Consider the following 229355-nt stretch of genomic DNA (forward strand, 5'->3'; position numbering starts at 1 on the left):
TTAGGCTTTGTACGAAAACTGCTTACGCTCGCCCATACGGCGTTAAAAACCAGCTCAAAATACTCATTTACACATGTAAACTCCGTTTTTTTACTGATTTTTGCCTTGTCTGGCCTTCGCTCAGCGACTTTTCGTACAAACCCTGGCAGGGTAAATAGCGCTATCGGTAGCGATTCAAACATCTACCGATGATTTCTAATAGTTAGAAAGGTAGTTTGAAATCTTAATGATTGCTGCAAACAAGAGCAAGGGCTAGGCTCATCTCAACGACCACTAAAAGCCCAATGATAAAAAGGCACGCCATGACAACACCGCAGCGTTCTAAACGGGAACAGGCGATTCAGCTAGCGAGTGATGAGCTTTCAAACGGTAACTTTTATAAGGCGCTGGCAAGACGTATTGCCATGCGCACGGTCAGCCAGGACCCCGCCTGTGCCGATACACTCAACGCGTACCTTGAACAAGAAATTGGCCCGCTGCTTTCAAGGCTGGGCTTCACCTGCCAGATTATCGAGAACCCGAAACCCGGCTTTCCTCCTCTGCTGATTGGGGAGCGCATTGAAGACTCCGCCTACTCTACGCTGCTGCTTTATGGCCATGGTGACGTTACCGATGGCCAGGAAGAACAATGGGCGAACGGTATTGACCCGTGGGCGCTAACCTTTAAAGAAGGCCGTGTTTATGGCCGCGGCACCGCCGACAACAAGGGCCAGCACAGCGTCAATTTAACCGCGCTAGAAGCTGTGATTAACGCTCGTAAGGGCCGGTTAGGCTACAACGTTAAAATGCTGTTTGAAATGAGCGAGGAGATAGGCTCACCGGGATTGGAAGAGACCTGCACTGCCTATCAGCAAGCGCTTAAATCCGACCTTTTTCTAGCCTCTGATGGCCCCAGAATCCGCCACGACATGCCCACCCTTTTCCTGGGTTCCCGCGGCGTTGTTCAACTCAAGTTGTCGCTTAACACTGGCAACGGTGGCCGTCATTCCGGCAACTGGGGAGGTGTTATTACCAACCCGGCGGTGGTGCTGTGTAATGCGCTCGCCACGCTACTTTCCCCGAGCGGCAAAATTCTGGCCGACTTTCTCAAGGCACCGACGATGACAGAAGACGTCTCCCGGTTAGTGCGCGACTTGCCGGTAGGCGGCGGTGCCTCCGACCCCACGATTAACCCAGCGTGGGGCGAAGAAACCCTGGCGGATGGCGAGCGTTTATACGGGGCCAACACGTTTGAAATTCTTGGGTTGAGTGCGGGTAGAACCGACAAACCCGTAGGCGCGATTCCAGAGCACGCGGAAGCGGTATTACAGCTGCGTTTTGTAAAAGGCACCGACTGGCAAGCGGTGGAGAGTAACCTGCGCCAGCACCTGGACACCCACGGCTTTAACGATATCCAACTGACGTTTCTAGGCGGCTACGCGGCTACTCGGCTGGACCCCAATCACCCTTGGGTGAATTTTGTTGCTCAGTCGACCGAGAACAGCCTGGACGAAGCGACCTATATTTTACCCAACCTGGGCGGCACGATTCCCAATCACTGCTTTTCAGACGTGCTTAATCTACCCACCGTTTGGCTGCCCCACTCCTATCCATCATGCAATCAGCATGCCCCCGATGAGCACTTGCTGGAAACCATTGTCGAGCAAGGGCTAAAACTAGCCGCCGGGATCTTCTGGGATTTAGGCGAACCTCAAGCACAAGCGCTAACCACTCATGACGCGGCAGAGGCATATTAAGTGATGGAAACTCCAAAAAAGAACAGCGTTGATAACGAAGCCATCCACTGGGACCAGGATATCAGCTACGGCCAATACCTTGACCTTGAGCCCTTGCTGGCTTGCCAGAACCCGGCCTCTGACGAGCACGATGAACTACTCTTTATCATGATTCATCAGGTGTCGGAGCTATGGATCAAGCTCTGCTTGCACGAAGCCCACGCAGCGGCCAGGCATATTGCCGATGACAACCTGAGCCCTGCGTTCAAAATGCTCTCACGCGTCTCTCGCATCCAGGAACAGCTCATCAACGCCTGGGAAGTGCTGGTAACGATGACACCAGCCGATTACTTGAGCTTTCGTGACAGCCTTGGGCAAAGCTCGGGCTTTCAGTCCTATCAGTACCGGGAAATTGAGTTTTTGCTGGGTAACAAAAACGCCAAACTGATCGAAGCACACCGATCAAAGCCCAAGCATTACCAAAAACTCCAGCATGCGCTTAATTCGCCCAGCCTTTACGATGTCTCGCTGCAGCTACTGGCCCGCCGGGGTTTTGATATTCCAGAAAACATCACCCATCGTGACTGGAGCATTCCCTACACTGCGAGTAGCGACGTCGAAGCGGTGTGGATGGAGATCTATCGCAACAGTGAAAAGTACTGGGATCTATACGAACTGGCCGAAAAGCTGGTGGATGTCGAGTTCAACTTCCAGCGCTGGCGCTTTAACCACATGAAAACAGTGGAGCGCATTATTGGCTACCGACGTGGCACCGGTGGTTCATCGGGCGTGAGCTACCTGGTCAAGGCACTCGACCTGCAGTTCTTCCCGGAACTTTGGAGCGTAAGGACATCTATTTAACGGCAAGCGCCCAATAAGCCTTACCCCACTTTTCACCTGTGTGACGACATTTTTTGCTGGAGTACCGATATGCGCGTGAGCCTGGATACCGTTCGTGAACTGGACCGCCAAGACCCACTGGCAGATTTCAAACGCCACTTTTCCCTGCCAGAAGGTGTTCTCTACCTGGATGGCAACTCGCTTGGTGCGCAACCGGTCGCGGCCAAGCAAGCGGTTGATGACTCTATGGAGCAGTGGCGTACCCAGCTTATTAAAGGCTGGAACCAGGGCTGGTTTGATGCGCCCGAACGGCTGGGAAACCTGCTCGCCCCGGTGATTGGTGCTCAGCACGGTGAAGTGGTGGTCACGGACAACATCACGCTCAATATTTTCAAACTGTTGGGCTATATCCTCGACAAGCGCCAGGATGATTGCCGCACGGTATTAAGTGAAGGCGGCAACTTCCCCACTGACGGCTATATCGCCCAAGGCTACTGTCGGGTTAGCGGCTGTGAGCACCGCTTTATGCCCGAAGGTGACGACCTTGCCGCGCACCTGGAAGGCGTGGCCGTGGTGGTGCTTAGCCAGGTCAACTATCGCACGGGCAAACTGCGCGACATGGCGGCCACTACTCAACTGGTTCATGAACATGGTGCCGAGGTCATTTGGGATTTAGCCCACTCTGCTGGCGCGCTACCTGTTGACCTTAACGGTGTGGGCGCACGCTATGCAGTAGGTTGTACCTATAAATACCTGAACGGCGGCCCTGGTGCGCCCGCTTTTCTTTACGTGCACCGCGACCACCTGGACAGCACGTGGCAACCGCTCTCTGGCTGGCATGGCCATACCTCACCTTTCGCCTTTCAGGCCGACTACGCACCCGCCGATGACATCTCGCGTTTTCGTACCGGCACACACTCAGCGATTATTTACGCAGCCCTTGAAGCGTCTTTAGCCATCTGGGCTGAGGTCGATATGCAGGTCGTGCGCGATAAAAGCCTGGCCATGAGCAATCTGTTCCGCGAGTGCCTGGCAGATATTTTTGAGTCCCACGGCATCGAAGATATTACTCCGGCAGTCGACCAGCGTGGCAGCCAGGTATCGTTGATAGATGCCCAGAACGGCTATGCCATTGTGCAAGCGCTGATTGCGCGTGGTGTAATTGGTGATTATCGGGAGCCGGGCTTAATGCGCTTCGGCTTCACCCCACTCTATTTAAGCTACGAAGATGTGTGGCAGGCCGCGCAGCACTTCCGCGAGGTAATCGAAAGCGGCGAGTATCAAAATCCTGAATTTCACGTGCTTAGCGCCGTTACCTGATAGAGAGCACGCATGACAGAGCTAACGCCGGATCTGGCCTACTCACCGAGCCATTTTGCGTCAGAATTTGAATCCACTCTTACACGTCAGGCGGATGCCGGACGCACGCTAAGGGACCGCCACCCACCGATAACGGTCGCCTATGGCGACCACCCGGCGGCGTGCCTTAACCTGTTTATTCCGCAGGGAGAAGGCCCGTGGCCTTTGATGGTATTCATTCACGGTGGCTACTGGCAGGAGCTTGACCACACTGCCACGGATTTTCTGGCCGAGCGCTATCTGGCACGGGGAATGGCCTTCGCCTCAATTGGCTATGGCTTAGCCCCAACCCACACCATTGAAAACATGATGACTCAGTGCATTCAGGGGCTAGAAGCGGCCTACCACGCGCTGGCAGAAAGCGGAGGTGTGTGGTCCATCACCCTGGGAGGCCATAGCGCGGGCGCCCAACTGGCTTACTGGGTAGCCGTTAGCGGCCGGGTTCCTATTGATAAGCTGGTGCTGGTCAGCGGTGTTTATGACCTTACGCCGCTGGTAGAAACCTACGTTAACGCCCCCCTAAAACTGACCAAAGCACAGGCACGGGCACTTAGCCCTCAGTTTGGCGAGCTGACCGCACTGCCCGCCTGCCAGGTTGTGATTGCCGAAAACGACCCACCCGCGTTTCATCAGCAGGGACACAATTTTATAGCGCTGCTACGCGCAGCCAACGTTCAAGCAGAGCTAATTGAGCTGCCGGGGTGCGATCACTTTGATGTGCTGGAGTATTTGTAAGCGCTAGCCGAGCTCACATTAACCACGCCGTTACTTTCTAGCGACGGCATGGAATTTTAATACCACTGTCTCTCAAAAGCCTGTTTCACGTCCGCCCGGCTAGTTTTCAGATGACTTGTCATAGGTCACCTTGCATCGCCTAACTGGTTAAAATTAAACACGCTCTTCATCACGCAGCGTAAGCACCTCAACACCCTCGGCCGTCACTGCCACTGTATGCTCCCACTGCGCGGATAAGGACTTGTCGCTGGTCACGACGGTCCAGCCATCTTTTTTGATTTTTACCTTGGCTTTGCCTTGGTTAATCATGGGTTCGATGGTGAATACCATGCCCTCTTTCAATACCACGCCGTGCCCTGGCTTTCCGTAGTGCACGACTTCCGGCTCTTCATGCATTTCCTGGCCGATGCCGTGGCCGCAATATTCACGCACCACCGAGTAGCCGTTCTGTTCCGCATGCCGCTGGATCGCATGGCCTACATCACCCAGTGTTGCCCCCGGTTTAACCGCGTGGATGCCCTTCCACAGCGCCTCATAGGTTTTATCGACCAGGCGCTTGGCAATAGGCTTTACCTCACCCAACATGTACATCTTGCTTGAATCGGCAATATAGCCGTTCTTCTCAAGCGTGATATCAATGTTAACGATATCGCCTGATTTTAGCGCGAGTGTCTCGGAGGGAACGCCATGACACACCACCTGGTTCACAGACGCATTCAGCACATATTGATAATCGTATTGCCCTTTGCTGGCCGGGCGAGCTTTTAGCTCATCAACGATATAACGCTCGGCCCAGTCGTTGATCTGCATGGTGGTGACACCCGGCTCGATTAACGTATCAAGATAACCAAACACCTGCGCCAGCAAGCGCCCTGCTTCGCGCATCAGCGTCAACTCTTCTGCACTTTTCAGCGGTACGTTATCCACCGGTCACCTGCCTGACTTCAATGTCTGCCTGTTGCATCTGCTCGCGCATAATGTCGGTGAAGGTCATGCCTGGATTAGCCTCTGCCAGCATGCCCACCTTAATCCAATACTCCGCCTGTGCGTTGATCGAACGCACCATGACCGAGCTGGCTTTACGAATATCTTCGTGTAGCTGGTCGTTGATTTTTACGATACCCATGGAATGCCTTGATATATGAAACGCATATAAAGCATATATTAGAATGAGAATACGCAGCAAGCGACCTGGTTAAGCCGACGTTCTATGGGAGTGATTTTTTTCAACTGTAGGCACATTACTGGCGATGACGAGCAATCAGTGTCGCCAACGGTTGATAGCCTTCTTCAAGCGCAGGGCTCGATAGATTAGTGACGCCCAAGAGCAATCCTTTTCGCGCATTGGCTTGCGTGGCGTACCAAGGAGATAACGGCGCCGGGGCAAGGTTAAAGGCCGCCGCCGCTTCGGCAATGCCAACATCGTCGGTGTCATCAGACAAGGGGAGCAACAGCGACAAGCCCGCCATATGATTGACTGAAACCGTGCTGTCCATGAGTGCAAGCAGCGCATTCCGGCGCTGTATATACAAACGCTTCATACGCCGAATATGGCGCAAGTAATGCCCGTCGCGCAAAAACTCCGCAACGGCTAGCTGGCTAGGCAGTGCAGACGCGGGTGACAATGCAGCTGCCGTATCTCCCGCGCGCTCCGACAACCTCGCAGGCACCACCATGAAACCAAGCCGCAACCGTGGGCTGATGGTTTTACTGAAAGTACCCATGTGAATCACTCTTTCGTCATGGTCCAGCGAGGCCAGTGCGGGCGTTGCCTGGCCGCTTAACTGCAGCTCACTTAAATAATCATCTTCGATGATCCAGCTATCGTTTTCTTTAGCCCATGCTAATAACGCCTGGCGGCGAGCCAGCGACAACTGCATACCCAGCGGTGCTTGTTGGCTTGGCGTCACAATCGCCAACCGGGCCTCCGCCGCAAGCGCTATCCCTTGCTCCACACAAATCCCCTGGTCATCGACCGGAACAGGAACCGAGGTAAAGCCTGCCAAAGACAAAGCGTGCCTATTGAGTGGATAACAAGGGTCTTCAACCCACACCCGCTTTGAATCCGGGCGCAATAAGTGCAATGCCAAGCCCAGCGCCCCCGCATATCCATTGGTGATGATGATCTGGTCTGCAGAGCAAAGCAGCCCGCGAGCCACGGCCAGATAGGCAGCAATTTCCTTGCGTAGTGTCTGCTCTCCGCGTGGGTCAGGGTAACGCAGTGACTCGGCCACCGCCTGGCGTGAACCGCGCAGCATGATGCGCGACCACTGCTTAAAGGGAAAGCCATCTTGCGCAGGCACCCCCACTTGAAAAAGCCTGGGCGCGCTTTCCAGGTCCTGATAGAGATCAGGCAGTGGTAGTCGAGAGGCCTCAACCACCACTTTTGGTGCCGCGGGTAGCACGGTGCTAACGAACGTACCAGCGGCCCCTTTTGAGATGACTAACTGATCATCGCTCAGCCGATCATAAGCCGTTTTAATAGTGCCTCGTGAAACGCCCAGTTCCGTGGCAAGATCACGCCATGAAGGCAGCCGTGCGCCCTCATATAAATGCCCTTGTCGAATGGCATCAGCAATGCTCGAACGCACCTGCTCTGACAAAGACTGCTCGCCTTGGCGATTAAGTGAAAAACGAAGTTTACTCATCCCTCCATGGTACATAGAAACCCATCAGTCTTGGTGCTTTTTTTAGACCATGAAGCCTTTCACAATCACTATCTACTCTACACTTTTACCGTTCTAAATCTTTGTGCCAGTTCTCGAGCTAGTTCTTTATGCCGGTTCTTGAGTTAGCTCTTTACCTTAGCTCTTTACGTTAGCTCAGAACGATTTGCCAAAAGGATGAAATCAATGCGTATAGTAAACACGAAATGTTCAGCGGCGATACTGCTCGCCATGTTGGTCGGCTGCTTCGGTTCGGCACACGCCACCGAGACCACTGAGCAACCAGACGCCGATCAAGCCTATGATCAAGATGCCGACGGTGAACAGCGTGCCATAGCGGCTGGCGAGTCCTTAATTGGTCAGCCAGGCCCCGAGCTGAGCATTACCACGCTGGATGGTGAGACTATTGATCTAGGCGCGCTATATGGCGAAAAACCCGTGTATATAAAGTTCTGGGCAACCTGGTGCGTGCCCTGCCGCCAGCAGATGCCCGGGTTCCAGGCATTTCAAGAAGCGCATGGTGATGATATCCAAGTCATCGCCGTGAACACCGGCTACGCTGACACCGAAGAATCCGCACGTGTCTATCGCGAGGAAATGGGCCTGACCATGCCTATCACGGTAGATGACGGCACGCTAGCCGAAGCGCTGAATCTACGCGTTACCCCGCAGCACGTTCTGATTGATCGCAGTGGTCACATCACTCACATTGGTCATCGTGACGATCAAGCCCTGGAACAGGCGCTACAGGCAGTGCTTGAACCCGCTGATCCCAACTCAGCAGCGACCGAAGGAGCCGCCGTCAAGGATATCGACGCCAACGCTTTAACGGTGGGCGATGCGGTGACTCACCTTGATGTCACCACGCGTGACGGCACTACCATCGACCTGACTCGGGAGACGACAGACAAGCCACTGGGTGTGGTGTTTTTTGCCACCTGGTGTGAGCCTTATCTTGCCGAGAGCCAGCCAGAAACCTCCACCGCCTGCCGCCGCGTACGCGAAACCGTCAACCAGTTAAGCGAAGACCAAAGCGTACAGTGGGTAGGCATTATTTCTGGTCTTTGGACCCAAGAGTCCGATGTCGAAAGTTATCTTGATACCACCGAGACGGCGATACCGGTGTTGCTTGACGCCGAGGGCGATATACACCGTGCATTCGGCGTTCAGCAGATACCCACCGTTGTGTTAATTGATGCTGACGGCAAGATAACCGACAAGCTTGGACCACAAGACACCGCATTAGGCGAAGCTGTCGAGCGCCTCAGCCAATAAGCGTAAGCCACTCCGCGCAAGCCATAGCGCGGCCCCCCCTTTTTTTACTGGAGCAGCCCGCCTCACGCGGGCTGATAGCCAATGCCCACGTTCCTTTATCGCTATTTTGTCCTTTTCTGCCTGGTGTTAATGCTGACTCCCCAGATCGGCGCTGCACAGGAATTTCCCGGTATCTCGGGCGAAGTACTGATCAAGAGCACTCTGATAGCGGAAACAGATCAACCGGCACCTGGTTCCTCCAGCACGTTAGCCGTTTTCATGGAGCCGCAATCAGGTTGGCATGGGTATTGGAAACAGCCAGGTAGTATTGGTCTACCACCGCAGTTCAATTGGCAATTGCCGGAAGGTGTCAGCGTCGGCGATGCCGCTTACCCAGTACCGCAGACGCTAATGACTGGCGATCTGATGAATCATGTCTACGAGCACCCTTATGCACTATTGCTGCCCATTGAAATAGACGCCTCTGTGCCCGCCGGGACCTCTCTGCCTATTAGCGTTGATTTCAACTACTTGGCTTGCCGCGCTGATGCCTGCATTCCAGAGGAGGCATCGCTTGCCACTACGCTGGTCGCAGGCGATGGCCACATTACGCCTGAGCGCAAAACACGCTTCGATGAATGGCGGCGCGAGCTTCCCAGGCCTCTCGGTTCGCAAGCCAGCTTTGTGACGACCGATGATAACCAGCTGCGTTTAAGCATCCCCTTGCCCACCAGCGTGGAACTAAACGATCCACACTTGTTTGTTGCCACCGACAACGTGGCTGATCCCGCGTCTGAGCAGGTTTTTAGTCGTGAAGGCGACACATTGATTATTGAAACCCAGTTGGCAAAATACTGGCAAACAGACAATCCACCTGATGAGTTCGAAGCACTTCTGTCACTGGGCAATGGAACCGGCTTAGCATTAGTTAGCCGTAGTGATGGTGTGCCAACGCCAAACGCAAGCACAGCTGGCGTACAAAGTAGTTCTACATTACTACTGACCGCATTTCTCGGCGCCGTACTGGGCGGTGTTCTGCTCAATATCATGCCCTGCGTTTTCCCTATTCTCAGCCTTAAGGTTCTTAGCCTTGCACGCCTGTCCGGTGGTCAACGCGAAGTCCGGCGTGAGGCGCTAGCCTATACCGCCGGTGTGGTCCTCGTTTGCTTGATACTGGGCGCAACGATTATTGCTCTGCGCGCAGCCGGTACTCACGTTGGCTGGGCATTTCAGTTGCAAGACCCACGGGTCATTGTGGTGCTTACACTGCTGACTGCCGCTATTGGCTTTAACCTGGCAGGCCTTTTTGAACTAGGCTCCATCAATGCTGGCTCCAAACTAGCTAGCCAGGAGGGCATGGCCGGTGCTTTCTGGACAGGCGTACTTGCCGCTTTTGTCGCAACACCTTGCTCCGGCCCATTTATGGCCACAGCGCTTGGCGCCGCCCTGGTACTCCCTACGGTTGCCGCACTGACGGTTTTCGTGGGCTTGGGCTTGGGCATTGCCTTACCGTTCTTGCTGCTTGGTTTCATACCAATGCTTCGCCGTCGCCTTCCTCGGCCGGGCCCTTGGCTTGCCACCTTTCGGCATATCATGGCCATCCCAATGTTCCTAACCGCTCTAGCGTTAGCTTGGGTGCTTGGCCGCCAGCTCAGCAATAACGGCATGATTGCAAGCCTCGCTCTGATCTTACTACTGGCGATAGGACTTTGATTCACCGGCCTGCGCCAACGCAATGGCAAGCGCTCGGTCTGGGTACCGGCAACACTCGCGGCCGTACTCGCGCTGGCGGGAAGCATCCTCGTTCCCGGCTCCTTTGCGGGGCACGAGGCGCCCATTAATGCCGCCGCAAATTCCCCCGCCACACGCACACTCGACTTTGACGCGGACCGCCTGGCCGAACTTCGGCAACAGGAGAAAACCATCTTTGTCTACTTTTCCGCAGACTGGTGCGTCACTTGCCATATGAACGAACAGCGAGCCATTGATATAGCCAGCACGCAACAAGCATTTGAGCAGGCAGATGTGATCACAATGAAAGGCGACTGGACCAATGGTGACCCAGCCATCACCGCTTTTTTGGAGCAACACGGCCGCTCAGGGGTACCTCTCTACTTATGGTACACACCAGACCAAAACGAGCCTGAAGTCCTTTCACAGATTCTTGCGCCAAATGTTTTATCGACGTTAGCGGGCAAGTCTGGTTAACCCACACGGTTAATAGGTGCTGAACAGTTAGCAGGGGAACCGTGCGTAAGGCCGCCGTGGCGTCTTCCAAACCTTGTTGTAATGCCTTGGATACAAGAGGCTTCGAAGGCGGCGATGAGGCGGCCACGTAGAGCGATGGCGTTAGCCAATATACTGTTTTGTTGTAGTGACCGTGCCGTAAGCAAATGCCAAGGCTGCCATTATCGTTGCGTGAACCTGAGACGCTGGCACCGTCACGCCATCGAATTCAAGATCCAGCGTGGCACAGGCATCGTGGATAATCGTCGTCTTGTAACCCAAATCCGACGCTGCACGGCTGGTGGCATCAATACACATGTGGCTCATTGCGCCAATAATGACGACCTCCTCAATATTTTGCTGGTCCAACAGCTCTTGCAAACCGGTCTCACGAAACGAGTTAGGAAAATGCTTCACTAATACCGTTTCCTCGCCCAATGGCAAGACCATGGGGTGGATGGCTACCCCTTGCGTGCCGGGGGTGAAGAAAGGGATGTCTGGATCGGCAGATTCATGCTGAAAATAGACGACAAGATCGTTTTCCGACCGGGCATGTTCAATGACGTTAGCTGCATTCGTGGCAGCCTCTTCAATACCGTTCAGCAACAGCTTACCGCCGGGGAAATATTCATTCTGGATATCGACGACGATGATTGCGCGATTATTCATACTATCAATCCTTTTAGTAGCGTTTGCCAATAAGCTGGCAAGAAGAAGCAGGCCGCTATATAAAGAAGCGGCCCTTGGGATTAGAAGGAAATGACTTCGCCATCAGTGGGAATAAGTACGTGTTCCTGAATTCCCTCTTGCTGCACGTAATCGGCCAGTTCGTCACGGCTTAGCGTCATATGATTTACGGCATCCATATGCACCGCGATGATGGTGGCATTCGGGGCTTTCTGGTGGGTACGCAGCGTATCTTCCTTACCCATAATGATGGGATCACCTTCGAAACCGTCTACCTCGGCAGCACCGGTATTCAGCACGATCATCTCTGGGTTGTAGCGCTCCATTGCCTGCTCGACCTCATCGCGCCATACGCTATCGCCGACTAAATACGTCGTTTTCTGCCCCGGAGCTTCGAAGACGACACCCATGATGTCACCTAACGATTGCGCCAGTTCAGGCACAGCATAGAGAGCATCGGAGCCATGCTGGCCGCCCGTCTTGTGAAGCTGTACGCCGCCGAACTCGGTGCCGCTATCAAGGATGCGCACATCGCTGAATCCCTGAGAGCGAATCAGCTCGGCATCAGCGGTATTCTGAGCGAACAAGGGAATGTCCTTCGGCAATTGCGCTTGCGCGGCGGCATCCCAGTGGTCGAGGTGCGTGTGAGTGACGATGACAGCGTCTATATCGCCGATCACATCTTCCGCCGGCATTGGCAGCCCAACCAGCGGATTACGCAACTCGCTACGGTAGGTATCTTCAAATCCCGGATAGGCGCCCTGCTCGGCCAGCATAGGATCAATCAGGAAAGTGGTGTCCCCATAGGTGATTTTTACCGTCGCATTGCGGATCTGCTGCACCTGCTGCGTTGCCTCCTGAGAGAGCGAGTCCGCGGATGCGCTATGAGCGATAAGCACCGTGGCGATGGCAAGAGAACTAGCGAGGGTCTTGATGAGCATCTGTGTACTTCCTTAAATTCGTTACGGGTAATGGCAAGTAGTTTAGAGAGGCTCAATCAACAAAAGAATTGGCCTAAAAGACATTTATCGAAACTTTTGGGCCATGATGCTACTGTTTATAAAACGCATAGCAGGAGTCGCACTTTGTCTCTACCCAATGTCGGCCTAATCCTTCACCCACACTTCAGCCCCTTCCACTTCTCCGTGCCCTATATGGTGTTTGGTATAGCGTTGTCTGATCGCACGCTGTTCAATCTTTCCATTGTGGCGCCTGGGGGAAATTCCATCGAAGGCGAACGGTCGATGACAGTGAAGCCCGATGGTGGTTTAGAACTGTTGGATAAAATGGATATTGCGATAGTGCCTGGATGGCACGACCTGAATGAAGCACCGCCGCCAGAGTTGTCAGAGGCGCTCGTCCGCTGTCATGAGCGTGGCGCTCACGTCGTAGGCCTGTGTTACGGCACCTATGCACTGGCTTACGCCGGGCTGTTAGATGGCAGGCGGGCGTCGACCCACTGGATGGCCGAGCAGGATTTTAGTGGCCGCTTTCCCAACGTTAAGCTGGACACCAATGCGCTCTATGTGGAGGAAGACCGTCTAGTGACGTCGGCCGGTACCGCTGCTGGGCTGGATTGCTGCTTATTCCTGGTACGCGAATACTATGGCGCGCAGGTTGCCAACAAGGTGGCCCGTGCCATGATAGTTCCACCACATAAAGAAGGTGGGCAAGCGCAGTTCATAGAGCAGCCGGTTGCCGCCTCAACCCAAGATGCGCATATCAATCGCCTGCTCGACTACCTACGAGAAAACCTATCGGCATCGCACACGATTGACGAGCTTGCTGAGCGCACCGCCATGAGCCGCCGTACCTTTACGCGAAACTTCCAAAAAGCCACCGGCATGACCGTCGTGGCGTGGCTGGTGAGCGAACGGTTACGGCGTGGGCGTGAGCTTTTGGAAACCACCTCGTTGTCGGTAGAAGCGATTGCAGAAAAGGCGGGCTTTCACACGGCGACGTCTTTCCGCCAACATTTCCGGCAGCGCCATCAAGTTAGCCCACGCGATTGGCGCAAAACCTTTGGCGGCAACGCCTGACGATCAACGCTTACATCTAACATTCCAAGTAATGCACACAACATAATGTGATTGCTATTTCCTAATATGTCTACAATACTGGACATATGGAAATTAAAAACGTCACGGCCAGTTTTAGTGCCCTTTCTCAGGAAACGCGCCTTGAAGCCTTTCGGCTTTTGGTACGCCATGAGCCTGAAGGCCTTCCTGCAGGGGAAATTGCACGCCAGCTATCGGTGCCCCATAACACGATGTCGGCGCACCTTTCAGTGCTTTCACGGGCAGGATGGGTCAGCTCTCATCGGCAGAGCCGTTCCATTATCTATCGCGCTAATCTCGGCCATATGCAACAAATCCTGGGCTTTATGGTTCGCGATTGTTGTGCGGGACACCCAGAGATTTGCGAGCCGCTTCTGACGGCCTTTACTGACTATTCTCTCACTACCGAGAAGGAATAACTCTTTTGAAAACGACGATTTATCACAACCCCGCCTGCGGCACCTCGCGCAATACGTTAGCGATTATCGAAGCATCCGGTGAGACACCGCACGTCATCGAATATCTAAAAACACCACCCAGTCGCGAGCGGCTGGTCGAGCTGATCTCGATGATGGCGATTACCCCAAGAGAGCTACTGCGCCGCAAGGGCACGCCCTTTGAAGAGCTCAATCTCGATGATCCAGCATTAAGCGATGATCAACTGATAGACGCCATGATCGCACACCCCATCCTGATCAATCGCCCTATTGTGGTAACGGAAAAAGGCGCACGCCTGTGCCGCCCTTCAGAGCGTGTACTCGACTTATTGGCCAATCCAGTCACCACGTTTACCAAAGAAGATGGTGAGGTAGTGCACCTTAAGGATAGCCACCCGTGAGCGAACCTATCAGTTTCAATGACCTGCCCAACATTGATCTTCAAAAGCTCCAGCCGATAGATGTGGACGTATTGGCGGGCCCCGATGCGCCGCGTCATTCCCCCAGGATTCTGGTGCTTTACGGCTCTCTGCGCGAACGCTCTTTTTCACGCTTGGCGTCCGAAGAAGCGGCGAGGTTGCTGCGCTGGTACGGCTGTGAAGTACGTACCTTTAACCCATCAGGCTTACCGCTGCCAGATGACTCAGAGGCCGATCACCCGAAGGTAAAAGAGCTGCGCGACCTTGCTCAGTGGTCCGAAGGCATGCTGTGGGTCAGCCCCGAACGGCATGGTGCGATGACGGGGATTATGAAAACGCAAATCGACTGGATACCGCTATCGCTCGGCGGTGTTCGCCCTACTCAGGGTAAAACGCTGGCGGTGATGGAAGTGTCTGGCGGCAGCCAAAGCTTTAATGCCGTTAACCAGATGCGAATCCTCGGGCGTTGGATGCGCATGATCACCATCCCTAACCAATCCTCTGTACCTAAAGCGTTCACCGAATTTGACGATGCCGGACGCATGAAGCCCTCACCACTTTATATGCGTCTCGTCGATGTGTGTGAGGAACTGGTGAAATTCACCTGGTTGACGCGAGACAGGTCCGCCTATCTTACCGACCGCTATTCAGAGCGTGTCGAGAGTGCTGAAGAACTCTCTCGCCGCGTTAACCAAAACACTCACTGACGTAAGGTTCTTTCATGTTGGCACTGGCCATTTTTGTCGTCACCCTGGTGCTGGTGATCTGGCAGCCTAAAGGTTTGGGTATCGGGTGGAGCGCGCTGGGCGGCGCGTTAGTAGCACTGCTTATGGGCGTGGTGCATTTAGCGGATATCATTGTGGTGTGGGACATCGTCTGGGATGCCACCTTTACGTTCGTTGCCCTGATTATCATTTCCCTGATTTTAGACGAAGCGGGATTCTTCGCCTGGGCCGCGCTGCACGTGACGCGCTGGGGCAATGGGCGCGGGCATCTGCTTTTCCCGCTGGTCGTGTTACTCGGCGCGGTCATTGCCGCTTTCTTTGCTAACGATGGCGCCGCCCTACTGCTAACGCCCATTGTGATCGCTATTCTGCTGCGCCTAAAGTTTGAGCCGCCTGCGGCGCTGGCCTTTATCATCGCGACGGGCTTCATCGCCGATACCGCAAGCCTACCCCTGGTGATCTCTAACCTCGTTAATATCGTCAGTGCCAACTACTTTGATATTGGCTTTGACCGCTATGCGGCGGTTATGGTGCCGGTGAACCTGGTGTCAGTAGCGGCTACATTGGCCGTGCTCTGGATAGCCTTTGGCCGCCGTATTCCTAAACACTACGCCGTCGAAAACCTCGACCCACCGCGCTCAGCCATAAAGGACCCGCTGATATTTCGAGTGGCGTTTCCGCTGCTGGCAACGCTGCTGATCGCCTACTTCGTGACCGCCCCGCTAGGCATTCCCATCGCCTTTGTAACGGGAACAGCCGCCGTGCTGCTAATGGCAATTGCCGGGCGCTGGTGGCAAGCAGGCCGCGGTGCCATCGTCTCCGTATCAAGTGCGCTACGCGGCGCCCCCTGGCAGATAGTGCTGTTCTCAATCGGCATGTATCTCGTCGTTTACGGGCTGGGCAATGCAGGGCTGACGAATTATGGCGCGATGGCGCTAGAGTGGCTGGCACAACAGGGTAACTTTATCGCCACGCTGGGCACCGGTTTTCTTTCCGCCATCGTCGCCTCGGTCATGAACAATATGCCCTCGACACTGGTCGGCGCGCTGGCAATCGACCAAGCGAACGTGCCTGCCGTCACTCAGGAATTGATGGTCTACGCCAACGTGATTGGTAATGACCTGGGACCCAAGTTCACCCCGATTGGCAGCCTCGCCACCCTGCTCTGGCTACACGTGTTAGCGGGCAAGGGGTACAAAATTGGCTGGGGCCAGTATATGAAAATTGGGTTGCTGATAACGCCGCCGGTGCTATTGGCGACACTGGTTGCCTTGGCGCTTTGGTTGCCGGTGTTGTCTGCGGGGTGGTAATCCCCCCGAAAAATAATCGCGGTGATAAGTGGAATTTTGTACTCTGAACAGACAGGAGATTCCACATGCGAAAATCACGTTTTACCGACAGCCAGATCATGGCGATTCTGAAGCAAGCCGAATCTGGCGTGCCGGTTCCTGAACTTTGCCGCGAGCACGGTATGAGCAGTGCCACGTTTTATAAATGGCGTTCGAAGTATGGCGGTATGGACGCGTCCATGATGAAGCGCCTCAAGGACCTGGAAGACGAAAACCGTCGGCTCAAGAAGATGTACGCCGAAGAGCGCTTGAAATCCGAGCTTCGCCAGGAGGCCCTTGAGGGAAAGTGGTAAAGCCATCTCAACGCCGAGAGATGGCAAAAAATGCAGTTGATGCCGATCGCTGCAGTGTACGGCTGGCCTGTGTGGCCTTTGGTATCAGTGAGACCTGTTATCGCTACCGGGCAAAGCTGAGCCATGAGAACGCGGTGATTGCCGACTGGCTGGTGCGTTTAACCCATAACCAGCGTAACTGGGGGTTTGGGCTGTGTTACCTGTATCTGCGCAACGTGAAGGGCTTCGGCTGGAACCATAAGCGCATCTACCGGATTTACCGGGAGCTGGAGCTTAACCTGCGGATCAAGCCCAAGAAGCGACTGGTGCGGAAAAAGCCGGAACCCTTGTCGGTACCGCAGGTTCTGAACGGCTGTTGGTCTATGGACTTCATGCACGACCAGTTGGCAGACGGCCGAACGTATCGATTGTTCAACGTGCTCGATGACTACAACCGGGAAGGTCTGATCATCGATGCAGACTTCTCGCTGCCGGCAGAGCGCGTAATACGCTCTCTCACGCAGTTGATCGAATGGCGCGGCAAGCCAAAAGCCATTCGCTGTGACAACGGCCCGGAATACATCAGCGGTAAGCTCGTTACCTGGGCAAGGCAGGAAGGCATTGAACTTCGATATATCCAGCTGGGGAATCCGCAGCAGAATGCTTATGTTGAACGCTACAACCGAACAGTCCGTTATGATTGGTTGAGCCATTATCTTTTCGACTCGATCGCTGAAGTACAGGATTTTGCCACACGCTGGCTCTGGACGTACAACCACGAGCGACCGAACATGGCATTGGGTGGGATAACACCGAAACAGAAGGTGGCCATGGCGGCCTAACCAACTCTACTTATCGCTCCGGTTATAAATGGGGGGATTACCGGTGAGCTATATAGGGATTTAGGTTGGATGGAAGTTAGCCAGGGTTTCTGGCTAACTTCTGGTATCGGCCAAGTGTGGTCTTTTAGGTGTCACTGATATAGCGATCAAGCTCACCGACGTTTACAAAGCATCTTTCGCCAAGAGCTGCATGTTGAGTGAACTTGTTTTCAGGCCTGCTCTGTCGAACCGGTAGCGCATATAGGCAGAGATATCATCCTCGTGGGAGGAGACAATCAACTGGCAATGCTTGAGCTCGCAACGGAGTAGGTCGGTCAAGGAAGCAACGTTGATTTCATCCAGGGATTGCGACGGGTCATCAATCAGGATGAGAGGCGCCTTAGCATAGACCTTGTTGAGTGAGAGAAAGAAGGCAAGGCTGAGGGCGGACACCTGACCAGAACTCATGGACATAACTGCATCGTGCTCAGACTTCTCGGCAGTCAGGAACCTCAACTGCGTACCTTCGCGACTCTCGATGAACAGGCCCAGGCCACGCTGGTAATTTTGAATCAGCCGGCCACTGTAGATATGGAATATGAACTCAATAGCCGAAATTGTCTGGTCGGTATAACTTTTCTCTGTCTCCTTCAGTGTGTCACGAAGTTTTTTGACTTTATCTCCTGCTTTTTGGGCTGCCCGGGTTTCTTTTTCGATAAGCTCAAGTTCGGAAATACAGGTTTGTAGTCTGGTATTTTGAGCCTCGTTAGCTTTAATCGATATGTACTGCTCTTTACCCCTCAGATCTTCAGCCGTGATTATGTAGAAGTCCTGTAGGTTTTTAAAGGCGCTATTTGTTGTTTCTCGCCAGTCCTCTGGCAGCGCTAAAGCATCAGATTCAACCTGTTTTTTATTTCTGAGAATCTCCTTGAGCTTCCCAAGTCGCTCATCTACTACGTCATCTATTTCCGTAAACGAGTCAGTAAATTGAACGTTTTCTCTTTGCAGCTTCTCTTGTAGCTGGGTTATAGCCGGTAGCCGAAGCGTAATTTGGACAAGTGCCGAGTGAAGATTGGGTTCAAATGTAGGCTTGAGAAGGTTCAGGTTTTCTTGTATATGCGTGTTTATGAGCTTCAGCTCTGCGTCCATAGCAGCGATAAGGTTAACTAAATCTTTGCCGTCTTGGGATAACGAATTAGAGATTTGCTTAGTTCTTGCTTCAATGGCACCTACCATTGATTTGTGATCTTCCCAATCAGCACCACAGAGAGGGCACAACTGGTCGTCGGGATAGGGCTTATTATGTTCCTCAAGCAACTGCTTTTTCAGGTGTTCCAATTCGACTATGACGTTCCCATTGGTGTTGCTTTTTTCTCGTAGGCTGTTTCTGGATTCAATTTGTGACTCAAACCACTCAAGGCGCCCATCCGCCCAGTTTGGTAGTGATCGGGCTTCTTCGAGCTTGATCGCCGTGGCGCCGCGTCTAATGATGCTTGCTGAACGCTCTAGTTCATCAATCTCTTTCTTAATAGCTTCAAGTCCCTCAAGCCTGCCTAAGTCTTTACCAAACTGAGCCAGACTTCTCAGAGATTCCTCGTTACGATCAATGTCGGCATCGATGGTCTCGTTGTGAACTCTGGTTTTTATCGTGGCTTTGAGTGGCAGAACGGCGATAATCTTGCGAACGAATTCCTGGTAGGCAGCATGGTCTACCGCTGAATACGTTGAGAACAGGATCTCCTTGTCCCACCCTGGTTGGACATCGGTTGTCGAGAGCTTTTTGTATTCAACGACCCCAGCCTCTGCCTGCAATGTGCCTCTTAGGGTGGCTATCTCTTCAGTGAGTGATTCAACCTTTGCCTTACGCTGAGGATTGTTGATGTGCTTTGTGAGTTTACTGTATATGGTGTTGCAGCTTTCGATCTCGGCTTCGATATCGCTGATATTAAAGAGGTTTCCTAGTTTATCCTTGCGTTCATCTACCCGCGTGTGTAGCAGCCGGTTTTGTCCTTGCTCCAGATAGTTTAGGAAGGAGAAGTTTTCCCTAAAGTTTTTTCCGAAAACTTCGTCAAGAAAATTATTGTCACGCTGATTGATCTTCGTGTAGTCAGATGATTCGAATTCCGGTAGTTCGTAAAGCTTGAAGTTTTCGTACTTATCTGCACGATTGTTTGCTGGTTTTTTGAATATCGTAGCTGGGCAATGCCTGGCTAAAATAAGTTTTCGATCATCATTAATAAATTCAATTTTAATGCAGAGATCGTTCTCACCTGAGCGGTTATTCCAGAAGAGATTGTCCGCATAGTCCCTTTTGTTCTTGGTTAATAAAGTGAAAAACAGGTTTTGTATTCGATTGATCTGGCCGGTGAGCAGCAGTTCGATGGCGTCGAATATGCTTGTCTTGCCATAACCGTTAGGACCGTCCAGAGTTAGCAAGGACGACTCGCCGAGATCCAAGTAAATATGCTTGAATGCTTTGAAACTAGAGACTTCAATCTTGGATATTTGCCAGTTCATTGCGAATCATTTCCTTGATAAAATCGTCGGCGTTTTTGTCTGTGACTTGCTGGATAGTCGAATACATATCGTTCAGGCCAGCTTCTGCAACGGCCTCAGCTGCTTGCAATCTCAAGGACACGAGGTTTCCTTGATGGCTAGGTAGCTCTAAGAAAGGAAGCTTGATAAAGGTCTTCGCCGCGAAGCTGTATTGTGTGGCGACAAGAGGGTTTTCTTTGTAGTCAAGAAACTCCTTTTTGTCAGCAATCACAGACACCAGTTTTTCGTAGGTAAAATTAGTGAGAGCGCTTTCTTCCGCAATGCTGTAGTAGAGGACATATTTTTTATAAAAATGCGGATCTTCCTCGATAGCGAAAATTTCTTCTTCGTGATCCTTGAATTCGGCCAAAACGTCGAGGCGATGAATGCAAATCAAATCGCAATTCTTCTTGAAGCTTGGGTTTCTGATAAATTCCTCAGGAACCAGATGATTGATTCGGTTATTCAGCTCGGCTGGGGCAGGGAGGTCGTCAAGATTATGTACGACTGCGAATCTGATGGCAGACCCATGCTCGCGAACATAGAAGCTTGTTGTACCCAGTTCACGCTTAATCACAAAGCCATGTGCAACAAGTGCTTCATCAATGATTTGTTTTATCATTTAGTCGACCCTCCGCGTCATCTTTTGTCATTACGCTAATGCATAGCGATTTGGTGATGTTGCTTTCAAGCTTTTCGGTGGCCGGTTTGTTGTCGAAATCATCTGAGTTTGTAAATTTTGTATTAAAGGTAAATGAGGCTTCTGCTTTGCTGGCGATTAGATGGTTATACTCAAAAAGTAGCCTCAGCAGATCCCCGTTGTTTTTCATTTCACGGATCATGTCAAACTCACACTCTTCGCTTTCATCTACATCAAGAGCGGTAGGTACGTAGAATCGATTTTCGCTGTCGATGTAGTACGGCAGATAATTAAAGATGGGCTCCACCAAAATAGCTTGAATGAGCTTGGTGTATCTTCTGATGTCGTTCGTCTGAACCCTTTGAAAACGCTCAGAGGGTTTCATCATTTGGCATAGGGACTTCAATTCGTTGATATCGGTTTTTCGAATGTGCTCACACAGACGCCTGGCTCTCTCGTAAGTAGCATCACTCATTGTTGGAAGCGCATGATCCAACTTTTCTTCCAAGTGTGCTTGGAGTTCGGCCTTTAATTCAACAGCATAGTAGTCCCTATTCTGATAAGGATTTTCGTTCAGAAGGTCATCTAAAATACCATTGGCCTTGATGCGCCCCTCGTATGCAGCTTTATCTTCTGATAGCCCGCCAATTTGATTTAATTTATGGTTATGTATTGCCTTAGTGCTGATTTTTTCTGACAGTAAGCAATAGTTAAAGTTTATAAGATTATCACTGACTATTATGGACCGCTTCTCACATAATTTTTTTATAAGTTCTTTGGTCAGCCCTTCAATTTCATCCAATCCACAATGATAACTGTCTCCGTAGCGGTAGAATTTTACCGTTTCGCCGCTAACACCTTTATGACTCGCTGTATCTTTTAGCGGGACGGATACATGAAAGTAACGAGCCGTCCCCTTGATTTTGTCGTGTTCTATTAAAGTAGACTGTTCCAATGCCTTAGTGTAGCCACTCCGATATTTACTTATCTTAGCTTTAACTTGATGGGCGGTGTGTAGTTTTCCATTTTTATAAATAGCGAAGTCGTCGCTACTGTCTAGCTGGAGCTCGAAATCTAGGTCGCCATCGTAGATAAGCTTGAGGGAGTGATATAGTGCAATTTTCCCTTGATAAACGAACCCGCTCCACGAAGATATGGCACTGGCTGGGTATTTCTCATCATCTTCTTGACTCACATGAACTCCTTTCGCCGATATCGAGCTGCTGACCTGCCCCCTCTACGTGCTGTTGTAGCTAACAGTGTTAACCTAGAGTACACAGCGCCAAATTTTGCGTAGGTGAATTGCTCCTGCATGCCGACTCCTTATCTGCTGTCATCCTAAACACGCAGCATTAGCTGCAACATGACTAGCTAATACTGTTCTGCACCGTCATTTTCAACTGCCACTGATAGGCATTCCAATAACTAAATGTCCGCTCAGGGTCGAAAGCAGGCAGCCAGCAGCTATTCACTGCAGCATCAAAAAATCCACAATTCCCCACTCAACACGCTACAAAAACCAAATCCACTTAGCCCTAACGCTAGCAGATTGCACGCCCTCACGTCACTAGAAATTAGCCTTACATACCATCACTTTTACTCGCCTTCATTTCCTTACAACAAAAAGGGTAAGCTGAACAGCAACACCGCCCCTGAGTACGCACTTGATGACCTCACACTGGATTCTCGGCCCAGGCGCCATCGGTCGCCTATTAGCCCATTCGCTCTCTCCTCTTACTGACATCACCTTAGTCGGCCGCCGTGAACTGCCTACGCTGCAAACAATAACAACCCCCGAAGTCGATTCACGTAGCCAGCACTTAAACGTGATAACTACATCTCAGCTGTTGGCCAATGCGCCAGCGCCGCCCGCTTTTGTGCATATCGCCACCAAGGCGATGGCTGCTGAAGCGGCGTTGGAAAGCGTGGCGGGCGTTATTCCCGCAACTACCCCGCTGGTGTTGTGGCAGAACGGTTTTTTGGCTCAGCCGAAGCTGACTGAACGTTGGCGGGGGCCGGTGTTGTGTGCGACCACGACGGAAGGTGCTTATCTAACCGGTGATGATGGCGTGGTGCATGCGGGGCGTGGGCATACGTTTGTGGGGGATCTGGAGAATCGCCACGGTGCGTTGGCACAGCAGTTAGCGCATCAGCTAAGCCAAGCGGGGCTTGCGGCCACGGCGGTGGATGATATTCGCAGCCGCCTATGGCAAAAGCTGGCGGTAAATGCGGCGATTAATCCGTTGGTGGCGTTAAATGGGATTCGTAATGGCGAGTTGCGTGGCGCTGCTTACGCAGGCCGTGTAGAGGCGGTTGTTGAGGAAGTGGCGGCGATTATGTTGGCCGAGGGTATTCAAGCGCCCGATGGTGGTAGCGGTTTGGAGGCGTGGTTAGCGTTGGTGTGGAATGTTATTGAGAAAACGGCGAATAACAAGGCGTCGATGTTGCAGGATGTTGAGGCCAGGCGGCTTACCGAGCGTGGTGCTATTTTGGGGCCGTTGATTGAGAGTGGCGAACGGTATGGGGTGGGTTGTGAAGTGTTGCTCGGGCTGGATGGTGAATTGGCGGTGTTGGAGGCGGGGTTTTAGGCTTGCTCGGGCCTGGGGCGGCTGCGCCGCCCTTTCGCGCCGGGCCGCCGCTGCGGGTGCCGCGTTTCTCGCTGCGCGCGCTACACGTTTGAAATTTCACTTATTTCAGATTTTGTAGCGCGGTGTAAGCGTTAGCGCACCCGCGAGGAATGCGGCTATTCGTATGAGGCGATTTAGGTAACCGGGATCATTACCACATCGCGGAACACGGGGCGCTCGGTTAGCTGCTGATACCAGCGTTCCAAGTGGGGGCGCGGTTGCCAGGTGAGGCCGATGTTCCAAAGGTTATAAACGAAGGGCGCAACGGCAATGTCGCCCAGGCCAAACGCTTCGCCTGAGAACCACGCCTGGTTGGCGAGTGCGTTATCCAGCAGTTCAAACAGCTTTTCACAGGCTTGCATGCCTGCTTCAATGGCGGCGTTATCGCGCTGCGCTTCGGGCGTTCTCACATAGCCCATTAAAATTAGGGTATCCGGAATTTCTGGTTGATAAAATGCCAAAGATGTAAAGAAGAAAATCTTTCTCAGCGGATTATCTGATTGATCCTCTTCAGCCTACTCTACTGCCAATTTTCTGTTTCCACCTTCGCCTGAGTCTTCATAGCGATGCTGACTAGGGAGGACAGCGAGAGCTGGGCAAGCGTCAAAGCGGTTCTGGTTCATGCGCAATCCGGACACCTGCACAACATTCCTCTTGTAAGAAACCGATCAAATTCTCTAGGTGCCCATACTCGGGTATACAGACAATCGTGCGGCTATGTTTCTCCTGCCGGATCAGCCCTACCTTGGCCATGCGCGCAAGGTGATGTGATAGCGTCGAAGCAGGAATACCCAGCCCCTTCTGGATATCTCCGACCGAAGCCCCATCATGGCCAGCTTTGACCAGAAAGCGGAACACGGACAGTCGGTGACTATTCCCTAGCTCAGCTAAGCTGGCTGCAACCTTTTCGTGATCCATAGCACGCCCCAATAATTCGATGTTTCTAGAATTATAGTTGACAGGTCGGATAAACGCAAGTAGGCTGCGTACATCATTTCGATAAAACTAGAAATATAGGAGTAATATTGAATATCACCTCAACTCCAAGACGCTCTAGGCATGTTCGCCTTTCTCGCTATCGAGCTATCGGTTTTATTCATTGGCATTAGCTTGCTGGTCGGAGTTCTTCAACGTCACATCCCACCATCCAAGGTGGAAGCGTTACTGACTTCCAGTGGGAAGCGAGGCTATTTTCTTGCTGCTGGTTTAGGAGCTATAACGCCCTTCTGTAGTTGCTCGACTATCCCCATGTTGAAAGGGTTGATTCGGGCACGGGCCGGTTTTGGGCCGATGATGGTGTTTCTTTTCTCATCTCCGTTGCTGAATCCTATCGTCGTCGGCCTGCTGGTTGCCACGTTTGGATGGACACTTACTGCTATCTATGTGCTCGCCGCTTTGGTGGTCGCGGTAGGTGCCGGATGGCTGCTTCACACGCTTGGCTTCGAGCGTTATGTGCGCCGGACGGCGACACAAGAGAGCAGTGGATGTAGTTCATCAGCAAGCCCGTGCAGTGCTACATCGACCGCATCGAGTTGCGGCACCAACAGCTGCGACACCACTCCGAAGACGGCTTCTTGCGGGGCTGATAGGAAGACAACAGTCTCTACGTCTAGCGAATGCTGTGACAGTCAACCCACTGTCACGGTTAAGAAAGAAGGGAAGTACAGTGGTGTGTGGCGGGAAGCTTGGTCGGACTTTATCGATGTGTTGCCTTACCTGCTCATCGGTATTGCGATTGGCAGCGTGATCTATGGTTTCATGCCCACTGACTTATTGGAGCAGTATGCAGGCCCAGATAATCCCTTTGCCATTCCAGTTGCCGCTGTCATCGGCGTGCCGTTGTATATTCGCGCTGAAGCCGTCATACCTCTGGCAGCGGCTCTGATGGCCAAAGGCGTGGGTGCCGGGACGGTGCTAGCGTTGATCATCGGCAGTGCCGGAGCCAGCCTGACTGAGCTCATTCTGTTGCGCTCTTTGTTCACGCTGAAGCTTTTAGCGGCGTTTTTAGCAGTCATTTTTGCTATGGCGATGATTGCCGGTTACGCCACCTACCTGTTTTTCTGATCAAGGCGGGAGATGATTAATTCGTTAAGCCTTCCTGGGTACCAGTTGGTGGATTCTGATGAGCAGAATGAAGACATACATTTTCGGCTTGAAGCACCTACACCAGTAGCCTGCGAGGGGTGCGGCGTGCAGGGTGAGTTCGTGCGGTTCGGCAAGCGTGATGTTCCCTATCATGACCTGCCCATCCACGGCAAGCGGGTCACCCTCTGGGTAATTCGTCGCCGGTACACCTGCCGGGCCTGCAAGACCACCTTCAGGCCCCAGCTACCGGAGATGGTGGACGGCTTCCGCATGACGCTGCGGTTGCATGAGTACGTGGAGAAGGAAGCCTTCAATCACCCCTACGCCTACGTGGCTGATACCACGGGCCTGGACGAGAAGACGGTACGCGACATTTTCAACGCCCGCGCCGAATTCCTGGGGCGCTGGCACCGCTTCGAGACGCCCCGCATTCTCGGCATTGACGAGTTGTACCTGAACAAGCGCTACCGCTGCATCCTGACCAACATCGAGGAGAGGACCCTGCTCGACCTGCTGGCCACCCGCCGTCAGGACGTGGTGACCAACTACCTGATGAAGATGAAAGACCGGCAGAAGGTCAAGATCGTCAGCATGGACATGTGGAATCCCTACCGAGCAGCGGTCAAGGCGGTGCTGCCACAGGCCCGCATCGTGGTCGATAAGTTCCATGTGGTGCGCATGGCCAACGATGCCCTGGAGAAGGTGCGCAAGGGCCTCAGGAAGGAGCTGATGCCCTCCCAGAGCCGAACCCTCAAGGGTGACCGGAAAATCCTGCTGAAACGCGCTCACGAAGTCTCAAACCGGGAACGCCTCATCATGGAGACCTGGACCGGCGCATTCCCACAACTGCTGGCCGCCTACGAGCACAAGGAACGTTTCTACGGCATCTGGGACGCTACCACACGGCCCCAGGCAGAAGCCGCCCTGGACGAGTGGATAGCCACCATCCCGAAGGGCCAGAAGGAAGTCTGGAGCGATCTGGTCAGGGCTGTAGGCAACTGGCGCGAAGAGATCATGACCTACTTCGAGACGGACATGCCCGTCACCAACGCTTACACGGAGTCCATCAACCGACTGGCCAAGGACAAGAACCGTGAAGGACGTGGTTACTCCTTCGAGGTGATGCGGGCACGAATGCTCTACACCACGAAGCACAAGAAGAAGGCCCCGACCGCGAAGGTCTCTCCGTTCTACAAGAAAACCATCGGTTACGGACTGCCGGACTTCGCAGAGGAACCCAACTACGGGGTCGATCTATCAACCATCTGATAATGGTATCAGGTTGGTGGGGTAAAGGTGCCCCATCAACCATTAAATCCGTATACCCTAAAATTACTCGGTGCGCAGGGGAAAGCGTGCTGTTGGCCCAGTCCATCCATTTTTCTGCCTGGGCGCGCTTGGCAGGCTGCTCAACCCACAAGTTGCCTTGGCCATACTGCGCGGCCAGGTAGCGGATGATGGTGTTGGATTCCCACAACAGGCTGTCGGTGGCGTCGTCCTTGAGTAACGGCACCAACCCATTGGGGTTCATGGCCTGGTATTCGGGTGTGTTGTTGACCCCGAACTGGAGCCCCGCTTGAATTTGTTCAAACGGTACTTCCAGCTCGTTAAGCACCCAGCGCACTTTTTTAACATTGGTAGAGTTATCGCGGCCCCAAAGCGTAATCATAACGTTCCTTATTGGTTGGTTTTTTAAGAGTTTACCTGATCATGCCATGAGATAAAGGTAGCTTGGGTGTGGGGCGGCTTCACCCTTCACCCTCTTTATCCTGATAGAACTGTATCAGGCTTGAGAAGTCGAGCTGGCCGTTGCCGTTTGCCTTGTGCTGAGTAAACAGCGTGCGGGCGGCGGAACCCATGGGCACGGGGGAAGCGCTTTGCTGGCTGATATCCATGGCAAGGCCCAGGTCTTTCATCATCAGGTCCACCAGGAACCCGCCCTGATACGCGTTGGCAGCGGGCACATTCTCCATAACGCCTGGGTAGGGGTTGTAAACATTGAGCACCCAGTTGCCGCCGGAGCTTTTTCGCATAATGTCAGAAAGCACCGCAGGGTCGAGGCCATTTTTGACGCCCATGTTGATCGCTTCGCAGGTACCCGCCATCAACACCGAAAGCAGCATGTTGTTACACGCCTTGGCCACTTGCCCTGCCCCATGGTCGCCCGCGTGGAAAATGTTTCTGCCCATTACGCCTAGCACAGGCGTCACTTTTTCAAACTGGGCCTTTGACCCGCCGACAATAAACGTCAGCGTGCCCGCCAGCGCACCGCTCACCCCACCCGATACCGGAGCATCGACAAAGTCGATCCCCCGCTGTTCGCCAATGGCCGCAACGCTGCGCGCCGTGTCGGCATCAATGGTGGAGCAGTCAATCACCAAAGCGCCTGGTTTGATCACCTCGAACAACGCCTCATCGCCATCAACGTAAAGTGCCTTCACGTGCTTGCCTGCAGGCAACATGGAGATAACAAAGTCAGCCTCGGCGGCGGCTTCACGCGCCGAGCCTGCCACTTCACAGCCGTGATCTTTAGCGGCTTCAAGCGCTTGTTTAGAAAGGTCATACGCACGCACGGTATGCCCCTCTTTCGCCAGGTTAGCCGCCATCGGGCCGCCCATATTGCCTAAACCAATAAATGCCACAGTAGCCATAACGATTGTCCTTGTTGTTAATAACAAACGGTTAATAACAAACAGTTAATAAAAGCAGCTAATAACAAACGGCGAGTAACGAGCTACTGGTAATAACCGTTGATCATGAAATGTTGGCAGTGACCGTTTTAACACCCCGGCGGTACGGCTTATTTACTTCAGGTCCGCAAGCGGGCTATCGGGCCACGGTGATGCTAACAGCGCATCCATAAAGTGATCTTCCACTTCCCCTACCGCTGCATACGTCCAGCCTGGCAAGCCATCTTTATCCACCAGTAATGCGCGCACGCCTTCGGGAAACTCCCGGTGGCGACAGCACTGCACAGAAAGCGCCAGCTCTGCCTGGAACACCTCGGCAAGCGACATGTGCTTGGCACGCGTTAGCTGCTCATGGATAAGCCGAATGGAGACCGGACTACCATGCGCCAGCGTCTTTTGTGCTTTGCTAAACCATTTATCCTCACTTTCTACCGCCAGTACGGCGGCCACCCTTTGCTCGACGGTATCGTGGTCCATCAGCTCGCGAATTAATGGCGCGAAGTGTCGTATGGGTGTTTCCAGCGCGGTAAACTCTGCTTTAGAGGCTTGTTCAAGCTCGCGCAGCGCTTGATTGACCACGCCGTGGGCATCGGTCTTTTCACCGCTTCCCCAAGTGGCACTGGTTAGTTGCTGAAGCAATTCTTCCCGGCGATGGCTGGCAATGCCACGGTCGGCAAGGCCCAGGTAAAGGGCATCTGATGCATTGATCTGCGCACCGGTCATGGCCAGAAAACGCCCCATACCGTTCGGCAGGCGGTTTAAAAACCAGCTGGCACCCACATCCGGATAAAGGCCAATCGTCACTTCCGGCATGGCCAGCCGGGAGGTTTCAGTGACCACGCGATGGCTACTGGCGCTGAGCAGGCCCATACCGCCGCCCATTACAATGCCGCTGCCCCAGCAAATAATTGGTTTGCGATAAGTGTGTAGCCGGTAATCCAGGCGGTACTCTCTTTCAAAAAAGCGCTCGGGAAAGCTCTGGTCAGCTTCCCCGTTAATCGCTTTATACAGCGTGACCACATCACCACCGGCGCAAAAGGCTTTTTCACCAGCGCTATCCAGCAGGATGGCGACAACCCGCTCGTCCGCCTCCCAGGCATCCAGCTGCGGCAGAATGGCGTCGATCATGCCCAGCGTTAACGCGTTGAGCGAACGCTCAGCGTTAAGCTTGATTTCAACCACCGTGTGGCCATCCTGGGTGGCGTGTTCGGTAAACAGTACGCTACTCATTCAGCATCCTTACGTATCGGCTCGAATGGCGACCGCGATCATGTCGGCAACCCTGTTTTTTTACAGCTCAGCGGCACCTTCGGCGAGTACCCGGCGCGAAATGATCAGGCGCATGATTTCATTGGTGCCTTCCAGAATGCGGTGTACGCGGGTATCGCGCACATAGCGTTCCATGGGGTACTCCTTAATGTAGCCATTGCCGCCATAAAGCTGTAGCGCCTCATCACACACTTTAAAGCCTACATCGGTGGCAAAGCGCTTGGCCATGGCGCAGTAGGTGGTAGCGTCAGCATGACCGGCATCCAGTTTGGCAGCGGCCATTCTCACCAGTTGGCGGGCGGCTACCAGCTCGGTGACCATATCCGCCAGGCGAAATTGTAACGCTTGAAAATCCGCTAAACGCTTGCCGAACTGCTGGCGTTCCAGCAGATAGTCACGCGCTTTATTCAGCGCCTGCTGGGCGGTGCCAATAGAACAGGTGGCGATATTAATTCGCCCGCCGTCCAGCCCCTTCATGGCAATTTTAAAGCCGTCGCCTTCGTTACCCAGCAGATGATTCGCAGGCACGCGCACGTCTTCAAAGGTAATCATTCGGGTGGGCTGGCTGTTCCAACCCATCTTGTCTTCCTTGCGCCCATAGCTGATGCCTTCGGCCTTGGCATCTACTGCAAATGCCGAGACTCCACCTGCGCCTTCGCTACCGGTACGCGCCATCACCACCAGAAAATCAGTGCTGCCCGCGCCAGAAATAAATATTTTGCTGCCGTTGAGTACATACACATCGCCCTCACGCCTGGCCGAGGTTTTAAGCGAGGCCGCATTGGAGCCCGCATTGGGTTCTGTTAAACAGTACGAACCCAGAAGCTCACCAGTTGCAAGCTTTGCGCCCCACTGCTTAACCGCCTCTGGCTGGCCGAAGTCCGCGAGCATCCAGGTCACCATGTTATGGATGGTGAGATACGCCGTGGTGGAGGTACAGCCCATTGAAAGCTGCTCGAAGATAATGCTGGCATCCAGCCGTGAGAGACCAAGCCCGCCCACGCTTTCCGGCGCGTAAAGCGAGCAGAAGCCCAGCTCGCCAGCCTTACGAATAACGTCTACGGGAAAAATAGCTTCGGCGTCCCATTGTGCAGCATGGGGCTCAAGCTCATTTTGGGCGAAGGCTCGCGCCAACTCGGCAAAGGCTACTTGGTCTTCACTCAACTCAAAGTTCATGGCCAATCTCCGCTGAAAAGCCTTTGTCACCCCTCGCTGCCACGCATTACCCAATGGCGCCAGCATCGGCTGATCAAATTTATTTGTTAACGTGTACGTCAACTTATCGCCTAAATTATCGCTGTGCAACCACTCTGCTAGCGTTAACCCTACAATAGAGACTTTACGTTAACGTAAACTTGTTTTAGCCTCAGGGTAAGCGCTTCGTAAAAGCAAACCTTTAAAAAAAGAGAACGACGATGAGCAAAACCTACTCGATCAGCGACCTAGCCAACGAGTTTGATATCACCACGCGCAGCATTCGCTTTTATGAAGATCAGGAGCTGCTTTACCCAGCACGGCGGGGCCAAACGCGTATTTACAGCAGCCAGGACCGCGTACGGCTTAAATTGACCTTACGAGGTAAACGGTTAGGGCTTTCACTGGCGGAGATTCGTGAGCTGTTTGAGCTGTGGGATGAAACCCGCACAGGGAGTGAAAAGCAGCTTTTACTGATGCTGAACAAAATCAGCGAACGACGGGCCGCTCTTGAGCAACAAATGAAAGATATCGCCATGATGCAGCTGGAGCTTGAGAACGCCGAAATTCGCTGCCGCCAAGCGTTAGATGAGCTTCATGACAAAGAGGCGTTTGACGAAAAACACACCGAAGCGCCCTCGCCCACCTCCTGACGTTTCATAAACTCTGCCCCGTCGTACCAGACTGGCTCATCATACAAACGCTAGCGGCGCCTCATTACCTACTCAACAACTATTTTCAATAAACGATTTCTAATAAACGATCTCTAATAAACAGGTGATTGACCATGCATTCTCTCTACTCAGAACTGAATTTCGGTCTTGATGACGAAATGAACATGCTGCGCGAGCAGGTCAATGCCTTCGCCGCCAACGAAATTGCCCCGCGCGCTGCGGAAATCGACCGTAATAATGAATTCCCCAACGACTTATGGAAGAAGTTTGGCGACATGGGCCTTTTAGGCATCACTGTGTCTGAAGAGGATGGCGGCAGCGGCATGGGCTACCTTGCCCACTGTATCGCCATGGAAGAGATCTCCCGGGCGAGCGCCTCTGTCGCGCTGTCTTACGGCGCGCACTCTAACCTGTGTGTGAACCAGATCAAGCGCAACGCCTCCGCCGAACAGAAAGCCAAGTATCTGCCCAAATTGATCAGCGGCGAGCACGTTGGCGCGCTTGCCATGTCCGAACCCGGCGCTGGCTCCGATGTGGTTTCCATGCAGCTGCGGGCTAAAAAAGTCGGCGATAACTACATTTTAAACGGCAACAAAATGTGGATCACCAACGGCCCCGATGCCGATGTGCTGGTGGTCTACGCCAAGACGGATCCAGACGCTGGGTCCAAAGGCATTACCACTTTCCTGATCGAAAAAGGCATGCCGGGGTTCTCCACGGCGCAAAAGCTCGACAAGCTGGGCATGCGCGGCTCCAACACCTGCGAGTTGGTGTTTCAGGATTGCGAGGTCCCCGCTGAAAACGTGCTGGGTGAAGAAGGCAAAGGTGTGCGCGTACTGATGAGCGGGCTGGACTACGAGCGCACCGTGCTGGCTGCCGGGCCGGTCGGCATTATGCAGGCTGCCATGGATGTCGTAATGCCGTATATCCATGAGCGCAAACAGTTTAATCAGTCGATCGGTGAGTTCCAGCTGGTGCAGGGCAAAATCGCGGATATGTACACCACGCTGAACGCCTGCCGCGCCTACCTGTATGCCGTCGCGGCCGCGTGTGATCGCGACCAGACCTCGCGCAAGGATGCCGCTGGCGTCATTCTCTACTGTGCCGAGAAAGCCACTCAGGTAGCGCTGGATTCCATTCAGTTGTTGGGCGGTAACGGTTATATCAATGAATACCCCACCGGGCGCCTGCTGCGCGATGCGAAGCTGTATGAAATCGGCGCGGGCACCAGTGAAATTCGGCGGATGTTGATTGGCCGCGAACTCTTCACCGAAAGCCAGTAGAGGCGCGCCATGAGCATTCTCAGCACTCAAATTAATCCGCGTAGCGATCTCTTTCAGACCAATGAGCAGTCGATGCGCGGCGTGGTTACCCAGCTGCATGAACTCACCGCTGCCGTTGCCCAGGGTGGCGGCGTTAAATCTCGTGAGCGCCATGAGAGCCGTGGCAAACTGTTTGTGCGTGATCGCATCGATCACCTGATCGACGAAGGCTCGCCTTTCCTAGAATTTTCAGCGCTTGCCGCCCACAAGGTGTATGAAAGCGACGTACCAGCCGCCGGTGTGGTGACTGGCATTGGGCGCGTTTCGGGCGTTGAATGCGTGATTGTGGCCAACGATGCCACAGTAAAAGGCGGCACCTACTTTCCGCTGACGGTAAAAAAACATATTCGCGCTCAGGAAATCGCCCGCAAGCATCGCCTGCCGTGTCTTTATCTGGTCGATTCTGGCGGTGCCTTTCTACCCCGTCAGGATGAAGTCTTCCCTGACCGCGACCACTTCGGACGCATTTTTTACAACCAGGCCACCCTGTCGGCCGAAGGCATTCCGCAAATTGCCGTGGTGATGGGTTCCTGCACGGCAGGCGGCGCGTATGTGCCCGCCATGGCCGACGAATCGATCATCGTTAAAGAGCAAGGCACCATCTTTCTGGGCGGCCCGCCGCTGGTCAAAGCGGCCACCGGTGAAAGCATCAGCGCCGAGGCGTTGGGTGGTGCGGACGTGCATGCCAAAGTCAGTGGTGTGGCAGACCATTATGCCGAAAACGATATGCATGCCCTGCAGCTTGCCCGGGCCTGTGTTTCGCGCCTGAACTGGCAAAAGCGCGGCAAGCTTGCCATGCAGGCACCCGAGCCACCCAAGCTCGACCCGCTGGAGCTTTACGGCATTGTGGGCACCGACCTTAAAAAGCCCTTTGATGTTCGCGAAGTTATCGGGCGCATTGTCGACGGCTCTGATTTTGATGAGTTCAAACGCTACTACGGCGACACCTTAGTCACCGGGTTTGCGCATATTCATGGCCATCCGGTGGGTATTGTGGCCAATAACGGTGTGCTGTTTTCAGAGAGCGCCGTCAAAGGCGCCCACTTTATTGAGCTGTGCGCCCAGCGCAAGATTCCGCTGGTTTTCCTGCAGAACATCACCGGCTTTATGGTGGGTTCCAGGTACGAGCATGAAGGTATCGCCAAGCACGGCGCCAAGCTGGTCACCGCCGTGGCGTGCGCTAAGGTGCCCAAGTTCACCGTGCTGATTGGCGGAAGCTTCGGGGCGGGCAACTACGGTATGTGCGGCCGCGCTTATGACCCTAACCTGCTATTCATGTGGCCCAACGCGCGTATTTCCGTGATGGGTGGCGAGCAGGCCGCCGGTGTACTGGCCCAGGTTAAGCGCGAGCAGTATGAGCGCGAAGGCAGCGAATGGACTAAAGAGGCCGAAGAAGCGTTCAAGCAGCCCACCCGCGAACAGTATGAGCACCAGGGCCACCCTTACTACGCCAGTGCCCGGCTATGGGATGACGGCGTGATCGACCCGCTACAAACCCGCGATGTACTGGGTTTAGCGCTGGCCGCGGCCATGAATGCTGAGATTGAAGAGACACGCTTCGGCGTGTTCCGGATGTAAGGGGCTCTATCATGACGAATTCAACGTTAACTATTGATGCAAGCGTTGCCCGCTTAACCCTTAATCGCCCCGACGTTCATAACGCCTTTGATGACCAGCTGATTGCCGAGCTGAACGCACACCTTGACCAGCTTCAACCGCTGATTGAAAGCGGAGAGGTTCGCGTGGTGGTGCTGGGTTCTGAAGGCAACAGCTTCTCAGCGGGCGCGGATTTGAACTGGATGAAGTGCATGGTCGATTACGACTTTGAAGACAATCTGGCCGATTCGCGCAAACTCGCCGCCCTAATGCACAGCCTGGATACGCTGCCCTGCCCCACGCTGTGCCGGGTTCAGGGTGCAGCCTTTGGCGGCGCCGTAGGCTTGGCCGCCTGCTGCGATATCGTTATTGCCTCCGATAAAGCCAGGTTCTGCCTTTCAGAAGTCAAGATTGGCCTCTCGCCTGCGGTCATTAGCCCCTATGTACACCGCGCACTCGGCGCGCGTCAGATGCGCCGTTACGGGTTGAGCGCTGAAGTCATTGATGCGCCCACCGCACTCAGTCTGGGCCTGGCCCATCAGGTCGTTGAACACGGCGCACTGGATAGCGCGGTAGATGCCATGCTGGAAACCCTGCTCGCCGGTTCACCGCAGGCGCAGCAGGCTACCAAAGCGCTGCTACAAACGGTCAGCCAGTCGCCTGATTCTGACGCCACGCGCGAACAAACCTGCCAGGTGATTGCCAAGCTGCGGGTTAGCCAGGAAGGCCAGGAAGGTCTGGCTGGATTTTTTGAAAAGCGTCGCCCCGCCTGGGCCGAAACGCCTCTATCCGGCCATGCCAAGGAGCGCCGCTCATGAGCCACCTAACGTCGTCTGAACCTAACGTGCGTACCACGCCCTTTGACACGTTGCTGATCGCCAACCGGGGTGAAATTGCCTGCCGGGTAATGCGCACCGCACGCCGCATGGGGCTTAAAACCGTTGCCGTGTATTCTGATGCCGATGCCAACGCCCGCCATGTGCGTGAAGCCGATGAAGCCATTCGTATTGGCCCCGCCGCTGCGAGGGAAAGCTATTTAAATATCGAAGCGGTGATTGACGCCGCCAAGCGCACCGGCAGTGGCGCCATTCACCCTGGCTACGGCTTTCTTTCGGAAAACGGCGCCTTTGTAAAAGCGCTCGAAGAAGCGGGCATTACCTTTATCGGGCCACCCGCGTCAGCCATTGCCGCCATGGGGGATAAATCGGCCGCCAAAGCGCGCATGGCCAATGCCAATGTACCGCTGGTGCCGGGCTACCACGGCGATAATCAGGATGATAATTTACTCCGGGCCGAGGCTGATAACATCGGTTACCCGGTCATGCTCAAAGCCAGCGCCGGTGGTGGTGGCAAAGGTATGCGCGTGGTCGAAAACAGCGAGGCCTTCCAAGCGGCGCTGGAAGGCTGTCGCCGCGAGTCTAAAGCTGCCTTCGGCGATGATCGTATGCTGATAGAAAAATATCTGGTGCAGCCACGCCACGTGGAAGTACAGGTGTTTTGTGATCGCCAGGGCCACGGCGTGTACCTGTTCGAGCGCGACTGCAGCGTTCAACGCCGCCACCAAAAAGTCCTCGAAGAAGCCCCAGCCCCCGGCATGACGCCGGAACTACGCACAGCGATGGGTAATGCTGCTGTGCGTGCCGCTCAGGAAATTGGCTATGTGGGCGCAGGCACGGTTGAGTTTCTATTGGATGCTTCGCCAGGCCAAGGCGAGGCGTTCTACTTTATGGAGATGAACACTCGTCTGCAGGTCGAGCACCCGGTGACGGAAATGATCACCGGCCAGGATCTGGTCGAGTGGCAGCTGCGCGTGGCGATGGGTGAATCGCTGCCTAGCACACAGGAAGATTTAACGATCACCGGGCATAGCTTTGAAGCACGCCTTTATGCCGAAGATCCTGACCAGGGCTTTTTACCCGCCACGGGCCAGTTGACTCGCTTTGCGCTCGATTTAGCGGGCACCGACTTAAAGGCTGAGCAGGTGCGCCTGGATAGCGGTGTGGAAAGCGGTGATACGGTTTCCATGCACTACGACCCCATGCTTGCCAAGCTGATTGTGCATGGCAGTGACCGGGATGCCGCCCTGGCTACGCTTAACCGTGCGCTAGCGGCGCTTGATATACAGGGGGTGGTCACCAACCGGGCTTTTTTGCAGCGCCTAGCGACTCACCCCGCGTTTAAGAACGTAGAGCTGGATACGCGGTTTATCGAGCGCCACGAGGCTACCCTGTTTGCCGCGCACCACTACCAGCCTGAAGAGTATGCCAGCGCCGCGTTACTGGCGTTACACCAGCTGGCTCAGGAGTGCGAAAGCAACTCGCCCTGGGATCGTCATGATGGATTTCGGCTTAACGCGCCGCGCACGGTGCGTATTGCCTTGCATGATCCCAAGCACTCTCAAGCGCCCGAGGATGCAAGCCCCTTAGTGGTAGTAGAAGGCAAGCGACACCCGGGCGACTCAGAGTGGCACCTAACCATTAATGGCCACGCCGTTAATGGGCAAACCTTTAGCGCCAGCCTTCAACCGCTTACCGGCAATGCCGTGGCAATTACCCTTAACGGGCATCGCCGCCGCCTGCAGGCCCAGCGCGATGGCAATGTGTTAATCATGGTCGACCCGCAGGGCGAAACCCGCCTTTACTGGCAGCGCATCGATGCGATTGATCACGGCCAGCATGAAGTGCAGGCAAGCTTTACCGCCCCCATGCATGGCACGGTGGTAGCGCTATTGGTTGAAGCCGGGACGAGCGTTGAAAAAGGCATTCCCCTGATGGTTATGGAAGCCATGAAGATGGAACACACCATAACCGCGCCGACTAACGGCCGCGTGGAAGGCTTCCGCTTTCAGGCAGGCGATACCGTTAGCCAAGGCGATGTATTACTCGACTTCGCCCTTGGCGAATAAGGAGCTTTACCATGGCACTGCGCCCATCCAGCCTCCCCCAGCGCGTACGCCTGTTCGAAATGGCCCCCCGAGACGGCCTGCAAAACGAGCCGGGGGCCATGGTGCCTACCGCAACTAAAATCGAGCTGATTGAGCGGCTTGCCAATGCCGGTATCCACCATATTGAAGCGGCAAGCTTTGTATCGCCCAAATGGGTGCCGCAAATGGGCGATGCGGCCGACGTAATGCACGGCATTAAGCGCACTCCCGGCGTGGTTTACTCGGCCCTTACCCCTAACCTCAAGGGGCTTGAAAATGCGCTGGCTGCAGGTGTTGATGAAGTCGCGGTATTTGGCGCGGCCTCTGAGGCGTTTTCGCAGAAGAACATCAACTGCTCGATTGCTGAATCCCTTGAGCGCTTCGAGCCTGTGCTCAAGCGTGCCCAGGAAGCCAATGTGCGTGTGCGCGGCTACGTTTCCTGCGTGCTGGGCTGCCCTTATGAAGGCGATATTCCTGCTGAGAAAGTCGCTCAGGTGGCCAAGGCCCTTTATGACATGGGCTGCTATGAAATTTCCCTCGGCGACACCATCGGGGTGGGTACGCCGCTGGCGGCCAAACGAATGATTGAAGCCGTATCCGTGCAGGTGCCGATCGATCAACTGGCGGCACATTTTCACGACACCTACGGTATGGCTATTGCCAACCTTTACGCGGTGATGGAAGAAGGCATTAGCGTGATTGATGCCGCGACCGGCGGTTTGGGCGGATGCCCTTATGCCAAAGGTGCCTCCGGCAACGTCGCCACTGAAGACGTGCTCTACCTGTTGGAAGGTTTAGGCATTGAAACGGGGATTGATTTGCAGGCCGTGCTGGATACCGGCAACTGGATTACCCAGGCCCTGGGCCGCAAGCCGACCTCAAACGTTGCCCTGGCCAGAGGCGGACACTCAACCTAACGCCAATCAGCGCGGCCTGTTCGATCAGACAATAAAAAATACGGAGAGACATCATGGCGCTACATGACCCCAGCCTATCTACCCAAGCCCTGCCCAGCTATGCCAGCAGTACCGCTGACAAACCGCTGATTGGCATGACTATCGGCGATAAATTTGACCAAATCGCCGCGCAATATCCCGATAACGACGCTCTGATTGTGCTGCACCAGAACATTCATTGGCGATATCGCGAGCTTCACGAAGAGGTGAACCGCTGCGCCCGCGCGTTGCTTGCCATTGGCGTGAAGTGTGGTGATCGGGTCGGTATGTGGGCGCCTAACTGCAGCGAGTGGACATTAACCCAGTTCGCCACAGCCAAAATCGGCGCTATTTTAGTCAACATCAACCCGGCCTACCGCACTCATGAACTTGAGTACGCGCTTAACCAATCCGGCGCGCGTTTTTTGGTCAGCGCGGATAGCTTTAAAAACTCTAATTATCGCGACATGCTCTATGAACTGGCGCCGGAGCTTAAAACCAGTACGGAAGGCGCGCTTAAATCGCTAAAACTGCCCCAGCTTGAGTGCGTGATTAACTTAAGCGCCGACAAGCATCCCGGCACGTGGCGCTGGTCAGATTTGATGCTGGAGTCGGCCAAGGTTAGCCAAACCGACGTCAACGACCTGCAAAGCACGCTTCAGTTTGATGACCCGATCAATATTCAATACACCTCGGGCACCACTGGCTTTCCTAAAGGGGCCACGCTTTCCCACCACAATATTCTTAATAACGGCTTTTTTGTGGCCGAAAGCATGGGTTTTACCAGCGAAGATCGCTTGGTCATCCCGGTGCCGCTTTATCACTGCTTCGGCATGGTCATGGGCAACCTGGGCTGTATGACCCATGGCGCGGCGATGATTTACCCCGATGAAGGCTTTGACCCCGGTAAAGTACTCAAAGCCGTACACGAGCAAAAAGCCACTGCGCTTTATGGCGTGCCCACCATGTTTATCGCCGAGCTGGACCACCCCGAGTTTGCCAGCACCGACCTCTCCTCACTGCGTACCGGCATCATGGCAGGCTCGATTTGCCCGGCCGAAATCATGAAACAAGTCATCAACAAGATGAACATGAAGGGCGTACAGATCGCCTACGGAATGACTGAAACCAGCCCGGTCTCTACCCAAACGGGTGCCAATGACACTATTGAAAAGCGGGTTTCCACCGTGGGCCGTACCCAGCCGCACCTGGAAAGCAAAATCGTTGATCCCGGCAATGGTGCCATCTTACCTCGCGGTGAAATCGGCGAGCTGTGTACCCGGGGCTATAGCGTCATGCTTAAATACTGGAACAACGAGCAAGCTACGCGTGAGGCCATCGACGAATCCGGCTGGATGCATACCGGCGACCTGGCCACCATGGATGAAGAGGGTTATATCCAGATCGTAGGGCGCATTAAAGACATGGTGATTCGCGGGGGCGAAAACGTCTACCCCAAAGAAATCGAAGAGTTTCTGTATACCCACCCGGCGATTTCCGATGTGCAGGTCACCGGCGTACCCGACAAAAAGTATGGTGAGGAGTTGGTTGCCTGGGTAAAACCCAACGCCACGGCGGATGAGATTAGCGGTGAAGATCTGCGTGAGTTTTGTAAAGGCAAGATCACCCACTTCAAGATCCCCCGCTACTTTAAATTCGTCGATGAATTCCCCATGACCGTGACCGGCAAAATCCAGAAATTCAAGATGCGCGAAATCTCGATTCAGGAATTGGGGTTGGGCGACGAGTCATCATTGTGACAATGTCTTTAGCGGCGCATTATCAGCAAGGGCTACGCGATGCCGAGGTGCTAGCGCAGATTCAACACCATTACCCTGCGGGGCCTACTCTGCATCAGTTAGCACCGCTGGACCAACTTCATATAGGCGGCGTAACGGCCTCCGCCCGGCTGCTCGCCCTGCTGGACCCGGCCCTTCATCTACGGGTATTGGATATTGGCGCGGGGCTGGGAGGATTAATGCGCCAAGGGTCGGCGTTAGGTTTTCACATGACCGGCTTGGACATCACCCACCGTTTTAACGCACTTAATAAAACGCTTAGCACGCTGACATCTTCTCAGAGCGCCTCGCTAAATTGGGTAACCGGTGATGCTTGCGCCCTTCCCTTTGCCGATAACAGCTTTGATGCGCTTGTGTTTCAGCACAGCCTGCTGAACATGCCCAACGTTAACGAGGCACTTACCGAGAGCTACCGTGTACTGCGCCCCGGTGGGCAGTTGGTAATGCACGAAGTCGTTAGCGGCCAAAATGCAGAGGCCTTGCGCTACCCTGTTCCCTGGGCGGCAACGCCCGTTCACTCCTGCCTGCTTAGCCATGAAACGCTCATTGAGCAATTAAGCTGCTGTGGTTTTATTGTCGAGCATAACGTTGACTGGAGTGATAGAGCGCTTGAGTGGCGTGAACGCCAGAGAAGAAAGGAGCAAACGCCCCAGGCATCTGTCTTGTCCCCCCAATGGGTCTTTGGTGAGCGCTTTATGGAAATGGGCAAAAATCTGGTGTTTAACCTCCAAAACCGCGCAATTAATTTGGTAGAAGTTAAAGCCTCTTGCTATGCTGGTTAGGCTTTGTACGAAAACTGCTTGCGCTCGACCATACGGCGTTAAAAATCAGCTCGTGCGCGAGTCCGATCAAAATACTCATTTACTCATGTAAACTCCGTTTTTTCGCTGATTTTTGCCTTGTCTGGCCTTCGCTCAGCGACTTTTCGTACAAACCCCAAGATAACAATCAAGACCAAGGATGAGGAACATCAATGAAACGCTTGGCTGGGGTACTCCTGTACAGCGTTGTTGGTTCAACCCTACCTTTACTCACCGCTGCCGCCAATGACACGTTGCCGGTGATCGCGTATGCCTCACCCAACAGTGAACTCCTGCAACTGGACAATGGTGTGGTGCTGGAAGGCAGCGACTTAAGCAGCCTGGACACCTACACATCAGGCTTTCGAGTAACCGCTGGTTTTAGCCCTTGGCAACTCCCTCAATTGGACCTTGGCGCTGAAATCGCCTACCGCGAAAGCGAAGAAGTTCCGATTGCCTCCAGCATGTCACCAATGATTATGGATACGCTTAGTTTAGGCGGTGCCATTGTAGCGGGCGTACGTATGGGCGCTTTTAGCATGTACGCTAAATCTGGCCTGACCGAATGGCGCGGCGACACCCATGAGCTTCAGGGTGCAGACGAAGGCGGCACCGCCTGGCTTCAAGGCTTTGGTGCCACCATGACACTTAACCAGATGGTCACGCGCTTGGAATATGAGCGCGTAGATGCGCCGACGCTAAGCCATCTCAATCAACTCAGCGCCTCGCTGCATTTGCCGTTTTAGTCGTTACCTCTCAGCACGTTTGCGTTATTAACCTACCGCCGGTCTTCTACAGGTGCTGTCCAAATCGGCACATCCTCACGTTTGGGTTCCTGCCAGTCCTGCTGCATCGCGCTATTTAGTGACTCCTCCAGCTTCATAAATAGCTCACCGTAACGCGGGCTAAAGCTGATGCCGCCTTCGATCTCTTTCCAAGCCTCAAACAGTTCGTCTTCATGGGCTTCTTCATTTTGTACAAATGACCAGGTCATTTGCTTGGCCCGCATGGGATGTACGCCCATGGCCGATAGTGCATGGCCGCCAAGCTCCAGGGCAGAGTGATACGTTTCACTCACCACATCATCGGCCCCGGCTTCACGCAGTTGATAACCATGCCCACGGTCAAAAGCGCGCGCCAGCACCCACACGTTGGGATAGTAGTGTTTTACGTGTTGAGTCATCTGTACAGCACGCTCACGATCATCAATGGCGACCACCAAAAGGCGGGCGCTTTCAATCCCCGCCCTTTCCAACAGGTCAGAACGGCTGGCATCGCCGAAGTAGCTTTTAATATTGATTCGACGAGAGTTTTCGATCTGCTCCAGCTCAAGATCAAGCACTACCATCGGGATATTATTGGCCCGCAGCAGGCGGCAGATGATTTGCCCAAAGCGCCCTACTCCCGCAATGATAACGGGCGCCTGTTCCTCAATGGCATCGGCGTCTCGGCCCTCTTTGGCAACCAGATAGTGCGGCAGCACCAAGCGGTCATAAGCAATAAACAGGAGCGGCGTTAAAAACATTGAAAGGGCGACGACCAGCGAGAGCACTTGCGCGGTATCTGCTGGTATCACGCTGCTTTGTACGCTGTAGGTCAGCAGTACAAAGCCAAACTCGCCCGCTTGGGCCAGGCTCAGCGCAAAGAGCCAAAAGTTGCTTCCCTTGATCTTGAACAACCAGGCAAGCGCCAATAACACGACCGCTTTAACAATAATGACGGCAATACCCAACGACACGACGGTGGCCCACTCGGCCGCCAACACATCGAAATTAATGCCTGCACCAACAGTGATGAAAAATAGCCCCAGCAGTAAACCTTTAAAGGGCTCGATATTGGCTTCCAGCTCATGCTTAAACTCACTGTTGGCAAGCACTACACCGGCCAAGAATGCCCCCAGTGCTGGCGATAAATTCACCAGGCTCATAAGTGCTGCAATACCGATAACCACCATCAGTGCCGTGGCGGTAAATACTTCGCGAAGCCCTGCGCCCACCACATAACGAAAGAGCAACGGCCCCAGGTAATACCCACCAAGTATCACCGCAGCAATGGAGCCTACCACCACTAGCGCATGGGTCCAGCCAGTCAGGTGCGCGACCAAATTGAAACTACCATGGTCGGGCTCACCACCTGGTGCCTCCATTAATTCGGGCAGTGCTAAAAGCGGAATAAGCGCCAACATGGGAATAACCGCTATATCCTGAAAAAGCAAAACTGAGAACGCGCTACGCCCGCCCTCGGTTTTCGCCAGGCCTTTTTCATTGAGGGTTTGCAACACAATAGCGGTAGAAGAGATCGCAAAAATCAACCCGACGGTTAGCGCGGTTTGCCATACCAGGCCTAACCACCAGGCAATCAGCGTACCTGCCGCTGCGGTAATGATTACTTGCAAGCCACCAAGGCCGACCAGGCGAACCCGCATCGCCCAAAGGCTTTTGGGGTCAAGCTCCATACCGACCAGAAACAGCATCATGACTACACCAATCTCGGCAAAGTGCTGAATGGTGTTGGTTTCCTGCCCAACCAAGCCAAATACCGGGCCAATGGTAACCCCGGCGATAAGATAGCCCAACACTGACCCCAAACCCAGCCGCTTGGCCAGTGGCACCGCAATGACTGCCGCCAAAAGGTAGATAAATGCTTGAATAAAATAGGCCGTCATACCGCACTCCTTAAACAAGATATCGTTATATTAGACGATGAGCGCCCGTTAATGCTTCGCACTTGATATGCCAGTACCCTGCCCTTGCTGCACCAAATTACTCGTAGGGCTATTCCATCGAACGACTTGCTCTTTGAGTGACTTGCCCCTCGAACGACTTGACTTCTTCGCCAACCAATATATCGTACTAGTACGCTAGTACGGCATTCAACTATTGGTGCGCGCATGTCTATATCCCGTTCTACCGATGATGTTTACCAAACTGAATTGATTAATTTCCTTGTGGCCATTGATAGCTCTGAGGCCATGAATGAAGCACTTGAAAGCCTTCTGACGCCTGCAGAGTACCAGGAAATCAGCAAACGCCTGCAGATTTTTAATTTACTGCGTGATGGCGTACCACACCGCAAAATTGCTGAATTGCTGGGAGTCGGCATTGCGACGGTTTCTCGCGGCTCGCGCGCGCTAGGTACTTCTCACTCATTACTGGATCGCTGAATCATGACTATCCACGCTCAATCAGATGCTGGCCCGCGTCCGTTTACTCTGTCGCGTAAGCCCCACTACGTAACGCTTGCCGCAGACTGTGACTTTTTTGGCCTATTCAAAAAAATAGAGAAGCAGTTCAATACCTGTTACATGCTTGAATCGCTGGGTGAAGACAGCCACATCGCCCGTCATTCAATCATTGGATTTGATCCTGAATATACCATTTACGCGAATGGCCAAACGCTGACCATCGAGGATCGTGCCGGCAAGGCCGAGCACTACCCAAGCGATAATCCTTATGAATTACTGCGCAGCCTGATCCCGCAAAATATTATTTCGCGCAAGTATGCCGGCGGGCTAAGCGGCTATTTAGGCTACGATGCGATGCAGTATTTCGAGCCTACGCTTTCCTTAAAAGCCAATGATGACTTCGATACGTTTCGCTTTGGGCTTTATAAAGATGGGCTTATCCTCGATAAGATGACCGGCGAGGTAACCTACTTCTATTACGACCATAGCCGCTCTGATTTCCTGCAAACGCTTATCGACGCTGAGGATATCGAGAGCGACGACCTGAAAATTACCGCGCTTGGCGACACCATGAGCCAAGCAGAACACGCCGCAGCGGTCGCCAAGGTCAAGCAGGATATTATCGACGGCAAGGTGTTCCAGTGTGAAGTCGGGTTTAAAAAGCGCTTTCGTATCGAGGGCGATACGGTCGCTCTGTACGACCAGCTGCGCACGATTAACCCTTCTCCTCAGATGTACTACATGAAGTTTGGTGGTCAGAAGCTGATCGGTGCAAGTCCCGAGCTTCTCTTCCGCTTGCGCCAGGGTGAAATGGAAACTTTCCCGCTGGCAGGCACCACCACCCGAGGCCAAACGCCCCAGGAAGATACTCAGCTGGCCCGTACCCTGCTTAACGATCCTAAAGAGATTGCCGAGCACAATATGATCGTTGATCTACATCGCAATGATATTGGTCGGGTTGCCCAGTTTGGCACCGTAAAAGTGCGCAGCCTGATGGACATTAAGCGCTTTAGCCATGTTCAGCATATTTCCAGCGAAATCGTCGGCATTATTGCCGAGGGCGAAGACATGTTTAGCGCCTTGGCCAGCAACTTCCCTGCGGGCACGCTTACCGGTGCGCCCAAAATTGAAGCCATGAAAATTATCGATGACTTGGAAAACGATGGCCGAGGCCCTTACGGCGGCGCGGTTGGCCAGTTTTCGTTTAACGGTGACTGCACTTTTGCGATCCCGATTCGTACCGTGTTTGTCAACGGCGAGCGGGCCTATGTGCAGACCTGTGGTGGCAACGTGTTTGATAGTAACGCCGCCGATGAGTATGAAGAAATACGCCGTAAATTTGCCGGCACGCGTAAAGCCTTAGCCCCCTTTATGGATTCGGAGAGCCTGGCATGAAAGTGTTAATCATCGATAACTACGATTCGTTCACCTACAACCTGTACCAATTTATTGGCGAGATTCTCACCACAGAAAAAAACCGTGGCGCGGTCAATGATTTTGAGATTGTGGTAAAGCGCAACGACCAGATTCAATTTACCGATATTGTGGCGATGGCGCCGGACCGTATTATTATTTCGCCGGGGCCTGGCTCGCCAGACGACCCACGCTACTTCGGCGTCTGCGCAGAGGTCATCAAAGAGCTGGGGAAGACCACACCGCTGTTAGGTGTCTGCCTCGGGATGCAGGGGATTGTTCATGTGTTTGGCGGCCAAGTGGTGAAAGCACCGCTCCCCATGCACGGCAAGATCAGTCCCGTTACGCATACTCAGCAGTCGGTATTTAAAGGCGTGCCGGACCAGCTTGAGGTGATGCGCTACCACTCGCTAATTGCTGATGCAGGCTCGCTACCCGAGTGCCTGGAAGTGACCGCTGCGGTGGGTAGCCTGAAGGCGGCCCACTTTGAACAGCGAGAGCACTGGGAAGCCGCTGGGGAGTTCGAGCTGATGGGCGTCAAACACCGCGACTATCCGATCCACGGCATTCAGTTTCACCCCGAATCCTTTGCCACCGAAGGGGGTAAAGAGCTGATTGCCAACTTCTTGCTGGCATAATTCATCTTAAAATACGCCACAAAAAAAGCGGGAGGCCGTTTAATGACGTCTCCCGCTTTTTAATGTTGGCGAGTGGTTTAACGCCCCTTACCTTCATCGCCTAATGTAAATGAGGGCGGATCACTGGCTGGAAAGGTGTCATCAACCGTGTCGTCCACCCCTCCTTCCGTCCAGTCGCCATTGACGTTTTCAGCAGAGTAAACCGTGTAATTTTCAGCCAGTATCCATTGACCATCACACTCTTTCAGGTCATGCCGTTCGACCCAGATACGGCTTCCCCCTGCCTTGAGTATCTCAACTTTTGTTTCAGCACTATCATCTGAAACCGTGCCTAGCGCACTACCGTCCTGGGTATAAACGGTGGCATCTTGAAGATTATGCTCTGCCATCATAAGGTCCTCCAATGATATCCAAGTATCAATACCTTAGTTGGCACTTTCACGAAGGGACAAGGTGTTTTCAGCAACTTTACCTTATCGCAATTTTTTGATTCCCAAGTCTCCTTCGCTTATTTTGAATGTTTCCTGGCTAATCCATGCAAGCGCTTAAAAAGCCTAGCGTTTCGTTTTGGGGCGCGGCGCTTTTCCTCGCGCGGCTGGTTTACCTGCCCCGGGCTGTCCTTTACCGAAAGACTTACTACTACGCTTGCCTTGGGCTGCAGGTTTGCCCCCTGCTGCGGTTTTTGCGTTAGGGTGAGCTTTGGAAGTACCGGGCTTGCCCTTGGTGTTTGAGCGCGATTTACTGCCCGCCGCTTTGCCAGCGCTATCGGATTTTGCCCCCGTTCCCGGTTTTCCCTTACGTGGACGTTGCCCAGTAGGTGCCCGAGGCTTGGCTTTCGGCTTAGCCGGTTTAGGAGGCGCTGCACTACTGTCAGCGCTCTCCGTCAGGGCAATGATGGTCTCCACCTCTTTGGGCGTTAAATCACGCCAGTCACCCAGTGCCAACCCCTTCAAAGACACATTCATGATCCGCGTGCGTATTAATTGGGTAACGTCATAACCGAAGTATTCGCACATCCGGCGTATCTGACGATTTAACCCCTGTACTAGCGTGACAGTGAACACAAAAGTGGACACTTTCTTCACTTGGCACTTCTTGGTGACCTGGCCAAGAATCGGCACACCCTTTTGCATCCCCTCAACAAATTCCTCCGTAATCGGCTTGTTAACCGTTACCTGGTACTCTTTTTCGTGATTGTTGTTGGCACGGAGAATTTTATTAACCAGATCCCCATTATTGGTTAAAAAGATCAGCCCTTGAGAGTCTTTATCCAGCCGACCAATGGGGAAAATACGTGCCCCATGCTTTACAAACTCAACAATATTGTCTTTTTCACTCGATTCAGTCGTGCTCACAATACCGACAGGCTTATTGAGCGCAATCAGAATAAAGTCTTCTTCCTCCTGGGGCTCAATTTCCTGACCATTCACCTTTACACGATCACCAGCCATTACCTGGTCACCGGTTGTCGCACGACGGCCATTGATCCAGACATTGCCCTGCTCTACATAGCGGTCTGCCTCACGGCGCGAGCAAAGGCCGCTTTCACTAATATACTTATTGATTCGAGTCGATTTTCGTAATGACATAACACGCCGTAAGGCTAAAAGTGGATAAAAGCGCCGCTAGAAAGAGGAGCCAGGCTGTTCTAGAAAGGCGACTTCTTCATCGCTGGACGTTCTCCCCAATAGCATATTGCGATGAGGGTAACGACCAAAGCGGTCAATAATCGCCTTATGACGAACTTCAAAATCAAGATTGTTTTCAAGCCCAGGCTGGTCGAACAGCACCATTGCCTGGGCATGAATCGTTTTCGATTCACTATGCATATAGGGCATATATAAAAAGCTGCGCTCTTCAGGCGTTAACGCCATGTCGGCACCTGCTGCCACGGCTTCCTGGGCGAGAGCAAGCGCGAGCGCATCAAACGCAAACGCGCGGGCATTATCGCGGTACATATTGCGCGAAAACTGATCAAGCACAATAATTTCGGCCAGACGCCCCTGCGGTGTATCCCGCCATGTATAACATTCGCACTGGGCAACATGGCCGTGCAGCTCTCCAAAACGCGCCATGATAGCGGCGTCCATCTCGGCGTCTTTCTTAAACCACTGCGCCGGGGTTAGTTCATTAAACCAGAACTGCAACACCGCTTGAGCATCCAAATTCATTGCCGCCTCCTAAGAACATACATAAATGCCGCCAGCCGTACTGGCGGTATACGCACTTCTAATGTTGCCGCTAATTAACCCGTATTGCGCAGCCCCGCCGAGATACCTGCCATGGTCACCATTAGCGCCCGGGAAAGGTCGCCGCTGATCGCACCATCGGCGTCGCGGTTACGCTGTAAAAGCTCAGCCTGCAACCCGTGCAGCGGGTCAATGTAGGGGTTACGTACATCAATGGCCTGGCGGATCAGTGGCGTCTTCTCAAGCAACTCATCCTGCTCGAGTATTTCCAGCACCACGTTTTCCAACCGCTCAAAACGCTCGCGAAGCTTTTTGCCCAGGGCTTTTAAGGATGGCTCATCCACTAGCCGGTGCTCATAGTAAGCCGCAATGGCCACATCGGCTTTGGCCAGTAACATTTCCAACATATCCAGATAAGTGCCAAAAAATGGCCATTGATCGCGCATGTCCTGGAGCAGCTCGCGTCCGCCGGGCTCTTCCAGGCGCTGCAGGAACGCTTCGCCACTGCCTAGCCATGCGGGCAGCATTAGGCGAATTTGGGTCCAGGCGAAAATCCACGGAATCGCACGCAGCGTTTCAACGCCACCGTCCTGGCGCCGCTTGGTGGGGCGTGACCCCAGCGGCAACCTACCGAGCGCCCCCTCTGGCGTTACCGCACGGAAGTAAGGCACAAAGTCAGGGTCCTCGCGCACCACGCCCACGTAACCGACGTGCGCAATGTGGGCGAGCTTATCCATCTCTTCGCGCCAGCGGGGGTCAGGCGCCGGTGGCGGTAGCAAGGTAGCCTCAAGCACCGCGCAAGCGTAAATCTCCATTGACCGCAGCGCGATATCCGGCTGGCCAAACTTGAAGCGAATCATTTCTCCCTGCTCGGTCACCCGCAAACTGCCGTTTACCGAGCCCGGCGGCTGCGACAAGATCGCTGCGTGAGCGGGGCCGCCCCCACGACCGACGGTGCCGCCGCGGCCGTGGAACAGGGTCAGGTCAACACCGTGTTTTTCACACACATTCACCAGCGCTTCCTGAGCCCGATACTGCGCCCAGGCCGCCGCCAGTTGCCCGGCATCCTTGGCAGAGTCGGAGTAGCCGATCATGATTTCCTGGCGGTCATTAATCAGTGCTCGGTAACCAGGCAGCGACAGGAGCTGTTCGATAACCGCACCCGCGTGATCCAGGTCGTTGAGGGTTTCAAACAGGGGTGCAATGGGCAGCGTGACTTGGCCACCCACCTCTTTCATTAACAGCGCAACGGTCAACACATCTGACGGTTCGCCCGCCATGGAAATAATGTAGGTACCCAGTGCCTCTGAATGCTCCTGGGCGATGACCTTAAAGGTATCCAGCACTTCACGACACTCGGCAGAACACTCCCAACGGCGCGGGATCAGGGGTCGACTAGACGCCAGCTCTTCCAGTAGGAATGCCTGGCGCTGAGCTTCGTTCCACTCCTGGTAGTGCCCCAGGCCTAATGTGCTGGTGAGTTCTTCGATCACTTGGGCGTGGCGGCTGGCTTCTTGACGTAAATCCAGCTTGGTCAGCGTGACTCCAAACACGGCGACGCGGCGCAACGTATCGAGCAAGGCGCCATTGGCAATGGTGTCCAAACCCACATCGCATAAAGAGCGGTAGCAAGCCAGCAGCGGCGCATAAAGTTGGTCGCGGGTTTCAATAATCGGCCCGCCGTCGTAATTGCGGCCATCCAGCTTCGCCTTGGCCCAGTCCCGGGTTGCTTCCACCTTGGCTAAAAGGCGTTTAAGCAGTTCGCGGTACGGCTCGGCGACATCGCCCACTTCCGCTTTTAGTGCGCTATTGGCCTTCCACATGGAAAGCTCGGTTTTAAGCTGTTCCAGGTCGCGTAGGTAAAGGTCTGCGGCCATCCAGCGCCCCAGAAGTAGCACTTCCCGGGTGATCCGTGAAGTAACATTAGGGTTGCCGTCCCGGTCGCCTCCCATCCATGAAGCATAGCGAATGGGTGCGGCATCCAGCGGAAGGCGCTCACCGGCAGTATCCAGCAGTAAATTATCCAGATCACGATGGAAGTCAGGCACGGCTTGCCATAGCGAGTTCTCGATAACCGCAAACCCCCATTTGGCTTCATCAACCGGGGTTGGCCGCTCATGGCGAATTTCATCGGTATGCCATGCCTGGCTAATCAGTTCTTCTAACCGCCCGTGAGCGCGCTTACCGCGCTCAGGATAGTCGCCAGAACCTTCGATGGCGGTTAGGCACTCATCAATTGCGTCGTATTTTTGGATTAGCGTACGGCGAATAACTTCTGTCGGATGGGCAGTAAGCACCAGCTCCACCCGCATATTGGCGAGTGTTTCGACCAGCTTACGCGGTGAATTACCTGCCAGTTGGGCCCGCTCAAGCAGCCCGTTGAGAGTCGGCTGGGTGCCGGGTTTGTAGTCTTCTACACGGCGAAAACGTGCGCGATAGTGCTGCTCGGCAATATTGGCAAGATTCAAGAACTGGTTAAAAGCACGTGTAACGGGTAGCAGGTCACGCTCAGGTAACTGGCGTAAATACTCAATAAGTGCGCGCTGCTGGAGTGAGTCACCTTGACGACCTTGCTTGGCATGCGCTCGGATCGTCTCAATTTTATCTACAAATGCCTGTCCCAGGTCGTCCGCTATGGTGCGTCCCAGACTATCTCCTAAAATGCGTACGTTATCGCGCAGCGATTCGTGCAGGTCGTGACTCATTGGCAAGGCCTCCTAGCGGGGTCGCGTCATTATTAATGATCAATTTATGCTTTATTCTTGATGTTTAGCCGCCTGCCAGTGAGCTTCCATCTCGTCCAGCGAGGCTTCCGTTATCGGTCGATGGGCCGCGTTTAAGGCATGCTCAACATAGCGAAAACGGCGTTCAAATTTACGATTGGTACCGCGCAAGCACTGTTCAGGATCAGCACCTAGGCTGCGGGCTAAATTGGTTACCGCAAACAATAAATCACCGACTTCTTCCTGAGCATGGCGTGTATCTCCTGTCGCCAGTGCTTCTTCTACCTCATCCAGCTCTTCACGGATTTTATCCAGAACGCCCTGCGTATCAGGCCAATCAAAACCTGCCCGGGCCGCGCGCTTTGAAAGCTTGTTCGCACGGCTTAACGCGGGCAACGTACAAGGTACGTCATCAAGTACCGAAGGCGCCTCAATGACACGTTGGGCGCGCTCTTCCGCCTTAAGTGACTCCCAGCGCTGATTAATCTGTTGGGTCTGTAGCGCTTCAGCGCTAACACCTGGCGGCCTACGCGAGCCAAGCGTACCCTCCGGAAACACATGCGGGTGCCTGCGCAGCATTTTAGTCGTCAACGTATGTACGATATCGTGAAAATCAAAGCGCTGCTCTTCTGCACCAAACTGAGCGTAATAGATGACTTGGAAGAGTAAATCACCAAGCTCCCCCGGCAGCTCATCAAAGGCTCGCCGCTCAATGGCATCGGCAACCTCGTAGGCTTCTTCCAGCGTATGGGGAACGATGCTGTCCCAGCCTTGCTTAATATCCCACGGGCACCCTTGCTCGGGGTCGCGCAGTACCTGCATTAATGTCAGCAGGTCATCCAGATCATAGCGCATCAAGCCGCTCCATATTAGGCACCTTTTTCAGGGTCTGCGTTTCGCAGGCGGCGCACTTCGGTCACATTGGGCAGTTGCTGAATACGTGAGAAGAGCCGCCCCAAAGATTCAAGTCCATCCACTTCTAACGTAATCCTCAGGCGAGCGATGCCTTCGTTGGTATCCGTTAGCGTATTCACCGCCAGCACATTGACTTTCTCATTGCCTAGAAGGCCCGTCACATCGCGCAGTAGGCCCGAGCGGTCCCAGGCCTGGATTTCGATAGTGACCGGATAACGCGTATGGGCGCGCTCGCCCCACTCTACTTCGATGATACGTTGGGGCTCTTCCATACGCAGTTGGAGGATATTGTTGCAGTCCTGACGGTGTACGGTAACCCCTCGCCCTTGGGTGATAAACCCCACAATCGGCTCACCCGGAACGGGGCGGCAGCAGTTAGCCATGCTGGTTTTAAGATTGCCCACGCCAAGCACGGTAATGTCGCTTTTAGAGGGCTTGCTCAGCTGCTTGCGCGGTTTGGCAAGTAAACGTTCCAGCTGTTCCTGATCGTCAGTCTCGCCAAATAACTGCTGGGCCTGGTGTAGTACCTGCCCAATACGCAGGTCGCCTGCCCCGATAGCGGCATACATATCATCAGCGTTTTGATAATTAACCGCGTCGGCCAATTTGGGGAGATCCAACTGGTCGACATCAAGACGGCGCATTTCTCGCTCAAAAAGTACCCGGCCCTCTTCCAGGTTTTGGCCTCTGGCCTGATGCTTAAACCATGCCTGAATTTTGGCGCGCGCTCGTGACGTGCGCACATAGCCAAGATTAGGATTGAGCCAGTCGCGGCTTGGCCCGGCTTTGGTGGCGGTAAGAATTTCCACCTGCTGGCCCGTTTTAAGCTCATAGGTCAGCGGAACAATGCGCCCGTTAATTTTGGCGCCCCGGCAGCGGTGGCCAATTTCGGTATGAACCCGATACGCAAAATCAATCGGGGTGGCAATACGCGGCAAGTCGATCACATGACCGTCAGGCGTAAAGACATAGTTGCGGTCGGGGGCCACGTCACTTGAAAGCCCTTCGCGCAGATCACCAAAATCACCCACTTCGTCCTGCCACTCAAGCACTTGACGCAGCCAGGCAATTTTTTCTTCGTAGCTACGGCTTTTCGCGTTGGTATCGTGCCCTTTATAACGCCAGTGGGCACATACCCCGAGTTCTGCGTCGTCATGCATGGCGAACGTGCGGATTTGAATTTCGAGGACTTTATTCTCAGGCCCGACCACTGCGGTATGAAGCGATTGATAGCCGTTCTTTTTAGGGTTGGCGATATAGTCGTCAAATTCGTCTGGAACATGGTGCCAGCGCGAATGCACAATTCCTAATACGGTGTAGCAGTCGGTGACTTCTGGCACCAAAATGCGCACCGCACGAACGTCATGTACGTCAGAAAAATCGATCCCTTTGCGCTTCATTTTACGCCAGATCGAGTAAATATGTTTGGCTCGGCCACTCACGTCATGATGGGTAATATGCTGAGCTTCCATCAACGTTTTAATCGTTTCGACCACGTCGCGGATATAGTGCTCTCTATCCAGGCGCTTCTCAGCAAGCAACTTGGCGATCGCCTTGTACTCATCTTCGTGTAAATAGCGAAACGACAGGTCTTCAAGTTCCCACTTGATTTGCCCCACCCCTAAGCGGTGCGCGAGAGGCGCATAAATGTCGGCGACTTCGCGGGCTACCTGCAGACATTTTTCAAGCGGAGCATCCTTGACCTGACGTAGCGCACAGGTGCGCTCGGCGATTTTAATAAGCGCAACGCGAACATCGCTCACCATGTTGACCAGCATTTTACGCAGGTTTTCCTGCTGGTTATGCTGGGCCATACCGTGGTTGGGCGCGAGTGGATAGCTGATGGCGGCCATTTGCAGGACGCCATCAATTAACCTGGCAACTTCACTGCCAAACCGCTTGGAAACGGCCTCCAGACTCAACAGACCTTCGCGCACGGCGCGATAGAGCACTGCCGCTTCCAGGGTCGCCTGGTCAAGCGTTAGGTCTGCCAAAATGTCTGCCATTTCAAGCCCCATACGAAAGCTTGAACCAGGAGATAACCATTCACGATGAGTACGAGGCGCCTCACGTTCGAGTTGCTCTGCCAGTTCGCAGGCTTCAATAAGGCGCTCAGGATCACTTAGACGCACATCTTCTTGCAGGCGCGTTAACCATTGTTGTATGTCTACCCTGCCGCTATCCATTAGCGGCTGGTCTTCACGCACTTTCACCATGACTCTTACTCATCCCTTCAGGGTATTCATCTTGACGGCGAATACCGTGGCTTGATGCGATAGGCGGACTAGCCTTCGTACTCGAAAAGCATAAGCGATTCCATATGTGCAGTGTGCAGGAACATATCCGCCACTGCTACTTGCTTAATACGATAGCCTGCACGAACCAGATGCGCCGCATCACGGGCAAGCGTTGCCGGGTCACACGACACATACGCAAGCCTGGGCACGGGGTAACGGCCCAGTGCCTTGCACACTGTTTCTGCACCATTACGCGGTGGGTCCAGCACCAGTGCGTCCAAGTGCTGCTGAGTTTTCAACAAGGCTTCAACCGCTGCGCTATCGCTTAAATCAGCCTGTTGAGCACTTACCTCTAGCCGGTTACGTGCTGCATTGCTGCTGATGCGCGCCACCATTGAAGCGCTGCCTTCAACGGCATGTACCCTGGCACCGCTTGAGGCGATGGGCAGGCTAAAGTTGCCCATTCCGGCAAACAGGTCCATAACATGCTGGCCAGGCGCAGGAGCCAGCCATTTCACCACGTGCGCCACCATTTGTTGATTGACGTCAGCATTGACCTGTAAAAAATCACCGGGAGCAAAGGTGAGCGTGAGCGGTGGTTGGCCTTCTATCTGCAGGGTCTCTTCCAGCACCGGTTCAGCGCTGTACCAGTGTAGGCTGGCAGACTCGCGGCCCAGCCACGCGCCAAGCGCAACCCCTTGCTGCCTGGCAAATGACTGCCAGCGCTCGGCATCTAGCGCATGTGCTTTCAACTGGCGAACCAACAGCACGCATTCCGACGCAGTCGCCAAGAGTTCGATGTGGCCCACCAGACGCGGCGCCTCAAGCGTTGCTAACAAGGCCCTCAAGGGAGGCAAAAGCGCTTGCAAGGGCTCCACCAATACGTGGCACTGATGAATATCGACTAACCGATGACTATGGGCTGCGCGAAACCCCAGCAGCACGTTACCCTGCCCATCTATTTTTACGCCGAGTCGCGCTCGGCGGCGATAGTGCTCCGTACTGCCATGAAGCAGATGGGGAGTGCCAAGTTCAATACCCTGGCGAGCAAACAGCTCGCACAGTACGTCTTGTTTATGCGTGCGCTGCGCCTCAATCGCCATATGTTGCAATTGGCAACCACCGCACTGGCCAAAATAAACGCAGGGGGGCTCAACGCGCTGTTGCGAACGGTGCAGTAGCGCTTTTACATGCGCTTCATCAAAACGTTTGCGGTTGACATGCACGGCAGCGTCAACACGCTCGCCGGGAAGCGCCCGGTCAATAAACACGGTTTTACCTGTGGCGTCATGCGCAACTCCCCGGCCATCATGCGCCAATCGCTCAACCACCAGCGCATCACTCGTGTCAGAAGCGCTTGTTGACTTAGCAGCGGGCTTGCGTACCAGCCCTGATTTGCCTGATGCAGCGCGCGATGGGCGCCGCTTACCCAGCATGGCCATTTATAGCTCCGGGCCGAATAGGCCCATTGAGAGGTAACGATCCCCCCGATCACACACAACAAACACGATGACCGCGTTTTCGACCTGTTCCGCAATACGCAACGCACCCGCCAGGCTGCCGCCCGATGAAACACCCGCTAGAATACCCTCTTCACGGGCCAAACGGCGCATGTTGCTTTCAGCCTCTTGCTGGCTAATATCCAGCGTAATATCTACTCGCGGAGCTTCAAAAATCTCGGGCAGGTACGCCTGCGGCCAACGGCGAATACCGGGAATGCTGGCGCCATCGGAGGGCTGCAAGCCGACAATCTGAATAGCGTCGTTCTGCTCTTTAAGGTAGCGAGATACGCCCATGATAGTGCCGGTGGTGCCCATGGAGCTTACAAAATGGGTAACCTCCCCCTGGGTTTGCTGCCATATTTCAGGCCCCGTTGTACGGTAGTGCGCCAAGGGGTTGTCTGGATTGGAAAACTGGTTCAGCGGCTTGCCTTCGCCCCGTTCAATCATGGCATCGGCAATATCCCGGGCCTCCTCCATACCACCGGCCTTACTGGCAGAAATCAGCGTGGCGCCGTAAGCCACCATGGCCTGCTTACGCTCCTCGGAGGCATTTTCAGGCATCACCAGGACCATGGTGTAGCCTTTGATAGCCGCCGCCATGGCGAGCGCAATACCGGTATTTCCCGAGGTTGCCTCGATCAGGGTATCGCCTGGCTTTATTTCTCCACGCGCTTCCGCTTCATTCAACATCGAAAGCGCGGGACGATCCTTTACCGAACCAGCGGGATTGTTGCCTTCAAGCTTCGCCAACAGCGTATTGTTGCGCCCAGCAGTGATCCGCTTCAAACGCACCAAGGGAGTGTTGCCAACCACATCCTCTAGCATGGGATAATTCATCACACGTTCCTTATCATTACCGTTATGCTGCATTATATCGGTGCTGTCGTACGCTGGACAGGCAACCACATTGAATCAACGAGTTTCTTCCATGTCTTTAAACACGCGTTTGCTGTTCGCGCTACTTGGCTTTCCGCTTCTGGTGTACGCCATGATGGCTATTTTGCTCATGGTGCAAAGTGATACGGCTGAACGTGCGGCGCTTCACGAGCGACTTAAAGATGCCGGTGAGCTATTAACCCCCAGTTTCCAGCTTGCCATGGCAGACGCAGACTTTCAGCGTATGGAAAGGCTTTCTCGACGGCTGTTGGACCGCTATGGGCTTAGTTCTGTCAGCCTCTTCGATGAGCAAGGTAACCGTTTGTTCGTGTTAGGCCGCTCCACCCCGCCTCAGCTACGTTTAACAGCGCCCAGCGCTCCCCTGATAGAAGAAGAAGAGCATATTTGGCGACTTCTAGTCCCTCTTGATAGCGTGCTCCCCAACATAAACCCGACCGGGGTGGGCTGGCTTGAAGCCGAGGCAAACGCCCGCCCTTTGACGCTTGAACGCTACAAACTGTTGGCCAGTTTAAGCCTGGGCGGCATGCTATTAGGGCTACTGCTGTTTCTGGGTGCCTTTGCTGTCAGTCGGTATATTTCCCGGCCTATTGAGGAAGCTAACCAGGCCTTATATCGCTTATCTCGTGGCGACTATCGGCTGCAATTAACGCCTGCACGGCCAAGCGAACTTCGCCAACTAGCCGTTCATGTGAATAGCCTGGCTGAGCACTTTCAGCAGTCGCAGCGCGATATGCAGACCCAGATTGAGCAGGCGACCAGCGAATTGCAGGAATCAATGGAAACCATTGAAGAGCAAAATATCAAGCTCGACCTGGCCCACCGCAGCGCGCTCCGTGCGAATGCCGTTAAATCCGAATTTTTAGCCAATATGAGCCATGAGATACGCACGCCACTCAATGGCATTATCGGTTTTTGCCGGTTACTGAGCCGCTCCAGGTTGGATAACCGCCAACAGGGGTGGTTAGAGCACGTTCACCGTGCCTGCGACAACCTGCTAATGCTCGTCAATGACGTGCTCGATTTTTCCAAGCTTGAAGCAAATCGCCTCACACTTGAAGAAGTCGACATTGATATTGTATCGCTTTTGGATGAAGTAATTGGCCTGCATGCGCCTGAGGCGCAACGTAAACATCTGCACTTGGTGGCAATGATTTACGATGATGTGCCTACGCCGCTTAGCGGCGACCCGCTGCGTATTCATCAGGTGCTTAGTAACCTGATCGGCAATGCACTCAAGTTTACCCACGAAGGCGACGTTATTGTTCGTGTGATGCTCGACACCCAGGAAGGGCAGCACGTGGTACTGCGTATCAGTATTAGTGATAGCGGCATTGGTTTGAGTGAAGAGCATCAAAAACAGCTTTTTAGCGCCTTTTCCCAAGCAAAACCCAGCCATTCACGCCAATTTGGCGGTAGCGGGCTGGGCTTATCGATTTGCCGCCAGTTGATTGAGCGAATGGGCGGCACTATCAGCGTGGAAAGCGAGGTAGGCCACGGCTCAACGTTCTCATTTACCCTTCCACTATTGGCTAACCAAAGCGGCGAACGCCCCGCAGAGCTTACTCTGAAAAGCCCGGTCGTACGTCTTTATGAAACCCATACGCCTACTCGCAATACGCTTGAGTACTTGCTAGAGCGCTGGGGGGCTACCCCCGTCGCCTTTACCGCTAATGAACCCGAAGATCTGCTGATGTTATGCCTGGATCAAGATGAGTTCGAAATAGAGAAGAGAGACTACTGGCGAGATTTGATTGATCAAGCCGCCTGCCCCGTATTGATTCTGGCAAATACCACCAGCTATGACTTACCGCCTTGGGAGCTTCCTCATGGTGGGGAAATGCTCTGCAAACCTTTCACTCGAGCCCAGTTGGTCACGACATTGCGCCATTTGCTGCAGCCCGCAGATCAAGAGATAGCGTCCGCTCAATCAAAAGCGCCTCCGCCAACGGACGCTTCCGTCATTGATATTTTGATCGTTGATGACAATGCCTCCAACCGTGAGTTGCTTAAGGCGCTGCTTGAAACGGATCAACTGCGTATTACGCTTGCCGATAGCGGGCATGAAGCGCTTGCCTTGGCGGTTAATTACACGGCTGACATGGTGCTAATGGATATTCGTATGCCGGGCATGGACGGCGTTGAAACCAGTCAGGCGCTGCGCCGCATCAACAATCACTGGTCACGCTGCCCTATTATTGCGGTAACCGCTCATGCTTTAAGCAGTGAACGTCAGCAGTGGCTGGCGGCTGGGCTGGATGACGTACTGATAAAACCTGTTGATGAGGCGCAGCTACAACAGCTGTTGCTGCGTTTTTTGGCCGTACCCCCTTCTCTGCCTACCGTGACATCAACGGCAACCTTGCAACGAAAAGACACTACCGAATTTGCCAGTGAAGCACTCGCGGCCGTCGATTTAACCATGGGCACACAGCTTGCGGGCGGCAAAGAGAGCGTTGCCTATGCACAGCTTATACGCCTGATTGACAGCTTGGATGAAACAGAAACGCAAATGCGTGCCGCCTATGCCCAGAAAAACCTGGCGATGCTACTTGACTGGGTGCATGGGCTCAATGGAGCAAGCCGTTACTGCGGCGCACCTGAGCTAGCCCTATTGGTAGAAACCCTTGAGACGCGGTTACGCACCAGCGGGCTCAGTCATGTGGAGAGCCTCCTGGAAGCGTTGTACACCGCAATGGCACGCTTGCGTACTCATCGAAGCAGGCTGGCCGATGGGTCTAACGCTCCAGAATGACAAAGGCAACCGCGTACTCCGCTTCATCACTTAGCGTGATATGGCTGGTCGTCGCGCCGGATGCCTGCATTAGCCGCTTGGCCTCATGGCTCAACTGCAAAAAGGGCTTCCCCAAGGGGTCATTAACCACTTGGATGTCCCCCCACTGCATGCCGCCTCGCAGGCCAAGCCCTAGTGCTTTTACAAACGCTTCTTTAGCGGCAAATCTTTTCGCCAAGTAAGCCACCGGTTCGCCTTTTTGCTGCCATATCGCGTATTCGTCAGTTCCCAAAATACGCTGGGCAAAACGTGGCCCATGACGCTCAACTGCCCGGGTAAAACGCGCTACCCGGGCAATATCGGAACCAATCCCCACAATCATCTGTTAGTGACCACAGCAGTCATGATGACCATGCGTATGCTCATCTGCATGCTCATGGCTATGTTCATGATCGTGAGCATCTAAAGCCGCCATCAACCCCGCTTCCTGGCCTGCAATAATAAGCCGCTTCATTTCCTGAACAGCCTCTTTGAGGCCAACAAACAGCGCGCGAGCAATAATGGCGTGTCCGATATTCAGCTCATTCACCCCAGGCAGTGCGGCTATCGCTTCTGCATTATGGTAATGAAGCCCATGCCCAGCGTTAACCACCAGCCCCAAGGAAACGGCCTGAGTCGCTGCTGCGGTTAAGCGCTGATACTCAGCATTTGCGGCGTCACTCCCCAGCTTCTCTTCTGCATAAGCACCGGTGTGCAGTTCAATCGTTGGGGCACCAGCGCGATGAGCCGCATCAATTTGCGCTTCATCAGGATCAATAAACAGCGATACGTCACAGCCTGCGTTTTTCAGCCGCTCGCACGCTTTGGCAACCGCATCAAAACTACCGACCACATCCAGACCGCCCTCTGTGGTAAGTTCTTCGCGTTTTTCAGGTACCAGGCATACGTGTGCTGGGCGCACCTCTTCAGCCAACGCGAGCATCTCTTCGGTCACTGCCATCTCTAAATTCATACGGGTATTTAACACGTCCGCCAACAGCCTGACATCGCGAAGCTGTATATGGCGGCGGTCTTCGCGTAAATGCACCGTAATGCCATCTGCGCCCGCTTCTTCAGCCAACAAAGCAGCCTGTACCGGGTCCGGGTAGCGGGTACCACGTGCCTGACGCAGCGTGGCGATATGGTCGATATTAACGCCCAGTAGAATACGCGGAGGATGCATAACTATCTCCATTCCAAAAAAGTCATAAGCATGAACTATGGCTGACGCCGGCGGGCCAGTGCCATCATTAGCTCCCGAGAGCGCAGTGCAGCAGACCCCAAATGCGGTGCTAGTGCCGCCCGCATGACTGTCTTAAGAACGCTTGCTAGCCCCGCATGTTGCCAGTCACCCTGCTCAATATAACGCAATGCGCGCCCTTCAAGCCCCTGCTCTGCAGGAAGAAAAGCACGGCTTTGTGCATCAAACCGATAGCGGGCTTGCGGGTCCAGCACGTTATTATCTGGCGTACAAAAACGCGGGGTAGCTTCAAGCGCATCCAACAATGCCCACTCATACCGCCGCAAGGCAAGAGCGCGCCTGGAAGGCACTGGCAGCGCTTCAAGCAGCGCCGTATAGAAGGCAAAAACATCGGGCGCAGCGAGTTCCAGGGGCAGCAGCCGGGTGGCGATTTCATTCGCGTAAAGACCGCATAGGAGCCCCTCTCCTGCCAGTAATGCCGTTTGTCCACGCGACTCCATCAAGGTGAGGCGTTTCAAATCGCGTTCGCCGCGCCAGCTAACAAACAGCGGCGTAAACGGCTGTAGTCGTTGACGCGACTTGGACCCCGGCCGCTGCCCTCCGTGGGCAACGGCGCGGATACGGCCATTATTAAGCGTCAGTAAATCGACTAACGCGCTGGTTTCACGGTAGGGTTTACGATGCAGTAAAAAAGCGGGTTCCGCTGACATTGCGACACTCAATCGAGGTCGTAACCCAGGCTTTTCAGGGCACGCTCGTCATCGGACCAACCGCGCTTCACCTTGACCCACATATTAAGCATGACCTTGGTACCCAGCACGCGCTCCATATCCAGGCGCGCCTCGCGGCCGATGCTCTTGATCCGGTCACCGTTTTCGCCGATCAGGATGACTTTCTGCCCTTGGCGTTCCACCAGAATCAGCGCGCTGATATGCGTGACGCGCCCGGCTTCACGGAACTCTTCAATTTCAACGGTCATCTGGTAGGGCAACTCGTCACCCAACTGACGCATGACTTTTTCACGCACCAGCTCAGCGGCCATAAAGCGCAGGCTCTTGTCGGTAATCTGGTCTTCCGGAAAGAAGTGCACGCTTTCTGGCAGATGTTTAGCCACTTCCTCTTCCAGCGTTTCTACCTGGGTGCCGTGCTTGGCTGAAATAGGTACAACGGCTGCAAACTCACGCCGCGCGCCCACTTCAGCAAGCCAGGGTAGTAACTCGCCCTTATCCTGTAGACGATCCACCTTATTGACGGCCAGAATAACCGGTGCCTTAACATGCTCAAGACGCTTGAGCACGGCCTGGTCTTCGTCAGTCCAGCGGGTACGATCAATAATAAATACCACACAGTCAACATCACGAAGTGCTTGGGTAGCCGCCTGGTTCATAAAGCGGTTGATGGCTTTATTACGGTCTTTGGACATGATGTGCATGCCCGGTGTATCCACGTAAATAAACTGCGTATCTTCAACCGTTTTAATACCCATTACCTGATGGCGCGTGGTTTGCGGACGCCGCGAGGTAATCGAGATTTTTTGCCCCAGAATACGATTCATGAGGGTTGATTTGCCTACGTTAGGCCGTCCAACAATGGCCACAAAGCCGCAGGATTGGCTCATGATTTGTCTCCTGGTTTTTTCTCAAGGTACGAAAGCGCTTCTTCTGCCGCTTGCTGTTCAGCATGGCGGCGACTAGGGCCTTTACCGGTGGTATGCTTGCTTAGTAGCTCAATGTAGCACTCCACGGTAAAGGTCTGGGCATGCGCCTCGCCCTTTACAGAGACCACTTCATAGCGCGGCAGCGCTGACTGACGCGACTGCAAAAACTCTTGTAAGCGTGTTTTAGGGTCTTTCTGGGTATCTTGTAACGAGATATTCTCTAGACGCTCGGCGTACCAGGAAAGCACGCGTTCCCGGACAACATCCATGCCGGCGTCCAGGTAAATGGCACCAATTATCGCTTCAACCGCATCGGCGAGAATCGACTCACGGCGATGCCCTCCGCTTTTCATTTCCCCCGACCCCAAGCGCAAGCATTCTCCAAAGGTCATTTCACGGGCGAGCTCAGCAAGCGTTTGGCCTTTCACCAAACGCGCGCGAAGGCGCGATAACTGCCCTTCCCGCGCTTGAGGGAAACGTTGAAACAAGGCTTCTGCGATAACGAAATTAACAATTGAATCACCCAGAAATTCCAGGCGCTCATTGTTACGACCACCGTAGCTTCGGTGCGTCATGGCCAGTTCCAAGAGCGTCTCGTCGCCAAAGGTATGGCCGATTCGTCGGCAAAAAGCGTTTAAAGGATTACTCACAAGGCTCCTACGTCATTGACGTTAACTATTAGTGACATGACTAACCAGGGCTGACATAAACTTATTCATTCAATCCGTCGCACCGTATTAAAGCTGGGCAACCCGCCGTCCCAATGCATCCAAACAGCAAATGCACGACCCACAATATTCTCTTCCGGCACAAACCCCCAGTAACGGCTATCGTTGGAGTGATCGCGATTATCGCCCATCATGAAGTAGTGACCTTCAGGCACTTCAACTTCGCGCATTTGCGGCCCTGGGTCGCGGGGGTTGTTGTAGATAGTATGGCGCACGCTACCCAACTGCTCTTCTAATAATAGCTCTTGTGGCGAGGCATCGGGGCCTTCTTCCAATAACGTTTTAGTGACCAGTTCGCCGTTCACATAAAGCTGTTTATCTTCGTAGCGAATACGGTCGCCCGGAAGGCCTACCACCCGTTTGATAAAGTTGACCGATGGCTCATCCGGGAAGCGAAACACCATCACATCGCCACGCTCAGGCTCACCAACCTCCAAAATACGGTTGTGAACCACCGGCAAACGCAAGCCGTAGGCAAACTTGTTCACCAGGATAAAATCGCCTACTTCCAGCGTAGGCCGCATTGAACCCGAGGGAATTTGAAACGGTTCGACAATAAAACTGCGTACTACCAATACCACCAGAAGTACCGGGAAAAAAGAGCGCGCATAATCGACCGGCCAAGGCTCTTTTAAAAGTTTTTCCTGTGTTGGTGCGTCGATGTTCCCAGCAGCGGCTTCCTCTGCTTTCGCCAACCGCTCACGACGCTTAGGCCGCAGCCAAATCACATCGATAAAATAAACGACCCCTGAAATTACAACGGCCAGTACCAGCAGTAATGAAAAATCCATAAAGGAAACCTTCCCTAGTCGTTAACCTTGAGCACAGCGAGGAAGGCATCCTGGGGAATTTCAACGCGCCCCACCTGCTTCATCCGTTTTTTACCGGCTTTCTGTTTTTCCAGCAGTTTTTTCTTACGGCTTACATCACCGCCATAACATTTTGCCGTTACGTTTTTACGCAGGGCTTTTACGGTAGAGCGCGCCACTACCTGGCCACCGATAGCGGCCTGAATGGCCACGTCAAACATCTGGCGCGGAATCAGCTCTTTCATTTTTTCGACCAGCAGCCGGCCGCGACTATGGGCATGATCACGGTGAATAATCACCGCGAGGGCATCTACCTTTTCGCTATTGATCAGCACGTCCAGGCGCACCAGCTTGGCCGCTTCGAAACGCTCGAAATTGTACTCAAGCGACGCGTAACCGCGGGAGATGGATTTCAGACGGTCGAAGAAGTCCATGACCACTTCCGACATCGGCAACTCATAGGCTAACTGAATCTGGTTACCCAGGAACTGCATGTCTTTCTGGGTACCGCGGCGCTGCTCACACTCGGTAATGACGTTACCCACAAATTCCTGAGGCACCAGAATACTGGCTCTCACGATGGGTTCACGCATCTCATCCACGTCTGCCATATCCGGCAGCTTGGAGGGGTTGGAGATGTAAGTGACATCACCATTCTTCATCGCAAGCTCGTATACCACGGTCGGTGCCGTGGTAATCAGGTCAATATTGTATTCGCGCTCAAGCCGCTCCTGGATAATCTCCATGTGGAGCGTGCCCAGGAAACCGACGCGAAAACCAAAGCCCAGAGCATCCGAGTTTTCCGGTTCATACTCTAAAGAGGCATCGTTAAGCGCGAGCTTTTCAAGCGCATCCCGGAAGTCTTCGTAGTCATCAGCACTGACGGGGAACATCCCAGCATACACCTGAGGCTTCACCTTCTGAAAACCAGGCAGACGCGGCACGTCGGGCGTTTTGGTATGCGTGATAGTGTCACCCACTGGCGCACCGTGAATCTCTTTAATGCCTGCGACAACAAAGCCCACCTCACCCGCGCGCAGGATATTGGTCTCTTTGCGCAACGGAGTAAAAATGCCCACTTCAGTGGCGTTCCAGTCGCGGCCCGTTGACTTGATACGGATCTTGTCGCCCTTGCGCAGCGTGCCATCAAACAAGCGCACCAGCGAAACTACGCCCAGATAGTTATCAAACCAGGAGTCAATGATCAATGCTTGCAGGGGGGCATTCCGGTCACCTTTGGGCGGCGGAATATCACGCACCAAACGTTCAAGCAGTCCTTCAATGCCAATACCGCTTTTGGCGGACACCTGGCAAGCGTCTGTGGCGTCGAGACCAATGATTTCCTCAACCTCTTGCGCCACCTTGTCCGGGTCGGCTTGGGGTAAATCGATTTTATTGAGGACCGGCAATACTTCCAGGCCCTGCTCGATGGCGGTATAGCAGTTAGCCACCGACTGCGCCTCAACCCCTTGGCCCGCATCTACGACCAGCAGCGCCCCTTCGCAGGCGTACAGTGAGCGCGATACTTCGTAGGAGAAATCCACGTGGCCTGGCGTATCGATGAAATTAAGCTGATACACCTCGCCATCGGCCGCAGTGTAATCGAGCGTCACCGATTGCGCTTTAATGGTGATACCACGCTCGCGCTCAATGTCCATGGAGTCGAGCACTTGCTCTTTAAGCTCACGCTGGGTCAATCCACCGCAGGTTTGGATCAAGCGATCAGAGAGCGTTGATTTCCCGTGATCGATATGAGCGATAATTGAGAAGTTTCTTATGTTCTTTAAATTACTGCTAGAAACGTCGTGGGACATCGAGAGTGGTCTGCCTTAGTGGTACGTAAGCGGCTTTACTACCAGCCGCCTCGAGAGTTTAAAGCCCGAAAACAGCTGGCATGTTGGCCACTTTGCCTATTTCCGTTAAAAAGATAAGCGCTATTGTAGCGATATGTGGGGGATAGGAACAGCAGTCCGGCGAGAACCGCCGGACTGGGTAGGCAGAGAAGGTCTTATTCCAGACGTAAAGCTAAAAACAGTGAGCGACCCTCACGGTAAACACGTACTGGAATTGCCCGATCACTTGGTAGCTGTTCAACAATGTCTAACAACTCATCCGGAGAAGACACGCTGCGGTGATCAACACTTACCAGTACATCGCCAACGTGGAGGCCCGCTTGAGCGGCAACGCTACCCGGCTCAATCTGACGCACTGCAACGCCCCCCTCAATATTTAGGCGCTCACGCATCGCGTCATCCAACTCGGCAACCGAAATGCCCAAACGCACCTGATTGTTGCTTTCATCACCCTGTGTGGCTGCTTCGGAATCGGGCCAATGACCCAGCGCTACCGTCTCCGTTACCTCTTCGCCATCGCGCATTAAGGTAAGCTCCACATCACTTCCAGGCGTAACACGGCCAATTAAGCGCGGCAGCGTGCTTGAGCGATCAACCTCTTCGCCATTGACGCCAGTAATCACGTCGCCAGCACGCAAGCCGCCTTGCGCTGCAGGGCCTTCCGGGTCAAGGTCAGCAATGAGCGCCCCACTTGCGTTTTCCATACCAAAGGATTCGGCCAAATCCTGAGATACAGGTTGAATCATGACGCCTAGCCAACCGCGATCAACGCGTCCCTCTTCACGCAGTTGATCAGCAACGTCCATGGCGACATTAATGGGTATCGCAAATGAAAGCCCCATAAAGCCACCGCTACGGGTAAAGATTTGCGAGTTAATCCCGACGACTTCTCCGTCAAGGTTAAACAGCGGCCCACCGGAATTACCTGGGTTGATCGCCACATCCGTTTGAATAAAAGGAACGTAGGCATCACGCGGCAATGTGCGATTAATCGCGCTAATAATGCCTGCAGTGACGGAATGATCAAACCCGAACGGAGAGCCAATCGCGGCCACCCACTCACCCACTTTAAGATCGTCAGAATTGCCAAGATTCAAGACCGGTAATTCAGAGGCATCAATTTTTAAAAGTGCAACGTCGGTCTGAGCATCGCTGCCGACCAACTCAGCGGAAAGCTCTCGATGGTCATTCAAGCGCACCAATATCTCGTCAGCATCCTGGACAACGTGGGCGTTAGTCATGATATAGCCATCATCGCTAATCACGAACCCAGACCCCAGCGACTGACGCTCTTCACCACGCCCTTGTCCGCCGCTGCCTGGCGGGGTTGGAAAACTATCGCCAAAAAAATGCCGGAAAATCTCAGGTATCTCTTGCCCGCCGAACCCACCCACTGAAGGGCCACTACTGCGTTGCACGGTACGGCTGGTTGAAATATTGACAACGCCTGGCGCGGCCTCTTCAACCAACTCTGTGAAATCGGGTAAATTATAGGCATAGGCATTTTGGCCTATCATCAATAATGTGGCCATGCATAGCCATAATGCGGAAGGAAGAACCAAGCGCTTCATGTAAGAGCTCCTAATAAAGCAGACATCAAACGAAGGAAGTGCAACTCACCATGAGATGCAGGACGCCTAACTGACCAATTGAGGGCGAAAGCGTTCCGTTCGCCCGCTAAGCATTTTTTTTAAAGTCACACATCCAATGAACAACGTCATAAAAAAACTGGCGGGTGCCCACCACTCAGCCCCGCCTAACGCTGCAACCCCTCCTGATAACATTAGCGCAACCAATAACGGCAGCGCATAGACAAGCAAGGCTAACAGGGTAATATCGGAACGGCCAAGAGTAAGCGTTACGCTTGTGCCAAGCGGGTAGTGTTCGCAAAGTTGGGAGGCATAAGGGGTTTTGACTTCAATACGCTGGTGCTGCTGACGCGCCAACACGCCCATGCCACATCCACGGCCCTGGGCACACTGCTGACAACTCTCTTTAACCGACACATCGACTAACAGCCCACGCGGGGTGTAGCCAACAACGCGACCGGCACGCAGCAAGGCATCTCTTTCAGATTTCATCTACGCATTAATACCTTGGCTGGACTGATTGAGCTGGAGAACATGCGCACAATGTACATAAGAAAATTTAGTCAAACTCAACCGATTGAACAATACGCTGAAGCATTGAAGGGGGAACTTCACCAATACCGACGAGCTGCCAGTACTGCTCGCCTTCAGCATATTCGTCAACCGCTATCGACGAAACACCAATTTGGTGGACGCCGCGATTCAAATCTTGCGGCCCCGCTTGAGGCTCGGCAAAAATGCTAATGGTGGCCAAACCGTCGCTATACAAACGCTGATGCGCCTCGTCACCTTGGGAGAATGTCGGCTGAGCGACAAACCCTTCGGGCAGCCATGAAGGCTGCCAAGCGGGTTCTGTGCTGACGGGCAACGCATCAATGACAACCTGACCTGTATAGCGCTCGGGCTCATTTAATTGTGTTATTTGAAAGGTTTCTAAAATACGACCCGTTGAATCACTTAACACGTGTTTTAACAATAAGCCGGTTGCATTATCCAACCACCACTCATGGGTATAACGCTGCTGGTCATGCGGCTCAAATCGAAGCGTTGCCGCCTCGCGCCCAGCGACTCGGACGTCTTCATCCAGCGAAATATCGTAAAACTGAGAAGCGTGGTCAACCCACCCTTCCAGAGAAGGGAACGCGCCGTTTTCGCTTTTTTCTGACCAAGCCAGCTGTCCTACGCGGGAGCGACGCTCGACGCTTACAGAGGGGCCATCAAGCTGTTGAACAACTTGCTGGCGAACACCATCCTGAATGCGATGAGAAAGCGCTAGCGTGCGCACATCAATGGCATTAATCACCACGGCCCGCGCTTGAAACGTATAACAATGGCTCGCCTGTAAACTTCTTTCCAGCCACACCTGAACATTGCCAGATGCATTTTCAGAGGGCACATCCGCACACATGCCCCGTTCATCAGTTTGTGCATAGAGCTGTAAAGGCAACAGGCTAATGCTCAATAACGCAGCAGAAGCCATCCACCTGTTTCGCCAGGTCACCATCATGCGGGTTTATTCCCTTATCTCTCGGTAGCCACTCTTAGCCTGCTGTTACCTGCCATCTTTCAAATACCTATCTCGAAACCAAGGCATTTTCCCGAGTTATACCTTACGAATACGTGTTTAAAATTCGTATTCAGGTGCCTCACTCCGGAAACATTGTCATAACATGTTAGCGTTGGCCTAGTGGTTCAGTGACAGAAGAACGCATCAATGGCATCCAGCTTTCGCCATTGCCATAAGCGGCACCCTGAGAATGCTGCTCCAGATACGACTGCAGAAGCCTGATCTGATCAACATCAATAGTGGTACCTTGCTGTGCGGGAGCACTTTGAGCCACGGCGGCTGAAGCGAAACCCGTTTCGCTTACGTTCATTAGCCCGTTTTGCGCTTGACCATTAACCCGAAAAGGCGTTGGTTCAAACATCGGCATACTGGCAGAGGTCATTGACGCTGGCTGCGAGGCGGCAAGGTTGACAGGCTGAACCTGACCCGCTGCACCTCCGCCCGTCGAGGACGTTGCCGCAATAGTGTTGCCTGGCTCAATACTTTCACCGTCAGCACCAAAGAACTGAACACCAGTAATCACCATAAGTGATACCGCTGCTGCAACACCGGCGCCGCGGGCAAAAGAGATGTTACTTGACCGAGCAGGGATTGACGCTGGGGCGTCAGCCATCATCGGAGCAGGTTCATCCTGTAAACGCGCCATAATACCGGCGGAAAGGTCGGCGCTCACATCAACACTCCGCTCACGCTGCATCATGCTACGAGCCAAGTGATAACGTCGCCACGTATCTGCCGCATCAGTATCATTTGGCAGTGCCTTCAACACTCGGCGTAGTTCCAGCTCATCACTTTCGCTATCCATTAATGCTGAAAGCGATTCCCGTGTGTTTTGACTCATACTTCACACCCTCACACTGTGTTAAATGAAGCCTTACCGCAGCACGGCAAATAAGCAGCGACCGCTGTAACAACTCCACTGGCCAAGATCTGATAACAACTCGCTTAGTGCAACGCACCTCGCATGATGCTGCCTCATTCTTTGGTACATCAGCCGCTTGATGCGACATGGTAGCTCTAAAGCGTCACGGCTGCTTGTTCTCATCCGCTCAACGGAAGCAACTGATGAGTATGACGCTTTGCCTGCCAGACAGTTCACAAAAAAAGGAAAAACGTAATTTTCTGTGTCCTGACCGTTACCTGCAACTTCTACCTGCAACTTCCAGCAGCACTGTGATTATTCAGTTCTATCGACCACTATTCGTCGCGACTGTTCCGTGCAGTCGTCACTAACGGTCGAATGTGTTCATCCACCGCTTCACGCGCGCGAAAAATCCGCGAACGCACAGTCCCCACTGGGCACTGCATTACCTGAGCAATATCTTCGTAGGCAAGGCCATCCAGTTCGCGCAGCGTAATGGCCGTACGTAGATCGTCCGGTAGCTTTTCAATCGCCTCAAAAACGGCGGCTTCAAGTTGATCACGTGCAATAGCAGCTTCTGGCGACTCGGCATCTGCCAATCGGCCACTCTGGTCGACAAGCTCTGCATCCACAATATCCAGGTCGCTACCAGGTGGCCGTCGGCCCCGAGATACCAGATGGTTTTTAGCCGTATTGATAGCAATGCGATACATCCAGGTATAGAAAGCACTTTCAGCACGAAACTTACCGAGCGCTCGATAGGCTTTGATAAACGCTTCCTGGGCCACGTCCTGGACCTCAGAGTGATCGTGTACGTAGCGACCGATCAAACCAATAATTTTATGCTGGTATTTTTTTACCAGCAGATCAAACGCGCGCGTATCACCTTTTTGGGCACGTTCGACAAGCTGTTGATCCGTTTCCCGAGTGCCCATTCACACGCCCCTCCAGCTCGTACGACATGCGTCGAGCCCTATTTCTGTCACCCCTTTTGAGCGGGCCTTCACAGCAAGCAGCATAGCGTCCCTTGGGCATTAATTAATGACAATGATGACAGCGGCGACCAATTATGCCGCTGTGTTTATGATTCATAACGCTAAGTGTTACGCGTTCTGTACGAGGCATCAAGCGCTTACACACTACTTGCAAAATCTTGAAGCTGACACTGCTCAACGCTTTCAAGTTCCTCAAGAATTGATTTTTACCACCCTGACACGCCATAGTAGGCGTTATTTTTCGCTCACTGCGCACGCATAGGTAGCTAGATGTCAGAACAACAGGTCCATAACCTTAACGTCCTCGCCCAGGATGTCCTCACCACGCCCGACGCACTCAAGCGGGCGGTTCCTCTTACCGATACCGCTGAACGTACGGTCATTGAAGGGCGTCAAACGATTCAGAATATTCTGGATGGTAAAGATCCACGCCTGTTAGTTGTCGTCGGCCCCTGCTCTATCCACGATGTAGACGCAGCGCTGGATTACGCCCGCCGCTTGCGCAAACTGGCCGACCAGGTCAGCGATAGTCTTTATATCGTGATGCGCGTGTATTTTGAAAAGCCTCGCACAACGGTCGGCTGGAAAGGCCTTATCAACGACCCGCACCTCAACGACTCCTTTGAGATTGATGAAGGCCTGCATATTGCGCGCAAGCTGCTGGTCGACCTGGCGGACATTGGCTTGCCGCTGGCGACCGAAGCACTCGACCCCATTTCGCCTCAATATCTGCAAGACTGTATCAGTTGGTCAGCGATTGGTGCACGTACCACTGAGTCACAAACCCACCGCGAAATGGCCTCAGGCCTCTCCTCACCGGTCGGTTTTAAGAACGGAACCGATGGCAGCCTGGACGTCGCTATCAATGCGCTGCAGTCCGTGGCGAGCCCGCATAATTTCCTGGGCATTAACCCAGCCGGTCAAGTAGCCATTATTCGCACCCGGGGTAACGCATACGGCCACGTCGTTCTACGGGGCGGTAACGGCAAACCCAATTACGACAGTGTTAGCGTGACGCTGGCTGAAAAAGAGCTTAAAAAAGCCAATCTTTCTGCCAATATCATGATCGACTGTTCTCACGCCAACTCTAATAAAGACGCGGCTTTACAGCCATTGGTATTGGAGAACGTGACCAACCAAATCCTTGAAGGCAACACCTCTATCATCGGCCTGATGGTGGAATCCAATATCGGCTGGGGCAATCAAAAAGTCCCCGCGGACCTAAGCCAACTGCAGTACGGCGTCTCCATTACGGATGCCTGCATCGACTGGGATACGACGGTAGAAACGTTTACCCGCATGAACGATAAGCTGGCACCGGCACTTGCCAAGCGCATTGCGCAGTAACCTGACTGCATGCACATGCCCCGCTATGGCGTATGCCATAGCGGGGGGGGGGCAGATGATTACAGGTGGCTTATGGGTGAATCTCGCGCCTGAACGGTGGTAAAGCATCCAGTAGCGCCTGACCGTAGCGCCGGGTAATCACACGCTTGTCCAACAACGTAATGACCCCCTGGTCGCTCTCTTTACGAATCAGCCGCCCACAGGCCTGCACCAGTTTAATCGAGGCATCCGGCACGCTAATACGCATAAACGAGTTCCCGCCCTGGCTCTCGATCCACTCGGCAAGCGTCGCCCCTACCGGGTCATCCGGCACTGAAAACGGCAGCCGCGTGATCACCACGTGGGTCAAATAGTCACCAGGCAGATCAATCCCTTCAGCAAAACTGGCTAGCCCAAAAATAATACTGCCTTTGCCCTTGTCGACCGCCGCGCGGTGCCGCTCAATTAACTCTCGTTTGGGCAGCGCATCCTGGGCAAGCACCCGCTCTCTGATGGCCGCTGGCAGACTTTTCTCTACCGCGCGAAGCTGCGCACGAGAAGAAAACAGCACCAGGGCCGCCTCTTTATCGGTCAATTGCGTGACAAACTGAGCGATCGCATTTTCATGTGCATCGCGATCACCCGGGTCCGTCGCCTCCTTTGGCACACGCAGCACCGCATTGGCATAATCAAACGGGCTGGGCAACGCCTGGTAGCGGTACCGATTAGCCAACCCGGCGCGCTCCTGAATGCGTTCAAATCGACCCAGTGCAGTCAGCGTTGCCGAGGTGACCACTGCACCATGGCAGCGCCCCCACAAATGCTTGGCAAGCGTATGGGCCGCTGATACAGGGCTTGCAGAAAACTCAATCTCAGGCTCACCCGCCACCCGACTTAGCGTAAGCCACCGGGCACTTGGCGGCGCGTTAGGGGCATCCTGTTCACTAAACGCTTGCCATAAGGCGTGGGCCTCCAGGGCGCGGCCATGCAGCAGAGCGACCAGTGGCAACCAGCTTTCCGCTTGCTCGCGATCAAGCCCGGTCTGTTTATCAGGATCAAGGCTTTCACGCAGAATCTCGCTGATGCTTTCCAGACAGCGTGAGAGCGTGGCAAACATCACCAGCAGTTGCTGCGCCTGTTCACGCAGTGCATCAGGCACCTGGCCTTTTTCAAACCGCGATTGCAGTATATTTTCTTCATCGGACAGCCCATTGGGCCGCCCTGCCAGCTGGTGCCCTACGCTAAACACATCGCCTAGCACAGGTTCCAGGCCATGGATGGCCTCGGGCAGGCTTGCCAGTAAGCGCGCGATGGTGGGCTGCACCGCCAACGCCTGATTCAGGTCGGTCAAACTGCTTTTAAGCGTGTTTAACCAACGCACACAGCCGTGTACGGCAAACCGGTGGGCGAAATGCGAAAGCGCCTTATCAGGCAGGTGATGGCCTTCATCAAAGACAAAAATGCAGTCGGCAGGATCCGGTAAAATCGCCCCACCTCCCAGCGCCAAATCCGCCAGCACCAGGTCATGGTTGGCAACGATGACATCTGCATTTTCAAGATCACGACGCGAGCGAAAAAAGGCACAGGCGCCAAAGTGGCCACAGCGCCTACCGGTGCATTGGCGGTGGTCTACCGTTAGACGCCGCCAGTGGGCATCATCAATGGTGGTGGGCCAGTTATCGCGGTCGCCCTCCCACTTCCCCTGCCCATAGGCGTCCGTCATATCAGTGGCAAGCACGGTAAAGTCGCTACTTTCGGTTTGCAGCGACTGCTCGAATAGCGAAAGCGTCGGGTTAGGCTCAGCGCCTTCCATTACCTGGTCCAGCTTGGCCACACACACATATCGGCCGCGACCTTTCGCCAACGCGTAGCGAAAGGCAATGCCACTATGGCTGGCAAGCGCGGGCAAGTCTTGATTCAGCACTTGCTCTTGCAAGGCAACCGTAGCGGTCGAAATGACCAGCCGCTTACCACGCGCTTTCGCAATAGGTAATGCAGCGATCAGATACGCCAGCGTTTTGCCGGTACCGGTGCCTGCCTCCAGCACACAGACATGACTGTCGCTGGTGCGCTTGCCTTCGCTATCGCTTTCGATGTCCCCTAGCGTGCGGGCAATCTCAGCAATCATCAGGCGCTGCCCGTAGCGTGGCGTCAGCTCAAGCTTTTCCACCACGCGACGATAAGCGTCCTGAATATCGCTTTTTAGGGCATCATCAAGCATGTGCTTTACAGCATACCTTCCGGCGGATGTTCGCAGGGCAGTTTGCCGTTGATATAGCGTTCGATCTCAGGCAATGAGAAGGCATCTTCTTCGCCCACAAAGCTGATGGAAACGCCTTTGGCGCCTGCACGACCGGTACGACCAATACGGTGAACGTAGTCTTCCGGGTCTTCAGGCAGCGTGTAGTTGATGACGTGGCTTACGTCTTCAATGTGAATTCCGCGGCCTGCCACATCCGTAGCAACCAACACTTGAATATCACCTTCGCGGAAACGCTCAAGCGTAGTGATGCGCTGGTTTTGCGGTACGTCACCCGACAGCATGGCCGCACTGATACCGGCTTTTTTCAGCAGGTCATCCAGCTTACGAACCAAATCGCGGCGATTACCGAATACCATCACACGCTCAAAGCTCTCTTGCTCAAGCAGGTTTACCAGCAGGCGCTGCTTATCGTCGTCCGAGACGAGATAAACACGCTGGTCAATATCCGCTTGGTTTTCAACCGTGACTTCAATCTCAACGTGGGCTGGGTTAACCGTCCACTGATTGGCCAGATTGAGAATATCGTCGGTAAAGGTGGCAGAAAACAGGAACGTCTGGCGCTCTTCTGTCTTCGGCGTGTAGCGAATAATACGCTTCACGTCAGGAATAAAGCCCATCGACAGCATACGGTCGGCTTCATCCAATACCAGCACTTCCACTTCAGAAAGGTCGATATCACGCTTTTGATGGAAATCCAGCAAGCGGCCTGGCGTTGCGACCAGGATATCAATCTTTTTGCCCAAACTTTCGCGCTGCTTTTGATAGTCCATCCCACCAACAACGCTGGCCACGTTCAACTGCGTAAAGCGAGCAAGCGCCTTGGCGTCTTTTTCGATTTGCAGGGCCAACTCACGCGTAGGCGCAATAATCAGTGCTCGCGGCGCACCGGGCTTTTGACCATCAGGTGCAGGCTCTTCAAGGAAGTACGCCATTACCGAGATCAAAAATGCAGCCGTCTTGCCGGTACCGGTTTGCGCTTTACCCACTATATCGCCACCCAGCAGCGTTGCACGTAGCGCTTCAGCCTGGATCGGCGTGCAGTATTCAAACCCTTGGGCATGAATGGCGCGCATCAACGGTAGCGGCAGATCAAAGTCATGAAAGCGCCATTTGCCAGCCACGGCAGGCACCTGAAACTGACGAAGATCCCAGCTAGACTGGCGGCGACGCGGTTTCCGACGGCGACGTTTCGGCTTGCGGTTCTGGGCCGATGCTATGGTCTGTTCCGACTCGCTCATAGGCTATGTATCTGTCCATTACTGTGAATGTTAGGCATCACGAAGCGCGTATTGTATCAGGGGTTGGCGCTAAGAGCGCGTCCTGCTGTCGAAGGTAGGCCAGAGCCTGTTAGAATATGGCTTAATTCGACATAAGGAGCGCGACATGACGCGTAAGAAAAAAACACGTTCTTTGGCTGACAAGGTGACGATTCGCACCGGGCGCCGCAAAGACTATAAACAGTGGCGCCATGATAACCCCGACCAGGTGACCTCATCACGCCGTTTTGTCGCCAAAAAGCAGCAGCAGCGTAAACTTCAGGCAGAGCGCAAGCTGGCGCGCCAACAGGAGGGCCAAAGTATCGCCATCCATCCTGACAAAGAGGCGGATCATACGCCAGAGGATAAATCGTAATGCGATTGGTTTCTTTCAACATCAACGGCATCCGCGCTCGGCTTCATCAGTTGCAGGCCTTGATTGATACCCAGCAGCCTGACGTTATAGGCCTGCAGGAAACCAAAGTACAGGACAGCGAGTTCCCCCTGGCCGATGTAGAGGCTATGGGCTATCACGTCTATTACCATGGGCAAAAAGGCCACTATGGGGTGGCGTTAATGTGCCGCCAAAAGCCCCAGGACATCTTTTATGGCTTTCCCGATGATGGCGAAGAAGCGCAGCGGCGCATGATTGGCGTACGCTTGCTGGCTAACGACGGCGAATCAGTCACCGTTTGGAACGGCTACTTCCCACAGGGTGAAAACGTTAGCCATCCGACGAAATTTCCCCATAAAGCGCACTTTTACCGCCAACTCACAAGTCTGCTCAACAAACATTACCGTGCGGACGAGCGTCTAGCGATTATGGGTGATTTTAACATTTCACCTGAAGATCAGGATATCGGTATTGGCGAGGCAAGCCGCAAGCGCTGGCTGCGTGAAGGCAAAGCAAGTTTTCAGCCGATTGAGCGCGAATGGCTGGCGGGCATCAAAGCCTGGGGACTAACCGACAGCTATCGCCTTTGCTACCCAGAGAACAATGAGCGGTTCAGTTGGTTTGATTATCGTTCCAAAGGCTTTGACCGCGAGCCCAAACGTGGCCTACGGATCGACTATATTCTAGTAACACAGCCGCTTGCCGACTGCATTCAGGCAGCGGGGATCGATTATGAGCTGCGCGCTATGGAACGCCCCTCCGACCATGCACCGACCTGGAGCGATTTTGCGATTACGCTCAGTACTTCTGACGTTAATTGAAATTGGCCAGCCACTGGCTGGCTTCTTCATCGCCCAACTCAGCTGCCTGGAAAAGCGCCTGCTCGGCCTGCTCTTCATTTCCCCAGGCATAAGCCAACTGCCCATATTGGCGCCAGTCCTTGGCCGCTTGGGTATATTCAGCCAATGTTTGCCAGGCACTTAGCGCATTATCGACGTGCTTGGCCTGCTGCCAGGACGTGGCGAGCAAGCGTAACGAGTGCTCATCTCGCTCAAGCTCCCCCTTCGCCAAGGCATTTTCCACATGTTCAGCGGCCCGCGCAGGCGTTCCTCCACTTCGATGTAACTGAACCAGTAGCCAAAAGTCATCCTTTGATTCCAGCTTACCCAACTGCCACGCCATTTCCCACAAGCCAGCGGCGACGCCTGGCTGGCCTGCCTGCTGGGCAAGCCCCGCTGCCTGCTGCCACGCGTCTCTATCGCTTTGTGGGCCCAGGCCTTCAACCAACCAGCCAAGCGCCTGCTCGCTTTGCCCTGAATGTCGTAGTACGGCAAGCGCCAGTGCTTGCTGGCTCTCATCAAGCGCTTGTGTTTGCTCAACGGCCTGATTCAGCCGCTCAGCGGCAGCATCCCACTGCGCCTCTTGCGCCATCAAACGCACCAACTGCCATAGCGCGGCGATATCCTGCTCGCTCTCTAGCCATTCGCTCAATAAATCAATGGTCTGCTCATTTTGCCCCGCCACACGCCGCAGCGACGCTTCTTCACGCAACCAACGCGCTGCCTGCTCTGCACCCACACCGCTGGTCTGACGCGCCAATGCGAGATGATCAGCGGCCTGAGCTGGCTTTTCCTGGCGAGCCAAAGCGCTTGCCGCCAGCTGATGGTAGAGCGCACTGGCCCAACGGTCAGAAACATTTCCTCCAGCCAATCGATTCGCCTGGGCGGTGGCGCGTTCAGCCACGGTCTCAAACGCACCACTTTTCAACTGCTCTTGCTGCGTTTTCAAATCACGAATGATGTCACCCGAAAGCGGTGCATCGGCCTGGGCGGCAGAAGCCCAAACACTGAACATTAGAATCCATGCTAAACGCTGCATTCCGCTACCTCAATTGAAACTCTATGCGCTGTGTGGCACGCCGGATCTGCTGGCTGCTGGCAAACTGCCACTGCCCAATAGCCTTTTGGGCGGCGTCATCAAATACACGCCGTGGCTGAGAATTCGTTACTCGAACGGAGGACCGGTCAACGCTACCATCGCGACGAATAATAAATTCCACCTCAACGAACCCTTCCATACCTCTGCGCTGCGCGCGCGGTGGATAATTGGGGTTAACACGATTGGTAGGCGCCACCTGCCCGACACTTACTGGCTCGTTGGAAGGCGGCGCTTCGGCTACCGGGGCCGCTTCACGCTGAGCGGGTGCCTCCGTGGGCGTCTCTACTGGCGCTGCTTCCGTCGGCGGCTCTGGGGATGGCTCAGGTGCAGGTTCCGGCTGCGGTGCGGGCTGAGGCTCGGGTTGAGGCTCGGGCGCTATTTCCGTTAACTCCGGCAGCTCATCATCCATCTCCACCGGCTCGACGGGTACGTCAGGTAGCTCTACATCAGGCAGCGTAATAGCACTATCGGTTACCGGAGGCGGCTCGGGTGTCGGCATGGGCGGCGGCACCTGCTGAGGCGTGGCTTGCGCAGGCTGCGGCGCTGGCGCCTCTTGCTCAGGCGCCACTTCTGGCGCTTCCACCATATTCATGGTCATGGTCATTATCGGCGTTTCAGGCTCGCTTTCTGGCGGCGTTACCAGTAGCGCCAGCAGCCAAAATAGACCCACTGCCAGCGTAATTCCCACCAGAAAGGACACCGCATGACGCATCATGGCGCACTCCGGCTCGCAGCGACGGCCACCTGCTCTACCCCAGCCTCTTTAAGGCGATCCATAACTTCAATGAGCAACCCGGTCGTCGATGCCCGGTCCGCCTGGATCACGGCAGACCCTTGCTCGGTCAACATACCGGCCACTTCCCGCCCCACGTGATGGACATCCACTGGCTTACCGTCCACCCAGACAGCACCTTCAGGCGTAATAGCCACCAGCACCTGCGCTTCCGGGCGTGGACTCGCCGCACTCGATTCCGGGCGTTCAATCTCGATACCGCTCTCTTTAATAAAACTGGTCGTTACGATAAAGAAGATCAGCATAATGAACACCACATCGAGCATGGGCGTCAGGTTGACTTCATTGCTTTCTGCGTTTGCGTCCATTGAACGGCGTCTACGCATCACTCTCCTCCAAGGCACGTGCCAGCCGGTCATGCAACCGCTGATCTTCTCGACGAATCACATGCTCTAAACGACTAATAAACAGAAGCCCCACGACCGCAATCGCCATGCCGGTTAACGTAGGCAGCGTTGCACGCGCCACGCCATCGGCCATCGCACGCGCTTGATGCGTATCACTCATCGAGAGGCTATCAAATACGGTAATCATGCCGGTAACAGTACCCAGCAGGCCTAGCAAGGGGCAGAGCGCGACCAGCAGCTTTAACCAGGGCAGCGGACGACGAAGCCTGGCCACTAGTGCTTCTGTCCACACGTGGCGTAGCGTGCGCGCGCTCCAGCTGCGGTGGTCGCGGCGCTCCGCCCAGCGACGAACCAACTGCCGACGGGCGGAACGCCAGGTAATGCGGTAGTACCACCAGCGCTCTATCGCCATGCCGAACACCAGCACCGCGACCAACGCTAGCACGACCAGAACCGCACCACCGGCATCGACTAACCGCTCTACCGGTTCAAGCCAGAGAGGTAGCGTGGGCATATCAATTCACCGACGTAGCATGAGCAGTAGATTGAGCTTCCAAATGATCCGCCAAGGTCGCACTCGCCTCGCCTTCAATCACCTGGCTTAAGTGACGGCTGCGGCTTGAAAGCGCCGTTTGCGCAAACAGCAAAGGCACCGCCGTAATGAGGCCCAGCACCGTGGTGACCAATGCCTGGCTAATGCCCCCTGCCATGAGCTGCGGATCGCCGGTGCCAAACACGGTAATCGCCTGAAACGTTACAATCATGCCGGTCACCGTACCTAACAACCCCAGCAGCGGTGCAATAGCAGCCAATAGCTTAACAATGGGCTGACCCCGCTCAATGCGCGGCAACTCTGCCAGTACCGCTTCATCCAAACGTGCTTCTAACGCTTCAGGGGTTTGGTGCTTATCCATCTCTTTAAAGCGAAGCAACACGCGGCCTAGTGGGTTATTCGACTGCAACTGATTAAGCGACTGACGTTGGCGGCGCACGCGAAGACTCTGTAGCACCAAGTAGGCATATTGCCCCAGCGCCACCAGCAGACCCAACACCCCCAGCACGACGATGACATAACCGACGTACCCGCCCTGCTGGAAACGCTCCCACAGGCTAGGACGTTGAGAAAGCGCCTGTAAAACGGGGCCTTGAGTGGGGTCAATCAGGAATTCCCTGCTTTCTCCCTGATGGTAAGCCGCGAGCACACTTTGAATTTCGTCTGGCGTACGCGGCGCTTCGGCCAAATGACTGACGTCACCTTCTTGCTGAAGTAGTGCATTTTCCGTAAACGCGGCGAAGTCACCCAATCGAACCACGTTACGGGGCGCGATCGTGCCGCTGGAATCCGCGACCGGAAGCTCCAAACGTTCAACCTGCCCGGTTTTTGCAGCCAGCGTTGCCAAACTGTCGACCACGTTTTCTAGCTGACGACGTTCAAGCACTTCCGCGTTATCCAGGCGAGGCGGCAGTATCTCTTCTTGCAAGGTTAACCAGCTATCTTCACCCAATGCGTTGCGCACTTCGGTACTGTGTCGCGCAAGGTTTGCCAACAAGCCGGAAAGCGCTTCACCCTGTTCGTTCTGGCGCTCGGTTAACTCACTGGCCTGCTCAGCCTGCTCGGTTTGCTGGGCTTGCAGCGCCTCACGCTGCTCCTCGGCTGACTGGTGGGCGGCGCGAGCCTCTTCAAGCGCTGCATTTAACGCTTGCTGATCTTCCAAAAAGCGCGCCAAGCGCTCCTGGTCACGCGCCTCAGCGGCCTGGCGTGCTTCGCGTAGCGATGAAACAGGCTCACTTTGCGCCGAGACGCCGAAACTGACGGCGACAAGCCCCACCAACAAACCAGCACTTACCAGGCGTTGCAGACGTTGACGATTGACGCTCATGGCTGACCTCCCTGCTGTTCTGCAACGGTAATGGATAGCGGCAACCTCAATAGATCCGGCGTGCGCTGGTCAGCGGCGATGCGCAGACCATTGCGGACTTCGCGCCGTGCTCGCTCATCCAACGGTAGCCATTCATGGTTGGCGGCATCCCAAACACCGCCTTCCCGAGCGTCTGGCGTCAGGTAGTAAAATCCAATTCTACCGACGCGTAGATAATCTACTTCCCGAGCATTGCCTTCAGGGCTTTGCAAACGTCCGCGCCAGTTATCAATGTCACGGCCGTATTCAAGCTCTACTCGCCATGCTTCTAATAAGCCGTTGATCCGCTCAACGGTATTGCTGCTCTGCGCCTCATCAGAGTGCACGACTCGAGCCAAGCGCTCATCGCGCAAGAACGGCATATCCTGCTCAATCCAGCGCGTTAGCTGTGCTTGCATATCCTGCTCGATAAGCGGTAGCGCCGCGCGTGTCTCTTCCAGAGTATTCAGTGCAGTACTTAAACGCTGCTGACGTTCGGCTTCTTCTACCAAACGCGCACTTAGCGACGCGTTTGTGGCCTCCATTTGGCGAGTCTCACGCTCTAGCCGACGTAACTCTTCTAGCGCGCCCCGGGTCTCTTCATCGGCTGCATCAATTTGCTGCTGCAGGGCCACCTGGGTTTGTTGGGCTTCTACGCTCTGGGCCGCCTGGCCCGCTGTTTCATCGCTTGCCATTAGCCCACCGCTGACTAGCACGAAGGCTAAGCAACACGTACGCACGGCAAAGAAAGACCTGTTCAGCACGTCGACTCTCCATTACTGCCTAGCGAGCTTTACCATTAGCCACACTAGAAACCAATTAAGTATAAGAACGATTTGCGTTTAAATTCTACGCGTTAGCCTACCACCATCTCAATAAATGACAATATTTATCATTAACATTAAGACGTTTTTTGCTTTATTTTGGGTATAAAAAAGGGCGCCAAATGGCGCCCCGCTTATAATGGTGATGCTTGATGTCTTAAACGTTCAACATGACACATGTCTTTATGGCTCAGTCTTTATGGCACGGCCTTTATGACACAGTCTTTATGACATAGCCTTTGGTTAGCGGCGCGAGTGGAAGCTCCCACGCCTGCTCACGGCTTACCCATTTGGCTTCAGCGATTTCAGCGGCCGCCTCTACCGGCTCATCAATCACCAGCCCATAGAGCTGCGCTTCAATCGTCATGCCAGGCTCATTCGCCGCCGGGGCCTTCTGTACGCCCAAAGGAAGCAGCCGGTCTTCAGTGACATGCAAACCGAGCTCTTCTTTAAGCTCACGACATAGTGCTGCCAGTGCCGTTTCACCCGGGTCGATCTTACCGCCCGGCTGCATAAAGAAAGCGGTGCCCTGTTTACGCACCAGCAGCAGTCGACCATCAAGGTCACTTACAACGGCCGCTGCGATTTTCAGTACACTGGCCGTGTTTGGCGTTACATCTGGCATGGCCCTTCCCTCTTTTTACCGCTTACCGGATGAGACTATTAAAACTCCCAGTCATCATCTTCAGTGGCAATGGCTTTGCCAATAACGTACGAGGAGCCAGAGCCTGAGAAGAAGTCGTGGTTTTCATTCGCGCTGGGCGACAGAGCCGCCATAATCGTCGGGTCAACGTCGGTCACGCTACTGGGGAACAGCGGCTCATAGCCCAGGTTCATCAGCGCTTTGTTGGCGTTATAATGAAGAAATTTCTTCACATCTTCCGACAGCCCCACTTCGTCATACAGTGACTCGGTGTAGCGCACTTCATTATCATACAGCTCAAGAAGCAGCTCATACGCGTAATCCTTGACTTCCTGCTGACGCTCGGGCGTGGCTTCTGCCAAGGCTTGCTGGAATTTGTAGCCAATGTAGTAACCGTGTACCGCTTCATCGCGAATAATCAAACGAATAAGATCAGCGGTGTTGGTTAGCTTGGCGTGGCTGGACCAGTACATGGGCAGATAGAAGCCCGAATAGAACAAAAAGGACTCCAAAAATACGCTGGCCACCTGGCGCATCAACGGGTCATCAGAGCGATAGCGCTCCAGAATCAGTTCTGACTTAGCCTGGAGCGTGGGATTCTCTTCACTCCACCGGAAGGCATCATCCACATCGCGCGTGGCGCATAGCGTCGAGAAAATCGAGCTGTACGAGCGCGCATGCACCGACTCCATAAACGCAATATTGGTGTATACCGCCTCTTCATGGGGTGTGCGAGCATTTTCCATTAGCACCGGAGCACCAATGCTGCTTTGGATCGTATCCAGCAGCGTCAGGCCTGTAAACACGCGAATGGTTAGCTGCTTTTCCTGCTGGGTCAGTGTGTTCCACGATTGAATATCGTTGGAAAGCGGCACTTTTTCCGGCAGCCAAAAGTTACTGGTCAGGCGATTCCATACTTCAAGATCCTTGTCATCCTGAAGACGGTTCCAGTTGATCGCATTCACCCGCGATAAGCGTTGCGTGGTAGTCATGAAATAACTCTCATTAAAAGCGCCGTATTACATACGGCGCACAAGTACAGAATATCAAATGCTGGCAATTTGCCAGGCACGGGTATTAAAGCGTGCAGGAAACACAGCCTTCCACTTCAGTACCTTCCAGCGCGCTTTGGCGCAGACGAATGTAATAGAGCGTTTTAATACCTTTTCGCCACGCGTAAATCTGCGCCTTATTGATATCACGCGTTGTCGCAGTGTCCGGGAAGAACAGCGTCAATGAGAGTCCCTGATCAACGTGCTTGGAAGCCTCAGCGTAGGTATCAATAATCTTCTCAGGGCCAATTTCATAAGCGTCCTGGAAGTAATCAAACGTGGACTCGCTCAAGAACGGCGCAGGGTAATAAGCACGCCCCAGCTTGCCTTCTTTACGAATCTCGATCCTGGCCGCTACCGGGTGGATACTTGAGGTCGAGTGGTTAATATAGGAAATAGAGCCCGTGGGCGGCACCGCCTGCAAGTTGCGATTATAAAGGCCGTGGGCCATTACCGAGGCCTTGAGCTCCTGCCAGTCCTGCTGAGTAGGCAGCGTGATGTCGCTACGCTCGAACAGGCCGCGTACTTTATCGGTGCGTGGCAGCCACTCCTGGTCGGTATATTTATCGAAGAACTCGCCCGTTGCATATTTGGAGTCTTCAAAGCCTGCAAACGTATCATTATGCTCAATCGCCAAGCGGTTCGACGCGCGGATGGCATGAAAGGCGATGCAGTAGAAATACAGGTTGGTAAAGTCCAACCCCTCTTCAGAGCCATAATAAATGTGTTCGCGAGCCAGGTAACCGTGCAGGTTCATCTGACCAAGACCAATAGCGCGTGACTTGGCATTACCTTCGGCAATAGAGGGTACGCTACGTAGATTGCTCATTTCTGAAACTGCGGTTAACCCGCGAATGGCGATCTCAACGCTTTCGCCAATATTGCCGGCGTCCATTACCTTGGCGATGTTCATCGATCCCAGGTTACAGGAGATATCCTGACCCATTTGGCGATAGCCAAGATCATCGTCGTATTCGGTAGGTGTATTGACCTGCAGAATTTCCGAACACAGGTTACTCATATTGATACGACCAGCAATCGGGTTCTCCCGGTTGACCGTATCTTCAAACATGATGTACGGATAGCCCGACTCAAACTGCAGCTCTGCCAGTGTCTGGAAGAACGCCCGCGCATTGATTTTGTGCTTACGGATACGCGCGTCCGCGACCATCTCATGGTATTTCTCGGTAACGCTGACGTCGCCAAACGGGACGCCATAAACGCGCTCAACGTCGTAAGGCGAGAACAGGTACATATCGTCATTGCGCTTGGCAAGCTCAAACGTAATATCCGGAATCGTCACGCCCAGCGACAACGTTTTAATGCGGATTTTCTCGTCAGCATTTTCACGCTTGGTATCCAAAAAACTCAGGATATCGGGGTGGTGCGCATTCAGATAAACCGCGCCAGCGCCTTGGCGAGCACCCAACTGGTTCGCATAGGAGAAGGCGTCTTCCAAGAGTTTCATGATCGGGATAATACCCGACGACTGATTCTCAATACGCTTGATGGGTGCGCCGGACTCACGGATATTGCTCAACAAAAAGGCAACACCGCCGCCCCGCTTGGAAAGCTGTAGCGCTGAGTTAATCGAGCGACCGATCGACTCCATATTGTCTTCAATACGCAGCAAGAAGCACGATACCAACTCACCACGCTGCTGCTTGCCGCAGTTCAGGAAGGTAGGCGTCGCTGGCTGGAAACGACCACTGATTATTTCATCAACCAAGGATTTTGCCAGCGCTTCATCGCCGCGCGCCAGGGTCAGTGCCACCATGCATACGCGGTCTTCATAGCGCTCAAGGTAGCGCTTACCGTCGAACGTTTTTAGCGTATAGCTGGTGTAGTACTTGAAGGCACCTAAAAAGCTTGGAAAACGGAATTTGTAGGCATACGCCTGCTCAAACAACGCTTTAACAAAAGCGAAGCTGTATTGGCCGAGCATCTCCGCTTCGTAATAGCCCTCTTCCATCAGGTAATCGAGCTTTTCTTCCAGCGAGTGGAAAAAGACGGTGTTCTGGTTAACGTGTTGCAGGAAGTACTGACGTGCTGCTTCACGGTCTTTATCCAGCTGTAGCTCACCGTTGGCACCGTACAAATTAAGCATCGCGTTTAGCGCGTGGTAATCCAAAGTACGCGCTTCGGAAGCTCCCGTAGCCGGCCGTTTGGGTTCAGCCTGGTTTTTCGTGACTAGGTTTGTCGTTTCCAAAACTCTTCTACTCCTTTGCGAACCTTGGCCACGTCATCGTCGGTGCCAAAGAATTCAAATCGATACAGCAATGGCACACGGCACTTTTCTGCAATAACGCGACCAGCCAGGCCATACGCATCACCAAAATTAGTGTTACCGGCAGCAATGACGCCGCGAATAAAGCGTCTATTCTGCTCATCGTTAAGAAAGCGAATAACTTGCCCTGGCACCGCACCTTTTGCCTCGCCGCCCCCGTAGGTGGGCGTGATTAATATATAAGGTGCTGTGGCATGTAGCGTCGGTTCATCACGCCCTAGCGGAAGGCGCTGTGCGGCCAGACCAAGTTTTTGTACAAAACGATGAGTGTTACCTGATTTGGTGGAGAAATAAATTAGGCTGCCGACCTGGGGTGTTGCAGCGGCGGCGTCCACCAACATAGCAATTTTACGCCAACGCTTGGATACGGTCCGGGCGGAAACCCGACCAGTGATCATCACCAGCAACGACCACTGGAAGCTGGCGGTAGCCAAGGGCTTCTACTTCTTGCTGGGCACCTGACTCAGCGGTGATATCGATAACGGTATACGCTAGACCCTGTTTATCCAGAGCACGGTAGGTAGCAGTACACTGAACACAAGCAGGCTTGCTATAAATCTGGATTGCCATGGTCATTTTCCCCTTTTCATAGCGGTATTTTTCGGGCAGAGCATATCTAGTACCTCCCCCCCTCTGAAGACATCACACATACTATATATAGACCATGGGAAAATCAATTCAAGCATATATAGTATTTTTTCATCCACAGGTTATTGACAGCTCATGCCCAGCCTACGGCCTGAAACAAAAAAACCGCCCCACAGAGGGGGCGGCATTGTGCAGGCGCCAACGGCTGGCATCCTGCCCGACATAGCGCTAAATTAAGCGATAGCAGCCTGATAGCGACGCTCTACGTCTTCCCAGTTAACGACGTCGAAGAACGCAGCAACGTAGTCAGGACGCTTGTTCTGATACTTCAGGTAGTAGGCGTGCTCCCATACATCCAGGACGAGCAGCGGCGTGTTGCCGTGCATCAACGGGTTATCCTGGTTCAGCGTATTTTCAACAACCAGCTTTTTCGCGGGAGTCACGGAGAGCCATGCCCAGCCGCTACCAAAACGACCTACGGCTGCCTTTTTGAACTCTTCCTTGAAGGAGTCCAGGCCGCCTAGTTCGCTATCAATAGCATTGGCAACATCGCCCTGAGGTTGACCACCACCGTTCGGCGACATCATTTGCCAGAACATGGAGTGGTTGGCATGGCCGCCGCCGTTGTTAATAACCGCTTGGCGCTTGGCTTCCGGCACACGGTCCAGGTTTGAGACGAGCTCTTCAATCGCAACGTCCTCAAGACCTGTGCCCTCAAGTGCAGCGTTGAGGTTATTGACGTACGTTTGGTGGTGACGCGAGTGGTGAATTTCCATGGTCATCGCATCAATATGCGGCTCGAGTGCGTCATAAGCGTACGGCAGTTCGGGAAGTGTATGTGCCATATTATCATCTCCTTGAGTGGCTTGCGTTGCGTTCATCATGATAGGTGTGGTCAGCCCACACCTTTTTCAACCGCTTTGGCGGCACTTTCTCACATTGCCCGTACTTTAGCCAACTACGGGCAGTTTATCTAATTTACTCTCCTAAAAAAGCCGGCTTTTAATAAGCCGGCTTGGGTAAACCAAGTCAATCCAGAAACGCCTTACAGCTTGCTCTCAAGTTCAGGCAGAATCTCGAACAAATCGCCTACCAGACCATAGTCCGCTACTTGAAAGATCGGTGCTTCATCGTCTTTATTAATCGCGACAATGACCTTGGAGTCTTTCATGCCCGCCAAATGCTGAATGGCGCCCGAAATACCTACGGCAATATAGAGATCAGGTGCCACGATCTTGCCGGTTTGCCCGACCTGCATGTCGTTAGGAACAAAGCCTGCATCTACCGCTGCCCGTGAGGCGCCTACGGCCGCCCCCAGCTTGTCGGCGATACCGTCCAGCAGCTTGAAGTTCTCGCCATTGCCCATGCCGCGGCCGCCTGAAATAACCACTTTGGCGCCACCCAGCTCGGGTCGGTCGGACTGTGCAAGTTCTTCTTTAACAAAGCTTGACTGGGTATTTTCAACCACCACATCGACCGCTTCTAGCGTAGCGCTGCCGCTGCTGGCAACGGCATCAAACGCGCTGGAGCGTACGGTAATTACTTTCAGCGCATCATCACTTTTCACGGTGGCGATGGCGTTCCCCGCATAAATGGGACGCAGGAAGGTGTCAGCGCTCTCAATGCCAATGACGTCGGAAAGCTGGCTAACATCTTTTAGGGCAGCCAAACGCGGCAACACATTTTTACCGGTTGTGGAGGCGCTCGCCAGCACATGGGTGTAACCACTGGCTAACTCCACCAGCAGCGCGCCCATGGGCTCAGCCAGTTGGTAAGCGTAAACAGCGTTATCTGCAACCCGCACCTTGCTGACGCCATCAAGCTTGGCGGCTGCTTCAGCGGCAGCCTGGACGCCCTCTCCAGCCACCAGAACGTCAATATCGCCACCGATGGCTTTGGCGGCAGCTACCACGTGAGCGGTGGCGCTGGCGAGTTGGCCGTCATTGATATCGGCAAGTACCAAAATGCTCATTAGATCAGCTCCTTTCAAAGCACTTATCTTGAAGAACTTATCTCAAAGAACTTTTCTTAAAGAACTTTGGCTTCGTTTTTTAGTTTATCGATCAATTCATCCACCGACGCAACCTTAATACCGCCTTTACGTTCTGCCGGGGACTCGACTTTCAAAAGGCTTACCCTGGATGCCACCTCAATGCCGTAATCGGCAGGGGTTTTGACGTCCATCGGTTTCTTTTTAGCCTTCATGATATCCGGCAGCTTGGCGTAGCGTGGCTCGTTCAAGCGCAAATCGGTTGTCACAATGGCAGGCAGCGTCAGCGCAACAGTCTGCAAGCCGCCATCGATTTCACGGGTAACGTTAACCGTATCACCATCAATGGCCACTTCTGAGGCGAACGTGCCTTGCGGCAAGTTGGTTAAGGCAGCCAGCATCTGGCCCGTCTGGTTATTGTCGGTGTCGATCGCCTGCTTACCCAGGATGACCAAGCCGGGCTGCTCTTCGTCAACCACCTTGGCCAGCAACTTGGCAACTGCTAGCGACTCAACTCGCTCGTCGGTTTCGATGTGAATAGCGCGGTCAGCACCCAGCGCCAGCGCGGTACGCAGCTGTTCCTGGGCGGCTTTGGGGCCAACGGTGACGGCCACTACTTCAGTAGCAACGCCCTTCTCTTTTAGGCGTACCGCCTCTTCCACCGCAATTTCGCAGAAGGGATTCATGGCCATTTTGACATTGGTAAGATCAACGTCAGAGTGATCTGCTTTGACGCGGATTTTGACGTTATAGTCGATGACGCGTTTAACCGCGACGAGTACTTTCATAGGTTCCTCGCTTGGCTGGTGGCAAAAGCCGTTAACCAAAGTCGGCACCCGCCCAGCGGACACCGCTTATAAAAGAGTCAGCCTCGCCATACGCGATGACGATGCCGAAGAGATTCATGCAAGCGTTTGATAGGCACGCAGTTACAAAACCTTGTTAATTTGCCACAGCCTGCCCAATGGCAACAATACCCATTCGCTACCGCTATAGTCGAACAATCGCCAAACAGGGCTACGTTTGGGCCACTGAGCATGAAACGCGCTTTTAGCATCGTAGGCGTGACCTGACCACGGTATTATGCCTATCATGGAGCATAACCAGAAGCAAACGACCGTTTTATATTAAGGCCGTGTTTTTATAAGGCACTGCACTTATGAGAATAAGGAGAGACCAGGTGGAAAATGTTGAACGCGACGTCATGGACTTTGATGTAGTGATTGTAGGCGCGGGTCCTTCTGGGCTTGCCGCTGCCTGCCGCCTGATGCAGCAAGCAAATGAAGCCGAACAAGAGCTGACCGTCTGCGTGGTGGAAAAAGGCTCTGAAGTCGGTGCACACATTTTATCTGGCGCGGTGTTTGAGCCACGGGCGCTCAATGAGCTCTTTCCCGACTGGCAAGAGCGTGGTGCCCCTTTGAACACTCCCGCCATTCGCGATGATGTTTACCTGCTCAAAGATGCCCAAAAGGCACAGAAGTTGCCCAATTCGTTGGTCCCCAAAAGCATGCACAATACCGGCGGTGATCAAACGCGCTACGTGATCAGTGCTGGTAATCTGTGCCGCTGGCTTGCCGAGCAAGCTGAAGCGCTGGGTGTTGAAATTTTCCCCGGCTTCGCCGCCCAGGACGTCATTATTGAAGAGGATGCCGTACGCGGCATTTTGATAGGTGACATGGGCGTCGCCGCTGACGGCACGCCGAAAGATGGCTATATGCCGGGTATGGAGCTGCGTGCCAAATACACCCTGTTTGCTGAAGGTGCGCGTGGTCATTTAGGCAAACGCTTAATCAAGCATTTTTCCCTTGATGCTGGACGCGACCCGCAACACTACGGCATTGGCCTAAAAGAGCTCTGGGACGTTCCCGCTGACAAGCATGAACCCGGGCTCGTGGTTCACGGTTCTGGCTGGCCGCTGGATAAAGATACCTCTGGGGGCTGGTTCCTGTATCACGCTGAAAACCAGCAGGTAGTGGTTGGCCTGATTATGGATCTTTCCTATCAGAACCCTTGGCTTTCGCCGTTTGATGAATTTCAGCGCATGAAGCACCACCCAGCGCTTAGCCAATATCTGGAAGGCGGTAAGCGTGTGGCTTACGGCGCCCGGGCGCTCACCAAAGGGGGCTTTAACTGCCTGCCTAAAATGACGTTTGCAGGCGGCCTACTGATTGGCTGTGATGCAGGAACCCTTAATTTCTCCAAAATCAAAGGCCTGCATACCGCCATGAAGTCAGGTCTGGTGGCCGCTGAAAGCGTTTTTGAAGCCCTAAAAGCAGGTGATGAAGGCGCGCAAGAACTGGCTAGCTTTACCCAAAAGTGGGAGGCCAGCTGGGCTTACGAAGAGCTTAAAGAGAGCGCAAGCTTTGGACCCGCCATGCATAAGTACGGCACCGTGGGTGGCGGCGCTTACAACTTTGTTAATCAGTTGCTGGGCAACAAGCTGCCCAATGTTCACGACACGACCACTGATTACGGCGCTCTAAAACCGGCGGCTGAGTTTGAAAAAATCAACTATCCCAAGCCGGACGGAAAGCTCTCGTTTGATAAGTCGTCTTCGGTGTTTCTCTCCAACACCAATCACGAAGAGGACCAGCCGTGCCACCTGCACCTGGACGATCCTGACATTCCGATTAAGCACAACTTACCCAAGTATGCCGAGCCGGCCCAGCGTTACTGCCCTGCAGGCGTGTATGAAGTGGTAGAGGATGATGCTGGGCAGCCACGCTTTCAGATCAACTTCCAGAACTGCGTGCACTGCAAAACCTGTGACATTAAGGACCCGGCCCAGAATATTACCTGGGTAGCGCCTGAAGGCGGCGGCGGGCCCAACTATCCCAATATGTAAGCTGTAAACAGCAGGCGCCAAACAGAGCCACTTGCACCGCCTAACCGTTAGGCGGATTGCACAGGTGGCTCTAATCGCTCAATGGGTGCACGGCGAGCAATTAAACGTCGCCTGCCTGCTTGAACAAAACGCACATCAATGACCGGGTCAGAGGGATTACCTTCTACCGAGGCAACCTCTCCCTCACCAAAAACGGCGTGATGCAGCCGCTGTCCGGGGTAAAAGTGCTCCCCTGGCGCATAAGCGGCCTGGGGCTCCTTCACCTCGGGCGCCGTTAACGTAATATCGTCACGCCCTAACCGCTCAAGATAGCGCCGTACAATCGCTGGCGAAGCCGCCTGTAACACAGCGCTTGTGGGCTCGCTCTTCGCCAGGCACTCGGCAACCTGCATGCTGTCTTGCCATGCGCTTTCAGCAATAAAGCGACTTGGGCGATGCGAGCCACCATCGTGCATAACCAGAAGCTGCTCTTCTGCGCGAGTAATCGCGACATAAAAGAGTCGGCGTTCTTCTTCAAGGCGCTCATCGCTCAGCGGCGTATCCCGGCTATAATGCGGGAAGTCTTCCTCATTGACGCCGGCGACTACCACAAGCGGCCACTCCAACCCTTTGGCACCATGCACGGTTGAAATCAGGACACCCTCGGCCTGGTTTTCAACCGGACGCTCTAATAACGCTATAAAGGCGTCCGGATTAGGCACGCCTTGAGCCTGTTCGATCAGCACATCCAAAAGGCGGACGTCCTCCTCGCCTTTATCCCGCCGGGCTGCGGCACGCTTTAGCGTTTTTTCAGCGTCGATGCTTTCCACCACATGGCTAAGTAATTTAGCGGATGGCCATGCACGTAGCCGGGGAAGCTCACACAATAACGCCCAGCGTTTTTTTAACGTACGCCGTTGAAGCGGCTTTAGCTCAGTAAGCACGGGGTCATGCCGTTCTGGCCACTCTTGCGTAGTGGCCAACTGGTAGGCCAAGCGCTGTAGCCGTTCCCGTGCGACAAAAGGCGTTGGCTGAGAGAGCAGTAACAGCAAGTGTTCTGGGTCGTGGAGAAGCTCAGGACGGCGAGATAGCTTTAAGTAACCCACTAACGCCTGCACCAACGGTAAGCGAAAAACAAAACGATCTTCACGCAGTAAACGAAAGGGGATGCCGGCCTGCAATAACGCCAGCTGGAACGGTACGGAAAGTGCCCAACTGCGCACTAACAGGCTGACCTGGTGAAAAGCGCGCCCCTGCGCACTCCAATCCATCAAGGTATCCAGCAGGACAGCACTTCCCTGCCCGACCGATACCCGCGTATGCGGATTATTTGCCGCCGCTAAACAGAGCTGATCGGGACGTCGTTGATTGGCAACAATCGCATGATTCGCGGTTAACGCCAGCGCATGCCCATGGCGAAACGTCGTTGATAGTGGGTAATCGGTGGGCTGCCCGAAGGTCGCGGTAAAATCCTCCAGCATGGTGTCCGGCCGCGCACCACGCCACTCGTAAATGCACTGATTAGCATCCCCTACCGCCATAACCGCCGCCGTGCTACCCGCCAATACCGCAAGGAGGCGTTGCTGCGCCGCGTTGATATCCTGATACTCATCAATAATGACGTGGTCCAAAAAGCCTTCCACGCGCTGGCGTAGCGTAGCGTCAGCTTCCAGCGCCTGGAGCGGCCGATACAGCAAATCGGCGTAGGTCATAAGACCTTCATCCGCGAGCATTCGCTCTGCTTCGTTAAACGCGCTGGGGAAGTAATCAGTGTCCGGCTCGTAGTTAAGCCGCTCATAAAGTGCTTGAGGTTCGGCCATTTCTGCTTTGACCAGATTACAAAAATGCGCCAGCGCCTCCAGGCGCTCGCCCTCAATGGCCGCATCGCGCCGCTCAACGCTTTCACGCAGCACATGTAAACTGGCCTGGCGAAGCAAGCGCTCCAACTGCCAGTCAGCCGACAGCAATCGGCGTGGTGCGAGCACTCCCCAACGGCACAGACTTTGGGTTAATCGATGCCCCAGCGAGTGAAAAGTACGCACCGCAGGCAGCGCCTGCCCGTAGGGGGCCATGCTTACCAAGCGTTGATGAAAATCATCCCGTGCTGAGCGGTTAAACATCAATATCAGCATCCGCTTGGGCGCAACCCCACCGGCCAGCAGATGCAGCACTCGGGCTGCCATGGTGGTGGTTTTACCCGCACCGGCGACTGCCGCTACTCTGGCATGGCCGTTTTCATGATGGACAACAGCGTGTTGTTCTGCGGTTAACTTCACAAAGCCTCACTCGGTGCGCCATTATCGCCGCCAGCGGCGTCCTCAGCATCCACACAGCCGAGTGGAAACCACTCACCGGCACTCCACACACCGACTTCACACTGGCCATTAGCCAGTGTTTTCATACTTGCTGCATCAACCAGTTGATAAAACACATGGCGATGTAATCGGGCGGATAACCCATACCGGACAGCAATTTCCGGCAGCATCTCGCCACCTTGAGTCTCGCTGAACGCTAGAGGGTGTGTCGCGTCAAGGCGCACGACATCTTCAAACTGGGTCGTAAACCACCAGGCATCCTCATGAAAGTCGGCCTCAACAGCCACAAAAGGCAAATCGTCCACCTGGAGACACCAGCGCTCAACAGGCGTCACCAGGCAGTAGCCTTCCGGGTCGTGGCGCAACAGCGAGGATAGCAAACGCGCAACATCAAGGCGGGCAAACGGCTGCCCTTCGTGTAACCAGGTGCCGTCTGCTTGAATCACAATATTGATATCGCCAGACAGCGCTGGCCGCCACTGATCCACAGGCGGAATAGTGGCCCCACTTTGACGCTGCTGCAGGAGTCGATCAATATTCATTGCATCCGCCTTGCGCTAATACCGCTTAACGTGAAGACACGAGCCCAGACTGCGCCAGGGCTTGTTTAACATGCGCAGGCGCATCGGGCACGGCTGCTTTAAACAGCTGAAAGAAGTTGGCCGTCGTTTGCATGGCCACTTCATCGACGCTGATGCCCCGCGCCTTGGCGATGCACTCTGCCACCTCAACAACCCACGCAGGTTCGTTGGGTTTGCCACGGTAAGGCACAGGGGCCAAGTAAGGACTATCGGTTTCAATAAGCAGACGATCCAGCGGCAGTTGGCGGGCCAATTCACGCAGCGACGCCGCGTTATTAAAGGTAATAATACCGGACAACGAAATATAGAAGCCAAGCCGCACCGCTTCACGCGCCATGTCCAAGTCTTCCGTAAAGCAGTGGAGCACACCACCGACGCGTGGATCGCTATATTCTCGCAACAAGGCAAGCGTGTCTTCCTTGGCTTCCCGGGTATGCACGATAACGGGCAACTCAAGCTCGCGGGCAGCGATCAAGTGCTGCTTAAAGCGCTCATACTGCACCGCAACCGGCACGCTTTCCCGATAGTGATAATCTAGCCCGGTTTCACCAATGGCAATGGCGCCGTACTGCTCTGCGGCTTCTTGAATATCACTCGCCACTGGCTCTTGCACAGGCGTATGCAGCGGATGAAGGCCCGCAGAAATAGCGACGTCGCTATGCTCACGAGCAATCGCAGCGAGCCCTGGCATATCCTCAAGGCTCACTGAAATAGCCAAAAACTGGCTAACGTTTGCAGCTCTAGCCGCGTTTAGCGTGGCGGCGATATCACCACCATGCGTGTGCTCCGACAAACGATCCAAATGACAGTGCGAATCAACAAACATGAACGTCTCATCAACCAAAAAGAGAAATAAAAAGGCGGGATAACGCTAAAGCGTCAATGAAGGAGCCGTATGATCATCAGCTTCCAGCAGCATTTCGATGTGCTCGCGCAGAGCGCTATCCTTAAAGCTAAAGTGAACGCCAATTCCCGCAACGCGCTGACTACTTATCTCGTCAGGCGATACCCATACGACATCACCCAAAACCGTCAGGCGCTCACACTCACCTGGCAACGTGAGCAATAAAGTGACCTGATCACCCAGCGCATAGGGCGTTTTAGTCGGTACAAATAGACCTCCACGCTCCAAAAACGGCATATAAGCTGAAAATAGCGTAGACGCATCAGGCACGGTGAGGGCAAGGGCTTTTTGAATACTCATATCAACCTCGCTCGCCGGTAAATCCATGACCACCATCGTAACGACATGACTAGAAGGTGATGGTTGAAATCCATAGCCAACGCAATAACGCTATGAGCGCAGCAGCGCTGCCCAACGCACTAGCCATGCTTCAAGCACCAGTTGCGGGTTTGGATTGGCTCCAACCGCTAACAGGCGCCGCTGTTCTCGGGCGTAATCCAGCAAACGAAACCAATCCTGCGCACGGCCATTTTTGACCGCTTGGCGGTAAAGGGGTTCTAAATCGGGATTGTGCAGTACGCTTGCTTCACCTGAAATACCCAAGCGAATTAAGTCTTCAAGCCATGCGATACCGTACCACAAGATAGCGTCAATCGCTTGGCGGTCCAGCCGTGCGGCCTCCGATACCGGCTCAGCGCCTCGCACCAATTGCTCAAAGCAGTCATGAATCTGGTGGCGTAATGCCCGCTCTTCAGGCGAAGCTAATTCAGCCGCCAAAAGCGGCAAACCACCCGACACCCGCCACCAAAAATACGCCTCTTCCTCACCGCCCAACTGTTCGATTAACCAACTGCGACACGCAGTAAAAGGCACACTGGGAAACGACCACTGCTGGCACCGGGAACGAATAGTCGCCAACATGCGAGATGGCACATCAGAAAGCAGAATAAACAGCGTTTTAGCGCCAGGCTCTTCCAGGCTTTTAAGCAACGCATTGGCCGCGGCGATGTTCATGCTCTCGGCCGGTGAAAGAACAATCACACGATAACCGCCCTGTTGGGCGGTCTGTGAGACAAACCGATTAACCTCGCGAATAGGGTCAATACGTATTTGGCGCTTGCCTTCTTCCGGCGAAACCCGCAACAGGTCCGGATGATAACCCGACGCCAGCATGGAACAGCTATGACACTGGCCGCATGCCAGCACATTCGGGCTTGCGCACAACGTGCGGGCAATTAGCGCCTCTGCCAGCTGCTGCTTACCCACACCGTGAGCGCCACTTAACAAAATGGCATGGGGCATACGCCCCTCATCTGACAGCCGCACCAACTGCTGCCATGTGGCCTCATGCCAAGGCAGTAGACCACTTAACGCCATAGCGCTATCCGTTCGGCGAGCACATCCTGAATATCGGCTTGTACGCTAACCAGCGACTGATGGGCATTAATGAGCGCAAAGCGCTTAGGCTCAGCACTGGCACGCTCCAGGTAGGCGTCACGGACAGCTTGAAAGAACTCGCCCCGCTCTTGCTCAAAGCGGTCACGCTGCTCATTTTGACTGTTAAGCCGTGACTCCAGGCGCGACTGCGCCGCCGTTAACGGCATATCAAGCAGTAACGTCAGATCTGGCGTTAGCCCCTTCTGCACAAAGGCTTCAAGCTGGGCAATGCGCTCAACCGACATACCGCGCCCGCCGCCCTGGTAGGCAAAGGTCGCGTCAGTAAAACGGTCGCATACCACCCATGCACCGCGCTCCAATGCAGGCACTATTTTTTCGGCCAGATGCTGCGCTCGCGCGGCAAACATGAGTAACAGCTCAGCATCGGCGTGCAATGGCTCCTGGGGAGCAGGGTCCAGCAGTAGCGCGCGGATCGCCTCGGCGCGCGGCGTCCCCCCCGGTTCGCGGGTGCTCACCACGTCAAGACCTTGCGCTTCCAGCGCTGCGACCACAAAAGCCATATTGGTGGATTTACCTACGCCCTCACCGCCTTCAAGCGTAATAAAGCGTCCCCGCTTGGTCATTGCCATCCCTTAATCAACGCGTGCATCGTTGAGATTAACTTCATGAAAAACCGTCACTTTGGGTCAGCGGTTGCGAATATAGCGATTAACTGCATTATTGTGCTCACGCAGCGTACGTGAAAAGTGGTGTGTACCGTCCCCCTTGGATACAAAATAGAGCGTCTCGCCTGGCAGAGGATCAACCGCTGCTTCAAGCGACGCTCGCCCCGGCATGGCAATCGGCGTGGGCGGCATGCCATCAATCACATAGGTATTGTAAGGCGTGGCTTCACGCAGATCGGCATAGGTAATGCGCCCTTGATACCGGTCGCCCATACCGTAAATCACGGTCGGATCAGTTTGTAGGCGCATGCCCTGCTCCGTCCGGCGCTTAAAGACACCGGCGATCTCACGCCGTTCTTCAGGCGCGCCTGTTTCACGCTCAATCAGCGATGCCATAATAAGCGCCTCATAAGGCGTCTCAATAGTCAGGTCATCCGAGCGTGCGGCCCATACCTCTTCTAAAATGTTTTCCATCCGCACCAACGCTTGGCGCAAAATATCGACGTCACTCATACCCAGGTGGTAGCGGTACGTATCGGGGAAAAACCAGCCTTCTGGAAAGGTGCCTTCTCTATCCAGCAAGGTCATTATTTCTTCATCGCTCAACTCCGCCGTGCGATGTTCCAGCTTGGGTGCGTTATTGAGTAGGTCGCGTAGCTGACTAAATGAGCGTCCTTCTGGAAGCGTCAACGGATACGTCACCACGCGGTTACTGCCTAACAGCGCCAGCATTTCCAGCCCGTTCATGCCAGGCGTTAACTCATATTCGCCCACACGAAGACGGGGAATACGTTCGGGCTGAACCCGAGCCAATACTTGAAAAGCCCAGGCATCCTCAAGAATTCCTTGCGCCTCCAACTGCGCAACCACCTGATTAAAGCCTGCTCCAGCAGGCACCTGATATAAAACAGGGGCTTCTAAAGCAAGAGGAGCTTCTAATCGGCTTTGCCAATAAAAATAGCTGCCTGCGACGCCAACGACGCCCAATACCAGCATAATTCCAACAGCGGCCAGTAACCGTTTCAACGTATCACCTCAACAAAATAGGTCAGGGCTTGCGGTATAAGTTGACGCATAGCCAAGCAGACGATGCGCCCGTGTTTGGAACTTATCGGGCTGATTAATCGGCCAACGCTGCAGACAAACCGCATCTTCAGACAATAACGTCGCCACTGGCCATACGCCCTGTACGGAGTTCGCCACCCAAGCGCGCTCAACGGCGGGTAAGGCCTCAAGGGTAAGATTAGCTTCACGCACAGCGCCTTCAGCAATTAACGCGGCACGCAATGTACCGGCCACGCCACACATATCGAGTGGCGGCGTAAACAGTTCACCGTGTTGCTGCCAAAACAGGTTCATACTGGTCGCCTCGACCAACTGCCCTTGAGCGTCCGCCAGCAAACCTTCGGCAATCGACACATCCTGCCACTCTTGTCGGGCCATTACATTTTCGAGGCGGTTTAAATGCTTGATACCAGCCAAAGCCGGTTGGTGAGCCAAGCGTATGCGGCAGGTACGCACCGTCACGCCGCTTTTCCAGCGCTCAACCATAGGGGCGAAAGAAGTCCGCCGACTTAGTAAACGGGGTGTTGGTGTATCAGGTAATGCATACCCCCTTCCACCACTACCCCGAGTAACAATCAGTTTTAATACCTCAAGCGGTGCCGTGGCGTCTTCCTGCCAAGTGGCATCAATCGCCTCTTGGCAGGGAACCGGAATACCGAGCCGCTGGCACCCCTTCACCAACCGTGCCACGTGGTATGTCCACAGCACCGGTTTACCGTTACGTAGCAGCACCGTTTCGAACACACCGTCCCCATACGCCAGCCCGCGATCATCAAACGGCACCTGAGGCAGGGTCATCTTGCGTTATACCTTTTTAAACAACAGCGAGCCGTTGGTGCCGCCAAACCCAAACGAGTTGGACAAGGCAACATCGATGCGCATGTTACGCGCCGTGTGCGGCACATAGTCCAAGTTGCAGCCTTCCTGGGGGTTATCCAGATTAATCGTTGGCGGTGCCACCTGATCACGAATGGCCAGAATGCTAAACACCGCTTCAACAGCGCCAGCAGCCCCCAACAAATGGCCAATCATGGATTTGGTAGAACTTACCGCTACATTCTGAGCAGCGCTGCTCATTACCCGTTCAACAGCCCGGCTTTCGGCCAGGTCGCCCGCGGCCGTAGAGGTGCCATGCGCGTTAATATAGTGCACTTCGGCAGGGTCCATTTGAGCATCTTTAATCGCATTGCTCATGGAGAGCGCAGCCCCGCGACCATCTTCAGGCGGTGCCGTCATGTGATAGGCATCATCACTCATGCCAAACCCGACAAGCTCGGCATAGATATTCGCGCCACGTGCTTTGGCATGCTCGTACTCTTCAAGTACCAGTACACCGGCACCATCAGAAAGTACAAAACCGTCGCGATCTTTATCCCACGGGCGGCTTGCCGCTTCGGGATTATCATTACGCGTTGAAAGCGCTCGGGCGGCAGAGAAGCCTCCCAGGCCAAGTGGCGTCGTTGCCATTTCAGCACCACCACAGACCATGACATCCGCATCCCCATAGGCAATCGTGCGTGCACTATAGCCAATGTTGTGCGTACCGCTGGTACATGCGGTGGTAATAGCGATGTTAGGCCCTTGAAAGCCATGTTGAATCGCCAAATTTCCCGAGATCATATTGATGATAGAGCCCGGCACGAAAAAAGGTGATACGCGACGAGCGCCGCCCTTGTTAAGCGCATTGTGGTTATGCTCGATCATGGGCAGGCCACCAATACCTGACCCCATGGCTACCCCAATACGCGGTGCATTCTCTTCTGTACAGGTAATGCCAGCATCCTGAATTGCCTGCGCGCCAGCCGCCATGCCGTACTGAATGAACAGGTCCATCTTGCGGGCTTCTTTGGGATTCAGATAAGGGCTAATATCAAAATTCTTAACCGAACCACCAAAGCGTGTATTGAAGCTACTTGTATCAAAGTGCTCAATGGGCGCTATGCCGCTCTTACCAGCCGTAATATTCGCCCATGTTTCATCCACGTTATTGCCCACTGGGGTCACCAGGCCTAACCCAGTTACCACTACCCTTCTTCGTGCCATTAGCTTTCCTCCAGGCATCCATGGTGACTCGACCCATCCGGGTCATTTTCAGTAGAAATCAGATGACTAGTATAACGGAGATTGAACGTTATGTTCACGGTGAAGCACAAAGCAAAAAAGCCGCCCTTTAAAAGGGCGGCTTTTAAGGGGGATGCTAGCACCACACCCTCGTTTGATGCATCAACTTGCCCTTACTGGTGGGCGTTTACGTAGTCGATGGCTTCCTGAACTGTGGTAATTTTTTCCGCTTCTTCATCAGGAATTTCAGTATCGAACTCCTCTTCCAAAGCCATTACCAGCTCAACAGTGTCAAGCGAGTCAGCACCCAGGTCTTCAGTGAAAGAAGAGCTGTTCTGGATGTCTTCTTCTTTAACGTTCAGGCGCTCTGCTACAACTTTCTTAACGCGCTCTTCAATAGTACTCATTAACGTACTCCAGTCGTTCACATTAGCCGTTTTGGATAACCAGCTATTTGGAAACCGCAAGCCAAAAGCTGCGGGGTAGTTTATAGACGCCCTTAGGCAGACGCAACCGCTAAGCCTAAGGCCATCAACGCATATTCATGCCGCCGTTTACATGCAGGGTCTCACCGGTAATGTAACTTGCAGCATCACTGGTAAGAAAACCGACAGCGGCAGCTATCTCTTCCGGACCACCCAGGCGAGCCAACGGAATTTGCTTCAGCAGCATTTCATGCTGCGCTTCCGGCAACGCTTGTGTCATATCGGTCGCGATAAAGCCAGGCGCCACTGCGTTAACCGTAATGGCACGTGAAGCCACCTCACGCGCCAACGCACGGCTGAAACCTTCCATACCCGCTTTTGCAGCTGCATAGTTAGCCTGACCCAGGTTACCCATGGTCGCCACTACAGAGCTGATGGATACGATACGCCCAAAACGCGCCTTGGTCATGCCTCGCAGGCACGCCTTGCTTACACGATAGACAGACTTGAGATTGGTATCCATCACCGAATCCCACTCATCCTCTTTCATGCGCATCAATAAATTATCACGCGTAATACCGGCGTTATTAACTAAAATTGTCGGCGCACCAAAGCGCTCCGTGATGACCTTAAGCACGTCATCAATGCTTGCCTGGTCCGTCACATTAAGGCAAAGGCCAGCACCCTCAATGCCGTTTTGCTGCAAATCGGCATCAATTTTTTGTGCCCCGGACTCACTGGTCGCGGTTCCGATCACGATACGGCCCTGACGGCCCAGCTCGTGAGCAATCGCTCGACCAATACCACGACTGGCACCAGTAACAAGCGCAACTCGGCGTTCTTGCGTCATAATTTTTTGCCTTTAACTATTGGCTTCTTAACCACGTAAATAAGCAAGGATAGCGAAAATTTCAGCGAACTAGGCGTCACTAGTCTGCGCTTCACGTGCCAGCTCAAGCGCCGCATCCAGGCTATTGACTGCCAACCCTTTAGCGCCACGGACAATGCGCTTGTTAAGCCCTGTCAGCACTTTACCTGGGCCACACTCAATAAATACATTAACAGACTGAGCAGCCATGGCTTCAACGCATGCTGCCCAACGCACCGGCTGATAAAGCTGCTCGATCAACCGCGTACGCAGCGTATCAATGTCGGCATGCGCCTGCGCATCTACGTTTTGAATAACCGTGTAGCGTGGCGCTCGAAATTCGACACTTTCCATAGCGGTGGCCAAACGCTCGGCAGCTGGACGCATCAGTTCACAATGCGAAGGCACCGAAACCGGCAGCGCCATTGCACGCTTGGCACCCGCCTCCTGACACGCCACAATCGCCCGCTCAACCGCAGCGGCACTTCCGGCAATCACGACCTGGCCCGGCGAATTATAATTAACGGCCGAAACAATATCCCCCTGCGCAGCACTGGCGCAAGCGGCTTCAACCGCACTATCTTCCAAGCCGAGAATAGCCGCCATACCGCCCTCACCGACCGGTACAGCGTCCTGCATGGCTTCGCCGCGAAGGCGAACCAGCTGAACGCCTTCAGCAAAACTCATCACACCCGCACACACCATGGCGCTATATTCACCCAGGCTGTGCCCGGCCATGACAGTAGGCCGAGGCCCTTCAAGCTCCTGCCACACCCGCCAAATTGCAACACTAGCAGAAAGCAGCGCAGGCTGCGTGCAAGCGGTCGCGTTTAGCGCGGCCTCGGGGCCTTCCTGGACGACTTTCCACAAGTCGTAACCAAGTGCATCCGAAGCTTCCTCAAATGTTGTTCCCACTACACTATAGCGTTCGGCTAGCTCACGCAGCATTCCAAGCTGCTGAGAGCCTTGCCCGGGAAAAATGAGGGCAAGGGGTTGAGACATGTCGTTCACCTTTGCTCTTTAGGCATTTGCTCATTTGAGCGATAAGCGTGGCTATGGCTACATCCTGCTGTCACCCATAGCCCGCAAAATAAGTTCTAACCTTTTATTATCGAGCACTTTACCTAGTAGCACTCTGCGCCCATACCCTACACCATGGTGTACACATAAGCGCCTTCCTTAATGACTGAAAATGGTATTAACGGCGCTCCCAACGCCCTGCCATACGCGCGGGTAGATTATGCTCCACCTCATGTACAGCACGCTGGATCGCATAATAAAAACCCTCTGCCTGGGTACCACCATGGCTTTTCACCACGATGCCCTTCAAACCAAGCAGGCTTGCTCCATTGTAGCGTACAGGGTTTAATTCTTGCTTTAGATAGCGCAACACAGGCTTGGCCAGTAGGCTTGCCAAACGACCGCTTAGGCGCGATTCAAACGCCATTTGGACACGCTCAACCAGCATACGAGTCAAACCTTCGCTTGCTTTGAGTACGGCATTCCCGACAAAGCCATCACACACCACCACATCAAGCTTGCCTTCAAAAAGATCACCACCTTCGGCATACCCCTGATAGGCAAAGGCGGACGCATCAGAATATTCGCGCAGAAGCCGGTCTGCTTCGCGCACATTCGCACTCCCCTTGGTAGCTTCCGCCCCCACATTAAGCAGCGCGACACGGGGCAGGCTTACATTATCAACGCACTGCGCCATGGCAGCACCCATGACGGCAAAATCAACCAACCGGTGCGCGGGCGAATCCACGTTCGCGCCCAAATCCAGTAAATAGCAGCGACGGCCATAGCGGGCCGGAATCGCAGTACTAATGGCAGGCCGTGAAATACCTTTAAGCGTTCCCAGCTCACGACGAGCAAGCGCGACCAACGCAGCCGTATTGCCCGCGCTTACGCCAGCGACTGACTCGCCCAACCGAAGACTCCGCAACATACACGCCATACTGCTTTCCTGGCCATGACGAAGCGCCCAGGCAGCACTGGAGGCCTGAGAGATGCTCAAAGGGGCATCACTAACCGCTAAACGTGACGCTGCCGCAGCCAGAGGCTGCGGCAAGCGTGAAAGCTCAGCAATAATATGCTGACGCGGACCAAACAGAGTCAATTCAAGACCAGGATGTTCAATCACTGCTCTTGCAGAGCCTTCGATAACCGCATGGGAGCCTTGATCGCCTCCCATCACATCAATCGCTAGGCGCATGCAGCACCCACTCTATTTGGCCGCTTAACAAGATAGTTAAGGCTTATACCTCAACCACCTTGCGACCACGGTAGAAACCATCTGCAGCGACATGGTGACGCAGGTGCGTCGTACCGGTTTCTTTGTCCTGAGACAGCGTCGGCGCGCTCAGCGCGTCGTGGCTACGACGCATACCGCGCTTGGAACGAGTCTTACGGTTCTTTTGAACTGCCATGGGTGTTTACTCCAGGGTGTGTAGGGTAAATAACGCTTACTTTTTGCCCTTTAAGGCATTAAGCACTGCGAAAGGGTTCGTGGCCGGCGTCGCTTCTTCTGACGTGCCGTCTGTCTTGCTGACCAGCTGCTCCGCCGAGACATGGCATTCGGTCTCATCGTGATAGACCACCTGCGGCAGACTGAGGATAAGCTCATCCTCAACTACCGTTAGTAGATCCAGCTGTTCTTTTTCCACCAGCACCGGTTCATGACTGGCAGGCAGCTCGGCGGCCAAGGCCTCGTCACTGATCATTCCAAGCAGGAAGTCACTGGACACGTCTTGGCTCAGCGGCACCAGGCAACGACGACATGGCAATGCCAGCGTCGCTTGCAAATGGCCACGAATTTCACGACGACCTTGGGCATCCACACCAAACTCAAGGACAACATGACAGTCGCCCGTTTGGTCACCTGCCTCTTCGGCAAGCCGTGGCAACGAATTCAGTGCCACTACGCCTTCTAGTCGTTCGCGGCGGGCTGCAAGCTTATAAGGCTCAACCCGGCTGGGGAGTTGTGAGGTCAACATAGGCGCGCAATGATAGGCACTCCCCCCGCTGGTGTCAAAGCTTCAACTCAATTCTTCATGGTTTATCGCACATTTCCCCATGACTTATCGCCCACACCCGCAAATTAGGCACGCCCGCTGGCTTTCGCTACACTCCCCTTTTATTCCAAATCGCTTAGGAGAAATGGCGTGCCGCTTACTCAAAACGCATCGCTGGTGCTGGGCTCAAGCTCGCGCTGGCGACGAGAGCTGTTGGAACGCTTACAGCTTCCCTATCAGTGCTATTCGCCTGATATTGACGAAACACCTCGTGCCAATGAGTCCCCCAAGGCACTTGTGCATCGTTTAGCGCTCAGCAAAGCCAACGCCGTGGCGCCCCACTTCCCCAATCACTACATTATCGGCTCAGACCAGGTAGCGCTCTTTGAAGGCGACATACTGGGCAAGCCCCACACCCAGGAACGCGCCTGCGCCAACCTGGCGCGTTTTTCAGGTCAGCGCGTTACTTTTTTAACCGGGTTAGCGCTGCTTGATACCCAAAGGCAACGCCACTACACCCACATAGAGCCTTTCGACGTTATCTTTCGGCAGCTGACCACACGCGAAATTGAGCGCTACGTCACCCTTGAGCAACCACTGGACAGCGCTGGCAGCTTTCGAATGGAAGGATTGGGCATCACGCTGTTTGAAGCGTTAGAAGGGCGTGATCCGAACGCCCTGATTGGGCTTCCGCTTATTGCGCTGTGTAATATGCTACGCCAAGTGGGCATGGACCCACTTGACGGTTAAGCTCGGGTTTATTGTGCCTGGTAGCGTAGCGGTGAGTGAGCCGCTTTAAGGCCAAGCACCTCCGCCGCCACTTGGGTAAAGCGTCGCGTCAACCGATCAAACGGATCAAGACGCGGCGTATAATCTTCCCAACTCGCCTCCCCCACCTGATCGCGCGCCACTTCTTCAAGGCTTGCCAACTGGTCCACCAGACCAAGCTCAAGCGCCTGCTCGCCGCTCCAGATAAGCCCAGAGAATATATCTGGCTGGTCGCTTAGCCGATCGCCTCGCCCAGCACGAACATCATTCATAAATTGCTGATGTGTTTGCGTCAACACACTCTGCCAGAATGCCTGCGCCTCTTCATCAAGCGGCTGAAACGGGTCCAAAAATGCCTTGTTCTCGCCCGCCGTTAACACACGGCGCTCTACGCCTATCTGGCTGATCGCATCCTGAAAGCCAAATCCTGCATAAATAACCCCAATCGAGCCCACCAGGCTTGCCGGTGAAGCAATGATTTCATCGGCTGCCGAAGCGATATAATACGCCCCACTCGCACCGATATCCTCGATAACCGCCAGAATCGGCTTATCACCCTGCTCGCGCAGGCGCATGATTTCCGCATAAATACGCTGCGATTGAACCGGGCTACCACCGGGACTATCAATATGCAGCACAACGGCTTCGGTATTATCTGATTCCCAGGCGCGATTTAATCCCTGAATGATACGCTCGGCATTCGCTGGAGCATCACTGGCAATAACGCCATTAACGTCTACGATGCCCAAGTGACGCTGCAGGGTAGACGCATCGCCCGTTGCGGCCCAAAAAGCGTTATATACAACGGTCGCGACTAACGCCAGTATCAAAAAGAGCGTCATAAAACGGAAAAACAACTTCCAACGCCGTGTACGACGCTGCTCTGTTAACACGCCGCCAATCCAGCGATCCATCATTTCAACCTGTGCCAGGCGCTGCCGCTCACGCAGCGTTTCAGCATCATCGCCAGCCGCCCCTACCGTAGCAGCCTCATCTTTATAAGCCGCCACGTCAGGACCCTGCGTCCAGCGATCCTGGTTTGAACGATCAGATGCAGGGTTGCCCTCAGGCTGTTGGTACCCGCTGGCATCACTGCGGCGCCAATCATCACTCATATAGCATCCTTTTTTGAGTTTAGGGACGCCAGATGATTAACCATCCACCCAACGTCGCATCCTCTATCCATGCAGCCAGCCAAAAAGATCTTCAACGTTATGAGCGACCCATTTGGGCTGGCTTGCCGCTAGCCGCGCTGGCGTATGAACACCGTACGTTACTGCCACACGATCCATGCCGATGGCCCGCGCCATTTCCAGGTCATATTCAGTATCGCCTACCATCACTGCACGCTCCACAGGAACGTCAAGCTCTAGAAGCAACTCATTCAGCATTTGTGGGTGTGGCTTTGAACGTGTTTCATCTGCGGTGCGACTAGCATGAAACCAGCCCCCACTTCCCGTTTCAGTGAAAACCCGATCAAGGCCACGGCGGCTTTTACCCGTGGCAACGGCCAAACGCTGCTGTTCGCGCTCGCGAAGGCGCGCTACGTGCGCCTCGACCCCATTAAAAAACGGCATGGGCGTTGTGTTTCCATGCACAAACTGATGTGCATAGCGCTCACGCAAGCGTTCGGCCTGAGCAGGACCGATGCCCGGACACAGCGTGGCAATGGCTTCCGGGAGCCCCAGGCCGATAATATCTCTAATGGCCGCGACGTCCAGCTCACCCCACTCAGCCTCCTGGGCCGCTACCTGCATACAGGCAACAATTTTCGACACCGAATCCATCAGGGTGCCGTCCCAATCAAAAATAATCAGCTCGTAACGCATTACCGCCCCTTATTACTTCACTGCCCGTACATTTATTGCCGAGCACGCTTGAGCACGTCTTCCAGAACGTCTGGCAACGGCGCCTTAACGGTCACTGGGCGGCCGTTGGTAGGTTCTGGAAACGTTAGCGAGCGGGCATGCAGAAACAGACGACTAACGCCTAGCTGTTTTGTCAAGTGCGCACTTTCACGTGTCGAGTACTTATCATCCCCAAGCAGCGCATGCCCCGCATGAGTCGCATGAACGCGAATTTGATGTGTTCGCCCGGTCACCGGCTCGGCTTCAATCAGCGTGGCTTTCTCAAAGGTTTCAACAACCGCAAAATGGGTGCGCGATACCTTGCCGTTTGGATCTACCCGCACTCTACGCTCACCGTTGCCTGCGTCGAATCGGTCAAGACGCGCACTTTCATAGGTTTTACGTGCAGGCCAGCGACCGCTCACAAGCGCCAGATAACGCTTGTCCATGCCATGTTTTTTTAACGACTCGTTAAGTGTCACCAAGGCATCACGAGACTTTGCCAGCAACAAGCAGCCAGAGGTATCGCGATCAAGCCGATGAACAAGCTCCAAAAAGCTCAAATCATCCCGCACCTGACGCAGTGCTTCAATCAACCCGATTTTAACCCCGCTCCCCCCATGCACCGCCAAGCCAGAAGGCTTATTAAGCACCATCCAGTCAGGGCCTTCCATAATGACGCTACCTACTAACACGTCACGCAAATTATCGCTGACTTCCTTCACCGCCTCACGCGGCGCCAAACGTAATGGCGGCACCCGGACCAGGTCACCCGCCTGGAGACGGTAGTCCACCTTGACGCGCTTTTTATTAACCCGCACTTCACCTTTACGCACGATGCGGTATATCAATGCTCTAGGAGCACCTTTCAGGCGAGTCATCAAAAAATTGTCAATTCTTTGACCTGCCTGTTCAGGGGCGATATCCACCCACTGTACTTCACGCCCTTCGGCCATTGCCGCGCACTCCTGCTGTGTCTCTATGATGCCAGGCTAAAAACGGCATTCTAACGTAGACCCAAGGGCATTGCGTCAATTGCTGGTAGTTGTCTTTACTGTTATATTCCAAATCGTTCACTACTAAGCGTGGGCAGCTTGTCGAGTATTACAGTTTTCACAAGTGCTACTACCACGTTTAGCTAAAAGCGCCTGCCCGACTAACACGCAGGCCTGAGCACAAGAAGCGGCGCCAGTGTACGCATTGCCCGAATCTTAACGTATTAAAATGCAGTCACTCTGTCGCCCGTATGATGTCGACAGATTTGCTAACGCTTAGCCCAAAACGGCAAGCGAATGCTGAATAAAACGCCACGCCCAGAACTGCCCCGTCTTTTCGTCACAAGGCGCTGGTCACTTCTGGGCGACAAGTTCAACGCTGTGCCGACGGCCGGCGTTGACGAATCGATGAATGCTAGGTGTAGGCGGTGTCAGCAGGGCCGGATGGACGTGACAGCCACCGAAACACGTCCTGCCTCCGCCACGTACTCAACCTGTCAGCCGGGTCGGTTAAAACCTTCCTGGCTTGCCGCGTCAGCATAACCATGCGCCGAGCACAAGCACGCAGCACCCACCGATTCGTCTACGTCACTCCTTAGACGGTCCGTCGGCGCGCAACGCTATGCGAGACAACATGAAACGGATGCTTATCAATGCGACCCAACCCGAAGAGCTTCGGGTCGCGCTGGTTGATGGACAACGCCTGTACGATTTGGATATTGAATCAGGTGCACGAGAGCAGAAAAAAGCCAATATTTACCGCGGCAAAATTACCCGCGTGGAACCCTCCCTTGAAGCGGCCTTCGTTGACTTTGGTGCAGAGCGCCATGGTTTTCTACCGCTCAAGGAGATCTCCCGCGAATACTTTCTTAAAGACGTATCTGGCCGCCCCAGTATTAAAGAGGTACTGAAAGAGGGCCAGGAAGTTATCGTGCAGGTGGACAAGGAAGAGCGCGGCAACAAAGGCGCAGCCTTAACGACCTTTATTAGCCTGGCAGGTCGCTTTTTGGTGCTTATGCCCAACAACCCTCGTGCAGGCGGTATTTCTCGCCGCATTGAGGGCGAAGAGCGCAGCCAGCTAAAAGACGCCATGGGTCAGCTCACCGTACCTGACAAGATGGGTCTCATCGTGCGCACGGCGGGCATTGGCCGTAATCCCGAAGAGCTTCAGTGGGACCTGGATTATCTGGCCCAGGTGTGGGAATCAATCACCACAGAGGCCGCCAAGCGCCCTGCTCCGTTCCTGATTTACCGCGAATCCAACGTTATTATCCGGGCCATGCGGGATTACCTGCGCCAGGATATCGGCGAAGTGCTCATTGACAGCCCTGAGATTCATGCTGAAGCACTAGGCTTTATCCGTCAGGTAATGCCGTCATATCAGCAAAAAATCAAACTCTATGCGGATGAAGTGCCGCTCTTCTCGCGCTTTCAAATTGAGTCACAGATCGAAACAGCCTATCAGCGCGAGGTAAAACTCCCGTCTGGCGGCTCGATCGTTATCGACCATACCGAAGCACTGGTTTCAATCGACATCAACTCCGCCCGAGCGACCCGCGGCAGCGATATTGAAGAAACCGCCCTTCAGACCAATTCTGAAGCGGCCGATGAAATCGCCCGCCAGCTGCGCCTTCGGGACATTGGCGGCCTGGTGGTGATTGACTTTATCGACATGGGCCCGGCACGCAATCAGCGCGAAGTCGAAAACCGCATGCGCGACGCTTTGAAGCTTGACCGCGCACGGGTACAGATTGGGCGCATTTCACGCTTTGGCTTGATGGAGATGTCTCGCCAGCGCCTGCGCCCTTCACTGGGCGAAACCAGCGGTGTGGTCTGCCCGCGCTGTAATGGTCAGGGCACCATCCGCGATGTCCGTTCGCTCTCACTCTCGATCATGCGCCTTATCGAAGAAGAGGCCATGAAAGAGCGTAGCGCACAAATTCGTGCGATTCTGCCCGTACCTGTTGCTACCTACCTGCTCAATGAAAAACGTAGCGTACTGGCCGATATTGAGTCACGCCAAGAGGTACGCGTTGTACTGCTACCCAATCCGGAAATGCATACGCCTCATTATGACGTGCAGCGTTTACGCGATGACCATTTAGATGAAGATGACACTCAAACACTGTCAAGCTTCGAGCTATCTACCGATACCGAAGTAGGCAAAGAGCCCAACCCCAACTTCGCGCCGCCCACACAGCGCGCTGAAGCGGCAGTTAAGAGCATTGCTCATAATGCCCCCGCCCCCGCCTCACTACAGACGGACGAGCCAGCAGCAGCCAAGGCCACCGTACCTGCTACCAACGATGAGCAACCCAGCGTTATTGGGCGCTTTATCCGCGGGTTTGCAAAGCTACTGGGCAGCGATGACAACAGCCCAGCCGAAGCCCCTGTTAGCAAGCCAGAAGCGCCTACGCCACGTAAACAAGCCGAGCGCAGTCAACAGAAACCGGCCCCATTAGGCAGTGAGACGAAACAGCGTCCTGCCCGTAGCGAGCGCACCGAAAACAGCAAGGCAGATCAGCGGCAGACCCCGTCGCGAAATGCCAATGTCGATGCCAGCGAAGAAGCCAACGATAAGCGCAGCGGCCCTTCTCGCACTCGCAATCGTCGCCGGAACCAGCAGCAGGACGATACTAAAACGCAGGAGAGTGGCAGCAAAAACAGCCGCCAGAATCAGAAAGAGACCTCTCCCGCAAAAGACGAAAGTCTGGATACATCGAAGAAAGCGCCTCAAAAAGAGTCGCGTCGAGAGGCTCAACGCGACAATAAACCGGCAAAAGAAGCTGCGCAAAACAACGCAGAACAGCCGACTCCCCAGGATGATGGCAAACCGAAGCGTACACGCAACAACCCGCGCAACCGTTCACGCAAGCAGGCAGTCAGCCCTCAGGCGGAAGCCGAGCAGTTAAAGCTGCAGGCCCAGGCAGCCGAAGAGGCAACGCACGCAGACGCTACAGCCCCAGCGACGGAAACGCCCGAAGCTGCAGCGCCGAAACAGGAAGTCGCTCACGAAAGCCTTTCTGAAGCCTCTGCGCAGTTGCCTGAAACACAAGCCGAAGCTTCGCCTGCCAGCAGCATTGCAGATAGCAATCACGCTGACAGCCAATCGCATCAAGCGACCGCTGAGGAAAACACTCAGGAAACCGTTCAGGAACTTTCTCAAGCACCATCTCAAGCAGCAGCTCAGGAAAGTGCCAAGCCTCAAGACGCGGAAAATACCGGCGTTAGCGCTGCTGACGAAACGACTCCGGTAGCGGCAGTTGAACCCGCCGAAACACTTAAAGCGGAACAACCCTCTCCGAAAGTCGCCGAGCATAACGATGCGTCAGCTGAAGCAACAGCACCGGCCCAGCAAGAGACGCCCGCAGCTGCCGAGCCTGAAAGCGCACCGGTCTCGGAAGATGAGCCGAAAACGGCAGATGAAGCGAAGAGTGACGATGTCATATCTCTTCCGCAGCAGACCGATGAAAAGCTCGAAAGCGACGCAAGTAGCGACGTCGATACTACGCTCGCGCCATCGCCCACTGAATTGGCCGAAAGCGGCGTAGCCGATGACCCCCAACAGTTGGCACCGGTCAATGCGTTGGCAGACGCTACACCTGTTCAGGAACCTGTAGAAAGCAGCACACCTGCGGATAACGTACCTGCCGACAAATCGCTTGCCCAGGAAGATGTGCAGCCTGACGCCACTAACGTTGACGTTGCGCCACACGCCGCTAAACCGGTAGACGCACCTGTCGCCGAAGAAGTGGCTGAAGAAGCACCCAAGCCGCGTCGTCGCCGCACCCGTGCGCATAACGACCCTCGTGAGCTGCGCAAGCAGGCACAAGAAGCCAGCAAAGAGTAATTTGCTGACTGCGTAAAAAAAACCCCGCCTGGCGGGGTTTTTTTATGCGTTAGTGCTCATGTATTTATCAACCTTGAACCAAGCGTGGCTCTGGCTCCAGCCGTACGTTAAAACGAGCATGCACACGGTCGATAATCTTGCCTGCAAAGCGCAGCAATCCCTTACGGTCACCGCCGCCAAAATGAACCAACACTAACGCCTGGCGGTCATGCACGCCAAATTCGCCCTCACATACACCTTTAAGACAGCACTGATCAATCAACCAACCGGCCGCCAATTTGGTCTTTCCTTCGCCTAAAGGGAAATGTGGCATGTCAGGATAGCGGGCCAATAGCGTCTGCCCTTGCTGATCTGAAACAATGGGATTCTTGAAAAAACTGCCTGCATTGGCAAGCTGCCCCGGGTCTGGCAATTTTTCCTGACGAATAGCTGCCACTGCCTCTGCAACATCCAACGGGGTGGGCGCATTCGGCAAGCGCGAGGCAAGATCGCCATAGTGAACCTTCGGTGCGGGCTGCCTGGAAAGCCGCAATACCAGCCGAGTAATCACGACACGATCACACAGCGCACCCTTGAAAAGGCTATCGCGGTAGCCAAACGCACACTCGGCATTCTCAAGCCAACGCGTGCTTCCTGTCGCAATCTCCATGACCTGCACGGCCTGAAGGCTATCGGCAAGCTCAACGCCATAGGCGCCGATGTTTTGCACGGGGGCTGCACCACAATCACCCGGAATCAGCGCCAGGTTTTCAATTCCCCAGAGCCCTCGGGCCGACATATTGAGCACCAACGTATGCCAGTTAACACCAGCCCCCACATGCGCCAGCACATTATTACCCGCCGAGGTCAGCCACCACTGCCGTAGTGCCGGGCGTATCGCAATCCCTGTTAAGCGCGGCGGCAAAAGCACGTTGCTCCCTCCACCCAAAAGCGTTACCGGCCAGCGCTGATGATGGGCGATAGCAAGCGTCGCACGTAAGGCGTCTAGCGTGGTGGGTTCAGCGTAATAATCAGCCACGCAGGGCAAACGTAACGTATTGGACGATGAAAGATCCACGCGTTCGTTAATGAGACAAGCCGAGTTTTTAAGGGCTGAAGCTGTCACACGCGGTCACTTTTCAGGTGCTGGATTAACCCTTGTGACGCCGTTTCGATCATATCAAGTACGTCTTCAAATCCCTGCTCACCACCATAGTAAGGGTCTGGAACCTCTGCTCCCGGCGTTCCAGAGAACTCCAGAAAAAGCCCGACATAAGCGTTGCTTTCGGCAGGTTTCAAGGCATGCATTGCCCGCAGATTGCCGTTATCCATGCCCAGTACATAATCGAATGCCAGAAAATCTTCTGCGGTCAACTGCCGGGCACATAGCTGGCTCAGGTCAATACCTCGCCGCTTGGCTGCTGATTGAGCGCGCGAATCGGGTGCTTTCCCGATGTGCCAAGCACCTACTCCGCAAGAGTCAATACTGACACATTCACTCATACCTGCGTTTTCCAGCGCACGTCGAAAAATGCCCTCGGCAGTGGGCGAGCGACAAATATTTCCTAAACAGACAAAAAGTACCCGCGTCACAACGCGCTCCCTGTACGTTGAAAAGTATTAACCAGATGGCGCTAACAGCGCGCGAACACGAGCTAAATCTTCCGCCGTGTCGACACCTGCCGGGTTAACCTCGCACGCCAATGCCACCTGAATTAAATGGCCATGCTGCAAAGCACGCAGCTGTTCAAGCTGCTCTAACTGCTCCAGCATCGAGGCTGGCCAGTCCCGATAGGCGGCTAGAAAGCTCGCGCGGTAGGCATAAATCCCGATATGGCGCAGCCATGCATCCGTTTCAAGCAGTGCAGGCTGCTGCTTGAACTGCTCACGATCCCAGGGGATGGGCGCACGTGAGAAATACAGCGCCCGCCCCTGCAATGAGCGCACTACTTTGACCACGTTGGGATTAAAGAGTGATGCTACATCGTTAATCGGCTCAGCCAACGTCGCAATGGAGGCTTCTGCGTCATCGGCCAAGCGCAGTGCCACCTGGTCGATTAACGCGGGCGGAATGAGCGGCTCGTCACCCTGCACATTCACCACTAGCTCGTCTTCACCCAAAGAAAGGATCTGGGCGACTTCGGCAAGCCGATCCGTCCCCGAGGCGTGATCATCGCGCGTCATGACGACCTCAGCCCCATACGGCAGCATCGCATCACGGATACGTTCATCATCGGTCGCAACAACCACACGAGCGGCCTGGCTTTGACAGGCACGCCGCCATACATGGGCGACCATAGGCTCACCAGCAATATCCAGCAGAGGCTTGCCTGGCAACCGGGTTGAACCATAGCGGGCAGGCACAACGGCTATAAATGCAGGAAACGTCATTACAGGTCTCCCGTGCGACCTGGTGAGGTTGGGAGCTTTTCGTCAGCGTCCATTACCCGGGCTTCCTCAGGCAGCATAACCGGGATACCTTCTTGTATCGGATACGCTAGACCGTCATAAAGACAAACCAGTTCCTGCGCTTCGCGGTCGTATTTAAGCTTGCCGTTACATAACGGGCAAACCAGCATTGCCAGCAGTTCCTTATCCATTTATGCATCCCCTTCAGGACAGGGCTGACAGCCTGGCTGCCAGCCAATGTTCAAATTCTAATGGAAGCGTTGCCTCCACTTCTAATATCCAGCTATTGGGTGGCGCAATTCCCATGCATTTCACCGCATCTTTGGCGGTCATGACCACGGGCCGCTGTTTCGCCGGAGCAAATATATCCGCACTAAAACGCTGATGGTCTGCCAACGCCAGCATCTCACCGTTTACGCCTAAATCACGCAATGTAGTAAAAAAGCGCGCGGGGTGTCCGATACCGGCCACGCCAAACACCGGCTCGCTAAAAGGTAGCGGTGTCAGCGGAAAGCGCTTGCCATCATTTAGGCGCCGCCAACTTATCGGCATTAGCTGCATGGAAGTGGCGCTCACCGAAAGTGATTGGCGCATGTCTCCCTTCGCTATTTCACCATTCACTATTTCACCATTAACAACCACCGCATCTACACGCGCTAAACGTTCGGGCGACTCACGCAGTGGCCCTGCAGGCAGGCAGCGACGATTACCCAACCCTCGCGCCCCATCAATCACCACGATCTCAATGTCTCGCTCAAGCGCCAGATGCTGCAGCCCGTCGTCACTCAAAATAATATCGCAACCGAGATCGACCAACGCTTGAGCGCCACGCGCACGCTTGGGGTCTGCTACCACGGGTAACAAGGTTTGCTGAGCCAACATAACCGGCTCGTCACCGCTTTGCGCGGGATCCGTCGATGGCGTTACCTGGAGCGGGTAGTGCTCGGCTTTACCGCCATAACCACGCGTGATGATACCCGGCGTCCAACCTTGTGCGACCAGCCAGCGGCTTAACCAGGCCACTAATGGCGATTTTCCGGTTCCACCCAGGGTGATATTACCCACCACGATGACCGGCACTGGCGCACGCCATGTGGCCTTTTGGCCATTCATGTACGCAGCTTCACGACGCGCCATGACATGCTTATAAAGCGCGCCCAATGGCCTTAGCGGCAATAGCCAAGGGCTATTGTGATAGCCCGCTTCAAGCCAGCGCTGAGCTAGCGTCATTATGCTTCCTGAAACTGAAGTTGATACAGCGCAGAGTAGGCACCACCTTTGTCCAGAAGCTCTCGGTGTGCTCCTTGCTCAATAATACGCCCCTGGTCCATCACCAGAATTCGATCTGCACGCTCAATCGTTGACAGACGATGGGCGATAACGAGTGTCGTGCGTCCCTGGCAGACGTGTTCCAGCGCTTTTTGAATATAACGCTCAGACTCGGTATCCAGAGCGGAGGTTGCCTCGTCCAAAATCAATATCGGGCTATCTTTAAAAATCGCCCGGGCGATCGCCAGGCGCTGACGTTGCCCACCCGATAGCATGACCCCGTTTTCACCCACTACCGTTTCATAACCTTGTGGCAGCTTATCGATAAATTCGCTGGCATACGCCGCCTTGGCGGCAGCTTCAACTGCCTGACGATCAGGATTCTCCGTGCCATAAGCAATATTATCGGCCACCGTGGCGTTAAAGAGCGTCACTTGCTGTGTGACCAAACCAATCTGCTGGCGCAATGGGCCTAACGCATACTCATTAATATCCACACCGTCGATTAAGATGCGCCCTTCATTAAGGCGATAAAAGCGTGGTAATAGGCTAACGAGGGTTGATTTTCCGCTACCTGAGCGACCCACAATCGCCACCATCTCACCTGGCGAGACGTGCAAATTGATGTCATGCAGCACGCTTGGCTGGTCGTCGGCATAGCGAAAACCAATATTTTCGAGCATCAGCTCGCCCGTTAGACGCTTGGGCACACGCTGACCGGTGTCTTGTTCCGGTGCTGTATCCATCAACCCAAAGAGCTCTGAAGCGGCGGCAAGCCCTTTTTGAATTTCACTGTTAATTTCAGTGAGCTGACGTACCGGCTTGATCATCAAGGCCGCTGCGGTAATAAACGCAACAAACTCACCTGGCGTCATATCGGCCATTATCGCCGGCGCCATGGCCAGCCACACCAGCAGCGCCATGGATATCGCTACCAGCATAAGAATAACCGGGGAGCTTATCGCCCGCGTCATTGCTTCTTTCATACTCTGTTTACGGTTCTCTTCGCTTACCCGTGCAAACCGTTGCTTTTCATAATCCTCAGCGCCGTAGGTGCGCACAACGCGGTAGCCTGACAAGCCTTCGGAAGCGACATGAGTGACATCACCCATCGAGCTTTGTATGCGTTTGGAAATACGCCGAAAGCGCTTGCTGACATAGCTCACCACCACGCCAATAATAGGGGTAACCCCTAAAAACAGTAGGGTTAGCATCCAGTTCGTCCAAAACAAATAACCCACCAACCCCACAACAAACAGGCCTTCACGCAAAATAACGGTGACAGCGTTCGTTGCAGCGCCCGCCACTTGCTCTACATGGTAGGTCACGCGCGAAACAAGGTGACCGCTTGAGTGCTGGTCAAAAAACCGTCCAGGCAGATGCAGCATGTGGGCAAAAACGTCGCAGCGCAGCGTGTGGATCACATAGCGTCCTACATACGCCATATAGTAGGTACTTAGAAAAGTGCCTACACCACGCGAAGCAAACATCAAAATAACAAACAGCGGAAGAAACAGCCGAAAAGCAGCATCGGGATTTTGGATACCATCGATTAACCGCTTCATCATCTCAGCAAGTGCCGTACTTGATGCGGCATATACCACAAACCCAACAGCGGCCAAGCCAAATGCTTGCCAGTGTGGTTTTACGTAGCTAAGTAGCCGTTTATAAATAACCCAACTTGAATCGGTCACACGCGCTCCTGGCAATAGTGTGCAATGCGCTGGATTCTACCTTATGGCGAGGCGCATCGACACCGCTTAACGCCACCATGTTGAACACTGCCGGATGGCCAACGCATTGGTGTAATAGACACAGGATGATCTTTTTGAAGCCAAAACCGCAGTGCCCCATCGTGCCCGGTACTCCACAGGCAGCTCTTATACGCTCGGAAGCGGCGTACCACATCATCGACCGGATGCTGGAAAGCATTATTGCGACCTGCACTAAAGATCACATGCAAAGGCGTTGTATGTTGGACAAACTGAACACCTGAACTTGTGCGGCTACCGTGATGTCCGGCGACCAATACGCTGAGCGGCACATCAATATCTTTTAGAAAACGCCGCTCTATATCACGGCTGACATCCCCGGTAATTAATAACTGATGCTCTCCCGCGCTGACTTCCAGCACGCAGGAGCGGTCATTGGCCGAGTAATCATTGGACCCGGCAGGCGGCCATAAAAACCGATACGTGATTCCATCGCGCTGCCACTGCTGGCCACGTTCGCATGGGGTGGCCGTTACCGGTAGAGCTTCACCTAGAGGCGCACGCCAGTGCGTGACTGCATGGCTCTCCAGTAGCGCGCCTATACCGCCTGCATGGTCACTGTCGGCATGGCTAACTATCACCTCATCAAAACGCTGGCCTGGCGACCACAATGTTTGCAGAGGCATAAAGCCTGCCTGAAAACGTGGCCCAGTATCGTATAAAAGCCGGTACTGCTGGCTGCGTAGCTCGATAAGCTGACCTTGGCCCACATCATGCACCGTTACACGCAACGTGCCTTTAGGTATTTGCTCCAGCGGAAGCCACCAGGCAAGCGATACCACCAGGCACGTAGCCCCCACTTTCAACCAGGACACCACGCCTGGCAGCCCCCAGCATAAGGCCAACAAAAGAAGAGCGCCGCTTAATGGGTACACTAGCGCATGATCAGGTTCCCACAGCGGCCATCGTTCTGACGTAACGGTCAGAAAAACGTAAAAAACCGACAGCGCTTGCTCAAACAACCACCACATGCCCGTGCCCAGCCACGGCAGAGGCGAAAATATCCAGCCCAGCAGCGCCAACGGCACCATGATTGAACTTACCCAGGGCACGGCGATTATATTAATAATGGGCGCGCCCGGCGCCATACGTCCAAATGCGATCAGAACGGCGGCGGCCATTAGCGGGGCCAGTAACAGCTGGGAACGCAGCAACGCCCAGCACCAGCCTTTAACCCCTTTTGGACGCGTGCGCCCTTGCCAAATAATGATCAACCAGGCAACAGCCACAAACGATAGCCAGAGCCCGGGGCGCCATAAAGAGAGCGGATCAAGCAGCAGAATAATGGCAAGTGCCAGCCACCAGGCCTGCCAAGTGGCTGGGGAGTGTCGACCACTGAGCACCCACAGCCCTACCAGCGTCATGACCATGGCGCGCATGGCGGGCGGTTCCATACCGGCCAGATAGGCATAACCGATGGTGACCAGCGCGGCCACCCACCAGGGCCACACGCGCATTCGCCAGTTCAAAAGCGTTGTTAGCCGTGCGATGAGCTTTGCCAGCAATAGCGCAAACCCGGCCACCAGTCCCACATGCAAGCCTGAAATAACCACCAGATGCGTCGTGCCCGTGGCATTGAGTAGCGACCAGTCCTCTTGGGTTAGCTGGCTGCCCTCCCCCAGCGTTAAGGCTGCGAGCCAGCGGCGCGTTCGTTCACCAAGTGGCTGTCTCTCCAACACATCAAGCGCCAGCTTTCGTACAGAAAACCCAGCCGTGGCCAATTGCGTCGGCGCTGGCTCCTGGCGTACATACCCCGTTGCATGAATGCCTTCTCGCCAGAGCCACTGTTCAAAATCAAACGTGCCAGGGTTGGCAAATCCGCGAGGCGGGCGCAGACGTAGCGTCATTCGCCACTGCTCTCCCGCATAGTAAGTCGGCGCGTTATACGCCGTTACACGGACCTTGTTAAGCGTATCGCAAGCGGGGTGATGAGTAGGTCCTTCACAGGTTTTTACCGCTAACAGTAACCGCTGTGCATCACCCAACGGGGTTACGCTCAGCACCCTTGCTTCCACAACGACATCTTCGCCGTTGAGACCCTCGGGCAAGCGACTGCCCCACTCCTGATGAATGCCAACCACTACCCAGCCACCCAGCAATAGCCAGAAAGCCGCCTTGGCGCGCCAGGCCATCAGTAGCAGCACGCCCAATAAGCTAACGCCAACAAAGGGGTTCATTGCCCCCGTTATACCGCTTAATCCCGCGATTACTGCCCCTAACAGTGCCGCTAGCGCTGCCGGTATCGCCATGCCAAACGGCATACGACTCTCCTTGGCTTAAGAACTTCATCTACTTGGCATAGCCGAAGCGCTACGCGATATGGATAATAGGGTGCACTAATAGGCAAGAGTACCTGACATGCCGCGCCGGTTCCTGCAGCGCTACATGCCCAGACCCGACACGCTACGGCGACAGCGGTCGCTACGCTTTATAGCACCGCTAATTGCCGACCCCGGGCTGTGGCTTTTAACTCGGCGAAGCGTTGCCAACGCCTTTAGCGTTGGCTTGTTTTGCGCCATGCTACCGATTCCATTTCAAATGGTAGTCGCTGCCGTGGGTGCTCGCCTAAGCCGTTGTAATTTAGCACTTTCGGTAGGCCTTGTCTGGATTACCAACCCACTCACCATGCCGCTGATTTTTTATTTTAACTATCGAATTGGCACATATATGCTTGGAGCCCCGGCACGTGAAGCACCTACGCGTATTTCAACGCGCTGGATTGCCGAACAAATGCACGATATTGTACCGCCACTGATTGTTGGCTCATTTATTACGGCTATTGTGCTAGCAGTGGCCGCCAATATCGGCATTCGCCTTATTTGGCGCTGGCATGTCTCCCATAATTGGAAACGCCGCCGCCTAAACAGGCAGCGGCGTCGGGCATGTATCGAATCCGAGTTCGATGATTAAGGCATGCGAGGCTGCTCAACCAACTTGCCCGCGTCCAGTTTAAGCACCCTGTCCTGATGTGCAGCCAGCCCCACGTCATGCGTCACGATAACAAACGCACACGCGCTCTCTTTGGCCAACTCATCCATCAGGGCTAGAATCGTGGCTGCCGTCGTTTGATCCAGGTTACCGGTAGGCTCATCCATTAGCACCAGGCTTGGGTCTGTTACCAAGGCACGCGCAATGGCGACCCGCTGGCGCTCACCACCGGAAAGCTCGCCAGGCTTATGATCAGCCCGCGCCTTCATCCCTACACGCTCAAGAATCTGCATAGCGCGCTTTTCAGCGGTTTTTTTCGACTGACCGCGGATAATTAACGGTAACGCTGCATTCTCAACGGCGGTAAATTCTGCCAGCAAATGGTGAAACTGGTAAACAAACCCAATGTAGCGATTACGAAACGTCCCCAAGGCCGCTTCGTTTAAGTTGGAAAGTGGCTCACCAGCGATCACCACCCGACCATCGCTTGGGCGATCCAGACCGCCCAGCAAGTTTAAAAGCGTGGTTTTACCCGACCCAGAGCTACCCACTATCGCCACCCGCTCGCCCGCACGAACGGAAAGTTCAAGCTTATCAAGCACGGTCAGGTCTTGTGGTCCTTCGCTATATACCCGCGTTAACTCCTGGCAATCCAACATAACAGGCGGCTCGTTCGCTCCCCCTGCTGCGGCTGGCGTAGCGTTGGACGGCGTGGAAGTTGACTGCATAGACGTTAACGGCCCAGTAGTAGACATGGAAGCATCCTTATTCATAGCGCAGAACATCCGCCGGTTGAACGCGAGCAGCGCGCCAGGCTGGGTACAGCGTGGACAAAAACGTTAGACCGAAGGCCGCCAACACAATATTGCGCACGTCATTCCACCTAAGCTGGGACGGCAAATCGCTGATAAAGTAAACGCCTGCATCCAGAAATTTAATCCCAAAGGCCGCTTCAAACCAACCGATCAGATCAGATACTGTCAGCGCCAGCAGTATGCCCACAGCAACGCCAATCGCAATACCAATCAAGCCAATGGCCATGCCTTGTACGATAAAGATGCCCATGATCGAGCGTGGCGTAGCACCAATGGTACGCAAAATAGCGATATCGGCACGCTTGTCGGTGACCACCATGACCAGAGTAGAAACAATATTGAACGCCGCAACGGCAATGATCACCGTTAGTAGCAGTGCAATCATGCGCTTTTCCATCTGAATGGCCTGGAAAAGGTTGCCATGCGAGTACGTCCAATCGTTGCCGCGGTAGCCTGGTCCCAAGTCGTTCACAATGGCCTGGGTCTCGCTGCCCGCAATAAACAGATCATCAAGCTCAAGGCGCAAACCACCTACCGCGTCGCCAAGGCGCGCGAGGGTTTTCATATCTTCGATATTGGCGTAAGCGAGATTGGCGTCCAAATCGGCGCCCACGCTGAAAATACCGCTAACGGTAAAGCGCTTTAACCGCGGGAAGACACCCGCAGGGGTGATAGAAGCTTCCGGCACCAGCAGCGTCACTCGATCGCCTACACCCACCCCCAGCTGACGAGCAAGCATAGAGCCAAGCACCACATTCCACTCATCTGGCACTAATTCAGCCAACGTGCCTTGGCGCATATGCTGACCAATAATCGAGACCTGGTCTTCCCAATCGGGATCAATACCGTTGACCATGGCTCCCTGGTTGCGGCCACCCGCGGAAAACATGCCCTGCTGCTCAACATACGGTGCAGCCCCCATCACGTGCTCACGCTGCGTCAATCGGTCTGCCAGCGCCTCCCACTCCACCAGGCCATCGGTTGCTTCAATTTTAGTGTGCGGCACCATTCCTAAAATACGAGTACGCAGCTCATGGTCAAAACCATTCATAACCGATAACACCAGGATGAGTACCGCCACACCCAGCATTAGGCCCAGCATCGATGTTAGTGAAATAAAAGAAATAAAGTGGTTCCGGCGTTTGGCGCGCACGTAGCGCAGCCCCACCAGAAAAGGCAAACGATCAAGCATGGCGTCATTCCTTATTAATAAGCGCTCATGGTACGGTTTTTTTAGCCATACTGCATGTGCAAACGGGCATTAGAGTAACAGACCCCAGGCCCGTTCCCTGAAACCACGTAACGCTTGCAAGTTCTTCGACGACGCCCTACATTGCGCCCATTTGCGCTGGCTAAATCGGTGAGCGCTTTACTTCAAATAACGTTACCAAGAGACTTCCTAACCTTGGCCAATATGACATATCGCTTGCTGCCGGAATGGCACCCCCAGGATGGTCTACAGCTGACCTGGCCACGCCCTGATGGCGATTGGGCATCGCTTCTATCGCGTATAGAAGCAACGCTTGAGCGCATCGTGCTGGCAACCGTTCGTTACCAGCAGGTAGTGATCAGCATGCCAGATCAAGCCACCTGTGACCGCGTACGCAAAACGTTCGATGCCTATGGTGTGCCTGCTCATAAGCTATTGCTGATCGTAGCGCCTACCGATGATACCTGGGCGCGTGACCACGGCCCGATTAGCGTTGTTGATGATGGAGGCCAGCCGCTACTGTTGGATTACACCTTCACCGGCTGGGGCGGAAAATTCCCTGCCAGCAACGATAATCGGCTGACGCAGGCGTTAGCCGATGCAGGCGTCTGGGCATGCCCAGTGGCTTCACGCGATATGGTATTGGAAGGCGGGGCTATCGAAACCGATGGCGCGGGCACGCTGCTGACGACCGAAGCCTGCTTGCTCAATCCTAATCGCAACCCGCATTTAACACGCCAGGACGTTGAAGCCTTGATAGGCGATGATTTCGGCGTCGACCGGGTGCTTTGGTTAACCAATGGGCATCTGGAAGGTGATGATACCGACAGCCACGTTGATACTTTGGCGCGATTCTGTAACCCATCGACCATTGCTTATGTGCGCTGTGATGACCCACAAGACCCGCACTACACAGCCCTACACACCATGGAACAAGAGTTAAAGGCATTTCGACAACGCAACGGCGAGCCCTACCAGCTTGTCCCGCTGCCTTGGCCACAAGCATGCTTTGACCCTGAAGACGGCCATCGGCTGCCAGCTACTTATGCCAACTTTTTGATTATTAATGAAGCAGTACTGGTGCCAACCTACGGCGACCCGGCTGATGCGTTAGCACTCAGTGCGCTGGCCGAAGCGTTCCCCAACCATGCGCTCATTCCCATTGAGTGCTCGAGCGTTATTCGTCAACATGGCAGCTTACACTGCCTGACCATGCAGTTGCCCAAGGGCACGCTCACCACCTCTTTTCATCAGTAAGGAGCCAGGATGTCTATCAAGGTGACCTCTGACCTAACGGTTGGCGTAGTGCAACAGTTTGCCTGGCCCGATAAAGCGCAGAGCCTGGCAGCCAGTGAAGCGGGCATTCGTGATGCCGTAAAACGTGGCGCTCAGCTTGTCATGCTGCAAGAGCTGCATGCTACCCACTACTTCTGCCAGTATGAAGATCCGGCCCTGTTCGACCTGGCCGAACCGCTGGATGGTCCGACCGGTCAGCACCTGGCCGCACTTGCTCGCGAATTGGATATCGTGCTGGTCGGCTCGCTGTTTGAGCGGCGCGCACCAGGGCTTTATCACAACACGGCGGTGGTATACGACCGAGATAAAGGCCGGGTGGGTCAGTATCGGAAAATGCACATCCCTGATGACCCAGGCTTTTATGAGAAGTTTTACTTCACCCCTGGTGACCACGATGCGAGCCGTGCAGAAGGTTTTACACCGATTGATACTTCGCTTGGCCGTTTGGGCGTACTGGTGTGCTGGGATCAGTGGTACCCGGAAGCGGCTCGCCTGATGACCTTGGCCGGAGCAGACTTGCTGCTCTACCCCACGGCGATTGGCTGGGATCCTAACGATGATATTGCGGAACAAACCCGCCAAAAAGATGCCTGGACGTTAATCCAACGCTCGCATGGCGTCGCCAATGGCTTACCGGTGATTGTTGCCAATCGCGTGGGGTTTGAAACCGATCATTCAGGCGTGGGCGATGGCATTCAGTTTTGGGGAGGCAGCTTTATTTGTGGGCCTCAGGGCGAGCTACTTGCCCATGCCGGTGAAGAAGCTGAACAACTGGTTGTGACCATTGATATGGCGCGCTGCGAAAATACTCGCCGTATCTGGCCTTACCTGCGTGACCGCCGTATCGATGCCTATAGCGATCTAACCCGCCGCTTTCGCGACTAGGCGTTATCGCCCTATAGACCACTGTTTAACGTAGCGGTCTTTGACGAAAAACGCCTGCCAAAATCATCTGGCAGGCGTTTTTTCTAGCACCTATTTCTGTACGTACCTCAGCGCTGACTTACGCCATTACGTCAGTAGTAACAAACTTCTTACTTCCAGAAATCGCGAATCGAAGCGATGCCTTGGGCGCCTACGGCGCGGGCGTGATTGGCATCGAAGCGTGTCATTCCACCCAGCGCAAAGACCGGCATTCCGGCACGCTCAACCAGTTGTTGAAAATCATGCCAGCCCATCGGCGCTACTTCCGGATGTGAAGGCGTAGTGCGAAGCGGTGACAGCGTCACAAAATCACACCCCAGCAGCGCCGCTTTGGAGAGCTGAGTTTGGTCATGTGTCGAGGCAGAGAGCCACTTTTGCTCGGCAATCGGACGTCGATCCAGCTGCATCAAGCGCTCGCTGGTTAAATGAATACCATCGGCATCCACATGTTCAAGCAGCGCAGGCTCGCCGTTGAGTAGAAGCTTGGCGCCATACTCATGACACATGCGCAAGGCGCGTTCAGCGCGCTTAAGATAAGCGGCTTCATCAAGCTGCTTGGCACGCAGCTGCACCAAGCGAACGTTGTCTTCTTTCAAGGCCCGCTCCAGGAGCGTATCAAAACGCGCCTCGTCAGCCTCTTCTTTTGTAATCAGATATTCAGTGGGCAACATCACAGCACGCAGGATCGGCAGGTTGGCCGCCGGGAACGGATAATTAGCCAACTCCTCCATCGGCACCCAACGCACGGCTTGGCCTTCGCGACCAAAGGGCTCGCCAGCAAACTCATGAACCTGCCAAACATCTAACAAAATATGCTTGTCAGGATATTCGTGATGCACACGGATCAAGGGCTGCGCACGCACAATCTCAACACCAAGCTCTTCGTGCAGCTCACGCTTAAGGCCCTCAAGTCCTGTTTCATAAGGCGCGAGCTTCCCACCCGGAAACTCCCACAAGCCACCCTGATCGACATTCGAGGGCCGACGTGCAATCAGCACTTGCTTCTGATCGGCACTAATGATGGCTGCTGCCGCAACATGAACTCGTCGTTTTACCATTACATTCATTACGTCTTTATCCACTGTGTGCGCACCGGCGGATCAGTGCCGGCGCTTACTCGCTGCGTGAGCCCTTTATGACTGCCAAACCCAGTCGGTGACTGGCTAACTAGCTACGATAGTCTGCGTTGATCGACACATAGTCATGGGAAAGATCAGAGGTCCATACGGTGGCACTCTCCTGACCGCGCCCTAAACTGATGCGAATCGTAATTTCGTCTTGCGCCATGACGGCACTGCCTGCGGCTTCCGTATACCCAGCCGCACGACCACCTTCTTCAACCAAGCGAACATCTGCCAGGTCAATGACAATGCGGTCCACGTCAAAATCAGCCACAGGCGCTCGACCTACTGCGGCCAGGATACGCCCCCAGTTAGCATCAGAGGCGTAAAGCGCTGTTTTCACTAAAGGTGAGTGGGCGACGGTAAATGCGACATCCAGCGCTTCCTGACGACTTTCTGCGCCATCAACCTGGAGCGTCACAAACTTTGTCGCGCCCTCACCATCACGGATGATCGCCTGAGCCAAGCTCGTCATTACCTGCTGCAATGCATCACGGAAGACAGCGATATCCTCGTCGTCTTCAATCGCCGCTCCCGTGCCTGTCGCTGCCAACATGCACGCATCATTGGTTGAAGTGTCGCTATCCACGGTAATGCAGTTAAACGAGGCATCCACCGTCTCGCGTAACAAGCGATCCAGCAATGACTGTTCAATAGCAGCATCCGTGACGACAAAGCCCAACATGGTCGCCATGTTGGGTTTAATCATACCTGAGCCTTTAGTGATGCCATTGATAGTAACTGACCCGTCACTAACCTTCGCGGTAACGCTGGCGCCTTTGGCTCGGGTGTCGGTGGTTAAAATCCCTTCACCGGCATTTTGCCACGCCTGACTATTGTCAGCACCTGACGCAAGCGCTGGCGTGATACCGGCTAAAAGGCGCTCCATGGGAAGTGGTTCACCTATAACCCCCGTTGAGAAAGGCAGTACCTGATGCTCGGCAACGCCAGCTTGCTCTGCTACCGCTTTACAGCTGGCGTAGGCATCATGAAGCCCCTGCTTGCCAGTGCCCGCATTCGCATTACCGGTATTAATTAGCCAGTAACACGGTGCTTGGCCCTGCTCGCGGCAACGCTCAATATGCGCCTTGGCAACCGACACCGGGGCAGCGCAGAAGGCATTTCGCGTGAACACACCAGACACGGTTGCCGAGGCGGGTAGCTCAATAACTACCATGTCACGACGACCCGGCTTTTTAATACCCGCCATTGCACTTCCCAAGCGCACCCCAGCCAAGGGGGGCATCACCGGAAAGGGACTATTTCCCACCGCCATGATCGTCTCCTCTACCTAAATCCAGACCGCTTCTGATTAGCTTAATTTGCCGCAGCACTGCTTGTACTTCTTACCTGAACCACACACACACGGGTCGTTTCGGCCAACTTTCGGCCCTTCGCGACGGACAGGGCGTGCGTCCTGTTCAGTGCTTTCTACATCACTGTTTTCACCGCTTAATCCGCTTTCACTGGAAGAAGCATCATCGTGACGATTCGCGGCCGCGGCTTTTTCGCGGGCCAGCTCTTCACGCCGCTTTTGCTCCAGCGCATCAACTTCTTCAGGCTGACGTACCTGAACATGGCTCAGAATACGGGTGACATCCGCTTTAATATTGGTCAGCAGGTGCTGGAACAATTCAAACGATTCACGCTTGTACTCTTGCTTGGGGTTCTTTTGTGCGTAGCCGCGTAAATGGATGCCCCGACGCAGGTGATCCATGGACTGCAAGTGCTCTTTCCAACGCGTATCCAGAACCTGAAGCATGACCTGCTTCTCAAAACGACGAATCAGGGTCGCGCCTGCGGCATCCACCTTGGCCGCATAAGCGTCACGGTGCATGTCTTGCAGACGCTCACGCAGCTTCTCTTCGCTAAAGCGCTCATCATCAGCGGCCCACTGGACCACCGGGGCATCCAGGTTGAATTCTGTCTTAAGGTGCATTTCAAGCCCAGCCAGATCCCACTGCTCGGCTAAACTCTGCGGCGGAACGAAGTCGTTAATAGTGTCTTCCATGACTTCTTCACGAATACCCACGACAGCTTCTGAAATGTCATCAGAGGCCAGAACCTCATTGCGCTGCTCGTAAATAACCCGGCGTTGGTCGTTTGCCACGTCATCATATTCAAGCAACTGCTTACGAATATCGAAGTTACGCCCTTCCACTTTTTTCTGGGCACGCTCAACGGCGTTAGATACCATTTTGTGCTCAATGGCTTCGCCGCGCTCCAGGCCCAATGCCTGCATGAGACGCTTAACGCGGTCAGAACCAAATAGCCGCATCAGACTATCTTCCAACGACAGGAAGAACCGCGTTGAACCTGGATCGCCCTGACGGCCAGAACGCCCACGCAACTGGTTATCAATGCGCCGAGACTCATGGCGTTCCGAACCAATAACGTGCAGGCCACCGGCTTCCAGCACACCATCGTGACGCTGCTTCCACTCGGCTTTTAATGCATCAATCTGCGCCTGACTTGGGTTTTGCAGCTTGGCAACGTCAGCCTCCCAGTTGCCCCCCAACATAATATCGGTACCTCGACCGGCCATGTTGGTGGCAATAGTGATCGCGCCAGGACGCCCTGCCTGAGCAATAATCTCAGCTTCACTCTGGTGCTGCTTGGCATTCAGGACATTGAACTTCAGCCCCGCTTCGCGCATTAAGTGCGCCAGGTACTCAGACGTCTCGATGGACGCCGTACCTACCAACACCGGGCGGCCTGCCTCTGTTTCGGCCTGAACGTCCTTAATAATCGCCTCGTACTTCTCCTCGGAGCTAAGGTAGACCAGGTCGTTAAGGTCTTTACGGGCTAACGGGCGATTGGTGGGAATGACGATAACATCAAGCCCATAAATCTGACGGAACTCAAAGGCTTCCGTATCAGCAGTGCCGGTCATGCCTGCCAGTTTTTCATACAAGCGGAAATAGTTCTGGAAGGTGGTGGATGCCAGCGTCTGGCTCTCGCGCTGAACGGTGACCCCTTCCTTGGCTTCAACAGCCTGGTGAAGCCCTTCCGACCAACGTCGGCCAGGCATCGTCCGTCCAGTATGCTCATCAACGATGACCACTTGGTCTTCCACTACGATATAATCAACATCCTTATTGTAGAGATGGCGTGCCCGGAGCGCAGAATGCATGTGCTGAAGTAAATTCAGGTTTTGAGCGGCGTAAAGTGATTCACCCTCTTTAAGAAGGCCTTCCGCCTGCATCAACTCTTCAACCCTGTTATGCCCCTGCTCGGTCAGCTCAACCTGCTTTTGCTTCTCCTCCAGTACAAAATCGCCGGTTGCAGGCTGGTCGTCATCTTCCGAGACCTCACCCTCTTCCAACTGCTGGGCAAGCTGATTAACGACGTTATAAAGATTGGTATTTTCATCCACCGCACCTGATATGATCAGCGGCGTACGCGCCTCATCAATCAGGATAGAATCCACCTCATCGACAATGGCATAGTGCAGGCCACGCTGCACCTTATCCTCCAAAGAGAACGCCATGTTGTCGCGCAAGTAGTCAAAGCCAAATTCGTTATTGGTACCGTAGGTAATATCACACCGATATGCATGGCGTTTCTCCTCCCCGGTTTGACCGGAAAAGATAACCCCAACAGAAAGCCCTAAAAACTCATACAGCGGGCGCATCCACTCGGCATCACGGCGGGCAAGGTAGTCATTGACGGTGACAACGTGTACGCCCTTTGCAGGCAGTGCATTGAGATAAACGGCCAGTGTCGCTACCAGCGTTTTACCTTCGCCGGTTTTCATTTCAGCAATACGACCACGGTGCAGGGTCATGCCCCCCACCATCTGTACATCAAAATGCCGCATACCCATGACGCGCTTGCTGGCCTCTCGCACAATCGCAAACGCAGAAGGCAACAAACTATCCAGCGTCTCGCCATTTTCCAGGCGCAAACGCAGCTCCGCTGTCTTACCTTGTAATTCAGCGTCGCTTAATCCTTCATGCTCAGCTTCGAGCACGTTCACACTGCGAACGTTTTTGTGCATGCGCTTTACTTCACGGTCGTTCTTGGAGCCAACAACCTTGCGTAACAAATTATTAATCATGAAATTTCCAAATCATCTTGAGCGAACCAATGGGCTTCGCCCTGTTCCGTATAAGGCAAGTAAAGTACGTTTTAGAAAACCGTGAGTTAAGCGGGCGGACCGCGCTGGGTAAGCACATCGTGTGCGGCTACCCGGCGCTTTATAAAAACATAAACAGGTAAAAAGTGGCGCTGCACCGCGATACGTTTAAATCGCTGCTGCCAACCGCGCAACGCGCGTCGCCTTTTGGCGATCCAGTGCGATTGAGCACGTAAAATAGCCGGCACCCACAAACACACGCAGACGTTACGCTCAGCCCCCCGCATGGCATCAAAAGGCACTAAACTATTGGGCAACAAGCAGCTTACCAGGAGCCCCGCCAGCCACCAACGCGCCAAGCCATAGCGACGGTTACGTCGCGGCAAAGCAGAAAAGGTGTTAAGCGTGGAGGACATGCTGTGGATTGGCTCCTGAGCGTGTTAGGCTCTGCAAATAAGTAATGCATCCGTGTAGATGCCGCTACTTGGCTATATATTGAGGGGTTACCCCAGGATTCAAGCGTATGAGTATAAAGGTTAAGCGTTCTCGCGCACAGCCCATCGCCCGTCTGCTAAACAAGTCAGGGGATATTGGCCAATTAATGCGCCAGTCTCGCTTGATAGATCAGGCCCAGTGTCATTTAAGAGCCCACCTGCCAGAAGAGATGCGCCCACATATCTTTGTCGGCGGCTTTCGCGATGGGCGCTTAACCCTGATCAGTGGGCAGGCAAGCTGGCTGACATGGCTACGCTTTGAACAGCGGCGGCTGTTGACGCTGCTACATCAACTGCCAGGCTTTGAGGCTGTGAACGGCTTTACCTTTAAAGTACGCCCCGTCCGCCCAGTTGAAGCACCTTTGCGTAATACCCGACACTTATCCGCCAGTGCGGGAAAAACGCTCAGCGAGTGCGCAAGCGACACGCACAATCCTGCGCTGCGTAAAGCATTAGAGCGCCTTGCGTCTCACGCACCAAAATAAGCGTGCCGCGCGCCTTGCGCACTTTTCAAATGCCAGAAACGCAAAAGCACCGCCTGAACGGTGCTTTTATCATCAAGGCCAGTTATCGAGCTTGAGCACTATCAAAGGAGAAACCTGGATAGCGCGTCATAGCGAATATCTGACACTCCTGCTTGGCAGTTAGGCCATTGCAGGCGCTGCGTACGAAATAGGCGCAACGGCTTTTTCATCTTCAAACGTTACGATTTCATAAGCATCAGACTGTGCCATCAATTCGCGGCAAAGCTGGTTATTCAGCGCATGGCCAGATTTTGTACCGTGAAACTCACCAATCAGGCTGTAGCCTAACTGATACAAATCGCCGATCGCATCCAGCACCTTATGCTTGACGAACTCATCTTCGTAACGCAAACCACCTTCATTGACGATGCGATAATCATCAACCACGATCGCATTATCCAGACTCCCCCCCAGGGCCAGGTTATTAGAGCGCAAAAACTCCAAATCCTTCATAAACCCAAAGGTGCGCGCCCGAGAAACTTCTTTCACAAAAGAGGTCGTCGAAAAATCGATAAGCGCGGTTTGTTTCTGCTGTTCGAAAACCGGGTGGTCGAAGTCGATGGCGAACGAGACCTTGAACCCTTGGTGCGGAAGGAAAACGGCTTCTTTATCGCCATCTTTAACCGCGACGCGACGCTTGATACGTATAAATTTCTTTGCTGCATCCTGCTCAAGAATACCCGCCGATTGGATTAAAAACACAAACGGGCTGGCACTACCGTCCATAATCGGTACTTCGGGAGCACTTAGGTCAACGTAAGCATTATCGATGCCTAGTCCTGCAAACGCTGACATCAAATGCTCAACCGTTGCCACTTTCACACCTTCGAGTGAAAGTGCAGTGCAAAGTGTTGTGTCTTCCACTAACTCTGCGCGTGCGGGTATATGTACCACAGGCTCCAGATCGGTTCTAACAAACACAATCCCGGTGTTTGTCGGCGCCGGACGCAAAGCCATGTGGACTTTTTTGCCGGAGTGCAGACCCACTCCAGTGGCGCGGATGACGTTTTGTAGGGTGCGTTGTCTGATCATGGGCAGTGGTCGAACTCTAATGACGGTAGTACCGTAGGGGAAGGAAAGTTATCAAACAGTGTTCACTATAACAGCAAACGAGCGTTTTAACCAATAAAACACTCGTTTGCTGGCCCGGTAAACCTATAGAAACAATCAATCGGCCTGACGGCGCAAGAAAGCAGGTATGTCCAGATAGTCGTCAGCATCGGCTGAGCGACTCTTTTCCGGACGCGGTTTGGGCGCGTGTTCAGGCGCCTCTGCACGGGCAGTTGCTTGCTGACGCATTACGGTAGGCTGCTGTAGCTTACGGTAATCAGAAGAGTCAGCAGAAGAGCGACGTGCAGGTTCACGTGTCGTCGCTTTGGCAGCTTTCGCGCCATCTAATCCAGCAGCAACAACAGTAACACGCAGCTCATCAGACATTTCCATATCGATGGAAGTTCCCACGACAATGGTCGCTTCTTGTGAAGCAAACTCTTGAACGGTGGCACCTACATCGTTGAACTCGCCAATCGACAGATCCGGGCCTGCCGTAATATTGACCAGAATGCCTCGCGCGCCATGCAGATCGATATCTTCCAGAAGCGGGCTACGGATAGCTTTTTCGGCTGCTTCACGGGCGCGGTTCTCGCCGGTAGCTCCGCCCGTACCCATCATTGCCATGCCCATTTCAGACATAACAGTACGCACATCAGCAAAGTCGACGTTGATAATACCAGGGCTTGTGATCAGCTCGGCAATACCTTGAACAGCGCCAAGCAATACATCATTAGCAGCGCTAAACGCAGTTAACAACGTCGCGCTTTTACCCAGTACGGATAAAAGCTTTTCGTTGGGTATGGTGATCAGCGAATCAACATGCTGAGAGAGCTCTTTCATTCCCTCTTCGGCAGCGCGCATACGCTTGGGGCCTTCAAACGGGAAAGGCCGCGTAACGACAGCGACCGTTAAAATACCCAGTTCTTTGGCAACTTGCGCAACCACTGGCGCGCCGCCGGTGCCTGTACCACCGCCCATACCAGCGGTAATAAAGACCATATCGGCGCCTTCAAGCAGCTCAGCGATTCGGTCACGATCTTCCATCGCGGCCTGACGACCTACCTCAGGGTTGGCGCCAGCACCGAGCCCCTTGGTGATTTCACCACCTAGCTGTAATACTGTCTTTGCGGATACGCGTTTAAGCGCTTGGGCATCGGTGTTGGCGCAAATAAATTCAACGCCTTCAATGTTACTTTCAACCATGTGATTGACGGCATTGCCGCCACCACCACCAACACCGACTACTTTTATGACCGCACTACTTGAGGGTGCGTTATCTACCAATTCAAACATAAGCCCCGTCTCCTGAACCGCGCTTGCGGCCCTGTCAGAAATTTCCTTTGAACCAGCCCTTGATTCTGGCCAGCGCCGAATGGTCTTCCTTGATATCACGTCGAGAGAGCTCGTTGCGACCTTTGTGAGGTGCAATGACTCCCCCGTGGCTTTCTAGACCCTGCCCATGCCGCGCTTCTTGCAGTGCATAGTGCAATAAGCCGACACCTGTCGCATAAATGGGGTTTCGCACGACATCCGCTAAACCTTTAACGTTTTGCGGACAAGCAATACGAACCGGCATGTGGAATATCTCTTCCGCCAATTCGCCGACCCCTTCCATACGTGAGGTGCCACCAGTGAGCACAACACCAGCGGCAACCATGTCTTCATAGCCACTGCGACGTAATTCGTCTCTAACCAGTGTAAATAGCTCTTCATAGCGTGGTTCGACCACTTCTGCGAGCGCCTGACGCGACAAGTCGCGTGACGGACGATCACCCACACTAGGAACCTTAATCATTTCATCGCTTGCGGCCAATTGCGTTAAGGCACAAGCGTATTTAACCTTGATCTCTTCTGCGTGCTGCGTCGGGGTACGTAGCGCCATGGCAATATCGTTGGTGACCTGATCACCAGCAATCGGTATAACGGCCGTATGTCGAATGGCACCTTCAGTAAAGATGGCCATATCAGTGGTTCCACCGCCGATATCCACCATGCAAACGCCTAATTCACGCTCGTCTTCGGTCAACACTGCCATGCTGGATGCCAGCTGTTCCAGGATAATTGAGTCGACGTCCAAACCACAGCGTCGAACACATTTCTCAATATTCTGTACCGCGTTGAGTGCTGCCGTTACCAGATGAACTTGCGCTTCTAAACGTACACCGGACATGCCCAAGGGCTCGCGAATACCGCCTTGTGCATCAATTGCAAATTCCTGGGGCAGTACATGTAAAACGCGCTGACCTTCTGAAACCGCCCTTGCCCTCGCTGAATCAATAACGCGATCAATATCAGAAGGAGTAACTTCACGCTCTTTAATAGCGACCACGCCATCTGAATTCATCGAGCTAATATGACTACCCGCAATGCCCACATATACCGAGTGAATATCGCAACCAGCCATAAGCTCGGCTTCTTCCACAGCGCGCTGAATAGACTGAACGGTTGATTCAATATTAATGACAACGCCTCGCTTCATACCCCGTGACGGGTGCGAGCCGATACCAGCAATTTCAATGCCGCCATCATCGGTAGGTTGACCGACAATTGCGACGACCTTGGACGTTCCAATGTCCAACCCGACCACCATATTCGATGCATTGGGTGAGCCTGCCATGAGTCGGGAATTCTCCTTGTAAACTTTTTAAAATTAAAATAAATAGGGATACTTAAACCAACTTATTCTTTGCCTATTATAACTTGGCAACCGATAAGCACGGATAGCTCAATAGCGCTGATGTGAAGTTTAAATCTACAAAATCACCGATAGCCCATAGTATAGAAACAATTGGCATAATACGACCAGCCCGAGCCCACAATAATGGGCTTGAAGTGTAATTTAAACCCCATTAAAGCGTTTTTACGCGCTGACGGCGACTTATCATGGCTAAAGCACGTTAACTCAAATTTGAGTTAGTCTTCAGATGCCCCAAAATCACTCTGACCATGCCAGGCAACAGCGACACCGTTAGGATAGCGCAGATCAATATAACGAATATGCTCACTATACCTTGATAACTCGCGCTGCCAGGAGGCCGCTAAGCGTGCCAAACGCACTTCATGCTCGCGCCGGCCCAGCATAATCCAGGCACCGTTACTTAGCTGTACACGCCATGCACCGCGCGGTTCTAATCGAAACTGAGTAAGTGCCAACGACAAGTTTGCGAAATAAGGTGTTAGGCGATGATAGTAACTTAGCACCTCTTCACTGCTTCCGTTGGGGCCCGCAAGATCAGGCAGACCTGAAGGCACCGCCAGAGGTGCAAAAGCAAAGGGCTCGCCTTTCGGGTTAAGCAAAAAGTCATCATTCCAGCGCGCAACGGGCACTTGTTCCGCCAGTTCAAACACCAGCGCATTCGGCCACTCACGAGAAATACGTACTTCTTTAAGCCAGCCAATCTCCAGGGCCCGGTTACGCAGCACGCCTAAATCAGCCGATAACCAAGTGGCACCTTGAACCAAAGGGGCAAGCTGAGTGCGTAGGTAGTCTGCGCTTACGTAATCCCACTCCCCACGGATGGAAACACGCTCGATGGGCCGGTCCAGCCATAGCCATAGCGCGCGCCCTCCTGCCACTAACAGTAACGCCAGAAGCAGGATACCAAACCAGGCATTACGCCTTTTCATAAGGCCTCATCATGATGCGTTCTGCTTTCCGGCAGAGTGGAGTATCTGCACCACCAGGTCATCAAATTCGATGCCCGCATAGGCAGCGGCTTGAGGCACCAAACTGTGATCGGTCATGCCAGGCACGGTATTAACTTCCAATAGCCAGAACTGGCCATTGGCATCCCGCATCACGTCCACACGCCCCCAGCCTTCACACCCAATGGCCGCAAACGCGTGCTGGCACAGCGTTGCCAGCTGCGCTTCCTCTTCTGCGGTAAGCCCACAAGGAAGATGGTACTGGGTCGTATTGGAAACGTATTTGGCTTCATAGTCGTAGAATCCGCCAGGTACTTCGACCCGAATAGCGGGTAACACACGCTCATCCAGCAGCGCCACCGTGTACTCTTCACCGACCACAAAGCGCTCGGCCATCACCCGGGCATCAAATTGTGCCGCTTCGCGATAGGCGGCCTCAAGCGCTTCCTGGCTTTTAACTATACTGATCCCAAGCGTGGAGCCTTCATGTACTGGCTTAACCATCATCGGCAACCCAAGCTTGGCGACCACTCCGGCCCAGTCTGCATCAGCCGTCAACATAATGCTTTCCGGCGTGGGCAGCCCAATGGCTTGCCAAACCTGCTTGGTGCGTTGCTTATCCATTCCCAGCGCTGACGCCATGACGCCACTACCGGTATAGGGAATGTCCAAGAGTTCAAGCGCACCCTGTAGCGTACCGTCTTCACCACCACGACCATGCAGGGCGACAAATATCGCCGATGGCGCCATAGCCTCAAGTCCGGCTAACCCCTCATCGCGTAAGTCATAGCCTTCTGCGTTAATCTTTTGGCGTTTTAGCGCCTCGAGTACAGCGGCACCACTTTTAAGGGAAACCTCACGCTCAGCAGAAGAGCCGCCGTAAACCACCACCACACGTGAGCAATCAATATTGACGTCTTTCAGGCTCACAGCTCCACCTCACTCATTTGCAGCTTCGCCTTGGCCAAGCTGAGCGAGATACCACCTACGTCGCCCGCCCCCTGAGTAATTAGGATGTCGTCGGGTCTCAGTACATTGGCCAATAGCGCTGGCAGCTCCTGCTTATGTTCAACAAAAAGCGGGTCTACCTCACCGCGCTGACGAATCGAACCTGCAAGCGTGCGCCCTTCAGCGCCAGGGATAACCGCCTCGCCCGCGCTGTATACGTCTAAAAGCACCAGCGTATCTACCTGGGACAGTACTCGAACGAAATCTTCATAGAGATCCCGGGTCCGGCTGTAGCGGTGGGGCTGATAAAGCATCACTAAACGACGCTCAGGCCAGCCAGCGCGGACAGCTCTGATGACCATATCCACTTCGCGCGGATGATGGCCATAATCATCCACTAACATAATCTTGCCGGGCACTTTAGGCGCAGGGAAATGGCCATGCACTTGAAAGCGCCGCCCTACCCCAGCAAACCCTGCCAGACCGCGCAGAATCGCCTCGTCACTCACGCCTGCATCCGTAGCAACAACAATCGCTGCCATCGCATTAAGCGCATTGTGCTGACCAGGCATGGCAAGGCGCACGCTTAAGGGCGCGGCCTGACCAGGCCGCAAAGCCGTAAAGGAAACTTCACCACTTTGCTGCACAAAATCGGTAATTCGATAATCGGCATCGTCTTCAAAACCGTAGGTAACGAACTGGCGCTTGATCTGAGTTCGCAGTGCCCGCACATGCGGGTCATCGATACACAATATAGCCAACCCGTAGAACGGCAGGTTGTGTAGAAATTCGATAAAGGTATCTTTTAATCGTTCGAAGTCACCACCATAGGTGCTCATATGGTCAGCATCAATATTAGTAACTATCGACACCATTGGCTGCAAATGCAGGAATGAAGCGTCAGACTCATCAGCCTCTGCAACCAGATAATCCCCTTCACCCAAGCGCGCATTGGTACCGGCACTGGTCAACTTCCCGCCGATGACAAAGGTCGGGTCCAGGCCGCCTTCGGCTAACAGCGTCGCCGTTAAGCTGGTCGTGGTTGTTTTTCCATGGGTACCGGCAACCGCAATGCCGTGACGAAATCGCATTAACTCTGCCAGCATCTCGGCACGACGCACCACGGGGACACGGTGCTCATGTGCCCAGCGAATTTCAGGGTTGGTCGTATCAACGGCGCTTGAAACAACCACAACGTCGGCCCCTTCGACATTCTCCTCGGCATGGCCAATCTCAACCCGAACACCACACATGCGAAGCCGCTCAATAACCGAAGAGGCTTTCATATCGCTGCCACTGACGCTGTAACCTTGATTGGCCAATACTTCGGCAATACCACACATGCCCGCGCCACCGATACCGACGAAATGAATATGCTGAATACGGCGCATACCCGGGCCGCTTGAGCTTATGCGTTGCAGCGACGATGGGGTTACTGAGTCGGTCACACGTTTTCTCCTTTGTGTAGTATCGCCAGGCATCCTTCGGCTAATCGCTCTGTGGCATCCAGGTGCGCAGCCTGGCGTGCGCGGGAAGCCATCAGCGCCAGCGTAGCGGGCTCTAACAGGTCATTTAAATAGTGCGTTAAACGCTCAGGCGTCAGCGCGGATTGCACAACGCATAGCGCAGCACCCGCATTAACCAGTACATTGGCATTGACTCGCTGGTGATCATCGACCGCAAAAGGAAACGGAACAAGAAGCGAGGGCTTTGCCGCAGCCGCCAGCTCTGCAACCGTTAACGCCCCCGCTCGACAAACCACCAAATCAGCCCAATCATACGCTGCGGCCATATCATCAATAAACGCGGAAACATCGGCCTGTATGCCATGTTCGGCGTACCCTTGTGCCGTTTGAGCGTCCCGCGACTTCCCGGCCTGGTGGCGTATTTCCGGGCGCTTACCGGGTGGTAGCGCAGCAATCGCTTGGGGCAAGCGTTCATTTAATGCCACAGCTCCTAATGATCCCCCCACCACTAACAAGCGCAGCGGGCGCCCCTGTAATGCCTCGATCGTACGCGGCACTTGGCCAAGTGTCGCTATATCTTCACGCACGGGGTTGCCAATGACGTCTGCCCGCGTACCGAACGCTTCAGAAAAGGCAGCATAGCTGCGCGTCGCCAAGCGAGAAAGCACGCGGTTGGTTAAGCCGGCAACTGCATTTTGCTCATGAACAACCAGCGGAATACCCGATAGCCACGCAGCAAGCCCACCCGGGCCACTGGCAAAACCACCGAGGCCAACCACCAACTGCGGCTTAAAGCTTTTTATGACGTCACGTGCTTGCCAAATAGCGCGGCTAAGGTTCACAGGCGCTTTAAGCCAGCCTGCCATACCATTACCGCGCAACCCGCTCACGGCAATGGTATGCAGCTTTATACCGGCCTCAGGCACCAGCCGGTTTTCAATACCTCTGGGGCTACCCAACCACTCAACGTCAATGTTTTGCGCCATAAGCGCACGCGCAAGGGAAAGCGCGGGGATCACATGCCCGCCCGTTCCTCCTGCCATGATTAAAACACGCCGATGTGCGTTCACCGTCACAAACGACTCCTTGAAAATTATTTCGATAACCGCGGCTCATGGCGCGGTTTATAGGGGGTTGGCGCACGGCTCGGCCGCTGTCGTGTTTCTGCGTCAACCCGCAAAAGCAGACCAATCATCATGCCAATAACCAATAAGCTCGAACCACCATAACTTATCAAAGGCAAGGTCAGCCCCTTGGTGGGCAGTAGCCCCGAGCTTACCGCCATATTGATAAATGCCTGAGAGGCAATAACAAAACAGATACCGTAACTTACGTAAGCACCAAAAAGATGGCCCGCAAGTTCAGCCTTCCGGCCAATCCACATGGCGCGACTAATCAATAGGGTAAACAGCAGGATAATCGCAATAGCGCCAATCATGCCTAGCTCTTCGGCAATAACGGCAAAGATAAAATCGGTATGCGCCTCGGGTAAATAGTGCAGTTTCTGGACACTATTACCTAATCCGGTGCCTGTAACATGCCCACGACCAAAGGCAATCAGCGCTTGGGTCAACTGATAGCCGGTTGCGAACTGGTCTGCCCACGGGTCCAAAAAACTGGTCCAACGCGCCAGACGGTAAGGCTCCAGCGCCACCATCATGACCGCACCAAATCCCAAAACAGTACCACTGCCAATAAGTAACACGAGCGATGCACCACTCATCATTAACATGCCAATGACACACGTGGTGTAGACCACCATGCCGCCAAAGTCGGGCGCTAAAAACAGCAGTCCTGCGGGTAGCGCCAACACCGCAATGGGGCGCCACATGGTAAAAACACGACGGCGTAAATCATAGGTAAAACGCGACATAAACATCGCCATGTAAAAGATAAGGCCTATTTTACCAAGCTCAGATACTTGAAGACTAGGCAGCGGGCCCGGCAGCGCTATCCAGCGCTTACTGCCGTTAATTTCCTGACCAAACAGCAACACGCCTACCAACAGTGCTATGCTTATTAAAAAAATCAGTGCCGCATTCTGGCGCCATACTTCAAGGGGTACGCTAAGCATAAACAAGCAGCCTAACGTTGAAATGAGCAAGAAAACCCCATGCTGCCGAAAGTAGTAGAAGCTATTCTCCAGAAGTCCTATTGAGGCCGAGCTGACCATCACCCAGCCAATGCCTGCAAGCGCCACAGCGGCTGCAATGAGCCAGATATCACAGGGGAAGTTTCGCGTCGTTAATACAGTGTGCAAGCGCTTTAATCGCCTCATAAGGATACTCTCGCCGCACTGCTTTCCACCCAGTGACGAAAAGCATCACCTCGAACCTGGTAGTTGGGAAACTGGTCCAGGCTTGCACAGGCAGGTGACAGCAACACACAGTCGCCAGGCTCTGCCTGGCTAAATGCGGCCTCCATTGCCTGCGTTAAGTCGTTTACCTGCTGGACCGGCACATGCGCTGCTACCGCGTCTGAAATTCGATCACTATCAGCACCAAATAGCAGTGCCAGCCGCGCGCAGCGCGCCAACGGCACCACTAACGGCGAAAAGTCAGCGCCTTTACCTACACCACCCGCCAACCAAATCAAGCGGCCCGTTAACGTAGCGCCCAACCCTTCAATAGCGGCCAATGTTGCCCCAACATTGGTGCCTTTCGAGTCGTTTATCCACGTCACCCCATTAATACAGGCCACTGTTTCGCTCCGGTGAGGCAACCCCGTAAAGGCTTTTAAGGCTTCTACCATGGCAAATGCATCAAGCGCCAACGCCTGCCCCATTGCCAGTGCCGCTAATGCATTCGTATAGTTGTGCTGGCCAGCCATTTTCAATTCACTTGCCGAAACCCATGACGTCTGCCCCTGCATGAGCATAAGCTCGGCCCCTTGCCATACCAGCCCCCAGTTGCTGTCTGTGGGCGGGTTCGCTGAAAAGCTGACAATGCCTGGCCCTGCTTGAAAAGGCCAAGTCAGGGGGTTGTCCTGATTGACAACCGCATACTGCGCGCCGTTAAAAATGCGTTGTTTTGCCAAACGATAGGCCGACATATCACCATGCCTATCCAAATGATCTTCGCTCAGATTCAAGAAAGCCGCGACTTTCGCACCCAAGACAGGCGTGGTTTCAAGCTGAAAACTGGAAAGTTCAAGAACATACAGCTCTGCATCCGGCTGCTCGGCCAATAAATCCAGCGCGGGCGTTCCCAGGTTGCCGCCAACCGCCACTCGCAAACCAGCCGCCCTGGCCATCTCACCCAGTAGAGTGGTCACCGTGGATTTCGCGTTTGAGCCCGTGATAGCCGCAATGGGGACCTGGGTCGCGCGAACAAATAGCGCCGTTTCACCAATTAGCACAGGCTCGCCAGTATGCGGGTTAACGCGCCCAGCCAGGCTTTCAAGACCCGGCGAATCAGGGCCAACGCCTGGGCTAAGCACTACTTCATAAGCGTCCGTAAAATCGAGCGACGTCAGAGGGCCGCAGATGACGTCAACGTTTGGATGGGCTGCATAAAAAGCGTCAAGCCCCGGCGGCTCGCTGCGCGTATCGACGACCATAAACGGCGTATGCGTGCGTGCCAAGTGGCGGCATATTGCTCGGCCTGAAAGGCCCAAGCCAACGACCACCGTGACACCCTTGGGTACTCGCACCATCTCTGGCTCCTTTGCGGTTTACGCTTAAGGCGATAACGCTACCGATTAACGAACCTTGAGCGTCGCGAGGCCCAGCAGCACCAGCACAACGGTAATGATCCAGAAGCGCACAATAACGCGTGGCTCAGGCCAACCTTTTAACTCGAAGTGGTGATGCAGCGGCGCCATACGGAAAATACGCCGCCCCGTCAGTTTGTAAGACCCGACTTGCAGGATCACCGACAACGTCTCCACTACAAAGATACCGCCCATAATAAACAGGACGATCTCCTGGCGAACGATGACCGCCACAACCCCAAGCGCCGCCCCCAGGGCAAGCGCACCTACATCTCCCATAAACACCTGGGCGGGGTACGTGTTAAACCATAAAAAGCCGAGACCCGCACCTGCAATCGTGGCGCAGAAAATAGCCAGCTCACCGGTGCCGTTTATAAACGGGATATGCAAGTAGTTAGCGAACACTGCATTACCGCTAGCGTAGGCAAACACCGACAATCCCATCGCTACCAGCACGGTTGGCATAATGGCCAAGCCATCCAGCCCGTCGGTTAAATTCACGGCGTTAGAACTACCCACAATCACCAGGTAGGTTAATACGATATAGAACACGCCAAGCGGCAGTGCGACGTCTTTAAACAGCGGCACCAACAAGCTGGTTTCAACGGGCGTGGTTGCGGTGAAAAACAGCACTAACGCAGCGCCAAGGCCTACCACCGACTGCCAAAAGTATTTCCAGCGTGCCGGCAGGCCTCGCGGGTTCTTTTCTACCACTTTCCGGTAATCATCGACCCAGCCTATCGCGCCGAAGCCCAGCGTAACGGCCAATACCACCCACACGTAGCGGTTGGTTAAATCACCCCATATGATGGTGCTGATGCCGATGGCCAGCAGGATCATCACCCCTCCCATAGTAGGGGTGCCCGCTTTTGAAAGATGTGACTGCGGGCCATCATCACGCACGGCCTGGCCTATCTGGCCTTCCACAAGCCGACGAATAACCCACGGCCCCAGCCAAAGGCAAAGCATTAATGACGTTAACGCAGCAAGAATGACGCGCAGAGTGAGATAGTTAAAAACCTGAAAGCCCGTATAGTACTGAGCTAAAAAATTCGCCAAGTAAAGTAACATGAACGGCGTTTACCTTATTTCATCCGAGCACAGCGCAGTAATGATTTTTTCCATACCAGCGCTACGCGACCCTTTAACCAACAACGTGGCATTGGGCGGCAAAGTATTAATGACATGACGTACTAGCGTCTCGTGGTCGTCAAAATGCTGCCCGCGACCGAAGGCGTCACAAGCTGGACGCGCGTTATCACCCAACGTCAACAGCCCGTCGATGCCAAGCTCAGCCGCGTAGCGGCCCATCTCAGCATGCAGTTTTTCCGTTTCGTCTCCCAGCTCACCCATGGCGCCCAGTGCGCACCAACGCGGCGCGGGGAAACGCATTAACGTCTCCATAGCGGCTTTGACCGCCCCAGGGTTGGCATTATACGTATCGTCTAACAGCGTGGCACCATTAAGTCCCGAAACGATACTTAGCCTTCCTTTCAATGCGCGCAGGGTCCGCAGACCTTCAATCACATCCGTGGGCGTTACGCCTATCGCTAATGCGGCCGCAGCCGCGGCCAGCGCATTGCTCACGTTGTGCTTACCTGGCATGGCAAGCTGCACATCGCCCAGCGGTTTGCCATGTTGAACAAGCGTGAAAGCATACCGCCCCTGAGAGTCACAGGAAAGCGCCGAGGCATGAACATCCGCGGCACTATCAAACCCAAAACTGATCACACGGCGCGGCGACGCACAGGCAGCCCAAAAGGGGTAGTAACGATCATCGCGATTGAGCACCGCAATGCCCTGCTCACTTAGACCGTTCAGCAGCTCGCTTTTGGCTTGGGCAATATGACCCATGCCTCCAAACTCGCCAACATGCGCGCCCGTTACGTTGGTAATCACCGCCACACCCGGTACGGTTAATCGACTGGACCAGGCGATTTCACCCAAGTGATTTGCGCCTAACTCAATCACGCCTGCTTGATGCTCGGGCGCTAAGCGTAAAAGCGTGAGGGGTACGCCAATATCGTTATTAAGATTGGCTTTGGTGGCCAACACGTTACCCAACGGCGATAACAGCGCAGCCGTCATCTCCTTCACCGTCGTTTTGCCACTATTTCCCGTGATACCGACTAATGGGATAGCGCACTGACGGCGCCACGCGCCCGCTAAAAGCCCAAGCCCCAGGCGTGTATCAGGGCATACCAACTGAGTCAGTGGACTTTCAACAGCGGACTCAACCAGTGCCGCCGCCGCGCCTTTGTCGCGGGCCTGTTCGATAAAATCATGACCATCAAACCGCGGCCCTTTAAGCGCGATGAATAAGCAGCCAGGCACAATCTGCCGAGTGTCCGTCACAATGGAGGTAAATGCGCGCGATGCATCGCTGGCGGGCACCATAATTCCCAGCACTCTGGCGGCATCGGCCAGTGTCCAGTTCATTGTGCACTACCCCGCAATGCAAACGCCTTCATGACTTCATCTTCATCGTTATAAGCGTGGCGGACGCCGTTGATCTCCTGGTAGGCCTCGTGGCCTTTCCCTGCGACCAGAATCACATCGTTTTGAGCTGCCTGCTGAATTACTTGACTGATCGCGTGACGACGGTCCGCTATTTCGAGCAGTGTTGCCGTTGAGGCGAGCCCGGCAATAATGTGCTGACGAATCTGCGCTGCTGACTCGCCCCGTGGATTATCGTCAGTCACCACGACCACATCCGCCAGAGCCTCCGCCGCTTTTGCCATTTCTGCGCGCTTGCCTGTGTCGCGCTCACCGCCACAGCCAAACACACACCACAGCTTGCCCGCCTTGCTTAAATGGGCGCGCAGCGCTGTGAGCGCATTGTGTAACGCATCAGGAGTATGGGCATAGTCAATCACCACGCCCGGAACGCCTTTTGCGTGATAAAGCGCCATACGGCCAGGCACCGGGGTAAGCGCAGCGGCAGCCTCGAAAAGTGAGTTAATCGAATGGCCCCATCCATAAAGCGTCGCCATGGCCAACAACACATTATCCAGGTTGAAGCGCCCGACCAGACCCAGCACTAACATGTGCTCGCCTTCGGGCGTGGCAATAAGTGCTTGCTGGCCTGTTTCGCTTGTCTGAACGTCCATCACCCGTAGCGTTACGGCCTCATCCTGACCGACCGCCAATACGCGAACGCTTTGATCACAACCAGCCAGCATCAATCGCGCCAGAGGATCATCGGCATTAACCACTGCAAGCTCAAGCTCGCTACGTCTGAATAGCTTCGCCTTGGCCGCGGCATAAGCCGCCATGCTGCCATGATAATCAAGATGATCTCGCGTTAGATTGGTAAACACGCCCACCTTTATATTCGCAGCATCTAAACGATGCTGGTCAAGGGCATGGGAGGAAGCCTCAAGCGCTACTCGCTTAATGCCCTGAAGCGCCAGCTCTCCAAACGCCGCCTGCAGGGCTAAAGGCCCCGGCGTGGTGAGCCCAGTATCCACTAGCTGGCCCGGGCGGCCTACACCCAGCGTTCCTACCACACCCGCCGGAACACCTAGCACTTCGCTAAGTTCTGCAATGTAATGAGTAACGGAGCTTTTACCATTGGTACCGGTGACGCCAATAACCTCAAGGTCATCCGGAACATTAAAAAGTTGTTTACCCAACTCTCCCAAGCGGGCAGCCAGATGTGGCAAGTAGAGTACACGCCCATCCCAGGTCGCATGGCGCTCCGTGGTATGCGCCAGCACCAGCGAAGCGCCTTGCTCAAGCACTGCGCGAATAAAATCGCGCCCGTCACGCTGACTACCTGGAACAGCTACAAATATATCGCCGACTTCCAGCGCGCGTGAATCGGTGGTCAGACGTAAAGACGCGGGTAGTTCGGGAAGCGGCTGCTCAAACGAAGCACCCGGCCATACTTTGCTCAGCGCACTCCATACATCGGTGGGAGCCAACGTCATGCCATCTCCTTAGCCATTCTTACTCGTCAACTTCATGGTCTGGCGGTACGTCCAACAAGCGCAATGCGTTGCCTGTCACGCTTGAAAAGACCGGAGCGGCCACTGCACCGCCATAAAATTCACCCGCTTTAGGGTGATCAATCATCACCACGGTCACAATACGCGGGTCGGAAATAGGCGCAATGCCTGCAAATACACTGCGATAAGCATCCGTGGTATAACCGCCCTGCCCCGACTTACGCACAGTCCCGGTTTTGCCTCCCACACGATAACCTTCAACGCGTGCGCGCCGACCACCGGTATAGGCGGCAACGGATGTCTCCAGAATACTCAGCAAATCATTGGCGACGGCGGGCTCAATGGCAGGCAGTCCTTGGGGCGGTTCAGAAAGGCGTAGCAATGAAGGCGGTAAGCGCATGCCACCATTAGCCAGCGCGGTATAAGCACTGGCTAATTGAACAGCCGAGGTAGACAAACCATAGCCGTAAGAGAGCGCTGCCCGCTCACTACGCGACCAGCGCACCGGGGCCGGAAGACTGCCCGTTGACTCCCCAGGAAAACCCGTTCCAGGGGATTGCCCCAGCCCTAGTTGGTTATATTTTTCCCACATAGCCGTATCGCTTAACTGCAACGTTAAACGGGACATACCCACGTTGGATGAGTGCTCCAAAATACCAGCAAGCGTCAACTCACCATAATCGCGAAAGTCACGAATGGTAAATTGATCAAGACGCATCCAGCCAGGCGACGTATCCACAACGGCATCGCGATCCACAATGCCGCTTTCAAGAATGGCTGCCATGGCCAGCGGTTTCATAACAGAGCCTGGCTCAAACACATCAACCAGCGCCTGGTTACGCAACCCACGGGGATCAAGCCCGGTACGATTATTAGGGTTATAAGAAGGCAGGTTAGCCATCGCCAACACCTCGCCGGTGCGGGCATCCATCATGACAAGCACGCCACCATCGGCTTCATGCTCAGCCACCGCCGCTCGAAGCTCCCGGTACGCCATATATTGAATGCGCTGATCAATTGAGAGCACCAAGTCTCCGCCTGGCTGCGCTTCACGTATGACGCCTAGCTCGCGCACCAAACGCCCACGGCGGTCTTTAATGACGCGGCGCTGGCCAGGGTGACCGGCCAGGAAAGGCTGATAAGAGAGCTCCAACCCCTCCTGCCCCCTATCATCTACATTGGTCACGCCAAGTATCTGTGCGGCGACCTCGCCAGCAGGGTAGTAACGTTTGTACTCGCGCTGGGGATACACGCCGGGCGTGCGTAAATCCAGAATCTGCTGGGCCGCTTGAGGCGTCATCTGGCGGCGAAGGTACATAAACTCACGGCTGCTATAAAGTTCAACCCGCGCCTCAAAGTCATCCGGCGACATGCCTAGCGCCTGCGCCAGCATTACGCGCTGAATACCATCTTCGGGTAGCTCTTGAGGATTGGCCCACAGCGTAACAACCGGTGTTGAGATCGCGAGCGGCTCGCCGTTTCGATCCGTGATCATGCCGCGGTGCGCAGGGATCGCTTCATGGCGAAGTGTTCGCGCATCTCCCTGGCTCTGTAGAAAGGGTCGGTCAATCACCTGTAGCAGTGTGATGCGCCCAATAAGGATGCATGCCACTACGCAAAATACGATCAATATAAAGTAAAAACGACCGTTACCTAACGGGGGGGCAACAGGTAGATGACGGGGCATCCCTCCCCGACGTTCGCCTCTCATGGTCGTATCACCTCAACATCATGCACATCAGGAATACGCATATCCAAGCGCTCCGTCGAAATTTGCTCAATACGAGCGGGTGTCGACCAAGCGCCCTCTTCCAAAAGCAACTGCCCCCATTCGGTCTGCAGCTGATTTTTCTCCTGCCCAAGCTGTTGCAGCTGAGCATACTGAACGCGCGTTAAATGAGTAACAACAACGGTGGCTAAGCCACTAACAATGCAGGCAAAAAAAAGCAGGCAAATAACCAGCGGCCACGTGCGAAAACGTAGTTTAAAGGGCCATTCAGTGCGTAGCGTTGAGCTCCAACGCTCAATCCGATCCATGCTCATGGTTATACTCGTTTTCGGGCAGCCCGCATAACGGCGCTGCGCGCACGTGGATTACCGACCACCTCGTCATCACTAGGGCGTACGCCTTTGCCCAACGCCTCAAGACGGCGATTTAACTGATCATCACGGATAGGCATACCACGCGGTAGATGCGAATCGCCACGCACATAATGACGTATAAAGCGTTTTACACGGCGATCTTCCAGCGAGTGGAAACTGATAACCACAAGATGACCACCGGGCGCTAGCGCTTCAAGGGCTGCGTCTAAGGCAGCATCAAGTTGATCTAGTTCACCATTTAGATAAATTCGTAACCCTTGAAATGCTTTGGTCGCAGGGTGCCGCCCCTTTTCCCAAGCAGGGTGGGCTTTTTTCAGCACCTCGGCCAGGTCGACCGTATGCGTAAACGGCGTTTCAACACGCCGCTCGACCACCGCACGTGCCAAGCGCTTTGCATAGCGCTCTTCACCGTAGGCTTTAAACACGTGAGCGATATCCGCCTCTTTAGCACGTGCTAAAAATGTGGCTGCACTTTCGCCTTGCGTCGGGTCCATACGCATATCCAGCGGACCATTGCGCATAAAGCTAAACCCACGCTCAGGGTCATCCAACTGCGGAGAAGAAACACCTATATCCAACAACACGCCAGACAGCTTGCCAAACACACCCTGCTCACGCGCATAGTCAGCCAGGCGGGCGAATTCACGCTGGGTAATTTGAAAACGCGCATCATCGATTTCAGCGGCGGCAGCAATAGCTTGGGGATCGCGGTCCATGGCCATCAGGCGCCCCTGGTCGCCAAGGCGAGACAGGATTAACCGCGAATGACCGCCACGACCAAAGGTGCCATCTAAATAAATACCGTCAGGAGTATGTACAAGGGTATCAACCGCCCCTTCCAGTAATACGCTGGTATGGCGAAACGGTGAAACGACCTGGTCAGCGTCAGGAGAAGGCATGTTACTCTCACACAAATCTCATAGAAAAATAAAAGGGGCTCGCTACTGCGGGCCCCTTATGGAAATGGGGAGTCGGCCGATAAGCCGGGTTCTGTCGTGGACAGTCATTCCTCTAGGCGCTGCGTCACCACAGCGCTCAAGCAACCTACCCGGACCCAGCGCGGGCCACGCCTTTGGGTCCCTATTTGGTCTTGCTCCGAGTGGGGTTTACCATGCCACGCACTGTTGCCAGGCGCGCGGTGCGCTCTTACCGCACCCTTTCACCCTTACCGGCCCTTTGAGGTTTATTTCAAGAGGCTTAGGCGGTCTACTCTCTGCTGCACTTTCCGTCGGCTTACGCCGCCCAGGCGTTACCTGGCACTCTGCCCTATGGAGCCCGGACTTTCCTCCCCCAGCCCATCAAAAAGATGGGCTAGCGGCGACTGTCTGGCCAACTCCGGCGGCAAGCATACCAGCGCCCTCGCTTCGCCTCAATGCTCGGTTTTAATTGCCTGCAATCTTGCATACCACTCTTGTTTGCGACCGCCCAGCATTCGAGCCACTATCGCTGCTCCTTGCTTGACACCTACGCCCTCATCCAGCAGCACTTTCATCAACGCATCTGCGCCAATATTCTGATGTTCGCTTTGAGTGACGGGCGGGGCACCTGCCACCATTACCACAAACTCGCCTCTTGCCTGGTTAGGATCTTCTGTTAGCTGCGCCAACAGGGCTTCCGGAGTGCCCTGAAGAAAGGTCTCAAACGTTTTAGTCAACTCCCTGGCCAATACCACGCTACGTTCGGGCATTTGGTCACGCAGCGCCTCCAGGGTATGCACAATACGGTGTGGGGATTCGTAAAACACCAGCGTTTCTTCCCGAGCTTGCCACTGCTCCAGCGCCTGGCGGCGCGGGCCTGGCTTGGCGGGTAAAAAACCGCAAAACGTGAAGCGATCAGTCGGCAGACCCGCCCCAGAAAGCGCCGTCACAAAGGCACAAGGCCCGGGCAGCGCCACCACATGACGGCCACGCACGCGCAGCTCTCTCACCAGCACAAACCCAGGGTCACAAATAAGCGGCGTTCCAGCATCGCTAATCAATGCAATACTTTCGCCTGCCTCCAGATAAGCATCCAGGGTATCCACTCGGCGCGCCTCATTATGTTCATGAAGCGACAGCATGGGTGTATTAATCCCCAAATGCGCCAATAAGCGGGCGCTATGACGCGTATCCTCTGCCGCGATGCGCGATACTTCCGCTAATACCCGAGCTGCACGCGGCGATAAATCGTCCAAATTCCCAATTGGGGTGGCAACCACGTACAATGTGCCCGGATTGTGGTGTGTCATCGTGACTCCCGATTTGTTAATGGCTTGCTCTGACGGTGCGCTATGCTTGTGCTATGCCAACTTACCCACTGACATGCGGCGACAGCGCAAATGAAAACTAAGGAAGGATACATGAAACAGTCTCTGCGTGGCGTACTCGCCACAGGCCTCTTGGCACTTCTTATGACTGGCTGTGCGATGCAATCGCCCAGCGTGGTCGACCGCGCGGACGATCAGGAAGCGGGCCGTTTGCTCAATCAGGCAGAACAGCAGGCCCCGGATCAAGCGGCTAAAACTCGTCTCGAAGCAGCCACCATTTTTGCCCAACAAGGGCAGCGGCAACGTGCTTTTGAGACAGCCGATGCGCTTGATGAAGTCAGGCTTTCAGACACGGATCGCGTTCGCTGGGCACTGCTTTTCTCTGAATTAGCGCGTGGCATGGATGATCCACGCGCCGTGCTGCGTGCCACGCAAGTGCTCAACGACGACCTACCCATTCAGGATGATCAACGCGAAACGCTGACAGAGCGCCAGCGCTGGGCGCGTACCGCGCTTGATGAACCCGACATGGAACAACTGACACTACCAAGTCTTGAGGGTCAGGACATAAGCCGCATCATTGTGGCCCTGCCCGAATCAGGCCCGCTTAGCGGCGTCGCCAATACGCTATCGACCGCCATGCGTCGCCATCACGAGATTCGCGGTGACAATGTACAGCTCAGCTTCATCGACGCGTCACAATATTCGATGGATGAGATTTATAGCCGTGCAGGACAGATGAACGCGCAGCTGATTATCGGCCCCCTCGCCAAAGACGAGGTTAGCCAGCTCGAACAACGCAATAGCGTACCGCTTCCCACTCTTGCGCTGAATTATGGAAGCGGCGAACAGAACCGTGCTGCGGGTCTTTTCCAGTACGGCCTTTCCGCTGAAGATGAGGCCCGCCAGGCAGCACGCCGCGCATACCAGGACGGACATCGCCAGATGTCGGTAATGGTGCCAGATAATGACTGGGGACGCCGAGTCGGCGAAGCATTCTGGAATGAGTTTCACGGCCAGGGTGGCGAAGTGACGACGGCGGTACGCTACAACCCGGACAGCGCGGTCACCAATGCCGTTCAGACAGCCTTAAACGTGAGTGGCGAACGTGCTCAACTGGGCAGTATTGATGCCTTGTTCCTACTGGCCTTGCCTGATTACGCTCGCCAAGTCCCGCCCACCATGGATTACTACTACGCGCCCAACCTGCCTATTTACGCCACTTCCCACCTGCATGAAGGGCACTTACAAGCGCGTCGTGACCAGGATCTTGACGACGTCATGTTTATGGATATTCCATGGCAAATTCCTGACGCCGCTGTCGGTGGTGAAGAAGTACTCCCGTTCTACCCTACTTACCAGCGTTTGAGCGAAGAGTCTGACGCTTCCATGTTCCGCCTAATGGCCATGGGCGTAGATGCCTATGAAATTGCGACTGAGCTTTCAGATATTTCAGCGCTAAATGGCCTACGCGGCAGCACAGGAACGCTCTACCTGACGGGTGACGGCCGCATATATCGCGAACTACCCTGGGCGAAGTTTCAAAACGGTGTCCCGGCGCCCATTTTAATCCCTGGGCAATAATGGCAAATAACGCCCAAACTGCCCGTAAACGCGGCGCAGCCATTGAGCAGTTAGCTGCTCAATGGCTGCAGCAAAGGGGTCTTACCCTCGTTACCCAAAATCATCACGTAAAGGGTGGCGAGCTTGACCTAGTGATGCGCGACGGTGACACACTGGTGTTTGTTGAAGTAAAGCATCGGGTAACTACGCGATACGGACACCCTCTGGAAACCATCACGCCGACAAAAAGAAAGCGCCTAATTCGGGCCGCTCAGCTATATCTTGGCAATTTCGGCCTTGCATCGCCTTGCCGCTTTGATATTCTTGCCATTACGGGCGCTCCGCCCACTCTCGAGTTCCACTGGGAGAAAGCGGCTTTTGATGCCTACTAATTCCATTTTAACCAGGAAGCCCTAATGGACTTTCAATCGCGCATTCTTAACCACTTTAACGCCAGCATAGACACCAAAACCTATGCGAGCGAAGTACTCCCCCCCTTTATCGAAGTCGCCAGTCAAATGATGGTTCAGTGCCTGGTTAATGAGGGAAAAATTCTGGCATGCGGTAATGGAGGCAGTGCGGGCGACAGCCAACACTTCTCTTCTGAACTGCTCAATCGGTTTGAGCGGGAACGGCCAAGCTTGCCTGCCCTTGCGTTAACCACCGATACATCAACGTTGACATCCATTGCCAACGACTACAGCTATAACGAAGTATTTTCCAAACAGATACGCGCCCTTGGGCAGCCAGGCGACGTATTGCTGGCAATCTCTACCAGCGGTAATTCGGCTAATGTCGTGCAGGCGATCCAGGCAGCTCACGACCGTGAAATGACGGTTGTAGCATTAACCGGGCGAGACGGTGGCAACATGGCTTCCTTGCTGGGTCAGGATGATTGCGAGATTCGCGTCCCTGCCACATCAACAGCAAGAATCCAGGAGATTCACCTACTGGTCATTCACTGTTTATGTGACCTTATTGATGAACAGTTATTCGGCAGCGCTGACTAACGGGGCAGTACCCTACCACTCATCATTTTCATTAAGATAAGGAGTCATCCAACATGGCCCTGCGCTTTTTCTCTCGTCCGTTACTAGTTGCGACACTAGTAGCTGCTGCTCTGATCAGCGGCTGCGCCACGCACAGTGCTTCCAACCCCTCTAACTATGGGCAGCTCAGCAAGGACGTTAAAGCGGTCGATGCGACCATTGAGCGCGAATCCAAGCGTGCGCTGGACCAGGCCGATGCTCGACTGGCCGATGCCCGCATTCGTACGCACAGCTATAACGGTACATTATTATTGGTAGGCCAGGTCCCCAGCGAAGAACTACGCACGAAAGCGGGTAATGTTGTGCAAAACCTGCGTGGCGTTAATCAGGTGCATAACGAACTCACCATTGCGGGCAATCTGCCCGCCACCCAGCGCCTAACCGACACATGGATAACGACCAACGTTGTAAGCACACTCGCCACCAACGACCGCATCGACTCCTCCAAGATCAAAGTGACCACTGAAAATGCCAATGTTTACTTGATGGGCTCGGTCTCCCACGAAGAGTCTGATCGAATCGTTGCTGCGACCTCCTCAGTTGGCGGTATTCAGCGCATTGTCAAAGTATTCGAATACATTGATTAACCGGCTCTTGGGCCTATAAAAAAACCTCGCATAGTCACTATGCGAGGTTTTTTATGGCCTGACCTTTTATAGCCTGACCAGATAGCACTGGCGCTATTTTACGACGCGCAGTGTTGGCTTCTTCTTGGACGTCGAAGACGTTGAGGACGCTTCAGAAGCATCTTCAAGGTTGCCGCCAGAAACAGGCTCCGTCACCGTCAATTCAGGCTTGGAAGGTGAGTCAGGCGCCTCATCAAACTGCTCCTCTTCATCCCCTTCTTCAGCAAGCTCAGGCTCGTGACCAAACACCATGCCCACACCATTTTCACGGGCATAAATAGCAATCAGCGCAGGAATGGGCACCATCACCTGCATGGGCTGGCCGCCAAAACGTGCGTTAAAGCCAATTGCCTGATTCTCCATAAACAAATCACGCACGGCTGTTGGCGCCACGTTCAACACAATCTGACCATTCTGTACAAACTGGCGCGGCACTTCGACCCCGGCCTGCGTCGCATCAACGACCAGGTAAGGGGTTAGTTCATTATCCAGCAACCACTCATAGAGCGCTCGGGCGAGATAGGGGCGACTCGATTTCATAAGACTCCCTCCTCCTGACAAGTAAGGCCCCAGCCCTTACCGGACGATGGGGCCATGTAAATTCAAGTACGCATCTCTTTTTCGCGCTCACTCAAAGATGCTTTGAACGCTTCCCGCTCAAACACTCGCGACATATAGCTTAAAAGTGGCTTAACCTGCTTTTCAGGCAGCTCAATATTAAGATCTGGCAAACGCCACAAGATCGGCGCGAGACAGCAGTCCACCAGAGTGAACTCTTCGCTCATAAAGAAAGGCATATCTTCAAAGATCGGTGAAATACCAATCAGGCTTTCACGCAGCTCTTTACGCGCCTTGTCCGCCTCTTTCTTCCCACCGCTACGGATCTGGTCGACCTTGGGGCACCACTCTCGCTCAATGCGGTGCATCCAAAGACGGCTCTGCGCACGGGCCACAGGGTAAACTGGGAGTAACGGTGGATGCGGGAAACGCTCATCCAAATACTCCATCATGACTTTTGACTCATAGAGCACTAAATCACGATCCAACAACGTGGGCACACTGTTGTACGGGTTGAGGTCTGCTAAATCTTCGGGCGGCTGCTCTTCGTTAACATCAACAACATCAACGGCCACCCCCTTCTCAGCCAGAACAATGCGCACACGATGACTAAAATGATCATCACTACCTGAGTAAAAAATCATCGACGACCGCTTGGCCACAACACCCATGAAAGCATCCTCGCATTAAAACAATTATGGATAATAACACGCCAGAGGCACCTTATGGTAAGGCAGCCTGTTTTGGGTTACCGCTTAACATCAACGCAACCGCCATGTGATTTACACGATGGCTCAACTCTGTTTTTAGCATTCGACGCTAACGGATATCTTTCCAATATTCACGCTTCAGCAAGTAAGCAAACACGCCAAAAATAAATATGAAAAACAAAACTTTAGGGCCAATACTCTGCGCCTTCAGCCTAGAAGGCTCGCCAACATAGGCTAAAAAATTGGTAATATCGTATACGGCTTCTTCAAATGCTTCGGGCGATAGCTCTCCAGGCGCTGTCACGCTTAATTGCTGACACCGCCCGCCACCTAGCGCTAAAGGCCGAGCCTGACGACAGTCGAGCTCTTGCACACCTTGAAGAGGCTCAAGCACATTCGGCATTGCCACCGACTCATAGACCGTATTATTGACGCCTGTAGGGCGCGCGGGATCTCTGTAGAACCCCAACAGAAAGCTGTACACCCAATCGCCCCCACGCAAACGTGTCGTTAGGGATAAATCTGGCGGTACAGCGCCCCACCATTGCGCGGCATCGTCGTCGCTTAGCGCATTATGCATAGCGTCGTTAAATGCAAGGCCTGATGAGAACATAACACTATCTTTCATCAACGCCTCAGGAATACCCAGGTCGTCCGCAGTGCGCGAAAATCGCTGATAACTCAGCGTATGACACCCAAGACAGTAGTTAACATAAAGCTTGAGACCATTTTGCAGAGAGGCACTATCCTGCAAGTCGGGCGACATTGACGTCACGTTACGTGTTTCTTCTTGCGCCGTAGCCGTCATCGGCAACAGCCATAAAAACAGAGCCATTACGTATTTTTTCATTAGCCAGTCACCCTTTTCGGCACGGGCCTGGTTTTTTCCAACCGGGTGTAGAACGGCATCAATAAAAAATACGCAAAGTACAACACGGTAAATAGTTGCGCCAATCGTGTCCGAACAGGGGTAGACGGCAATACACCCAACACGCCTAACGCGACAAAGCTTGCAACAAACACGACCAGCATCAGCTTCGACATCCAGCCTTTATAGCGCATGGATCGCACCGGGCTACGGTCCAGCCACGGCAAAACAAACAGCACTGCAATAGCGCCACCCATAAAAACAACGCCCAAAAAGCGAGCATCCAGGCCCAGCAGCGAGAAATTCACTCCCCGTAAAATGGCATAGAAAGGCGTGAAGTACCAAACAGGCGCAATATGGTCGGGCGTATTAAGCGGATCAGCCGGCGCAAAGTTCGGCTGCTCAATAAAAAAACCGCCGCCTTCCGGGAAGTAAAACACAACGCCACAAAAAACGAAGAGAAAGATGGCCACGCCAACCAGATCTTTAACGGTATAGTAGGGATGAAAGGGAATACCATCTACCGGCTTGCCCGCAGCGTCTTTCAATCCGTTAATTTCAATACCATCAGGGTTATTCGACCCCACCTCATGCAGCGCTACAATATGCAGCACCACCAGCCCAAGAATCACCAGCGGCAGTGCAATGACATGCAGCGCGAAAAAACGATTCAAGGTAGCCCCTGACACCACATAATCGCCGCGCACCCACTCGGCAAGCCCGGGGCCGATACCTGGAATAGCTGAAAAAAATGAGGTAATTACCTGCGCTCCCCAATAGGACATTTGCCCCCACGGCAGCAAATATCCCATAAACGCCTCGGCCATCAGAATCAAATACAGCGCCATACCGAACACCCACACAAGCTCACGCGGCGCTTTATAAGAACCGTACAAAAGCCCCCTAAACATGTGTAGATAAACAACAATAAACAGAGCGGACGCACCCGTTGTATGGAGATAACGAATCCACCAGCCCCACTCAACGTCGCGCATTATATATTCGATGGACGCAAACGCCTCTTCAGGAGAAGGACGATAGCTCATGGTTAACCAGATGCCGGTCAAGAGCTGATTGACCAACACCAGTAGCGCAAGCGATCCAAAGATGTACCAGATATTAAGATTTTTAGGTACGTAGTAGTTGGCCAGGTGGTCGCGCCATAGCCTGCTTACTGGAAACCGAGCATCCAGCCAGCCCAGCAAACCACCTGACTTCTCGCGCGCCGCCATCAAACAGCCTCCTCATCTTCGCCCACCACGATAATAGTATCGTTAAGATAATGATAAGGGGGCACTTCTAGATTCGTCGGTGCAGGCATACCGGTATATACGCGTCCCGCCAAATCAAAACGCGAACCGTGGCACGGGCAAAAAAAACCACCTGACCAGTCATCATCACTATCGGCCTGTGCGTCTGGCTCAGGCCGATACAGCGGCGAACAGCCAAAATGCGTGCAGAGGCCAATCAACACCCCCACTTCTGGCTTAATCGAGCGAAGCGCTCCTTGTACATAGGCAGGTTGCTGAGGGTGATTTGAATCAGGGTCCGCCAAGCGCTCTGTCGCCACGGTTTCAGTGCGCGCTATCATTTCAGGCGTTCGGCGAATGATCCATACGGGCCTGCCCCGCCACTCAACGGTCATACGCTGACCAGGCTGCAGCTTGGCTATATCCGCTTGAACCGGCGCACCCGCCGCTCGCGCCCTCGCACTGGGTTGCCACGATGCCACAAAGGGAACGGACACGCCGACCATGCCTACTGCTCCTATAACGGAGGTAGCGCCAACAAGAAAACGTCGTCGACCTTTATTGATGCCGTGCTCTGCCATGCAAGGCTTCTCCCATTAACGTGATACGTGGCCACCCGATGCATAAAAGAACGAATCTGCGAAATACTATACGATAAATAGAGGGATATCCTTGATAGCCGTCATACTGCTCCAGGACCACCAAAATAACTTGATGCTAATATAATTTGATACTAATGCATTATACTTTTTGATTTTACAATAAAAAACGCCCAGGCCGATGGCCTGGGCGTTTTGCCGCATAAGCGTTGAAAAATTAACGCTTGGAGAACTGCGGACGACGACGTGCTTTACGCAGGCCGACTTTCTTACGCTCAACTTGACGCGCATCACGCGTTACGTAGCCAGCGGCACGCAGCGTGGGACGCAGATCTTCGTTGTAGCTCATCAGGGCACGAGTAATGCCGTGACGGATAGCGCCAGCCTGAGAAGAACCACCGCCACCAGCGACAGTGACAAAAATGTCGAACTGGCTCAGGGTTTCAGTCAATTCCAGCGGCTGACGAACCACCATACGACCAGTAACGCGACCGAAATACAGGTCGAGATCCTGGTTGTTAACGGTGATTTTGCCAGAGCCCGGCTTCATAAACACGCGAGCGGTGGAAGTCTTGCGGCGCCCGGTACCGTAATACTGCTGTGTCATGGCGAAGATTTCCTCAGATGTTCAGTTCAAGCGGCTGCTGGGCAGCATGCGGATGCTCGGCACCGGCGTACACTTTTAACTTGGTATACATGGCACGACCCAACGGACCTTTCGGCAACATGCCCTTAACGGCAAACTCAATGATACGCTCGGGCGCATGATCAAGCATTTTGTCGAATGTCATGGTGCGCAGGCCGCCCGGGTAACCGGTGTGGCGATAATAGGTCTTAGCCTTCGCCTTGTTGCCAGTCACTTGGACTTTCTCAGCGTTGATGACAACGATGTAGTCGCCAGTATCAACGTGAGGAGTAAATTCGGGCTTATGCTTGCCACGCAGGCGGCGAGCAATCTCGGTTGCCAGACGACCGAGCGTTTTGTCCGTAGCGTCGACAACATACCAGTCGCGCTGGACGGACTGCGGCTTAGCACTGAACGTCTTCATGGATGAAATCACCAGATTAAGTGTGTTGGGTGGCTAACACCGTCAAGCGGTGAAGCACCTTCCCTATTTTTTTTGGTTGCCAAGCTTAGCCTGACAACATGTAGCGAGGCGGCATTCTACAGTATGGCGCGGGACAAGTTAAGCCCTAATCGTGGCTTTTCTTAACGACCGGACCATAAACCTCATCACGGCTTATGGGGCAGCGCTAAATATTCACGCGACTGCATTTCCTGAAGGCGCGACAGCGTACGCTGAAACTCAAAGGTTAGCTTACCGTCACTATAAAGCTCTTCTACCGGCACCTCTGCTGACATTAATAGCTTTACCCCGCGATCATAAAACTCATCGACCATATTGATAAAGCGGCGCGCCTGATCGTCATGCTTGGCTTCCATCCGCTTCACATTCGACACAAGCACCGTATTGAAGCTACGCGCTATTTCAATATAGTCATTCTGGCTACGCGGCCCATCGCAGAGCTCCAGGAATTCAAACCACGCCACATTTTCATGCAGCCTGCGCGCTTTCAGCACCCGATGATTGATTTCCAACGGCGCATCCGCCTCACCCTCGTGACCAGCAATCTCGCGAAAGCTACGCGTAAGCTCCTGCTCGGCCGCCTCATCCAGCGACGAGTGAAATATCTCCGCGCGTTCCAAGGCGCGCAGCCGGTAGTCGACTCCGGAATCAACATTGACTATCTCACAGTGACGCTTGACCAGATCGATGGCAGGGAGAAAGCGCGCCCGCTGCAGGCCATCCTTGTACAGGTCATCCGGCACGATGTTGGAAGTAGCGACTAGCACAACGCCCCGCTCGAACAGCGCCTCAAGCAGGTTGGCCAGAATCATGGCATCCGTAATATCCTTGACGAAGAACTCATCAAAGCAGATAACCCGAGCCTCTGAGGCAAATTTACCAGCAATCAGCGTGAGAGGATTCTTCTCACCCTTATAGTGGGTTAACTCGTTATGCACCCGCTGCATGAAACGATGAAAATGGGTGCGCATCTTTTCAGGAAAGGGCAGCGACTCAAAAAAATTATCAACCAGATAGGTTTTACCACGCCCTACACCGCCCCAAAAATAGAGGCCTTGCACTTGGGGCAACGTCGGTTCGTTTGACGATGAGGCTTTACCGAACAGGCCCTTCATTTTGGCCTTCAAGCCGCCATGTGCCAGCACGGCCTTGGAAACCGCGGTGGGCGTCGCCATTAGGTCGTCATAAAGGCGCTGCAAATGCTCAACCGCTAACTCCTGCGCCGCATCATGCTGAAAGTCCTCGCGCCGTAGATCTGCACGATAGCGCTCCATGGGCGTTGGCCGAGATGACGGACCTGCCTTTTGGTTTGCAGAAGTAGCTGACATTTACTCGCTCCAATGCGTATTACGACGACCCTCTAAATCCGACCAGCCGCCTTCAAAAAGCTGGGATTATACGCTGCACATCGTCTAAGCGCATGGTTGGATTGACCTAACCTGCCAATCGACGCCTATAATGAGGCTTGATTCGTTCGCAAACCGTCCACTCAAGCGTGACGGGGCGCTCCAAGTATCAGGGAGAAAACTGTGGAAGCAAGCTCGCCTTATACCTTTGCCATCATTGGCATTATTATTGGCTTCATCCTCGGCTTGGGATGCTATCGGCTGTTTAGTAAAGGAGAGCGTCATAACGCGTCTTTACGCCAAACAGTGCTGGAACGAGAACATCAAATCGCCGAGCTTAAAAAAGGCATGGGAGGACATTTAGAGGGTGTCTTTGAGCATTTGAAGTGCATTCGCGCCGAGGCCGACCAGCTTGAGCAGAAAATCACCGAGGATGCACAGCAGTGGCATTTGGGCAGCAACACGCCTGCGGCCATCAAAGAACGACAGCAACCAGCGCAGCATCAAGCCGCCACCCCCACAGGGCCTGATTCGGAGGGTAGCCTGGCCACCCCCCGTGACTATGCGGATGGTAAAAATGGCACGCTGGCAGAAAACTTTGGCTTAAAAGGCGATAACGCCGATACGCCCCAACCGCCCCGCTATTAAGCCAGCACCTCACGCCATCGCCCATTACCGGTGATTTTCAACCCCGTCGCCAAAAGGTCAGGCGGGGTTATCGATATCGACAAAGCGGTGCTCAATATCGTATTCATCGGCCAGCCACTCCCCCAGCGCCTGCACCCCATAGCGCTCGGTTGCATGATGACCCGCGGCAATGTAGTGAATGCCTAGCTCGCGCGCCAAATGGGTAGTACGCTCCGAAATCTCACCTGACACAAACACCTGTGCACCTGCTTCAAAAGCAGCTGTAATCATGTCTTGCGCGCCGCCTGTGCACCAAGCGATCCGCTCAATATCCCCCATGTTCGGTGCCTCGATCACCAAAGGCGCACGTTGCAAGACATTCGCCATTTGTTCTGCCAACGCGGTCACGCTTTGCGCTTGAGCCAAGCGCCCCGACCACAAAAAACCCTCGCCCAACTCACCATCCAGACAACCCTCTACCCGCCAGCCCAATCGCCTGGCAAGCTCTGCGTTATTCCCCATCTCGCTATGGGCATCAAGCGGAAGATGATAGGCAAGCAAATTGATATCGTGGTTAATCAGCGTTTTTATACGCTGATGCTTCATGCCCGTAATGGCCACTGGCTCATTTTTCCAGAAGTAGCCGTGGTGAACCAACAGCATGTCGGCCTGCCAAGCGACAGCTTCCTCCAGCAACGCCTGGCACGCAGTGACCCCACTCATTACACGCTTAATATCCGGCCGCCCAGCGATTTGCAGGCCATTAATCGTAAAGTCCTTAAACGTTGAAGCACGCAGCTGATGGTCGCAAGCAGCTACGATTTGATCGCGATGAGTCACAAGGGCTCCTTTAATGATTCGTCGACTATCATGAGGATGAGCATCAGAAAGTGTTACCATAATGCCATAGTAAAACCCGCTTCGTGTGATCGCGAACCTCACGTTTGACAAGACCACTACCCGCTGAGGATTTTTTGCATGCACCGCTTTGTGCTGCCTTATTTATGGCCTATTTTGACCGGGGTATTATTAGCTGCCCTGCTACTGTTTGCGTTCCCGGACACGCTGCCCAATCCCTTTACCAACGCGCCCTCTACGACATCACAAGCACCCACTTCCCCTCTGGTGAATGTCAGCGACGAGGTTAGCAGCCGCCCGGCCCCCGAAACTCGCCAGGCCGCTCCGCTTTCGCGTGACCAAGGGCCTGCCAGCTATTCAAGCGCGGTCGGCCAGGCAGCGCCTGCCGTCGTTAATATCTACTCATCGCGTATTGTCGAGCGCGATCAACACCCGCTGATGTCTGACCCTTTTTTCCAGCAGTTTTTCAGCGGTGACGATGCGACAACCCACCAGCGCATGCTATCCAGCCTCGGCTCAGGGGTTATTATCAGTCACGATGGCTACGTACTAACCAACCATCACGTGATAAATGGCGCTGATGAGATTCAGGTGGCACTGCGTGATGGGCGCGAGACACTCGCCGAGGTCATTGGCACCGATCCCGAAAGCGACCTCGCCGTATTGCATATCGACCTTGAGGATCTTCCGGTCATTGAAATAGCCGACTCAGCGGATGTGGCCGTTGGGGATGTTGCGCTGGCCATCGGCAATCCATTTGGTGTAGGGCAAACCGTTACCATGGGCATCATCAGCGCGACCGGCCGTAATCATTTAGGCTTAAATGCCTATGAAGATTTTATTCAAACGGACGCAGCAATTAATCCGGGTAACTCAGGCGGCGCACTGATCAACCCCGACGGCGCCCTGGTGGGCATCAACACAGCGATTTTCTCACGCTCCGGCGGCTCGCAAGGCATCGGCTTTGCGATCCCGGCCAACCTGGCGCACAGCGTTCTGGATGAGCTAGTGACTCAGGGGCGGGTCATACGTGGCTGGCTGGGAATTGAAGCGCAAGCGCTGTCACGCGAACTCGCTGCCTCGTTTGGGCTACGTACACCTCAGGGGGTTATTGTTGCAGGCGTGGCGAGTGGAGGCCCAGCAGACGAAGCGGGGCTAGAGCCTGGCGACATCCTGCTCTCGGTTAACGGCCAAACCGTGCTGGACGCTCGCGCTACGATGAGCAATATTGCCTCCATCCCCCCCGGCACAACGCTGCCTATCACCATTGTTCGTGGCGGCGAGCGCATCGATATCTCGCTTGAAGTGGGCGAGCGCCCGCTGGTTCCCAACGCACCATTGGGCGAGCGACCTAAAGAGTCCTAGTGCTCGCCCGCAGGCTAATTACGGCTTAATCCGATACTCCGCTGACCGCGCATGCGCGGTCAGCGACTCTCCGCGAGCCAATACTGATGCGACCTCGCCCAGTGCTGACGCACCCTCACGCGAGCAGTGGATAATGGAGGAGCGCTTCTGGAAGTCGTAAACCCCCAGGGGAGATGAGAAGCGCGCCGTACCGGACGTGGGTAGAACATGGTTCGGGCCTGCGCAGTAATCCCCTAGCGCTTCTGCCGTGTAACGCCCCATAAAGATCGCACCGGCATGACGCACATCAGCAAGCCAAGTGTCCGGTGCATCGACAGAAAGCTCAAGATGCTCGGGCGCGATACGGTTAATGATACCAACCGCCTCAGCCTTGCTCTGACAAAGCACCAACGCCCCCCGCCGACTCAGCGATTCACGCACGATTGATTCGCGATCAAGTGTGGGCAACAAACGCTCAATAGAGGCGGACACCGCATCCAAGTGTTCACTATCCCAACTGACCAGAATCGCCTGAGCATCTTCGTCATGCTCCGCCTGTGAAAACAGGTCCATGGCCAGCCAATCCGGGTCGGTCTGCCCGTCGGAGACCACTAAAATCTCGGAAGGCCCCGCAATCATGTCGATACCGACCTGACCGAACACTGCCCGCTTAGCCGTCGCGACATAAATATTGCCGGGCCCAACAATCTTGTCCACTCTTGGCACGGTTTCTGTGCCGTATGCCATCGCAGCGATAGCCTGAGCGCCACCAATAGTGAAGACGTCATCGACCCCCGCCAGGTGCGCCGCCGCCAATACCAACTCATTGACCACGCCGTCAGGAGTAGGAACGACCATCACAATTTCGCGCACGCCCGCCACATGGGCAGGAATCGCGTTCATCAACACAGAAGAAGGATAAGCCGCCTTACCCCCCGGGACATAAATACCCGCGCGATCAAGCGCCGTAACCTGCTGCCCCAGCACCGTGCCATCAGCCTCTTCATACTGCCAAGAGGTTGGCTTTTGCCGCTCATGATAGAGCCGGATACGCTCGGCGGCGCTGGCTAACGCATCGCGCTGCGCTGCGGGCAAGTTTTCGAAAGCGTGCTTTAGCTGCTCGGGTTTTAAACGCAGTTCGTCCATGCGCTCAACCGAAAGCCGATCAAAACGATTGGTCGCTTCAATAACCGCTGCGTCGCCGCGCTTTCTAACATCCGCCAGAATCTCATCAACCCGTGCTTTTACCGCCGTATCCGAGACCCCTTCCCAATCCAACAGCGTATCAAGGCGGTCATCGAACGAGGCATCAAGCGTTGAAAGCCGGGCGATCATGGGCGTGGAGCCAACCGCTGAAGACATAGTGCTCATAAAGACCCCGCGTTATGTGGAAGGCTGTGCTTGGCGTTTTTTCACGGCGCACTCCAAGCGCGCCAAAAGCGGCTTGATACGTTCATGCTTCATGGTCATGGCGGCCTTGTTCACGACCAGACGTGTGCTGATATGAGCAATTAACTCACGTGGCTCCATGCCATTGGCGCGCAGCGTATTGCCCGTATCGACAATATCAACAATTTCATCGGCCAGATTCATTAAAGGCGCTAATTCCATTGCCCCATAAAGCTTAATGACTTCGGCTTGAATACCCTGTTCGGCATAGTAGCGCCTGGCAATATTCACAAACTTGGTAGCTACGCGCCGACGCGCATGAGCAGGCTGCTCCCCTGTCACTCCGGCGGTCATCAGCTTACAGCGAGCAATCTCCAGGTCCAGCGGCTCATAAAGACCTTCAGCACCATGCTCCAATAAAACATCTTTCCCCGCGATACCTAGGTCAGCTGCGCCCAGCTGTACATAGGTCGGCACATCGGTGGCACGAATAACCACCAGTTTTACATCAGGCAGGTTGGTATCAAACAACAGCTTACGGCTCTTGCCCAGGTCTTCTGCCGGTGTAACACCGGCATCAGCGAGTAACGGCAGCGTCTCATCCAAAATACGCCCTTTGGAAAGGGCTAAAATTAGTTGCTTACTCATTATAATGGCCAATGGTTAATAGCATGGCTTAGCCAGGAATACGGCGAATACGTGCACCCAGCAGCTGCAATTTCTCTTCGATACACTCGTAGCCACGATCAATATGATAGATACGGTCAACCAGCGTTTCGCCTTCCGCCATCATGGCGGCAATCACCAGCGACGCGGAAGCACGCAGGTCAGTGGCCATCACAGGCGCGCCTGAAAGCTTTTCAACACCGTTAATTAATGCGGTGTTACCTTCAAGGGCTATGTCCGCCCCCATGCGGTTAAGCTCTTGCACGTGCATGAAGCGGTTTTCGAAGATGGTTTCCACTACGCGCGAATGGCCAATGGCGACGGCGTTCATGGCCACAAACTGGGCCTGCATATCGGTAGGGAACGCCGGGTACGGCGCGGTGCGGATATTAACGGCCTTGGGCCTTTTACCGTGCATATCCAGCGCGATCCAGTCATCACCACTGGTAATCTCGGCGCCCGCTTCTTCAAGCTTGGCAAGCACAGCTTCCAAAATGTCCGCACGGGTACGCTTTACTTTCACCCGTCCACCGGTCATGGCGGCTGCCACCAGGAAGGTGCCGGTCTCAATACGGTCGGGCATAACATCGTGGTGACAACCATGTAGCTTCTCGACACCTTCAATCACAATGGTGTCAGTGCCGTGGCCACGAATATTGGCGCCCATTTTGATCAAGCATTCGGCCAGATCAACAATTTCTGGTTCACGCGCCGCATTCTCAAGGACAGTCTTACCCTCGGCAAGGGTGGCGGCCATCAACAGATTCTCAGTGCCAGTTACCGTGACCGTATCGAAGAAAATAGTCGCGCCTTTCAAGCGACCATCAACGCGAGCACGGATATACCCGGCTTCAACCCGAATGTCCGCCCCCATGGCCTCCAGGCCACGGATGTGCAGATCAACAGGCCGAGAACCGATGGCACACCCGCCAGGCAGCGACACATCTGCTTCCCCGAAGTGGGCAAGCAAGGGGCCTAGCACCAGAATGGAGGCACGCATTTTCTTCACTAACTCATAAGGAGCGTGACAGTGCGTGACTTGAGAGCCATCCAACTGAATAGTGAGCCGTTCACCCATGACAGGCTCAACGCCCATACGGCCCAACAACTCAAGCGTCGTGGTAATATCCTGAAGATGTGGCAGGTTGCCGACAACCACCGGGCCATCGGCCAAAAGGGTGGCACATAAGATAGGCAGAGCCGCGTTTTTGGCGCCGCTTACCCAGACCTCACCATCCACCGACCCATTGCCGGTAATAATTAACTTATCCATGCAGGCGCCGTTATTGAGCGTTTTCCGACGTAGTGGACCACTGCGCCGGAGTGAACGTTTTAATACTGATGGCGTGTAAAGCGCCCGAGGCAATTTCATCACTTAACGCGGCGTAAACCAGCTGTTGGCGCTTAACCGGAGAGAGGCCTTCAAAGGCGTCACCCACCGCAATCACCTGAAAATTACAGCCTTCGCCCTGGATATGAAAGTCACATCCGTCGATACGGGATTCAAGCAGTGCTTTTACCTCATTGGGTTGCATGAGACAGGAAACTCCTTCAGGTCGATGTGAATAGTACTAATAAGGCAACATAATAAAGAAAAGCGACACGCTTGGCGATGCCAAGGGTGCCTCCCCCTAACGGGCGAGGGTTGGCGGATGAATAAGGGATTCAATTTCTGAAAGAAGCGCTAAGCGTTCAAGGGGCGCTGAAAGGGTCACCGCATTGACGGTAATGCTGCGCGACTGGCAGGTACGCATCCATTCAAACAGCACGCTTATAACCGCACTACTGGCTTTATGGACGCCATTAAAATCAAACGTAACATCACGTTGCTCTGTCGCCTGGAGCCATTTTTTACCCGCGGCGGCAAGCTCTGCCGCCGCGTCCATGCCAACATCGCCCGTAACGCACAATGTATTTTGCGAGGCCTCGAGGCTTAGCTGGGGCAGTGACAGTAAACGTGTCACGCATCGCCCCCCTGCTCCAGCTCGTCGACACCAATTTCAGGTGCCCAGCCACGAATAACCGCATCATAGTCACGATTGTTTTCACGCATTGCTTGGTCAAACTGATTGCGGAACGTCAGGCCCAGGTTAATACCGTTAACAATCACGTTCACTACGCGCCATTCGTTATCGGATAGGCGCAAGCTGTAGCTCACTGGATACACTTGACCGTTATTGGCTACCACTTCCATATCGACACTGGCCTGGTCTTCGTAACGCTGACCACGCTGATTGCTCAACACCCGCAGCTCACGATAATCGAACGTTACCAAGCCACGTGCATACGTATCAATCAAGGTCTGGCGAAACACGTTTGCAAAGCGACTGCGCTGCTCCGGGGTCGCGTTACGAAAGTAGCTTCCCATGACGCTGGCACCGATATAGCGAAAGTCCGCCACGCCTTCAAGGCTGGTGTCGACCAACGCTTCAAGCTCACCCATATGATTGGCGTAATACTCCCTCTTGCCCTCGATCTCTCCCATCAGAGCATTGACGTTTTCCCGAACCATCGCTTCAGGCGACTGGGTTTGCGCATGCGCCTGAAGCGGTAAGACCAGTACCAACATCATGAACGCAAAAAGCCAGCGCACCGGCGTCAGTGTCGTGTTTCGCATTACATTCACCTCTACTAATAGAATGTTTAATTACTCGCCATATTGGATACAAATTGCTGGATTAGTTCTTCAAGCACCAGCGCAGACTGGGTGTCACGAATGGTATCGCCATCTTCAAGCACTTCAGGGGCGCCACCCACGCTTAAGCCAATATACTGCTCGCCCAACAGGCCAGAGGTTAAAATGGCGGCTGTTGTGTCTTCGGAGAGCTGCCCTTCCAAGTCATTATCCAGGCGTAGCGTGACCCGAGCGTCAAACCAATCGGTATCTAAATTAATCGACTCCACGCGCCCAACGGTCACGCCCGCCATGGTGACTCTAGAGCGCGGCTTTAATCCGCCAATATTGGAGAAATTGGCGTCAAGGTGAAACGTTTCAGAAGAGCTAGCAAGGCTTAAACCACTGACGCGCAGGCCCAGAAAAATCAGCCCAACAATCCCCGCCAGCATAAATAGACCCACGCCAAATTCCATTGTTTTACTGCGTTTCATGAAACCACTCCACCTATTAAAGGCCGCCGAACATTACGGCGGTTAATACAAAATCAAGCCCCAATACTGCAAGCGATGAATAAACGACGGTGCGCGTTGTGGCCCGCGAAATCCCTTCAGACGTCGGCATTAAGTCATAACCTTGAAACACCGCGATCCAGGTAACAACGACGGCAAAGACAAGACTCTTGATGATGCCGTTACCTACATCGCCGATAAACGATACGCTGGCCTGCATGTTGCTCCAGTAAGAGCCTTCAAAAACGCCAAGCCACTCCACACCGACCAGGTAGCCACCCCAAATACCCACGACGCTAAAGCCAACCGTTAGAATGGGCAGCGAAACGAACCCAGCCCAGAGCCTGGGCGCAATAATTCTACGCAGTGGGTCTACGCCAATCATTTCCATACTGGTTAGCTGCTCGGTGGCTTTCATTAAGCCAATCTCAGCGGTAAGTGCTGACCCTGCCCGCCCGGCGAATAGCAGCGCAGCGACAACCGGTGCCAATTCCCGCAGCAAGGAAAGCGCAACCATTTGCCCTAACGCCTGCTCCGCGCCAAAATCGACCAAAATAGTGTAGCCCTGCAGCGCCAGCACCATGCCAATAAAAACTCCCGATACGATCACAATCGCCAGCGAGAGCACGCCCACAAAATGCATTTGACGCAGCCAGAGGCTCCACCCTTCACGAGACGGCACGCCGACCGCTGACTGGCCAAGAAATAGCCCGGCACGGCCCAGCGCTTCCATTACATCGCACCCTTTACGCCCCAAACGGGCGATATAGCCGATGCCTTGTTCAAATTTCGACTGCATTACCCTGCCCTTGTCGCGGTAACGGGGCCAAGAATATCGCTATACAGCGTCTCGGCGGGATAGTGAAATGGCACAGGGCCATCTGGCTCGCCATGAACGAACTGGCTAACGCGTGGGTCCTGGTTGGCATTTAGTGTTTGTGGCGTTCCCTCAGCGACGACCTGACCATCAGCGAGAAGATAGAGATAATCGGCGATGCTTAGTGTCTCTTTAATATCGTGAGAAACCACCACCGAGGTAAGCGCTAGTGCCTGGTTAAGCCGTTTAATCAACTGCACCAGCACGCCCATGGAAATAGGATCCTGCCCGACAAAAGGCTCATCATACAAAATGAGCTCCGGGTCTAACGCTATTGCCCGAGCCAGCGCCACGCGCCTGGCCATACCGCCCGAAAGCTCTGCAGGCGTTAGATGGCGAGCCCCGCGCAGCCCCACCGCTTGAAGCTTTAGCAATACCAGATCTCGAATCATGGCATCGGGCAGGTCGGTATGGACGCGCAAGGGAAACGCGACGTTCTCGAACACATCCAGGTCAGAAAACAGAGCGCCGCTTTGAAACAGCATGCCCATACGTTTACGCAATGCAAACAGCGCTTTTCGCGACAGCCGATGAACGTCCTGGCCATCGACGATAATACGTCCACGATCCGGCGTTAGCTGACCACCAATGAGTTTTAGCAAGGTTGTCTTGCCGGTACCGCTAGGCCCCATAATGGCGGTGACGTTACCCTGAGGAATAATCATGCTAATTCCACGAAAGATCTCATGGCTCCCACGTGAAAAATGCACGTCTTCAATTTCGATGAAGGGAACGTCTGTCATGGGTTGGTTGACTCCCATTGTTACTTAATAGTAGCGGGTGCGTTTATCGGTTGGATATTCTACCGTTTAAAAACAGCGTTTTCTAAATATTCTCGAACATCAAGCTTGGCTTCAATGGCACTTATGGCAAGACGTGCGTTCCAACCCACCCTAAAAACCCGTTAAAGCGCTATGCTTATAGATGCCCACAAAATGGTATTCTTGTCAGTTAATCGCACTACGTTTGCACTGTATTTCTATTAAAACGAGATGTTCATGCCCCAGCCCTCACCCACTGTTAGCCCGTTGCGTGAAAGCGCCCTACGCACGCTGCAAATAGAACAAGCCGCCATTGGCGGTCTTCAAGGCAAGCTTGATGAAAGCTTCGACCGTGCATGTGAATTGATGCTGGCGTGTCAGGGCCGGGTCGTCGTGACGGGAATGGGCAAGTCTGGCCATATAGCAGGAAAGCTGGCCGCCACGCTTGCCAGCACCGGCACACCTGCTTTTTTTGTTCACCCAGGTGAAGCTAGCCACGGCGATCTGGGGATGATTACGCGCAACGACGTGGTCCTGGCACTATCAAACTCCGGAGAAACCGCCGAAGTGACGGCGCTACTGCCTCTGTTAAAACGGCTAGGCACACCGTTAATTAGCATGACAGGCCGCCCTGGCTCAACACTTGCCAAACATGCGGATGCTCACCTGAACAGCGGTGTTGAACGCGAAGCGTGCCCTCTGGACTTGGCCCCCACAAGCTCCACGACGGCCGCCCTTGCCCTGGGCGACGCGCTTGCCGTTGCGCTACTTGAAACACGCGGATTTACCGCTGATGATTTTGCCTTATCGCATCCCGGTGGCAGCCTGGGAAAACGACTGCTATTGCGCGTTAAAGACCTTATGCATAGCGGCACACGCTTGCCGCAGATAGCACTAGGCAGCCCGTTGCGTGATGCGCTCTTGGAGATTACCCGCCAAGGGTTGGGATTTACCTGTGTTGTCGACAGCGAAGGGCGACTTGCAGGTGTTTATACCGATGGCGACTTACGCCGCACCCTCGACCAGTTTCATGATCTGCGTAAAGTAACCGTGGACGATGTAATGACCCGACCCGGCAAACGTATTGGCCCCGACCTACTGGCCGCCGAAGCGGTGCGCATCATGGAAGATAGCCGTATTACTGCGCTAGCGGTCGTCGATGACGAACAGCGCCCCATCGGGGCGCTCCATATGCACGACTTGCTTGCCAGCGGCGTTATCTAACCACTTTACCCAACAGTTTACTGACAAGGAGTCCCTATGGCCCTCCCCACTGCGCTACTTGACCAGCTTCGCCATGTGCGACTACTTGCCCTCGATGTTGACGGTGTGCTCACCGATGGACGGTTATACTTTCAGGCCGACGGTATCGAGATCAAAGCCTTCCATACACAAGACGGCCATGGCTTAAAGTTGCTTAAACGTGTGGGCATTCATGTGGCGTTAATTACAGGACGCGACTCCCCCATGGTGAGCCAGCGTGCTGCGGCGCTGGGAATTAACCTTGTCCACCAGGGCTGCGAAGATAAGCTCACTACTTTGAAAGCGCTGTGCGAGCGCCTCAATCTGAACCTAAGCCAGGTGGCTTACTGCGGCGATGACCTGCCTGATCTTGCGCCTATCAAACGCGCAGGCGTTGGCATTACGGTCCCCAACGCACCCGATTACATGCATACCCACGCTGACTGGATTACCGACCGCTTGGGTGGTCACGGCGCCGTACGTGAAATTTGCGATACATTACTTGAAGCGCAGGGCCACTGGAGTACTGTTCTTGAGTCGTATTTGAATGGTCGCGTGTAATGTTTCAAAGAACCAAGAAACGCGTCGGGTTAGCGGCCCTGGTGGTCGCTTTAGGGGGGCTGCTGGTATGGCTGGACCCACGCGGCCCGGAAGACCGGCCCGTTGACGAAGAAGCGCAGGCTGAAGAGCCTGGCCACGTGCTGGAAAATGCCGAGATCACGCTGTTTGGTGAAACAGGGCATATCCAGCAGTCGCTGTCCGCGCCTTTATTGGTTTACATACCACAAAGCACCCAGGCCGAAGTCACTCAACCCGAAGCGACACTGTTTGATAGTGATAACCGAGAGTGGCTCGCTCACGCCAACGAAGGCGTTCTGAACACGGCCACCCAAGCACTAACACTGTCTGGTGATGCACAGCTCCTGGCGCCTACAGAAGGCTGGCAGCTTGATACTGAGTTATTACATTATGATGGGGTAGCGCGTCATGTCTGGAGCGAGGCGCCCGCCGTGTTTCAGCAGCCACCTCAACGAATGAGCGCATCACGTATGGATGTTTGGCTTGATGATAGCCAAGTCCGACTAACCGATAACGTCCGCGGCCATCACCCCCCCGCAACACAAAATCCTTAGGAGTCGCTATGAACGCTTTTATTCGCACCGCGCTTTTCGCCCTTGCGGTGCCGCTATCGGCAGCGGCCCAGACAAGCCAAGCCCCCATTGAAGTAGAAGCCGACCAGCTAGACCTTGATCAGCGTGCAGGCACTGCCGTTTATTCAGGCGATGTCAATATTCGCCAAGGCAGTATGCAGCTACGTGGTGATCGCGTTGAAATTATCCGTAACGACGCGGGTGAGCTTTCTCGCGCTATTGCCACCGGAGAGCGCGCCTATCTACGCAATCAACTCGATGATCAGGACGCGCCGATGGAAGGATGGGCACGCCGCGTGGTTTATCACGTAGCAGAGCGGCGTGTAGAGCTTATTGACCAGGCCGAACTGACCCAAGCGGGTGATCAGTTTACCGGTGGCCGCCTGGAGTACTTCATTGACCGCGAAGTGGTGCAGGCACGCTCCGATGTAAACGGTAGCGAGCCGCAGCGTATTCGTATGACGCTTCAGCCAGCGCAATAGGAGTCAACCATGTCTATTGCGGAAGCACCGCCCATAAAAACTCTTTACGCCAATCACTTGGCAAAAAGCTATAAGCGCCGCCGCGTGGTTAAAGACATTAGCCTGGAGATTGCTCAAGGCAGCGTGGTAGGCCTGCTCGGCCCTAACGGCGCGGGTAAAACCACATCGTTTTATATGATTGTGGGCCTGGTGAAGTCTGATGCGGGTACGGTGCGTATCGACGAGCAAGACTTAACCCGCGTTCCCATGCACGAACGCGCGATGGCCGGCATTGGCTATCTACCCCAGGAAGCGTCTATTTTTCGCAAGCTATCGGTTGCGGATAATATTATGGCGATTCTGGAAACCCGCAAAGATCTGGACAGGGCAGGACGAGAGCAGCGGCTTGAGGCCCTGCTTGACGACTTTCATATTACCCACATCCGTGACAACCTGGGCATGAGCCTTTCCGGCGGCGAGCGGCGACGCGTCGAAATTGCCCGTTCCTTGGCCACAGAGCCCGCGTTTATCTTGCTGGACGAGCCATTTGCAGGTGTCGATCCCATCTCGGTTGGCGAAATCAAGAGCATTATTCGCGCCTTAAAACAGCGCCACATTGGCGTGCTAATTACTGATCATAACGTCCGAGAAACACTGGATATTTGCGATATCGCCTATATTGTCGGTGACGGCCACATCATTGCTGGCGGTAGCCCTCAGACTATCCTTGATAACCAAAAAGTGAGGGAAGTTTACCTGGGTGCTGATTTTCGCTTATGAATTTAATTTCACCGCTAAACAGTGATCTGCAGTAAAAAATTTATCAGTGGCATGCTTATTGCACTTGCACAACAACATGACTCGCACTAGGGTGAAGCTTTCCGATTAACGAGTGGTTCTCAGATGGTCATGAAAGCTTCTCTCCAATTGCGTATCGGTACGCAGCTGACCATGACACCTCAGCTGCAGCAAGCGATTGCACTGCTACAGCTATCGACATTGGATCTACGTCAGGAAATTCAGCAGGCACTGGATGCCAACCCAATGCTGGAGCAGGAAGACGAGTTCGGCGAGCAGGCGACCGTCGAAACACCCGACGAGGAGTGGTCAGAAAGCATTCCCGAGGAACTGTCTGTCGATAGCGACTGGTCTGACACTTACCAGGACATGGGTAGCTCTGGCAGCAGCGAAGGCCCCGATTTTGAACGCCAGGCCGCGGGACAAAGCCTGCATGGACATCTCCTTTGGCAGCTGGCGATGACCGATTTTACGGCTCGTGAGCAGCTAATCGCCGAAAGCCTGATTGATGCACTGGATGCCAATGGCTACCTGACGCAGCCGCTCAACGATATCCGCGATGGGTTACGTGCTCAAAGCATCGAAGGTCTCAGCCAGCGAGAGTTGGAGACCATTCTGATGCGCTTACAGCAGTTCGAGCCAACGGGCGTCTTCGCCCGTGACTTGCGCGAATGTTTGATGCTTCAGCTAGCAACGCTCCCCGACGACACGCCCCTACTGGTTCCCGCGCGCCGATTGGTTCGTCAGTTTCTTGAAGCGCTGGGCAAAAATGACATGCGCCTATTAAAGCGCCGCCTAAGCCTGGACGATGAGCAGCTAGACGATGTGATCGGTCTGATCCGAAGCCTGGACCCACGCCCAGGCAGCGCTTATGGCGTCACCGACGATAGCTACATCACGCCCGACCTGGTTGTACGTCATGATCATGAAGGCTGGCACCTGGAGCTTAACCCTGAAGCCCTGCCCCGGCTGCGTATCCAGCCCGACTATGCCAGCTTAATCAAGCGTGCAGACAAGAGTCAGGATAACCAGTTTTTAAAAGAGCACTTGCAAGAAGCGCGCTGGCTAATCAAAAGCCTGTCCAGCCGCAACGACACGCTTCTACGCGTAGGACGCGAGATTATCACTCGCCAAATCGGTTTTTTAGAGCACGGTGAAGAAGCGATGAAGCCGTTGATTCTTGCCGATATTGCCGAGGCGGTTGAGATGCACGAATCAACCATTTCTCGAGTCACCACACAAAAATATATCCATACCCCACGGGGCGTATTCGAACTCAAGTACTTTTTCTCAAGCCAAATTAGCGGGCAGGATGGCGCAGACAGCCATTCAAGCACCGCAATTCGCGCCCGGCTTAAAAAGTTGATTCAAGATGAGCCTCCCGGCAAACCTCTTTCGGACAGTCGTTTGGTGACATTACTGGGAGATGGCGGCATCACAGTGGCACGCCGTACGGTGGCGAAATATCGTGAGTCGCTGGGCATTCCCTCATCAAGTGAACGTCGTCGTTTGCGTTAGTCGTTACAAGAGAAATGGCAAAACTCGCGACAGGGGCTTTGCAACACCGTAAAAAGGGTTACAATCGAAATTCAGTCCGATGGATAAGGAGCACGTCAATGCAAGTAAATATCACGGGTCATCATGTAGAACTGACTGACGCCTTGCGTGACTACGTTAATGAAAAACTTGAACGCATCGAACGTCATTACGACCACATCACCACGGTACAAGTCACCTTATCTATTGAGAAGGAGCGCCAACATGCCGCGTGCACCCTTCATGCAGCAGGCGCCGACTTACATGCCGACGCCGAAGATGTCGATATGTATGCCGCTATTGACGCCTTAGCAGACAAAATTGATCGTCAACTCGTTAAGCACAAGGAAAAAGCACAAGCTCGCGCCCAAGGCGCTGGCGTGCGTTAATTCAATGACGTTGGAAACCATCCTCCCCCCGGAGCGCGTACTTTACGACGTGCCCGGGGGCAGCAAAAAGCGGGTGCTGGAGTTTTTCAGCACCTTTATCGCTCAAAATACACCCAGTCTGGATAGCCAGGAAGTTTTCAGCCGACTGATCGGCCGGGAACGTCTTGGCAGCACGGGGATCGGTAACGGCGTCGCCATCCCCCATGCGCGCAGCCCACATTGCGTTACGCCTATTGCGGGTTTTTTAAAATTATCAGAACCTATTGATTTTGATGCTATTGATGGCGACCCGGTCGACCTCGTCTTTGTGCTGCTGGTTCCCGAAGAGGCTGACGACACACATTTGTCGCTTTTGGGCCAAGTGGCCACCATTATGAATGATGCGAGCACACGCCAGGCATTACGCAAAACCAGCAGCCAGCACGATTTGCTTGACCTGCTAATGGGCAAGATTCGCGAACAGGCCGCTCCATAATCGCCCATAACGACTAACACATTTTCATGCGTTATCCCTTTTATACGTTCAATCAGAGAGAGCCACTATGCAACTGGTGATTATTAGCGGCCGCTCTGGCTCTGGCAAATCAATCGCATTACAAGCGCTGGAAGATATTGGCTATTACGCCATTGACAATCTCCCCGCCATGTTGCTTGGTTCTTTGATTGACGAACTCCGTGACGAGGGTGAACGTACACATCTAGCGGTCAGTATCGATGCCCGCAACCTGCCAGCGGCGCTTGAGCGCCTTCCCGCACTGCTTGAAGAGCTGCGCGCGCGGCCTATAGATTGTCAGGTTATCTATCTAACCACCGATTCACGTATTTTACTGGAACGCTATTCTGCGACACGGCGACGCCATCCGTTAACGCGCAACAGTGATATGACGCTTGAAGAGGCGATAGAGAAAGAGGAAGAGACGCTCAACGAAATACGTGATTTGGCCGACCTGCGGATTGATACATCACGCTTATCGGTCCACGACCTGCGTCGGCGCATTTCAGACCAGGTAGCCCACCAGCGCAAAGACCAGCTAACACTCACCTTTGAGTCGTTCGGCTACAAGCATGGCGTACCCATGGATGCAGATTTAGTCTTTGATGTACGCTGCCTGCCCAACCCTTATTGGGACCCAACGCTACGCCAGTACACAGGACGTGATGCCACGATTATTGCGTTTCTGCGCGGCTACCCGATTGTCGAAGAGATGAGCCATGATATTCAGGCAATGCTTGAGCGCTGGCTGCCTGCTTACCAAAATAGTCAGCGCAGCTATATGACGGTGGCTATTGGCTGTACCGGCGGGCAGCACCGTTCTGTGTATATTGCCGAACAGCTGGCGCAAAAGCTGGCACCGCTCATCGGCGAAGTCCAGTTGCGTCACCGAGAACTGGAGCTGCAATACACGCTACGAGGAACCCGGGCAGAGCCACCGACGGCTCCTCCATTTTCCGAGTAGACGCCCAGCCCTACGTAAACGCTTATGCCTAATGACACCACTCGGAAAAAAGGAACCAGGGTGCCAGAAAGAACCTTAACGCTTACCAATCAGCGCGGCCTACATGCCCGCGCCGCCACAAAACTGGTGAAGTGCAGCCAGCACTACTCCGCCAGCATACAGGTGTATAAACAGCAGCAAATGGCTGATGCAGCCAACATCATGTCGCTATTGATGCTGGCCGCACCCTGCGGCACCCAACTGCGGATTTGTGCGGAAGGCGAGGATGCCGAACAAGCGCTTGATGCAATCCAAGCGCTGTTCGACGCCCGCTTTGACGAAGATCAGTAGTGCGGCTTTTTTAGCTACCGGCGACGGTCATCGCATCCACTAACCAGCTGCCCGTATGAATGCTGCCGCGCGTATCGATATCACTTCCGATACCGACAAGGCCTGAGAACATACGCTCAAGGTTTCCAGCGATGGTAAATTCTTCAACCGGATACTGGATTTCTCCATTCTCGACCCAGAAGCCCGCCGCACCACGCGAGTAATCCCCGGTTACGCCGTTCACGCCTTGGCCCATTAGTTCGGTAACCCAAATGCCTCGACCCATCGTTTTAAGCAGCGCATCACGCGTCTGCAAGGGTGCGTCTAAACGCACGTTGCGGGCACCGCCAGCATTCCCCGTGGTTTGCATGCCCAAGCGACGGGCACTGTAGGACGAAAGCATATAGCTTGCGATACGCCCCTGTTCGATAAAGCGGTTATTACGTGTCTGTACACCTTCTCCATCAAACGGCGTACTGGCGGTCGCTCCTATTTCCATAGGGCGCTCTTCCAGACTAAACCACTCAGGAAATAACGGCGTGCCCAAACGGTCACACAAGAAAGAGGATTGGCGATACAGCGCACCACCCGCCAACGCGCCCAATAAATGCCCAACCAGACCACTAGACAGCGAAGGATCAAACAGAATGGGAAAGGTGCCGGTTGGCGGCCGCTTGGCACCTAACCGGCGCAGCGTACGGGCCGCGGCCTCGCGCCCTACTTCACTCGGGTCGCGCAAATGCTGTGGATTACGCGCAGAGGTATAGTCATAGTCCCGCTGCATACCGCCCTCATCCTGAGCAATGAGCATGCATGAAAGGGAGTGACTACTGCCTTTTTGGGTACCTAAAAAACCATGGCTGTTAGCATAAACCCGTACGCCCTCACCGCTTGAAAGCGACGCGCCTTCTGACTGACTAATACCCTCAACGTCACGACCCGCCTGCTCGCAGGCAAGCGCAAGGTCGATTGCTTGCTCAGTTGTCAGCGCCCACGGGTAATGAACCTTAAGGTCCGGCAATTCGGTCGCCATCTGATCGGCATCCGCCAAGCCAGCCACCGGGTCTTCACCGGTATAACGCGCAATGGCTAATGCTTTCTCAACCGTTGCTTGAATCGAGGCACTGCTGGCGTCACTCGACGATGCACTTCCTTTGCGCTTGCCGACGTAAAGCGTGACGGCAATGCCCTGGTCTCGTGAAAGCTCAACCGTCTCCACATCGCCCAAGCGCACGCTAACGCCCACGCCCTGATCAACGCTTGCGCCCACTTCCGCCGCATCGGCTCCCAGGCGCTTGGCCAAGGTCAACGCCTCTTCTGCACGCGCGGTTAACAGTGCCTGCTGCGAGGATGCATCAAATGCCTGTGCCATATAGCCTCCTTTTTCGTACGAATCTCATCGCCGAATCAATGTTCTTGTCGCAGCCTGATATAATGCTGCCAACGAATCTTGTCTGTGAGCCTTACTATGCCGAAGAAACGCCCCGAGCCCCTTGATACTCAAGAACCCGAAGAGCGCCCCAGCAAGTCGCAGCTCAAACGCGAAATGCATGCACTCCAAGCGCTCGGCGAAACCTTAATCGCCATGAAACCTGCTGAGCGTGCCCGCTTTCCTCTCTCCGACGACATGCTGCGCGCTATCGAAGAGACCTCTCGTATTCGCTCCCACGAAGGGCGCCGCCGTCATATGCAGTATGTCGGCAAGCTGGTTCGCAAAGAGGACCTGACCGCGATTCAAGGTGTCTTTGACTCAATTGAGCAGGAAAAAGAGCAGCGCGACCATGCCTTTCATCGTCTTGAAAAGTGGCGGGACCGGCTTATTGGAGAAGGCGATCCTGCCGTTGACCAGTTTATGGCAGACTATCCCAACGCGGATCGCCAAGCGCTACGTCAGTTAGTGCGCAACGCTCAGCGTGAGCGCGATCAGGACAAACCACCCGCCAGCTCGCGTAAGCTGTTCAAACTTCTCCGCGACACGCTGGCGCTTTAACACTTACGAGGACTGCGTACCGCCAACGGTTAGCTCATCCAGTTTTAGTGTGGGCTGACCCACCCCAACCGGTACGCCTTGACCCTCTTTGCCACACACGCCAATTCCTGTATCCAGCGCCATATCGTGGCCAATCATGGAGACACACCCCATCGCCTCCGGCCCATTACCAATCAGCGTGGCGCCCTTAACGGGAACCGTAATGCGCCCATCCTCAATCAGGTAGGCTTCGCTGGCGGAGAATACAAATTTGCCCGAGGTGATATCCACTTGGCCGCCACCGAAGCTAACGGCATAAATACCTTTTGTGACGCTTTTGATAATATCCTCGGGTGCATCCTGGCCTGCCAGCATGACCGTATTGGTCATGCGCGGCATGGGTAAATGCGCAAACGACTCGCGGCGAGCATTACCGGTTGGCGCCATGTTCATTAATCGGGCATTCAGCTTGTCCTGCATATAGCCAGTAAGAATGCCGTCTTCGATCAACGGCGTGTTTTGCCCGGGCGTGCCCTCGTCATCGACACTTAACGAGCCGCGACCATCAGCAATCGTGGCATCATCGACCACCGTCACACCCTTGGCAGCGACGCGTTGCCCCATACGACCCGAGAATGCCGAACTGCCTTTACGGTTGAAATCACCTTCCAGCCCATGGCCGACGGCTTCGTGCAGCAAAATACCCGGCCAGCCAGAAGCCAGTACCACCGGCATTTGTCCGGCTGGCGCATCGACCGCCTCAAGATTGACGAGCGCTTGGCGTACGGCCTCTTTTGCGTATCGCTCGGCAACACCTTCATTACGCAGGCGAGCCATGGAGTAGCGTCCGCCACCGCCTGCACTGCCGCGCTCTCTGCGGCCATTTTTCACGGCAATTACGCTAACGTTAAAGCGCACCAGCGGGCGAATATCCGCGGCCAAAGTGCCATCACTGGCACGCACCAGAACTACTTCGTAAGTGCCTGAAAGCGAGGCGCTTACCTGAGAAACGCTAGGGTCTGCCGCGCGCGCGATGCGATCGGCTTCTTTTAGCATGGCGACCTTCTCTTCAGCAGTCAGCCCCGCTAAAGGATCAACACCAGCGTAAAAAGGGGCCACTGAAACCGGCTTAACGGCCTGCCCAGGCAAGCGCTTGCCACTACGCACAATGCCTGAGGCCGTGCGCCCGGTATCGATCAGCGCATCCGCACTAATCTGATTGGAGTAGGCAAAGCCGGTTTTTTCTCCGGCCAGGGAGCGGACGCCCACACCGCCATCAATGTTGTAGCTTGCCTCTTTTACCTCACCATCTTCCAACACCCAGCCCTCTGTCCAGGTGCGCTGAAAGTAGAGATCGGCGTAATCCACACCCGCGCCCATGGCGTACTCAAGGCCTTTATCAAGCCCATCAAGGTCCAAGCCACCCGGCGTAAGAAGAATGGAAACGGCGGAGTCTATATCGCTCTTAAATGCGGTCATTCGGAGCCTTCTAAAGTAACCTGCGGCGAAGTCCAGGGGCCTCGCGCGCGATAATGAATGGTCGTCGCTCGATCCAGAGCGCTGCCAAAAAGCTGATCAGCAATAAATAGTGCGCCACCTACAACAGGAGCGCCCACCGCAAGGGCGGCAATGGGCAGTGTTTGCGTCACCGGCATCACAACGCCAAGGCGCAAATCAAGCTCTCGATGAAGCAAGTTAACATTACCGGTTAGGGTTAAGTTGGCGGCAGGTGCTTTAATTTGCAATGGCTCGCTCAACGAAAGCTGGCCATTTTCGACATCTGCCGTGCCGTCAACGCGATCAAAAGCGGTGCCCGTGCCGGTGACGTCAGAAAAATCCAACCGCAATCGACGCAATATATTATCGAAATTCAGCAGGCCAACGAGACGCACCGGTGCAGAGTCCAGATGCATAAAGCGCCCATCCTGCACGTCGATGCCTATGTCGCCCTGCGCCTGATTTAACGAGAACTGCCATGGTGCGCCCGCCCAGCCAAGATTGGCGGTTGCGGTAGTACGTCGGCTGCGTAAGGCAACGGGTTGATCCATGCGCTCAAGAGCGGTACCTACATCGCCGCCTTCGATGGAAATATTGGCCTGGGTTCGACTGGTCGAGGCATCGCCCTCCCAATAGAGTTCACCACGAGCAGAAAGTTGCCCAAGCGTTAACCCAACCGGCATTAGCGAAAACCGGCCTGGTTCAGTGTACCAATAGGCGGATAAAGGCCCGAAACGGCTTTCCCCCATGCTCATTTCCGCCAACCGAAGTCGCCCATCGGGTAGCTCAGCCAGCCACTCAGGAATAGCCGCAGGCACTGTGCGCTGCGTCTCCACTTCACCGAGCCAAGAATCCGGCGAGGTCGTTTCTGACTCACTGCTCGTATCTGCCAAATTAGTCAGCCTATCCAGTGCTAACTGGCTAATGGTGATATCCAGAGGGTGCTGAGCTGCTTGCTGATAGCGAAGATGCCCCGTCACCAAGTCGCTCTCAAGCGCTGCGGTAACTGTGCCATTCTGTACACTGCCGATTAATGCCGCACCACCAACGCATGCTTGCTGATAGACAAGGCAAGCGGTATCCAGGGAAAACTCCAACGGCGGATGCTGACCGGATAGTTGAGCGGTTAGATCACCGCTCACACCCTGGTCGCCTCGAAACAGTGGAGCGACGGCTTGTTGCCACGCCATTGGGTCAATGCGAGGAAGGTTTGCCTGTAAGCGAAAGCCTGACTGCATCGGCCACTCGGGTGCGCTTACCTCTGCATCCGCCACATGCAGGTTGCCTGACACGTCACCTAACCGATCCTTTAAGCGTAAATGCGCGATATCGGCCAAGCGACCCTCCACCCGACCACTGTCGAAATCAGCATTAAGCGTCCAGGGCCAAGGCTCGCCTGCAGCCTTGGCAAAAGGTTCAGGCAGATCAAGACGCACCCCTTCAAGCTGGCTTTCTAGAGATAGCGCAGGGCCTGGCTCAAGCGTTACGCGCCCTTGCCACTGCATCGTTCCATCAAGCAGCTGCTTGCCTTGCTCGGCAGGTATATCCACCAATGAGAAAAGTGACGCCACCGGCGTTTGCCCCCGCAAGCGGATACCGTCTCGCTGGGTATGCATGTCAGCACTAATATCGCCGCCCAATAGCTGTCCATCGACACTGCCTATTAGCGCCATGCTGTCACCGTACTGCTGCCAGGTTAACTGGCCCTTTACCGCCTGAAGCGCCTCGCCCACGGGGGCGTAAGCGACACGGGTGAGCGCAGGGACTGCATTGACTTCCAGCTGGAAATTATCTGGCGCTTCCAGAGGTAGTGATATGGCTAAATCAGCCTCTACCTCGCCTTCAGCCTGAAGGTCGTTGAGAATATTCATATCGACATCAGGTATCGATGTTAAAAATGCGATCAGGGCGGAGCCATCGCCATGCAGGTTACCCGACACATTGAGTATCTCATCTTGCATGGTCAGCTCGCCTTGTGAAGCGGTTAGACCGCGACTCTGGGCATGCTCAACCCGCGCTTCAAGCACCTGATTTTGCCACGTTAAACGCCCTTCAACATCCTCCAGGCGAGGCCAGCCGGGGGCAATAGGCAAATGCCCTTCGGTTATCTTAAGTGCCAGCGTTGCGGATATATCATCAGCGCTAATGTCGCTCTCGATAGGCAGGCTCAGTTTGAGCGAACCATTGGGCACCTTGCCGCCAATATCATCTAACAGCCAGTCACGCAGTTCCTCATCGAATACATGTAAGGGCAGCCATTGACCCAGAGGGCGCTCAAGCGCATCGACATTGGCAAAATCGATATCCAGTCCGAACCGACCTGTCTCCTCTGCAACCACTAACCCAAACCCACCGCTTATCTGGGCATCGTCCCAATCCACGTTAATTTGACGGCCGCTGACCATCGTATTAGGTCCATCGTAGACCCACTCTACGATGCCCTCAGCCTGCTGAAGCTGCATGGGTTCGGTGAACAAGTCGGGGAAATAGAGCGAACTGTCACCGGCACTATTAAACGTCACCCGGCCACGGGAGTCCCGAGCTTGAACCCAGGCATCCATGGGGCCGCCACCTGGCGCGCCTTCCCAAGGCGATACTTCGACATTGGTTAACGCCGCATCGACCTCCCAGCTACCCTCCTTCTGGCCCAAGCTCAGCCCTTGCACCCGCCCCCTCGGAGCCAGCGTTTCCAGTACACGCGTCACGGATTCGGGTAACAATACGTAGTCTCGCCAAGCAGTGAGCGAAGCCAGCTCAAAAGCACTGGTACGCAGCGCCCACTGGCCTGGCCGATGAGACAGGTACCAGTGATGCGGAAGTGCCGGGCCCTCTATCGCCTCGCCAGGTTCAGCCCAATCAACACTCTCTGCGTTACCGCTTAACCATGCTTCACCGCCCTCTCCTTCGCGCTGCCACTCACCCTGTGCTTGTATGTTTCTTAACACGGCGAACTGAATATCCTGGCGTAGCACTAGCTGAGGGATATCGATGGCAAGGCGCACCTCCTGAAGCCTGCCTTCATACCAGCGGCCCCACACGCGTGCATCGCCTCCGGCCTGCTCCAGGTTCGGCATATGTTCTGGCCGAAACAGCTCAACCAGCGTCAGCAGCTGATCAAACTGGGCCTCCAGCTTCAACGTGGCAGAGAAATCGTTCAGACCATCTCGGCCCGGCTGCATTTCCGCTAGTAGTTGTACGGCGGGTATCGGTGGCGTTTCGCTGCGCTCCGAATAAAGAACGTCGACCGTGCCCTGAAGTTTTGCCCCTTGCTGATTGCCGGCTAACAACAGCGCAGGAGCTTCGAGAATGACTTGCTCTTGCTTGCCGTGTAGCACAACACGTGTGTCATCAATCCAGATTTGCTGGCGCAATACCCATTCCGTCCAGGCATCAATGGTTGGTAGGTCAACATCCGGCTCTGGCGCTATATGCAACGGCAGCTTGGCAGGGTCGGGCCATTGCCAAACGTCGTTCACTCCTTGATAAAGGTGAAATTCGGTTTGATGTAATCTGATATCGCTAAAGATAGGCAAGAGATTACGTAGCGATGCGCCAATATCCAGGCGCAGCTCGGCTTGGCGCAGTGAAAAAAGCGGCTGACCGCTCGGCGTTTCGACCCCAAAGCCTTCAAGCTCCACAATCAGCTCACTACGCGCCATTGAAAATGAGAGATTCTCAATCGTTACCGGCACACCAATCTGAGCTTCCAAAAAAGCTTCAACATGCGGCGTCAAAGTATCTGCCTGACTGACCATGAGCCGGAAAAGCAGCGCTATTACCGCAATGCCGCCCAGTCCCCAGGCAAGTAGAAGTAAACTCCAACGCGTCAGCGAGCGGATCGTCATGGCATCACATCAACACAATGTCGTACTGCTCTTGTGAGTAGTGTTGCTCCACCTGAAAGCGAATCGTTTTATTAATAAACGTTTCCAGGTCTGCCACTGCCGCCGACTCCTCATCCAGCAGCCTATCAACGACGGACTGGGAAGCGAGCACGGTATACGTTTCAGGGCTATAGGCGCGTTCTTCACGCAGAATCTCGCGGAAGATCTCGTAACACACCGTTTCGGGGGTTCTGAGCGTGCCGCGTCCGCTACAGGTAGGACATGCATCGCACAACGTTTGCTCAAGGCTCTCACGCGTACGCTTGCGCGTCAGTTGCACAAGCCCTAACTCGGTAACACCGGTGCATTTGGTCTTGGCATGATCACGCTCCAGCGCTTTTTCAAGCACACGAATAACCTGGCGCTGATGCTCTACCTCCACCATATCAATAAAATCGATGATGATAATACCGCCCAGATTGCGTAACCGAAGCTGGCGGGCAATGGCCGTTGCGGCCTCAAGGTTGGTCTTGAAAATGGTCTCTTCGAGGTTGCGATGCCCAACGTACCCCCCCGTATTGACATCAATTGTCGTCATCGCCTCGGTCGGGTCAATGACCAGATATCCGCCTGACTTCAGTTGCACCTTGCGGCCCAGCGCCTTCTGAATCTCATCTTCTACACTATAGAGATCAAAAATGGGCCGCTCGCCTGGGTAGTACTCAATTCTATCCACGGCATAGGGCATAAACTCTTCGGCAAATTCGACCAGTTTGACAAAATTTTCCCGAGAATCGATACGCACTTTCTCGATATCATCACGCATCACATCGCGCAAGGTACGCATAAATAGCGGCAAGTCGTCATAAATGACGTTGGACGGCGCCGCGCTAATTTTGCGCTCGGCAACCTTACGCCAGATACGCAGCAAAAAGTGCATATCGCCCGCCAGTTCCTCATCGCCGACGCCTTCAGCGGCCGTGCGTACGATAAAGCCGCCAGTCACTTCCAATGTTTGCTCAGTAATGCTGCTATCCAGCAGGGCCTTCAGGCGCTCGCGTTCACGCTCATCTTCAATGCGCTGCGAAACTCCATGATGAGGAGAGTCGGGCATATACACCAGATAGCGAGAGGGAATAGAGAGGTGCGTGGTAAGACGCGCCCCTTTCGTACCAATGGGGTCCTTGGTTACCTGTACAACCAGCGCTTGCCCCTCGTGCAATAACTGCCCAATGGTTTGCTGCTCATCAACGGGCGTGCCGGAGGGCATAACTTCATGGGCATGGATAAACGCCGCGCGCTCAAGGCCAATATCGACAAAGGCAGCCTGCATGCCAGGCAATACGCGAACCACTTTGCCTTTGTAGATATTACCTACAATGCCACGTCGTCGTGAGCGCTCTATAAGCGCCTCTTGCAAAACGCCATTTTCAACGAGCGCAACCCGTGTTTCCATGGGCGTTAAATTGATGAGGACTTCACCGCTCATGCAAAATTCCTTCTCGGTTCACGTATATCACACCCGTTACAGGGGGCATGAGACGACGAATAAGTGTGCGAGTATTAATGCCCCATCCAAATAGGCACTCCCTGCTGGCCAAGCAACTGCGCCGTTTCATAAAGCGGCAAACCCACAACGGCAGAGTGGCTACCCTTGATTTCTTCGACAAAAATGGCGGCCAAGCCTTGTATGGCATATCCGCCCGCCTTGTCCGCTGGCTCACCCGTTAACCAGTAATCGCTAATTTCCTGAGCGGTGACCTGTCGCATCTTGACGTCCGTCGTTACGCAGCAACACAGCACCCCCTTGGGCCCTGTAACAGCCACCGCCGTCAGCACCTGATGTGTCCGATTCGACAACTGCCTCAGCATAGCGGCGGCATCGTCTGCATTAACCGGCTTGCCCAGAATAGTACCGTCTACCACTACGGCGGTATCCGACCCAAGCACCGGTAACAGCGTCTTCGGCGCAGTTGCCAAGGCCTTGGCAACCGCAAGACGCTGTACATAAGCCGCTGCTGACTCTCCCGGCTTTGGCGTTTCATCTACATCGCTGGGTATAACACTCACCGTCACCCCAATAGACGCCAGCAGGTCTCGCCGCCTGGGTGAAGCAGACGCCAAACAAAGCATGGGCGATGATGTAGTAGCCAGCGTTGACTGCATGCCTAAGCCCCCAGTAAGCGTCTTTCCAGTGCCTTAAACATGGTAGCTAACCATGGCCATAAAAAGGCACTGATTAACGCCGACATCAGGAAAGAGAGGTGTATTGAGAACTCCCCGGTTAAGGTACGTAACCACTGTTCGACTAACTGCACCAGACCAAGCAGCACCAGCACCAGCAGCGACTGTTGAACCAGTGAATACGCTCGAAAGCGCGGATACACCAGGGCGCATAGAAACGCTAATAACGACAATATCAGCGCATGTTGGCCAAGCGCCGTTCCCTCTATCAGGTCAAGCAGCAGCCCAAGTACAAAGCCATGGAAAACACCGACTCGGTCAGGTGATCGCATACACCAGTAAATCAGCATCAGCCCGATCCATTCAGGCCGATAAACTTGCCACCCCTCGGCCAGTGGCATGACTTGCAAACACAGCGCCAGAATCAAGCTAAACCACACCACTACCAAAGGTACAACAGGTGCGCGCGCCATTAGCGAACCTCCTGAGGATCAGCAGGTACCGTTGGCGCAAGGCGCTGGGCTGCATGTATCGCGCTGGCTGAGATATCCATGGAGTCATCCCAAATTGAATCTTCGATGTCTTCGCGCGGCGGTGGGAAAAGCAGCAAGAAATGACGAGCACGCTGCAACTGGGCAGTAGGTTCAGCCGTTACATGCGCAAATGGCTGGCCGGGGTCATGATAAACGTTGGTAACGCGCGCAACGGGGTATCCCGGCGGAAAACGACCGGCAATCCCTGAGGTGGTGAGCAAATCGCCTTCCCGAATATCCGCCGTGTCTGGCACGTGTAATACATTGACGCTGCCATAGCGACCAGCCCCCTGGACAATAAAGCGCAATCCGTTACGGTTAATCTGAACAGGCAGTGCATGGCTTGCATCTGCCAGCAACAGCACACGACTAGAGTACGCTGAAACGGCTGTCACTTGGCCTACCAGCCCCGACGCATCAATCACAGGTTGCCCAACATACGCCCCGTTACGATGCCCACGATCAACCACCATTTGATGGCTAAACGGGTCATTATCCAGGGAAAGCAGCTCTGCACTGATATAAGGAATTTGACGCCGTTCTGCAGCGTTTAATAGATGACGAAGCTCGGTATTTTCAGCCGTCAGGTTGGCCATGCGCTGCCCACGATGAGACAGCGTCAGAATTTGTTCGCGCAGTCGGCGGTTTTCATCCACCAATGCCTGCTGATCAGACAGCGCGAGCGCGCCCCAATTCAATAGATCGCTAGGCACGCTAACAATCCATTGAACAGGCGCAACAACCATCGTCATTTGGGCGCGCACGCCTTCCATGCGTGTAAATCGGTGGTCGGCAAACATCAAGGCGCTTGCCGCCAGCACGCAGAAAAACAGCCGGTAGCCCGGCAGCGACCCGTGTGAAAATAGCGGTTTAATAGGCAATCCCCCGCGATAAACCGCTAAAAATTAGTCGCTTGAGAGCAGCTCAAACGTGTGCTGATCGATCATTTCAAGCGCTTTACCGCCGCCTCTTGCCACACAGGTAAGTGGGTCTTCGGCAACGATGACCGGCAATCCCGTCTCTTCAGCAATCAGCTGATCGAGGTCGCGCAGCAACGCGCCACCGCCTGTTAACACCAAACCGCGCTCCGCAATATCAGAAGCAAGCTCTGGAGGCGACTGCTCAAGTGCGCTTTTAACAGCGGCGACAATCGAGCCAAGCGTTTCCTGCAGCGCTTCCAGAATCTCGTGCGAGTTCAACGTGAAACTGCGCGGTATACCTTCCGCTAAATTACGCCCACGGACGTCGATTTCACGCAGCTCACCACCGGGGTAGGCGCAACCAATCTCTTCCTTGATTCGCTCAGCCGTGGCTTCACCAATCAAGCTGCCATAGTGGCGGCGCACGTACGCGGTGATCGCCTCATCAAAACGGTCACCGCCTACGCGGATCGATTCTGAATACACCACGCCATTAAGCGAAATAATGGCAATTTCGGTGGTACCACCACCAATATCTACCACCATCGAACCTTGTGCTTCCTCAACTGGCAGCCCAGCGCCAATCGCAGCAGCCATTGGCTCTTCGATCAGGAACACTTCACGGGCGCCAGCCCCTTCAGCCGATTCACGGATCGCTCGCCGTTCAACCTGCGTTGACATGCACGGTACGCATACCAGTACGCGCGGGCTAGGCGTCAGGAAGGTGCTTTGGTGCACTTTACGAATAAAGTGCTGAAGCATCTGCTCGGTGACCGTAAAGTCGGCGATGACGCCGTCTTTCATGGGCCGGATGGCGGTAATATTGCCAGGCGTACGCCCCAGCATACGCTTTGCGTCGGCACCTACCGATGCCACGCTACGCATACTGCCAGACTGGCGAATGGCGACAACGGACGGCTCATCGAGCACGATGCCACGACCGCGAACATAAATCAGTGTGTTGGCCGTACCCAGATCGATCGACAGATCGCTGGAAAACAGCCCCCTCAAACGTTTGAACATGGATGTTGTTACCTAGTGCAGACCGGGAACCCTGTGCGGATGCAAACGGTATCACCGCAACCCCTTGGCAGCAAGCACGAGTCGCGCTGAACACTGCCCGCGGAGGTCAAAATGTGCTACCTTTTGCGGCTATTTTCCACGTCTGCTACACAAGACGTTTTTTTCGATGACTGATTGTATACCGTATAACGCGGAATATGTTCCATCTCACGTTTTAGCGAGGAATTTTCGATCATGGCGCTTGAAGAATCTCATGTGCGCCGGGCTGCACATCTGGCCCGACTCGCCGTCAGCGATGACCAGGCTATTGGCTTTGTAGACGATCTAAGCCGCATTTTGGACATGGTCGACCAATTACAAAGCATTGATACAGAGGGAGTTTCTCCGCTTTCACACCCATTGGACGCCACCCAGCGCCTGCGTGCGGACGAAGTAACCGAAACCAACCAGCGCGACACCTTTCAGCGTTGTGCTCCGGCAGTGGAAAACGGCCTATATCTGGTCCCCCGTGTCGTTGAGTAAGAAAGCCGTGTTTTTAAGGCTGTTTTAACGACAGTTTTAATGACGGTTTCCACACTTTTCATACGTTCTCGAACGGAGCTTTCGGGTCATGCTTGATAAAACGTTAACGCAACTCGCTGCCGCCTTAAAAAGTGGTGAGTTTTCCAGCCGCGAGTTAACCTCGCACTATTTACAAAAAATTGAAAAAGCTGATAGCAAGATCAACAGCTTTATTACCGTGACCGCTGAACAGGCGCTTAATCAGGCCGAAGCGGCCGATAAAGCACGCGCAGCGGGTAATGCCGGGCTGCTTACCGGCATTCCTTTGGCGTTAAAAGATATTTTTTGTACACGCGATGTAAAAACCAGCTGTGGCTCCAAAATGCTGGATAACTTCATCGCGCCGTATGATGCCACCGTCGTAGAGAAGCTTAATGCGGCCGGCACCATCAGCCTGGGTAAAACCAATATGGATGAGTTCGCCATGGGCTCCTCCAATGAGAATAGCTACTACGGTGCGGTTAAAAACCCTTGGGATTCAACCGCTGTTCCCGGCGGCAGTTCCGGCGGAAGCGCTGCTGCAGTCGCTGCCGGCCTTGTGCCTGCGGCCATGGGTACCGATACCGGCGGCTCTATTCGCCAGCCGGCGGCTTTTTGCGGCATTACGGGGTTGAAGCCCACTTACGGGCGCGTTTCGCGCTACGGCATCATTGCCTACGCATCCAGCCTGGACCAGGCAGGCCCCATGGCCCGCTCGGCTTCCGACTGCGCGCATTTGATGAACGTGATTGCGGGTCACGACGTACGCGACTCCACCAGCGTCGCCCGCGGTGTGCCTGACTATACCGAAACCCTCAATGCACCGCTTTCAGGCCTAAAAATCGGCCTACCGAAAGAGTATTTTGGTGACGGACTAGACCCCGAGGTCGAAAAAGCCGTGCGTGACGCGGTAAGCGTGTATGAGTCGCTGGGTGCGACGGTACGCGAAGTGAGCCTTCCGCATACTCACTATGCGATTCCGGCCTACTACGTCATCGCCCCTGCGGAAGCTTCCTCCAACCTGTCGCGCTATGACGGCGTGCGCTTTGGATACCGCTGCAATGAGCCGGTCGATTTAGTCGATCTTTACATGCGCAGCCGTGCCGAAGGCTTCGGTGAAGAGGTCAAACGACGCATTCTGATTGGTACGCATACTCTTTCTGAAGGCTTTTTTGACGCCTACTACACCAAAGCGCAGAAAGTTCGCCGCTTGATTCGCCAGGACTTTTTAGACGCGTTTGAAGATGTTGACGTCTTGATGGGGCCGGCCTCGCCGACTCCGGCCTTTGACCTGGGTGCCAAAAAGGATCCGGTCTCGATGTATCTGCAGGACATTTATACGATTGCCGTAAACCTGGCGGGCATCCCCGGCATCAGCGTACCCGCAGGCTTTGCCGACGGCCGCCCAGTAGGCTTACAGATTCTGGGTACGCACTTTGCTGAAGCGCAGCTTTTAAATGTGGCGCACCAGTATCAGCAAGCGACCGACTGGCACCTTCAACTTCCTGCTATTGCCGAGGAGCACGCCTAATGCAATGGGAAACCGTAATTGGGCTGGAAGTCCATGTTCAGCTCGCTACTCGCTCCAAAATTTTCTCTGGTGCTTCTACCGCGTTTGGCGCCGAGCCAAACACTCAGGCGTGCGCAGTTGATTTGGGCCTTCCAGGAACGCTGCCTGTGCTCAACGAGCAGGCCGTGGCCATGGCCGTTCAGTTTGGTCTAGCGGTCCATGCGGATATTGCTGAAGTATCGGTATTTGATCGCAAAAACTACTTCTACGCGGACCTACCCAAAGGCTATCAAACCAGCCAGATGTATCAGCCCATAGTGGGTCCTGGGGACGTGGAAATTACCCTGGATGACGATACTACCAAGCGTATTCGCATTCACCATGCGCACCTGGAAGAAGACGCTGGAAAGTCGCTACACGAAGACTTTTTAGGCATGACCGGCATCGATTTAAACCGTGCAGGCACCCCGCTGCTAGAGATCGTTTCCGAGCCGGATATGCGCAGCGCCAAAGAAGCCGCCGCGTATCTTAAGGCGATTCACTCCATCGTTACGTACCTGGGCATTTCCGACGGCAATATGGCCGAAGGCTCAATGCGCTGCGATGTGAACGTGTCTGTGCGCCCGAAAGGCCAGGAAGCCTTTGGCACCCGGGCAGAGATCAAAAACGTTAACTCGTTCCGCTTTGTCGAGCGGGCGATTGCGTTTGAAGTAGAGCGCCAGATTGAGCTCATCGAAGACGGCGGCACCGTTGTTCAAGAGACACGCCTGTTTGATCCTGAGCGCGATGAAACCCGCAGCATGCGGACCAAAGAGGAAGCCAACGACTACCGCTACTTCCCCTGCCCCGACCTACTGCCTGTCGTACTTGATAACGCTTACCTGGACCACTTACGCAGCCAGCTGCCTGAACTGCCCGCCGACAAGCGTGAACGCTTCAAGAGTGAGCTAGGCCTTTCTGCTTATGACGCCGCGGTGCTGTCTGCCAGCCGTGAAATGGCCGAGTTCTTTGAGGAGGTTCACCAAGGTTGCGGTGATGCCAAGCAGGCCGCAAACTGGGTACAGGGCGAGCTTTCCGGGGCGCTTAACCGTGAGAACCTCGCCATCAACAGTAGCCCGATATCGGCGCGCCAGCTGGGCGAGTTACTTAGCCGAGTGATTGACGATACGATCAACGGCAAAGCTGCCAAGCAGGTCTTCCAGGCGCTCTGGAATGGCCAGGGCGAAAGTGCCGACGCCATCATCGAAGCCAAAGGGCTTAAACAGGTCACTGATACCGGCGCGATTGAAGCCATGATCGACCAGGTGATTTCTGAAAGCCCGGCTCAGGTCGCGCAGTATCGCGACGCAGAACCTGAAAAACGCGGCAAGATGATTGGCTACTTTGTGGGTCAGGTAATGAAAGCCTCGCGCGGCACGGCTAACCCCCAGCAGGTTAACGGCGTGTTAAAAGAGAAGCTCGACGCGCTGCTGTAAGCATCAACGTTTGGCTCGTACAGCAACGCGAACGGCGGCCCAGGGGCCGCCGTTTTTATTACCTTTTTATTACCTTAAAACGGTCCTTTCAAACCAACTGACCTGGCGACATATAACGCGCTAACTGAGCGCAGCCTGCTGCCCATACGTCTGCCTCTAACTCCGCAATGCCCGCGGTGTCGAACCCCAGCCCCTGGCCCGGCCTGCCCTCCACCAGCAGTTCCGTCAAATTACCCACCAGCGGCATATGGCTGACCAGCATTATAGGCGCGCTGTCTGGTTGTGTTAACAACCAATCGCTTACCTTGGCCGGGTCATCCTCTGGGGTTATAAAGTCCAGCGTGCTTAGCGAACAGCCTAATGCCTCAGCGACCATACGTGCCGTTTGTTGCGCACGCGCATAGGGGCTTGCATAAAGAGCCGGTACGAAAAGCTCCCCTTTTGCCAAGCGTGCAGCCAGCCATTGCGCCATCATCGCGGCTTCGCGCTCCCCCTGCGGGGTGAGCAGCCGTTTGCTATCCGGAAAGCCGGGCGCTGCTTCTCCGTGGCGCATAATGAATAAGCTACTCATGCCAGCCTCGATTATCCAAATGGGCCTGCTGAACTGCCTCACGAGGCAGAATAAATTCTACATCACTGCTCTGCTCGCCCATCATCAGCGTACGCGCCATCTCCTGGGCAGGCACACCGCCGAAGAGAACATGGGAGAGGCCTTCGGCAAGCGGCATATATACGCCCATTTCCTGCGCCTTGGCACACACCAGTTTAACCGTATTGACGCCTTCAGCCACTTGGCCAAGCGCAGAAACAGCCTCTTCAAGGCTGCGCCCCTCGCCCATGGCATACCCCACGCGATAATTACGCGACAGGTTCGACGAGCAGGTCACAATCAAGTCGCCCACCCCGGCAAGGCCAAGGAATGTCATGGGGTTGGCCCCCTGGGCCACGGCAAAGCGGCTCATTTCAGCCAGCGCCCGAGTCATTAGCATACTGCGGGTATTTTCCCCCATACCCAACGCAGCGGCCATGCCCGCCGCAATGGCATAAATATTCTTAAGTGCACCGCCCAACTCCACCCCGTGGCGATCATTGCTGGCATAAACACGAAAGTAGCGACAGCCCAATGCTTGCTGTACACGGGTGCGCGTTAGCGCATCGGCACTGGCAATCACTGTCGCCGTTAGCTGCTTATCGGCTATTTCTGAGGCAAGGTTGGGGCCTGCGATGACGCCAATATGGGAAAAGCCGGTTTCATCCGCTAACACCTGACTCATCAGCAGAAAGCTATCCGGTTCAATACCTTTGGTGGTACTGACCAGAATTTGGCTGGCCTTTAGCCAAGGTTTCGCGGCCTGAACCACACTTCGAAACGCCTTTGAGGGAATGGCGATAAGCACAAGCTCGGCATCGTCCAGCACCGTGTGCAGGTCCGTTGAAGCTTGAACGGCAGGATTCATTGCATAGTGCGGCAAGTAGCGACCGTTACGGTGCTCTTGATTAATTTGTGCGACCAGCGCTTCGTCTCGCATCCATTGACGCACATGGGCACCGTTATCCGCCGCGATGCTGGCAAGCGCCGTACCGAAACTGCCACCTCCCAGCACCGCGACCTTGATTTGCTGCTCAGCCATAAGGATGTCCTGAAAAAATCACGCGAAAAGTAACAGCTACTTTATCAAAACAAACGGCCCGCTTGGGAATCCAAACGGGCCGTGAAAGGTAGCAACGACGATTAAGCGGTCAGTACGCTATTTAGACGCTTCACATAAGCGGCTGGGTCGTCCAGATGACCACCTTCGGCGATAATCGCCTGGTCAAGCAGGATGTGCGCTAGCTGTGTGAAGATCTCGCCTTCTGCTCCTTCCAGGCGTGTTACCAGCGGGTGCTCCGGGTTGAGCTCTAAAATGGGCTTAACGTCCGGCATTTTTTGCCCGGCGGCTTCCATAATGCGGCGCATTTGAAAGCCCATCTCATGCTCAGGCAGCACGACGCAAGCCGGAGAGTCAGTCAAACGATGGGTAACCTTGACGTCCTGAACGCCATCGCTAAGCGCTTCTTTAACACGCTTCAGCAAGTCTTCTTTCGCCTTGGCGGTCTCTTCCTGAGCTTTTTTCTCGGCTTCGTCTTCGACATCACCAAGGTCCAGCTCGCCTTTGGCAACATCCGCAAAGGATTTACCGTCAAACTCGGTCAGATGGCTCATCAGCCACTCATCAATACGGTCAGACAGCAGCAGAACTTCGATACCTTTCTTGCGGAATATCTCCAGGTGCGGGCTGTTTTTCGCCGCATTGAAGCTATCTGCTACCACGTAGTAGATCTTCTGCTGGCCTTCTTTCATGCGCTCGACGTAGTCGGCAAGCGATTGATCCTGGGTAGCGGTGTCGCTGTGCGTTGACGCAAAGCGTAAAAGACCGGCGACTTTTTCGCGGTTGGCAAAATCTTCGCCTGGGCCTTCCTTCAGCACGCTGCCGAAGGTGTTCCAGAAGGTTTGGTACTCTTCGCTGTCCTTGGAAAGCTTTTTAAGCATATCCAGCGCACGCTTGGTCAGCGCCCCTTTGATCTTGTCGACCTGCGGGTCCTGCTGCAAAAGCTCGCGGGAAACGTTGAGCGACAGATCGCGCGTATCCAACACGCCTTTGATAAAGCGCAGGTAGAGCGGCAGGAACTGTTCAGCGTCATCCATGATAAATACGCGCTGCACATAAAGCTTAACGCCGCGAGCGCCATCGCGCTCATACATATCAAAAGGCGCCCGGCCCGGCACGTAGAGCAAACTAGTGTACTCAAGCTTGCCCTCTACCTTGTTGTGGCTCCAGGCAAGCGGGTCGCTAAAGTCATGGGCAACGTGCTTATAAAACGCCTTGTACTCGTCATCAGAAACGTCGCTCTTGGGGCGCGCCCAGAGTGCAGTGGCTTCGTTAACGGTTTCCCACGTGGTGACTTCGCTGCCTTCGATGTCGTTGCCTTCATCATCCTTGGCCGTTTCGGTCTTGGGCATGCGCACGGGCACTTCAATATGATCAGAGTACTTGCGCACCAGGTTTTGAAGGCGGTAATCGTCAGCAAACTCTTGAGCGTCTTCTTTCAGATAAAGCGTAATTTCGGTGCCGTGAAGCTCGCGCTCAATATCAGCGACGGTAAACTCACCTTCGCCTTTAGAGCGCCACTCAACGCCTTCAGAGGCGGCCGTCCCGGCTTTGCGGGTACGCACTGCCACTTCATCAGCCACAATAAAGCCTGAGTAGAAACCTACACCGAACTGGCCGATCAACTTGGCATCTTTTTGCTGCTCGCCTGACATCTGCTTTAAAAACTCAGCGGTGCCTGAGCGGGCGATGGTGCCCAGATTAGCGATAACGTCTTCGCGGTTCATACCAATACCGTTGTCGCGCAACGTAATGGTATTGGCTTCTTTATCGTGCTCAATTTCTACCCGAAGCTCGCTGTCGCCCTCGTACAGCGCATCGTTATCTAGCGCCGCGTAGCGCAGTTTGTCACAGGCATCCGCGGCGTTAGAGATAAGCTCACGCAGGAAAATCTCCCGGTTGGAATACAGGGAGTGAATCATCAGGTTGAGAAGCTGCTTAACTTCTGTTTGAAAGCCTAACGTTTCTTCGTGGGTCGCTGTTGACATTCGCCTAGCCCTCATCAATCACGTTTGTTTAGAGTTCCTGCCTCCCAATGAGACAGGAACGAAAAAATGTGTGAGTTGGATATGGGGATAAGCAGAGCGATTTCAAGAAGGTGAGTGTTGAGAAGTAGCGATATCAATATCGCCGTACTTCCAGGCGCGGTAATCTGCCAAGCGCTGGTCGATACGGTTGAGAAGCCAGCCAACGATAATGACATCGTCAACCAGACCTATGAAAACGAGAAAGTCCGGAATTAAATCGAACGGCATTGCAAGGTAGGCAAGCGCCAACGCCATCATGCCAAAGGCAGCCCAGGGCACAGGTCGAAAGCGACCGCTCAGGACATCAGACGTCATGGGCACAAACAGTTTCAGTGCGCGTCCGATACGTTTTACAGCCCAAAGGCGGGATTTAAGTCGACGAAATAGCCACAACGTGGATAATCGAGCCATCGTAATTGAATCCTCCAAGTGTCACGATTGTCTGAACACTATTTGCCCATTTCGTTCACTATTAGCGGTTGCCAATCCGTTAGCGAGAAAGAGAGAAAATTATGCAGGCATCGTCATTCAGATCCCCTTTTCGCACCCTATGCGCGGCAATCCTGGTGGGCTTACCCTCTGCCTCATGGGCCGCTTCTGATACCGCAATGCGCGATGCGTTAGAAGCCGCTCGTCAACAACAGTGGAACCACATCGACGAGCGCGCTATTGAAGGTCATGTGCTGAGCGGCTATGTCGACTACCACCGATTACGCAATCAACTACCCAACGTCTCGACGGCCCAAGTACAACGCTTTATTGACCAGCATAACGACTCTCCGCTTTCTGAGTGGCTACGCGGTCAGGCCATTGCCCAATATGGCCACGCGGGGCGTTATAGCGATTTGCTGGCCGTTGCCGATGGCGAACCTGCAGGCACCGCTCGCCAGTGTTATTACTATACGGCCATACTGGATTCACAGCCCCAGCAGGCCGCAGAGGCAGGCCTTGCACTTTGGCTTGAAGGCAGCTCTCAGCCCGATGCGTGTGACCCCCTGTTTGACCGCCTGCGGGCTAACGGCACGATTGATGCAACGGCTATCTGGGAGCGAAGAATGCTCGCTTGGCAAGCCGGTGAAGATCGTCTCTCAGCCTATTTAGACGGGCTGCTCAGTGGCCAGTGGCACACCGCGATTGAAACCGCCGACCAAGTGAATACCAATACCCGCGCGGTCACCTCAGCGCCCGCCTGCCTTGGCCCTGAATGTGCGGCAACCGCCAGTTTCTACAAAGCCGCGATGCAGCGGTTCACCCGTAAAGATACCCCGGCCGCATTGAGTAGCTGGCAAACCATCTCGCCCAATTTGAACCTTCTACCCAGTGATCAGCAAGCCATTGAAGAAGAGTTGGCTTTCTATGCACTGGTACGCAATGTACCCGGCGCATTAGGCTGGGTAGATGACGCTCTTCCCTCGCTGGATAGCGAGCGCGTGCTTGAGCTACGCGTACGCCGTGCATTGGCAGACCGGCAGTGGCAGGAGGTAATTCACTGGATTGCGGAAATGCCCACCAGCCAACAAGAAAACAGCCGCTGGCAGTACTGGCTGGGGCGTGCCAATGAACAGCTGGGCAGCCAGGAGGCGGCCACCGCTCGCTACCGTCAGGCGGCGACCGACCGCAGCTTTTATGGGTTTGCGGCCGCTGAACAACTTGGCCAGCCTTACCAACTCAATCTTGAGCGCAATCATTTTGATGAGGCTTCACGCGAACGCACTGCACGCCTCCCCGTTGTCCAGCGTACCGAAGCGCTGCTACGCATTGGCGAAGACGGCCTTGCCAATAGCGAATGGCTGTATGCGGTGAAAAACGGCACGCCCCAGCAGGCGCGCGCCTTGGCCGACTATGCAGCCCATCAACAGTGGCATGCACGCCTGGTACAGACCACGATTGCTGGTAGCATGTGGGATGCGCTTGATTGGCGTTTCCCCGAGGCTTACCGGGAGAGCTTTATGCACTGGGGCCACCAAACCGGTGTAGACCCGTATATGCTAATGGCGATTACCCGTCGTGAAAGTGCTTATAACCCGGTAGCGCTCTCTCCAGCAGGCGCCCGCGGTTTGATGCAGCTAATGCCCGGCACGGCAAGCCTGGTAAGCCGCCAACTGGGTATTAGTGACCCAGGGCCTTACGGCATTCTTGACCCTGAACTTAATATTCGCCTGGGCAGCACTTATCTGCGCGACAAGCTGAACCGCTATCAGGGTAACCGACTTGCCGCCGCTGCGGCCTATAATGCTGGCCCTGGGCGTGTTGATCAGTGGCTGGGAAGCGATATGGAGTCATTTGATCTGTTTGTGGAAAGCATTCCCTTTAAAGAAACACGCGATTATGTACAGGCGGTGCTTAGCTATCGGGTAATTTTTGAAAGCCTGGCCAACGGTGGTAACAGCGAAGGTGTTTCACTGTTGAGTGATAGTGAACAACAGGTACGTTACGACCGCGCTTTGCTGGCTCGTCAATAAGCGTACAAAGGTAATCGCGCTTACTGCCTGGTCAGTTTACTCACCAAGCGCCCAGCTATACTGGGCGCTGTTCCATCGCCAAACGGAGCCCAAACGCGACCAGCACCGCGCCAGTCGCGGCATTTAACACCTGCGCAAAGCGCACGCTGGCGAGCCACTTGCTGGCACCTCCTACCATGAATACCACGCTAATTTGCCAGATATTGGCAATGATAAAGTGGACACCTGCTAGCCACAGGGACTTGACCAACGCCGGATCACCCGGCGCAATAAACTGAGGCAAAAAAGCCATATAAAAAATAATCGTTTTTGGATTCAATACATTGGACAGCAAGCCTTCCTTAATGGGCTGCCAAAGCGGAACAGGAGAAGCAGCACCGATCACCCCTTTGACCGGTAATGGCTGGCCACGCCTTGCGGCTAACAAACTGGTGGCCCCTAGCCATACCAGATACCCCGCCCCGACTAACTTTAATAGATGAAATGCCCAGGCCGACTGGAGCAGAATCAGTGAAATGCCTAATGCCGAGATGGTCGCGTGTACAAACAGACCGCAGCAGATCGCTAAGCTGGTGGCAATGCCGTCCCGTGCCCCGCCTCGGGCAGTGTTACGGATAACCAGCAAGGTATCCACGCCAGGCGTAATCGACAACAGTGTAATAGCGACCAAAAAGGCTACAAACTGAGAATCCACAAGCTGTATTGACGACATATACGCGGCTCAACAAAAGTTAAGAAACATTAGATTGTTACTGGACGACCCATTTTTTTGCATCTACATTGATTTTGGCGGGCGAATCCTATGCAGGTTCGCTTGATCATTATAAGCACGTTAAGGAAACGACTAATGGCAACTGGCACCGTCAAGTGGTTCAACGATACGAAAGGTTACGGCTTCATCTCACCCGATGATGGCAGTGACGACCTGTTTGCGCACTTCTCCGAAATTCAAGCGGAAGGCTTCAAGACCCTGCAAGATGGTCAAAAAGTCAGCTTTGAGGTAACGCAGGGTAAAAAGGGCCTTCAGGCTTCTACCATTCGCCTTGCTTAATCATGGCCGAATGTAGCGAGGCCCGCCAAGGCGGGCCTTTTTATTGCCTACTCAACGCGCCTTATTGATGAGTAGCGTTAGCATTATCGCTGTCTGCGTCTTCATTCAGAATAACCCCACGGCTACTACTGCCATTATGTTCACGCTCGATTTCCTGAAACTGCTCTTCAAGGCGCTTTTGGGCTTCCTCAAAGCGGCGTTCGGTATCCTCAATCAATGCATCAACATCGGTAGCTTCCCGGTTATCTTCCAAGCGCGAGCTTTCGGGTAGGCTGCTCTGTGTTTCCCACTCATTGGACAATGCTTCTTGCTCAATAGCATCGTACTCTTCGGCTTGTTGCTCTGCTTCTTCAAACTGCTCATTTAAGCGCCGCTGGGCTTCCTGAAAGCGCTGTTCAGTCTCTTCAATCATTTGATCGACGTCGGAGCGCGTTGCCTCTCCTGGTAATGCACCACCCTCTTGCAGTATCTCATCAGGGTCCGCCGCCAGAGTGTCTTCGCCTGCTGTTACCTCTTGGGCCTCGGACTCGTCAGCGTTGACTGCATCATCTTGCATATCATCACGCAGCGCCTCGGCCTGCTCTAGCTCTTCAGCGGCTTGGCGCGCCTCAACGTCATCCTCTATCTCCGCAGGGCTTGGAATATCCGCGGCATTTTCAGCGGCGGCCGACGCCTCTTCCTCTTGTACAACGTCATCATCAGAAACCGACGAAGGCTCATCCGGTGTCACATCAGTCTCTTCTTGAGAGTCGCCACATGCGCTTAGCAATAGTGCCAAGGTGGCAATAACCGGTATCCATAAACGGTTTACCATTAGATTCCCCTTCTTAAATAACGCTTTTAAAGACAGCCTACGATCAGTGCCGGTCATTTGCTGACAGTAACGGACAGCCCTCAGGCAATAAAACGTGCAGCGCCAACGGCACCACTTCAACGCAAAAACGATCATACTGACACATTTCGCCGTCCAGCGTTAAGGGCCAAGCGGGATCATCTTTCTGAGTTGTGACAGTCAGCTCAGTCGCTGTGAAATAGCGTACATACTGCCCATCAGAGGGAAAGCTCTGAAGCTCGCTAATCAGCGTCGGCAGTTCCGTTACGGAGCTAAAATCCTTCACCAGAAGAACATCCAAGCGGCCATCATCAAGCTTGGCACGTGGGGCGAGCACCTGTCCGCCGCCTGATTGCCGGCCATTACCTAACGCCAATAACAGCAGCGAGACATCCTGCTCTTTATCGCCCCAGTGAAGCGTGCCACGATAGCTGCGATGCCGCCAGGCTTTAAGCGCCCCCATTAAGGAGTATGCACCTCCGCCTAACAAGCGTTTCAGCGTCTTCGGTGTTGAAGAGGTAATTTCCGCCCCAAATCCGCCCGTGGTCATGTTGACGTAGTACTGAACGACGGTTTTATTATTAGCCTCAGCCGTTACTCGTACGACATCAACGGGGTATGCGCTTAGTGTCCTTGCCTGTGCCAGCGCAGGGCTTGGCTCCAACGGTAACCCCGTGGAGGTGGCAAAGTCGTTGGCACTGCCCAGCGGCACAACGCCCAAAGCGGGACGCTTATCATGAGCGACACGCATTAGCCCGTTAACCACTTCGTTAACAGTGCCATCGCCGCCGCAGGCGATGACATGGGTGATGCCCATATCACATGCCTGCTCGGCAAAGAGAGCGGCGTCACCGCCCTCCCATGTTGAGCGCACGGTAATCGGCATCCCTGCCTCACGCTGCTCTTCAACGGCTTCACGCAGTGCCGGGTTCCCGGCTGATTTACCATTTATAATCAGTAAAAAATGCGGTTGTGAGTCGTTCACCAATGGCTTCCCTTTCATGGTTGGAACGCTGGGAGTGCTTACGCCAGCGCTTTTTCAACTACTTCATATACGTTCGAAGATAGCGGCTCTTTTTTGATACGTTCCAACTGCGCATGCATTAAGGCCTGGCGCGCTTCGTCAAAACGCTGCCAGCGTGTTAGCGGGGTAACCAATCGCGCGGCAATTTCCGGGTTTAGTCGATTAAGCTCAATCACCACATCGGCAAGCAGCGCGTAACCCTTACCATCCAGGCGATGGAAATTAACCCGATTTTGCGTAAAAGCACCCACTAGCGCACGTACTTTGTTTGGGTTCTTGATTGAAAATGCCGGATGCTGCATCAAGAGCTCGACACGCTCCAGCACATCAGGCTGAGGCCGCGTCACCTGAATCGTAAACCACTGATCCATAACCAGCGAATCATGCGCCCATTTTTCACCAAACGCTTTTAAAGCGGGTGACGACACGTCATCACGTTCGCTATGCACAAGCAGCGTTAGCGCATGGCGTACATCGGTCATATTGTGGTCAGCGGCAAACTGAGCCTGACAAAATGCAATCGCCTGCTCATCCTCAATCGACATCAAATAGCTAAGCGCTATGTTTTTGAGGCTACGCTGGGCGATTTGCTCAGGCGTTGGCGCGTAAGCCTCCTCCGAGCGATTGGCTTCAAACGTGGCCATAAATTCATCGCGAAGTGCTAACGCCAATGATTGGCGCACAAACTCACGCGCCGCGTGAATCGCATCGACATCGACGATCGGCTGCTGCTCGGCAATGTAGGCTTCAGAAGGCAGGGTTAGCATCTCGGCCAGCACCGCCTTGTCAGACGTGGAGCTTGTCAGCAGCGCTCTAAAGGCTTCCGTAACGCGGCCATCCATGACTTTTTCAACGCCATTACGATGCGCCGCGATCAGATCGTCCAACGCCAACATGGCCAAGCGCTGACCGGCATCCCAGCGGTTAAAACCATCACTATCATGGGTGAGCAGAAACGCCAGTTCTTCACGTGAATAGGGGAAATGTAGCTTCACTGGTGCCGAGAAGTCACGCAGCAGTGACGGTACTGGCGCCTCGGCCACATCGGTAAAGACAAAGGTCTGCTCGTTATCGCGTAAATGGATCACCGCATCCTTGCCCAGTACTTCCCCGGCCATGGTCAGCGTTAAGTCCTGACCAGACTTGGTTCCCACCAGCCCCATCCGCACAGGGATATGCAGCGGCTGCTTCTCGGTTTGGCCGGGCGTGGCAGGAGTGCGCTGCCGAAGCGTTAGCCTGTATTCACTATGTACATAGTCATATTCGCCGTGGACATCAATCTCTGGCGTACCTGCCTGCGCGTACCAGCGCATAAATTGATCAAGTGTTTGGCCCGACGCCTCTTCCATACAGCCAACAAAGTCTTCAATGGTGACCGCCTGACCATCAAAGCGTTCAAAGTAGGCATCGGCCCCTTGGCGGAAATTTTCCCACCCCACCAGGTTACACAGCATACGCACTACTTCTGCACCCTTTTCATAAATAGTCAGGGTATAGAAATTGGTGATTTCAATGTAGTGGTCGGGGCGCACAGGATGCGCAGTGGGGCCTGCATCTTCTGCAAACTGCGCCGTACGGAAAAAAGACACATCTTGAATACGCTTAACCGGCGCCGAGTTGGTATCAGCGGAAAAACACTGGTCCCTAAAAACGGTAAAGCCTTCTTTCAGCGATAGCTGGAACCAGTCACGACAGGTCACTCGATTACCGGACCAGTTATGAAAATATTCGTGGGCCACAATGCCTTCCACGTTTTGAAACGTGGCATCGGTGGCGGTATTGGGATGCGTCAGTACAGCGGCAGAGTTGAAAATATTCAGCCCCTTGTTTTCCATCGCTCCCATATTGAAATCGTTAACGGCCACGATCATAAACAGATCAAGGTCATATTCGCGGCCATAGGTCTGTTCATCCCACGCCATGGAACGCTTGAGCGAAGCCATAGCGTGTTCGGTCTTATCGAGATTTTCCTCTTCTACCCAAATTTGCAGCGTGACATCACGGCCGCTCATGGTAGAAAAGTGGTCTTCAACCTTGTGTAAATCACCCGCTACCAACGCAAACAGGTAGCACGGTTTAGGATGCGGATCTTCCCATTTCACGAAATGGCGACCGTTTTCCAATATACCGCTGTCCACGGGGTTGCCGTTGGCCAGCAAAACGGGTTCGTTGTTTTGATCACCAATGACCGTGACGGTAAAGGTGGCCATCACATCCGGGCGGTCGGGGTAGAACGTAATGCGCCGAAAACCTTCCGCTTCACACTGAGTACAGTACATACCACTCGACTGATAAAGTCCCTCCAGAGCAGTGTTAGCACCAGGCGCAATTTCTACCTCACTTTCAAGGCTGAACGCTGCCGGCACCTGCATAATACGCAGGCTGCCCTCATCCAACTGGTAATCCGCTTCCGCTAGCGGTGTGCCATCAATGGCCAACGAGATCAGCGACAACTGCTCGCCATTCAGCACCAGGGGCGTTTGGGCGTCTACGTTTTCGTTACGTTCAATCAACAATCGTGCTTTTACACGGGTGGCAGCAGGGTCAAGATCAAACGTCAGCTCGGTATGGGTGACCTGGTAGGCGGGCGGCTGATAGTCGCTTAAATAAACCGGCTGCGGATCAGACATAGTGCGTTAGCTCCTGTAATAAACGATGGTTGCGAGTAGGCAAAAGAGTGGCAAAAACGGGGCTGCGCATAGACACCGCCCTACACGTGATAAGGCTTAATCGCGGAAATTATCAAACTGCAGAGGTAGTTCAGGCCCCTCTTCACCCCGTAAAAGCGCCATGACGCCTTGTAAGTCGTCACGTTTTTTCCCGGTCACGCGAACTTTTTCACCCTGAATTTGCGCTTGGACTTTAAGCTTACTCGCCTTGATACGCTTTACCACATCCTTGGCTTCTGCCGCATCAAGCCCCTGCTTCAAAACGACGTCCTGACGCGCCTTCACCCCGGAAAGCTCGGGGTCTTGAATATCCATGCAGCGCGCATCAATGCCTCTGGCAATTAACCGACCGCGCAGTACATCCAGCATCTGCTTAAGTTGAAAATCGACCTGGGCCTCTAACTGCACTTTTTCGCCTTCAAGGGCGAAGCTTGCGTCAACGCCTTTAAAATCAAAACGCGACTGCACTTCACGATTCGCCTGGTCAACGGCGTTAGACGCTTCGTGCTGATCAAATTCCGACACAATATCAAAAGAGGGCATGGCATTTTTCCTGGCAAGTTATGAAGGGTTATTTTAGAGCAGTAAGCTCCCTATCGGCCAATTCTGTTATTGATTAGCCGCAAAAACCTCGATTCCTACGGAAAAGCTTAACAACTGTATAAATTTTATTCACATTTAAGCCACCATCACGGCATTGCAAGCTCTATATGGCGTAGGCTAGAGACCTTCATGCAGCCTTTTAAGAGGAAAGCGACGGTGAAAGACCGCGATACACGCCATAAAGCGTCGATGGAAAAACTCAAAGCCCGCGTGGATGAAAAAGTAGCCAGCGCTACAGAACAGCGCGGACTGCTGCTGGTGAATACCGGAAATGGTAAAGGCAAGACCACGGCCGCCTGGGGCACCGTCACCCGTGCGTTGGGCTATGGCTATAACGTGGGGGTTATTCAGTTTATTAAAGGCTTATGGGAGTGTGGCGAACGCAACCGTTTGGAAGATGACCCTAATCTTGACGTCGCAATTATGGCAACGGGCTTTACCTGGGACACCCAAAACCGTGAGGCCGACACTCAAGCCTGCCTGGCCGTTTGGAAAGAGGCTGAGCGCATGCTGGCTGACCCAAACACTTACCTGGTCGTGCTGGATGAAATTACCTACATGCTCAAATTTGGCTACCTGGATATCGCCACCGTTAAAGCGGCGCTTGAAAATCGCCCCAGCGAGCAGACAGTAATTATTACGGGGCGTAATGCGCATCGAGAACTGGTAGCCATGGCGGATACCGTCACCGAAATGCAGGAAGTTCGCCACGCCTTTAATAATGGCCTACAGGCACGTCGCGGCATTGATTTTTAATCAAGATTTACCAAAAAGGGGCGCCAAGGCACCCCTTCTCATACACCCGACGATATTCTCAGCGAGTGTTATTCGACGACAGCGGATTATTCGCCGTCAAACGGATTGCGCAGTACGATGGTTTCAACACGGTCTGGGCCCGTTGAAATAATATCAATACTGGTGCCTACCTGCTCTTCCAAGAAACTGATGTAAGCACGGGCATTAGCCGGTAAATCGTCGACGTTTTTAGCACCCAGCGTTGACTCTTTCCAGCCTGGTAAATCCTGATAAAGCGGCTCTATGGCTTCGTAGCCTTCAGAATCAACCGGGTTGTCCAGCACGTCACCATCTTTACTGCGATAGCCCACGCACACCCGAATATTTTCCAGACCATCGAGCACGTCAAGCTTGGTCAGGCAGATGCCGGATATTGAGTTAATTTGTACCGCATGACGCAGGGCCACTGCATCAAACCAACCGCAACGGCGTGGACGACCCGTGGTGGCACCAAATTCGTGGCCACGCTCAGCCAGGTGACGGCCATGGTCGTCGAACAGCTCAGTGGGGAACGGTCCTGAACCCACGCGCGTGGTATACGCTTTGGTAATACCCAGCACATAATCCAGGTAAAGCGGGCCGACACCAGAACCCGTGGCCGTGCCGCCAGCCGTGGTGTTGGAGCTGGTAACAAACGGGTACGTACCGTGGTCGATATCCAGTAGCGAGCCTTGGGCGCCCTCAAACAGAATATTCTCACCCGCCTTGCGCAGGTCGTGAACCATGCTCACGGTATCGCATACCATCGGACGAAGCTCATCGGCCATTTGCATGGCGCTGTCCAGCACTTCCTGGAAGTCGACGGCGGGTTCACCGTGGTAGTTAACCAATACGAAGTTGTGGTAATCCAGCACTTCGCCCAGTTTGGAGGCAAACCGCTCCCGATGAAGCATATCGCCCAAGCGCAAGCCACGGCGTGCCACTTTATCTTCGTAAGCCGGACCAATGCCTCGACCCGTTGTGCCAATCTTGGCAACGCCACGGGCTTTTTCGCGGGCCTGATCAAGGCGCACGTGGTAAGGCAAAATCAGCGGGCAGGCAGGTGAAAGGCGCAGGCGCTCACGCACCGGTACACCTTTATCTTCAAGCTCGCGGATCTCTTTGATCAGCGCTTCAGGCGAAAGCACCACCCCGTTGCCGATTACGCAGGTTTTACCCGGACGCAGGACACCCGACGGAATGAGATGAAGCACCGTTTTTTCACCGTCGATTACCAGCGTGTGGCCCGCATTATGGCCACCCTGGAAACGCACTACCGCCGCCGCTGACTCGGTGAGCAGGTCAACAATCTTGCCTTTGCCTTCATCACCCCATTGGGTGCCCAGGACTACGACATTCTTACCCATTATGCACTCGTCTCTTGTGTCAGGGCCGTTGTCTGCCAACAGCCATCGATAAACTCAAGACGGCGGTCACACTTGTGCTCCGCCGGCCCAGTACGCTGCCCAGGCAGCGCTTGAATAACGCGTTCTCCCTGCTCTCGCAGTGCAACTATGGCAGCGTTGAGAGACTCTTCCTCTTGGGCAGGCGCCCAAATGGCGCCGTTTCCTGGCGATGCCAAGGCCAATGATGCCAACTGCTTTAAATCCATCGAAAAGCCAGTAGCCGGACGTGCACGCCCAAAGGCGCGCCCCGTATCATCATAGCGGCCACCCTTTGCAAGCGCATGGCCGTAACCTGGCACATAAGCGGCAAACATCATGCCTGTGTGGTATTGATACCCACGCAGCTCGGCAAGATCAAAATAGAGCGACACGTCAAAGCGAGCCAACACGCCCTGATACAGCGCACTTAACTGATCAAGCGCGGCGGTTACAGAGGCCGGAGCACCTGCAAAGCGCTCGCGTGCTTGCTCAAGTATACTGGCGTCGCCGTGCAACTCACCTAGCGCCATAAACATATCGGCCAGTACCGGGTCGCTGACGCTTGCGTTAACTTGCTCCGCCAATTGTCCCGGCGACTTGAGTGCCAGTGCCTCAAACAGCGTGCTCTCCTGCTCATTATTAAGCGCGGCAGCGTCTACCAAACTACGGTAAATGCCGATGTGCCCAAGAGCCAGATGTATTTCACCTGCGCCTGCGGCTTTTAAACTGGCGAGCGCCAAATGAATGATTTCACTATCGGCCTCTAACCCAGCATGGCCAAACAGTTCGACGCCGACCTGAACAGGGCTGCGTCCGCCCTGATGCTGATCAGCTTTAGCGCGCAGTACGTTCGTGCAGTAGCACAGCCGAACGGGCCCTTGGCGTTTGAGCGAGTGGGCATCCATACGCGCCACCTGCGGCGTAACATCTGCCGAGGCGCCCATCATACGGCCGGTTAATTGGTCTGTTAGCTTAAAGGTTTGCAGATCAAGGTCGGTACCGGTACCGGTCAACAAGGAGTCTAGAAACTCCACCGGTGGTGGCATGACCTGGTCATAGCCCCAGCAATGATAAAGATCAAGCAGCGCGCGGCGCAGCTCTTCCATGCGGCTTGCCTGAGGCGGTAGCACCTCATCCATGCCGTCGGGCAACAGCCAGCGGTCAGCGATGGTCATGTAAACAATCCTGCAAGACGATGAAGGCCCTGGAGTCGATGAATACGCGCTTGACGCATTAACGTTAAATGAGGGCCACAAAAAAACCGGGCGACGCCCGGTTCAATTAAGTCTACCACGTTTGCTCAAGGGATGAACCCCGCCATGCGTTCTGCTTCATGGCAAAATTCACCCCTATACCAACTTACTCTTCTCCGCCTGCTTGCCCGTTAGGATTAGCACTGCGCAGGTAACGGAAAAAGTCGCTGCTGGGGTCTAATACCAGCATATCACCGTCGCCCGAGAAGCTATCGCGGTAAGCATTCAAGCTACGCCAAAAGGAGAAAAACTCCTGATCCTGGCCATACGCTTCAGAAAAGATACTGGCTGCCTGAGCATCACCTTCACCGCGCAGCGTCTCTGCACGCTCATTTGCCTGAGCGATAAGTACGTGGCGACGACGGTCAGCATTAGCGCGAATCCGCTCCGCTTCTTCCTGTCCCTGGGCACGCCATTCGCGGGCTTCGCGCTCACGCTCAGAGCGCATCCGCTCAAAGACTGCCGCTGACACGTCTTCAGGTAAATCAATACGCTTGATGCGAATATCGCGGATAGCGACACCCAGCTCATCACGCATCAGGCTATCCAGCTCTTCGGTAGGGCCAATCATCAGGTCATCACGGCGCTCGGCAATGATTTCCTGCAGATTAAGACGGCCAAACTCGTTACGTAAGCTCTCGTCAACACGTGGCTGAATAAGGCGGATCGCCATCATTTCATCGCCTGCCGTTGCCTCGTAGTAGCGGGTAGGATTAACCACCTGCCATTTAACGTAGGAGTCGACGATAACTGCTTTTTGCTCAAGCGTCAGATAACGACTGGTATCGGTATCCAGCGTCAGCAGGCGCGTATCAAACTTACGGATCGTTTGAGCAACCGGTATTTTGACATGCAGGCCAGGCTGAATATTCTCTTCAATAACCTCACCAAAGCGCAGTTTTACGGCACGCTGTGTCTCATCAACAACATACAGCGAATTACTTGCCAACCACGCGACAACAGCCAAGCCACCAACGATCAGCAGGGATCGATTATTAATCATTTACCGGCCCTCCCTGCGAATAGAGCTACTACTTGAAGATGAAGAATTCGTCGTTTGGCTTCCACGTAAACTTTCTACAACACGCGGATCCAACTCCTCACTGCCTGAGCCACTGTCATTAGCGCTTGATGCGCTATTGCTGCGCCCACTATTGCCACGCATTTGATCAAGCGGCAGATACATTAGCGGTGCATTTTCGCTTACATCCATGAGTACCTTGGGCGTACCGCCGTAGACGCTTTCAAGCGTATCCAGGTACATCCGCTCACGCATTACCTCTGGCGCATTTTGGTACTCTGTTAACAAGGCATTGAAGCGATTCGCTTGACCCTGAGCTTCGGCCACGACCGACTCACGATACCCTTGGCCTTGCTCAACCACGCGTTGGGCTTGACCCTGAGCGGCCGGGATAATGGCGTTAGCGTAAGCCATGCCTTCGTTAATGGTACGCTGGCGGTCTTCGCGAGCACGAATTACGTCATCGAATGCGTCGATAACCGGCGCAGGCGCGGAAGTCGACTCAATGTTAATGGTTTGTAAACGGATACCCGCTCCATACGCATCAAGATAGGACTGCAAGCGGCTAGCGACCGAGCTGCCCAGGATTTCACGCCCTGAGGTCAGGATATCGATCATGTCTGTGCCACCTACAACGTGACGCAAAGCAGAATCAAGCGCATTTTCCATGGACAGTGCAGGATCACGCACATTGAGAACAAAATCTTGCGGATTTGCGACCTGGTACTGCGCCGATATTTCCACTTCCACGATGTTTTCATCGCGCGTCAGCATCGCCTGGGTTTGTGACACAGAGCGAACACGCGTGACATTCACCATGCGGACATCGTCAATCAACGGCGGATTCCAGTGAAGGCCCGGCCCAACAACGCTCTGGTACTCACCAAAACGTAAAACAACGCCACGCTCAGACTGATCCACCAGATAGAAGCCGGAGGCTGCCCAAATCGCTAGCGCAACCACAACTAAAAGGCCCGGCAATGCAAGCGTATTACGTGGTTTACCACCACCGCTTCCACTGTTCCGCTTGTTTCCGTTGCCTTTTTTACTGCCGCCGCCCAGCATGCCGTTCAGCTTGTCTTGAAACTTCTTGAGCGCTTCATCAAGGTCAGGAGGGCCTTGGTTATTACCCCCATTATTCCCGCCCCGATTACCGCCGTCGTTGCCACCACGGTTATCACCGTCGTTGCCACCCCGTCGACCACCACCACTCCATGGGTCGTGCTGGTTGCCACCACCAGGCTCATTCCAGGCCATACTTCGTCTCCACTAAGGTGCTCATCTGCGCATGGCATGCCTTCGGCAAGCTCCATGCGCTTTATTGAAATTATTGCTATATCAAACTGTTATTACCATCCCTTACACGAGTAGAAAAGCAAGGACCTACCACTCGTCAACTTCACGTAATGCTACAGGCAAATAGGTGTTAGCACGCTCACCCAGCTGCGCCATTAATTGGTTAAAGTCGCGACGCGGTAGTCGAACATCCAATACAGAGCGCCCCTGCTCATCAAATGCTTCCTGACGCACGGCGTTTAGCTCATGAAGTCCTGCCCGCAGCTTGCCCTGTTCTGGCGTCAGTGTCAGCGAAAATCCGATGACATCGCCAGCCAAGCGCTCAGTAAGCGCTTCATGAAGTAGCTCAAGACCTTGGCCTTGTTGAGCAGACAACCACACCACTTCAGGCACGCCATGCCCATCACGCTCAATACGCGGTGCGCTATCAAGCTTGTCGATTTTATTCATTACCTTGAGAACCGGCACACTATCGGCGCCAATCTCTTTCAATACGTGCTCTACCTGGTCAACGTTTAGCTCGCGATCAGGGTCGGCTGCATCAATCACATGCACAAGCAAAGTGGCTTCCGCTGCCTCCTGAAGCGTCGCCTGGAACGCCTCAACAAGCTTATGGGGCAAATGCCGGATAAACCCTACTGTATCCGCCATCACCACCGGGCCCACGTCTTCGATCTCAAGGCGCCTCAGTGTCGGGTCCAGTGTTGCAAACAATTGGTCAGCGGCATACACATCGGCATTGGTTAACGTATTAAACAGCGTCGATTTGCCTGCGTTGGTATACCCGACCAGCGACACACTGTGGATTTCCGCACGTGCACGGGCGCGGCGGTTCTGCTCACGCTGGCTACGGACTTTATCCAGCCGCTTATTGATTGACTTAATACGCCCTCTTAATAAACGGCGGTCGGTTTCCAGCTGCGTTTCGCCGGGCCCACGCAAGCCAATCCCGCCTTTTTGGCGCTCAAGGTGCGTCCACCCACGCACAAGGCGAGTAGACATATACTCTAGCTGAGCAAGCTCGACCTGCAGCTTACCCTCATGGGTTCGTGCCCGTTGCGCAAAAATATCGAGAATCAGACCCGTACGGTCAAGGACTCGGCACTTGAGTTCTTTCTCAAGGTTGCGCTGCTGGGAAGGACTTAAACTATGATTGAAGATCACCAGCTCCGCCTCATGAGCCGCGAGCATCGCTCGCAACTCTTCCAGCTTTCCCGAACCCACAAAGGTTCGTGAATCAGGGCGCTGACGACTAGCGGTGAGCAGCGTCGCGGGCTCTGCACCTGCAGAGCGCACGAGCTCTAAGAACTCACCCGGGTCTTCACGTGCTTGTTCGTCATGAAAATCAACGTGGACAAGAACTGCCGTTTCACCGGCTTCTGGGCGTTCAAAAAACAATCAATACCTCGAGGACTCTATTGCTCATCCAGCGGTGTTAAATATCCGCATCAGGCGCGGCCGGGTCTTGTGCCGGCAAACGCACATTACGCGAAGGCACCACCGTGGAAATAGCATGTTTATAAACCATCTGACTAACGGTGTTACGCAGCAGAATAACAAACTGGTCAAACGATTCGATCTGGCCTTGAAGCTTAATGCCATTTACCAAAAAGATGGAGACCGGAATGCGCTCTTTGCGCAAAATATTCAAGTAAGGATCTTGAAGGGACTGCCCTTTGGACATGTTGCTCTCCCTAAACTGTCGTTGGGGTTGGTTGTTAAATGGCGTGCCCTACTGGTGCTACGCCGCAATCTATTTGCCCGAAAGGCCCGTGTGGTTGAAAGCGCCCTTCGGCTACTCAAAAACACACGCTCACGAAACCACTATCTTACGCTAAGCACCGCTTTCACGCACGAATTTCAGCGTCTTATCCACCACGTCCAACTGCTGCGAATCAATCCAGGTAAGATTAGACCAGCTTCTTAACCAGGTTAGCTGACGCTTGGCGAGCTGGCGAGTAGCAATTACGCCGCGCTCCTTTAAGACAGCATAGTCGTACTCACCGTTCAGATACTCCCACACCTGACGATAACCAACGCTTTTCATGGCGGGCAGTTCCAGATGTAGGTCACTACGCTTTTTGAGGGCGGCCACCTCATCTATCAAGCCCTCCTCAAGCATAGCGGCAAAACGTTTTTCAATACGTGCGTGTAAAACACGCCTGTCGTCTGGCGCCAACGCAATGGATAGCACGCGCCAAGGGAAAGGCGCTGGCTGCTGCTCACCCCACAGTTCACTCATTGAGCGCCCACTGGCGTAATAAACTTCGAGTGCGCGCATTAAGCGTTGAGGATCATTGGGATGGATGCGCTGCGCCGACACAGGATCCACATCCATCAGTTTTTTATGCAGCGATTCCAGGCCTTCACTTTCACGCTGTTTGGCTAGCTGCTCGCGAATAGCGGGGTCCGCCGCAGGCATATTTGCGACCCCTTCAACCAGGCGCTTGTAGTACAGCATGGTGCCGCCCACGAGCAGTGGCACCTTTCCCGCTGCGCTGATTTGCCGCATCTCACTAAGCGCATCTTCTCGAAAATCAGCGGCTGAATAGGGCTCTGCCGGATCACGCAGATCTATTAACCGATGGGGTGCACGGGCAAGCTCAGCAGCACTGGGCTTAGCACTACCAATATTCATACCGCGGTAGACCATTGCGGAATCAACGCTGATTAGCTCATGCCCTAGCCGCTCGTGCAGCGCGATTGCCGTATCGGTTTTTCCGGCCGCTGTGGGACCCATTAAAAAAATCGCCCAAGGGCGTGTATCAGCCATACCGTGGCAAACTCCGCCAAAAAATAACAGGGATTAATTCAGCCAGCCGCCACTTGGCAACATCTGGCAGCACCACTACTGTCCGCGCAAAAACAACCGATCAAGCGCTTTTAGGTTCATTTGTGTCCAGGTAGGCCGACCATGATTACACTGATCGCTACGCTCGGTGCGTTCCATATCGCGCAGCAGTCCATTCATCTCTTCAATAGTTAGCCGTCGATTCGCACGCACGCTACCGTGGCATGCCATAGTGGAAAGCAGCTCATGAATACGTGTTTCTACCTGATGGGTGCGCCCAAAACGGGCAAGCTCTTCAAGCATTTCGCGCACCAGTGCTTCGGGGTCAGCCTGGGCCAAAAGCGCAGGCAACTGGCGCACCAGCAGCGTTTCCGGCCCTGCAACATCCAGCTCAATCCCCAATTGAGAAATGGCTTTCTGTTCGCTTTCTGCCGTTGCCACTTCCGTGCGGCTGGCAGCAAGCGACACGGGCACCAACAGCGGCTGTGTATCAATGCCACTAGCGGCTGCCAGCTGATTTTTCATCCGCTCGTAGACAATGCGCTCATGGGCGGCGTGCATATCCACCAGCACGAGCCCTTGGGCATTTTGCGCAAGAATATAAATCCCATGCAGTTGCCCCAAGGCAAAGCCTAGCGGCGGCGCACTGGTCGGGTCACTTTCAGGCATTACCGCAGGTGCTTCGCGCACCTCGCTAACAGACTCGTGACCGCCAGCCCATGCACCCGGCGGCTGCGGCGTAAGCAGCGTATCCTCATGATTAGGGTGCAAGGCCTGATAGCCCTGCATAAAGCGGCGTACTTTTTCAGCCCCCGGGTGACGGTCAGGCGCTTGAGAAAGCGCCATGCCTTGCTGCTGCCACCGGGTAGAATCGGTCTGCTCAGGTTCGGCAGTGGCACCATTCACGCCTTCTGCTGAATGCTCCGAGGCATCACTGGCATCGCCATCACTTTCTTGCGCTGGCTTAGACGTCGCCAGGCAGTGGTGCAGACTTGAGTAGAGAAAATCATGCACCATGCGCCCATCACGAAAGCGCACTTCATGCTTGGTGGGATGAACATTCACGTCGACCACATCAGGGTCCAGTGTCAGGTAGAGTACAAACACAGGATGGCGGCCGTTATAGAGCACGTCCCGGTAGGCCTGGCGCACGGCATGGGCCACCAGGCGGTCACGCACCACACGCCCGTTAACAAAAAAGTACTGCTGATCGGCCTGAGAGCGTGAGTGTGTGGGCAAGCCCACCCAACCGCTTAGGCGCAGACCACCAGCTTCGCGCTCAATATAGCGTGCATGCTCAATAAAATTCTTACCCAGCAGCGAGGCGATACGCCGCTCCTGAGCCACCGCCGTATGCCCAGCAGGTAGCTGGTGGACTACCTTCTGGTTATGACGGAGCACCCAGGTGATGTCGTAACGCGACAGTGCCTGACGCCGAAAGGCCTCTTCCACGTGGGCAAACTCGGTCTTTTCAGTACGTAAGAACTTGCGCCGCGCAGGCGTATTAAAGAACAAATCACGCACCGCAACGCTGGTGCCTCGCGGGTGTGGTGCAGGCGTTACTCGCGCCTCCATCCCTCGCCCTTCGGCCACCACTCGCCAGCCGGTTCGCGGGTCTTCTTCCGCATTGGACACAAGCTCCAACCGAGAGACAGAGCTTATTGAGGCCAGCGCCTCGCCACGAAACCCCAGAGAACCGACGCCCTCCAGGTCCTCAAGGCTTCCGATTTTACTGGTGGCATGACGTGCAAGCGCCAGCGGCAAGTCCTGCTCACTAATACCGATGCCGTCATCGCGTACTTTAATTAATCGCGCACCGCCCTGTTCGATCTCAACCTCAATGCGCTGACTTCCCGCATCAATGGCATTTTCCACCAGCTCCTTGGTTACCGACGATGGACGTTCGACAACCTCCCCCGCGGCGATTTGGTTGGCCAAGCGGGGGTCGAGTACATGAATACGTGATGGCAAAGAACTCGACTCGGACACCAGACACCTCAAGAGTTGGGAATACGTAATACTTGGCCCACGCGAATAACGTCGCCATTCAAATCATTAGCTTGGCGCAGCTGGCCCACTGGCACACCGTGGCGCAGCGCAATCGAAGAGAGCGTATCGCCTGACTGAATACGGTACTCATTCCCCGTAGGCTGGCGATGATTATCGCGCTGCCAGGCAAGCAGGCTCGCCGGTGGCGGGTTACGTTCAAAATGCGCGTTTAACCCGGAAAAAATCGCATCCGCAAGCCCCTGCTGATGAACGGGATCACGCAGTCGACGCTCTTCACTGGGGTTGGAAATAAAGCCAACCTCAACCAATAGCGAAGGAATATCAGGCGATTTAAGTACCATAAAGCCGGCCTGCTCAACGCGGGATTTGTGCAACCGATTAATCCGCCCCAACTGCTCAAGTACCTGCCCGCCAATAGACAGCGAATCGTTCAGCGTGGCGGTCATGGTTAAATCAAGCAAAACGCCGCGGAGCACTTGATCCTTATCACGCAGCGAAAGGTTGCCATCCACCCCTCCAATCAGGTCAGCGCGGTTTTCGCTGTCGGCAAGCCACTGGGCTGTTTCTGACGTAGCGCCACGCTGCGAAAGCGCGTATACCGAGCTGCCCTCGGGGCGCGGACTGTTAAATGCATCGGCGTGAACCGACACAAAGAAATCGGCCTTTTGCTCACGGGCAAGCTGGGTACGTTGCCGCAAGCCTATGTAATAATCACCATCACGAATAAGCACCGCTTTATAGCCCGGCGTGGCATTGATTTTGGCAGCCAACCGACGCCCGATATCCAGCACGACGTCTTTTTCTCGCGTACCGCCAGGGCCAATAGCACCCGGATCTTCACCACCGTGACCAGCATCAACGGCAATAATAACATCGCGTTGGGGGTGCGGCTGGGCGGGCTGAACTTCGGCCGGCTCAGGGCTTTGCGTTCCAGGCGACGCTTGGCTATCCGGCAATTGAGCCTGAACATCGTTTCGCTGCGCCAGCATTTCCTGATCACGAATCATCGCTTCTATCGGATCAATCGGGTTTTCAACGGCACTCTCGCCGGGATACTCAAGGTCTACCACCAAGCGGTGACCATATTGGTCATTAGGCGGCAACACAAAGTGGCGCGGTTCCACTAAGCGATTGAGTTCCAGCACCACGCGCAAACCGCCCCCATCCCGCGGCCCGGTCCGCACAACCTCAATCGCGCTGCCATCTAGCGGCAATGTGGAGGCATCCGTTTTTAGCTGGCTCTCCTCCAAATCAATCACCAGGCGCTCGGGGTCCGACAGGGAAAAAACATTCGCCTGAGTGACGCCGGAAAGATCAAATACCAGCCGCGCGTGGTCGGGGGCGGCCCATAACCGCATGCTTTCAACATCAGCGGCCTGTACAGAAGAAACGCTCGCCATTAGCGCCATCAGCCCAGGCATGAGATACCGGGCCAGGCCGGTGAATTCGTTGCTAGTTACCATGAAGTGGCACCGTCTTCTGACTGCTTAAACGATTGTCTTGACTGCAGCCCATTAAGGACGCACTCACCGTACTCACTGAGTGCGTTCAACGTCGCCTCGCGCCCTGCACCCGCTACCGTAAGTGATAAGAAAATATCGGGAGCTGGCAGCCATCCCTCGCCGCGACTTGGCCACTCAACAATACATAGAGCGTCGTCCGCCAGCACATCACGACCGCCGATAAACTCAAGCTCCTCAGGGTCAGATAAACGATAGAGATCTAAATGATAAATGCGCTGTGTGCCCAGCTCATAAGGCTCCACGAGGGTATAGGTAGGGCTTTTGACTGCCCCCAGATGCCCATAGGCCCTTAAAACTCCACGTGTTAATGTCGTTTTACCGGCGCCCAGGTCACCTTCCAGGTAAACACGCCCACGCCCCTGCAATGCACTTCCCAGCGCTTCACCAAAAGCGACCTGCGCTTCTTCATTTTCCAATTGCACCTGCATGTGGGCTGCCTTCACGGGTTGATCAATACTCGCGCATAGGATGCCAGATCACTTGCCAGCAAGCCACGTTCTCCTTGTGCCTGTGCGGCGCTGTCGGCGGCTAGCGCATGCACCATAACGCCTAACCAGGCGCTACTCTCTATCTCTGCTCGCTGGGCGACCAAGGCGCCGAGCATACCGCTGAGCACGTCACCCATTCCACCACTGGCCATACCGGGGTTTCCGTAAGGACATACGACCAAGCCACCGGGCCCGGCAATCAAGCTCCCCGAGCCTTTTAGAACAACAACGCCTCCTCGTCTACGCTGTAGCTCACGCGCAGCGGCAGGCCGGTCAGCCTGCACATCGGTGACGCTACACTCAAGCAGCCGGGCAGCTTCGCCAGGGTGCGGCGTTAATATCCAGTTATCACGGCGCTCGCTCGGCCAGTGGCTGGCGAGTAAATTAAGCCCATCGGCATCGACGACCAGCGGAGAGCCCGATGCCAGCGCGTGCTGCAACACAGCCTGCCCCCAAGCGGCCTGTCCCATCCCCGGCCCCACCACCATTACATCGGCTTTTTGCGGCAGTTCGTTTAAATCGGCGCCGCCGCGTACACCGTGCGCCATTACTTCCGGGCAACGCATCAAACTAGCGCTGATGTGCTCTGGCGCGGTAGCCAGGCTTACTTTGCCAGCGCCTAAGCGTACCGCCGCTTGGGAAGCCAGCAGCGCTGCACCACCAAACCCCGGAGCACCGCCCAAGACCAGCACATGCCCCATATCGCCTTTATGGCTGGTACGGGAGCGCGGCGCAAAGGCGTCTGTTAACCAGCCTTCGTCCAGCCGCCACGCACAAGGAGGAATATCAAAAAAGGCCTGCGCTTTAACGCCCAGGGGGCGAAAATCAATCTCCCCCGTATAGGCAGGCGCTTCGCCGGTATGTAGCCCTATCTTGTCGCCAATGAATGTGACGGTAGTATTGGCGTGAACAGCATCACCAAGGACCGCGCCCGTATCCGCGGCTAACCCAGAGGGTATATCGATCGCCAGCACGGGACATTTAGCGGCGTTGATTGCCTTAATCGCCTGTTGCGTTGCCCCTGTCACCTTGCCGGTAAGGCCAATACCGACCAGAGCATCAACAATCACTTCGCCCGAGAACACACAATCGGCGTGCCACGCTTCGCAGGCAACACCGGCAGAGGTTGCAAGCTCGGCAGCCCTGGCGACATCACCTTTCAGAGCATCCAACGGCTTTAGCGTAATACGCTGCACTTTAAGCCCTGACTGAATGGCAAGCGCTGCCAGCACATGACCATCGCCAGCGTTATTTCCCCCACCACACAACACCGTTACGCTACGCGCATGGGGCCAGCGCGCGCGAAAGCTATGCCAGGCACTGGACGCTGCTCGCTGCATTAGGGCAAACCCTTCGATACCACCGGCAATGGTACGGCGGTCCAGCTCACGTACCTGCTCCGCTTTGAATAGCGGGCGCAGCGAGGAAGTACTTAAGGTGGACACGATATCTCCTTTCGCATGTTGTGATGGCGACCAATTGCGTTAGCATAGCGCGACTAATGCTCGACCGTAGACTGATAATGCCCTGTTCCACTGCTTCTTCACTTTCAAGCCATACCATGACCACTGAACAACTGGCCCATCTTGCTGACCTCATCAAAATCTGGGGCCGCGAGCTGGGCTTTCAGCAGGTAGGTATTACCGATACGCAGCTCGATACGCATGAGCAGCATCTCAACGCATGGCTTGAGAAAGGTTATCACGGTGAGATGAGCTTTATGGACAAGCACGGCACCAAACGTACACGCCCGGCCGAGCTTGAACCGGGCACGCTGCGGATCATCAGCGTGCGTATGGATTATTTACCTCCCGAAGTTGAAACGACTCGGCTGCTGGGGCAGCCGCAAAAAGCCTATGTATCACGCTATGCATTGGGCCGTGACTACCACAAGCTAATACGTAAGCGCTTGGCTCAGCTGGGTAAAAAAATCGAACAGGAAGTAGGTCCTTTTGGCTACCGTGCCTTTGTCGATTCTGCCCCGGTAATGGAGCGCGCCCTGGCGCAAAAGGCAGGCCTTGGCTGGTTCGGTAAAAACGCCATGCTGCTCAACCCAAAAGCAGGCTCACTGTTCTTTTTGGGTGAGCTTTATACCGACCTGCCCCTCCCCGTTGACCCGCCCTACGAGCGTGAGCATTGCGGCAGCTGCGATGCTTGTCAGACCGCCTGCCCAACAGGGGCGATTGTTGACGACAAAGTGGTGGATTCGCGCAAGTGCATCTCCTATTTAACGATTGAGCTACACGGAGCGATCCCGGTTGAGTTTCGCCGCGCCATGGGCAACCGCGTATATGGCTGCGACGACTGCCAACTGGTATGTCCGTTCACACGCTTCACCCGCGTGAGTAACGAGCAAGATTTTGCCCCCCGCCACGACCTGGACCGCGCCTCCCTGCTCAGCCTGTTTGGCTGGAGCGAAGAGGCATTTTTGGACAAAACCGCCGGCAGCCCCATTCGACGTATCGGCTACGAACGCTGGCTACGCAATATTGCCATTGGCCTGGGCAACGCACCGTGGAGCGAGGCGGTTGAAGCCGCGCTGTGGGCACGGCGCGCTTACCCCAGCGCTCTGGTACGTGAACACGTTGCCTGGGCGCTTGATGAACAGCGCCTCAAGCGCGATGCACGCATTGCGACAAGCTAACGTTCAACCGAGGCTTACTCTTCTTCGTCCTGCCCGCCTGCCACGCGCAAAAAGGTATTGCGGTAGTGGGCAAGCTCAGCAATCGACTCTTTGATATCGTCCATTGCCAAGTGCACGTTGCGCTTGCTAAAGCCTGCCAGCGCGCCCGGGTTCCAGCGCTTGGCAAGCTCCTTAACGCTTGAGACATCCAGGTTACGGTAGTGGAAGAAACGCCACAGCGCTGGCATCTCACGCTCCAAAAAGCGTCGGTCCTGATGGATGCTATTACCACACATGGGCGACGAGCCTGCCACCACGTACTGGCGCAAAAATTCCAGTGTCTGCTGTTCGGCACTGGCCGTATCGTTCTGGCTGGCTTTTACGCGCGCGACCAAGCCGGACTCGCCGTGGGTCTTCTGGTTCCAGTCATCCATTTGTGCCAACAGACTATCTGGCTGCTTAACGGCAATTACCGGGCCTTCCGCCACAACGTTTAAATCCGCATCGGTAACGAGTGTTGCCACTTCGATAATGCGCTCTTTATCAGGGTCAAGGCCGGTCATTTCCAGGTCGATCCAGACCAGCAGATCACTGCGCGGTTCGTTACTATTGCTCATGCTTTTCTCCAGGATAGCCAACGGGTCGAGTTACCCGGCGTCAGTTAACAGGTACACTATCCCCTATTGTACCGAGCATCGAGTGGTCATGAGCAAACGTAAATTAAGCCGCCAGCAGCAGTGGCGAGTCGACAAAGTCCAGGCAGAGCGTGCTAGCCGCGCTGAAAAGCGTGATGTACGCGACGCAGAAAAGCTGGCTGCTGGCGAATACGGCGCCGAACAGCCCGGCCGGGTGATGGCGCATTTCGGGCGAACGCTGGAAGTACGTAATGCCGAGGGCACACCGGTACGCTGCCATCTACGTGCTAATCTGGACGGCATGGTGACCGGTGACCGAGTAATCTGGCGGGCAGGCCAGGAGGGCTCCGGCGTTGTTGTGGCCCGCGAAGAGCGCGACAGCGTGCTCAAGCGCCCTGATGCGCGTGGCCAACTTAAGCCGGTCGCCGCCAATATCGACCAGATTTTAATCGTTTTTGCCGTTGAGCCGGCGCCGCACCCTAATTTGATTGACCGCTATCTGGTCGCCGCTGAAGCCACCGCTATCGCGCCTGTTCTGGTACTCAACAAAATCGACCTGCTGCCAGACGATGGCGGCGAGCTTGGCAAGCTACTAGAGCGCTACCGTGCGCTAGGCTACCCGGTGGTGCGTACCACGACGGCCAATGAAGAAGGGCTTGCCCCTTTGCGCCAGCAACTTGAGGGTCGCACCTCAGTGTTTGTGGGCCAAAGCGGCGTGGGTAAATCATCGCTAATTGACCTGCTGTTGCCCGATGAGTCATTGCGTATCGGCGCGCTTTCCGAAGACTCGCGTAAGGGCACGCACACCACGACTACCGCACGGCTCTATACCATGAACCGCGATGAAGTCACCGATGGCGAGCTGATCGACTCTCCCGGCATTCGGGAATTTGGCCTGATTCATTTGACCGAACAGGACGTGACCGACGGCTTTATCGAGTTCCGCCCTTTCCTTGGCTACTGCCGTTTTCGTGATTGTCGTCACCGGGAGGAGCCAGGCTGCGCTTTACTTGAAGCGGTTGAGGAAGGCAAGATTCACCCGGAACGTTTTGCCAGCTATCGCCGGATTCTCGATAGTTTAGACGCTTGATTTTAAAGGAGCTAACCATGAGCACCGAGCACCCATCGTCAGAGTCAAATCTTCTACCGCTGATCGTTGAGCCAGAACAGTTACAGAGCCACCTGGATCAACCAGCGCTTTTGATCATTGATGTGCCGGTGAATCCGGATAACTACCGCCAGGGGCATGTGCCGGGCGCAGTATATCTGGATTTTCGCTACCTGATGCGCGGCGAAGGCCCGGTGCCCAATGACGTTCCCGATGTAGGCTTCTTATCGCAACTATTCAGCGCATTGGGGCTTACTCGCGACACCCACGTTGTAGCCTATGATGACGAAGGCGGCGGCTGGGCAGCGCGCCTTTTATGGACGCTGGAGCTGATTGGCCACACCCGCTACTCCTATTTAAATGGCGGCATTCATGCCTGGCGTGATGCCGGTATGCCCGAAAGTACGGAGCAAACCCGCCCCTCGCCTAGCGAATACCATGCACAAATTTTAAACCCGCAGGCGCTCATCACCTGTGATGAGATTAAAGCCAAACTGGGTGACAAGCAGTTTGCAGTTTGGGATGCGCGCTCCAAGGGTGAATATGACGGCGAGCAAGGCAATAATAAGCATCTTGGCCACATTCCAGGTGCGGTCAATATGGATTGGCTAAACGCCATGGACCGGACCCGCGCCCTGCGTATTCGCGACTACGCCGAGCTTATAACCGAGCTTGGGGCCATGGGCCTAACGCCCGATATGGAAGTAGCCACCCACTGCCAGAGCCACCACCGCAGCAGCTTTACCTGGCTGGTGGGTAAAGCGCTAGGGTTTAATATACGCGGCTATGCGGGCTCCTGGGGCGAATGGGGCAACCGCGACGATACGCCGATTGAAAAGTAACGTAACCGGCTTGGCTGGCACGACGTTTAACCACTGCTAAAAGTAATTAATGTGACGCTACCTCAAAAAGCTTTCTCGTTACTCCAGTACCCGCTTCCCCATCATGCCATCTCGCGTCTGACCGGCACGTTTGCGCAGAGTGAAGTGCCTTGGCTGAAAAACATGCTGATCAAGGCCTTTATCAAGCGGTTTAACGTCGACATGAGCCAGGCACTTGAGCCGGACCCAACGACGTACGCCAATTTTAACGCGTTCTTTACCCGCGCTTTAAAAGCGGATGCTCGCCCGCTGGGGAAAGGCATTTTAAGCCCGGCCGATGGCTCGCTTTCGCGCCATGGCCGCTTGCAGGCGGGCCAGCTGGTTCAAGCCAAGGGCCATACCTATTCGGCTCAGTCGTTACTGGGTGGGGATGCCGCGCTTGCAGAAGAGTTTATGGGCGGCAGTTTCGCGACCGTTTATCTCTCGCCACGCGACTATCACCGTGTACATATGCCCATGACCGGCACACTGCGGGAAATGATTTATGTGCCTGGGCGAATTTTCTCAGTGAACAAAGCCACCGCGAGCTACGTGCCGAACCTGTTTGCACGCAACGAACGCCTGGTATGCATTTTTGATTCAGAACACGGCCCATTTGCCATGGTGTTGGTCGGCGCGATGGTCGTTGCCGCCATTGAAACCGTGTGGTCTGGGCAAGTTACACCTCTGGCGGGCGTGCCTCAACGCACACGTTTTGACAAAACCATCACACTTGAGCGCGGCGAGGAAATGGGGCTATTCAAACTCGGCTCTACCGTTGTAATGTGTTTTGCCAAGCCGGTCACGTTTAGCAATCCAGCAACGCGTGAGGATTATCGACCAGAAACCCTGGTTCAAATGGGCCAATCCCTCGGTGATTTTCCGCCAGCCCCGCCTATCGCTTAGCGTTAGCAATTCGGCGTCGAAAAGGTGAGTACGTCTTCAAGGCGTGCTTTACCCAATGCCAATTGAATTAAACGGTCAACTCCCAGCGCTACGCCCGCACATTCGGGCACGCCATGCTCAAGCGCTGCCAGCAAACGCTCATCAACATCGACCTCGGGTAGCCCCAGGCGTCGCCGTTCAGCGTTATCGTCACTAAAGCGCGTGCGCTGCTCAGTGGCATCAGTTAATTCGTGATACCCATTGGCCAGCTCAATACCGTTCAGGTAAAGCTCAAAACGTGATGCGACCCACTCTCCATCCACATCCTGGTGTCGGCGGGCAAGCGCCGCTTGGCTGGCGGGGTAGTCCGTTACCACGCTTAATTCGTTCTGGCCCAACGTGGGCTCAATCACCATGCTCATCAAAAGATCGAGGCAGGTATCGCGGCCTTCGTTCACCAACGCCCCGGTAGGCATCCGGCCTCGCTCAGCGGCCAGCGCACGTAGCTTATCAAGTGACGTTGTGAAGGGGTCGATAGCCAAATAGGTATGAAATAGCTCGCGATAACGATAGTGCATTACCGGCCCGGCAAAAGCAGGTAACAGCGTGGCCACCAGCGTGGCGGTCTCGTCGATCAGTTCGCCAAGCGAAAATCCTGGCCGGTACCATTCAAGCATCGTGAATTCAATGTTATGACGCGAGCCCACTTCACCATCACGAAAACTACGCGCCAGCTGAAAAATGGGCCCACTGCCTGCGGCCACTAAACGCTTCATATGAAATTCAGGTGAGGTTTGCAGCCATAACCGCCGCTGGCCTTTATCAGTGCGCGCTTGAGTCGCAAGTGACACCAGGTGCACATCGGTACTTCCGCCCTGCCCAAGCACAGGCGTTTCAACTTCCAGTACGTCACGTTGGGAAAAAAATGCTCGCACTTTTGAAAGCAGACGTGCTCGCTCGCGCAGCGTTTCAATTTGCGCATTTGGTCGCCAATCAATGGCCATCACCGCTCCTTGAATAAAATAAAGCCACGCAAATGCGTGGCCCTAATGTAGTACAAATGCAGCCAAGTGCGTAATAAAGCCTGCCGCTTTATCCACTTGGCTAAGCACTTAACTACTCACTTAACTACTCACTTAACACTTAGCTTAAAAACGTACTTATCAAGCACGAGAAACGTACTCGCCGGAGCGCGTATCGATTTTTAACACCTCGCCCTGGTTGATAAACAGAGGTACACGAACAACAGCACCTGAAGAGAGCGTTGCAGGCTTAGAGCCGCCCTGCGCCGTATCGCCTTTCAGACCCGGGTCAGTCTCGACCACTTCAAGCTCAATGAAGTTGGGCGGCGTCACCGAAATTGCCTTGTCGTTCCACAGTGTAAGCGTATAAGGCACCTGCTCTTTGAGCCATTTGATGGTATCGCCCAGCGCTTTCTTTTCTACAGCATACTGCTCAAAAGAGCCGTCCGTTTTCATAAAGTGCCACATGTCACCGTCGGTGTAGAGATACTCCATCTCCAGGTCCATGACATCTGCACCTTCCAGTGAATCACCCGACTTAAAAGTACGCTCGCCTACACGGCCGGTCATCAGATTACGCAGCTTAACGCGGTTAAACGCTTGGCCCTTGCCGGGCTTGACCAATTCGTTCTCAACGATCGAGCAAGGATCACCGTCGAGCATTACTTTTAAACCGCCTTTGAATTCATTGGTAGAATAGTTAGCCATGTTGCCTCTCTGTGATCTATTTCAGTTAGCTATTACAGTAAGCGATGCAGGCCAGCCTACGTCGCCGCAGCGTGGGTAGCATCGTCAAATAAGTGCGCGCATGATAACCCGAAGGAGGGCTTTTTTGCAGGAGAACATTATGATCGTTGCCTCGGATAATCACGAGCGATTCAACGAAACCTCAAGCCCCACGTGGCAACAGCAGCTTTCCAACGCCGTTCGCGACCCGCATGAGCTTTGCAAGCGGCTTGGACTAAAGAGCGAATGGCTCTCTGGCGCACATACCGGGCATACGCTGTTTGAAACCTGCGTGCCCGAGGCCTATTTGTCACGCATCGCTTACGGCGATACGTCCGACCCGCTGCTGCGCCAAGTGCTGCCCGTCAGCGACGAAGCGCTCACACCGAGTGGTTACGTGCTTGACCCTCTTGAAGAGGCCGATCATCGCCCCGCCAAAGGGTTGATTCACAAATACGCCGGTCGGGTGCTATTAATCGCAAGCCCAAACTGCGCAATTAACTGCCGCTACTGTTTTCGCCGCCACTTTCCCTACAGCGATAATTCACCTTCCCGGGCCCAGTGGCAAGATGCGCTTGATTACCTGCGTAGCAGCCCCACCATTCATGAAGCCATTCTTTCCGGCGGCGACCCGCTGGCCGCCAACGACCGTCAGCTAGCCTGGCTAGTCGGCGAGCTGGAAAAAATCCCTCATCTTAAACGGCTGCGCATTCACACACGCCTTCCCGTGGTAATTCCTGATCGTATCGATGACGCGCTACTTGCCTGGCTGGGTAACACTCGGCTGCAAAAAGTCGTGGTACTGCATATCAATCATGCCAACGAGATAGATCAAGCGGTCGTTGAGGCCTGCATTCGATTAAAACAGGCCGGTGCCACGCTGCTTAATCAAAGCGTACTGCTGCGCGGCGTTAACGATGATGTAAATACGCTTGCCACCCTATCCGAGCGCCTTTTCGAAGCCGGCGTGCTGCCCTACTACCTGCACGTGCTCGATCCGGTCCAGGGCGCGGCACATTTTGATGTGCCGGATGAAGAGGCGCGTACTCTTGTGACACAGCTTCGCGAGCACCTGCCCGGCTTCCTGATGCCCCGCCTAGTGCGTGAAGCACCGGGAGAGGCGAGCAAAACGCCGCTTTGAGATAAGGCAAACATCAGGGTGCTTCTCGCCGAATGAGTCAGGTTATCTACACTGAAACCCACAACTCAAACGCATCAGCCCGGGAGAACGTATGAATCCTTTCAGCTTACCCTTCACAGCAGGCCTTGCCTGTGCAGTGGCCGCGCTACCCGCCTTGGCTCAGGATTACGTGATCGACGCCGGAAAAGCATTCGATGGTCGAGAGGTAATCCAGAATGCCCGCATTGTGGTAAATGACGGACGCATGGTGGCTGTGGGACCGCAGTCTGACATTGAGGGCCCCGAGGGCGCCACCCAAGTCGACCACACTAAACACTTCATCATGCCCGAGCTGATCGCCGGGCATAGCCATGCGGGCACCGTACAGGGCCTGGAGCACGGAGGGGAGCACTACTCTCGGGAGACGGTCACCCGCGATCTGAACTAGTTTGCTGACTTCGGCATCTCGGCGGTAAATGCCTTGGGCATGAACCCAACGCTCTTCTATGAATTGCGCGAAACGTTACGTGGGCCCGACACCGAAGGAGCAGATTTGTACGGGGCTGGCCCAGGCATCGGTGTATCTGACGGCGCCCCACCAGCGGATGCCATGAGCGTTCTTGATGGTCAGGTACTTCGCCCCAGCACACCCGAACAAACCCGCAAGGCCCTTCAGGAAATGGCCGAAGCCGGTGTCGATATGATCAAGGTATGGATCGACGATATGGATGGTAGCGCTCCGAAGATGGCGCCGGAGATCTACACCGCCGCTGCTGAAGAGGCGCACAAGCAGGGCCTCAAGATCGCCGCGCATGTTCATGATGCCGAGGACGCCCAGGCAGCGCTTGACGCAGGTATCGACATCCTCGCCCACGGTATCCGCGATAAAAAGATTGATGACGCGCTATTGGAGCAGATGGCCGAGCAGAACGTCTGGTACATCCCCACTATCGGTATTGATGAGGCGGAGTACATTTACGCCGAACACCCGGAGTGGCTGGAGGATAACTTCTTAGCTCAAGGGTTCAGCGATGAGCTTCGCGAGCAGATCAAGGACGGGCAGTGGCGCGCACAGGCACTGGCCGATACCCAAGACGCACGTGACGCTGTGGCCATGAACATGGCGAACCTCGCGCGTGTCGCCCAGCACGGCGGCATTCGTATCGTGATGGGTACCGACTCGGGTGCCACTGCCCTGCGCGTACCCGGCATTGCAGAGCATCGCGAACTTGAGCTAATGGTAGAGGCCGGTATGGAGCCGCTCGCGGTGCTTGCATCCGCCACCTCGATGAGCGCGGACATGCTGGGCATTGATGATCTTGGCCGTATCAATGAAGGCGCCCGGGCGCAGTTTCTGGTGTTAGAGGATGATCCTATTGACGAGATCACCAACACGCGCCGCATTGTCGAAATTCTGCGCTATTAAAACTCAATGAGCCTCACCGTGTGAACTTTCAGGCGCGACAAGCTCCTTCTTTAATGCAATATGCGGGCGCGCCTGTACGAAGCTAATTGAGCTTGCGGCGCGTTTTTATATAGAAATGCCAATCCGTGCCCTTTAGTTGATGAACCGTAATATCCCCTACATGTCTTTTCATGCCCAACAAAAGCGCACCATTACTTGCAACGCACCAAATAAATGCACGCCTAGGGTAGCAAGAACAACGCTTATAACTGAAATATAACTTAAGTATTTGAATTTAAATAAATTAATATCATCCGGCCGATATTTTGCTCTGTAGATAATTGTTCAATACGGGGTATTGGCCGTTAATAGCTGCCACACAATCGAGTTTCCAATAGATCGCTAGGGTTCCGACACCATCAATGATATGCCCCTGATGGTTGTGGCTGGTCCGAGAGCGATCGACCTTGCAAGTACAAGGTTACACGGCGGGACAAAAGCCCGGGAGGATAAGGCACAGTGATGCGCCGATGCCCCCGAGTATTTTCTTAGCCGCTGGAGGCTCTAATGATCCGTTCCAACCTCACGACCACAAATCGTCTGTTCCTAGCACCACTCTCTGCTGCCCTGCTAACGACGGCCCTTGTCTCGACCGCACCCTCTACTGCCCAAGCACAGGAAAGAGACTCCTTCAGCGTCTGCTGGTCCATCTACGCAGGCTGGATGCCTTGGGCCTATGCCGATGTAGAGGGTATCGTCGACAAATGGGCGGATGAGTACGACATCACTATCGATGTCATCCAGGTCAATGACTACGTTGAATCGATCAACCAATTCACCTCTGGCAACGTGGACGGCTGTGCCATGACCAACATGGACGCATTGACGATTCCCGCCGCTAGTGGCGTGGACTCCACCGCACTGATCGTCAACGACTACTCCAACGGTAACGACGGTATCGTCCTGAAAGGCAGTAACGAACTGGCCGACATCGAGGGGCGCCAGGTCAATCTGGTCCAGTTCAGCGTCTCGCACTATTTCCTCGCCCGCGCGCTTGAAAGCGTTGGTCTGACAGAGCGCGATATCGAAACCGTGAATACGTCGGATGCTGATATCGTGGGCGTGTTCGCCAGCGATATGACCGAAGCCGTCGCGGCCTGGAATCCTCAGTTGGGCGCGATCGAAGAGATGCCCGACGCCAACGTGGTGTATACCTCTGCGGAAATCCCCGGCGAGATTCTCGACTTGATGGTCGTCAATACCCAAACACTGACGAATTACCCTGCTCTAGGCCACGCCCTGGTCGGCGCCTGGTACGAAGTGATGGGACTAATCGAAGCTGACGACGAGCGGGCACTTAGCATCATGGCCGATGCGGCGGGCACCGATATCGAAGGCTATCGCGATCAGCTAGCGGCCACCCACCTGTATACCGACCCGGCCGAGGCAATCGCATTGATGGAAAGCCCCGAGCTTCTCGAGAACATGGAGCGTGTCGCCGAATTCAGTTTTAAGCATGGGCTGCTGGGCGAAATGGCGCCAAGTGCCGACATCATTGGCATAGAAACGCCCAGCGGTATCTTTGGTAACGAGACCAATGTACAGCTGCGCTTCGATGCCGACTTCACACAGGCCTATCTGGACGCCCGGTAAGCATACGCTTGCAGCGCGATGGAAGCAGCGGCGACGCCACTTCCGACTCCCATTTTGACAGGATACGGCCATGAAGCGCTTCATCAATTTAACGCCTCCCAGGGGCGGTCGTTGGATGCTGGGTCTGGCGCCCTTCGCCCTGCTGGCGATGGTGTATATCAGCCTTTCGAACGCACGCCTTGTAGATAATCCGAACGATCGTCTGCTGCCCGCTCTCGGCACCATGGCAGAGTCTTTCTATCATCTGGCAAGCGCTGAAAATGTACGCACAGGCGATATCATCCTTTGGACCGATACATTCGCCAGCCTGGAAAGACTGCTAATCGGCGTCGGCATCAGCGCGCTGGTAGGCTTAATCGTGGGTATTTTGACCGGAGGTCTGCCCGTCTTACGCGCCAAGCTATCGCCACTGGTCACGGTTTTATCACTCATCCCGCCCATGGCGATACTACCCATTTTATTTATAGCGTTTGGAACCGGCGAGGCATCCAAGATCGCTCTCATCGTCATTGGAGTCACGCCTTTTCTGATCCGCGATCTTCAGGGCCATGCTCTGCGCTTACCCGACGAGCAACTGATCAAGGCGCAAACGCTAGGTGCTAGCTCTTGGCAGGTGCTGATCAGGGTGCTGCTCCCTCAGTTGACCCCGCGTCTTCTCAATGCCACCCGCCTGGCGCTGGGCACGGCCTGGCTCTTTTTGATCGCCGCGGAGGCAATCGCCGCCCAGGAAGGCCTGGGGTATCGCATCTTTTTGGTACGTCGCTATCTCTCGATGGACATCATTTTGCCCTACGTTGCCTGGATCACGCTGCTGGCGTTTTTGCTCGACCAACTG

At 54.4% G+C, this 229355-nt stretch carries 217 protein-coding genes, 1 other RNA gene, 1 pseudogene and 1 riboswitch (1 of these 220 running past the window's edge); of the genes and pseudogenes, 71 read left to right on the top strand and 148 right to left on the bottom strand.

The genetic code is table 11. The annotated features are described in order from the left end of the window. The first annotated feature begins 302 nt into the window (after positions 1–302). The 4 genes from ACT3R4_RS00005 (at position 303) to ACT3R4_RS00020 (ending at position 4649) form a co-directional block, all read left to right on the top strand. Entirely contained in the window at positions 303–1736 is a 1434-nt protein-coding gene (locus tag ACT3R4_RS00005) for a M20 family metallopeptidase (protein WP_441677129.1), read from the top strand. A 3-nt stretch (positions 1737–1739) separates the two neighbouring features. Further along, positions 1740–2576 (top strand): tryptophan 2,3-dioxygenase, encoded by an 837-nt coding sequence (gene kynA / locus ACT3R4_RS00010; protein ID WP_172116458.1) that lies wholly within the window; start codon positions 1740–1742, stop codon positions 2574–2576. Between the two features lie 69 nt (positions 2577–2645). Next, entirely contained in the window at positions 2646–3875 is a 1230-nt protein-coding gene (gene kynU, locus ACT3R4_RS00015; protein WP_441677128.1) for a kynureninase, read from the top strand. A 12-nt stretch (positions 3876–3887) separates the two neighbouring features. Further along, positions 3888–4649 (top strand): alpha/beta hydrolase, encoded by a 762-nt coding sequence (locus tag ACT3R4_RS00020; protein ID WP_441677127.1) that lies wholly within the window; start codon positions 3888–3890, stop codon positions 4647–4649. Positions 4650–4802: 153 nt separating this feature from the next. On the opposite strand, the gene map is transcribed toward ACT3R4_RS00020, so the two are convergent. The 3 genes from map to pdxR all read right to left on the bottom strand — a co-directional run bounded on the left by map (position 4803) and on the right by pdxR (position 7297). Beyond that, the gene (gene map / locus ACT3R4_RS00025; RefSeq protein ID WP_441677126.1) at positions 4803–5576 is read right to left on the bottom strand and encodes a type I methionyl aminopeptidase; all 774 of its coding nucleotides are present in this window, start codon (positions 5574–5576) and stop codon (positions 4803–4805) included. Continuing rightward, on the bottom strand, positions 5569–5775 hold the full coding sequence (locus ACT3R4_RS00030) for a ParD-like family protein (protein WP_441677125.1): 207 nt from the start codon (positions 5773–5775) through the stop codon (positions 5569–5571). The genes map and ACT3R4_RS00030 overlap by 8 nt, the downstream gene beginning before the upstream one ends. A gap of 115 nt (positions 5776–5890) precedes the next feature. Further along, the gene (gene pdxR / locus ACT3R4_RS00035) at positions 5891–7297 is read right to left on the bottom strand and encodes a MocR-like pyridoxine biosynthesis transcription factor PdxR (RefSeq protein WP_441677124.1); all 1407 of its coding nucleotides are present in this window, start codon (positions 7295–7297) and stop codon (positions 5891–5893) included. A 204-nt stretch (positions 7298–7501) separates the two neighbouring features. Here pdxR and ACT3R4_RS00040 point away from each other — a divergent pair, with 204 nt between their 5' ends. The 3 genes from ACT3R4_RS00040 (at position 7502) to ACT3R4_RS00050 (ending at position 10777) form a co-directional block, all read left to right on the top strand. After that, entirely contained in the window at positions 7502–8590 is a 1089-nt protein-coding gene (locus ACT3R4_RS00040; RefSeq protein ID WP_441677123.1) for a TlpA family protein disulfide reductase, read from the top strand. 81 nt (positions 8591–8671) lie between these two features. After that, positions 8672–10282, top strand: a complete 1611-nt coding sequence (locus tag ACT3R4_RS00045; protein WP_441677122.1) for a protein-disulfide reductase DsbD domain-containing protein — start codon at positions 8672–8674, stop codon at positions 10280–10282. Between the two features lie 180 nt (positions 10283–10462). Then, the gene (locus ACT3R4_RS00050) at positions 10463–10777 is read left to right on the top strand and encodes a thioredoxin family protein (RefSeq protein WP_442353508.1); all 315 of its coding nucleotides are present in this window, start codon (positions 10463–10465) and stop codon (positions 10775–10777) included. 141 nt (positions 10778–10918) lie between these two features. Here the strand turns inward: ACT3R4_RS00050 and ACT3R4_RS00055 are convergent, their stop codons facing one another. Continuing rightward, complete coding sequence (locus tag ACT3R4_RS00055; protein WP_441677121.1) at positions 10919–11464, bottom strand: cysteine hydrolase family protein; 546 nt, start codon at positions 11462–11464, stop codon at positions 10919–10921. 80 nt (positions 11465–11544) lie between these two features. After that, positions 11545–12423 carry an MBL fold metallo-hydrolase gene (locus tag ACT3R4_RS00060; protein WP_441677120.1) on the bottom strand — a complete coding sequence of 293 codons (879 nt, stop codon included), beginning with the start codon at positions 12421–12423 and terminating at the stop codon, positions 11545–11547. A 144-nt stretch (positions 12424–12567) separates the two neighbouring features. Here ACT3R4_RS00060 and ACT3R4_RS00065 point away from each other — a divergent pair, with 144 nt between their 5' ends. From ACT3R4_RS00065 to ACT3R4_RS00090, 6 genes are all read left to right on the top strand, one after another. Beyond that, positions 12568–13521: a GlxA family transcriptional regulator gene (locus ACT3R4_RS00065; RefSeq protein WP_441677119.1), complete on the top strand. Its 954-nt coding sequence runs from the start codon at positions 12568–12570 to the stop codon at positions 13519–13521. An 86-nt stretch (positions 13522–13607) separates the two neighbouring features. Beyond that, the gene (locus tag ACT3R4_RS00070) at positions 13608–13958 is read left to right on the top strand and encodes an ArsR/SmtB family transcription factor (protein WP_441677118.1); all 351 of its coding nucleotides are present in this window, start codon (positions 13608–13610) and stop codon (positions 13956–13958) included. Between the two features lie 5 nt (positions 13959–13963). Continuing rightward, positions 13964–14377, top strand: coding sequence for an arsenate reductase (glutaredoxin) (arsC, locus tag ACT3R4_RS00075; RefSeq protein ID WP_441677117.1), 414 nt, complete (start codon positions 13964–13966; stop codon positions 14375–14377). Then, positions 14374–15102 (top strand): arsenical resistance protein ArsH, encoded by a 729-nt coding sequence (gene arsH / locus ACT3R4_RS00080; RefSeq protein ID WP_441677116.1) that lies wholly within the window; start codon positions 14374–14376, stop codon positions 15100–15102. The genes arsC and arsH overlap by 4 nt, the downstream gene beginning before the upstream one ends. A gap of 14 nt (positions 15103–15116) precedes the next feature. Beyond that, complete coding sequence (locus ACT3R4_RS00085; RefSeq protein WP_441677115.1) at positions 15117–16430, top strand: arsenic transporter; 1314 nt, start codon at positions 15117–15119, stop codon at positions 16428–16430. Between the two features lie 65 nt (positions 16431–16495). Then, positions 16496–17583, top strand: a protein-coding gene (locus tag ACT3R4_RS00090) for an IS3 family transposase (RefSeq protein ID WP_441677114.1) whose coding sequence is annotated in 2 segments (ribosomal slippage) — positions 16496–16751 and positions 16751–17583 — 1089 coding nt in all. Because the reading frame shifts where the segments join, the coding sequence is not laid out codon by codon here. Between the two features lie 162 nt (positions 17584–17745). Here ACT3R4_RS00090 and ACT3R4_RS00095 read toward each other — a convergent pair. From ACT3R4_RS00095 to ACT3R4_RS00105, 3 genes are read right to left on the bottom strand one after another with little or no spacing between them, the layout of a single operon-like run. Then, positions 17746–20079, bottom strand: coding sequence for an AAA family ATPase (locus ACT3R4_RS00095; protein ID WP_441677113.1), 2334 nt, complete (start codon positions 20077–20079; stop codon positions 17746–17748). Continuing rightward, entirely contained in the window at positions 20054–20719 is a 666-nt protein-coding gene (locus ACT3R4_RS00100) for an ABC-three component system middle component 1 (RefSeq protein WP_441677112.1), read from the bottom strand. The genes ACT3R4_RS00095 and ACT3R4_RS00100 overlap by 26 nt, the downstream gene beginning before the upstream one ends. Next, the gene (locus tag ACT3R4_RS00105) at positions 20700–21932 is read right to left on the bottom strand and encodes an ABC-three component system protein (protein ID WP_441677111.1); all 1233 of its coding nucleotides are present in this window, start codon (positions 21930–21932) and stop codon (positions 20700–20702) included. Before ACT3R4_RS00105 ends, ACT3R4_RS00100 begins: the two co-directional genes overlap by 20 nt. 472 nt (positions 21933–22404) lie before the next feature. Here ACT3R4_RS00105 and ACT3R4_RS00110 point away from each other — a divergent pair, with 472 nt between their 5' ends. Next, positions 22405–23325, top strand: a complete 921-nt coding sequence (locus ACT3R4_RS00110) for a ketopantoate reductase family protein (protein ID WP_441677110.1) — start codon at positions 22405–22407, stop codon at positions 23323–23325. A gap of 173 nt (positions 23326–23498) precedes the next feature. Here the strand turns inward: ACT3R4_RS00110 and ACT3R4_RS00115 are convergent, their stop codons facing one another. Continuing rightward, positions 23499–23783 carry a glutathione S-transferase C-terminal domain-containing protein gene (locus ACT3R4_RS00115; RefSeq protein WP_441677109.1) on the bottom strand — a complete coding sequence of 95 codons (285 nt, stop codon included), beginning with the start codon at positions 23781–23783 and terminating at the stop codon, positions 23499–23501. A gap of 184 nt (positions 23784–23967) precedes the next feature. After that, a complete protein-coding gene (locus tag ACT3R4_RS00120; RefSeq protein WP_000349485.1) occupies positions 23968–24282 on the bottom strand; it encodes an ArsR/SmtB family transcription factor in 315 nt (104 codons plus the stop codon). A 141-nt stretch (positions 24283–24423) separates the two neighbouring features. Here ACT3R4_RS00120 and ACT3R4_RS00125 point away from each other — a divergent pair, with 141 nt between their 5' ends. Then, positions 24424–25428: a permease gene (locus ACT3R4_RS00125; protein WP_040363373.1), complete on the top strand. Its 1005-nt coding sequence runs from the start codon at positions 24424–24426 to the stop codon at positions 25426–25428. A 12-nt stretch (positions 25429–25440) separates the two neighbouring features. Continuing rightward, positions 25441–26718 carry an ISL3 family transposase gene (locus ACT3R4_RS00130; RefSeq protein WP_193057010.1) on the top strand — a complete coding sequence of 426 codons (1278 nt, stop codon included), beginning with the start codon at positions 25441–25443 and terminating at the stop codon, positions 26716–26718. Between the two features lie 169 nt (positions 26719–26887). Here ACT3R4_RS00130 and ACT3R4_RS00135 read toward each other — a convergent pair. From ACT3R4_RS00135 to ACT3R4_RS00150, 4 genes and pseudogenes are all read right to left on the bottom strand, one after another. Further along, positions 26888–27118, bottom strand: a pseudogene (locus ACT3R4_RS00135) (glutathione S-transferase N-terminal domain-containing protein); the annotation flags it as partial. Positions 27119–27197: 79 nt separating this feature from the next. After that, on the bottom strand, positions 27198–28100 hold the full coding sequence (gene mmsB / locus ACT3R4_RS00140) for a 3-hydroxyisobutyrate dehydrogenase (RefSeq protein WP_441677108.1): 903 nt from the start codon (positions 28098–28100) through the stop codon (positions 27198–27200). Between the two features lie 153 nt (positions 28101–28253). Further along, positions 28254–29369: an enoyl-CoA hydratase/isomerase family protein gene (locus ACT3R4_RS00145; RefSeq protein WP_441677107.1), complete on the bottom strand. Its 1116-nt coding sequence runs from the start codon at positions 29367–29369 to the stop codon at positions 28254–28256. A 60-nt stretch (positions 29370–29429) separates the two neighbouring features. Then, positions 29430–30584 (bottom strand): acyl-CoA dehydrogenase family protein, encoded by a 1155-nt coding sequence (locus tag ACT3R4_RS00150; RefSeq protein ID WP_441677106.1) that lies wholly within the window; start codon positions 30582–30584, stop codon positions 29430–29432. Between the two features lie 239 nt (positions 30585–30823). On the opposite strand from ACT3R4_RS00150, the gene ACT3R4_RS00155 reads away from it, so the two are divergent. The 9 genes from ACT3R4_RS00155 (at position 30824) to ACT3R4_RS00195 (ending at position 41397) form a co-directional block, all read left to right on the top strand. Beyond that, the gene (locus ACT3R4_RS00155; protein ID WP_441677105.1) at positions 30824–31255 is read left to right on the top strand and encodes a MerR family transcriptional regulator; all 432 of its coding nucleotides are present in this window, start codon (positions 30824–30826) and stop codon (positions 31253–31255) included. Between the two features lie 134 nt (positions 31256–31389). Next, positions 31390–32559 (top strand): isovaleryl-CoA dehydrogenase, encoded by a 1170-nt coding sequence (locus tag ACT3R4_RS00160; RefSeq protein WP_441677104.1) that lies wholly within the window; start codon positions 31390–31392, stop codon positions 32557–32559. 9 nt (positions 32560–32568) lie between these two features. Beyond that, positions 32569–34176, top strand: a complete 1608-nt coding sequence (locus ACT3R4_RS00165; RefSeq protein ID WP_441677103.1) for a carboxyl transferase domain-containing protein — start codon at positions 32569–32571, stop codon at positions 34174–34176. Between the two features lie 11 nt (positions 34177–34187). Next, entirely contained in the window at positions 34188–35012 is an 825-nt protein-coding gene (locus ACT3R4_RS00170; RefSeq protein ID WP_441677102.1) for an enoyl-CoA hydratase/isomerase family protein, read from the top strand. Continuing rightward, positions 35009–37099 (top strand): acetyl/propionyl/methylcrotonyl-CoA carboxylase subunit alpha, encoded by a 2091-nt coding sequence (locus ACT3R4_RS00175; protein WP_441677101.1) that lies wholly within the window; start codon positions 35009–35011, stop codon positions 37097–37099. Before ACT3R4_RS00170 ends, ACT3R4_RS00175 begins: the two co-directional genes overlap by 4 nt. An 11-nt stretch (positions 37100–37110) precedes the next feature. Next, a complete protein-coding gene (locus tag ACT3R4_RS00180; RefSeq protein WP_441677100.1) occupies positions 37111–38034 on the top strand; it encodes a hydroxymethylglutaryl-CoA lyase in 924 nt (307 codons plus the stop codon). Between the two features lie 53 nt (positions 38035–38087). Further along, complete coding sequence (locus tag ACT3R4_RS00185; protein WP_441677099.1) at positions 38088–39812, top strand: AMP-binding protein; 1725 nt, start codon at positions 38088–38090, stop codon at positions 39810–39812. A gap of 2 nt (positions 39813–39814) precedes the next feature. Continuing rightward, a complete protein-coding gene (locus ACT3R4_RS00190; protein ID WP_441677132.1) occupies positions 39815–40633 on the top strand; it encodes a class I SAM-dependent methyltransferase in 819 nt (272 codons plus the stop codon). A 191-nt stretch (positions 40634–40824) separates the two neighbouring features. Beyond that, positions 40825–41397 (top strand): hypothetical protein, encoded by a 573-nt coding sequence (locus tag ACT3R4_RS00195; RefSeq protein ID WP_172116423.1) that lies wholly within the window; start codon positions 40825–40827, stop codon positions 41395–41397. A 32-nt stretch (positions 41398–41429) separates the two neighbouring features. On the opposite strand, the gene ACT3R4_RS00200 is transcribed toward ACT3R4_RS00195, so the two are convergent. After that, positions 41430–43316 carry a monovalent cation:proton antiporter-2 (CPA2) family protein gene (locus ACT3R4_RS00200; protein WP_441677098.1) on the bottom strand — a complete coding sequence of 629 codons (1887 nt, stop codon included), beginning with the start codon at positions 43314–43316 and terminating at the stop codon, positions 41430–41432. A 225-nt stretch (positions 43317–43541) separates the two neighbouring features. Here ACT3R4_RS00200 and ACT3R4_RS00205 point away from each other — a divergent pair, with 225 nt between their 5' ends. From ACT3R4_RS00205 to ACT3R4_RS00215, 3 genes are read left to right on the top strand one after another with little or no spacing between them, the layout of a single operon-like run. Further along, on the top strand, positions 43542–43814 hold the full coding sequence (locus tag ACT3R4_RS00205; RefSeq protein ID WP_441677097.1) for a Trp family transcriptional regulator: 273 nt from the start codon (positions 43542–43544) through the stop codon (positions 43812–43814). Between the two features lie 3 nt (positions 43815–43817). Continuing rightward, complete coding sequence (locus ACT3R4_RS00210) at positions 43818–45230, top strand: anthranilate synthase component I family protein (protein ID WP_441677096.1); 1413 nt, start codon at positions 43818–43820, stop codon at positions 45228–45230. Next, entirely contained in the window at positions 45227–45886 is a 660-nt protein-coding gene (locus tag ACT3R4_RS00215) for an anthranilate synthase component II (protein WP_441677095.1), read from the top strand. The genes ACT3R4_RS00210 and ACT3R4_RS00215 overlap by 4 nt, the downstream gene beginning before the upstream one ends. A 77-nt stretch (positions 45887–45963) precedes the next feature. Here ACT3R4_RS00215 and ACT3R4_RS00220 read toward each other — a convergent pair whose 3' ends face one another. From ACT3R4_RS00220 to cysM, 8 genes are all read right to left on the bottom strand, one after another. Further along, the gene (locus tag ACT3R4_RS00220; protein ID WP_441677094.1) at positions 45964–46278 is read right to left on the bottom strand and encodes a hypothetical protein; all 315 of its coding nucleotides are present in this window, start codon (positions 46276–46278) and stop codon (positions 45964–45966) included. Between the two features lie 162 nt (positions 46279–46440). Then, on the bottom strand, positions 46441–47475 hold the full coding sequence (gene rluF, locus ACT3R4_RS00225) for a 23S rRNA pseudouridine(2604) synthase RluF (RefSeq protein WP_441677093.1): 1035 nt from the start codon (positions 47473–47475) through the stop codon (positions 46441–46443). A gap of 36 nt (positions 47476–47511) precedes the next feature. After that, entirely contained in the window at positions 47512–48057 is a 546-nt protein-coding gene (locus tag ACT3R4_RS00230; protein WP_441677092.1) for a DUF924 family protein, read from the bottom strand. A gap of 74 nt (positions 48058–48131) precedes the next feature. Beyond that, positions 48132–50780 (bottom strand): phosphoenolpyruvate carboxylase, encoded by a 2649-nt coding sequence (ppc, locus tag ACT3R4_RS00235; RefSeq protein ID WP_172116416.1) that lies wholly within the window; start codon positions 50778–50780, stop codon positions 48132–48134. A 51-nt stretch (positions 50781–50831) separates the two neighbouring features. Beyond that, complete coding sequence (mazG, locus tag ACT3R4_RS00240) at positions 50832–51653, bottom strand: nucleoside triphosphate pyrophosphohydrolase (protein WP_441677091.1); 822 nt, start codon at positions 51651–51653, stop codon at positions 50832–50834. 14 nt (positions 51654–51667) lie between these two features. Beyond that, on the bottom strand, positions 51668–53929 hold the full coding sequence (relA, locus tag ACT3R4_RS00245) for a GTP diphosphokinase (protein WP_441677090.1): 2262 nt from the start codon (positions 53927–53929) through the stop codon (positions 51668–51670). A gap of 68 nt (positions 53930–53997) precedes the next feature. Next, positions 53998–55392: a 23S rRNA (uracil(1939)-C(5))-methyltransferase RlmD gene (rlmD, locus tag ACT3R4_RS00250; RefSeq protein ID WP_441677089.1), complete on the bottom strand. Its 1395-nt coding sequence runs from the start codon at positions 55390–55392 to the stop codon at positions 53998–54000. Further along, the gene (cysM, locus tag ACT3R4_RS00255; RefSeq protein ID WP_172116412.1) at positions 55393–56289 is read right to left on the bottom strand and encodes a cysteine synthase CysM; all 897 of its coding nucleotides are present in this window, start codon (positions 56287–56289) and stop codon (positions 55393–55395) included. A 91-nt stretch (positions 56290–56380) separates the two neighbouring features. Here cysM and ACT3R4_RS00260 point away from each other — a divergent pair, with 91 nt between their 5' ends. Then, a complete protein-coding gene (locus ACT3R4_RS00260; protein WP_441677088.1) occupies positions 56381–59101 on the top strand; it encodes an ATP-binding protein in 2721 nt (906 codons plus the stop codon). Here ACT3R4_RS00260 and acpS read toward each other — a convergent pair. The 12 genes from acpS to rpoE all read right to left on the bottom strand — a co-directional run bounded on the left by acpS (position 59085) and on the right by rpoE (position 70320). Next, the gene (acpS, locus tag ACT3R4_RS00265; RefSeq protein ID WP_193053713.1) at positions 59085–59462 is read right to left on the bottom strand and encodes a holo-ACP synthase; all 378 of its coding nucleotides are present in this window, start codon (positions 59460–59462) and stop codon (positions 59085–59087) included. The two genes, ACT3R4_RS00260 and acpS, sit on opposite strands and share 17 nt — an antisense overlap. A 3-nt stretch (positions 59463–59465) precedes the next feature. Then, positions 59466–60302, bottom strand: a complete 837-nt coding sequence (gene pdxJ, locus ACT3R4_RS00270; protein WP_172116409.1) for a pyridoxine 5'-phosphate synthase — start codon at positions 60300–60302, stop codon at positions 59466–59468. Positions 60303–60337: 35 nt separating this feature from the next. Beyond that, the gene (gene recO / locus ACT3R4_RS00275; RefSeq protein WP_441677087.1) at positions 60338–61030 is read right to left on the bottom strand and encodes a DNA repair protein RecO; all 693 of its coding nucleotides are present in this window, start codon (positions 61028–61030) and stop codon (positions 60338–60340) included. A gap of 8 nt (positions 61031–61038) precedes the next feature. Further along, positions 61039–61938, bottom strand: coding sequence for a GTPase Era (gene era / locus ACT3R4_RS00280; RefSeq protein WP_441677086.1), 900 nt, complete (start codon positions 61936–61938; stop codon positions 61039–61041). Then, positions 61935–62627 carry a ribonuclease III gene (gene rnc / locus ACT3R4_RS00285; protein WP_087109215.1) on the bottom strand — a complete coding sequence of 231 codons (693 nt, stop codon included), beginning with the start codon at positions 62625–62627 and terminating at the stop codon, positions 61935–61937. Before rnc ends, era begins: the two co-directional genes overlap by 4 nt. A gap of 65 nt (positions 62628–62692) precedes the next feature. Then, positions 62693–63496, bottom strand: coding sequence for a signal peptidase I (gene lepB, locus ACT3R4_RS00290; protein WP_172116406.1), 804 nt, complete (start codon positions 63494–63496; stop codon positions 62693–62695). A gap of 14 nt (positions 63497–63510) precedes the next feature. Further along, on the bottom strand, positions 63511–65328 hold the full coding sequence (gene lepA, locus ACT3R4_RS00295) for a translation elongation factor 4 (protein WP_441677085.1): 1818 nt from the start codon (positions 65326–65328) through the stop codon (positions 63511–63513). Positions 65329–65522: 194 nt separating this feature from the next. Then, the gene (locus ACT3R4_RS00300) at positions 65523–66938 is read right to left on the bottom strand and encodes a DegQ family serine endoprotease (RefSeq protein WP_441677084.1); all 1416 of its coding nucleotides are present in this window, start codon (positions 66936–66938) and stop codon (positions 65523–65525) included. Between the two features lie 66 nt (positions 66939–67004). Further along, on the bottom strand, positions 67005–67448 hold the full coding sequence (locus ACT3R4_RS00305) for a SoxR reducing system RseC family protein (protein ID WP_441677083.1): 444 nt from the start codon (positions 67446–67448) through the stop codon (positions 67005–67007). Positions 67449–67515: 67 nt separating this feature from the next. Beyond that, the gene (locus ACT3R4_RS00310; RefSeq protein ID WP_441677082.1) at positions 67516–68463 is read right to left on the bottom strand and encodes a MucB/RseB C-terminal domain-containing protein; all 948 of its coding nucleotides are present in this window, start codon (positions 68461–68463) and stop codon (positions 67516–67518) included. Between the two features lie 166 nt (positions 68464–68629). Further along, positions 68630–69364, bottom strand: a complete 735-nt coding sequence (locus tag ACT3R4_RS00315) for a sigma-E factor negative regulatory protein (protein ID WP_441677081.1) — start codon at positions 69362–69364, stop codon at positions 68630–68632. Positions 69365–69720: 356 nt separating this feature from the next. Continuing rightward, a complete protein-coding gene (rpoE, locus tag ACT3R4_RS00320) occupies positions 69721–70320 on the bottom strand; it encodes an RNA polymerase sigma factor RpoE (protein WP_172116400.1) in 600 nt (199 codons plus the stop codon). 330 nt (positions 70321–70650) lie between these two features. Here rpoE and ACT3R4_RS00325 point away from each other — a divergent pair, with 330 nt between their 5' ends. Beyond that, complete coding sequence (locus tag ACT3R4_RS00325) at positions 70651–71727, top strand: 3-deoxy-7-phosphoheptulonate synthase (RefSeq protein ID WP_172116399.1); 1077 nt, start codon at positions 70651–70653, stop codon at positions 71725–71727. 70 nt (positions 71728–71797) lie between these two features. Here the strand turns inward: ACT3R4_RS00325 and dinG are convergent, their stop codons facing one another. Both dinG and rhlB read right to left on the bottom strand, forming a co-directional pair. After that, entirely contained in the window at positions 71798–73927 is a 2130-nt protein-coding gene (gene dinG / locus ACT3R4_RS00330) for an ATP-dependent DNA helicase DinG (RefSeq protein WP_441677080.1), read from the bottom strand. 5 nt (positions 73928–73932) lie between these two features. Further along, positions 73933–75207, bottom strand: coding sequence for an ATP-dependent RNA helicase RhlB (rhlB, locus tag ACT3R4_RS00335; protein WP_441677079.1), 1275 nt, complete (start codon positions 75205–75207; stop codon positions 73933–73935). A 145-nt stretch (positions 75208–75352) separates the two neighbouring features. Between rhlB and ACT3R4_RS00340 the strand changes: the two genes are divergently transcribed. Both ACT3R4_RS00340 and xthA read left to right on the top strand, forming a co-directional pair. Next, positions 75353–75601: a hypothetical protein gene (locus tag ACT3R4_RS00340; protein WP_172116396.1), complete on the top strand. Its 249-nt coding sequence runs from the start codon at positions 75353–75355 to the stop codon at positions 75599–75601. Further along, complete coding sequence (gene xthA, locus ACT3R4_RS00345) at positions 75601–76440, top strand: exodeoxyribonuclease III (RefSeq protein ID WP_193056307.1); 840 nt, start codon at positions 75601–75603, stop codon at positions 76438–76440. Before ACT3R4_RS00340 ends, xthA begins: the two co-directional genes overlap by 1 nt. On the opposite strand, the gene ACT3R4_RS00350 is transcribed toward xthA, so the two are convergent. The 14 genes from ACT3R4_RS00350 to ACT3R4_RS00415 all read right to left on the bottom strand — a co-directional run bounded on the left by ACT3R4_RS00350 (position 76433) and on the right by ACT3R4_RS00415 (position 88767). Then, a complete protein-coding gene (locus tag ACT3R4_RS00350; protein WP_441677078.1) occupies positions 76433–77497 on the bottom strand; it encodes a hypothetical protein in 1065 nt (354 codons plus the stop codon). The genes xthA and ACT3R4_RS00350 overlap by 8 nt on opposite strands. A 4-nt stretch (positions 77498–77501) precedes the next feature. Beyond that, positions 77502–78272, bottom strand: a complete 771-nt coding sequence (locus ACT3R4_RS00355) for an energy transducer TonB (RefSeq protein WP_441677077.1) — start codon at positions 78270–78272, stop codon at positions 77502–77504. Next, positions 78269–78676 carry an ExbD/TolR family protein gene (locus tag ACT3R4_RS00360; protein WP_172116392.1) on the bottom strand — a complete coding sequence of 136 codons (408 nt, stop codon included), beginning with the start codon at positions 78674–78676 and terminating at the stop codon, positions 78269–78271. Before ACT3R4_RS00360 ends, ACT3R4_RS00355 begins: the two co-directional genes overlap by 4 nt. After that, positions 78669–79211, bottom strand: a complete 543-nt coding sequence (locus ACT3R4_RS00365) for a MotA/TolQ/ExbB proton channel family protein (protein ID WP_441677076.1) — start codon at positions 79209–79211, stop codon at positions 78669–78671. The genes ACT3R4_RS00360 and ACT3R4_RS00365 overlap by 8 nt, the downstream gene beginning before the upstream one ends. A 1-nt stretch (position 79212) precedes the next feature. Next, on the bottom strand, positions 79213–80577 hold the full coding sequence (locus ACT3R4_RS00370) for a MotA/TolQ/ExbB proton channel family protein (RefSeq protein WP_441677075.1): 1365 nt from the start codon (positions 80575–80577) through the stop codon (positions 79213–79215). Continuing rightward, a complete protein-coding gene (locus tag ACT3R4_RS00375; protein WP_441677074.1) occupies positions 80574–81359 on the bottom strand; it encodes a DUF3450 family protein in 786 nt (261 codons plus the stop codon). Before ACT3R4_RS00375 ends, ACT3R4_RS00370 begins: the two co-directional genes overlap by 4 nt. Positions 81360–81630: 271 nt before the next feature. Beyond that, on the bottom strand, positions 81631–82044 hold the full coding sequence (locus ACT3R4_RS00380) for an NUDIX hydrolase (protein ID WP_192526379.1): 414 nt from the start codon (positions 82042–82044) through the stop codon (positions 81631–81633). A gap of 38 nt (positions 82045–82082) precedes the next feature. After that, positions 82083–83054, bottom strand: coding sequence for a class 1b ribonucleoside-diphosphate reductase subunit beta (gene nrdF, locus ACT3R4_RS00385; RefSeq protein ID WP_087109253.1), 972 nt, complete (start codon positions 83052–83054; stop codon positions 82083–82085). Between the two features lie 85 nt (positions 83055–83139). Beyond that, entirely contained in the window at positions 83140–85323 is a 2184-nt protein-coding gene (gene nrdE, locus ACT3R4_RS00390; RefSeq protein WP_441677073.1) for a class 1b ribonucleoside-diphosphate reductase subunit alpha, read from the bottom strand. Further along, complete coding sequence (nrdI, locus tag ACT3R4_RS00395) at positions 85305–85742, bottom strand: class Ib ribonucleoside-diphosphate reductase assembly flavoprotein NrdI (protein WP_192526378.1); 438 nt, start codon at positions 85740–85742, stop codon at positions 85305–85307. Before nrdI ends, nrdE begins: the two co-directional genes overlap by 19 nt. Positions 85743–85749: 7 nt before the next feature. Further along, positions 85750–85971, bottom strand: a complete 222-nt coding sequence (gene nrdH / locus ACT3R4_RS00400) for a glutaredoxin-like protein NrdH (protein WP_087109257.1) — start codon at positions 85969–85971, stop codon at positions 85750–85752. A gap of 251 nt (positions 85972–86222) precedes the next feature. After that, positions 86223–86834, bottom strand: a complete 612-nt coding sequence (locus tag ACT3R4_RS00405) for a superoxide dismutase (protein WP_441677072.1) — start codon at positions 86832–86834, stop codon at positions 86223–86225. Positions 86835–87034: 200 nt separating this feature from the next. Beyond that, on the bottom strand, positions 87035–87961 hold the full coding sequence (locus ACT3R4_RS00410) for an electron transfer flavoprotein subunit alpha/FixB family protein (protein WP_172116385.1): 927 nt from the start codon (positions 87959–87961) through the stop codon (positions 87035–87037). Positions 87962–88017: 56 nt separating this feature from the next. Beyond that, positions 88018–88767 carry an electron transfer flavoprotein subunit beta/FixA family protein gene (locus ACT3R4_RS00415; protein WP_192526376.1) on the bottom strand — a complete coding sequence of 250 codons (750 nt, stop codon included), beginning with the start codon at positions 88765–88767 and terminating at the stop codon, positions 88018–88020. A 392-nt stretch (positions 88768–89159) separates the two neighbouring features. Between ACT3R4_RS00415 and ACT3R4_RS00420 the strand changes: the two genes are divergently transcribed. After that, positions 89160–90824 (top strand): electron transfer flavoprotein-ubiquinone oxidoreductase, encoded by a 1665-nt coding sequence (locus tag ACT3R4_RS00420; RefSeq protein ID WP_192526375.1) that lies wholly within the window; start codon positions 89160–89162, stop codon positions 90822–90824. A 47-nt stretch (positions 90825–90871) separates the two neighbouring features. Here ACT3R4_RS00420 and ACT3R4_RS00425 read toward each other — a convergent pair whose 3' ends face one another. The 15 genes from ACT3R4_RS00425 to ACT3R4_RS00495 all read right to left on the bottom strand — a co-directional run bounded on the left by ACT3R4_RS00425 (position 90872) and on the right by ACT3R4_RS00495 (position 104084). Next, positions 90872–93079, bottom strand: coding sequence for an ATP-dependent helicase (locus tag ACT3R4_RS00425; protein ID WP_441677071.1), 2208 nt, complete (start codon positions 93077–93079; stop codon positions 90872–90874). Continuing rightward, positions 93076–93660, bottom strand: coding sequence for a DUF1285 domain-containing protein (locus ACT3R4_RS00430; RefSeq protein WP_441677070.1), 585 nt, complete (start codon positions 93658–93660; stop codon positions 93076–93078). Before ACT3R4_RS00430 ends, ACT3R4_RS00425 begins: the two co-directional genes overlap by 4 nt. A 25-nt stretch (positions 93661–93685) precedes the next feature. Then, complete coding sequence (locus ACT3R4_RS00435) at positions 93686–94525, bottom strand: TatD family hydrolase (protein WP_441677069.1); 840 nt, start codon at positions 94523–94525, stop codon at positions 93686–93688. A gap of 45 nt (positions 94526–94570) precedes the next feature. After that, positions 94571–94903: a PilZ domain-containing protein gene (locus tag ACT3R4_RS00440; protein ID WP_193053761.1), complete on the bottom strand. Its 333-nt coding sequence runs from the start codon at positions 94901–94903 to the stop codon at positions 94571–94573. Between the two features lie 90 nt (positions 94904–94993). Next, positions 94994–95980: a DNA polymerase III subunit delta' gene (locus ACT3R4_RS00445; protein WP_193053762.1), complete on the bottom strand. Its 987-nt coding sequence runs from the start codon at positions 95978–95980 to the stop codon at positions 94994–94996. Beyond that, positions 95971–96624, bottom strand: a complete 654-nt coding sequence (gene tmk / locus ACT3R4_RS00450) for a dTMP kinase (RefSeq protein WP_441677068.1) — start codon at positions 96622–96624, stop codon at positions 95971–95973. Before tmk ends, ACT3R4_RS00445 begins: the two co-directional genes overlap by 10 nt. A gap of 63 nt (positions 96625–96687) precedes the next feature. Continuing rightward, on the bottom strand, positions 96688–97692 hold the full coding sequence (gene mltG, locus ACT3R4_RS00455) for an endolytic transglycosylase MltG (RefSeq protein WP_441677067.1): 1005 nt from the start codon (positions 97690–97692) through the stop codon (positions 96688–96690). 9 nt (positions 97693–97701) lie between these two features. After that, the gene (gene pabC, locus ACT3R4_RS00460; protein ID WP_441677066.1) at positions 97702–98529 is read right to left on the bottom strand and encodes an aminodeoxychorismate lyase; all 828 of its coding nucleotides are present in this window, start codon (positions 98527–98529) and stop codon (positions 97702–97704) included. A 6-nt stretch (positions 98530–98535) separates the two neighbouring features. Next, entirely contained in the window at positions 98536–99774 is a 1239-nt protein-coding gene (fabF, locus tag ACT3R4_RS00465) for a beta-ketoacyl-ACP synthase II (RefSeq protein ID WP_441677065.1), read from the bottom strand. 191 nt (positions 99775–99965) lie between these two features. After that, on the bottom strand, positions 99966–100199 hold the full coding sequence (acpP, locus tag ACT3R4_RS00470) for an acyl carrier protein (protein ID WP_008956801.1): 234 nt from the start codon (positions 100197–100199) through the stop codon (positions 99966–99968). A gap of 124 nt (positions 100200–100323) precedes the next feature. Beyond that, positions 100324–101067, bottom strand: a complete 744-nt coding sequence (fabG, locus tag ACT3R4_RS00475) for a 3-oxoacyl-ACP reductase FabG (protein WP_193056301.1) — start codon at positions 101065–101067, stop codon at positions 100324–100326. A 69-nt stretch (positions 101068–101136) separates the two neighbouring features. Beyond that, a complete protein-coding gene (fabD, locus tag ACT3R4_RS00480) occupies positions 101137–102087 on the bottom strand; it encodes an ACP S-malonyltransferase (RefSeq protein ID WP_441677064.1) in 951 nt (316 codons plus the stop codon). 196 nt (positions 102088–102283) lie between these two features. Then, the gene (gene plsX / locus ACT3R4_RS00485; protein WP_193056299.1) at positions 102284–103303 is read right to left on the bottom strand and encodes a phosphate acyltransferase PlsX; all 1020 of its coding nucleotides are present in this window, start codon (positions 103301–103303) and stop codon (positions 102284–102286) included. Between the two features lie 43 nt (positions 103304–103346). Then, a complete protein-coding gene (rpmF, locus tag ACT3R4_RS00490; RefSeq protein ID WP_087109291.1) occupies positions 103347–103517 on the bottom strand; it encodes a 50S ribosomal protein L32 in 171 nt (56 codons plus the stop codon). Positions 103518–103553: 36 nt separating this feature from the next. Further along, entirely contained in the window at positions 103554–104084 is a 531-nt protein-coding gene (locus ACT3R4_RS00495) for a YceD family protein (protein WP_087109293.1), read from the bottom strand. Positions 104085–104252: 168 nt separating this feature from the next. Here ACT3R4_RS00495 and ACT3R4_RS00500 point away from each other — a divergent pair, with 168 nt between their 5' ends. Beyond that, positions 104253–104852, top strand: a complete 600-nt coding sequence (locus ACT3R4_RS00500) for a Maf family protein (protein ID WP_193056297.1) — start codon at positions 104253–104255, stop codon at positions 104850–104852. A gap of 8 nt (positions 104853–104860) precedes the next feature. Here the strand turns inward: ACT3R4_RS00500 and sppA are convergent, their stop codons facing one another. The 3 genes from sppA to ACT3R4_RS00515 form a co-directional block, all read right to left on the bottom strand. Then, a complete protein-coding gene (sppA, locus tag ACT3R4_RS00505; RefSeq protein WP_193056296.1) occupies positions 104861–105985 on the bottom strand; it encodes a signal peptide peptidase SppA in 1125 nt (374 codons plus the stop codon). A gap of 63 nt (positions 105986–106048) precedes the next feature. Continuing rightward, positions 106049–106699: an HAD-IA family hydrolase gene (locus tag ACT3R4_RS00510; RefSeq protein ID WP_193056295.1), complete on the bottom strand. Its 651-nt coding sequence runs from the start codon at positions 106697–106699 to the stop codon at positions 106049–106051. Between the two features lie 32 nt (positions 106700–106731). Beyond that, entirely contained in the window at positions 106732–107673 is a 942-nt protein-coding gene (locus tag ACT3R4_RS00515) for an RluA family pseudouridine synthase (RefSeq protein WP_193053769.1), read from the bottom strand. A gap of 673 nt (positions 107674–108346) precedes the next feature. Between ACT3R4_RS00515 and rne the strand changes: the two genes are divergently transcribed. Further along, positions 108347–111562: a ribonuclease E gene (rne, locus tag ACT3R4_RS00520; protein WP_441677063.1), complete on the top strand. Its 3216-nt coding sequence runs from the start codon at positions 108347–108349 to the stop codon at positions 111560–111562. Positions 111563–111629: 67 nt separating this feature from the next. Here rne and murB read toward each other — a convergent pair whose 3' ends face one another. Genes murB through ACT3R4_RS00555 form a run of 7 tightly spaced genes read right to left on the bottom strand, consistent with a single transcriptional unit; the run spans position 111630 to position 119252 of the window. After that, positions 111630–112667: a UDP-N-acetylmuramate dehydrogenase gene (gene murB / locus ACT3R4_RS00525; protein ID WP_441677062.1), complete on the bottom strand. Its 1038-nt coding sequence runs from the start codon at positions 112665–112667 to the stop codon at positions 111630–111632. Next, a complete protein-coding gene (locus tag ACT3R4_RS00530; RefSeq protein ID WP_441677061.1) occupies positions 112664–113134 on the bottom strand; it encodes a low molecular weight protein-tyrosine-phosphatase in 471 nt (156 codons plus the stop codon). Before ACT3R4_RS00530 ends, murB begins: the two co-directional genes overlap by 4 nt. Before the next feature lie 27 nt (positions 113135–113161). Next, on the bottom strand, positions 113162–113932 hold the full coding sequence (kdsB, locus tag ACT3R4_RS00535) for a 3-deoxy-manno-octulosonate cytidylyltransferase (protein ID WP_441677060.1): 771 nt from the start codon (positions 113930–113932) through the stop codon (positions 113162–113164). Continuing rightward, positions 113932–114141: a Trm112 family protein gene (locus ACT3R4_RS00540; RefSeq protein ID WP_172116363.1), complete on the bottom strand. Its 210-nt coding sequence runs from the start codon at positions 114139–114141 to the stop codon at positions 113932–113934. The genes kdsB and ACT3R4_RS00540 overlap by 1 nt, the downstream gene beginning before the upstream one ends. A gap of 13 nt (positions 114142–114154) precedes the next feature. Beyond that, positions 114155–115180, bottom strand: a complete 1026-nt coding sequence (gene lpxK, locus ACT3R4_RS00545; protein WP_441677059.1) for a tetraacyldisaccharide 4'-kinase — start codon at positions 115178–115180, stop codon at positions 114155–114157. Beyond that, the gene (msbA, locus tag ACT3R4_RS00550) at positions 115180–116913 is read right to left on the bottom strand and encodes a lipid A export permease/ATP-binding protein MsbA (protein WP_441677058.1); all 1734 of its coding nucleotides are present in this window, start codon (positions 116911–116913) and stop codon (positions 115180–115182) included. The genes lpxK and msbA overlap by 1 nt, the downstream gene beginning before the upstream one ends. A 41-nt stretch (positions 116914–116954) precedes the next feature. Next, positions 116955–119252: a DNA internalization-related competence protein ComEC/Rec2 gene (locus ACT3R4_RS00555; protein ID WP_441677057.1), complete on the bottom strand. Its 2298-nt coding sequence runs from the start codon at positions 119250–119252 to the stop codon at positions 116955–116957. A gap of 97 nt (positions 119253–119349) precedes the next feature. On the opposite strand from ACT3R4_RS00555, the gene ACT3R4_RS00560 reads away from it, so the two are divergent. Then, positions 119350–119901 (top strand): DUF2062 domain-containing protein, encoded by a 552-nt coding sequence (locus tag ACT3R4_RS00560; RefSeq protein ID WP_441677056.1) that lies wholly within the window; start codon positions 119350–119352, stop codon positions 119899–119901. On the opposite strand, the gene ACT3R4_RS00565 is transcribed toward ACT3R4_RS00560, so the two are convergent. Together ACT3R4_RS00565 and ACT3R4_RS00570 are read right to left on the bottom strand one after the other, a co-directional pair. Then, entirely contained in the window at positions 119898–120578 is a 681-nt protein-coding gene (locus tag ACT3R4_RS00565; protein ID WP_172116755.1) for an ABC transporter ATP-binding protein, read from the bottom strand. The genes ACT3R4_RS00560 and ACT3R4_RS00565 overlap by 4 nt on opposite strands. 106 nt (positions 120579–120684) lie before the next feature. Next, positions 120685–121926: a lipoprotein-releasing ABC transporter permease subunit gene (locus ACT3R4_RS00570; protein WP_441677055.1), complete on the bottom strand. Its 1242-nt coding sequence runs from the start codon at positions 121924–121926 to the stop codon at positions 120685–120687. Positions 121927–122148: 222 nt separating this feature from the next. Here ACT3R4_RS00570 and ACT3R4_RS00575 point away from each other — a divergent pair, with 222 nt between their 5' ends. After that, on the top strand, positions 122149–123201 hold the full coding sequence (locus ACT3R4_RS00575) for an agmatine deiminase family protein (RefSeq protein ID WP_441677131.1): 1053 nt from the start codon (positions 122149–122151) through the stop codon (positions 123199–123201). Between the two features lie 9 nt (positions 123202–123210). Further along, entirely contained in the window at positions 123211–124125 is a 915-nt protein-coding gene (locus tag ACT3R4_RS00580; RefSeq protein ID WP_441677054.1) for a carbon-nitrogen hydrolase, read from the top strand. A gap of 149 nt (positions 124126–124274) precedes the next feature. Here the strand turns inward: ACT3R4_RS00580 and ACT3R4_RS00585 are convergent, their stop codons facing one another. The 4 genes from ACT3R4_RS00585 to ACT3R4_RS00600 all read right to left on the bottom strand — a co-directional run bounded on the left by ACT3R4_RS00585 (position 124275) and on the right by ACT3R4_RS00600 (position 129779). Next, on the bottom strand, positions 124275–125222 hold the full coding sequence (locus ACT3R4_RS00585) for a Nudix family hydrolase (protein WP_441677053.1): 948 nt from the start codon (positions 125220–125222) through the stop codon (positions 124275–124277). Between the two features lie 109 nt (positions 125223–125331). Then, the gene (argJ, locus tag ACT3R4_RS00590) at positions 125332–126561 is read right to left on the bottom strand and encodes a bifunctional glutamate N-acetyltransferase/amino-acid acetyltransferase ArgJ (RefSeq protein ID WP_441677052.1); all 1230 of its coding nucleotides are present in this window, start codon (positions 126559–126561) and stop codon (positions 125332–125334) included. A gap of 36 nt (positions 126562–126597) precedes the next feature. Beyond that, the gene (secA, locus tag ACT3R4_RS00595; protein WP_441677051.1) at positions 126598–129345 is read right to left on the bottom strand and encodes a preprotein translocase subunit SecA; all 2748 of its coding nucleotides are present in this window, start codon (positions 129343–129345) and stop codon (positions 126598–126600) included. An 86-nt stretch (positions 129346–129431) separates the two neighbouring features. Continuing rightward, positions 129432–129779, bottom strand: a complete 348-nt coding sequence (locus ACT3R4_RS00600) for a hypothetical protein (RefSeq protein ID WP_172116353.1) — start codon at positions 129777–129779, stop codon at positions 129432–129434. Positions 129780–129886: 107 nt separating this feature from the next. Between ACT3R4_RS00600 and ACT3R4_RS00605 the strand changes: the two genes are divergently transcribed. Further along, on the top strand, positions 129887–130342 hold the full coding sequence (locus tag ACT3R4_RS00605; protein WP_172116352.1) for a DUF721 domain-containing protein: 456 nt from the start codon (positions 129887–129889) through the stop codon (positions 130340–130342). Between the two features lie 159 nt (positions 130343–130501). On the opposite strand, the gene lpxC is transcribed toward ACT3R4_RS00605, so the two are convergent. From lpxC to rsmI, 17 genes are all read right to left on the bottom strand, one after another. Then, positions 130502–131413 carry a UDP-3-O-acyl-N-acetylglucosamine deacetylase gene (lpxC, locus tag ACT3R4_RS00610; RefSeq protein WP_441677050.1) on the bottom strand — a complete coding sequence of 304 codons (912 nt, stop codon included), beginning with the start codon at positions 131411–131413 and terminating at the stop codon, positions 130502–130504. Between the two features lie 135 nt (positions 131414–131548). Continuing rightward, on the bottom strand, positions 131549–132727 hold the full coding sequence (gene ftsZ, locus ACT3R4_RS00615; protein WP_172116350.1) for a cell division protein FtsZ: 1179 nt from the start codon (positions 132725–132727) through the stop codon (positions 131549–131551). Positions 132728–132761: 34 nt separating this feature from the next. Then, positions 132762–134051, bottom strand: a complete 1290-nt coding sequence (ftsA, locus tag ACT3R4_RS00620; protein WP_193053782.1) for a cell division protein FtsA — start codon at positions 134049–134051, stop codon at positions 132762–132764. 296 nt (positions 134052–134347) lie between these two features. Further along, complete coding sequence (locus tag ACT3R4_RS00625; RefSeq protein WP_172116348.1) at positions 134348–135061, bottom strand: cell division protein FtsQ/DivIB; 714 nt, start codon at positions 135059–135061, stop codon at positions 134348–134350. 9 nt (positions 135062–135070) lie between these two features. Then, positions 135071–136009 (bottom strand): D-alanine--D-alanine ligase, encoded by a 939-nt coding sequence (locus ACT3R4_RS00630; RefSeq protein WP_319941217.1) that lies wholly within the window; start codon positions 136007–136009, stop codon positions 135071–135073. Beyond that, complete coding sequence (murC, locus tag ACT3R4_RS00635; RefSeq protein WP_253926954.1) at positions 136006–137418, bottom strand: UDP-N-acetylmuramate--L-alanine ligase; 1413 nt, start codon at positions 137416–137418, stop codon at positions 136006–136008. Before murC ends, ACT3R4_RS00630 begins: the two co-directional genes overlap by 4 nt. A gap of 53 nt (positions 137419–137471) precedes the next feature. Further along, positions 137472–138569, bottom strand: a complete 1098-nt coding sequence (gene murG / locus ACT3R4_RS00640; protein ID WP_193053785.1) for an undecaprenyldiphospho-muramoylpentapeptide beta-N-acetylglucosaminyltransferase — start codon at positions 138567–138569, stop codon at positions 137472–137474. A 17-nt stretch (positions 138570–138586) separates the two neighbouring features. Next, positions 138587–139771, bottom strand: a complete 1185-nt coding sequence (gene ftsW / locus ACT3R4_RS00645; RefSeq protein ID WP_441677049.1) for a putative lipid II flippase FtsW — start codon at positions 139769–139771, stop codon at positions 138587–138589. Next, positions 139768–141147 carry a UDP-N-acetylmuramoyl-L-alanine--D-glutamate ligase gene (murD, locus tag ACT3R4_RS00650; RefSeq protein WP_441677048.1) on the bottom strand — a complete coding sequence of 460 codons (1380 nt, stop codon included), beginning with the start codon at positions 141145–141147 and terminating at the stop codon, positions 139768–139770. Before murD ends, ftsW begins: the two co-directional genes overlap by 4 nt. A gap of 45 nt (positions 141148–141192) precedes the next feature. Then, the gene (gene mraY, locus ACT3R4_RS00655) at positions 141193–142275 is read right to left on the bottom strand and encodes a phospho-N-acetylmuramoyl-pentapeptide-transferase (RefSeq protein WP_087109356.1); all 1083 of its coding nucleotides are present in this window, start codon (positions 142273–142275) and stop codon (positions 141193–141195) included. Positions 142276–142284: 9 nt separating this feature from the next. Next, the gene (locus ACT3R4_RS00660) at positions 142285–143643 is read right to left on the bottom strand and encodes a UDP-N-acetylmuramoyl-tripeptide--D-alanyl-D-alanine ligase (RefSeq protein WP_441677047.1); all 1359 of its coding nucleotides are present in this window, start codon (positions 143641–143643) and stop codon (positions 142285–142287) included. After that, a complete protein-coding gene (locus tag ACT3R4_RS00665; protein ID WP_441677046.1) occupies positions 143640–145136 on the bottom strand; it encodes a UDP-N-acetylmuramoyl-L-alanyl-D-glutamate--2,6-diaminopimelate ligase in 1497 nt (498 codons plus the stop codon). The genes ACT3R4_RS00660 and ACT3R4_RS00665 overlap by 4 nt, the downstream gene beginning before the upstream one ends. Before the next feature lie 19 nt (positions 145137–145155). Continuing rightward, complete coding sequence (locus ACT3R4_RS00670; RefSeq protein WP_441677045.1) at positions 145156–146865, bottom strand: peptidoglycan D,D-transpeptidase FtsI family protein; 1710 nt, start codon at positions 146863–146865, stop codon at positions 145156–145158. Then, on the bottom strand, positions 146862–147197 hold the full coding sequence (ftsL, locus tag ACT3R4_RS00675; RefSeq protein ID WP_172116339.1) for a cell division protein FtsL: 336 nt from the start codon (positions 147195–147197) through the stop codon (positions 146862–146864). The genes ACT3R4_RS00670 and ftsL overlap by 4 nt, the downstream gene beginning before the upstream one ends. Positions 147198–147199: 2 nt before the next feature. Beyond that, on the bottom strand, positions 147200–148156 hold the full coding sequence (gene rsmH / locus ACT3R4_RS00680; protein ID WP_172116338.1) for a 16S rRNA (cytosine(1402)-N(4))-methyltransferase RsmH: 957 nt from the start codon (positions 148154–148156) through the stop codon (positions 147200–147202). A 64-nt stretch (positions 148157–148220) separates the two neighbouring features. Further along, positions 148221–148594, bottom strand: an RNA gene (gene rnpB, locus ACT3R4_RS00685) — RNase P RNA component class A. A gap of 32 nt (positions 148595–148626) precedes the next feature. Beyond that, positions 148627–149484 (bottom strand): 16S rRNA (cytidine(1402)-2'-O)-methyltransferase, encoded by an 858-nt coding sequence (gene rsmI / locus ACT3R4_RS00690; protein WP_172116337.1) that lies wholly within the window; start codon positions 149482–149484, stop codon positions 148627–148629. Between the two features lie 111 nt (positions 149485–149595). Between rsmI and ACT3R4_RS00695 the strand changes: the two genes are divergently transcribed. The 4 genes from ACT3R4_RS00695 to ACT3R4_RS00710 are packed head-to-tail and all read left to right on the top strand — an operon-like array spanning position 149596 to position 152701. Next, positions 149596–151086: a penicillin-binding protein activator gene (locus ACT3R4_RS00695; RefSeq protein ID WP_193056277.1), complete on the top strand. Its 1491-nt coding sequence runs from the start codon at positions 149596–149598 to the stop codon at positions 151084–151086. Beyond that, a complete protein-coding gene (locus tag ACT3R4_RS00700; RefSeq protein WP_193056276.1) occupies positions 151086–151457 on the top strand; it encodes a YraN family protein in 372 nt (123 codons plus the stop codon). Before ACT3R4_RS00695 ends, ACT3R4_RS00700 begins: the two co-directional genes overlap by 1 nt. Before the next feature lie 24 nt (positions 151458–151481). After that, entirely contained in the window at positions 151482–152075 is a 594-nt protein-coding gene (locus ACT3R4_RS00705; protein ID WP_172116335.1) for a phosphoheptose isomerase, read from the top strand. Positions 152076–152128: 53 nt separating this feature from the next. Further along, entirely contained in the window at positions 152129–152701 is a 573-nt protein-coding gene (locus ACT3R4_RS00710) for a BON domain-containing protein (protein WP_172116334.1), read from the top strand. Positions 152702–152794: 93 nt separating this feature from the next. On the opposite strand, the gene ACT3R4_RS00715 is transcribed toward ACT3R4_RS00710, so the two are convergent. The 8 genes from ACT3R4_RS00715 to zapE all read right to left on the bottom strand — a co-directional run bounded on the left by ACT3R4_RS00715 (position 152795) and on the right by zapE (position 159141). Next, complete coding sequence (locus ACT3R4_RS00715; RefSeq protein WP_193053794.1) at positions 152795–153280, bottom strand: ClpXP protease specificity-enhancing factor; 486 nt, start codon at positions 153278–153280, stop codon at positions 152795–152797. 62 nt (positions 153281–153342) lie between these two features. Beyond that, positions 153343–153969: a stringent starvation protein SspA gene (gene sspA, locus ACT3R4_RS00720; protein ID WP_172116332.1), complete on the bottom strand. Its 627-nt coding sequence runs from the start codon at positions 153967–153969 to the stop codon at positions 153343–153345. 148 nt (positions 153970–154117) lie between these two features. Next, complete coding sequence (locus ACT3R4_RS00725) at positions 154118–154858, bottom strand: cytochrome c1 (RefSeq protein ID WP_193056275.1); 741 nt, start codon at positions 154856–154858, stop codon at positions 154118–154120. Next, entirely contained in the window at positions 154858–156108 is a 1251-nt protein-coding gene (locus tag ACT3R4_RS00730; RefSeq protein ID WP_193056274.1) for a cytochrome b, read from the bottom strand. Before ACT3R4_RS00730 ends, ACT3R4_RS00725 begins: the two co-directional genes overlap by 1 nt. Continuing rightward, positions 156108–156707 (bottom strand): ubiquinol-cytochrome c reductase iron-sulfur subunit, encoded by a 600-nt coding sequence (gene petA / locus ACT3R4_RS00735; protein ID WP_193056273.1) that lies wholly within the window; start codon positions 156705–156707, stop codon positions 156108–156110. Before petA ends, ACT3R4_RS00730 begins: the two co-directional genes overlap by 1 nt. 235 nt (positions 156708–156942) lie before the next feature. Then, complete coding sequence (rpsI, locus tag ACT3R4_RS00740; protein WP_172116328.1) at positions 156943–157332, bottom strand: 30S ribosomal protein S9; 390 nt, start codon at positions 157330–157332, stop codon at positions 156943–156945. A 13-nt stretch (positions 157333–157345) separates the two neighbouring features. Continuing rightward, complete coding sequence (gene rplM / locus ACT3R4_RS00745) at positions 157346–157774, bottom strand: 50S ribosomal protein L13 (RefSeq protein WP_172116327.1); 429 nt, start codon at positions 157772–157774, stop codon at positions 157346–157348. Positions 157775–157959: 185 nt separating this feature from the next. After that, on the bottom strand, positions 157960–159141 hold the full coding sequence (gene zapE / locus ACT3R4_RS00750) for a cell division protein ZapE (protein WP_441677044.1): 1182 nt from the start codon (positions 159139–159141) through the stop codon (positions 157960–157962). Between the two features lie 201 nt (positions 159142–159342). Between zapE and ACT3R4_RS00755 the strand changes: the two genes are divergently transcribed. Next, the gene (locus tag ACT3R4_RS00755) at positions 159343–159807 is read left to right on the top strand and encodes a ZapG family protein (RefSeq protein WP_172116325.1); all 465 of its coding nucleotides are present in this window, start codon (positions 159343–159345) and stop codon (positions 159805–159807) included. Between the two features lie 57 nt (positions 159808–159864). Here ACT3R4_RS00755 and ACT3R4_RS00760 read toward each other — a convergent pair whose 3' ends face one another. Further along, the gene (locus tag ACT3R4_RS00760; protein ID WP_172116324.1) at positions 159865–160626 is read right to left on the bottom strand and encodes a Nif3-like dinuclear metal center hexameric protein; all 762 of its coding nucleotides are present in this window, start codon (positions 160624–160626) and stop codon (positions 159865–159867) included. Positions 160627–160764: 138 nt separating this feature from the next. Between ACT3R4_RS00760 and ACT3R4_RS00765 the strand changes: the two genes are divergently transcribed. Further along, a complete protein-coding gene (locus tag ACT3R4_RS00765; protein ID WP_441677043.1) occupies positions 160765–162009 on the top strand; it encodes a Do family serine endopeptidase in 1245 nt (414 codons plus the stop codon). Between the two features lie 18 nt (positions 162010–162027). On the opposite strand, the gene hisD is transcribed toward ACT3R4_RS00765, so the two are convergent. From hisD to ACT3R4_RS00810, 9 genes are all read right to left on the bottom strand, one after another. Beyond that, a complete protein-coding gene (hisD, locus tag ACT3R4_RS00770; RefSeq protein ID WP_441677042.1) occupies positions 162028–163359 on the bottom strand; it encodes a histidinol dehydrogenase in 1332 nt (443 codons plus the stop codon). A gap of 12 nt (positions 163360–163371) precedes the next feature. Continuing rightward, positions 163372–164025, bottom strand: coding sequence for an ATP phosphoribosyltransferase (gene hisG, locus ACT3R4_RS00775; RefSeq protein ID WP_441677041.1), 654 nt, complete (start codon positions 164023–164025; stop codon positions 163372–163374). Between the two features lie 28 nt (positions 164026–164053). Continuing rightward, on the bottom strand, positions 164054–165316 hold the full coding sequence (gene murA, locus ACT3R4_RS00780; protein WP_172116321.1) for a UDP-N-acetylglucosamine 1-carboxyvinyltransferase: 1263 nt from the start codon (positions 165314–165316) through the stop codon (positions 164054–164056). A gap of 10 nt (positions 165317–165326) precedes the next feature. Further along, entirely contained in the window at positions 165327–165578 is a 252-nt protein-coding gene (locus ACT3R4_RS00785) for a BolA family protein (RefSeq protein ID WP_441677040.1), read from the bottom strand. 96 nt (positions 165579–165674) lie between these two features. Then, positions 165675–166007: an STAS domain-containing protein gene (locus tag ACT3R4_RS00790; protein WP_441677039.1), complete on the bottom strand. Its 333-nt coding sequence runs from the start codon at positions 166005–166007 to the stop codon at positions 165675–165677. Next, positions 166004–166660, bottom strand: a complete 657-nt coding sequence (locus ACT3R4_RS00795; RefSeq protein ID WP_441677038.1) for an MlaC/ttg2D family ABC transporter substrate-binding protein — start codon at positions 166658–166660, stop codon at positions 166004–166006. The genes ACT3R4_RS00790 and ACT3R4_RS00795 overlap by 4 nt, the downstream gene beginning before the upstream one ends. A 26-nt stretch (positions 166661–166686) precedes the next feature. Continuing rightward, positions 166687–167151 carry an outer membrane lipid asymmetry maintenance protein MlaD gene (gene mlaD, locus ACT3R4_RS00800; RefSeq protein ID WP_172116317.1) on the bottom strand — a complete coding sequence of 155 codons (465 nt, stop codon included), beginning with the start codon at positions 167149–167151 and terminating at the stop codon, positions 166687–166689. A 16-nt stretch (positions 167152–167167) separates the two neighbouring features. Next, the gene (gene mlaE, locus ACT3R4_RS00805; RefSeq protein WP_441677037.1) at positions 167168–167968 is read right to left on the bottom strand and encodes a lipid asymmetry maintenance ABC transporter permease subunit MlaE; all 801 of its coding nucleotides are present in this window, start codon (positions 167966–167968) and stop codon (positions 167168–167170) included. After that, positions 167968–168789, bottom strand: a complete 822-nt coding sequence (locus ACT3R4_RS00810) for an ABC transporter ATP-binding protein (RefSeq protein WP_172116315.1) — start codon at positions 168787–168789, stop codon at positions 167968–167970. Before ACT3R4_RS00810 ends, mlaE begins: the two co-directional genes overlap by 1 nt. A gap of 255 nt (positions 168790–169044) precedes the next feature. On the opposite strand from ACT3R4_RS00810, the gene ACT3R4_RS00815 reads away from it, so the two are divergent. The 10 genes from ACT3R4_RS00815 (at position 169045) to ACT3R4_RS00860 (ending at position 176171) form a co-directional block, all read left to right on the top strand. Next, positions 169045–170031: a KpsF/GutQ family sugar-phosphate isomerase gene (locus ACT3R4_RS00815; RefSeq protein WP_441677036.1), complete on the top strand. Its 987-nt coding sequence runs from the start codon at positions 169045–169047 to the stop codon at positions 170029–170031. A 36-nt stretch (positions 170032–170067) separates the two neighbouring features. Beyond that, positions 170068–170610 (top strand): KdsC family phosphatase, encoded by a 543-nt coding sequence (locus ACT3R4_RS00820; RefSeq protein WP_172116313.1) that lies wholly within the window; start codon positions 170068–170070, stop codon positions 170608–170610. Continuing rightward, positions 170610–171182: an LPS export ABC transporter periplasmic protein LptC gene (gene lptC, locus ACT3R4_RS00825; RefSeq protein WP_441677035.1), complete on the top strand. Its 573-nt coding sequence runs from the start codon at positions 170610–170612 to the stop codon at positions 171180–171182. The genes ACT3R4_RS00820 and lptC overlap by 1 nt, the downstream gene beginning before the upstream one ends. A gap of 8 nt (positions 171183–171190) precedes the next feature. Next, positions 171191–171682 carry a lipopolysaccharide transport periplasmic protein LptA gene (gene lptA, locus ACT3R4_RS00830; protein WP_193053807.1) on the top strand — a complete coding sequence of 164 codons (492 nt, stop codon included), beginning with the start codon at positions 171191–171193 and terminating at the stop codon, positions 171680–171682. A gap of 9 nt (positions 171683–171691) precedes the next feature. Beyond that, the gene (lptB, locus tag ACT3R4_RS00835; RefSeq protein WP_193053808.1) at positions 171692–172441 is read left to right on the top strand and encodes an LPS export ABC transporter ATP-binding protein; all 750 of its coding nucleotides are present in this window, start codon (positions 171692–171694) and stop codon (positions 172439–172441) included. A gap of 123 nt (positions 172442–172564) precedes the next feature. Beyond that, on the top strand, positions 172565–173977 hold the full coding sequence (locus ACT3R4_RS00840; RefSeq protein ID WP_441677034.1) for an RNA polymerase factor sigma-54: 1413 nt from the start codon (positions 172565–172567) through the stop codon (positions 173975–173977). Between the two features lie 98 nt (positions 173978–174075). Continuing rightward, entirely contained in the window at positions 174076–174384 is a 309-nt protein-coding gene (gene hpf, locus ACT3R4_RS00845; RefSeq protein ID WP_172116309.1) for a ribosome hibernation-promoting factor, HPF/YfiA family, read from the top strand. A 4-nt stretch (positions 174385–174388) separates the two neighbouring features. Beyond that, on the top strand, positions 174389–174859 hold the full coding sequence (locus ACT3R4_RS00850; RefSeq protein WP_193053810.1) for a PTS sugar transporter subunit IIA: 471 nt from the start codon (positions 174389–174391) through the stop codon (positions 174857–174859). A gap of 67 nt (positions 174860–174926) precedes the next feature. Next, a complete protein-coding gene (gene rapZ, locus ACT3R4_RS00855; protein ID WP_441677033.1) occupies positions 174927–175841 on the top strand; it encodes an RNase adapter RapZ in 915 nt (304 codons plus the stop codon). Positions 175842–175901: 60 nt separating this feature from the next. Continuing rightward, positions 175902–176171 (top strand): HPr family phosphocarrier protein, encoded by a 270-nt coding sequence (locus tag ACT3R4_RS00860; protein ID WP_172116307.1) that lies wholly within the window; start codon positions 175902–175904, stop codon positions 176169–176171. Positions 176172–176181: 10 nt separating this feature from the next. Here ACT3R4_RS00860 and pmbA read toward each other — a convergent pair whose 3' ends face one another. After that, the gene (gene pmbA / locus ACT3R4_RS00865) at positions 176182–177522 is read right to left on the bottom strand and encodes a metalloprotease PmbA (RefSeq protein ID WP_193053812.1); all 1341 of its coding nucleotides are present in this window, start codon (positions 177520–177522) and stop codon (positions 176182–176184) included. Between the two features lie 96 nt (positions 177523–177618). Between pmbA and yjgA the strand changes: the two genes are divergently transcribed. Beyond that, entirely contained in the window at positions 177619–178140 is a 522-nt protein-coding gene (yjgA, locus tag ACT3R4_RS00870; RefSeq protein WP_192526324.1) for a ribosome biogenesis factor YjgA, read from the top strand. A gap of 3 nt (positions 178141–178143) precedes the next feature. Here yjgA and tldD read toward each other — a convergent pair whose 3' ends face one another. The 7 genes from tldD to ACT3R4_RS00905 form a co-directional block, all read right to left on the bottom strand. Next, positions 178144–179598, bottom strand: coding sequence for a metalloprotease TldD (gene tldD / locus ACT3R4_RS00875; RefSeq protein ID WP_441677032.1), 1455 nt, complete (start codon positions 179596–179598; stop codon positions 178144–178146). Continuing rightward, positions 179595–183461, bottom strand: coding sequence for a YhdP family phospholipid transporter (locus ACT3R4_RS00880; protein ID WP_441677031.1), 3867 nt, complete (start codon positions 183459–183461; stop codon positions 179595–179597). The genes tldD and ACT3R4_RS00880 overlap by 4 nt, the downstream gene beginning before the upstream one ends. Positions 183462–183465: 4 nt before the next feature. Beyond that, the gene (rng, locus tag ACT3R4_RS00885; RefSeq protein WP_441677030.1) at positions 183466–184929 is read right to left on the bottom strand and encodes a ribonuclease G; all 1464 of its coding nucleotides are present in this window, start codon (positions 184927–184929) and stop codon (positions 183466–183468) included. Between the two features lie 74 nt (positions 184930–185003). Beyond that, complete coding sequence (locus tag ACT3R4_RS00890) at positions 185004–185606, bottom strand: Maf family protein (protein ID WP_441677029.1); 603 nt, start codon at positions 185604–185606, stop codon at positions 185004–185006. Between the two features lie 2 nt (positions 185607–185608). Next, positions 185609–186097 carry a rod shape-determining protein MreD gene (gene mreD, locus ACT3R4_RS00895; protein ID WP_441677028.1) on the bottom strand — a complete coding sequence of 163 codons (489 nt, stop codon included), beginning with the start codon at positions 186095–186097 and terminating at the stop codon, positions 185609–185611. Further along, positions 186097–187038: a rod shape-determining protein MreC gene (gene mreC / locus ACT3R4_RS00900; RefSeq protein ID WP_441677027.1), complete on the bottom strand. Its 942-nt coding sequence runs from the start codon at positions 187036–187038 to the stop codon at positions 186097–186099. Before mreC ends, mreD begins: the two co-directional genes overlap by 1 nt. Positions 187039–187062: 24 nt before the next feature. Next, entirely contained in the window at positions 187063–188100 is a 1038-nt protein-coding gene (locus ACT3R4_RS00905) for a rod shape-determining protein (protein ID WP_441677026.1), read from the bottom strand. 234 nt (positions 188101–188334) lie between these two features. Here ACT3R4_RS00905 and gatC point away from each other — a divergent pair, with 234 nt between their 5' ends. From gatC to gatB, 3 genes are all read left to right on the top strand, one after another. Beyond that, on the top strand, positions 188335–188622 hold the full coding sequence (gatC, locus tag ACT3R4_RS00910) for an Asp-tRNA(Asn)/Glu-tRNA(Gln) amidotransferase subunit GatC (protein ID WP_087109458.1): 288 nt from the start codon (positions 188335–188337) through the stop codon (positions 188620–188622). Positions 188623–188710: 88 nt separating this feature from the next. After that, on the top strand, positions 188711–190171 hold the full coding sequence (gatA, locus tag ACT3R4_RS00915; RefSeq protein ID WP_441677025.1) for an Asp-tRNA(Asn)/Glu-tRNA(Gln) amidotransferase subunit GatA: 1461 nt from the start codon (positions 188711–188713) through the stop codon (positions 190169–190171). After that, the gene (gatB, locus tag ACT3R4_RS00920; protein ID WP_172116296.1) at positions 190171–191625 is read left to right on the top strand and encodes an Asp-tRNA(Asn)/Glu-tRNA(Gln) amidotransferase subunit GatB; all 1455 of its coding nucleotides are present in this window, start codon (positions 190171–190173) and stop codon (positions 191623–191625) included. The genes gatA and gatB overlap by 1 nt, the downstream gene beginning before the upstream one ends. 88 nt (positions 191626–191713) lie before the next feature. Here the strand turns inward: gatB and sixA are convergent, their stop codons facing one another. From sixA to ACT3R4_RS00940, 4 genes are all read right to left on the bottom strand, one after another. Beyond that, positions 191714–192196 (bottom strand): phosphohistidine phosphatase SixA, encoded by a 483-nt coding sequence (sixA, locus tag ACT3R4_RS00925; RefSeq protein ID WP_441677024.1) that lies wholly within the window; start codon positions 192194–192196, stop codon positions 191714–191716. Then, positions 192189–193256, bottom strand: coding sequence for an NAD(P)H-dependent glycerol-3-phosphate dehydrogenase (locus tag ACT3R4_RS00930; RefSeq protein WP_441677023.1), 1068 nt, complete (start codon positions 193254–193256; stop codon positions 192189–192191). Before ACT3R4_RS00930 ends, sixA begins: the two co-directional genes overlap by 8 nt. A 101-nt stretch (positions 193257–193357) precedes the next feature. Continuing rightward, positions 193358–195262 carry a molecular chaperone HtpG gene (gene htpG / locus ACT3R4_RS00935; RefSeq protein WP_441677022.1) on the bottom strand — a complete coding sequence of 635 codons (1905 nt, stop codon included), beginning with the start codon at positions 195260–195262 and terminating at the stop codon, positions 193358–193360. A 102-nt stretch (positions 195263–195364) separates the two neighbouring features. Further along, entirely contained in the window at positions 195365–195712 is a 348-nt protein-coding gene (locus ACT3R4_RS00940) for a YkvA family protein (protein ID WP_441677021.1), read from the bottom strand. 101 nt (positions 195713–195813) lie between these two features. Between ACT3R4_RS00940 and ACT3R4_RS00945 the strand changes: the two genes are divergently transcribed. After that, positions 195814–197763 carry a transglycosylase SLT domain-containing protein gene (locus ACT3R4_RS00945; RefSeq protein ID WP_441677020.1) on the top strand — a complete coding sequence of 650 codons (1950 nt, stop codon included), beginning with the start codon at positions 195814–195816 and terminating at the stop codon, positions 197761–197763. A 55-nt stretch (positions 197764–197818) separates the two neighbouring features. Here the strand turns inward: ACT3R4_RS00945 and ACT3R4_RS00950 are convergent, their stop codons facing one another. Further along, positions 197819–198475: a LysE family translocator gene (locus ACT3R4_RS00950; RefSeq protein WP_441677019.1), complete on the bottom strand. Its 657-nt coding sequence runs from the start codon at positions 198473–198475 to the stop codon at positions 197819–197821. 135 nt (positions 198476–198610) lie between these two features. Here ACT3R4_RS00950 and ACT3R4_RS00955 point away from each other — a divergent pair, with 135 nt between their 5' ends. Continuing rightward, entirely contained in the window at positions 198611–198814 is a 204-nt protein-coding gene (locus tag ACT3R4_RS00955) for a cold-shock protein (RefSeq protein WP_441677018.1), read from the top strand. A gap of 61 nt (positions 198815–198875) precedes the next feature. On the opposite strand, the gene ACT3R4_RS00960 is transcribed toward ACT3R4_RS00955, so the two are convergent. The 4 genes from ACT3R4_RS00960 to ACT3R4_RS00975 form a co-directional block, all read right to left on the bottom strand. Next, entirely contained in the window at positions 198876–199628 is a 753-nt protein-coding gene (locus ACT3R4_RS00960) for a hypothetical protein (protein ID WP_441677017.1), read from the bottom strand. Positions 199629–199671: 43 nt separating this feature from the next. Next, positions 199672–200631, bottom strand: a complete 960-nt coding sequence (gene yegS, locus ACT3R4_RS00965; RefSeq protein WP_441677016.1) for a lipid kinase YegS — start codon at positions 200629–200631, stop codon at positions 199672–199674. A gap of 38 nt (positions 200632–200669) precedes the next feature. Beyond that, positions 200670–203300 (bottom strand): aminopeptidase N, encoded by a 2631-nt coding sequence (gene pepN, locus ACT3R4_RS00970; RefSeq protein WP_441677015.1) that lies wholly within the window; start codon positions 203298–203300, stop codon positions 200670–200672. Positions 203301–203396: 96 nt separating this feature from the next. Then, positions 203397–203882 (bottom strand): YajQ family cyclic di-GMP-binding protein, encoded by a 486-nt coding sequence (locus ACT3R4_RS00975; protein ID WP_441677014.1) that lies wholly within the window; start codon positions 203880–203882, stop codon positions 203397–203399. A gap of 216 nt (positions 203883–204098) precedes the next feature. Here ACT3R4_RS00975 and cobO point away from each other — a divergent pair, with 216 nt between their 5' ends. Then, positions 204099–204698, top strand: coding sequence for a cob(I)yrinic acid a,c-diamide adenosyltransferase (cobO, locus tag ACT3R4_RS00980; RefSeq protein WP_441677130.1), 600 nt, complete (start codon positions 204099–204101; stop codon positions 204696–204698). Between the two features lie 86 nt (positions 204699–204784). Here the strand turns inward: cobO and ACT3R4_RS00985 are convergent, their stop codons facing one another. From ACT3R4_RS00985 to ACT3R4_RS01035, 11 genes are all read right to left on the bottom strand, one after another. Further along, positions 204785–206083, bottom strand: coding sequence for an adenylosuccinate synthase (locus ACT3R4_RS00985; protein ID WP_193053829.1), 1299 nt, complete (start codon positions 206081–206083; stop codon positions 204785–204787). Next, positions 206083–207276 carry an ATP phosphoribosyltransferase regulatory subunit gene (locus ACT3R4_RS00990; RefSeq protein WP_172116284.1) on the bottom strand — a complete coding sequence of 398 codons (1194 nt, stop codon included), beginning with the start codon at positions 207274–207276 and terminating at the stop codon, positions 206083–206085. The genes ACT3R4_RS00985 and ACT3R4_RS00990 overlap by 1 nt, the downstream gene beginning before the upstream one ends. A 184-nt stretch (positions 207277–207460) precedes the next feature. Continuing rightward, positions 207461–208357 carry a protease modulator HflC gene (gene hflC / locus ACT3R4_RS00995; RefSeq protein ID WP_172116283.1) on the bottom strand — a complete coding sequence of 299 codons (897 nt, stop codon included), beginning with the start codon at positions 208355–208357 and terminating at the stop codon, positions 207461–207463. Further along, on the bottom strand, positions 208358–209632 hold the full coding sequence (gene hflK, locus ACT3R4_RS01000) for an FtsH protease activity modulator HflK (protein WP_192526309.1): 1275 nt from the start codon (positions 209630–209632) through the stop codon (positions 208358–208360). Between the two features lie 126 nt (positions 209633–209758). Then, positions 209759–211069, bottom strand: coding sequence for a ribosome rescue GTPase HflX (hflX, locus tag ACT3R4_RS01005; protein ID WP_172116281.1), 1311 nt, complete (start codon positions 211067–211069; stop codon positions 209759–209761). A 37-nt stretch (positions 211070–211106) separates the two neighbouring features. Continuing rightward, positions 211107–211355: an RNA chaperone Hfq gene (gene hfq / locus ACT3R4_RS01010; protein WP_009099947.1), complete on the bottom strand. Its 249-nt coding sequence runs from the start codon at positions 211353–211355 to the stop codon at positions 211107–211109. Between the two features lie 150 nt (positions 211356–211505). After that, positions 211506–212444, bottom strand: coding sequence for a tRNA (adenosine(37)-N6)-dimethylallyltransferase MiaA (gene miaA, locus ACT3R4_RS01015; RefSeq protein WP_172116280.1), 939 nt, complete (start codon positions 212442–212444; stop codon positions 211506–211508). Between the two features lie 75 nt (positions 212445–212519). Beyond that, positions 212520–214451: a DNA mismatch repair endonuclease MutL gene (mutL, locus tag ACT3R4_RS01020; protein WP_172116279.1), complete on the bottom strand. Its 1932-nt coding sequence runs from the start codon at positions 214449–214451 to the stop codon at positions 212520–212522. A gap of 8 nt (positions 214452–214459) precedes the next feature. Further along, positions 214460–215935, bottom strand: coding sequence for an N-acetylmuramoyl-L-alanine amidase (locus tag ACT3R4_RS01025; RefSeq protein ID WP_172116278.1), 1476 nt, complete (start codon positions 215933–215935; stop codon positions 214460–214462). After that, positions 215929–216423: a tRNA (adenosine(37)-N6)-threonylcarbamoyltransferase complex ATPase subunit type 1 TsaE gene (gene tsaE, locus ACT3R4_RS01030; RefSeq protein WP_172116277.1), complete on the bottom strand. Its 495-nt coding sequence runs from the start codon at positions 216421–216423 to the stop codon at positions 215929–215931. The genes ACT3R4_RS01025 and tsaE overlap by 7 nt, the downstream gene beginning before the upstream one ends. An 11-nt stretch (positions 216424–216434) precedes the next feature. Further along, positions 216435–217928, bottom strand: a complete 1494-nt coding sequence (locus tag ACT3R4_RS01035) for an NAD(P)H-hydrate dehydratase (RefSeq protein ID WP_172116276.1) — start codon at positions 217926–217928, stop codon at positions 216435–216437. A gap of 116 nt (positions 217929–218044) precedes the next feature. On the opposite strand from ACT3R4_RS01035, the gene queG reads away from it, so the two are divergent. Continuing rightward, entirely contained in the window at positions 218045–219127 is a 1083-nt protein-coding gene (queG, locus tag ACT3R4_RS01040) for a tRNA epoxyqueuosine(34) reductase QueG (protein ID WP_172116275.1), read from the top strand. A 14-nt stretch (positions 219128–219141) separates the two neighbouring features. On the opposite strand, the gene orn is transcribed toward queG, so the two are convergent. After that, a complete protein-coding gene (gene orn, locus ACT3R4_RS01045) occupies positions 219142–219723 on the bottom strand; it encodes an oligoribonuclease (RefSeq protein WP_172116274.1) in 582 nt (193 codons plus the stop codon). An 88-nt stretch (positions 219724–219811) separates the two neighbouring features. Between orn and rsgA the strand changes: the two genes are divergently transcribed. From rsgA to asd, 3 genes are read left to right on the top strand one after another with little or no spacing between them, the layout of a single operon-like run. Then, positions 219812–220831, top strand: a complete 1020-nt coding sequence (gene rsgA / locus ACT3R4_RS01050; protein WP_172116273.1) for a small ribosomal subunit biogenesis GTPase RsgA — start codon at positions 219812–219814, stop codon at positions 220829–220831. Positions 220832–220848: 17 nt separating this feature from the next. Next, the gene (locus tag ACT3R4_RS01055) at positions 220849–221691 is read left to right on the top strand and encodes a sulfurtransferase (RefSeq protein ID WP_192526303.1); all 843 of its coding nucleotides are present in this window, start codon (positions 220849–220851) and stop codon (positions 221689–221691) included. 51 nt (positions 221692–221742) lie between these two features. After that, the gene (gene asd, locus ACT3R4_RS01060) at positions 221743–222615 is read left to right on the top strand and encodes an archaetidylserine decarboxylase (RefSeq protein ID WP_441677013.1); all 873 of its coding nucleotides are present in this window, start codon (positions 221743–221745) and stop codon (positions 222613–222615) included. A 2-nt stretch (positions 222616–222617) separates the two neighbouring features. Here the strand turns inward: asd and epmA are convergent, their stop codons facing one another. Together epmA and efp are read right to left on the bottom strand one after the other, a co-directional pair. Next, positions 222618–223598: an EF-P lysine aminoacylase EpmA gene (epmA, locus tag ACT3R4_RS01065; RefSeq protein ID WP_441677012.1), complete on the bottom strand. Its 981-nt coding sequence runs from the start codon at positions 223596–223598 to the stop codon at positions 222618–222620. 159 nt (positions 223599–223757) lie between these two features. Beyond that, positions 223758–224324, bottom strand: coding sequence for an elongation factor P (gene efp, locus ACT3R4_RS01070; protein ID WP_087109509.1), 567 nt, complete (start codon positions 224322–224324; stop codon positions 223758–223760). 139 nt (positions 224325–224463) lie between these two features. On the opposite strand from efp, the gene epmB reads away from it, so the two are divergent. From epmB to ACT3R4_RS01095, 5 genes are all read left to right on the top strand, one after another. Continuing rightward, on the top strand, positions 224464–225483 hold the full coding sequence (epmB, locus tag ACT3R4_RS01075; RefSeq protein ID WP_441677011.1) for an EF-P beta-lysylation protein EpmB: 1020 nt from the start codon (positions 224464–224466) through the stop codon (positions 225481–225483). Between the two features lie 91 nt (positions 225484–225574). Further along, positions 225575–225910 carry a hypothetical protein gene (locus ACT3R4_RS01080; RefSeq protein ID WP_441677010.1) on the top strand — a complete coding sequence of 112 codons (336 nt, stop codon included), beginning with the start codon at positions 225575–225577 and terminating at the stop codon, positions 225908–225910. A 39-nt stretch (positions 225911–225949) separates the two neighbouring features. After that, positions 225950–226888, top strand: coding sequence for an amidohydrolase family protein (locus ACT3R4_RS01085; RefSeq protein WP_441677009.1), 939 nt, complete (start codon positions 225950–225952; stop codon positions 226886–226888). A 370-nt stretch (positions 226889–227258) separates the two neighbouring features. Next, positions 227259–227377, top strand: a riboswitch (guanidine-I (ykkC/yxkD leader). A 57-nt stretch (positions 227378–227434) separates the two neighbouring features. Continuing rightward, positions 227435–228520, top strand: a complete 1086-nt coding sequence (locus tag ACT3R4_RS01090; RefSeq protein ID WP_441677008.1) for a putative urea ABC transporter substrate-binding protein — start codon at positions 227435–227437, stop codon at positions 228518–228520. A 70-nt stretch (positions 228521–228590) separates the two neighbouring features. Continuing rightward, positions 228591–229355, top strand: the 5' portion of a protein-coding gene (locus ACT3R4_RS01095) for an ABC transporter permease (RefSeq protein WP_441677007.1). It continues 63 nt past the right edge of the window; the window shows 765 of its 828 coding nt (coding positions 1–765); it begins with the start codon at positions 228591–228593; its stop codon lies off the right edge, out of view.

The organism is Halomonas sp. AOP7-E1-9 (genome assembly GCF_052376035.1).
Classification (GTDB): Bacteria; Pseudomonadota; Gammaproteobacteria; order Pseudomonadales; family Halomonadaceae; genus Vreelandella; species Vreelandella citrativorans.

What these genes read in the sequence shown, in the direction of transcription:
- ACT3R4_RS00715 (WP_193053794.1), bottom strand. Translation starts at nt 153,280, where the DNA reads ATGAAATCGAGTCGCCCCTATCTCGCCCGAGCGCTCTATGAGTGGTTG.
- ACT3R4_RS00130 (WP_193057010.1), top strand. Translation starts at nt 25,441, where the DNA reads ATGATTAATTCGTTAAGCCTTCCTGGGTACCAGTTGGTGGATTCTGAT.
- ACT3R4_RS01055 (WP_192526303.1), top strand. Translation starts at nt 220,849, where the DNA reads ATGAGCACCGAGCACCCATCGTCAGAGTCAAATCTTCTACCGCTGATC.
- ACT3R4_RS00145 (WP_441677107.1), bottom strand. Translation starts at nt 29,369, where the DNA reads ATGAGTAGCGTACTGTTTACCGAACACGCCACCCAGGATGGCCACACG.
- ACT3R4_RS00955 (WP_441677018.1), top strand. Translation starts at nt 198,611, where the DNA reads ATGGCAACTGGCACCGTCAAGTGGTTCAACGATACGAAAGGTTACGGC.
- plsX (WP_193056299.1), bottom strand. Translation starts at nt 103,303, where the DNA reads ATGCGCCTAGCGATTGATGTGATGGGAGGCGATCAAGGCTCCCATGCG.
- ACT3R4_RS00380 (WP_192526379.1), bottom strand. Translation starts at nt 82,044, where the DNA reads ATGCCAGATGTAACGCCAAACACGGCCAGTGTACTGAAAATCGCAGCG.
- kdsB (WP_441677060.1), bottom strand. Translation starts at nt 113,932, where the DNA reads ATGACGTTTCCTGCATTTATAGCCGTTGTGCCTGCCCGCTATGGTTCA.
- ACT3R4_RS00990 (WP_172116284.1), bottom strand. Translation starts at nt 207,276, where the DNA reads ATGACCATCGCTGACCGCTGGCTGTTGCCCGACGGCATGGATGAGGTG.
- ACT3R4_RS00355 (WP_441677077.1), bottom strand. Translation starts at nt 78,272, where the DNA reads ATGATGCGTCATGCGGTGTCCTTTCTGGTGGGAATTACGCTGGCAGTG.
- fabF (WP_441677065.1), bottom strand. Translation starts at nt 99,774, where the DNA reads ATGGCACGAAGAAGGGTAGTGGTAACTGGGTTAGGCCTGGTGACCCCA.
- hflK (WP_192526309.1), bottom strand. Translation starts at nt 209,632, where the DNA reads ATGGCCTGGAATGAGCCTGGTGGTGGCAACCAGCACGACCCATGGAGT.
- ACT3R4_RS00820 (WP_172116313.1), top strand. Translation starts at nt 170,068, where the DNA reads ATGGCCCTCCCCACTGCGCTACTTGACCAGCTTCGCCATGTGCGACTA.
- cysM (WP_172116412.1), bottom strand. Translation starts at nt 56,289, where the DNA reads ATGAATTATCCCATGCTAGAGGATGTGGTTGGCAACACTCCCTTGGTG.
- miaA (WP_172116280.1), bottom strand. Translation starts at nt 212,444, where the DNA reads ATGGCTGATACACGCCCTTGGGCGATTTTTTTAATGGGTCCCACAGCG.
- rne (WP_441677063.1), top strand. Translation starts at nt 108,347, where the DNA reads ATGAAACGGATGCTTATCAATGCGACCCAACCCGAAGAGCTTCGGGTC.
- lptB (WP_193053808.1), top strand. Translation starts at nt 171,692, where the DNA reads ATGTCTATTGCGGAAGCACCGCCCATAAAAACTCTTTACGCCAATCAC.
- ACT3R4_RS00785 (WP_441677040.1), bottom strand. Translation starts at nt 165,578, where the DNA reads ATGCAACCCAATGAGGTAAAAGCACTGCTTGAATCCCGTATCGACGGA.
- ppc (WP_172116416.1), bottom strand. Translation starts at nt 50,780, where the DNA reads ATGAGTCACGACCTGCACGAATCGCTGCGCGATAACGTACGCATTTTA.
- ACT3R4_RS00205 (WP_441677097.1), top strand. Translation starts at nt 43,542, where the DNA reads ATGTCTATATCCCGTTCTACCGATGATGTTTACCAAACTGAATTGATT.
- ACT3R4_RS00005 (WP_441677129.1), top strand. Translation starts at nt 303, where the DNA reads ATGACAACACCGCAGCGTTCTAAACGGGAACAGGCGATTCAGCTAGCG.
- ACT3R4_RS00445 (WP_193053762.1), bottom strand. Translation starts at nt 95,980, where the DNA reads ATGGCGTTAAGTGGTCTACTGCCTTGGCATGAGGCCACATGGCAGCAG.
- ACT3R4_RS00370 (WP_441677075.1), bottom strand. Translation starts at nt 80,577, where the DNA reads ATGAGCGTCAATCGTCAACGTCTGCAACGCCTGGTAAGTGCTGGTTTG.
- rhlB (WP_441677079.1), bottom strand. Translation starts at nt 75,207, where the DNA reads ATGAGCGAGTCGGAACAGACCATAGCATCGGCCCAGAACCGCAAGCCG.
- ACT3R4_RS00045 (WP_441677122.1), top strand. Translation starts at nt 8,672, where the DNA reads ATGCCCACGTTCCTTTATCGCTATTTTGTCCTTTTCTGCCTGGTGTTA.
- ACT3R4_RS00975 (WP_441677014.1), bottom strand. Translation starts at nt 203,882, where the DNA reads ATGCCCTCTTTTGATATTGTGTCGGAATTTGATCAGCACGAAGCGTCT.
- lptA (WP_193053807.1), top strand. Translation starts at nt 171,191, where the DNA reads ATGAACGCTTTTATTCGCACCGCGCTTTTCGCCCTTGCGGTGCCGCTA.
- gatA (WP_441677025.1), top strand. Translation starts at nt 188,711, where the DNA reads ATGCTTGATAAAACGTTAACGCAACTCGCTGCCGCCTTAAAAAGTGGT.
- ACT3R4_RS00600 (WP_172116353.1), bottom strand. Translation starts at nt 129,779, where the DNA reads ATGTCCTCCACGCTTAACACCTTTTCTGCTTTGCCGCGACGTAACCGT.
- mazG (WP_441677091.1), bottom strand. Translation starts at nt 51,653, where the DNA reads ATGCGCTATGATCTGGATGACCTGCTGACATTAATGCAGGTACTGCGC.
- lepB (WP_172116406.1), bottom strand. Translation starts at nt 63,496, where the DNA reads ATGGATTTTTCATTACTGCTGGTACTGGCCGTTGTAATTTCAGGGGTC.
- ACT3R4_RS00210 (WP_441677096.1), top strand. Translation starts at nt 43,818, where the DNA reads ATGACTATCCACGCTCAATCAGATGCTGGCCCGCGTCCGTTTACTCTG.
- ACT3R4_RS00175 (WP_441677101.1), top strand. Translation starts at nt 35,009, where the DNA reads ATGAGCCACCTAACGTCGTCTGAACCTAACGTGCGTACCACGCCCTTT.
- ACT3R4_RS00220 (WP_441677094.1), bottom strand. Translation starts at nt 46,278, where the DNA reads ATGATGGCAGAGCATAATCTTCAAGATGCCACCGTTTATACCCAGGAC.
- rpsI (WP_172116328.1), bottom strand. Translation starts at nt 157,332, where the DNA reads ATGACACAGCAGTATTACGGTACCGGGCGCCGCAAGACTTCCACCGCT.
- ACT3R4_RS00795 (WP_441677038.1), bottom strand. Translation starts at nt 166,660, where the DNA reads ATGCGAAACACGACACTGACGCCGGTGCGCTGGCTTTTTGCGTTCATG.
- pmbA (WP_193053812.1), bottom strand. Translation starts at nt 177,522, where the DNA reads ATGGCACAGGCATTTGATGCATCCTCGCAGCAGGCACTGTTAACCGCG.
- queG (WP_172116275.1), top strand. Translation starts at nt 218,045, where the DNA reads ATGACCACTGAACAACTGGCCCATCTTGCTGACCTCATCAAAATCTGG.
- kynA (WP_172116458.1), top strand. Translation starts at nt 1,740, where the DNA reads ATGGAAACTCCAAAAAAGAACAGCGTTGATAACGAAGCCATCCACTGG.
- lpxC (WP_441677050.1), bottom strand. Translation starts at nt 131,413, where the DNA reads ATGATCAGACAACGCACCCTACAAAACGTCATCCGCGCCACTGGAGTG.
- ACT3R4_RS00120 (WP_000349485.1), bottom strand. Translation starts at nt 24,282, where the DNA reads ATGGATCACGAAAAGGTTGCAGCCAGCTTAGCTGAGCTAGGGAATAGT.
- relA (WP_441677090.1), bottom strand. Translation starts at nt 53,929, where the DNA reads ATGGTGAAAGTGCGTGAAGACCAGCCGCTAATGGATAGCGGCAGGGTA.
- ACT3R4_RS00565 (WP_172116755.1), bottom strand. Translation starts at nt 120,578, where the DNA reads ATGTTGGATTGCCAGGAGTTAACGCGGGTATATAGCGAAGGACCACAA.
- ACT3R4_RS00700 (WP_193056276.1), top strand. Translation starts at nt 151,086, where the DNA reads ATGGCAAATAACGCCCAAACTGCCCGTAAACGCGGCGCAGCCATTGAG.
- tsaE (WP_172116277.1), bottom strand. Translation starts at nt 216,423, where the DNA reads ATGCAGGTGCAATTGGAAAATGAAGAAGCGCAGGTCGCTTTTGGTGAA.
- hpf (WP_172116309.1), top strand. Translation starts at nt 174,076, where the DNA reads ATGCAAGTAAATATCACGGGTCATCATGTAGAACTGACTGACGCCTTG.
- nrdI (WP_192526378.1), bottom strand. Translation starts at nt 85,742, where the DNA reads ATGTTGGTGGACGCCGCCGCTGCAACACCCCAGGTCGGCAGCCTAATT.
- ACT3R4_RS00850 (WP_193053810.1), top strand. Translation starts at nt 174,389, where the DNA reads ATGACGTTGGAAACCATCCTCCCCCCGGAGCGCGTACTTTACGACGTG.
- ACT3R4_RS00930 (WP_441677023.1), bottom strand. Translation starts at nt 193,256, where the DNA reads ATGGCTGAGCAGCAAATCAAGGTCGCGGTGCTGGGAGGTGGCAGTTTC.
- ACT3R4_RS00200 (WP_441677098.1), bottom strand. Translation starts at nt 43,316, where the DNA reads ATGACGGCCTATTTTATTCAAGCATTTATCTACCTTTTGGCGGCAGTC.
- ACT3R4_RS00890 (WP_441677029.1), bottom strand. Translation starts at nt 185,606, where the DNA reads ATGCAGTCAACGCTGGCTACTACATCATCGCCCATGCTTTGTTTGGCG.
- ACT3R4_RS00100 (WP_441677112.1), bottom strand. Translation starts at nt 20,719, where the DNA reads ATGATAAAACAAATCATTGATGAAGCACTTGTTGCACATGGCTTTGTG.
- lptC (WP_441677035.1), top strand. Translation starts at nt 170,610, where the DNA reads ATGTTTCAAAGAACCAAGAAACGCGTCGGGTTAGCGGCCCTGGTGGTC.
- ACT3R4_RS00430 (WP_441677070.1), bottom strand. Translation starts at nt 93,660, where the DNA reads ATGAATATTGATCGACTCCTGCAGCAGCGTCAAAGTGGGGCCACTATT.
- ACT3R4_RS00030 (WP_441677125.1), bottom strand. Translation starts at nt 5,775, where the DNA reads ATGGGTATCGTAAAAATCAACGACCAGCTACACGAAGATATTCGTAAA.
- ACT3R4_RS00405 (WP_441677072.1), bottom strand. Translation starts at nt 86,834, where the DNA reads ATGGCACATACACTTCCCGAACTGCCGTACGCTTATGACGCACTCGAG.
- ACT3R4_RS00060 (WP_441677120.1), bottom strand. Translation starts at nt 12,423, where the DNA reads ATGCTCATCAAGACCCTCGCTAGTTCTCTTGCCATCGCCACGGTGCTT.
- recO (WP_441677087.1), bottom strand. Translation starts at nt 61,030, where the DNA reads ATGTCAGCGGAACCCGCTTTTTTACTGCATCGTAAACCCTACCGTGAA.
- murC (WP_253926954.1), bottom strand. Translation starts at nt 137,418, where the DNA reads ATGCGCCGTATTCAGCATATTCATTTCGTCGGTATCGGTGGCGCGGGC.
- ACT3R4_RS00540 (WP_172116363.1), bottom strand. Translation starts at nt 114,141, where the DNA reads ATGGATAAGGAACTGCTGGCAATGCTGGTTTGCCCGTTATGTAACGGC.
- mlaD (WP_172116317.1), bottom strand. Translation starts at nt 167,151, where the DNA reads ATGAAACGCAGTAAAACAATGGAATTTGGCGTGGGTCTATTTATGCTG.
- ACT3R4_RS00310 (WP_441677082.1), bottom strand. Translation starts at nt 68,463, where the DNA reads ATGATGGTGACCTGGCGAAACAGGTGGATGGCTTCTGCTGCGTTATTG.
- ACT3R4_RS00950 (WP_441677019.1), bottom strand. Translation starts at nt 198,475, where the DNA reads ATGTCGTCAATACAGCTTGTGGATTCTCAGTTTGTAGCCTTTTTGGTC.
- ACT3R4_RS00230 (WP_441677092.1), bottom strand. Translation starts at nt 48,057, where the DNA reads ATGAATTTGGATGCTCAAGCGGTGTTGCAGTTCTGGTTTAATGAACTA.
- xthA (WP_193056307.1), top strand. Translation starts at nt 75,601, where the DNA reads ATGCGATTGGTTTCTTTCAACATCAACGGCATCCGCGCTCGGCTTCAT.
- nrdH (WP_087109257.1), bottom strand. Translation starts at nt 85,971, where the DNA reads ATGGCAATCCAGATTTATAGCAAGCCTGCTTGTGTTCAGTGTACTGCT.
- ACT3R4_RS00195 (WP_172116423.1), top strand. Translation starts at nt 40,825, where the DNA reads ATGAAACGCTTGGCTGGGGTACTCCTGTACAGCGTTGTTGGTTCAACC.
- ACT3R4_RS00160 (WP_441677104.1), top strand. Translation starts at nt 31,390, where the DNA reads ATGCATTCTCTCTACTCAGAACTGAATTTCGGTCTTGATGACGAAATG.
- ACT3R4_RS00165 (WP_441677103.1), top strand. Translation starts at nt 32,569, where the DNA reads ATGAGCATTCTCAGCACTCAAATTAATCCGCGTAGCGATCTCTTTCAG.
- ACT3R4_RS00945 (WP_441677020.1), top strand. Translation starts at nt 195,814, where the DNA reads ATGCAGGCATCGTCATTCAGATCCCCTTTTCGCACCCTATGCGCGGCA.
- ACT3R4_RS00115 (WP_441677109.1), bottom strand. Translation starts at nt 23,783, where the DNA reads ATGGGCTATGTGAGAACGCCCGAAGCGCAGCGCGATAACGCCGCCATT.
- ACT3R4_RS00350 (WP_441677078.1), bottom strand. Translation starts at nt 77,497, where the DNA reads ATGCAGCGTTTAGCATGGATTCTAATGTTCAGTGTTTGGGCTTCTGCC.
- yjgA (WP_192526324.1), top strand. Translation starts at nt 177,619, where the DNA reads ATGCCGAAGAAACGCCCCGAGCCCCTTGATACTCAAGAACCCGAAGAG.
- ACT3R4_RS00510 (WP_193056295.1), bottom strand. Translation starts at nt 106,699, where the DNA reads ATGCGTTACGAGCTGATTATTTTTGATTGGGACGGCACCCTGATGGAT.
- ACT3R4_RS00670 (WP_441677045.1), bottom strand. Translation starts at nt 146,865, where the DNA reads ATGAGAGGCGAACGTCGGGGAGGGATGCCCCGTCATCTACCTGTTGCC.
- mreD (WP_441677028.1), bottom strand. Translation starts at nt 186,097, where the DNA reads ATGGCGCGCGCACCTGTTGTACCTTTGGTAGTGGTGTGGTTTAGCTTG.
- hfq (WP_009099947.1), bottom strand. Translation starts at nt 211,355, where the DNA reads ATGTCCAAAGGGCAGTCCCTTCAAGATCCTTACTTGAATATTTTGCGC.
- kynU (WP_441677128.1), top strand. Translation starts at nt 2,646, where the DNA reads ATGCGCGTGAGCCTGGATACCGTTCGTGAACTGGACCGCCAAGACCCA.
- tldD (WP_441677032.1), bottom strand. Translation starts at nt 179,598, where the DNA reads ATGACCGCATTTAAGAGCGATATAGACTCCGCCGTTTCCATTCTTCTT.
- epmB (WP_441677011.1), top strand. Translation starts at nt 224,464, where the DNA reads ATGATCGTTGCCTCGGATAATCACGAGCGATTCAACGAAACCTCAAGC.
- ACT3R4_RS00040 (WP_441677123.1), top strand. Translation starts at nt 7,502, where the DNA reads ATGCGTATAGTAAACACGAAATGTTCAGCGGCGATACTGCTCGCCATG.
- pepN (WP_441677015.1), bottom strand. Translation starts at nt 203,300, where the DNA reads ATGTCTGATCCGCAGCCGGTTTATTTAAGCGACTATCAGCCGCCCGCC.
- ftsW (WP_441677049.1), bottom strand. Translation starts at nt 139,771, where the DNA reads ATGAGGCGATTAAAGCGCTTGCACACTGTATTAACGACGCGAAACTTC.
- tmk (WP_441677068.1), bottom strand. Translation starts at nt 96,624, where the DNA reads ATGACCAAGCGGGGACGCTTTATTACGCTTGAAGGCGGTGAGGGCGTA.
- ACT3R4_RS00905 (WP_441677026.1), bottom strand. Translation starts at nt 188,100, where the DNA reads ATGTTCAAACGTTTGAGGGGGCTGTTTTCCAGCGATCTGTCGATCGAT.
- ACT3R4_RS00300 (WP_441677084.1), bottom strand. Translation starts at nt 66,938, where the DNA reads ATGAAGCGCTTGGTTCTTCCTTCCGCATTATGGCTATGCATGGCCACA.
- ACT3R4_RS00580 (WP_441677054.1), top strand. Translation starts at nt 123,211, where the DNA reads ATGTCTATCAAGGTGACCTCTGACCTAACGGTTGGCGTAGTGCAACAG.
- ACT3R4_RS00575 (WP_441677131.1), top strand. Translation starts at nt 122,149, where the DNA reads ATGACATATCGCTTGCTGCCGGAATGGCACCCCCAGGATGGTCTACAG.
- sspA (WP_172116332.1), bottom strand. Translation starts at nt 153,969, where the DNA reads ATGGGTGTTGTGGCCAAGCGGTCGTCGATGATTTTTTACTCAGGTAGT.
- ACT3R4_RS00365 (WP_441677076.1), bottom strand. Translation starts at nt 79,211, where the DNA reads ATGCCCACGCTACCTCTCTGGCTTGAACCGGTAGAGCGGTTAGTCGAT.
- ACT3R4_RS00215 (WP_441677095.1), top strand. Translation starts at nt 45,227, where the DNA reads ATGAAAGTGTTAATCATCGATAACTACGATTCGTTCACCTACAACCTG.
- sppA (WP_193056296.1), bottom strand. Translation starts at nt 105,985, where the DNA reads ATGAGTGATGATTGGCGCCGCAGTGATGCCAGCGGGTACCAACAGCCT.
- ACT3R4_RS00515 (WP_193053769.1), bottom strand. Translation starts at nt 107,673, where the DNA reads ATGGCCGAAGGGCGTGAAGTACAGTGGGTGGATATCGCCCCTGAACAG.
- ACT3R4_RS00415 (WP_192526376.1), bottom strand. Translation starts at nt 88,767, where the DNA reads ATGAAAGTACTCGTCGCGGTTAAACGCGTCATCGACTATAACGTCAAA.
- argJ (WP_441677052.1), bottom strand. Translation starts at nt 126,561, where the DNA reads ATGGCGGTGGGAAATAGTCCCTTTCCGGTGATGCCCCCCTTGGCTGGG.
- ACT3R4_RS00730 (WP_193056274.1), bottom strand. Translation starts at nt 156,108, where the DNA reads ATGGCGGCGCGCGAGAAGTCAGGTGGTTTGCTGGGCTGGCTGGATGCT.
- ACT3R4_RS00325 (WP_172116399.1), top strand. Translation starts at nt 70,651, where the DNA reads ATGTCAGAACAACAGGTCCATAACCTTAACGTCCTCGCCCAGGATGTC.
- rlmD (WP_441677089.1), bottom strand. Translation starts at nt 55,392, where the DNA reads ATGGCCATGCTGGGTAAGCGGCGCCCATCGCGCGCTGCATCAGGCAAA.
- ACT3R4_RS00660 (WP_441677047.1), bottom strand. Translation starts at nt 143,643, where the DNA reads ATGAACTGGACACTGGCCGATGCCGCCAGAGTGCTGGGAATTATGGTG.
- petA (WP_193056273.1), bottom strand. Translation starts at nt 156,707, where the DNA reads ATGGCAGAGCACGGCATCAATAAAGGTCGACGACGTTTTCTTGTTGGC.
- ACT3R4_RS00305 (WP_441677083.1), bottom strand. Translation starts at nt 67,448, where the DNA reads ATGAAATCTGAAAGAGATGCCTTGCTGCGTGCCGGTCGCGTTGTTGGC.
- ACT3R4_RS00605 (WP_172116352.1), top strand. Translation starts at nt 129,887, where the DNA reads ATGAGTATAAAGGTTAAGCGTTCTCGCGCACAGCCCATCGCCCGTCTG.
- pdxR (WP_441677124.1), bottom strand. Translation starts at nt 7,297, where the DNA reads ATGAGTAAACTTCGTTTTTCACTTAATCGCCAAGGCGAGCAGTCTTTG.
- ACT3R4_RS00815 (WP_441677036.1), top strand. Translation starts at nt 169,045, where the DNA reads ATGCCCCAGCCCTCACCCACTGTTAGCCCGTTGCGTGAAAGCGCCCTA.
- murD (WP_441677048.1), bottom strand. Translation starts at nt 141,147, where the DNA reads ATGGTGCGAGTACCCAAGGGTGTCACGGTGGTCGTTGGCTTGGGCCTT.
- orn (WP_172116274.1), bottom strand. Translation starts at nt 219,723, where the DNA reads ATGAGCAATAGTAACGAACCGCGCAGTGATCTGCTGGTCTGGATCGAC.
- acpS (WP_193053713.1), bottom strand. Translation starts at nt 59,462, where the DNA reads ATGATTGTGGGGATTGGTTCCGATATTGCCCGGGTAGCGCGTTTTACC.
- ACT3R4_RS00880 (WP_441677031.1), bottom strand. Translation starts at nt 183,461, where the DNA reads ATGACGATCCGCTCGCTGACGCGTTGGAGTTTACTTCTACTTGCCTGG.
- ACT3R4_RS00020 (WP_441677127.1), top strand. Translation starts at nt 3,888, where the DNA reads ATGACAGAGCTAACGCCGGATCTGGCCTACTCACCGAGCCATTTTGCG.
- ACT3R4_RS01025 (WP_172116278.1), bottom strand. Translation starts at nt 215,935, where the DNA reads ATGGTAACTAGCAACGAATTCACCGGCCTGGCCCGGTATCTCATGCCT.
- hisD (WP_441677042.1), bottom strand. Translation starts at nt 163,359, where the DNA reads ATGAGCACTATGTCTTCAGCGGTTGGCTCCACGCCCATGATCGCCCGG.
- ACT3R4_RS00360 (WP_172116392.1), bottom strand. Translation starts at nt 78,676, where the DNA reads ATGCGTAGACGCCGTTCAATGGACGCAAACGCAGAAAGCAATGAAGTC.
- gatC (WP_087109458.1), top strand. Translation starts at nt 188,335, where the DNA reads ATGGCGCTTGAAGAATCTCATGTGCGCCGGGCTGCACATCTGGCCCGA.
- fabD (WP_441677064.1), bottom strand. Translation starts at nt 102,087, where the DNA reads ATGTCTCAACCCCTTGCCCTCATTTTTCCCGGGCAAGGCTCTCAGCAG.
- ACT3R4_RS00055 (WP_441677121.1), bottom strand. Translation starts at nt 11,464, where the DNA reads ATGAATAATCGCGCAATCATCGTCGTCGATATCCAGAATGAATATTTC.
- ACT3R4_RS00625 (WP_172116348.1), bottom strand. Translation starts at nt 135,061, where the DNA reads ATGAAAAGGCGTAATGCCTGGTTTGGTATCCTGCTTCTGGCGTTACTG.
- rng (WP_441677030.1), bottom strand. Translation starts at nt 184,929, where the DNA reads ATGAGCGGTGAAGTCCTCATCAATTTAACGCCCATGGAAACACGGGTT.
- ACT3R4_RS00180 (WP_441677100.1), top strand. Translation starts at nt 37,111, where the DNA reads ATGGCACTGCGCCCATCCAGCCTCCCCCAGCGCGTACGCCTGTTCGAA.
- rsmH (WP_172116338.1), bottom strand. Translation starts at nt 148,156, where the DNA reads ATGCCTTCTCCTGACGCTGACCAGGTCGTTTCACCGTTTCGCCATACC.
- hisG (WP_441677041.1), bottom strand. Translation starts at nt 164,025, where the DNA reads ATGAGTAAGCAACTAATTTTAGCCCTTTCCAAAGGGCGTATTTTGGAT.
- ACT3R4_RS01090 (WP_441677008.1), top strand. Translation starts at nt 227,435, where the DNA reads ATGATCCGTTCCAACCTCACGACCACAAATCGTCTGTTCCTAGCACCA.
- era (WP_441677086.1), bottom strand. Translation starts at nt 61,938, where the DNA reads ATGAGCCAATCCTGCGGCTTTGTGGCCATTGTTGGACGGCCTAACGTA.
- ACT3R4_RS00665 (WP_441677046.1), bottom strand. Translation starts at nt 145,136, where the DNA reads ATGACGTTGGCTCCCACCGATGTATGGAGTGCGCTGAGCAAAGTATGG.
- ACT3R4_RS00435 (WP_441677069.1), bottom strand. Translation starts at nt 94,525, where the DNA reads ATGTTTGTTGATTCGCACTGTCATTTGGATCGTTTGTCGGAGCACACG.
- pabC (WP_441677066.1), bottom strand. Translation starts at nt 98,529, where the DNA reads ATGACCCTGCCTCAGGTGCCGTTTGATGATCGCGGGCTGGCGTATGGG.
- ACT3R4_RS00495 (WP_087109293.1), bottom strand. Translation starts at nt 104,084, where the DNA reads ATGTTGACCTCACAACTCCCCAGCCGGGTTGAGCCTTATAAGCTTGCA.
- fabG (WP_193056301.1), bottom strand. Translation starts at nt 101,067, where the DNA reads ATGACGCAAGAACGCCGAGTTGCGCTTGTTACTGGTGCCAGTCGTGGT.
- ACT3R4_RS01085 (WP_441677009.1), top strand. Translation starts at nt 225,950, where the DNA reads ATGAACCCAACGCTCTTCTATGAATTGCGCGAAACGTTACGTGGGCCC.
- rsmI (WP_172116337.1), bottom strand. Translation starts at nt 149,484, where the DNA reads ATGACACACCACAATCCGGGCACATTGTACGTGGTTGCCACCCCAATT.
- hflC (WP_172116283.1), bottom strand. Translation starts at nt 208,357, where the DNA reads ATGATTAATAATCGATCCCTGCTGATCGTTGGTGGCTTGGCTGTTGTC.
- mraY (WP_087109356.1), bottom strand. Translation starts at nt 142,275, where the DNA reads ATGTTACTTTACTTGGCGAATTTTTTAGCTCAGTACTATACGGGCTTT.
- ACT3R4_RS00170 (WP_441677102.1), top strand. Translation starts at nt 34,188, where the DNA reads ATGACGAATTCAACGTTAACTATTGATGCAAGCGTTGCCCGCTTAACC.
- ACT3R4_RS00260 (WP_441677088.1), top strand. Translation starts at nt 56,381, where the DNA reads ATGTCTTTAAACACGCGTTTGCTGTTCGCGCTACTTGGCTTTCCGCTT.
- rpoE (WP_172116400.1), bottom strand. Translation starts at nt 70,320, where the DNA reads ATGGGCACTCGGGAAACGGATCAACAGCTTGTCGAACGTGCCCAAAAA.
- ACT3R4_RS00960 (WP_441677017.1), bottom strand. Translation starts at nt 199,628, where the DNA reads ATGGTAAACCGTTTATGGATACCGGTTATTGCCACCTTGGCACTATTG.
- ACT3R4_RS00710 (WP_172116334.1), top strand. Translation starts at nt 152,129, where the DNA reads ATGGCCCTGCGCTTTTTCTCTCGTCCGTTACTAGTTGCGACACTAGTA.
- murA (WP_172116321.1), bottom strand. Translation starts at nt 165,316, where the DNA reads ATGGATAAGTTAATTATTACCGGCAATGGGTCGGTGGATGGTGAGGTC.
- ACT3R4_RS00190 (WP_441677132.1), top strand. Translation starts at nt 39,815, where the DNA reads ATGTCTTTAGCGGCGCATTATCAGCAAGGGCTACGCGATGCCGAGGTG.
- ACT3R4_RS00705 (WP_172116335.1), top strand. Translation starts at nt 151,482, where the DNA reads ATGGACTTTCAATCGCGCATTCTTAACCACTTTAACGCCAGCATAGAC.
- ACT3R4_RS00095 (WP_441677113.1), bottom strand. Translation starts at nt 20,079, where the DNA reads ATGAACTGGCAAATATCCAAGATTGAAGTCTCTAGTTTCAAAGCATTC.
- ACT3R4_RS00085 (WP_441677115.1), top strand. Translation starts at nt 15,117, where the DNA reads ATGTTGGCACTGGCCATTTTTGTCGTCACCCTGGTGCTGGTGATCTGG.
- ACT3R4_RS01080 (WP_441677010.1), top strand. Translation starts at nt 225,575, where the DNA reads ATGAATCCTTTCAGCTTACCCTTCACAGCAGGCCTTGCCTGTGCAGTG.
- efp (WP_087109509.1), bottom strand. Translation starts at nt 224,324, where the DNA reads ATGGCTAACTATTCTACCAATGAATTCAAAGGCGGTTTAAAAGTAATG.
- ACT3R4_RS00940 (WP_441677021.1), bottom strand. Translation starts at nt 195,712, where the DNA reads ATGGCTCGATTATCCACGTTGTGGCTATTTCGTCGACTTAAATCCCGC.
- ACT3R4_RS00155 (WP_441677105.1), top strand. Translation starts at nt 30,824, where the DNA reads ATGAGCAAAACCTACTCGATCAGCGACCTAGCCAACGAGTTTGATATC.
- rluF (WP_441677093.1), bottom strand. Translation starts at nt 47,475, where the DNA reads ATGTCATTACGAAAATCGACTCGAATCAATAAGTATATTAGTGAAAGC.
- sixA (WP_441677024.1), bottom strand. Translation starts at nt 192,196, where the DNA reads ATGAGTAGCTTATTCATTATGCGCCACGGAGAAGCAGCGCCCGGCTTT.
- ACT3R4_RS00985 (WP_193053829.1), bottom strand. Translation starts at nt 206,083, where the DNA reads ATGGGTAAGAATGTCGTAGTCCTGGGCACCCAATGGGGTGATGAAGGC.
- ACT3R4_RS00340 (WP_172116396.1), top strand. Translation starts at nt 75,353, where the DNA reads ATGACGCGTAAGAAAAAAACACGTTCTTTGGCTGACAAGGTGACGATT.
- pdxJ (WP_172116409.1), bottom strand. Translation starts at nt 60,302, where the DNA reads ATGCATCCTCCGCGTATTCTACTGGGCGTTAATATCGACCATATCGCC.
- ACT3R4_RS00555 (WP_441677057.1), bottom strand. Translation starts at nt 119,252, where the DNA reads ATGCCGTTTGGCATGGCGATACCGGCAGCGCTAGCGGCACTGTTAGGG.
- ACT3R4_RS00185 (WP_441677099.1), top strand. Translation starts at nt 38,088, where the DNA reads ATGGCGCTACATGACCCCAGCCTATCTACCCAAGCCCTGCCCAGCTAT.
- ACT3R4_RS00440 (WP_193053761.1), bottom strand. Translation starts at nt 94,903, where the DNA reads ATGAGTATTCAAAAAGCCCTTGCCCTCACCGTGCCTGATGCGTCTACG.
- ACT3R4_RS00765 (WP_441677043.1), top strand. Translation starts at nt 160,765, where the DNA reads ATGCACCGCTTTGTGCTGCCTTATTTATGGCCTATTTTGACCGGGGTA.
- rpmF (WP_087109291.1), bottom strand. Translation starts at nt 103,517, where the DNA reads ATGGCAGTTCAAAAGAACCGTAAGACTCGTTCCAAGCGCGGTATGCGT.
- ACT3R4_RS00110 (WP_441677110.1), top strand. Translation starts at nt 22,405, where the DNA reads ATGACCTCACACTGGATTCTCGGCCCAGGCGCCATCGGTCGCCTATTA.
- secA (WP_441677051.1), bottom strand. Translation starts at nt 129,345, where the DNA reads ATGATTAATAATTTGTTACGCAAGGTTGTTGGCTCCAAGAACGACCGT.
- ACT3R4_RS00725 (WP_193056275.1), bottom strand. Translation starts at nt 154,858, where the DNA reads ATGAAAAAATACGTAATGGCTCTGTTTTTATGGCTGTTGCCGATGACG.
- ACT3R4_RS00695 (WP_193056277.1), top strand. Translation starts at nt 149,596, where the DNA reads ATGAAACAGTCTCTGCGTGGCGTACTCGCCACAGGCCTCTTGGCACTT.
- ACT3R4_RS00410 (WP_172116385.1), bottom strand. Translation starts at nt 87,961, where the DNA reads ATGAGCATTTTGGTACTTGCCGATATCAATGACGGCCAACTCGCCAGC.
- ftsA (WP_193053782.1), bottom strand. Translation starts at nt 134,051, where the DNA reads ATGGCAGGCTCACCCAATGCATCGAATATGGTGGTCGGGTTGGACATT.
- ACT3R4_RS00315 (WP_441677081.1), bottom strand. Translation starts at nt 69,364, where the DNA reads ATGAGTCAAAACACACGGGAATCGCTTTCAGCATTAATGGATAGCGAA.
- zapE (WP_441677044.1), bottom strand. Translation starts at nt 159,141, where the DNA reads ATGTCAGCTACTTCTGCAAACCAAAAGGCAGGTCCGTCATCTCGGCCA.
- epmA (WP_441677012.1), bottom strand. Translation starts at nt 223,598, where the DNA reads ATGGCCATTGATTGGCGACCAAATGCGCAAATTGAAACGCTGCGCGAG.
- ACT3R4_RS00070 (WP_441677118.1), top strand. Translation starts at nt 13,608, where the DNA reads ATGGAAATTAAAAACGTCACGGCCAGTTTTAGTGCCCTTTCTCAGGAA.
- ACT3R4_RS00810 (WP_172116315.1), bottom strand. Translation starts at nt 168,789, where the DNA reads ATGACAGACGTTCCCTTCATCGAAATTGAAGACGTGCATTTTTCACGT.
- ACT3R4_RS00150 (WP_441677106.1), bottom strand. Translation starts at nt 30,584, where the DNA reads ATGAACTTTGAGTTGAGTGAAGACCAAGTAGCCTTTGCCGAGTTGGCG.
- ftsL (WP_172116339.1), bottom strand. Translation starts at nt 147,197, where the DNA reads ATGAGCATGGATCGGATTGAGCGTTGGAGCTCAACGCTACGCACTGAA.
- ACT3R4_RS00560 (WP_441677056.1), top strand. Translation starts at nt 119,350, where the DNA reads ATGCCGCGCCGGTTCCTGCAGCGCTACATGCCCAGACCCGACACGCTA.
- ACT3R4_RS00840 (WP_441677034.1), top strand. Translation starts at nt 172,565, where the DNA reads ATGGTCATGAAAGCTTCTCTCCAATTGCGTATCGGTACGCAGCTGACC.
- nrdF (WP_087109253.1), bottom strand. Translation starts at nt 83,054, where the DNA reads ATGACTACCACGCAACGCTTATCGCGGGTGAATGCGATCAACTGGAAC.
- ACT3R4_RS00125 (WP_040363373.1), top strand. Translation starts at nt 24,424, where the DNA reads ATGTTCGCCTTTCTCGCTATCGAGCTATCGGTTTTATTCATTGGCATT.
- mlaE (WP_441677037.1), bottom strand. Translation starts at nt 167,968, where the DNA reads ATGCAGTCGAAATTTGAACAAGGCATCGGCTATATCGCCCGTTTGGGG.
- ftsZ (WP_172116350.1), bottom strand. Translation starts at nt 132,727, where the DNA reads ATGTTTGAATTGGTAGATAACGCACCCTCAAGTAGTGCGGTCATAAAA.
- acpP (WP_008956801.1), bottom strand. Translation starts at nt 100,199, where the DNA reads ATGAGTACTATTGAAGAGCGCGTTAAGAAAGTTGTAGCAGAGCGCCTG.
- rsgA (WP_172116273.1), top strand. Translation starts at nt 219,812, where the DNA reads ATGAGCAAACGTAAATTAAGCCGCCAGCAGCAGTGGCGAGTCGACAAA.
- mmsB (WP_441677108.1), bottom strand. Translation starts at nt 28,100, where the DNA reads ATGGCTACTGTGGCATTTATTGGTTTAGGCAATATGGGCGGCCCGATG.
- gatB (WP_172116296.1), top strand. Translation starts at nt 190,171, where the DNA reads ATGCAATGGGAAACCGTAATTGGGCTGGAAGTCCATGTTCAGCTCGCT.
- ACT3R4_RS00585 (WP_441677053.1), bottom strand. Translation starts at nt 125,222, where the DNA reads ATGGTAAAACGACGAGTTCATGTTGCGGCAGCAGCCATCATTAGTGCC.
- lpxK (WP_441677059.1), bottom strand. Translation starts at nt 115,180, where the DNA reads ATGACGCTAGCTCAGCGCTGGCTTGAAGCGGGCTATCACAATAGCCCT.
- ACT3R4_RS00570 (WP_441677055.1), bottom strand. Translation starts at nt 121,926, where the DNA reads ATGCTTGATCGTTTGCCTTTTCTGGTGGGGCTGCGCTACGTGCGCGCC.
- lepA (WP_441677085.1), bottom strand. Translation starts at nt 65,328, where the DNA reads ATGTCCCACGACGTTTCTAGCAGTAATTTAAAGAACATAAGAAACTTC.
- htpG (WP_441677022.1), bottom strand. Translation starts at nt 195,262, where the DNA reads ATGTCAACAGCGACCCACGAAGAAACGTTAGGCTTTCAAACAGAAGTT.
- dinG (WP_441677080.1), bottom strand. Translation starts at nt 73,927, where the DNA reads ATGCTTGATGATGCCCTAAAAAGCGATATTCAGGACGCTTATCGTCGC.
- rplM (WP_172116327.1), bottom strand. Translation starts at nt 157,774, where the DNA reads ATGAAGACGTTCAGTGCTAAGCCGCAGTCCGTCCAGCGCGACTGGTAT.
- rapZ (WP_441677033.1), top strand. Translation starts at nt 174,927, where the DNA reads ATGCAACTGGTGATTATTAGCGGCCGCTCTGGCTCTGGCAAATCAATC.